The following is a 227806-nucleotide window of genomic DNA, read 5'->3' on the forward strand; positions in this document are numbered from 1 at the left end:
CCCCAGACCCATTTTCCCTTGTGTGACAGACGGCCCGACGACGCGGAACCAGCAACCTCAGCCCGATGGTGTGAATAAACCGTCCCCTTCCGCCAAGTCCATGTCCCACCCCACCCACCAGACCAACCTCTGGGAAACCGTAAAATGTGACCTCAAAGGGCTCTTCCCCGATGATGTGTTCCAGATGTGGTTTGAGCCCATGCGCTGCGTGGAGAGCACGGAAGACGCCGTGATCCTGGGCGTGCCCAACGATTTCGCCGCGATCTGGATCCATGACAACTACCTCGACCTGATCTCCCAGCGCCTGCGCCTGGCCTCCGGCCGCATGGTCCAGGTCAGCCTCCGGAAGGTCGACGCCAACGGCAACCCGGCCCCCCGTTTCAGCGCCCCGGTCGAGCCCAAGGCCAAGCCCGCCCCGAAGCGCACCGTCCGCTACGACGAACGCTCCGCCGCCGCCGGCACGCTCAACCCGCGCAACACCTTCGAGACCTTCGTCGTCGGCCCCAACAACCAGCTCGCGCACGCCGCCGCCCTCGCCGTCTCCCAGGCCCCCGCCCAGGCCTACAATCCCCTCTTCATCCACGGCTCGACCGGGCTCGGCAAGACCCACCTGATGCACGCCATCGGGCACAGCATCCTGCAGCGCAACCCCGAGGCCAAGATCGCCTACCTCTCCACCGAGAAGTTCACCAACGAGTACATCCACGCGATCCAGGAGAACGCGCTGACCAAGTTCCGCCAGCGCTACCGCAACGTCGACGTCCTCCTCATCGACGACATCCAGTTCCTGTCCGGCAAGGAGCGCATCCAGGAGGAGTTCTTCCACACCTTTAACGACCTCTTCGAGTCCCAGAAGCAGATCGTCCTCTCCAGCGACCGCCCGGTCACCGAGATCGCCACCCTCGAGGCCCGCCTCGTCTCCCGCTTCCAGTGGGGCCTGTCCGCCGACATCCAGTCGCCCGACTTCGAGACCCGCGTCGCCATCCTCCGCACCAAGGCCGCCACCCTCAAGATCGACCTCCCGCAGAACGTGGTCGAGTTCATGGCGCAGCACATCTCGAAGAACATTCGCCGGCTCGAGGGCGCCCTGATCAAGATCTCCAGCTACGCCGTCCTCACCGGCAAGCCCCTCGACCTCGCCTCCGCCGAGCACCTCCTCAAGGACGTGCTGATGGAGGAGGCCCAGAACCGCCTCAACATCGAGGGCATCCAGAAGCGCGTCGCCGATCACTACCAGATCCGGCACTCGGACATGACGAGCAAGCGCCGCCCCAACGCCATCGCCTTTCCCCGCCAGATCGCCATGTATCTCAGCCGCCAGCTCACCCGCCACTCCCTCCAGGAGATCGGCGAGGCCTTCGGCGGCCGCGACCACGGCACCGTCATCCACGCCGTCAAGACCGTGGAAAACATGATGGAGCAGGACGATTCCGTCCGCGGCAGCGTCGACTTCCTGAAGACGCAGCTGGCGAAGTGACGCGCCCCCCGGGCGCGTCATCCTGAGCGTTGTCGGAGGCCCCCCCGGCGACTCTATGCTGGAGCCCGGGCGACCTCGCCCGCACAGCTTCCCGCCCGCGGCAACCCGTCCGGTGTACCGGGCCTACCCCGATCGAACCCCGCCCCCACCCCAGACTTGTCGTTTGCCGGGTCTTGCCTCTAATTCGGGTCCTTCGCGTCCCCGTACGCCTCAACCACCCTTTCCCATGTCCCTCTCCCCCGAACAAACCCAAGCCGTCGCCGCATGGGTCGCCGCCGGCGACAACCTCTCCCTCGTCCAGAAAAAGCTTCTGGAGGAATTCAAGATCACGATGACCTACCGCGACGTGCGCTTCCTCGTGGACGACCTCAATCTCGCGCTTAAGGACCCCGCCCCCAAGGCCGACACCTCCGACGTGTCCAAGGCGCAAGTGCCTCCCCCGGGGGCCGCGGCGACCCCGCCGCGGTCGGCGGAAAAGAAGGGCTTCGTCGACAAACTGAAGGAAAAGGTCGGACTCGGCGGCGATGCCGCCGACGACGATCTCCCGCCCGAGGCCGAATTTCCCGAGGACGCCGGCATCCCGGCCGATGCAGCCGCCGGCAGCCTCACCCTCGACGTGGACCGCATCATGCGCCCCGGCACGGTGGTCAGCGGCACGGTGACCTTCAGCGACGGCGTGAGCGGCAAGTGGGGCCTCGACCAGTACGGCCGCCTTATGCTCGACACCGGCGTGAAGGGCTACCAGCCCAGCCCCGCCGACGTGCAGACCTTCCAGCGCGAGCTCCAAGCCCACCTGCAGCGCCAAGGCTACTGATGTAGGGCGGGATCGCCGACGGAGGCTTGGCGGAGAGGGCGAAGCAATCCCGCCATCCGGTGGATGCAATATCACGTTCGAGGCGGGATTTGGAAATCCCGCCCTACATCGAACTACCCCTGCACCATCTTCAAAAACTCAGCTTCGTCGATGATGGCGACGCCGAGCTCCTTCGCCTTCTCCAATTTCGACCCGGCCTCCTCCCCCGCCAGCACGTAGGCCGTCTTCTTGCTCACGCTGCCGCTGACTTTCCCGCCGGCCGCCAGGATCTTCTGCTCGGCCTCCTCGCGCTTCAGCGTCGGCAACGTGCCCGTGAGCACGAACGTCTTGCCCGTGAAACGCCCGGCTGTGACCACCGTGCCCTGCGGGTCTATGCCCAGCTTCGCCAGCTTGCCCAGCAAACGCCGGCCCGGCTCGCTGGTGAAAAAATCCACCGTGCTCGCCGCCACCGCCGGACCGATATCGGACGGTATGCCAGCCAGGATGCCTCCGTTGAGCGCGGTCAGCTCGGCGTCGATCTCGACGCGACGAGCCTTGCGCCGCTCCTTGTCCACTTCGTCCTTGGGTGGATTCTTCTTCGACGCCGGGCCGTCCCGCTCGCGCTCCAACTCGAGGGCATCTCTCCGCAGCACCGCTTGGAGCAATTTCGAATCCGTCAGCTCGGCAAAGCTCCGGTGCCGCCGGCCGAGTTCCCGGGCGGTGGACTCACCCACGTCCGGCACACTCAGGGCATAAAGCCATTTCTCGAGCGGCAGGGCCCGCGCGGCCTCGCGCGCGGCGACGACCTTCGTGGCGTTCTTCTCGCCAAAGACCCGCGGCTCCTCCGCGGTGCCGAGATTGAGCGTCGCGAGGGTTTCGAGGGCCACCTCGTACAAATCCGGCGGATCCTGCACATGGCCGAGTTCGACCAATTTTGCCGCCACGACCCCGCCCACCCCGTCAATGGCGAGCGCGCGCCGGCTGCAAAAGAAACCCAGCCGCCCGGCCCGCTGGGCGGAGCAATCGTAATTCTGGCACTTCCACGCCACGCCCTGCGCCTCCTCGTCGGCGACCTCCAGCTTGGCAATCTTGCCGCCGCACACCGGACACTTGTGCCCGACCGCCGCCGGCAGGTCGAACTCCGGCGCCCCGGCCGGACGCTCCTCGGGGAAGGATTTCAACACCGCCGGGATCACCTCGCCGGCCTTCTCGATCTCGACGAGATCGCCCACCCGGATGTCCTTGCGGCGGATCTCCTCCTCGTTGTGCAGCGTGGCCCGGGCGATGGTGCTGCCCGCCAGGAAAACGGGCTCGAGTTCCGCCACCGGGCTGAGGATGCCGGTCTTGCCGACCTGGATCGTGATGGCCTTCAGCCGCGTGCGCGCAGTGTCGGGCTTGTATTTGTAGGCGATGGCCCAGCGCGGGGCCTTGTCGGTCGAGCCGACCTCGCGTTGCAACGCCATGTCATTCAGCTTCACCACGGCACCATCGGTACCATAGGCAAAGCTCCGCCGGAGCTGGTCCAGTGCGTTGATGGCCGCCCACGCTTCGTCGATGCCCTGCGCGTGCCAGATCCGCTCCACCCCCGGCAGGCCCCAGGCCTGCAGCCGCCCATGCAGGTCGGCTTGCGATTCCACGACGCGGGGTTCGCAGTGGCCGAGGCTGTAGAGGACGATCGACAGCTTGCGTTTGGCCACCTCGGTTGAATCGAGCTGCTTGATGGTCCCGGCCGCCGTGTTACGCGGATTGGCAAAGAGCTCTTCGCCCGCCGCGGCGCGCTCGGCGTTGATGCGCTCGAACTCGGCCGCGGTCAGGTAGATTTCGCCGCGAATTTCGACGATATCGGGCACCTTGGCTTGGGCGCCGCCCTTGAGCTCACGAGGGATGGAAGCGATGGTGAGCACGTTGGCCGTCACATCGTCGCCCTTGTCGCCCTTGCCGCGGGTGACCGCGCGCACGAACCTTCCCTGCTCGTAGGTCAGGCTCACGGCGAGGCCGTCGATCTTGGGCTCCACCGTGTAACGCAGGTCGTCCCGGCCCAGCAGCTTGACCAGCCGGGTGTGGAAGGCCCGCACCTCCTCCTCGTTGTAGGTGTTGTCGAGGCTCAGCATCTTCTGCCGGTGCGCGACCTCCTTGAACCCCTGCACCCGGTCGTCGCCGACTAACTGCGTGGGGGAATCGGCGCGGGCAAACTGCGGAAACTGTCCCTCGAGGTCGGCCAATTCCTTCTTCAGCGCATCATACTCAAAATCGGAAATCTCCGGCTTCGCCTGCCGATAGTAACGCTCGTCATGCCGCGACACCTCCGCCCTGAGTTCAGCGATGCGTTTCTGGGCCTCGGCGGGGGTCATGACGGCAAACTAGGCAGGAGTTCGGATGAAATTTCAACCCGGAGCTGAGTAGTACCCATTGGCCACAAAAGGCACAAAAAGCGCAAAAGGAGAACCATAGTCTCGGCAAAACTAATTCAGGACTGCTCCGCTTTTGCGCCTTCTGTGCGCTTTGTGGCTAAAACCTCTGTCGCTTGGGCCTTCTTGCGGGCCTTGAGTATCGGCGTCTCCAGCAACCGCCGATACGCCGGCCAGCGGAGATAGAGCGTGACCGCCACGGCGGCCCCGACCGTATCCGCCGCCCAGTCGGCCAGGTCGTAGCTCCGATAGACATTCAGGCTCTGCCGGAACTCATCCCCCAACCCGTAGAGCGAGGCCAGCGGCAGCGCCCACCACAGGCCCAGCAACGGCCAGCGGATCAACGCCGGATGCCGCAGGATGGCCGTGGCCAGCGCCCCGTAGGCCGCGAAATGCCCGAGCTTGTCGGGCTCCAACCAGCCCATATCGGGCACGGCCGCCGGATACCCTGAGGACCACGTGATCGTACCGGCCAGCAGGAAGGGCAGGACCCGGGCGGATTGGAGCTGAAAGCGGGATGCCGGCATGAAAGCGCGACGTTGAGTCAAAATCCCCGCCTCGTCGCCGTAAAAATACCCCGCCCACCCCGGGGCAGAGCGATCCGCGGACGGCCGAAAATAATAACTTGCCTAGCGGTGGGGCATACGGCTTCTTGACCCTTCCGATGAATCATCGGGCTGTAGCGTAGCCTGGTAGCGCGCTTGCATGGGGTGCAAGAGGTCGTGAGTTCGAATCTCACCAGCCCGACCATTTTCCCCGAAACGCATGATGGCAACGTCCTGCGTTTCTTTATGCCCGGCTCCGGGCACGCCGGTGGGTAAACCCTAAGCTCCTCCCGGGCAATGGACCGCCCCGCGCCGCCCGCCGGCGGGTGCCAGAAAAAGTACTGCAATCAGGGCAAAATAGCCTCATCACACTGCCCGGTTTCGTCCTCATAGCTCAGCTGGATAGAGCATCGGTTTTCTAAACCGACGGTCGCGTGTTCGAGTCACGCTGGGGACGCCATTTTCACCCCACCCGCACTCACTTGGCCCCGGCCTTGGTGTAAAACTTGTCGATTGTCAGCAGACTGAGGTGGTGCATCGCCAGGCTCAGCTCGGCGAAGGTGTCCATGTCCGCGGGGTCCGCCCCGCCCGCTTCCAGCCGCCGCTTGGTGCGGCGAAAACGCTCGTTCATCGCGTGGTGCTCGTCGGTGTCCCCCAAGGCCCGCAGGAGCCGACGCACGTCGTCCGCCTGCCGCCGCGCCTGCTTCACGAGCCGCAACGCGGCGCCGGCCTCCATCCGGCCGGCGCGCACATCCTGGAACACGCCGCACTCAAAACTGCGGCATTGCCCGGGCCGGTCCGCATAGAGCCGGCAGCTGCGATCCGCACACAGCGCCGCGCAGGGCTGGCGAAAACGTGTGACCGGGGTCGCCCCGCGCGAGGTCCGGACCGGCAGCCCGAGCGCCTTCAATTTCGCCGCGTCGTCCCCCGGCTCCAGCCGCACATGATGAAAGAGTGTGCCGTCACAGCACAGGCCGCATGCCAGGCAAAGTTGTTCCGCGGGGGTCACGACCGCAGCATCCGGCAACCGAGGCCGGGAGCGCAAGCCGGGGTCTGCGGGAATGGGCTTAGAGTCGTTTCTTGCCGAACGCCCGGCCGGAGGGGGATTTGAGGTATTTCTCAAATGCCGCGGCTTTGGTGCGGTCGCGGAAAGCCACTGCCGTTTTGATGCGCCAAGGTCTTTGCTTAGCAGTGTGGGGGACGCCACCGGCATTATGCTTGGCTAACCGGGCGGACAAATCGTCGGTCAAACCGACATAGAATCCTCCCTGCGCGGACAGGGACTCGAGAATATAGACGTAGGCGAAATCGTTCATGCGATTCGGCCCGTTGGATCACTTTTAATCTCGTTTGGGCCACGTTGCCAAGTCCCGCCTACATCGGGCGCTTAGCGGGTGGATCGTAGTCGCCCGTCTTCCGTGGCTGGCTTGCCGAGGCCCGCCTGCGCCCTGCGGACTTCCGCCGTCGCCCTGCGGGCTATGGCGTGACGAGTCGGCGCGGCAGCCTTCGCCAAGGCGTAGCGTGGATTCTACCTTAGGAGCACGTCTGCTGGAGCTGGCTTGCCGAGCCGTAGCTCGTAGAGCGAAGGCTGGTGGAGCAGATCGGGATCAAACCGACGACCTCGTCGTTGCGAACGACGCGCTCTATCAACTGAGCTACTGCCCCCCAATCCAGCGGAGCGGTCTTATTGAGGGACCGCCCCGCCGGAGTAAAACACAATTTTCCGCCCTCCTTTCCCCCTCACCCAGCGCGATTTAACCCGACCGCAATATTGGCCCCTAATTTGCTGTTGCGAGTGACCGGATGGAGGGGGGATACAGCCTCTCCTTCCCTTAACCTGAAATAGAAATCAAAACATGAAAAAGTCCGCCAAGTCCGTTCCCGCCGCCAAGGCCAAGCCCGCCGCCAAGCCCGCCATCAAAGCCGTGACCAAGGTCGTCGCCAAGTCCGCCCCGGCCAAGAAAGCCGCCGCGCCGGCCAAGAAGAAGCCCAGCAGCGAGCCAGCCACCTTCCTCTCCGCCCAGATCGACATCGGCTTCGGCAACCACCTCTACGTCCGCGGCGAAGGTCCGGGCCTGAGCTGGGACCACGGCCTGGCCATGGACAACACCGGCTCCAACCTCTGGACCGCCACCATCAAGGGCGCCAAGCTCCCCGTCGTCTTCAAGGTGCTCGTCAACGACCTCACCTGGAACGTGGGCGCCGACTACAGCGTCGACGCCGGCCAGAGCATCACGGTTTACCCGACGTTCTGAGACTTCAGTCTGTAGGGCGGGGTCGCCGAACCCCGCCGCGAGCACGGCATCATGTTCGCACGAAGGCGGGGTTCGGCGACCCCGCCCTACATCATGTTCAATCCGCCGGATCCGGATTGATCGCCAGCAGCGCTGCGCGCACGTCGTCGGCCGAGAGCTTCTCCCCCGCCTCCGTCAGGGCCGGCAGCACCGCGCTGCGCATCTTGATCCGGGAAAACGGCGCCGGGATGTAGAATCGGTCCCAGCTCTTCAGCCGCCACGAACGGGTGAACTCCGCACCGATGAGCATCATCGGGGCCTGGTTGCGGCGCGTCACCACCAGCACGCCCGGCTCGACCGTGTACATCGGCCCGCGCGGGCCGTCGGGCGTGATGCCGATGTCATGCCCCTGGCGCATCACCTCGATCAGCGCCCGCCCGGCCTCGCGGCCGAAATTGCTGCTCGAGCCCCGCACCGGCACGATGCCGATGAGCCGGTAGAACGCCGCCAGCCAGGCGCCGTCCTTGCTCGCGCTGACCAAGCCATACACCGCCCGGCGCGTGCGATAACGCCGGAAGATCTCGGCGGAAAGAAACAACCGGTTGTGCCATAGCACGACCGCCAGCGGCACATCGGACTTGCTCAGCCGCTCCACCGTCCCGGCATCGGCCTCGAAGCGGAGGGTGCGGGCCCAGACCCGCAGCACGGCGGCCAGCACCCACAGCAACAGCCAGCGCCAGCCGGTGACCTCGTTGATGGAAGCTGGGGGCGGGGTTTGCAGAGGCCCCGTTTATGCCGGCAGACCGGGCCCGTCGCCAAGTTAAACTTGCGTAGTCATCCGTAGGCTCGGCGAAGGCTGAAGCGCCACAAATCCTTGCAACCACGCATGGACTGCAGCCACTTCAAAGCTGACCCCTGCCCAATGCCCGACCCGCTGCCCACGTGTCCACTCCTGCCGTCCGCCCCCGCGGCGATGGATGCGAGCGCGCTCTCGGCCCACGGGGCGGCCCGCGACGCCGCCTTCTACCTCACCGCCCTGACCTACGCGCAGCATCTCTGGCAACGCCGGCTGGCCGCGCGGGCGATCCTCTCGCTCGACCGGGCTCTCGGCGCCGATCTCCGGGGCGACGAGCCCGAGTTGCAGGCCTGGCCCCTGCCCTACGGCCCCATGGCGTGGTTTCTCCGCCACACCCCGCCCGGTGTGTTCATCGGCAACCCGCGCGTGCATTTTCAGCATCTCGCCGACCGCATGAACGAGCCGCGGCGCGACCAGCGCCGCTGGCGCACCTGGGCCTGCTGGGCCCTGGGCCGCGTCGTCCGCCCGGAATTCGGCCCCGACCCCCGGCATGCCGTCATCGAACCCACCACCGCGGAGATCGCCGACCGCTTGCGCGCCCACGGCCTGCCCGGCGAGGCGGCACACTGGGAGAACATTTTGCGCAATTGTGAGCGCAACGCGCCCTGACCAGTGACTTGTCCGCCGGCCGCCGACCCGGTACGACTAAAAGCTCACCCCCCTACCCCGCATGCGTCTGACCCTACCCCGTCTCACCTGGGCCCTGGCCTTGTCCAGCGCCCTCCTCGCCCCCGCCAAAATCGAGGATTGGAAGGATCCCCAAGGCAATGTGTTCAAGGCCGAGCCCGCCGAGGCCCTCGGACCCTTCGCGCTTTTCCGCACCCCGACCGGAGGCGGCCGCCGCCTGCCCTGGCGCGCGCTCAGTCAGGAGGACTGCGTGCGCTTCCATGAACAGACCGGCACCAAACCCGAGCGCGCCGACCGCTGGGCCGACGCCACCGGCCAGCTGACCGGACGCCTCCGCGGCTACCTGCGCCAGTACGAGGAAGTGACCCTCGTGCCCGTCGACCTCCGCACCCTGCCCGAGCCCGAGATCCTGATCGTCTTCATCGTCGAGAACTCGGCCAGCGGCTCCTGGGACATGAGCACCCAATCCATCCCCCTCTTCAAGGACCTGCAGGCCAAGCACCCCGGTGAGGTCGCCGGTATCCAGTACGGGGTGAACCACGGCGCGCAGGAGCATGGCGACATGAACATGCGGAGCAACGTGCCTTGGCCGATGGTGGACTATGAGGAACAGCGCCGCATCCCCGCCCTGTTCCGCCTTTCCCCCAAGATGGGTGATTTCGCCCTGTTCGCCCTCTCCCGCGATGGCGTGCCCATCTTCGGCGTCAGCAATCCCGACGCTGCCGCGGTCACGCAGTTCTTCACCGACGCGCATGCCCTGCTCGGCCTGCTGCATCCGGCCAACCCGAAAGGCTGGGCCGAGCGCGCCCACTATCTCTCCGCCCTGCACGCCTCCCGCCACCGCACGGATGCCGCCGGCCCCGTGCTCGTGGGGGACCCGCTCGTGCCGAAGGGCCTGAGCGACCGCGGCATTTACCGCGTCGAGGCCAAGATCGAGGTCGGCGCCGACGGCAAGGTCACGGCCGTCACCCTCAAGGAGGATGCCGCTATTCCCGCCGAGATGGCCCCGGCCCTCGCCAAGGCCCTGCAGCGCTCCGCCGTCTTTGTACCCGCCGTGAACCAGGGCGTCTTCGTCCCGGGCACCTACGACTACCTGAAAGAAGTGCCGCGTTGAGCCGGCCGCCGCCGGCGCTGAACCGGCGCAAAAAAAGGCCTCCCTGCGGGGAGGCCTTTTTCTTGAAAACTGGCGGGATGGACGAGACTCGAACTCGCGACCTTCTGCGTGACAGGCAGACGCTCTAACCAACTGAGCTACCACCCCGTTGACCGGGAAAGAGGCCGCAACGTAGATTCGCGGATAGGGCTGTCAAGCGTCGTTTGGAAATTACCCGGCGCTCCGGCGGGCGAAATAATCCAAGGCCGTTTGCCGGTCCGTTTCAATCTGGCGCTGCAGGGCCTCCAGACTGCCGAACTTGCTCTCGGGACGAAGGAAATGAAGCCAATGCACGGTGAGCGAGGCCCCATAACCCAGCGTGGACTCCTCCAGCAGGTGCACTTCCAAAAGGGGCGAGGTGTCCTGCCCCACCGTCGGCCGCAGGCCGTAGTTGGCGACGCCCTGGAGGGCCTTCCCTGGCCCGGTGGTGACCTCGACCGCATAGACCCCGTGGCGGGGCGGCAAACCGGGTTGCCAGGCCAGATTGAGGGTCGGAAACCCAAGGGTCCGGCCCAACTGCCGGCCCGGCTGCACCACGCCTTCGCTGAAATAGGTGTACCCCAGCAGGGCGTTGACCCCGGCGATGTCGCCAGCCACGAGCAGCTCCCGGATCCGCGAACTGCTGATGGGGGCGCCGTTGTGGTTCAGGCGCGGGGCGCTGGTGACCGACAACCCGGCCCGCGTCGCCGCCGCCACCAGCAGGGCAACATCCCCCGTGCGGCCGCGGCCGAAGCGCCAGTTTTCGCCGACATAAAGGGCCGCCAGGTGCGGCAGGTGGCGCTGCAGGTGCGGCACAAAATCCTCCGCCGCGAGCGCGGCATACGCGGCGTTGAAATTCTGCTCGATAAGCACGTCCACGCCGAGCCGGGCCAGCACGGCGCGCTTGGCCGCCGGCGGCAGCAGCAGGGGGGTCGGATTCGCGGGCCGCAACAACACGCTCGGGTGCGGCGCAAAGGTCAGCACGCCGGCCAGTCCCCCGCTCCGCCTGGCGGAGTGGATCGCGGCCTCGATCACCGACTGGTGCCCGAGGTGGACCCCGTCGAACATGCCGACCGCCAGGTGCAGGGGCTGGGCGGGCAGGTCCGCCCGTTCCAAGCCGTCGATCTGCCGGAGACCGCTCACAGGGCGACGCGCGGCGCCGCCTCGTAGATCGGGATCAACCGCTTTTCGATGTCGGGCAGGGCCATGGTCTCGATTTCCTCGAGGGGGAGGCATTGCTTGATCGTGAACTGGCCGCTGGCCGTGCGCCTCAGCGCCGAGAGGTGCGCGCCACAGCCGAGCTTGTTGCCCAGATCATGCGCAATCGTCCGCACGTAGGTGCCCTTGGTGCAATGCAGGTCAAAGGTCAGCTTGGGCAGGTCGAAGGTCAGCAGGTCGAAGGCCGTCACGCGGATGAACCGCGGCTCGCGCTCCACCTCCTCGCCCTTGCGCGCCAGCTTGTAGAGCGGCACGCCGTCGATCTTGATGGCCGAGTGCATCGGGGGCGTCTGGTACTGGTCGCCCATGAAGGTCTTCATCACCTCGCGCACCTGCGCCACGGTGAGCTCCGGCACGGGCCGCGTCTCCATCATCTCGCCCTCGGCGTCCTGCGAGTCGGTGACCACGCCGAGCGTGGCCTCGCCCTCGTAGGCCTTGTCCACGCTCATGAGGTATTGCGAGATGCGGGTGGCCTTGCCGATCAACATGACGAGCACCCCCGTGGCCATCGGGTCGAGCGTGCCGGCGTGGCCGATCTTCTTCATGCCGAGCTTCCGGCGCAGCCGGTAGACCACGTCGTGGGAGGTCAGGCCCTTGGGCTTGTCCACGAGGAGCACGCCCTCCATTTCCTTGGTGGGTCCGAGGCTCATGCGAGGGCGGCGTCGACCTCGTTGAGGCGCTGGGTGATGGCGGCGAGGAGGGCGGGATAAAAGTCGGGGAGCGTGCCGGGCCAGTTGAGACCGGCGGCGTTGGCGTGCCCGCCGCCGTTGAACTGGGCGGCGATGGTGTCCATGCGATAAACGCTGAGCTTGCCGCGCAGGCTGGCCTTGACGGTGCCGGGGCGCTCCTCGATGAGCACGCCGATCTCCACCCCGTCGATGGACCGGGCATAGTCCACGAGACCCTCGGTGTCCTCCTCGGTGGCCCCGCTGCTGGCGAATATACCCTGCGGCAGCACGCCGAGGCACACCCGGCCGCCGCATTCCAGGCGGAGCGAGCCGATGAAATGCTGGAGGAGCTTCAGCTTGCCGAGCGACTCGCGCTCATACAGCTCCGCGCCCGCGAGCGCGGGATCGGCCCCGCGGGCGACCAGCTCGGCGCTGAGCCGGAAGACACGCTCGGAGGTCGACGGAAAACGGAACTGGCCCGTGTCCGTCATCATGCCCGTGTACAGCGCCTGGGCCGTCACCCGGTCGATCGGGAGGTCGGCGTCGAGGAACAGGCCCGTGAGCACCTCCGCCGCGGCCGCCGAGGCGGTGTCCACGAAGTCGAAGCGGGCGAAACCCTGGTTGGAGATGTGGTGGTCGACGCAGGCGATCGGCGCCGAGTACATCGTGCGGACCTTCTCCCCGGCCCGGCCATGGTCGGCACAGTCGGTGAAGATCGCGACCCGGCCCTCCGGCGAAAGCTCGTCACGGCCGTAAAACGGGGTGTCGCCGACCAGGAACTTGATGCGCCGCGGCACCTTGTCGGGGTTCATGCACACAGCCTCCACGCCGTGGGCGCGGAGCACGCGGCACAGGGCGACCTGCGAGCCGATGCAGTCGGCGTCGGGCCGCTGGTGGCCGATGACGGTGACCTGCTTGCCGCGCAGCTCGGAGACCAGCACGGCGAAGCGGGCGGCGAAGCGCGGGTAGTGCATCATGGCTTGGGTGTCTCCCGGTCGATCTCGCCGAGCAGCGTCTCCACCCGCAGCGTGCGCGGGGCGTGGTTGTCGTGCACGAAGGTCAGCAGCGGGACGTGGCGGATGATGACGTTCTTCGCCAGCATCTCGCGGATCTCGTCGCGGCGGCCGCGGAGCCACTTCCCGGTCTTTTCCGCCACCGTGTCGTCGCCGAGGACGGAATAGTAGACCTTGGCTTCGCGCAGGTCGCCCGTGATCTCCACGCTGGTGATGGTGATGCCGACCGCCTCGCTCGTGTAGCGCTTGCGCAGGAACGCGCTGGTCTCGCGCTGCAGGAGCTCGTTGACGCGGAGGAGGCGGTTGGACATGGCGTGACGGGATGGAACCGTGGCCCGGAGGGCGGAACGGCGGTCAGAGCGAGGCCCGGACCTTCTGGATTTCGAAGCACTCGATGCGATCGCCCGGCTGGTAGCCGTCGAAGCCGTCGAGCCGGATGCCGCACTCGAGACCGGCGCGAACCTCGTTCGCGTCGTCCTTGAACCGGCGGAGGGTACCGACCTTGCCCTCGTAGAGGGACTCCTTGCCGCGGCGGACGCGGGCGGTGGCGCCGCGGTTGATCTTGCCCTCGGTGACGAGACAGCCGGCGACGAAGCCCTTGGCCACGGGGAACACCTGGCGCACCTCGGCGCCGCCCAGCTTGTTCTCCTTGAGATCGGGGTCGAGCAGGTCGGCCATCATCTCGCGCAGGCGGTCGCCCAGCTCGTAGATGATTGAGAAATTCTCGATGGTCACGCCGTGGTGCTTCGCGAGCGCGGTCACGCCGTTTTCCTGCTTCGTGTTGAAGCCGATGATGACGGCCTTGCCGGTGCTGGCCATCAGCACGTCGTTCTTGCTGATCACGCCGACGTCGGACGCGACGATGCTGAGCGAGACCTTGGTGCTCTTGATGCCCTCGAGCACGTTCTTCACGGCCTCGAGCGAGCCGAAGACGTCGGATTTGAGCACGACGCGCAGGACCTTGGCCTGGGTGGCCGCGATGTTGGCGAAGAGGGCCTCGAGGGAATTGTCCTTCGGCACGGCGTCCTCGCTGATCGTGGTCTTCTTCAGCAAGTCGGAGGCCTCCTCGGCGAGTTTCTCGGCCTCGCGGGCGTTCTTGGCGCTGACAAACTTGGCGCCGGAATCCGGCGAACCGGACCAGCCGATGACGCGCACGGGCATGGCCGGCGGGGCTTCCTTGATGGTGTTGCCCTGGTCGTCGTACATGGCGCGGACCTTGGCGTAGTGCGGACCGCACACGATGGCGTCGCCCACGCGCAGGGTGCCGCGCTGCACGATGATGGTGGCGAGCGGGCCGCGGCCCACGTCCACCTGGGACTCAATGACCACGCCGCTGGCCTCCGTCTTCGGGTTGGCCTTCAGCTCCAGCACGTCGGCCTGGAGGAGGATCATGTCGAGCAATTCGGTGATACCCTGGCCCTTGATGGCGGCGACAGGGACGGTGACGGTCTCGCCGCCCCAGTCCTCGGGCGCGATCTGGCGCTCCTGCATCTGCTGCTTCACGCGGTCGAGATTGGCGCCCTTCACGTCCATCTTGTTGACGGCAACCATCATCGCGACGGCGGCGTCCTTGGCATGCTGCAGGGCCTCGTCGGTCTGCGGCATGAAACCATCGTCGGCCGCGACCACGAGGACCGCGATGTCGGTGACGGAGGCGCCGCGGGCGCGCATCTTGGTGAAGGCGGCGTGACCGGGGGTGTCGAGGAAGGTGACCTTGCGGCCGTTGTGCTCGATCTGGTAAGCGCCGATGTGCTGCGTGATGCCACCGGCCTCGCCGGCGGCGACGTTGGCCTTGCGGATGGCGTCGAGGAGGGAGGTCTTGCCGTGGTCGACGTGACCGAGGATGCAGACCACGGGGGGACGCGGGGCGAGGTTCTTGAGGTCTTCCTCGCGGGCCTTCTCCTCCTTGTTGATCTTGGCCTTCTCGGGCGTGACGACGGGCGCGGCGGCCTCGCCGCGATGCTTGATGTCGAGCAGGAAGCCGTGCTTCTCGCCGAGCTTGGTGGCCACAGCCTCGTCGATGGACTGGTTCATCGACGCGAAAATGCTCATCTCCATGAGCTCGGAGATCAGCTTGAACGGCTTGAGGCCGAGCGCGACGGCGAAGTCGCGCACGATGATCGGCGGCTTGAGATGGATGATTTTGACGCCGCCCTCCTCGGTGACGGTCATCGAACTCGCGGCGGCCGCGGCGCCCGGCGTGGGCGGGAGCACCGGGGCGGTCTTGGCGACGGGCGCCGGCGGCGGCATCGGCGGGCGGGCCGAAGGCATGGGCATCGGCGGCGGGGCGACCGGGGCCTTGGCCATGGGGGCGGGCGCCACCGGCGGGCGGTAGGCAGGCACGGGCAGCGGCGCCGGGGCGGGCCGCGGGGCCATCGGGGCGGAAACGAAGGGACGCGGAGCCGGCACGGGGGGCGGCGCCAGCGGCGCCTTGGCGGCGGGGGCCGGCACGGCGGCGACCGGGGCCGGCGGCGGGTTCAACGCGGCGCTGGCGGCAGCGCGCGCGGCGGCGGCAGCCTTGGCGGCCTCTTCCTTCTCGCGGAGAATGTCCTGCGCCGACTTCACGAACACGCCGGCGGGCAATTTTACCTTGGACGGTTCGAGCACGGTGGCCGGGGTCGAGGCGGGCTCGGCGGCATGAACCTCGGGGGCGGCGGGGGCCGGCGGCGGGTTCTTGGCGGCGATCTCCTGCTCCAGCGCCTCGGCCGTGATGTTGTCCACGGTGCTGGAGACGCTCTTGGCCGGATAGCCGCGTTCCTTCAACAAGGACATGAGGTCCTTGTTGTCCATGCTGAGCTTCTTCGCGAGTTCGTGAATGCGGATGCTCATTCGGTGGCGGGGGCGCGGGGCGGGAGGTTGAGTTGCAAAGTTTAGTTACCCGAGACCTTGGCGATGATGCCGGCGGCCTCTTCCGGGGAGAACCCGGCGTCGGCCAGGTCGGAGGCCTCGACGCCCTCGAAGGCGGCGGGGGAATTGATGCCGTTTGCGACCAGGCGCTCGGCCAGAGCGGCCTCAAAGCCGTAGGTGCCGGTGAGCAGGGCGATGGCCTGCGCGCGCGGGTCGGCGGTGACGACCTTGAATTCCTCGATGTCGAGGCGCCAGCCCACGAGGCGGGAGGTCAGGCGGGCGTTCTGGCCCTTGCGACCGATGGCGACGGCGAGGTCGTCGTTCACCACGCGGACGAGGATGCGCTTGTTCTTTTCGTCGAGCAGGATCTCGCGCGGCACGGCCGGCTTGAGCGCCTCGATGAGCATTTCCTTCGTGTCGGCGTGGTACGGGATGATGTCGATCTTCTCGCCGCCGAGCTCGCGGACGATGCTCTTGACGCGGGCGCCGCGGGCGCCGACGCAGGCGCCGACCGGGTCGACCTTCGGGTCGGCGCTGGTGACGGCGATCTTGGTGCGGTAACCGGGCTCGCGCGCGAAGGCCTCGATCTTGACGGTGCCGTCGGCGATCTCGGTGACCTCGAGCTCGAAGAGGCGGCGGACAAACTTGGGGCTGGCGCGGCTGAGGATGATCTCGGGGCCGCGGCTGCTGTTCTCGATCTCGAGGAGGATGCAGCGGATGCGCTCGCCGGGGGCGTATTCCTCGCCGGGGACCTGTTCCTTGCCCGGCATGACGGCCTCGGCCTTGCCGAGGTCGATGAAGAGGTCGTTGCGCTCGCGGCGGCGCACGGTGCCGCTCACGATGTCGCCCACGGAGTCCTTGAAGTCGTCGTAGATGCGCTCCTTCTCAAAGGCGCGCAGGCGCTGCATGATCGCCTGGCGGGCGGTCTGCGCGGCGATGCGCCCGAGGTAGGACGGGTCGATTTCCTTCTCGATGATGTCGCCGTTCACGGCCCCGGCCTTGAACACCTGGGCCTTCTCGACGTGGATCTCGAGCTTCGGGTCGGACACGGAGTCCACGACCTTGAGCATCGACCAAGCCTTCATCTGGCCGTTCTTGGGGTTGATCTCAATCTTGAGTTCCTGGCCGGAATTGACGCCCTTCAGGGCGGCCGTCTTGATCGCGTTGACGATCGTGGAGATCATATCGGCACGGGGAATGCCCTTCTCCTTCTCCATGTATTCGAGGACGGACAGGATTTCGCTGCTCATGGTGTGTTTTGATTAATGGGAAAAAAAAAGCGGACCCGAGGGCCCACTTTTTGGAAAGTGAACTAGTTGTAGGGGGTGGAACTTACCGGGTCGCGCAAAGACTTGTCAAGCCCCGGCAAGGGGCCTGCAATTCAGCCACTTGCACGAGCATCCCGCTCAATGATCCAACCAAGCAAACCTTGGGCCCAGCCATGGGTCTGTGGGCCCACCCCCTTTCCCGCCAACCCGAGGGAGCCGAGCGCCCGCCGGACTTCCCCCGGCGCATCGCCCAAATACCACTGAAACCAACGGTCCTGCTGATCCTTCCCGGTCCCGGCGGCGACCAAGGGTAAAAGACCGTCGCACACGAGGTTGTCCAAGCGCGAGCCACCGAGGACCCCACCCGTGATTTCATCCCGGACCCACTCCCGGAGCGCGGCCAGTTCCAGCTGTTGCCGGACCGGCCGGGTGGACGGCCCCACGCTGACCCGGGCCGACGGCAACGCTTTCAATCGATTGGGCCAGTCGGGCCGGGCGGCGACCCAGGCGGCATATTGCTGCAAGCGCCGGCGAGGATGATTGGCCGGCCGGACCGCCTGGGTCTGCCAGGCCGCATCCGCTTCCCGGTAAATCGCGGCGAGGTCGGGTCCCCTGCCCCACTCCGCCAAAGGGTGCCGGCCGGCCACCGCGAGCATCGCGGCCCGGTTGTGCCGGTAACCCAGAATCTCCAGCGCCGTGTGGTGCGCCGCTTCGGTCCAGCCGAGTTTGCTCAGGCGGATCCCGGCAAACCTCATCTTTTGCCCCCACCGGTCCCGGGCCCGGCGCAGCAACATTTCCCGAAGATCCGCGGGCGGCAGCAGGGACAGCTCCGCGATCTTCTCGGCGGTATCGCGCGCCGTGAGATTCTCCAGCGCATCATCCGAGGCGTATTCCTCCAGCCCCCGGTGCAGCCGCGGGAGCAGCACGAGCGTCGGCAACGGCTCGCCAACATGCGACCGCGCCTCGGCCTGGTTTTCGGGGGGAGGAAACAACACGACGTGCAACACGACCCGGTCGTAGGCGCGATCCGTGGCGTGGCCGTGCGCCCGCCAGTCGCTGGCGTGGAAGTGCACTTCGATGTCGCCGGTGACTTCCCGGCGCTCCATCAACAGGCTGGCCCCCAGAAAGTCCGGACCTCCCCGCAGATTCCAGGCGCCCGGCCGCACGACCGCAAGGGACCGTCCATCCGTCAGGCGCAGGCCCTGGGTATCAAAATCCTGCCGCAGCCAGATTTTCTGCACCACGCGCTCCGCCATGGTGTACGGGCCATAGAGACCCTGCATCTCGTGAACCTGCGTGCTGATCGTGGCCATGGGGGTGAGTCCTGTCGCCTGGCCCTGCGACACATTTTGCTGACTCGACACAGCGCCAAATCCGCCAACGCTGCGAGTAGGAATTTTCACCTGAAATCAGGCATCGGAAGGGTGGCAGAGTGGTCTATCGCGGCGGTCTTGAAAACCGCTGAACCGCAAGGTTCCGGGGGTTCGAATCCCTCCCCTTCCGCCAGTCTCCGCCCGCCGTGCCAGCGGCGAGGAGACTGCCGCGTCGTAACCCGCGTTCAGCGGGTGGAGGCGGGCGCGCTGTCCCCGCGTGCTTCGATTCGACCAGCCATAGCGCTTTGGGGCGCAGCGAATCAATCCCTCGCCTTCCGGCACCATCCCCCAAAAAAAGCCCTCCCGGCCGGCGGCACAGGAGGGCGAACAATCAGGGGGGCTGCCCGACGCTCACTCGTCGCGGCGCGAGCCCATCAGGATGAGCACGATGTGCAGCAAGCTGCCCAGCGAGGCCACGAAGGCGGCGACGTAGGTCAGTGCGGCGGCGTCCAGCGTCTGGTTCACGCCCGGCATCTCGTCGCGATCAAGGATGCCCAGGTTCACGAGCTGCGCCTTCGCCCGGTTGCTGGCATCGAACTCCACCGGCAGGGTGACCAGCTGGAAGAGACAGATGACGGCCAGCGCGGCGGCGCCGAGCATCAGAAACATCCCGCCAAGGCCCTGCGCGCCGAGCACGATGCCAATGATGATGAGCAGCTGCGAGGCGCCCGACGAAATCTGCGTCGCTGGCACCAGCGTCTGGCGGAGCTTCATCATCGAGTAGCCCACCTTGTGCTGGATGGCATGGCCGGCCTCGTGGGCGGCGACGCCGAGGGCAGCGAGGCTGGTGCCGTGATAATTCTGTTCCGAGAGCGCCAGGCGCTTGTTGCTGGGGTCGTAGTGGTCGGTCAGCTGGCCGGGCACCTGCACGATCTCGACGTCACGGATGCCAGCGCTCTGCATGACCGCCGCGGCGGCCTCGCGGCCAGTGATGCGGCCACGCGACAGGATCTGCACATTGCGGTTATAGGCGCTCGACACGCGCATCTGGGCGTAGAAGCCGAACAGCATGGGCACAGCGATGAGGACAATCATGATCATCATGGTGGTAAAGAGGGTTGAAGGCCGTGAAGTTTGCCGGGACGGGGATTTTTTCCAGTGAAAACGCTCCCGGTGGAAACGCCGGCCCGGGCTTGTAATCAGACGCTAGACCAGGCCCGCCCGCACCAGCAGGGCCTGCAGGTCGGGCGGCCGGCCCATGAACGCCACGAAGAGCTCCATGGGGTCGGCGCTGTTGCCCCGGCTGAGGATGTGGCGGACAAAATCCCGACCCACAACCGGGTTGAACACCCCCTCGCGCTGGAAGCGCGTGAAGGCATCGGCATCGAGCACCTCCGCCCACTTGTAGGAATAATAACCGGCGGCGTAGCCGACCGGATCGGAAAAGAGGTGGGTGAAACGGTTCTCGATCGTCGGCGTGGGCGGCTCGGTCGGGGTGAGATAGTCCGCCAGCCGGCCCCGGAGCCAAGCCCCGAGGTCCGGGCCCATCGCGGCGACGGGCTGCATGTGCAGGTCGAGATCCAGCCGCGCAAAGGCCAGCTGCCGCATCGTGAAGGTGGCGCTCCGGAAATTCTTCGCCGCGATCAGGCGGGCGAAGAGCGGCTCCGGGATCACCGCGCCGGTCTCGTGGTGGCGGGCGAAGAGATCGAGGCTTGCCCGCTCCCAGCACCAGTTTTCCATGATCTGTGAGGGCAGCTCTACAAAGTCCCAGGCCACGTTGACTCCATTGAGCGACTTGATCGCGACCTCGCCGAGCAGGTGATGCAGCAGGTGGCCGAACTCGTGGAAGACCGTTTCCACCTCATGGTGCGTGAGGAGCGCGGGGCGGTCGCCCGCCGGCGGCGTGAGGTTGCCGCACATCAAGCCCAGGTGCGGCGCCCGCCCGCCCCCGGGCTGCGGGCCGCCCGTGATGAGATAATTCATCCAGGCCCCGCCCCGCTTCGACTCGCGCGGATGCCAGTCGGCGTAGAACGAACCGAGGTGCCGGCCGGCCGCGTCGTGCAACTCGTAGAATTTGACCTCCGGATGCCAGACCTCCACCGCGCCCGCCGGCCGTTCGGTGACCCGCAGACCGAAAACCCGGCCGACAATCTCAAACATCCCGGCGAGCACGCCCGGCAGCGGGAAATAGGGCCGCAACTGCTCCTCATCAAAATCGTAGCGCGACCGGCGTAGTTTCTCCGCCCAGAAGCCAACCTCCCACGGCGCGAGCCGCGCGGCGGGGCCGCCGGTCTGCTGGGCCTTGAATTCCTCCAGCTCCCGGGCCTCGCGGTCGAAGGCCGGTTTCACCCGCTCGTGCAGGTTCGCGATGAACTCGAGGGCCTTGGCCCCACGCCCAGCCATGCGGCGCGCCAGCACCAGGTCGGCGAAGTGCGCCTCGCCCAGCAGCCCCGCCTTCTCCTGGCGCAACGCGAGAATCCGGGCGACCAGTTCCGGATTCGCGTGCGGGGCCACGCGCCCGACCGCCGCCGCCGCCTGCCACACCTCGCGTCGGAGGGATGTATCCTCCGCGTAAAGCATGACCGGCTCCTGTGAGGGCATGGGCAGCGAGAAACGCCAGGCCGGCTGCGCCTCCGTCCCGTGCCCCTTCTTGAGCGCGCTCTGGCGTGCGGCCTCGCGGGCATGATCCGGCAGGCCGCGTAGGCGCGCGGGGTCGGTGACGATCAGCTCCCAGGCGTTGGTGGCATCAAGGACATTTTCCGCGTACTTCTGCGTCAGCTGCGCGAGCTCGCTTTGCAGGGCTTCTAACCGCGCTTGCTTGTCCACGGGCAGATCGGCGCCCTGCTGACGGAAATCCGCCAGCGTCTCCGTGAGGAAACGCCGATGATCACCCGACAAAACCCGGGCGGAAGGATGCGCCGCCGCGGCCTTCACCCGGAGCCACAGTGCGGCGTTCAGCGGGATCTTCGCCTGAAACGCCGACACCTTGGGCAGGGCCGCATTGTGCGCGGCGCGCAGGTCCGGCGCATCGGCCACGCTGGTCAGGTGCGAGACCTTGGCCCAGGTCTCGTTCAGTAATTCGGTGGCGCTCTCCAGTGCCAGAAAGGTATTCGCGTAATCCGCCTCGCCCGGCGCGATCCGCGTGATGGCGGCCAGGGCCGCCTCCGCGTGAGCGAGGGCCGCCTCCACGGCCGGCTCCACCTGGTCGGCGGTCAGCCGGGACCACGGAATCTGGAACGCACGGTCAAGAAAGGGATTGTCCATCGGACCGAAATGACCGGTCCCGGTGCGGCCCTGTCAACCGAATTGCCCGCCGCCCGTCCGTGCCTAGCGCTCAACCGGCGGCACGATTTCCAGCAGCAGCCAGAAGTCCGCCGTCTGCACCGGTCGCATCCAGGGCCCGAGCGCATGCATCAGCGGCAGCCGGTCATAATACTCCCGCTGGTCGCGGGCCAGGGTCAGGCAGCAGTGGGTGACACCGGCGGCCCGCAGCCGGCGCCCGACGGCCGCCTCGGCCAGACCTTGGGGAATCAGGGCGCTCATTTCCGGGCTCCACAGCGGCAGCACCTTCACGCCCCGCGCGACCAAAAACGCATGCAGGTAGGCGTCATCGACCACAACCCGACCGGAGCCAATGATCGCCGCGGCGCGATCATGCGTGTGGTCGCCGCGTTGCGCTGACCGGGCTGCGCCCACCTTGAGCCACGCCGCCGCCGGGATCCCCAAGGGCGACTGCATCATGACCAGGGCGCGCACCGTTGCCTCGCCCGTGAGCACGAGGAGTCCCGCCAGCAGCCAGCCCCGCCATCGTCCCGGGACCCGGCTGAGGCCCGCCCCGCCCGCCACTGCCAGCAGGGCCAGCACCGGGCTGAGCACGCGAAGCGAATACCCCAGCCCCCCCGCCGTGTAGCTCACCGAGCCAAGCCACAAGGCCAACCACCCCGCGGCCAACCAGCGGGCGAAAACCGGCCAGTTGGCGCCGCGTCGCATGCTCAACAGAGCACTGAGCAGCAGACCGGCGCCGAGCGGCCACGCCAACTGGCTGGCCTCCGCCAGGCGCTCGGCCCCGTGGCCGCTGAACCCGTAGCGGGCGCGAAAGGAGTGCATCAACCCGGCGTGCATTTCGTTGATCGGAAACCAGCCGCCGAGATCGAAATTGTAGAGCGGATTGCCTGTCCGCATCCAGACCCGCGCATACCACGGCAACAGCATGAGCAGCGTCGCGAGGACGAAACCAATCACCTCCCGTCCCGGGCGACGACGCCAGACCAGCCAGGCCAGACCGAACGGCACCAACATCAGGCCGTAATCGCGGCTCAGCGCGACCGTGCCGGCCGCCAGCGCCGCCAGCCGCCAATCCGTCTCCGTTTGGTCGCCCCCCAGGGCCCAAGCCATCGCGAGTAGACCGAGGGTGGTCAGACCCGTCTCCTGCCCCATCGACACGGACCAAGTGTGCATGGCCGAGCCGGCCAGCACGACCAGGGCCCAATACGCGGCGGCCCGCCCACCGAGACGGGCCGCCAGCATGCCCACCAGTCCGTAACCAAGCCCGGCCACCAGCAGGACGACCGGGGCGGTGAGACTCGCGTCAAAGGATCCCGCCCCCAGATAACTCCAGGCGTACAGCAACGCGACCAGCGGCGGGATGCTCTCCGGCCACATGTACCGGGCAAAATCCTCCGCTTGGATCGCGGGATAGAAACCCATGCCAGCCGCCTGCACGATCTGGCGGGCCAGGAAATCCCAGCGAAAAATGGTGTCGGGCCCGGTCAAGGGCTGCGCGACGGAACGGTAGGCGAGCAGCAGGAAAACCACGCTAACCGCGGCCCCCGCCGCGATGGCAAGGCCGCGTGGCGGGGGCGGTTCAACCCCGGGCCGCCGCGGGGGTGGCGGCGGCATCCCTCGCGGCCACACGGCCCCCAGCAGCGAGAGGACCGCGCTCAGGCCCAGCCACGATGTCCGCCCCAAGGGTATACCCGCAACCTGCGCCAGGAGCGCGGCGGAAAAGAGAATCACAGCCGACGCGAGCATCGCCGCGACGACCAGCGGCCCGCCCCGCCAGCCCTGTCGCCAGGCCGGTAGCAGGCCGCAGCCCAGATAGCCCCACAAGCACCACAAGGCCCACGCCCCCGGGAAAGTCATGCCATCACCACATCACCCGGCAGAACGTTGCCAATGTCTTTCTCGGCCGCGTGCCGCGGCGGGCGGCGCGTGGTCGCCACCCGCCGTTTCACCAATGCCAGGCGGCGCCGGCGGCAATCTGCCGGCGGGCGGCGGGAACCGCGGGCACTTCCTGGAAGTTATCATCCCACAGGTTGTCCACCCGCAGCGATAGCTCGAGGCCACGCCCCCGCGTCGGCCGCCAGTAGATCCCCGCGGAGGTCAGCACCCCGGTGTTGCCCCCGATGACCCGCAGGGAGTTTTTCTCCTGTCGCCGGTACTCGTTGTCCACGCGCAGCTCGAGGCCTTCGGCCAGGCGCGCCACCAGCGCCGCCGTGAGGCGATGCCGCGGAAAATTCAGGGCGTAGAAACTGGCGGTCACCGTGGCCGCGCCGTAATCGGCCTGCTTCTCAAGATACGTGTAACCCAGAATCAGGTCGTACCGCCCGGTGTTCAGGATCGCGACTAGCTCCAGACCTGCGGTGTCGATGTCCACGGGATTGGCGGTGCGGGCGACGACACCGTTCCGGAAAGTCCAGTCCACGAGTTCATCGTCCTGCCGGTGAAACACGGCCGCCTGCACGGTCCAGGCTTCCTGGGTGAACGCGATTCCCGCCTCGAGGTTGCGACTGGTTTCCCGCCCCAGGTTGGGATTGCCGCGGAAAAGGCCGGCCGCGGGGTTTGAATTCAACGCGGTGTAGGTCGCGACCTGGCTGCTCTCCGCGTACTGGACATACAGGCGCTGGCCGGACGGACGGCGCAAGGCCAGCTCCATGACGGGTGAAACCGCGGCTTCGTCGCGGTTGGTGTCATCATAGGCGGCACCGGCACGCAGGGTCAGCCGGCCGGCCGTCGTGTCGCGGGTGTGCTCCGGCACCACGGACAGCTTGAAATATTCCCGCGTGCGGAAACGCCCGAAGGTGAGCGAGGTGGATTCAAGGCTGTCACGCAGGTACTGCGCGGCATAGGCGACGGCCCAGGGACCGGACTCCTGCCGGCCATCGGCCGCCACGGCCCGCACCCGCGTGGTATGGATGAAGGGATTCGAGGCGCCCGGCACGACGCGGTTGAATTCGTAATCGTCGTAATTGCGCCGGTAGTAGGCTCCGACCTGCCAGAAATTCCCCGGCGCGGACTCCGCGCGGTGATTGAAGGCATAGAGCTCGGTCTGGAGAAACTCGGTCTCGTTGAAGCCAAAGGGCGTGTAGAGGTTGGGCCAGCCGAAGAATTTTTCCTGCCACCCGGCAAAAAGATCGGTCTGGGTCCCCTCCCCGACAAGTTGGACGCGCCCGGCCACGCGCTTGAATTCGTGATCACCGAACGGGATCGAGCCGGTGGATTCGGAGCGCGCCAGGTCGAGATCGGCGGCCAGCGTGCGTCCGGCCAGCGGCTCCTTCAGCACCACCCCTTGGTAAAGGCTCTGGCGTTGGGTGGAATGATCACCCACCACCAGCGCGAGTTCCCCGCGCTGCACGACCGGTCGCCAGCCATAGGCCACCGAACCGACCTGAGCGTTGAAACCGCCGGCCGCGTTGTCGGCGCCCGTCAGGATCCGGGGCGTGGTCAGCATGGCCGGCGCCACGGGGAGCTCGGCGAAGTAGTGCCCGGTCTGCGGATCAAACAGCCCGAGCGCGCCGAGCTTGAAACCCGTGTTCTCGAAAATCCCGCCACGAATCGCCACGTCCGCCTGGCCCTCGGCCAGGTTCCGGGCCTGCACATCCACGCGAGGTTCGAATTGCAGGCCGGAGACCGGCATCGCGAAGGTTGAAACCGGGGCCTGATTGGCCACCTGCTCGGAGTAAACGGACAGCTTGGGGAGGACCAACGGCTCCGGGTTGACCTGCGCCGCCAGAGCGACCGGCCAGGCGAACGCGAGGAGTAACCGAGTGAGGCGGCGCGGAGGAATTGCGAGGGAGGAGGTCATCGGTTAATTTAGAATTACAAATTGATTAACTATTAGACCAAAAACAAGGCCGCGCGCACGCGGCCTGGGATTGTCGCCGGGGCGAACCTTACTCGCCGTCGCTGCCAATGGCCTCCACGGGACAGCCCTCGAGGGCCTCCGTGCAAAGCTGGACCTCTTCCTCGGTCGTCGGCTGGGCGAAAACGAAGGAATAGCCGCCCTCTTCATGGCGCTTGAAGAACGCCGGGGCGGTCTCGCGGCAGAGATCGCAATCGATGCACTGCTGGTCCACGTAAAACTTGCCGGCTGCGTTGTCGTTCCACTTGTCTGCTTTGTTGGCCATGGGTCCGTTCAATCAAGGGGAATTCGCCGCCCTGTCAAGGAGGAGGATGCCTGCCGGTTGAGGCTTTCCCTCGCGTGCGACCCGGGCTTGTATTGTCACCCAACCGACATAAGTTTCGCCGTAATGCCGTCCGACCGATCCTACATGCGGGGTGACTATCCCCGGCCGCCCACCACCGCCTTGGTCTGGCTGATTGCGGCGATGCTGGCCACGTTTGTCCTGCAGCTCGTGCTGCTTTCGCCGTGGCTCGGCTCCAGCTCCACCCTGCCCGATCTGCTGCGCCTCACGGTTCGCAACGCCGAGCAAGGCCGGCTCTGGATCCTGGTCACCCACGGCTTCCTCCACAGCACGGGCAACCCGCTGCACATCATTTTCTCCCTCCTCGGTCTGGTCCTGATCGGCCGTGAGCTGGAGCCCCAGCTGGGCGCCCGGCGCTTCACGTTGGTGTTTGGCGGCGCACTCGTCACCGGGGCCTTCTGCTGGCTCGCGCTGCACTGGCGCACCGGGGGCGGCTACATCGGACCGAGCGCCGGCATCCTGGGCCTGCTCGTGGTACTCGCCCGGCTGTATGAGAACCAACGCATGAACTTCATGCCGTTTTTCCTCTTTTCGGTGACCATGCAGCCGATGCACTTTGTCTATGGCCTGGCGGCGATCGACGCCTTCCTGCTCATCCTCTACGAATTGCCCGGCTCGCCAGTGCCCTTCGGCTACGCCCCGTCCGTCCACCTGGGCGGCATGCTGGCCGGCTGGCTCTATTTCCAATTCCTGCACGCCAACAACGGCTGGGACCGCGCCGCGTCCTTCTCCCTGCCCACCTGGCTGCGCTGGCCCCGCCGGCGCCCGCCGGCCGCCGCCACACCCGCCGCCCCCGCCCGCACGCGCCGCGCCACCGAGACCCTGCGCGCCGATGTCGATCGCATCCTCGACAAGATCAACAGCCAGGGCTTCGGTTCCCTCACCGCGGAGGAGAAACGCACCCTGGACGACGCCAAGGACCTGCTCAACCAGCGCTAGCCCGCGGTTCATCCCTTTCCCGGACCAGCGGTCATTATTCTCGCAACCTTTTCCCCCGCCCGGACTCTCATTCCCCACGCTTCCCCCATCCCGTGAATCTCCTCCCCCGCTTCCCGCTTCGCGCCGCCCTCTTTTCGCTCTTCCTCGCCGGCGTCCTGGCCGCCGCCCCGGACCGTGAGCTCAAGACCACCCCGCTCATGCGGCAGGAGACCCGGACACTTATCCAGATGCTCGAGCATCTGCACTACAACAAGGACGGCATGACGGCGGCGGACTACCCGCAGATCATCACGGCCTACATGCAGGAACTCGACCCGCAGCGGCTCTTCTTCACCCAGGCCGACGAACAGGCCTTCCGCCGGCAGTTCGGCCCGCGCCTCGAGACCGACCTCGCCTACCTGGGCAACATCGACGCCGGGTTCGACATCTACAAGGTCTACGAGCAGCGCGTGAAAACCCGCCTGACCTGGGTCTTCGAGCAGCTCCCCCTCGGCTTCGACTTCACCGCGCAGGAATCCTACGCCCCCGACCGCAGCAAGAGCCCCTTCCCCGCCGACAACGTCGAGGCCGAGGACCTCTGGCGCAAACGCATCAAGTACGAGATGCTGCACGACCTCGTGGCGAAGAAAACCACCGAGGAGGCCCAGACCACCCTCCGCAAACGCTACGAGCGCATGCTTAAGAACCTCGGCGACATCGAGACGTCCGATATCCAGGAGATGTTCCTCACCAGCCTCACGCGGATGTATGACCCGCACTCCGACTACCTCTCGGCCGACACCTACCAGGATTTCAGCATCCAGATGAAGCTCTCCCTCATCGGTATCGGCGCCGTGCTTGGCATCGAGGAGGACGGCTACTGCATCGTCCGCGAGGTCGTGCCCGGCGGCCCCGCCTACAACAGCGGCCAGATCCACATGAACGACAAGATCGTCGCCGTGCAGCAGGAAGGCGGCGAACCCGTCGAGGTCATCGGCATGAAGCTGCGCCGGATCGTGGACATGATCCGCGGCACCAAGGGCACCAAGGTCACGCTCACCATCCTCCCGCGCACCGCCCCCGACGCCTCGCAGACCAAGCAGGTGCTCGTCACCCGCGACGTCATCAAACTCAACTCCGCCCGCGCCACCGCCTCGATCTTCGACCTGCCCGGCGAGGCGGCCGGCACCACGCTGCCGATCGGCGTCATCACCCTGAACTCCTTCTACGACGGGTCCCCCGAGGACGCCGCCCCGGAGGACGTCCGCAACACCGCCTCGCAGGACGTCGCCGAACTCATCGCCAAGCTCCAGACCGCGGGCATCCAGGCCCTCGTCATCGACCTGCGCCGCAACGGCGGCGGCCTGCTGACCGAGGCGGTGAACCTCACCGGCCTGTTCATCAAAGACGGTCCGGTGGTGCAGGAGCGCGACTTCCAAGGCCGCGTCGAGATCGGGCGCGACACTGACAGCACCGTCGCCTATGACGGCCCCCTCGCCGTGCTGACCTCGCGCTTCAGTGCGTCCGCTTCGGAGATCTTCGCCGGGGCGCTCCAGAATTATGGCCGCGCCGTGATCATCGGGGATAGCTCCACCCACGGCAAGGGCACCGTCCAGGCCCTCCTGGAGATGAAGAATTTCATGCCGCCGCTGAGCAAGGAGATCACCCACTCCGGCGCCGCCAAGCTCACCGTCCGCAAGTTCTACCTCCCCAACGGCGCGTCCACGCAGAAGAAGGGCGTCGTGCCCGACATCACCCTTCCCTCGATCGATGACTTCCTGCCCATCGGCGAGGGCACCCTGCCCCATGCCCTGGTCTGGGACGAGATCCGCCCCACCGCCTTCACCGGCAAGGCGCTCGACGAGACCTTCGTGCAGCCCCTGCTTCAGGCCAGCCGTACCCGGCAGGAATCCCTCGACGAGTTCGCCTACCTGAAGAAGAGCATCGACTGGTTCCGCGAGAAGCAGGACCAGAAGACCGTCTCCCTCAACCTCGACCAGCGCCTCGCCACCAAGGAGGCCGACGACGAGTTCAAAAAGCTCATGGACGCCGAGGTCGAGCGCCTGGCCCAGACCAATTTCGCCTCCCGCGAGATCAAGCTCGAGTCCGTTCTCAAGGCCGAGGCCGCCGGGCTCGTCCCGGAACCCACCGCCGAGGAAGGCAACACCGACGCGCCCGATGAGGACGTGCAGTCCAAGTTCGACGTCCACCTGCGCGAGACCCTGCGCGTCGTGGCCGACACCCTGCGCCTGAAGCACAGCGACCGGCTCTCGATTGAGAACCCGGCCCCGTTGGTGCTACACAAAGGCTAGCAGGAAGCGATCGCGCCCGGTCAGGTCAGGCAACGACTCGGTGCGCGCATAGCCCGCCGTCTCCGCCAGCGCGCGCAGGCGGGCGTGCTGGGCGATGCCGGTCTCACAGGCCAGCATCCCGCCCGGAGCCAGGTAGGTCCGGGCTTGGCGAATGATCACTTCCAAGTCGGCACACCCGTCGGCCGCTGCAACCAGCGCAGCATGCGGTTCGTGTTCCCTCACCTCGGGCGCAGCCTCCGCCACTTCCGCCGCCGTGAGATAAGGCGGATTGGCCACGATCAGGGCAAAGCGATCCGTGGGCGGCACGGCGGAAAACCAATCCGAAGCGACCAACGCAACGCGTCCGGCCAGGTTCAGCGCCGCGGCGTTCTCCCCCGCCAGGGCGAGCGCGTCCGCACTGGCGTCCACCGCCGTGACGAGCGCCGCCGGGTAATGGGTCGCCAGCGCCAGCGCGAGGGCCCCGGTGCCGGTGCCCAGGTCGAGGATGCGCTCCGGCGGCGCGGTCACCCGGCCGGTGATGAGTTCCACCAGATATTCGGTCTCAGGGCGCGGGATCAGGGCCCGACGGTCGACCTTCAGCTTCAAGCCGCAGAATTCCGTGTCCCCGATGATGTATTGCAACGGCTCGCGGTTGCCCCGCCGCTTCACCAGCGGACGGATCTTCTCCAACTCGGCCTCGGCCAGCGGCCGCTCAAACTGGAGGTAGAGCTGCATCCGCTTCAGCGCGAGGGCGTGACCGATCAGCAACTCGGCGTTCAACCGTGCGCTCTCCACGCCGCGTTTGTCGAAAAACTCGGTCGTGCGCTTGATGATCTCGAGGACGGTCAGCATGGCATCAATCGTCGTCGCCCGCATCACCCGCGCGTACGGGCAGCGGTCCGCCGGTGAGCAGCGCCAGCTTCTCCTCGAAGTCCGCGCGCTGTAGCGCCGCGATCACCGTGTCGAGGTTGCCCTCCATCACCGCCGGCAGGCTGTAGAGCGTGAGGCCGATGCGGTGGTCGGTGACTCGGTTCTGGGGAAAATTGTAGGTGCGGATGCGCTCGCTGCGCCCGCCCGTGCCGATCTGGCCACGACGCTGGGCCGCGTACTTTGCCTGCTCCTCGTCGACCTTCAGCTTGAGCAGCCGCGAGCGCAGCACGGCCATGGCCTGCGCCTTGTTCTTCTGCTGCGAGCGCCCGTCGGCGCAATACACCATCAGGCCCGTGGGCTTGTGCACGATGCGCACGGCCGAGTCCGTGGTGTTGACCCCCTGCCCGCCCGGTCCGCTGGCCCGCATGACGCTGATGTCGAGGTCCTGCGGGTCGATCTGGACGTCCACCTCCTCGGCCTCGGGCAGCACCGCGACCGTGATCGTGGAGGTGTGGATGCGGCCGTTGGCCTCAGTGACCGGGATGCGCTGCACGCGGTGCACACCGCTCTCGTACTTGAGCTGCTTGTAGACCTGCTCGCCCGTGATCAGGAATATGACCTCCTTGAGCCCGCCGCGGTCGGAGGCGCTCGAGCTCATCGGCTGGATTTTCCAACCGCGGCCCTCGGCGTATTTGGTGTAGAGCCGGTAGAGCTCCGCGGCGAAGAGACTCGCCTCGTCCCCGCCGGTGCCGGCGCGGATTTCCATCACCGTGTTGCGCGAGTCGGTGGGCTCCGGCGGAATCATCGCCAGCAGGATCTTCTGTTTCAGCGTCTCGCGCTGCTGGGTGAGCTCGGGCATCTCCAGCTGGGCCAGCGAGCGCAGCTCGGGATCGGCCTTGGGGTCCTTCACCAGCTTGGTGTGCTCAGCCAGGTCCCGGCCCATCCGCTCGTAGGCGGCGTGGCTCTCGGTCAGCTCGCGCAGGCCCTGTTGCTCGCGGGTGACGTCCGCCGCCTTGCGCGGGTTGGTATAAAACGACGGGTCCGCCATCTGCGCATCGAGCTCGTCGAGGCGGCGGCGAAAACTGAGAATATCGGGAAGCTGATCCATGCGAAGGGACAGGAAGGGAAATTGCGAATTGCGTCAGCCGCAGGCGGCGGCTTTATCCACGGACTGACTGCACGGCGTGCCGCCGTGCTAGTAGAAAACCTTTTTGATGGCCTCAACGCTCTTCACTCAGAACATCATCGCCTGCGTCTGGGACTTTGACAAGACTTTGATCCCGGCCTACATGCAGGCCCCGCTTTTCCGCCGTTACGGCGTCGACGAGGCCACGTTCTGGGCCGAGACCAATGCCCTGGCCGCCACCTATCGGAAGCGCGGCTACAGCATTTCCCCGGAAATCAGCTACCTCAACCACCTGCTGACCTACGTGCTCGCCGGCAAGATGGCCGGCCTGAACAACCAGGTCCTGCGTGAGTGCGGCCGCGAGATCGGCTTCTATCCCGGCCTGCCGGACTTCTTTAAATCCTCCCGCGCTTGGGTGAAGGCCAAGCCCGAATACGCCAAGCACGAGATCCAGCTCGAGCACTACGTCGTGAGCACCGGCCTCGCCGAGATGATCCGCGGCAGCGCCCTCGCCCCGGAGATCGACGCCATCTGGGCCTGCGAATTCGTCGAGAACCCGCTGCAGCCCGGTTTCCTGCAACAGAACGAGATGGCCCTGGAGGCCGCCGCCGAGATCGCGCAGATCGGCGTGATGATCGACAACACCTCCAAGACGCGCGCCATCTTCGAGATCAACAAGGGCACCAACCGCAACCCGGCGATCGACGTCAACGCCAAGGTCACACCCGAGGACCGTCGCATCCCGCTGCCGAACATGATCTACATCGCCGACGGCCCTAGCGATGTGCCGAGTTTCTCCGTGGTGAAACAAGGCGGCGGCAAGACCTACGCGGTCTACAATCCCGCCGTCCGCGCCGAGTTCGAGCAGAACGACCGCCTGCGCTCGACCGGCCGCATCGACCACTACGGACCGGCGGACTACACGGTGGGCAGCCCCACCACCCACTGGCTGCACCTGCAGATCGAGACGATTTGTGACCGGATCGTGCGCGACCGTGAGGCCGCCGTGGCCAGCCGCATCGCCAAGCCGCCGCGGCACTTGTCCTCCGCCCCGGCACCCGAGAGCGGCCCGACGGCCAAGCAGACCTCATTCCTCGAGTAAGGCCGGTGGGCGGCTACCGCCCAGGGCATGGGTGACCTGAGACAGGTTCCGAGCAAAGTGACACGGGACATACTCTGCGGCGTAACACGTAATCCACGCGGGCCGGGTCGCCTAGGCTCCATCCAAGCGGGCTGGCCTGCAGCCATAGGCTTGGCGACGGCTGAAGCCACGGCGACCTCGTCGTGGGGTTGGATGGATCCCAACTGGATCGCGTGCCCGCCAACCGGAACCACGCATCAAATAAAAAACGCCGCCCCTTGTGAGGGCGGCGTTGAAAGTGAGGGAATACGCTCAGCTCCGGCTGATGGTGCCGGGGTCGATCGGCTGCGGGGTCGTGATGATCGGAACCACGACTTCGGTGGTCGCCGGCGGGGTCTCAGACGAGGGAGGGGTATCAACCGTCACAGCGGGCGTGTTGGTGGTGGTAGTGACGGTGGACACCGCATTGGTGGCGGCGGTGGTCACGTTGTCCACGTTGATAGTCACGGGAGCGCCGAGTTGCGCCGCCTGGGTCGTGGCCTCCGCAGAGAACGCGGACGCAATCCCGGCGACGGCATCCGCACCACCGGAGACCGCGCTCGTCGTGGTCGTCGCTGTGGCAACGATCGTGCCGGCGGCAGCCGTGTTGCCCGCCTTCGCCGACGCGGCGACAGCAGCACCCACCACCTGAGCCGCGGCCGCGGTGCCGCCGGAGCCCTGGCTGAGGGTAGCGGCGGCAGAGCCAGTGGCGTTGGCCACGATCGCGGTGGCGGCCGGGCTGTCGGCCGCCGATGTGGCGATTTGGGCGACCACCGCAGAAACATTGGCGACGGCATCGGCCCCGCCCACCGAGGCCACGGAGGTGGCGAGGGCGGTGAGAGCTTCACCGAGCGCAGCACCCTCGGACGCAATCGCCTGCGCCAGAGTCTGGGAGGTCGTGCCGGCATCCGTCGTGGTGGACGTGTTGCCCGAGGTCGTGTTGCCCAGCGAGGTGCCGGTGAGGGTGAAGGACTGGACGACACCCGCGACAACCGTCACGGAGAGCGTGCCGCCGTTGTAGCTGACCGAGTAGGTCGTACCGCGGGCAGCGGCGACGCCCTTCGGTGTGCTGACCTTGTAATTGTTGATGGCTTTCTTCGTCGGATCGAGCGAGGACGCCAGATTACCCGACTTCAGGGCGATGGTGGCATTGCGCGTGCCGTTGGGGCTGACGCTCAGCTCGCTGATCGCGATGACCGTCTTGGAGCTGGCCACGGCCACGATGCCCTCGTGGGCGTTGACGATCACCTGCGAGGCGTCGCCCGTGGTGATCTCGGAACCCTGGGGCAGTTTCATGCCGACAGTGACCGCCTGGGAGCTGCCATCAGGCAGGGTGACATTGGCCGAACCGGTGACCTTGGTCACGGTGGCCTCGGTGGTCTGCGCCTGGGCAATACCCATGGTGGCGAGGCCGAGAAGTGCAGAGAGGAAGGTCAGGACAAGTTTGCGTGTGCTCATAAGTGTTAAAGGAAAAGGCCGGTCGTTTGCATCTTGTGAGGCAAACCCGGCAGGACAAGCGCAGATTCGAGGAATTCGTAAAATCGCCCGGACAGGTGGCTAACAGCGCCAAGGGCCGGTTGTTTACAGGATCCCACCCCTTCGCTGGGACTACTTTTCATGCATGACATAGACTCCGTTCCACTCCGGCGGCGGCGGGTTCAGCCGGTAATCGGCCACAATCTGCTGGAAAACGAGGGAGGGGTTGGAGGTCACTCCCGGCGACCGGCTGGGTTGGTTGGGCTCCAGCTCGGCGCTCCGACGGAAAAGTTCGGCCGCCCCAACCCAGTCCCGGCCGTGGTATTTGTCCAGACCTTGGCCGAACAGGCCGAGACAGTCCAAGGTCTGCGCCGCGACCTGCTCCTTGAGGCCCACCAGCTCGTGGATGGGCACGGCCTGCGCCCGGCCCTTCACCACGATGCGACCCAGCGGCCGGAAGATCACGCGGTCGCCCCCATGCGCCTGGCAGGCCGCCTTGGTGGCCTCGGTGCACAGGGTGTAGGCGCCCCATTTCTTCGCGCCTGACTCCATGCGGGCGGCCAGATTCACATCGTCGCTGGTCATCGTGTAATTGAAGCGCGTGCGACTGCCCATGTTGCCCACGACCGCGAGACCGGTATTCAACCCGATGCGGGTGCGCATCTGGCGAACCGACAGCGGCCAGGCCTCCCCCTGGGCCGCCCACCGTTGCCGCAGCTCATCCAGCGCGTGATGCACCCGCAACGCGGTCACGCAGGCCCGCAAGGCATGGTCCTTCACCGGCACCGGGGCGCCAAACATCGCCACGACCGCATCCCCGATATATTTGTCGAGCGTGCCCCCCTCCTCCTGCAGGATATCGGTGCACACCGTCAGATATTCATTCAGCAACTCGACCAGACGGGCGGGCGGCATCGCCTCCGAAAAGCCCGAGTAGCCTTGGATATCGCTGAAGTAAGCCGTGATCTCCTCGGTATGGCCACCGAGCTGGGGTTTCGCGCCCGATTGCACCATGCGTTCCACCAACTCCGGCGACACATAGGTGCCGAACATGCCCTTGATCTCCTGCTTCGAGCGCTGCTCCTCGATGATCCGGCGGCCGATGACCACGAATTGGAGTCCGCCGAAGCCCACCAGCGGCGCAATCAGGTCGAACCACCAGCTGGCGTACACCCACGCCCACAGCGCCAGGGCGACGTAGGCCACGGCGCCCAGCACGGCCCCACCCATCAGCACCAGCACCGAGCGATCGGCCAGCACCAGCAAGCCCAGGTAGCCCAGCAGCACGGCCAGGCCCCAAATCTGATTCTCCGGCACCTTGTGCGCGTAGTCCCCGGTCAGGATGTTGTTGATCGCATTGAGATGCACCAGCGGCAGCGGCGTGTACTCGGCCCGCGGCGAGGGCCCGGCGTCGGCATTGCCCGTTTCGAACAGGCCGACCATCACGATGGCCCCCTTCAGGTCGGGCGGGGCCGGGGCCTCGATCTGGGGATCCACGTACTTGGCCATCAGACCGAGCAGCAGGCCGCGGTAACTCAGCGCGGGGAAGACCGATTCCGCGTCCAGCGCCTCGTAGCGGTAATTGAGGAACAGGCACCCGCGTTCATCGATCGGGATGCGCAGTTCCCGATCCTTCGTCGGCACATAGATCGCCTCCCCGACCGTCACACGCACCCGGTCCGCCGGCACGTCGAAATAGTGCATGACCGTCGCCAGCGAGAGCGACGGATAGACCGCATCCCCGATCCGGACCAGCATTGGTGGCGTCCGGGGGATGCCCGAGGCGCTCACCACACGTTCCTCGCCAAATTTAGGCACGTCCACGAACCCGAAGTGACTCACCTCGCGCAGCACCGGAATCGGCAGGGCGGCAAACTGGGCCGAAACGAACCGGCTCGTGTCCCCGACCACCTGCCGGATCGGCTGGGTCGGACCGAGCCGGGTCGACTCCGTCGCTTCTGTCGGGAAATCGCTGCGCACCGCCCCGGAAATCACCGCCATCCCCCGCTCGCGGGCCGCCTGCACGCCGGCCGCCATCGCCTGGTCGCTCTCGGGATCACGCTCCGAGGTGATGAACACATCCATGGCCAGCACCTTGGCCTCGGCGACCGAGACCAGCTCGATCAATTGCCCGTGCCATTGCCGCGGCGGGGGCCAGGACACGAGATTCGCCTCGGTGTCGTCGTCGAAGAGCACCAGGTGCAGCCGCGGATCGGGCGGGGGTTGGAACGGCACCCGGTAGCGCGTCCGCCAATCCAGGGTGCGCCACTCAAACTGCCGCACCAGATCGGTCTGGTTGAGCAGCATCGCCAGGCCGTAGCAGGCCAGCGGCGCCCACCAGAGGGCGCGCAGACTTTTAAATGGGAAGCGTCGCATCAACCGGGGTCATCCTGCCCGCAGGTCCGCAGCCGAGCCAAGCGATTTCGTTCCCCTGGGCCGGAGCCAAAAAAAGCCGCCCGATCGGGGCGGCTTGGGTCCGTTGCTTCGCGCGGCGTCCGTGTCGGCCTCAGAGGCTGAAACGCGGGGTCAGGGTCGCCGCCGTCGTGAACGTAAACCGGTGTCCGGTCTCGGCCACGATCATCGGCTCGCGATCCGTGTAAACCACCGGGTCCTCCGACGGGGGCGGTACCACGAGGTCGAACTGCGGCGCCACACCCTGGGCCAGGGCAAAATTCACGACCGGGCTCTCGAGCGACAACACCGGTGGACGGGCGACCTGCCCGGGCGCGGCGGCCACGGTGGCCGGCTCCCGTTCCTTGAAGGTCTGCACGAGATTGGTCACGCGGGTGGCATAATCATAACTCACCGCCGGCACCCGGCCCTTGAGCACGTTGTCCACGCCACAATTCCACGCCATCGCGATATTGAAGGCGTTGGGATCCACGCCCGCCTGCGAGAGGGTACGCTTCAGCCACTCGTAATGCTTCACCGCCACCTCGTCCGCCGCCGCCCGCTGCGTCGCCTGGTTGAAGGGACGCTTGGTGTGCATCTTCCAGGTCCCGGTCCGGAACTGGTAGGGCCCGAGTTCACCAAACCGCCCCATCCGGGCGTGGTTGGTCGGGTTCTCCACCCAGTTGATGGCCCGCAGGGTTGCCCAGCGGTCGTCGGCCCCGGCTGTGGCGGTAAAACCAAGGATGGAGGTCAGGAGTAAGGTATATGTGAGGAGTCGTTTCATGTCGCAGGTGGTCGGGACAAAGTTCATCGCTACGACCCCGACAAGAGGGAAGTTTCCCTGTAAAAATGGGTTTGCGACGAGGTGTCCCGCTTTTCACCACTCACTTTTTTAAGTCGCGGAACCCCGGCTTTTTTACGCGCCGTTGTTGCCCATAAATCTTTCGACTCGGTTGTAAAAAACCGGGCCCGATTCCCTGCCAACAACCCCGATCCCCGTCCAGGAACACTCAGAGCAAAGCCTCGAGACTCTGGCGCCCGACATTGCTGACCACGACGATCACATGCTCCCCATCCGCCCAGGTGGCGACCGCGCCGCTGGGTTTGTCCACGATGGTCAGGCCCGCCCCGGGCTTGCGGTCGGGAAAGTCAGCCGCGCGGCCGATGTAGACGTGGAACCACTCCCCGTTGCGCTCGAAGCACACTTCCAGCACGTCAGCCTCACGATAGTTCACCGTGCGGCAGCCGGTTTCATGCAGCGTGGCAAAGCTCACCGGCAGCTTTTGCCCCAGCTTGGTGGTGGGCTGGCTCAGCATCAGCTGCAACGCGCCGGTGGCCGCCCCGTTGCCTTCGTGCCCATGCGTGGGCCCCAGACGGGCATCCGCGTAGGCGAAATCATCAAAGGCCGAGGCCTGCTTCGGCCACAGCGCCAAACCGGCCGCCATCAGGATCGCCACGCTGGCCGCAGCCCCCATCCAGACCGGGTGGTTCCACCAGGCCCGCACCGGCGTCGCGCCTGCCGAGGCCCGGCCCCCGGCCAGAATGGCCGAACGCAGGTCCGCCGGCGGGACGATCCGGCCAAGCTTGGCACTCAGGGCGGCGTCAAAGGCCAGCTGCTGGGCGAACCAAGCGCCGAGGGCCGGATCGCGTTTTGCCTGCTCCAGCGCGGCGGCGAAGGTCTCGTCGCCGGCATCCGCGCCGTTGGGCCGGTAGCCTTGCAGGATGAATTTTGCCTCCTCGTTGTTCATGAGAGTTTCCTCGCTTCAGGATTTTGGAATGCCACCACCTTGCTCCGCTGGCCCGCTTCCTTGCGCGCCAGCGCGGCGCGCAGCTGCGCCTTGCCGCGTGAGAGCCGGGACATGACCGTGCCGATCGGCACCTCCAGCATCCCGGCAATTTCCTTGTATGAAAGGTCCTGCAGGTAAAACAGCGTCAGCGGCACGCGATAGGTCTCGTCGACCTCCTGCAACGCCTCGACCACGAGACCCGCATCCATCCCCGTGACGACGTCCACCTCCGGCGCTGCCGGGTCCGCCTCGACGGGCCCGAGGTCCTCCAGGGCGGTCACCCGCTCGGACCGACGGCGGATGCGCAGGAATTCCCGATAAAGCGTCGTGAAGAGCCACGATTTGGCCTTCCCCTCCTCCCGCAACGCATGCCCCTGCTTCGCCCAGATGAAGAAGGTCTGCTGGGTGAGGTCCCCCGCGTCCGACGGGCTTTTCGTCAGGCTCAGGGCAAAGCGGTAGAGCGGCGTGTAGTGCGCATCCACCAACTGCGTGAACATCTCGCTGGACATGTATCCTTGGGAGGGGCCAGCGGCCGGGTTATTCCAGATACTTTGCCTGAATTTCACCCGCCCGCCAGCATCCGCACCCGGCGGTGCTTTTGGGGGAACTGGAGCGTCACGACCGTGCCCACGCCCTCCTTGCTCTCGATCCCCACGTGGCCGCCGTGGTCGCGCACGATGCGCTGCACGATCATCAGGCCGAGGCCATGGCCGCTGATCTTGGTCGTGTGGTAGGGCTGGAAAAGCTTGGCCAGGTCCTCGGCCTTGATGCCGCTGCCAGTGTCCGCCAGTGCCACGTACACCGAGTCCTCGTCGGCCCGCAGCTTCAGGCTCAGTCGGCCGCCAGGTTGCATTGCCTCCATGGCGTTCTTGATCAGGTTGAAAAACACCTGCTTCAGCTGGTCGCGATCCGCCATGATCACCGGCGTGCCGTCGGGCATCTCACCTTTGACCGTGATGCCCCGGTCCGCCAGTTCGCGCGACTGGAAATGCAGCACCTCCTCGATCAGGCCCGGCAGGTAGACCTCACCCAGGTCGGGCGGCCGCGGGCGGATGGCCTCGAGGAAATTTTTGATGATGCCGTCGAGCCGCGTGACCTCGTCGCGACAGATCTTGATCGAGTCCTCCAGCGAACGCGTCTCCTTCGAGGCCTTCAGCTTCCGGAGCTTCCGGTCGATGAGCTGCAGGTGGATCGTGAGCGAGTTCAGCGGATTGCCCAGCTCGTGCGCCACGCCGGCGGCGAGCAGCAGGATCGATGAGATCTTCTCGTTCTCGATGAGCTCGGCGGTGGATTTCCGCTCAGCGGTGATGTCGGACAGGATGATGGCCCGGCGCGGTCCGCTCTCCCCCTCGGCGAAGGGTACCATGTAGAGCCGCACCAGCCGCGGCGACGGGTAGGCCAGTTCAAATTCGCGTGTGACCAGCGGCGAGGCCCCACCCGCGCCGCCGAGGGAATCCCTCAACCCCGGCACGAAGCGCCACAGGGTTTCGCCCGCGGCCGGCTCCTTCAGGCCGATGAGCCGCGCCGCTGCCTCGTTGGCGTACTCGATGACGCCGTCGGCGTCGATGACCAGCACGCCTTCCTGCAGCGTGTTGAACACGGCCTCGAGCATCGCGCGCTCGCGGGCGAGGCGCTGCACGAGGTTGTGCAGATTCGGCTCGTCGAGCTGGTCCAGCCGGCCGAGCACCTTGTCGAGCGAGCTGTGTTTTTTGACCGCCATGGGGTATCCGAGGGAAGCCGGGTGCCGGATGCCGTTCAACCAAACAACGTCATCTGCCCCTCGAGGTCGCGCGGCTGGGCGAAGAGCTTGCGCAGGAAACTGTCGCGATGCACCGCGCTCCGACCGCGCTTGAGGATCGCCTCGCGGTGCTCCTCCGTGCCGTAACCCTTGTGCTGGGCGAAGCCGTAGCCCGGATGGGTCTTGTCCAGCTCGTCCATCAGCCGGTCGCGCGTGACCTTGGCGATGATCGAGGCCATCGCGATGCACAGGGAGCGCCCGTCGCCGCTGACCACGCCTTCGTGGGGATACGGGAAATGCCGCAGCGGCAGGCCGTCGATCAGGATGCGGCACGACACCGTCGGCTGGAAGGCCGCCTTCTCCTCCTCGCTGGCAAACAGGTCCGGCTCGGTCTTCAGCTCGAAGGCGCTTGGCGGGTAGATGCCCCCGAGGGCCCGCCGCATCGCCAGCTTGGTGGCCCCGAGGATGTTGACCGTCTCGATCTCCGCCACGCTCGCCGTGCCGAAATTCGCGTGGATCTGGCCCTGCGCCATCAACTCCTCGAACTCCGCCCACAACCCCTCGCGCTCCGCGGGGGTGAGCTGCTTGGAATCGTTGACCCGGCCGGACTTGGCCACCGCCCAACGGCTCTCCAAAAATTCCGGGGATACCAGCACCGCCGCGGCCACCACCGGGCCGGCCAGCGCCCCGCGGCCCGCCTCGTCCACCCCGATCAAGCCCGCCACGCCCTGAATCTGCTTCAGGTCGTAACTGCGGAGCTGCCGGCGCTTGGACATGCGCTGTTTGTAGGGTCCCGGAGCCGGCAGGCAAGCGGGGACACGGGGCAATTGCGAGTATGCGGATGATCCGGCCCGATATCGCCCATGAAAATGGCCATCAGCGATTAACAACAGAAGTTAACCCGCTCCCAATCGTCACCTTCCTCCGGCTCGCCTTTGGCGCCGGACTGGATTCCTTGGGCGTATGAGTCTGCTCGAAATCATGGAACTGCTGAGCTACCTCGTGACGGTCGTGGGCTTTCCGCTCGCGATCCTCACCTTCGTCCTCGAGCAGCGCAAGGAGCGCCAGAACGAGGAGGAGGAGATCTTCCAGCGCCTCTCCGACGAATACCGCGAGTTCCTCAAGCTCGTGCTGGACAACTCCGACCTGCACCTCCTGCGCCGCGAGGGCGTGCGCACCGAGCTGACCGAGGAGCAGAAGGAACGCCGCCTCGCGATCTTCGGCATCCTCATCTCCCTCTTCGAACGCGCCTACCTCCTGGTGTATGAGGACAACATGGACAAGCAGACCCGCCGCATGTGGCAGTCCTGGGAGGACTACATGCGCGAGTGGGTGCGCCGGAGCGATTTTCGCGACGCCCTCCCCGAGCTGCTCGAGGGCGAGGACGAGGAATTCACCCGCTACATCAGCGAGCTCATGAACGAGGAACAGCGGGCGCCGTGACACCGGGCGGTGGGGCAGCCGGGGCTTGACCAGATCCTCTTTGGGTGTTTGGTATATATGTACCAATTATGAGCACCCCCCGCAAACCCACCCCCAAACCCGTCGAGCGGATCCAGACCGGCATCCGCCTCGAAAAACGCATCCTCAAGGTCCTCAAGGGCGTCGCCGAATATCACGACCTTTACCTCGGCGATCTCCTGGAGGGCATCTGCCTTCACGCCTTCGAGAACAAGACGCCCTTCTCCCCCGCGACCCTCCAGCGCATCCGGATGCTGAAGGAGGTCTATCACCTCGATCTCACCGCCGCCGACAGCCACCAGCTCGTCGAGCGCGACCCCGCCTCATGAAAGGCCTCACGCCGCTGCTGTGCTTGGGCAGCCTCCCGCTGACCTGCCTGTCCGCCGCCGCCGAACACATCAAAGCCGACCACACCCACGAGTTCGAGCTGGCGCTGCCGACGGCCGAAGCCTTCACGTTCTTTGAGCCGATCGGCGAAAAACGTTGGGCCGCCGGCTGGCAACCGGCCTTCGCCACCCCCGTAGACGCGACCCTGCACAACGGGAGCGTCTTCACCGTGGACCACCCGCCGTCCCCCGGCGCCCCCACCAGCCGTTCCATTTGGACCATCACCCGCTACGAAGCTCCCGAACTCATCGAGTACCACCATGTCCTCCCGGGCGTGCGCGCCACCCGCATCACCGTCCAGGTCGCGAGCGTCACGCCCATGCGCAGCCGGGTCCGGGTGCGCTACGTCTATACCGGCCTTTCCGACGCGGGCGACGAGGCCATCCGCCGCATCACCCCCGAGGCCTATCGCGGGATGATCGCCGGCTGGGGCACCGAGATCGCCGCCTACCTCGGGCGCGGCACCCCGGCCAGCCCGTAGCGTCCTACCGCCTCCACTCCGTCTTTTCCCGCGGCTCCTTCAGCGGCAGCTCGTCAAGCTTGCCCGCTGCGGCCACGACCTCGTAGCTCGTGCGGAAATGCAGCTTGGCAAACCGGCCGAGCGCCCGCGCCCCGAGCCGGTCCACAATCTGCGCCGCCTGCGCCTTGGCCTGCGCCCCGGCGCCGAACAGCAGCTTCTCGCCGAACTCGCGCGACAGGTTCCGCATCTGCCGCACAAACTCCGCGCGCGCCACCACCGAGGCCGCGGCGACCACCGGGTCCGATTCCGCCTTGGTGCGCATGTCGAGGGTGAACCGCTCCAGGCCGCGCTTCTTCAGCTCGCGCTGCACCAACGGCTCTTTGGTGAACTGGTCCAGCAGGCCGCGACCGACCCACTTCTTTTGCAGCGCCGCCTCCAGCGCCCGCGCGTGCTGCCACGCGAGCAACCGGTTCAGGTTCGCCTGCGGTTTGAGCATGAGCTCGTTGTACTTGTCCATGCCGCAATACACCGTCTCCACGACCACGCCGGGCGTGTCACGGATGACGTCATCCAGCCGCAGGATCTGCGAGTCCTCGATGCTCTTGCTGTCCCGCACCCCGGCGACACGCCACGCCTCGATCGCGGGTTTCTCCGCGATGACCGTCGCCGCCACCACCGGGCCGAACAGGTCGCCCTTGCCGCTCTCGTCCAGCCCCGCGTGCGGCTCGAACCAGTCGGGGTGGTGCACCTCGTCGTAACCCAGCTGGGCCGCGCCGGTGACCTGGGCCTCGATCACGTTCTGCACAAAATCCTCCGTCTCCTTCCCCGCCACCACGACCTTGCCGCTGGTGTAGGCGGTCACGTTGACCTTGGGTCCCTTGAACGCGAAACGCGCGTACGGCACCTCGGCCGACTCCCAGTGCTTCGCCGCCACCGCTGCCCGCAGCTTCTCCATCTGGGCATCATCGAGCTTGATCGTGTAGCTCGTGATCTTCTTCGGTTCGTCGGCGTCGTGGTCCGGCTTTTTTGCCATGCGGCTACATGGCCACAAAAAGCCGCAAATACACACAAAAAAGTGGCTCTCCGATTCGGGCTCGTTCTTTTTGTGGCTCCTCGTGACTTTTTGTGGCCAACCCTGACCAGCTTTCCTCCCGGCGCCCGGCCTTCCAAGCCGCCCTCCACGGCTGGTACCGCGTCCACCAGCGGAAGCTCCCGTGGCGCGACGCCCCCTCGCTCTACAAGACCGTCGTCTCGGAATTCATGCTGCAGCAGACGCAGGTCGTCACTGTCCTCCCCTACTTCGACCGCTGGTTACGCGCCCTGCCCGACTTCGCCGCCCTCGCCGCCGCGCCCGAGACGCAAGTCATGAAACTCTGGGAAGGCCTCGGCTACTACTCCCGGGCCCGCAACCTCCACCGCCTCGCCCAGGCCTGGGTCGCCGCCCCCACCCCGCCCCGCACCCCGGCCGCGTGGCGCGAGCTCCCCGGCATCGGCCCCTACACCGCCGCCGCCATCACCAGCATCAGCTTCGATGAACCCGCCGCCGTGGTGGACGGGAATGTCGTCCGCATCCTCGCCCGCCTGACCGGCGAAAACCGCCTCTTCCGTGACGGCACGGAGGCGGTGAAATTCTTCACGCCGCTCGCCGACGCCCTCATCCCCGGTTCGCACCCCGGCACCCACAACCAGGCCATGATGGAACTCGGCGCCACCGTCTGCTTCCGCCAGAAACCCCTCTGCCTGGTCTGCCCGGTCGCCGCCTTCTGTACCGCCTTCCGGGACGGCGAACCCGAAAGCCTGCCGCGGCTCAAACCCAAGGTAATCGAGCAACGGACCATCGCCCGCCTCTGGTGCGTGCACCAAGGACGACTCCTCCTGCAGCGCGGTGCGGCCAAGGCCCGACGGCTCGCCGGACTTCACGAACTGCCCGCTGCCGACATCGTGGGCCGCGCACCGGCCGCCCGCGACCTGCTCGTCACCAAGCGCCGCGCCATCACCCGTTTCCAGATCACCGAATCCATCTACGCGGCGAAACTGACTCCGGCCCTCAAGGCCGCCATCGCCCGCGATGACTCCCTCGAGTGGGTGCCGCTGCAGGACCTGGGGCAGGTCACCCTCTCCGGCCCCCACCGGCGCTGGATCACTGCCCTGCTGGCACGTTAACGGCCGGTCCGGGCGAATCGCCGGGCCTACCCCGTGGTGCGGTCCCACCCCACTCCCCGGGTGATCGGGTTGCCGCCTCCGACGCAACCCGTGCGCGGGCTTGGCCAAGATGCGCCGAGCCGGCCGCCCGGATTTAAGGCATGCTCACCCTGCGGCATTCCAAGCCGGCCAGGACCGCACCCCCGACATCCGCCACGCATGTCCTCCGAAACTGACCAACAATCCAAGTACGCCTGGTCGTTGATCAACCGCGCCACCCCACCCAAGCGGCCGGCCGCCGAGCGCGTGGGGGACTTCAAGGAAATCTACAGCGAGTTCGACGAGGCGACCGCGCGCGAGCAGGCGGCCCGCTGCATCCAGTGCCCCGAGGCGCTCTGCATGACCGGCTGCCCGCTGGCCAACCGCATCCCCGAATGGATGGCCCTCACCGCCCAGGGCCGCTTCCTCGAGGCGGCGGAACTCTCCCGCGCCACCAGCAACCTCCCGGAAATCTGCTCGCGCGTCTGCCCCCAGGAAAAACTCTGCGAGGGCGCCTGCATCCTGAACGGCCGCGCCGACCCCATCGCCATCGGCGCCATCGAGCGCTTCATCAATGAGTTTGCCTTCGCCCACGGCGGGCTCGACGCCACCCCCGCCCCGCCCAATGGACGGAAGGTCGCCATCATCGGCTCCGGGCCGGGCGGCCTCGCCTGCGCCGACGAACTCGCCCGCCTCGGCTACGGGGTCACTATCTTCGAGGCCCAGGCCGTGCCCGGCGGCCTGCTCGTCAACGGCATCCCGGCCTTCAAACTGGAAAAACACATCGTCGAGCGCCGCATCGATCTGCTCGTCCGGCGCGGGGTCGAATTCCGCCTCAACGTCCGGGTCGGCTGGGATGTTTCCCTCGCCGGCCTGCGCGAAAAATACGACGCCGTCTTCCTCGGCATCGGCGCCCAGAAACCCAAGCCCCTCGACGTCCCCGGCGCGGAATTGTCCGGGATCGTCGACGCCCTCCCCCTCCTCATCCAAAAAAACGTCGCCTCCCCGCTCATGGCCGGCGTCCCGATCGGGGTCCGCGGCCGCCGTGTGGCCGTGCTTGGCGGCGGGGACACGGCCATGGACTGCCTGCGCACCGCCCTGCGCGATGGCGCGCAGGAAGCCGTGTGTCTCTACCGCCGCGACCTCGCCAACATGCCGGGCAGCCGCAAGGAATACGCCAACGCCCTCGAGGAGGGCGCGCAGTTCCGCTTCCTCACCAACCCGGTCGCCCTCCTCGGCGATGCCGCCGGCCGCGTCACGGCCGTGCGCTGCGTCCGCATGGAACTCGGCGCCCCCGACGCCTCCGGCCGGCGCTCGCCGCGGGCCGTCCCCGGCTCCGAATTCGACCTGCCCGCCGACCTCGTGGTCGTCGCCTACGGCTTCGACCCCGTGCCCTTCCCGCCCGGCAGCGACCTCGCCCAGACCGCCACCGACAAATGGGGCGGCTTCAAGACCGACGAAAACCTGATGACCTCCCTCCCCGGCGTGTTCGCCGGCGGCGACTCCGTCCGCGGACCGAGCCTGGTGGTCCACGCCGTGCGCGACGCCCGCCGCGCTGCCCAAGGCATCCACCGTTACTTGGCGGGCAAACCCGCCTGATCGCGCCCAAGGTGGAACCCGGCCTCCAGATGGGTCGGCTCGGCGCCTCCTCCTCCGGGGTCAGCGCCCCGCTCCCCCTTATCCTCAACCCGCCCTAGGCCTTCCCCGCCCCCCGCAGCAACCGCGCGTCCACCACAAATGGTCCCGCCGGCAACAAACTCGCGGCCAAAACCAGACCGGTACGCTGCCAGGTCCAGGCCTGCTCCCACGCGGCGTGGAGCGCCGCTCCCACGTACAGCACGAATAACACCCCGTGCGCCATGCCCACCACGCGCACGGCCGCCGGCTCCCCGTAGACATACTTCAACGGCATGGCGACGCCCAGCAGCACCAGGAAGGACACGCCTTCCCAGAAGCCGATCACCCTCAGCCGTCCGATCGTGGATTTGTACCATGGCATGGCCGCCCAACCCATCCACGAATCCAGCGCCGTCAAGCGCCACGCCCCAAAGCAGGGCCGGTCTTCGACTGGCCTTCAGCCGCATCCGACCTGCCGACCCGGCCCGAGATCACCCTTACCCGAACCGCTTCGCCAGCAATTCCTCCACCCGCTGCTTCGACGACAACACTTCCTCCGGCGTCAGCCGCGGGCTGAATTCCAGCACCAGCGTGTGTTCCGGCCGCCAGAACTGGCTGACCATCTCAAAGTCGATCTTGCCCGTGCCAATGGGCTGGTGGTCGCGCCCGTCGGCGCTCACGTCGTGCAGGTGAAAACCGATCGCGTTGGGTGCGTTCTTCTCCAGGTGCTCGCGGTGGTTGAGCAGGCCCATGTCGTGCTTGATCTGGGCATGGCCGGTGTCGTGCCAGTACCCGCAGGCGCCGGGCTGGGCCATCGCCGCGATCAATTCCGGGTGGTCCGCATCGAGTGGCAGCTCGTCGAATTTCTCGCGGTTCTCGAAGCCCAGCTGCAGGCCCTTGGGCGCGGAGTAGGCCAGCAGCTCCGTCAGGCTGGCCTTCGTCTTGGCCCAATACGGCGGCATCCGGCCTTTAAGCTTGGCCAGGGCCTTGGCCACCATCTTCTGGTACCCGGTGTCGGCCGAGAGGTCGTCGGCCGTATGCTCGTCGTAATACGCCTCGGCCTTGCGCGTGGGGTTGAGCCAGAAAAACTCCACCGAGCCGAGATGCAGCACGATCTTCTTGGCGCCGACTTGGCCGGCGAAATCCACCGTGCGCTTGCTCTGCCGCAGCCATTGGTCGCGCTCCCGGGCATCCGCCGATGACGGCAGGTAAAGGTTCGGCGCGGCGTGGCTCACACCAGGCGGCAGGGGACAGAAATTGTGGCAGGAGGCCACCTTGATCACCCCTTCCTCGACCGCCTTCAGGATGCCCGGCACGAGCGTGATCTTGATGCCATGGCTGAGCTCGACGTACTCGAAACCCAGCGCCGCCATTTCCTGCATCATCTCATAACCCTGCTGGTGGCGTTGGGAACACCAGCAGCTGGAGAGGGCGACGATGGGCTTCATGCGCGGTTATCGGACACTAGGACACGGTAACCCGCCTAAATCAAGCCATGTGCTTTAGCGGTCGAAGCTTCACCTGTCGGGCGGGTTCGCCGACGAAGGCTTGGCGGAGATGGCGCAGCAACCCCGCCTCGAACGCGGCAGAGGTGTCGGGCAAAGGCGGGGTTCGGCGACCCCGCCCTACAATTTTCCACCCCCAAAAAGAAAACCGGCCGGCATCCGAAGGACGCACGGCCGGTGAAAAGGGACAGATCGGGAAGCTTACTCCGCGTAACGGCGGCGCAGCATGGCGGTGAAAGCCATGACCTTCTCCTTGCGGCGGCGGCGCTCGCAGGGCTTCTCGTTGTAACGCTTGGTGCGAACATCCTTGATGATGTTCTCGCGCTCGAGCTTCTTCTTCATGCGGCGCAGCGCACGGTCGATCGGCTCATTCTTACGCATTTTGATCTCGATGGGCATGGTGAAAGGGAGGGAGTTGTCTTTGGAAAAGGAAACAAAGAGCCAGCCGCCCCGGCCACCGTCAACCCCTATTTTTGCGGATCACTCCGGCCCCTCTGAACTCCCCCTTGGCCGGGCCAAATCCGCCCCCATGGGCCAGCGAGCTCGCCCCCGCCTCCCCGCCTCGGACTGGTAAAACTCGCCCGGCAGTCCCTTAGTTCTTGCCCGCGCCTAACCCCCTGATTCCCATAAACGAACCTTGGCGTCGCCCGACTCAAATTTCGTCCATCTCCACGTCCACAGCGACTACTCCCTGCTGGACGGCGCCTGCCGGATCGACCGCCTCATGGACCGGGCCACCACCCTCGGCATGAAGGCCCTCGCCCTCACCGACCACGGCAATCTCTACGGCACGATCGAGTTCTACAACCAGGCCAAGGCCAAGGGCATCAAGCCCCTCCTCGGCTGCGAGCTCTACCTGGCCGCCGGCTCCCGCCTCGAGCGCACCGGCCGCTCCGACGAGGGCAAATCCATCTACCACCTCGGTCTGCTCGCCCGCGACCTCACCGGCTACCAGAACCTCCTCAAGCTCGTCTCCGACGCCCACCTCAAGGGCTTCTATTACAAGCCCCGCACCGACCTCGAGAAACTCGCCCAGCATTCGAAGGGCCTCATCGGCTTCACCGGCTGCCTCGCTTCGCTCGTCCCCCAACACCTGCTGAACGACAACTACGAGGAGGCCCGGAAGGCCTGCGCCCACTTCGTCGAGATCTTTGGCCGCGAGAACTACTTCGTCGAAATCCAGGACCACGGCATCCCCGAGCAACTCAAGGTCATCCCCGGCCTCCTCAAGCTCGCCCAGGAATTCAACCTGAAGGTCGTCTGCTCGAACGACGTCCACTACGTCAATTCCGCCGACGCCGGCCCGCACGACACTCTCCTCTGCATCCAGACGGGCTCGAAGGTCGCCGACGACAACCGGATGAAGTTCACCGGCACCCAGTTCTACCTCAAATCCCGCGAGGAGATGGCCACCGTCTTCAAGGAGGTGCCGGAGTCCCTCACCAACACCCAGCTCGTCGCCGAGATGTGCGACGTCGCCATCCCCTTCCCCAAGGGCTCCGAGCGCTACCCGAAATACCCGCTCCCCCCCGAGGTGAAGACCGACCGCCCCGGCTACCTCAAGGACCTCTGCATCGCCGGCCTCCGCACCCGCTACGGCGTCGACTACACGAAGCCGGAAAACGCCAAGGACAAGGATCAGGCCAAAGTCCTCGCCGAGCGCCTCGACTTCGAGCTCTCCATCATCACCAAGACCGGCTTCATCGACTACTTCCTTGTCGTCTGGGATTTCATCGACTGGGCGCGGAAGCACGGCATCCCTGTCGGCCCCGGCCGCGGCTCCGGCGCCGGCTGTCTCGTCGCCTACCTGCTCGGCATCACCAATCTCGACCCGCTGCGCTTCAAGCTCCTCTTCGAGCGCTTCCTGAATCCCGAGCGCGTCTCCCCGCCCGACTTCGACATCGACTTCTGCATGCGCCGCCGCGGCGAGGTCATCGACTACGTCCGCCAGAAATACGGCAACGACTGCGTCGCCAACATCATCACCTACGGCACCCTCGGCGCCAAGATGGTCATGCGCGACGTCTCCCGCGTCCACGACCTCCCCTACGTCGAGGCCGACCGCCTGGCCAAGATGATCCCCGACGAGCTCAACATCGAGCTCAAGACCGCCATCGAGAAATCTGCCGAGCTGCGCAACGAGTTCGAGAAAAACCCCGTCGCGAAGAAGATCATCGACCAGGCCCTCGTCCTCGAGGGCATGGTCCGCAACACCGGCAAGCACGCCGCCGGCATCATCATCACCGACCGGCCGCTCGAGGAATTCGTCCCCCTCACCCTGCAGGAAGGCGACGTCACCGTGCAGTTCGACATGAACGCCGTTGGCAAGCTCGGCCTGCTGAAGATGGACTTCCTCGGCCTCAAGACGCTCACCGTCATCGCCGACGCCGTCGCCAACGTCCACCGCACCGCCGACGCGAAGTTCGACCTCGAGGCCGTCGGCTTCGAGGACCCGAAGACCTACACCCTCCTCAACTCCGGCCGCACCACCGGCGTGTTCCAGCTGGAATCCGGCGGCATGCAGGCCCTGTGCCGCCAGATCGGCCTCTCCTCCATCGACGAGATCGTCGCCCTCATCGCCCTCTACCGCCCGGGTCCCATGGAGTGGATCCCCGACTACGTCCGCGGCAAGAAGGAGCCCAGCACTGTCACCTACCCGCACAAGCTCCTCGAGGAGGTCTGCCGCGAGACCTACGGCGTCATGGTCTACCAGGAGCAGGTCATGGAAGCGGCCAAGATCATCGCCGGCTACACCCTCGGCGGTGCCGACATGCTCCGCCGCGCCATGGGCAAGAAGGACGCCGATGCCATGGCCAAGGAGCGCGCCAAGTTCGTCGAGGGCGCCGCGAAGGTGAACAAGATCGACGCCAAGACGGCCAACTCGATCTTCGACATCCTCAACAAGTTTGCCGGCTACGGCTTCAACAAGTCCCACTCCGCCGCCTACGCGGTGCTCAGCTACCAGACCGGCTACCTCAAGGCCAACTACCCGGTCCAGTTCATGGCCGCCATGCTCACCTCTGAGCTCGGCAATTCCGAGAAGGTCGCCCACTTCATCGCCGAGTGCGAGGCCATGGGCCTCAAGGTCCTCGGCCCCGACGTGAACGAATCGCGCGCGGATTTCACCCCCGTCGGCGACAAGATCCGCTTCGGCCTCGCCGGCATCAAGGGCGTCGGTGAACAGGCCGCCCAGAAAATCATCGAGGAACGCGAGGCCAGCGGCCCGTTCAAGGACTTCGCCGACTTCACCTCCCGCGTCGACGCCCGCGCCCTCAACAAGCGCGTGCTTGAGCACCTCGTGAAAACCGGCGCCTTCGATTTCAGCGGCGCCGCCCGCAAGCCCCTCTTCGACAGCATCGACGCCGCCATCGCCGGCGCCGCCGCCCACGCCCGCGACAAGGCCGCCGGCCAGCACAGCTTCCTCGACGCGTTCGCCGAGCCCCCGCCGAAGAAGAAGGCCGGCGCCAACGGCACCACCGTCCACACCACGTCCACCGCCGACTTCACCTCCGCCGAGCGCCTCCAGTTCGAGAAGGAGCTCCTCGGCTTCTACGTCTCCGGCCACCCGCTCAACGCCTACAGCGGCCTCGCCGAGGCCCTCTGCACCCACACCGAGGAGACCGTCCTGCTCGAGGGCGACCGCGTCGAGTTCCGCCTCGCCGGGGTCATGAGCGGTATCAACAAGAAGCTCTCGAAAAAGGACAACCGCCCCTGGGCCTTCTTCAACCTCGCCAGCAAGAAGGCCACCATCGCGGTGAACATGTACGCCGACGCCTACGAGGCCTACGGCAAGCTCCTCGCCGAGAACGCCCCCGTCGTCATCCTCGGCACGGTGATGAAGGGCAACGACGGCGCCCGCCTCAACGTGAAGGAGCTCTACCCGCTCGACGCCTACCTGCAGAACAACATCCGCAAGGTCACCTGGCTCCTCCAGCCCACCCACGCCGACCTGCCCGGTTTCTTCCGGCAGCTGCGCGAGACCCTCAACGCCGCCAGCGGCGACACCAAGGTCGAGCTCGCCTTCCTCTTCGAGCATCGCGTCGCCCCCATCGCCGAGGTCGCCGGCGCCCTCAAGTGGCGCATCGCCCCCGATGCCTTCCAGCGCCTCCGCGCCCATCCCGCCGTGTCCGGCCTCCTCGCCGAGGCCCGCTCCCCCGAGCTCAAGGAAGTGAAACGCTGGGGGCGGAAAGGCTAAACCCTCGTTGCCGTCATCCTGAGCGCAGCGAAGGATCCAAGCCTGCAACCAATGCGAGCCATGCCCGGATCCGACGCTTTGCCCAACTGACCTGAAACCAATGTCCTCCCCCGTCCTCAACAACGCCGCCCGCATCCTGAAACTCGTCGAGACCGGGACGCCCGCCGACCAGGCCCTGCGCGAGTCGCTCACCCAGGACCGCCACTACACGGCCCCTGCCGAACGCCGGAACGTCAGCCGCGCGGTGTTCACCTACTTCCGCTGGCTGCGCTGGCTCGCCCCGAAGGACTCCCACCAAAAACAACTCGAGGCCGCCCTCGCCCTGCAGGAACGTTTCAATAAAACCCCCTCGAGCTTCAAACCCGAGGCCCTCGCCGCCCGCGCCGTGCCGGCGTGGCTGCAGGCGGAGATGGACGTCATCCCCGACGCGTGGCTCCGCCAGCTTCAGTCCGAGCCCGCCCTCTGGATCCGCGCCAAGGCCGGTACCGGCGTCGCGCTCACGAAGAAGCTCAGCCACATCACGCCCGCCGCCCAATCCCCCGACGCCCTGCGCTACACCGGCCTCACCGACCTCTACCGCACCAAGGAATTCCAGGCCGGCGAATTTGAAATCCAGGACCTCGCCTCGCAACTAGTCAGCCTCGCCTGCGCGCCGCGGCCGGGTGAAACCTGGTGGGACGCGTGCGCCGGCGAGGGCGGCAAGACCATGCACCTCGCCGACCTCATGCAGAACAAGGGCCTGCTCTGGGCCAGCGACCGCTCGGTGCGCCGCCTCGCCAAGCTCAAGGATCGCGCCGCCCGCGCCCAGGTCTTCAACTACCGCGCCGCGGAATGGGACGGCGGCGCCAAGCTACCGACCAAGGCCAAATTCAACGGCATCCTCGTCGACGCCCCCTGCAGCGGTGTCGGCACCTGGCAGCGCAACCCGCACGCCCGCTGGACCGCCTCCCCCACCGACGTGCGCGAGCTCGCCGCCGTGCAGGCCAACCTCCTCAACCACGTCGCCCCCGCGGTCAAACCCGGTGGCCGCCTGATCTACTCGGTCTGCACCCTCACCCGCGCCGAGACCACCGCCGTGGCGGAGGCGTTTGCCCAAAGTCATCCCGAATTTGAACCGATTCCCGCCTGGCCCGGCCCGGCAATTAAGAAGGATGAATTAAGAATGAAGAATGATTCTCCGGAAATTCTTCCTTCTTCCTTCATCCCTCCTCCTTCGCTTTTCCTCTGGCCCCACGACCTGAACGCCAACGGCATGTTCATCGCCGCCTGGCAAAGAAAGTAGGACCGGTCTTCCTCCTTCGCGAAGACTGCGGAGGACAGACCGGCCGGCCCGGGTTGCCCATCCCGCCTGCCCCGGTCTCATCACCCGGTCGCACATCCGCCATAGACAGCGGAATCGAACCTGCTATTTCAGAGTGCCTGAGGCGCGCAAGGGCCGGCGTGCCTCCATCAACCCGCTCACCCACCATGATCCCGCCCCGTTTCCCCTCCCTGTTGCGTTTCATCGCGCCCCTGCTGGGCCTCTTTTCCCTCGCGACCGCCGCCCCGCCGCCGGTCAGCGATTTTGTGAAATGGCCGGAGGTGAACGAAGTCCGCATCTCGGAAAACGGTCGCTATGTCGCCTTTCTCACCCCCAGCCAGGTCCGGTTCTTCGACCTCAACGTCTACGACACCCAAACCAAGGAATCGAAGAAGTTCGATCTCGGCGGCGACGACGTCACCGACTTTTTCTGGATCGGCGGCGACCGCATGGTGATCACCACCGAGAACCGGCCGAATTACCGCGGACGCAAGCAGGTCTTCGATGTCAAGCAGGGCAAGGTGACCGCCAACCTGACCTACGAGCGACAATTCTTCCAGCTCATCAGCAGCCTCCGCCGGGACCCGAATCTCTTTGTGGCCCGGTTCTTCGACGATGGCCGCGGCTCGGCCGGCCTCGCGGTCATCAGCACCCGGCTCCGCCCCAAGGTCATGGCCGGACAGGACAACTCCCGTTTCAACGTCAAGGAATGGATCGACCTCCCCAAGGGCGAGTTCCACGGGGCGGCCACCGACCACGAGGGTGAGGTCCGGGTCGCCGCCGTCTACTCCGACAAAAAACTCCGGTTCCACTACCGCGCCGGCCCGAAGGAGAAATGGATCGAACTCCCCTTCCACTACGAGACCACCAGCGTCATCGGTTTCACGCCCGATCCGGATCTGCTCTACGTCGCCCACTACGCCGAGGAGGCCAAAAGCAGCCGGTTGCATCGCTACCGCGTGAGCACCGGCGATTTTGGCCCGCCGCTCTTCGAGGACGCCACGTACGCCATGAACGACGCCGAGTTGTTCCAGGTCCGCCAGGCCGATGGCTCGGTCCGCACCGCCGCCCTCGGCTACCATCGTGATCTCTACACCCAGCTCGCGATCGATCCGCTCTTCGCCGAGATCCAGACCGCCATCCAGGCGAAGCTGCCCGGGCGGCAGAATCTCATCGTCGATTGCGACCAGGCCATGCAGACCTTCGTCGTCGCCTCGTCGAACGGGCGCGAACCCAGCCGCTATGTGATCTACCGGCATGACACCAAGGCCTTCCTGCCCCTCCCGGCCCCGACGCCCTGGTTCAAGCCCGCCGAGATGAGCGTGCAGCGCCCGATCAAGTTCACCGCCCGCGACGGGCTGGTACTCGAAGGCTACCTCTCCCTCCCCGCCCCGGCAGCCGACGGCAGCAAACCCCCTCTGGTGGTCTACGCCCACGGCGGCCCCTGGGCTCGCGACACCTGGGGCTACAACTCCGACGCCCAGTTCCTGACTTCCCGCGGTTATGCCGTCTTTCAACCCAACTACCGGGGCTCGACCGGTTACGCCAAGGCCGTCTCGAAGGACGATGATTTCGAGTTCCGCAAGATGCACGATGACGTGACCGACGGTGTGAAACACCTCGTCGCGCAGGGCCTCGTGGACGGAAAACGCCTCGCCATCTATGGCGGCAGTTTCGGCGGCTACCTCGCCGTCGCCGGCGTGGCCTTCGAACCCGATCTCTACCGCTGCGCCGTCACCTTCGCCGGGGTCTTCGACTGGAAGCAACTGGTGAAGCAATCCTGGGCCCAGTCCGACGACGACCGGTTCAACTACGACCGCCTGCTCGAGAAACTCGGCGACCCGGCCACCCAGCAGGAGCGCTTCCAGAACATCTCCCCCATCGCCCACATCGCCGCGGTCAAGGCGCCGGTGCTCGTGATCCATGGCAAGCTGGATACCACCGTGGAATACCAGCAGTCCACCCGCTTGCTCTCGGAGTTGGAGCAACGGAAGGTGCCGCACGAGCAGCTGTTTTTCGACACGGAGTTCCACGGCTTTTCCGAGCGGGAGAACTACCAGAAATTCCTCACCGCCCTGGAGAAATTCCTCGCCCAGCATCTCTGATGCCCGAAACCCGCCCAGCGTCCGCCCCCTTCCTGCGCCCCGGCCTCGCCTTTGCTTTCGCCACGGTCGCCTTTGTCTGGTGGCGGGTCTCGGAAAATACCGCCGACAACGATCTCTGGGGCCATGTCCTCTACGGCCAGCGCATGCTCCACCTCGGGGGACTCGAAACCGTCGAGACGCTCTCCTGGTCGGCCGCCGGCCAGCCCTGGATCAACCATGAGGTCCTCGCCGAGGTGATCCTCGGCTTGACCCACCGTCTGGCCGGCGGCTCCGGGCTGTGGTGGCTCATGATCGGCCTCGCCACCCTCACCCTCGGCGGGGCCGGGCGGGCCGGCGCCGGCCGCACCGCTCCGCAACAGCTCACCGCCCTCGGACTGCTCGCGCTCTGCGGCAACAGCATCGCCCTCGGCTATGCCGTGCGGCCGCAACTGTTCACCCTGCTCGCGTTTGTCGTGCTGCTGACTGCGTTGCGCCGGTTTCTGGACGGGCGACTGCGCTGGGGCTTCGTGCCGCCGCTCCTGCTCGCGGTCTGGGTCAACACCCACGGCGGCTTCCTCGCCGGCTGGCTCATCGCCGCGGTGATCCTCGGCACCGAGTTCATCTTCGGTTTCATTCCATCCTTACCGCCGTGGCTTCGCTCCACTCCCGCCACCCTTTCGCGCCCAGTCCTCCTTGCCGCGGGTGCCGCCGGCACGCTTGCCCTCCTCGCCAATCCTTGGGGCGCCCACCTCGTGATCTGGACGCTGGAAACCCTGCAGCTGCCCCGCCCTGACATCACCGAGTGGCACCCCACGACCCTGAGCGCCGCCACCGTGCCCTTTTACTTTACGATCGGTCTTGGTCTCGTCGCCTGGATTCTCACGCGCCAACCGCGCCGGCTCGGGGAGATGGTCGCGTGGGGCCTCCTCGCCTTCTTTGCCCTCCGCCACCAGCGCCACGCCCCCCTCTTCGGCCTGGCCACCGTCATGCTGCTGCCGGCCCATGTGCTGGATCTGCTGCAACGTCTCGCCCCGGCGACCCAAGGCCTCCGTGCCGCTCTCGCCCGGCCCGCGCTCCGCGGCGCGCTTGTGTTGTTACTGTTCGTCGGCGGCGCCTGGTGCCTGCGGTCCAGCGTCACCGCCCCGCGCCTCCACCCCTTCCGCATGGAAGTGCCCCGCGATCTCTATCCCGTCGCGGCCCTCGACCATATCCGCACCCATCGCCTGAACGGCAACACGATCACCTTCTTCGACTGGGGCCAGCAGGTGCTGTGGGAACTGCCCGACAACCCCGTCTCCTTCGACGGCCGCCTCGACACCGTTTACCCCACGCCCCTCATGGACGCCCACTGGCGCCTTTACGCCGGCGAAGAACCCGGCCCCTCGCTTCCCCTCGACCAGGCCCGCGTGGCCCTGCTGCCTACCGGCTCCGGCGGAGTCAGGCTACTGCTCACCCGGGGCTGGCTCATGACCTACGAGGACCCGCTCGCCACCGTGCTGATCCGACCGGTGGGCAATGTTTCCGCACGACCGGTGCTCCAACGTGCCGGCGTCGAGGCCATCACCGGCTCCGTCCCTTTCCCCGACACCCCGCCGGTCCTCGCGACCCGCTTTCCCCGATGAGTCCCGACCCTAACCTCAGCAAAGTCACGGGCGCCACCGTCCGCGACGACTTCAACGCCATCAACACGGTGCTCCACTACACGCGCGCCGCGCACTTCATCGGCCTGTGGAAATCCGAGCTGGCCCTCATCCAGCGCTATTTCCCCGACGTGAACGCCCGCCTGCTCGAGGCCGGTTGCGGCGCCGGCCGCGTGGCCGTGGGCCTCTGGCATCAAGGCTACCGCGACGTGGTCGCCTTCGACTTCGCCTCCGAGCTCGTCGAACAGGCCGAGAACCTCGCCCAGGAACAGGGCATCACCGGCCTCACCTTCCTCCAAGCCGACGCCACGCGGCTCGACCAATGTCCCGCCATAAGCGACCTGTCGTTCGACGGGGTCCTCTTCATGTTCAACGGCCTGATGCAGATTCCGGGACGCGAGAGCCGCCGCCAGGCGATGCGCGCGTTGCACCGCGCCTGCCGGCCGGGCGCGCCTTTCATCTACACGACCCACGACCGCGAGGACCCGGCCGACCTGAAGGAGTGGGCCAAGGAAGCCGCGCGCTGGGCCAAGGGGGAACAGAATCCCCGCCTGCTCGAGTTTGGTGACCGCTACTTCACCGACGACACTGGCAACACCTTCATGCACCTGCCCGACCGCAAGGAGGTGCTCGAGGACATGGCCGCCACCGGCTGGACCCACGTCTTCGATGCCACCCGCAACGATCTCGCCAGCGAAACCCCCAAGGTCCGCAATTTCTCCGACAACTGCCGCTTCTGGGTCGCCCGGAAATAAGTCGCCCGCCTTCAAACCGCTTCATCCTCCGCCTGCCGCCGAAAAGATTCTAGCCGTCGCCGTCCGCCCTGTTAACCTGCCCCCATGAAATTTCTGACCACCCTTGCCCTGTGCGCCCTCGTGGCCACGGCCCACGCCGCCGATCCGGAATACCCCAAGCAGGGACCCGACCTCTACGACACGCAGGCCGACGGCACCGCCCAGATCGCCGCCGCCCTGACGCAAGCCAAGGCGGAGCACAAGCACGTGCTCTTGAAGCTCGGCGCCAACTGGTGCATCTGGTGCCGCCGCCTCAGCGAAGCCTTCCACCGCCACGACGCCGTGGCACAGAAACTGGCCGCCGATTACGTCGTCGTGCTCATCGACATGAACCAGCGCGACGGCCGCAAGCGCAACCTCGCCGTCAACGAGCGCTACGGCAACCCCATCCAAAACGGCTACCCCGTGCTGCTCGTGCTCGACGCCGACGGCAACCTGCTCACCACCCAGGAAACCGGCGCGCTCGAGGACGGCGGTAAGGGTCATGACCCGGAGAAGATCCTCGCCTTCCTCCGGCGCTGGGCTCCGGCTCGCTGAGGGACGCGCGTTTTTCGCACAAACGATCAAGCCCCGCGCCCGCCGGATCTGCTAGGCTGCCGGTCATCCCATGCATTCCGGTTTCCAGCACCTGCCGATTCCCGAACCCACCTCCGGCGGCTCCTTCCCAGCCATCGTCCAATATCCCACGACCCAGCCCGCGGCCGGCGTGTCCATCGGACCCTTCAACTGGGAGGCGACCCTCGACGCTACGCCCGCCCCGGGCCGCTTTCCGGTCTGCCTGATCGCCCACGGCGCCGGCGGATCCCACCTGCTCTATCGCGAGATCGCCACCCACCTCGCCCGCTCGGGCTGGATCGTGGTGTGTCCGGAGGCCCCGCGCGACAACCGCAACGACAACTCCCTTGCTTACACCGACGAGGCGGTGACGAACCGATGCCGCCAACTCTCGCAAACCTTGGACGCCCTCCTCGGTCACCCGACCTTCGGCCCGGCGGCGAATCCCCAGCGCGTGGGCCTCGTGGGCCACTCCCTCGGCGGCTGTGCCGCGCTCGCCCTGGCCGGCGGCCAACCCTGGTCCCGCAACCGTACGCCCATTCCCGTCCAACCTGACCCGCGGTTCCAGGCCGCCGTGCTGCTGGCGCCGGCCACCGGCTACTACCGCGGCCCGGACGCCCTGGCCAGGGTCTCGGGCCGGTTCCTGGTCCTCGCCGGCGAAAAGGATGACGTGACGCCGGCCGAGGCCATCCGCCAGGACCTGCGCCCGCTGCCGGCGGCGGCCGCCGGCGAGTTCGTCGTCGTCCGCGGCGCGGGACATTACTCCTTCCTCAGCCCGTTTCCGGCGATGATGCGCCGCCCGGATTTTCCGCCCGGTCAGGATCCGGACGGCTTTGACCGGCCGCAGTTCCACACCGAGCTGCCCGGCTTGATCGAATCCTTTCTCAGCCGTTCGCTGCCGGACGCCTGAAACCGCGCATCCTTTCGGGCCGATGAACCACTACCGCCAGGCCGTCCTCCGCAGCCTCGACACCATCGAGCAGGGGCTCCGCCGCCCGCTGGCGCTGCACGCGCTGGCCCGCCGCGCCGGCTTTTCCCTCTGGCATTTTCACCGTATCTTCGCCGAGCACACCGGCGAGTCCCTCGGCTCCTACCTGCGCAAGCGCCGCCTCACCGCCGCGGCTGGGGAACTCGCCCGGTCGGACCGCAGCGTGCTCGATGTGGCCCTCGACTACCAGTTCGAGTCCCACGAGGCCTTCACCCGCGCCTTCAAGGCCGCGTTCGATGCCACCCCGAGCGAGTTTCGCCGCACCGGCAAGCTGGCCTGGCTGCGCACCCGCCCGGAAATCACCCCCGCCCGCCTCCACGCCCTCCCCACCCAGACCACGATGAAACCCCGGATCGTCTCCCTCCCCGCCCTAAATCTGCTCGGCTTGAGCGCCCGCTTCGTGCCGCCGCTGTCCCCCGCGGCCGACAACCTCGACGTGGTGCCCAAACTCTACGAACGCTTCTGCCCGCTCATCCCCGGCCTCCCGGCCATGCTGGACCAATATATCTACGGCGCGGCCCGCTACCCCACGGATCGCGCCGGCGCGAATCCGGACGAGCGCGAATACCTGGCCTCCATCAACGTCGCCGCGGGCACCAAGCCAAAAAAACCGCTGGTGCTCTGGTCGATCCCCGCCGGCACCTACGCCTGCTTCACCCACCGCGGCCCCATCGCCCGGTTCGGCGAAACCATCCACTACGTCTTCGGCACCTGGCTGCCGCGCTCCAAATTCATCCACGGGGACGGCCCCAACCTCGACCGCCAGGACGAGCGTTTCGGCGACGGCGGCCCCGACAGCGAATTCGATTTCCTGATCCCGGTGAAACCCAAACCCGCGCGCCGGCAGTAGGACCGGTCTCCGACTGGTCCCTGCCTTGGTCCGTCCGGTGCACGACGCCGCTCGCGGCGACCGTTGCCCACGTCCCCCGCTTTCACCGCGGCCGCACGACCTCCAGCTGCCCGGCCGCCGCCAGGCTGATGCCCTCAAGCCGGTTGTCCTTCACCAGCGAATCCTCCAGCCGGTTCGGCGTGCAGGAGGCGTCGTTGACGCGGATGCCCTGCGTGCCGTTGCCGGTGATCGTGACGCCGCTGAAACGGTTGTCCCGGCAGGCCGTGCCCGGGAGCTCGCGGGTCTCCGCCAGAAACACGCCCTGCTCACCGTTGTTGGCCAGCGTGACCCGCTCAAACAGGTTGTGATTGGAGTCGCGCATGAAGATGCCCTGGCTGCCGTTGTCGCTCGCGATGGAATCCGTGATCCGATTGCGGTTGAAGCGCCAGTCGAAGGAAAAACCCGCGCTGCGGTTGTGGTGCAGGTTCAGCCGCGTGAAATCGCTGTCCTCGGTCTCATAGGCGGCGAGGCCGTCAAACTCGTTCTCGTAGGCCTCGAGCCGGTCGATCCGCACGCGGCGGCAATCCTTCTCCAGCACCACCCCGCCCGAACGCGCCCGGCGGGTGACCACGTCCTCGACGAGGATGTCCTCCGCGCCCCGGATCGTCAGGCCGTTGTTGCGCAGGGCGGTCAGGTGGCTCTCGTCGCAGGGCCCGCCATAGCACTCGAACTGCTGCTCGGTCCGGTTGCCATCCATCAGCAGCCGCCGCACCGTCACGCGCCGCACGCGCCGGTCGACCGGGGTGGCCGGGCTGCCCACCAGGACCACCGGACAATTCGCGCGCGGGGCCAGGAAAAGGACGGTGGCGGGTCCCTGCCCGCGCAGCTCGATGTCATCCCGCGCGATCACGATCGGCCGCGTCAGGGTGAAGACGCCCGCCCCCAGCTCGACCACGCCGCCGTCCGGCGGCAGGCCGGCGAGCGCGGCCTGGATTCCCACCTCGCCGGCGGCGGCGGCCACCGGCACCCGGATCCGTTCGCCGGCCGCGGCCGATTCGCCCCGCAGGCTGGCCCCCAGCGTAAGACACCCGATCAGCCAGAGGAGAAAGTGCCCGCGGCGCGGGAGATGGGCGTGGAGGGGGCTCATGCCGACGCCCTCAGCAAGACGGCCGGGACGCCGCACGGCCACACCGAAATTCACCGCGCCAGTTTCGCCAGCAACCCCGCCTTCACGGCGGGCCACTCCTGGTCCGTGATGCTGAACATCGCCGTGTCGCGTTGGTAGCCGTCGTGCGGCCGGACCAGCTGCTTGCGCAGGATGCCCTCGAAGACCGCCCCCAGCCGCAGGATCGCGGTCCGCGACTGCGTGTTGTTGGCGTCGGTCTTCAACTGCACGCGCAGCGCGCCCCAGCCCTCGAAGGCCTGCCGGAGCATGAGGTACTTGGCCTCGGTGTTGACCGCGCTGCGCTGCGCCTCGGGCGCCAGCCAGGTCCAGCCGATCTCGAGGCCGCGATGCGGCCGGCGGATGTCGATGAAGCGGGTCGAGCCGACCACGCGGCCGTCGCTGCAGCGCACCGTGGCGTACGCCACCTCCGTGCCCGCCGCCTGCGCGCGCAGGGCCTCCTCGATCCAAGCCCCGACCGTCGCGACCGAGGCAAACGGCGGGATCAGCAGGTGGCGGAAGATCACCGGATCCCGGGCCGCCGCCAGGAGGCCCTCCGCGTGCGCCGGGGCCAGCGGTTCCAGGCGAACGGCACGGCCTTCCAGCAAAACCGGGCGGGGATCAAAGGTCATGGCCCGACCTTAGCCGCCCGCCGCCCTCACCCAAGCCCGGATTGGCTGTAGCGGCCTGGAACGGACCCCAGTGTGACAGGGGGTTGGTCGCCGGCGGCCCAACGGGACCTCCGTCGGTCCCAGGCGCAAAATAAGCCATCCCCGCCCCCCTTCGCCCCCACCCTAATTTCTGCGCCGTCGCACTTGCCGCCGCCTCCCCGCCCTGCCAAGTTGCCCGCCATGTCCTCGCTGCCCACCGACCGCGCCCTCCTTTGGCTCGGTGCCCTGCTCTACCTAGCCGGTTTTCTGACCGGCCTGCTGGCGCTGCTGCGGCGATCCTCCGCGACCGCCCCGCGCGCCTGGTTGAACTCCCTCCTCGTCGCCGGCTGGATCAGCCAGATGGCCGGCCTGTATGTCCGCGGCGCCGCCGCCGGCGGGTGCCCGCTCGGCAACACCTTCGAACTGGTCCAATTCGTCGCCTGGTCCGCCATGGTCGTGTATTTCTTCGTTGGCACCGCTTTCCGGGTCAGCCTCCTCGGCCTGTTTACCGCGGGTTACGCCGCCACCCTCGCCTTCGTGTCGCTCCTGATCCCGCAATGGGACGGCGCCCGGAGCATGCGGATCTTCGGCAATAATCCCTGGATCGAGCTCCACGCGGCCCTCGCCGTCTTCAGCTACGGCGTCTTCGGCCTGCTGGCCCTGACCTCCATCATGCAGCTCCTCCAGAACTGGAGCCTCAAGCACAAGCGCCTCAACGGCCTCTTCTGGTTCCTCCCGTCCGTGGTCCAGCTCGACCAGATCAACACCCGCATGCTGGCGCTGGGCGTGCTCCTCCTCACCATCTCCCTCGGGGTGGGCTCGGTCTGGTTCCGCCAGAACATGGGCTCGGTCGACCAGGCCAAGCTGGTCGTCACCGTCGGCGTATGGGCCGCCTACCTTGGTGTGTTCCTGCTGCGCTGGCGCACCTGGCTCGTCTCCGTGCGCTTCGCCTGGGTCTGCCTGGTCATGTTCATCCTGGCGCTGCTCTCGCTCGGGCCGGTGAACTCCAGCCGCAACCACGCCATCGTGCTCACCCCGGACGCCCGCTGACGATGGAGACCACCACGCCCCTCCTGTTCTTCATCGGCGCCAGCCACCACACCGCCCCGCTCGCGGTGCGGGAAAGACTCGCGCTCGACGCGACGCGCGCGGCCGCCCTCGGCGCCCGCCTGCAGGCCACGCCCGGCGTCCGCGAGTTCGCCTTCGTCAACACCTGCAACCGCGTCGAGCTGTATGGCGTCGCCTCGCACGCCGACACCCTCGCCGGCCTGCGCCTCGCCGTGGCCGAGACCACCGGCTGCGCCCCGGCCGAACTCGACGGCGTGCTCCAGCAGCGCCACAACCACGACGTCATCGCCCACCTCTTCGCCGTCGCCTCCGGTCTCGACTCCCAGATCGTGGGCGAGACCGAAATCCTCGGTCAGGTCAAGGGGGCCTACGATGCCGCCCTCGCCCGGAAGTGGACGGGCCCCGTGCTCAACCGCGTTTTCCAAAAAACCTTCCAGGCCGCCAAGCACATCCGCACCCACACGCGCATCGGTGAGGGCCAGATCAGCATCGCCAGCGTGGCCGTGGATCTCGCGGGCAAGATCTACGGCGACCTCGCCCCCGTCAGCGTGCTCGTCGTCGGCGCCGGCGACATCGGCCTCAAGACCGTGCAGGCCTTCCAGAGCCGCGGCGCGAAGGCGATCACCGTCGCCAGCCGCACCCTCTCCAAGGCCGAGGAAATGGCCGCCACGGCCGGCGGCTGGGCCGCCAGTATGGCCGACCTGCCCGAGGTCCTGGCCGCCGCCGACATCGTGGCCAGCTCGACCTCCGCGCCGGGCCTCGTGCTCACGCGCGAGCTCGTCGCCGCCGCCATGAAGAAGCGCGCCGCCCGCCCGCTCTTCCTGATCGACCTGGCGCTCCCCCGCGACATCGACCCCACGGCCGCCGAGCTCGCCAACGTCTTCCTCTACAACCTCGACGACCTCGCCAAGATCGCCGAGCAAAACCTCGCCCAGCGCGAGGCCGAGGTGAGCCGTTGCCACGCCATCCTTGCCGAGCGCACCGCCGCCCTCTGGCCGCAGGTCGCCCAGAGCCTGACCCGGCCTTGATGGAGGCGGGGTGCCCTCACCCCGCAGGGACATCATGCACCTGCCTCATCTGACTCCGTTCAGCCGGCACCCGCTCCTGTTTATCACGTGCTGCACGGCCGGGCGGAAACCCCTGTTGGCGTCTGCTAACGCGCACGCGCTACTCGAATCCATCTGGCGCAAGTCGGCTGCCATCGATGGTTGGTATGTCGGATACTACCTTTTAATGCCCGACCATGTGCACTTCTTCGCGCGACCTGCCCACACCGCGAAGCTGCTGTCAGCTTGGATCAAAAGCTGGAAGTCCATAAGTTCCCGTCGGCTCATGGCGGATGGTCTGACGATCGCTCCAGTTTGGCAGGCTGACTATTTTGATCATTTCATCCGTACCTCTTCTTCGTACCGGGAAAAATGTGAGTACGTGAAAAACAATCCAGTGAGGAAGAATCTATCCCTCGACTCAGCCGGGTGGCCCTATCAGGGGACTCTGCACGAATTGAAGTTTGAGAATGCGGGGTGAGGGCACCCCGCCTCCCCCTAGGTCGCGCGCCGCTTCGCCACCATCATGCGGCCGTGCTCCAGCGCCGCCACCAGCTCGCTCTTTTTGATCGGCTTGGTCAGGTAGTCGTCCATGCCGGCCGCCAGGCACTGCTCCCGGTCGCCGACCATGGCGTTGGCCGTGAGCGCGATGATCCAGGGCCGCTGTTTGCTCCGCGGCCGGGAATCCACCAGGCGGCGCGCCGCCTCGAGGCCGTCCATCTCCGGCATCTGCATGTCGAGAAAGATGATGTCGTACTCCTGCTTCTCCACCGCCGCGAGGACCTCCAGTCCGTTCCACGCCACGTCCGTCGTGTAACCGAGCGTGCGCAGCAGGCTGACCGCGACTTTCTGGTTCACGGCATTGTCCTCCGCGAGCAGGAGGCGCGTGGCCTGCGTCGGGAGCGTGGTCGCCACGATTGCCACCGGGGCCACCTCCAGCGGTTTCCCGAGCGCCGCGGCCAGGGCCTCGAACAGCACGGCCGGCTTGAGCGGACGGCTGACGGCGGTGGCCGTGACACCCTCCGGCACCCGCTGGCCGATGGCCGACAGCAGGATCAGGGGCATTTCGGTCGCCGGGCGGAGCTGCTGCAAACTGACGGCCAGGGCCGCGCCGTCGCTGCCCGGCATCTGCATGTCCACCGCGGCCAGATCAAAGGTCCGCCCGGTCCGCAGCATCGCCAGCGCCTCTTCGCCGCTGCCGACGGACCGCGGCAGCAGACCCCAGCGGAGGGCCTGCTCCGTCAAAATCAGGCGGCTCGTGACATTGTCATCGACCAGCAGGATCGTCCGGCCGCCCAGCAGCTCGCGGGCAAGCTGCGGATCGGGCCGCGCCTTGCCGGGCTGCGCCTCAAGGGTGACGGTGAAGAGGAAGGTCGATCCGTGCCCGACTTCGCTCTCCACCCACATCTGGCCGCCCATGAGCTCGGCGAGTTTCTTGCTGATCGCCAGGCCGAGGCCGGTACCGCCGTATTTGCGCGTGGTCGAGGCGTCCACCTGGCTGAAGGATTGGAAAAGCCGGCCGATCGCCTCCGGCGGGATGCCGATGCCGGTGTCGCGCACGGACACGCGCAGATGCACCGGCCCCTGCTCCACCATGCCGCCGTCGGCGGGCTCGATCCGCACCACGATCTCGCCGCTCGGCGTGAACTTGATGGCGTTGCCCAGCAGGTTGAGCACGATCTGGCGCAGCCGGGTGATGTCGCCTTTCACGCGCGCCGGCGTGCCGTCGGCGATCTCGTAAAGCAGGTCGAGTTTCTTCTCGCCGGCGCGCGCCGCCATCAGGTCCAGGGCGCCCTCGACGCACTCGTTCAGGGCGAATTCGGCCTGCTCCAACTCCAGCTTGCCCGACTCGATCTTCGAGAAATCCAAAATGTCGTTGATGATCGTGAGCAACGCCTCGCCGCTGATGCGGATCGTGTCAGCGAAGTCCCGCTGCTCGCGGTTGAGCGGGCTGTCGAGCAGCAGGCCCGTCATGCCGATGATGCCGTTCATCGGCGTGCGGATCTCGTGGCTCATCGTGGCGAGGAACTGGCTCTTCGCGACGCTGGCCAGGTTGGCCTCGACCGCGGCCTGCTGGGCCCGGTCGATGGCGATCTCGATCTGCTGGTTGAGCGACTCGGCCCCCTCGATGGCGAGGCGCATCTCGTACTCATGCTGCTTGCGTTCGCTGATGTCGGTGACCGTGAGCAGCAGGTCGGTTTCCCCGGCCGCCGCATCGCGGAACAGCTGGAGGGTCGCCTGGCGCCAGACGGGGGCGCCGTCGATCTGGCAGCGGACCTCCAGGCTCGTTTCCTCGATCTGCCCGGTACGCACCTGCATGAGCCCGGCGGCAAAGGCGGCGCTGTCGTCCGGCAGGAGCACGTCACCCAGGCTGGCGACGGACTGGACCTGATCCCGGGTCAGGCCGGTCAGGCGCAAAAAGGGCTCGTTGGCCCAGCAGGGCAGTCTACCGCCCGTCCGTTCCCAGCACACGCCGACCGGCAGGGCATGTAAGATGGTCGGCATGAACGCATTCCCAGCCGCCGGCTCCGCCGGGGCGTAAGGCGGTGGCCAGCCTGATATCCGACAGGCCGAGGAAGGTATGTCCATGACTCCCCCCTCATCGGCACCTTAATCGCTTACCCAAGTGGTTTTTAACCGCGAATCGGAGAACTACCGCGGCGTCCCGGGACCATCCCTGCGCCCGCTGCTCCCTCGGGCGCAGTGCCGGGGCCTTCTAACTTCTAAAGGTTTAGGTTTAACCCAGCTGCCGGCACATCCACTCCACCGCCGAACCGGCCGTGGGCTGCGCCAACAGGGCCCGCAACCGCGCCGCCTGCGCGGCCGTGCGTTCGCGCCGCGCCGGATTCTCGAGGCAGTCCTGGAGTTCCCGGGCAAACACCTCCGCCTTCGCCGCACCCTGGATGTACTCGGGATACATCGCCTCCTTCAGGAGCAGGTTGGCGATGCCGATGTGCTCCACCTTCACGAGCAGACGGCCGATGAAATACGTAAACGGATCGGTCCGGTAGGTCACCACCCCGGGGATGCCGGCCAGGGCGCAATGCATGGACATCGTGCCGCTTGACGTGAGCACCGCCGACGCGGCCACGGCTCCGGCCTCACTGGTGCGCCGGAGCTCGACCCCGGCCGGCGGGTTGGCCGCCTGCAACACGCCCAGGATCCCGTCACTCGGATACAGCACCACCGCCGGACGTTTTCCACCCCAGGCCCGGTAGCCGGCCAGCAGCACCGGAAAAATCCGCGACACCGGGCCCGTGCGGCTGCCCGGCAACAGCAGGATCGGCCCCGCCGGATCGTACCGCACCGGCGCCATATAATCCGGGGCCACAAACGGGTGCCCGACAAACTCCACCGGCAGGGCGGTATCCGCATAAACCGCCGGCTCGAATGGGAAGATCGCCGCGAGCCCATCCAAATGCTGCGCCATCTTAAACCGCCGTCCCGCCCGCGAGGCCCAGATCTGCGGGCTGATGTAGTAGAGCGCCTTCGTGGGGCCGCCCGCCTTTGCCGCATAGCCCCGCTCGAACAGGCCCTGGGCGATCCGCAGGTTCAGGCCCGACGAGTCCACGAAGCAGACAGCCCGCGGCTTGTACATGCCCACCCAGGTCACGACCGAGGCGATCAGGGACCGATAATAAGAAATCTGGGCGATGACCGCGAAGCCCATCGCCGATGACCCCGTGAGATCCCGCAGCAACTGGGCCCCCGCCGCCGCCAGCCGCGGACCGCCCAGCGCGCAGACCTTCAAATCCGGATCCTTCGCGAGCAGCCCGCGCACCATCCGCGCCGCATGCTCGTCCCCGGAATGCTCCGCGGCCACAATCAACAGGTCCACCGCGCCCTCGCGCGGCGCCGGGAGGCCTTCATGCAACAGCCGATTCATCGTTTGAACCACAGAGACTCAGTGTGGTATGTCCGGTGCCAGATCTCTGTGTCCTCTGTGCCTCCGTGGTTCATCCCTTTTGCTGATTGGTCCGGATCTGCTCGGTGACGGTGATCGCCACCTCCAGCGCCGATTTGCCCAGCGCGCCGCCCACCTTGGGCTGGGTCGCCGCGCGCACGCTCTCGATGAAATGCGCCAACTCGATCGCCAGCGGCTCCCCCTTCTCGATCGGGATCTCGTGCACCGGCACCTTGTCCTCGCCGGCCTTGGCCAGGCCGACTTTCAATTTCAATCCATAGGCAATGATGTCGCTCTTCTTCACCAGGTGGCCCTTCTGGTTCATGAAATCCAGCGAGAGGTAGGCGTTGTCCTGGAAGACCCGAATCTCGCGGTTTTTCTTCAGGCTCATGCGCGAGGCGCTGAGGTTGGCCACACAGCCGTTCTCGAACTCGATGCGGGCGTTGGCGATGTCCTCGGTCTTGGACAGCACGTTGATGCCCACGGAATCGATCTTGCGGATGGGCGACTTCACCAGCGCCAGCACGATGCCGATGTCGTGGATCATCAGGTCGAGCACGACGCCGACCTCGGTGCCGCGCGTCTGGTACGGGGCGAGCCGCTCGGTCGTGATGTACTGCGGACGGCCCGTGTGCTTCTCGAGGTAGCTCATCACCGGGTTGAAATGCTCGATGTGCCCGACCTGCACGAGGCAGCCGTGCTGGCGCGCGGCGGCCAGCACCTGCTCGGCCTCCTCCAGCGAGGCACACAGCGGTTTCTCGATCAGCAGATGGCAACCTTGGGCCAGCAACGGCAGGGCGACCTGCGCATGCTTGTCGGTCGGCACGACCACGCTGACCGCATCGCACGCGGCGCCCAACTCCTCCATCGAGGTGAAACGCTTGCAGTTGAACTTCGCACAGATCTCGGCCGCGCGGGCGTCGCTGGTCTCGAAGATGCCGGCCAGCTCTGCGCCGGGCAGCGAGGCATAGATGCGCGCATGGTGCTGTCCGAGCGAACCGACCCCGACGACACCACATTTGAGCTTGGGCTTGGCCATGGGAGCGAACGTAGCGGAGAGGGCTTACGCGGCCAGACCTTTTTGACCGTGCGGGCGGCGACCTTGGTCGCGCCACTCTGTCCGCATGCATGGCGCCAGCCCCTCGACCGGCTCGGGGCCCTGAGTTCGTCGAATGGGCAAGCTGGCTGCCCACTCGAAACCCAACTCACTTCAGCTGCGAGGGCAGCGAGGGCGACGAGATCAACTCGACGAACTCGGCCCAGCGCCGGGCGGGATCGCCGCCGGACTTGGCCTCAACATGGTCGGCAACCAGCTTCAGGCCGTAGTTGTAGTTGATGACGTAGCTGCGGTATTTCTCGATGAACTTGATCCGCTGCAACGCCCGGGCCGGCTCGGCCAGGGTGTATTTCTCCAGCCAGGCCGCGGCCGCCTCCGCCGTGATTTTCCCGTCTAGGTACAGGCGCGCGGCCTCGTTGCCGGCGAAGCTCAATTCCTTCGTCAGGGCCAGCACGCGGTAAAACTCTTCCACCCGCGCGGGGTCCAGCCCGGCCAGCGGGAAAAGCACGTCACGCTCGAAGGCCAGGCGTTCGGCGCCGGGAAACGCCACGTCGATGCCGTAGTTCGCGCTGCCCTCCGCGATGAGCGCGTTGGGGCCGTAGAGCGGGTTGACCGAGAACTCCACCCAGCCGCGGCCGCGCAGGAGCTTTTCCTCCAGCAGCGTGCTGTAGACGTGGTGCCCCGGGTAGCCCTCGTGGGCGGCCAGGTCGACGGCGCGGTCGATGAAGATCGGCAGCTCGGTGTTGATCTGGATCAGGCTGTGGGCGTTGCCCTGGTACCAGTTGTAGCCGCTCCAGGGCTTGCCCGTCACGTACTCGAGGGTGAACTTCTCGCCCGCCGGCAGCGGGATCCGCTTCAGCGTGCGCTCGCGCGCGGCGGCGATGGCGGCCTGAAACACCGCATCGAGCTTGGCCGGCGGGATGATGAACTGGTTGCGAAACGCCTGGTAACGCTCGGCCACCGTGCCCGTGCCTGGCAGCTTGCCGTCCAGCTCGGCCAGCACGGCGTCGTAATGGGACGCCGGATGCGTGGGCGCCACGGCATCGTAGATCAGGCGCGTCTCCTCGTCGAAGGCCAGCTTCTCTCCCGCGATCAGGCCCAGCCGGGCCGTGAGCGCCTGGAGCTGCTTGCCCAGGTAGGCGTGGCGCATCCGGCCCATCGTATCGGCCCCGGCGGGATCGATCCGGGCAAACTCGGCGGACAAATCCGCCAGCTGCCGGCGCACCTCGGCCAGCGGCAGTTTTGCGGCCTCGGCGGCCGTCTTCCACTCCGGCGGGCCATAGTAAGCGTCCACATAATCGCCATCGTGCACGCCGGCGGCGAGGGCGAGTTTCACGTAGGCTTCGGCGACGGAATTCATAGTGGGCGCGGCGGAGGCAGTCGTCAGCATGACCAGGCTGAGCAGGAGGGGTCCGGTAAGTCTCATGGACTTATGACATGAGCCCCAGGGTGCCGTTGTGCAAAGTGAATTTCCGCCCCGCCCGCAACGCATGCGCCGGGTTGTGGGTGACCAACACGAGGGCCGCCTGTTCCTCGGCGCAGACCTCGAGCAACAGGCTCACGATCTCGTCGCCGGAGCGCTCATCGAGGTTGCCGGTGGGCTCGTCGGCAAGGATGACGCGGGGCCGGTTCATCAGGGCCCGGGCCACGGCCACGCGCTGGCGCTCGCCGCCGGACAGCTGCGCCGGCAGATGATGCCCGCGCTCGCCGAGCCCGACCCGCTTCAGCAGGGCCGTGGCGCGGTCGCGCTCCGCCGCCCCCACCCGCCCGACCATGCGCGCGCCCATCAGCACGTTGGCGAAGGCGTCGATCTCCGGGATCAGGTAATAGGCCTGGAATACCATGCCGAGGAACCGCCCGCGTCGCGCCGTCAGCTCACCGAGGCTCAGCCGGTGCGCAGCCTCGCCGCCCCAGAACAATTCCCCGGCATCGGGCCGGTCGAGTCCGGCCAGCAGATTGAGCAACGTGCTCTTGCCCGAGCCGGATTCGCCGCGGATCGAGACGCTCTCGCCCGCCGCCACGGCAATATCCACCGCGGCCAGCACGCCAAGCGTCTGGTCCCCGCTCGGGTAGGTCTTGCTGAGACTGCGGGCCTGGAGAACCGGTTCAGCCACGAGAAATTCCTCCCATCCCATTGGCCACGAAAAACACGCAGAGGCACGAAAAGAGCCCGATCATTTTTGCGTTTTTTGTGTTTCTTGTGGCCATGGTTTTCATTCGCTGCGCAACGCCTCCACGGGTTTGAGGCGCGCGGCGCGCCAGGCGGGGATCAGGCCGGCCAGGGTCGAGGCCACCACGGAGAACAAGATGATGATGACCACATCCTTCGCCGTCGTGTGCGCCGGCAGGTTCGTGAACTGGTAGAACTTCACGAAGGCCTCCGGCCCCATCGTGAACTTCGCGATGGTCGCCACGATGGCGTTACGCCAGTGCAACAGCAGGAAGCCGCCGGCCAGGCCCACCGCCGTGCCGGTCAGGCCGATGAACAGGCCCTGCACGCAGAAACTTGCCGCCACCTCGCGCGCCCGGCCCCCCATCGCCCCGAGCAGGCCGATCTCCCGGGTCTTGCGCACCACCGTCACCAGCAGCGAGCTGGTGATGGAGAACGCGGCCACGATGATGATGAACGTGAGCAGGAAGAAGATCATGTTGCGCTCAAAGCTCAGCACGGCCTGGAAATCGGCGTTGGCCTCAAACCACGTCAGCGCGCCCGCTGTCGCGGGCAGCGCGGCGTTGATCGCGGCGGCGGCGACATCCGGATCGGCGCCGGGCTTCAGGCGGACGTTGTAGCCGTGCACCATCTGGTCGAGACCGTACAGATCCTGCATCAGGCGCAGCGGGCAGATGACCGTCGAGCTGTCCAGCTGCTGGTGCCCGATGCTGAAGATCCCGGCCACGCGCACCTCCCGCGGCAACAGCACCTCGTTGTTCTTCATCCGCTCGAGCATCAGCGGGGTGTAGACGCTGACCATGTCACCGATGCGGACGCCGAGCCCGCTGGCGAGCAGGTGGCTCAGGATCACCGAGTCGTCATCGAGATCGTCAAACGAACCGGCCGTGAGATAACGCTCCAACGGAATGACGTCGCGGATTCGTTCCAAGTCCACGCCTTGCACGGCGGGAAACGCCGGCCGGCGCTTGAACTCCAGCATCACCACGCCCTGGGCATAGGCCGAGTAGGCGGCGACCTCGGGCACGCCGGCGAGGGCGGTCTCCACCGGTCCGCCCTGCTCGATCAGGCTGCGGGCCCGCACCTGCACCTCCCCCTGGGTGTCGATGATCATGCGTTTGATCTGGTAGCCGAAGCCACCCATGACGCTGGTCGAGACCAGCATCAACGCCACCCCCAGCCCGACGCCCACCACCGAGATCAGCGTGAAAAACGACACCCGCCCGGTCGGGAACAGCTGCTTGAGGGCAAGGTAGACGGGCCAGGGCATCTTAATTAAACCACAGAGGCACAGAGGACACGGAGCGAAGGACTTGGTTTCTCATCTTCTCGGTGTCCTCTGTGCCTCTGTGGTTAAAACCTACTTCGCCTCCGAGGGCCGCAAAGACGGGAACAGGATCACGTCGCGGATGCTTTCGGCGCCGGTGAGCAAAATGCAGAGGCGGTCGATGCCGACGCCCATGCCGCCGGCGGGCGGCATGCCGTGCTCGAGGGCGAGCAGGAAGTCGGTGTCCATCTTCTGCTGGTCCTCGCCGACCTGCTTCTCGAACATCTCGCGCTGCACAAAGGGGTCGTTCTGCTCAGAGTAGGCCGGGGCCACTTCCATGCCGCCGATGATGCACTCGAAGACGTCGATCAGGCCGGGGTCCTCGGTGTTGAGCTTGGCCAGCGGGCAGAGCTCCTTGGGCAGGTGGGTCACAAAGGTCGGCTGGATCAGCGTGGGCTCGATGCGCTTGCCGAAGATCTCGTTCACGATCTCGTGCGTCTCCCAACCCGGGTGGACTTCGAGGCCGAGCTTCTGGGCCGCCTCCGTCGCCTTGGCCCGGTACTCGGGCGAGCTGCGCAGGGCGCTGAGCTTGAAGCCCGCCACCTCGTCGATCAGGTCGAAATAGCGCGCCTCCCGCCAGTCGCCGGCGAAGTTGATCATCTGCCCGCTGGCGGCGTGCTTGATCTCGGTGGCGCCGATCACGTTCTGGCACAGGTCGGCGAAGATCGCCTTGAGCAGCACCATCATGCCGCGGAAGTCGGAGTAGGCCTGGTAGACCTCCAGCATGGTGAACTCGGGGTTGTGCTTCCGGGACACACCCTCGTTGCGGAAGATGCGGCCGATCTCAAACACGCGGTCATAACCGCCGACGAGCAGGCGCTTCAGGCGCAGCTCGAGTGCGATGCGCAGGTAGAAGTCGGCGCCCAGCGCGTTGTGGTGCGTGACGAAGGGCCGCGCCGCGGCGCCGCCGGCCACGCCCTCGAGCACGGGCGTCTCCACCTCGAGGAACTTCCGGCCGGCCAGGGTCGCGCGGATGCTGGCGACAATCCGGCTCCGCTGCATCAGGCGCTCGCGGGACTCCGGGTTGACGATGAGGTCGAGGTAACGCTGCCGGTAAACCTGCTCGGCATCGGTCAGGCCGTGCCACTTCTCGGGCAGCGGACGCAGGGCCTTTGAGACGAGGGTATAGCGATCCACCCGGACGGTGATCTCGCCGCTCTTGGATTTGAAGAGGCTGCCCTCGACGCCGATGATGTCACCGAGATCGAGCTTCTTGAAGGCCACATAGGCTTCGTCACCCACCAGGTCCTTCTTCACGTAGAGCTGGATCTGCCCCTGCTGGTCGAGGATCTTGACGAACTGGCTCTTGCCCATGTCGCGGATGACCACGAGCCGGCCGGCGACCTTCACCGGCACGGTGTAGTCGGCACCGTCCACGTAGGCTTTCAGCGCTTCCCCGGAAAAGTGCGTCTGCTCGCAGTTGGCGCGGAACGGATCCGAGCCCGCGGCGCGCATATCCTGCAGCTTCTTGAGCCGCACGGCATGCTGGTCGTGGGAGATGTCCTGGGGAATGTCGCTCATGGAACCCGGGACGCTTGCCCCCCCGCCCGCCCGGGGCAAACGGAAAGTGGGCGCGGGCCGCCGCCCCGGGCAGCCCCCCTGTAGCCGGGCTTGCGGAGCCCGACCCGTGGTCATCGACCCCGGGTAGATCAGCCCCAAAGATTGTCTTTGCGCCTTTTGTGCCTTTTGTGGCCAACTTCTGCCGATGTCCGCCCTCCGCAAACCCGACTGGCTCCGCGCCAAACTGCCCTCCGGCCCCGCCTACCAGGCCACCCGCCGGATGGTGGAGGATAACAAGCTGCACACCGTCTGCCAGAGCGCCCAGTGCCCCAACATCGGCGAGTGCTGGTCCCGCGGCACCGCCACGGTGATGATCCTCGGCAACATCTGCACCCGCTCCTGTAATTTCTGCGCGATCCAGAGCGGCCGGCCCACCGAGCACGACCTGGGCGAACCCGCCCGCGTGGCCGACGCCGTCGCCCGCATGGGCCTGCGCCACTGCGTCATCACCTCCGTCGCCCGCGACGACCTGAAGGACGGCGGCGCCGGCGTCTGGGCCGCCACCATCCGTGCCGTCCGTTACCAAAACCCGTCCTGCGCCATCGAGGTGCTCGTCCCCGATTTCGTCGGCAAGCTCGAGCAGGTGGACCTCGTCCTCGACGCCAAGCCCGATATCTTCAATCACAACCTCGAGACCGTCGAACGGCTCCAGCGCCCCGTCCGCGTGCAGGCCCGCTACGACCGTTCCCGCGCGGTGCTCCAGCACGCCAAGTCCCGCGGCTTCACCACCAAGACCGGCATCATGCTCGGCCTGGGCGAGAAAGAGGCCGAGATCGAGCAGACCCTCCGCGATATCGCCGCGGACCGGACCGATATCCTCACCCTCGGCCAGTACCTCCAGCCCACGCCCCAGCACTGGCCCATCGATCGCTGGGTCCCGCCCGAGGAGTTTGCCCGCTGGAAAAAACTCGGCCTCGAGCTCGGCATCGGCGTCATCGAGTCCGGCCCGTTGGTCCGCTCCAGCTATCACGCCGACGAGCAGTCCGCCAAGTACGTCGGCGAGGAACACCTGAACCTGAAGCCGACTCTGGCGCAGGTCTGAAGGGGGCCCGATGGACAGGAGCGGCGCCAAAAAGCGCCGGGCGGGAGGCAAACGCCGTCACCGACCGCCGCTCCAGTCGCCGCCAAGATCACCGACGATTTTCCGCCCGGGCACCTGCCGGTTTGCCTTTCCTCCACCGTCCCTTTTCCTGACCCGATGCTTCCCCCGCCGCGAACCCGCCCCGCCGACGGCAAGATCCTCGGCGTCGTCCTGCTGGGTCTCTGCGGGCTGGCCGTCGGCGCCACGATCTTCCTCCAGGTGGAAAAGCAGCCCGAGTCTTCCCCGGTCACCCGCGGCGCCCGCCTCGCCGAGGAGGCCGGCTGCTTCGCCTGCCACGGTCGCAGCGAGGAGGAGCCCCGTTTCAACCTCCGCCTGGCCGCCCCCGGCCAGTGGCGCGGGAAGAACAACCCGTCCCTTTGGGAAGGCGAAATCACCGAGGTGAAGGTCCTCGTCGACTGGATCACGAACGGCGTGCCGGCCGATGAGGTTGAAAAGCATAAGCAGCTGTTCATCCGCATGCCCGCCTACCGGGACCGCCTGAGTGCCGCCGAGATCGAGGACATCGCCGCCTGGATCCTTGCCGAGGGCCTGAAGCTGCGCGTGGATCCCGGTGCCCGGACCACGCCGGCCGCGCCCGGTGCGGCCCTCACGCCGGACCAGTTGTTCGTGGCCGGCGACCGTCTCGCCCGCCAGACCGGCTGCTACCAGTGCCACGGCGAACTCGGCCAGGGGGGCGTGGCCAATCCCGCCTCGTTCAAGGGCTACATCCCCGGCTTTCAGGGTCAGGACTTCCTCAAACTCACCGCCGACGGCGATCGCAGCGAGATCCTCCACTGGATCGACCACGGCCGCGGCCGCGCCATCGAGGCGGGCCTCCTCGGTCGCATCGCAAAGAAATATTTTGATGGCCAGGCCATCCCCATGCCGGGCTACCGCGACCAGCTGACCCCGGCCGAAAAAGAGCGGCTTGCCGACTTCCTGTTGCTGATTAATCAGTCTGGACCTCTTCCCGCCCGCGAAATCGAGCGCCTCAACGCTGTTCTCGACCCACGCTGACCCCCACCCCACGTCCGACCCGCGTTTCACCACCCACCCCCGGGCTGCGGCGTGAAATCCGTCTCCCTCCCCGATCTTAAATGAAAAACCTCCTCACCCTCGCCACGCTCCTCACCCTCGCTGCTTCCCGCCTGTCCGCCGACGCGGTCGTGGACAGCCTGCTCCCGCTCAAGCCCGAGGTGCGCAAGGTCATCAACGAAAGCTGCGTCATGTGTCACGGCGAAGTGATCGACGGGGAGAAGGAGATCCGGGACGACCTCGATTACAGCACCGACGACGCCATCCGCGCCACGCTCGCCAATGCCGGCAAGCTCAAGCAAGTCGTCCTCGAGGACAAGATGCCGCACAAGCCCCGCCTTTCCCGCCGCCTGCGCAACAACGTCCAGCTGCAGGAGCGCCTCACCGCCCTCCGCGCCAACTACGACGCCGCCGGCCACAAGGCCATCCTGCTCGACTGGCTGAAGGACGTCACCGCCACCACCGGCGGCGACAAGAAGGAGTAAGCGGGCTATTGGTGTAGGGCGGGATTTCCGAATCCCGCCACGAACGCGATATCGTGATCGAACCAAGGTGGGATTTGGAAATCCCGCCCCACACTCGCCCCGGGTTTGACGCGCCTTGCCCGATGTGGGAATCACTTCCCGCCCCCCGTCATGCCGCCCGTCTCCTGCAACCTTTGAATCCGTGAAGAAGGCCTCCGCTCACGCGCTCACCCTGGCGGCCCTCGCGGTCGTCGTCGTGCAGGTCCTGGCGCTCGCCACGCGCTACTTCCAACCATGGCTCGACGCGGATTACCTGCTGCCCCAGCGCTTCGCCGTCGATGTATGGGCGGGCGTTTATCCGCTCTCCGGCTGGACCCTCAGCTCGTCGCCGTACCTTTTCCCCGATTTCGCCTTCAGCCTCCTCTGGCACGTCGTGCTCGGCGACGCGCCTTTGCTGCCCTTCTATCTGGTGACGAGCTACGGGACGCTCGCCCTGCTCGCCGGTTGGTCGCTGCACCGCGCCAACCCGGCGGCCCCGCACGCCTGGCTCAGCGGCGCGCTGCTGGTCAACGTGCTCCTCGCCTGGCAGGGCGCGGCTGATCACGCGCGCTGGCTCTGGTGGCTCGGCACCGCGACCTTCCACGGCGGGGCCGTGTTGCTCGGTCTCGCCCAATTCGCCCTCTGGGCCGGACCGACCGCCGTGGCCCCGACGCGCGCGCGGGCCACGGTCGCGACCCTTCTGCTCTTCATCGGCCTGGCCTCCGATACGCTCCTGCTCACCCAGTTCGTCGCGCCGCTGGGACTGGCGCTCCTGGCCACCGCCGGCGCCCCGCGGTGGCGCGCGCCCCGGGTGCGGGCCTTCCTGATCGCCGTGTTATCGGCCTACGGGCTGGTCGCCATCCTGCGCGGATCGCTGTGGCTGGCCGGCTGGTGGAATTTTCCCCGCGTCGTGCGTCACGCCCCCACCCCCTCCGCGGTGGCCGGCGCGGCGCAAAGCCTCGCGTCCGACCTCACCGGCCCCGTCGCCACCGCCGTGCCCGGCTTCATCGGCCTTTTCCTCGTCTGCACCGGTGCCGCCCTCTGGCTGACCCTGCGTCCCACGGTCGCGCGGGCCGGGGTCGGCGAGGGCGAGACGGCACGCCAAGCCAGCTGGTTCGCGGCCGCCGGTCTCGCGAGCACGCTGCTGCTGCCGGCGCTGGCGGTCTATTGGCAGAACCCCCAGCACGGCCGCTACCTCCTCCCCTGCCTTATCCTCCCGTTGTGGTGGCTGTTCACCCGGTTGCCGCTGGCACGGCTGCAGACCCCGTTCGTCGCGGGTCTCGTCACCTCCCTCCTGCTGCTTCTGGCGTGGGTGCGCGGGCCTCAGATCCACCCGGCCGCCTGGGCCTGGCCCTACCCGGAACGGGTCGCGGCACTGGACCGGTTCCTCACCGCGGAGGGCCGGGAGCGCGGGCTGGCCGATTTCTGGAACGCCCACTACCTCAACACCGTCGCGCGCTCGGACCTCCGGCTCAACCAGCTGCGACCCGACGGCCGCGTGCAGTTCTGGGGCAACAACGCCTTCCATCATTTCGAGGTCGACGCCGCGACCGGCGCGCTGCGAGTGCCGCGCTACACCTTCATCGTGACCAACGGCCTCGATCCGGCCGCGCTCCGGGTGAAGTTCGGCGAGCCCTCACGCATCGCCCCCGTGGCGGACTATGAGGTCTGGCTCTACGACGAGGCCGCCGCGCAACGGCTCAGCGCCCAGGTGGACGGCGAGGTGCGCCACTTCCTCGGGGACCGACCCGGCACGGCGCGGATCGCCCGGTAGCCGCGCGCAACCCACCCCAGCAGGGCTTTTGCGTTTGCTGCCCCCCTGGCATTCGTCCACCCTGGGTTGTGGCCAGCCAACCTCAGGTGTCCGGCAGCTCCGCGGGATATCACACCCTCCTCGGGGATGACCCGCTGGCCGTGCTGACGACGGTGCAGCAGCGCGTGCTGCGGGGCATGTTCTGGTCGATCGCCGCCTACAGCGTGGTGCAGCTGGGTCTGTGGCACACGCGGGACCAGGCCAGCCGCACGCTTGTTTCCTTCGTCTTCGAGGCCGTGCTGCTGGTCGGCCTCGCCGCGCAATACCTCGCGCTCAAACGCCTGTCGATTCGCGGCAGCGGTATCATCTTTGTCTGCTGGCTCGGCCTGATCAACCTGCTGATGTGGTCCACCTCGGGTCCGCAAATGGCCAGTGGCATCGGCCTGGTCTGCACCGTGCTCGCGGCGTTGTTCTTCATCAACAAGCGGGCCGGCGCCGCCGTGGTCCTCAGCTTCGGCGCGTATATCGTGGTGCACGCGGTGCTCGTCACGCGCGGGGTGCTGCCCCCCTATTCGTTCATGGCGGGCCATGACCCCACGCTCACCGCGCTGTTGCGGACCGGACTATACGCCTTCGGGGTCCTTGCCATGGGCTACGCCATCTTCGCCCGGATCCACCACGCCCTTTTCCAGGCGCTGGAGCAGATCGCCGAGGAACGCCGCCGCCGCACCCTCGCCGACGAGGCCCGACGCAAGGCGGAGGAAACCATGCTCGCCAACCAGCATTTTGAGGCGCTCGGCAAACTCGCCAGCGGTGTGGCCCACGACGTCAACAACGCCCTGACCGCCGTGCTCGGCAACGCCGAGTTGCTCAAGCTGAGCCTGCCGCCCGGCGAGGAACAGGTCTTTGCCCAGGACATCCTGAAGGCCGCCGAATCCGCCGCACGCACCACCCGCCAGCTACTCAATTTGAACCGGTCGGCGGTTTGCCAGCCGGTCAGCACCGATCCTGTCGCCGTCGCCACCTCCGTCATCCGGCTGCTCGGCCGGCTGATCCCGGACAACATCCGCCTGCAACTCGACGGCCAGAGCCGGCAGCGCATCCTGGTCGACCCCGCCGACCTGCAACAGGCGCTGCTCAACCTGCTGCTCAATGCCCGCGATGCCCTGCCGGACGGCGGGGTGATCACGCTGCGCGTGGCGGACCGGGAGGGGGCCGGCCCGGTGATCTCGGTCAGCGACAACGGCCAGGGCATCCCCGCCGACATCCTGCCGCGCATCTTCGAGCCGTTTTTCACCACCAAGGCCTCCGGCCACGGCACCGGCCTCGGCCTGGCCATGGTCCGGACTTTTGCCGAGGAGGCCGGGGCCACCGCCACCGCATCCAATGTGCCCGGGAGCGGGGCCAGCTTCGAACTGGCTTTCCCGTCCTGCACGCTCCCCGCGGAGCCCGCTGCGCGCCCGCCGCGGCCGGAGGTAACCGGCCAGTCCATCCTGTTGGTCGAGGAGGATGCGGACGTCCGGGCTGTGCTCGAGCGGGTGCTGCGGCGCGGGGGGCAGTTGGTCACCGCGGTCCCCGATGCCGCCGGCGCGCGGACGCAGCTGGCGAGTGGGGCGACTTTTGCGCTGTTGTGCAGCGACATCCGCGCTGATGCCGCGCAGACGACTGTCCTGGTCCATGAATTCAAGGCCGCCAACCCCGATGCGCCGGTGCTCCTGTGCTCCAGCGGTACCGAGCCGGCCGTCGCCGGTGGCGGTCTGCTCGCTCGGCCGGGCGTCGAGCTGATGCGCAAGCCCTTCGCCGGGACGGAACTGCTGGCCCGCGTGCAAAAAATGCTCACCGCCAGCCGTCCGCCCATCGGCGGCTAGAGCGGCTGAGGTCAGAATGTAGCCGGGGGTCGCTGACCCCGGTGATCGTTGCACCGCGCGCCGCAGACCGTGGTCAGCGACCCCGGCTACAGCGGTACAAATACGCTTTAAACGTTCCCCAGCCGGGCGGTCGAATCGCCGAAGCGCTCGAGGCCGCTGACGCCGGCCTGATCGGCCAGGTCGAGGAAGAGGTTGGAGAGCGGCTGCGACCCGTGGTTCACATAGCGGCCGCCACGGAGCTGGCCGCCGCCGCCGCCCGCGAGGATCAGCGGCAGGTTGTCGTGGGTGTGGCGGTTGCCGTCGGCATTGCCGCTGCCGTAGAGAATGCGGGAATTGTGCAGCAACGAGTGGCCGTCCACGTCCTTCACTGCCTCCATCTTCGCGAGGAACTTGCCGAACTGCTCCACGTACCAGCGGTCGATCTGGGCCACCTTCTCGACGCGCTCGGTATTGTTCTGGTGGTGCGACAGGTCGTGGTGGCCCTCGGTGATGCCGATCTCGCTGAAGGAGCGGTTGTCGCCGTCATGCCCGAGCACGAAGGTCGCGACGCGGGTCGAGTCGGTCTGGAAGGCCAGGATCATCATGTCGTACATCAGCTGCACGTACTCGACGTGGGTGGCCGGGATGCCGGTGGGCGTGGCGACGACCGGGTCGGGGCCGGGGCCGAAGCGCTCGGCCTTCTCGATCCGGGCCTCGATGTCGCGGATGCCGGTGAGGTACTGGTCCAGCTTCTCCCGGTCATCGAGGGCCAGCCGGCCCTGCATATTCTTGGCGTCGGCCATCACGAAATCCAGGACGGAGCGGCGCTCCTGCATGCGGCGCACGGTGTTTTCGGCGCGCTCGCCGTGGGCGCCGGCGCCGAAGAGGCGCTCGAAGACCAGGCGGGGGTTGTTCTCGGGCGTCATCGGCGTGGTGGCCGACTGCCAGGAAATGTTGTACTGGTAGGCGCAGGAATAACCCGAATCGCAGTCGGCGGACCGGCGGTTGAGGTCGGCCGTCAGCTCCAGCGAGGGGAAGCGCGTGAGGTGACCGACCTGCTTGGCGATGACCTGGTCGATCGAGATGCCGGCGCGCACGTCGGTGGCGCTCTTGTTGATGCGGACGCCGGTGAGGAAGACGCTGTTGCCGCGCGCGTGGTCGCCGCCGCCGTCATTGCCGGCCGTGGCGTTGGCGTGTTCCAGGCCGCCGAGGACCTGCACGTGCGAGCGCATGCTCTCGAGCGGGGCGAGCGTGCCCTGGAGGGCGAAATCCGTCTGGCCGCCCGTCGGCCACCAACGGTCGGGAATGGCGCCGTTGGGGAAGAACACGAAGGCCGTGCGCAGCGGCGCGCCGGTGGCGGTGGTCGCCAACTGGGCGGCGGCGGTCGCCGCCAGCAGGCGGGACGGCAGCAGCGAGGTCATCGTGGGCAGCGCGATGCACGCCCCGAGACCCTTCAGGAAATGGCGGCGGCTCATGCTGGCGACTTGGTCACGAAGGAGGGGCGAATGGCGGCGGGTGTGCATGGGGAGCGGGGTCGGGGTTTCAGCTGCGGGGAGTGGAAGGGCCGGCGGCGGGACCGGCGGTGTGCACCGGCGGATCCAGCCGGCGCTGCTGGAAGGCGGCGGAGCGGATGATGCCGTGCAGGAGGGCGGACGGGCGCGCGTCGGCGGCCTCCAACTGCACCACCAGCTGGTCGAGGATGTCGACGTCGGTGTAATCGAGGCCGCGGCCCAGGGCGTAGGTCAGGAGCTTCTCCGCCATGTTGTGCAGGTAATCCCCGCGGTGGCCGGTCGCCAGGATCCGCTTCAGCTCGCGGATGTCGGCGAATTTCTCGCCGGTGATGAGCTTGCCGGCGGCCTCGACGGGCTGGTTGCTGTCCATGTCGCGCCAGCGGCCGAGGGCGTTGAAATTCTCCAGGGCGAGGCCGAGCGGGTCCATGCGGTTGTGGCAGGAGCGGCACTCGGCGCTGCGGGCGTGGAGGTTGAGCGTCTCGCGCAGGGTCATCTTGCTGAGCTCCTCCTTCGAGGCGACGTTCTCCAGCGGGGGGATGTTGGGCGGCGGCGGGGCGGCCGGGGTGCCGAGGATCTTCTCGAGGATGAACACGCCGCGCTTCACCGGCGAGGTGCGCGTGGGGTTGGAGGTGACCGCCAGCACGGTACCCTGCGTGAGCACGCCCCCGCGCGGACTGTCGGGCGGGAGCTGGACCTTCCGCATTTCGCGGCCGGTGACCCCGGCGATGCCGTAATGCTGGGCCAGCTCCTCGTTCAGGAAGGTGTAGTCGGCGTTGATCAGCTCGACGAGGCTGCGGTCCTCGCGGAGCACATGGGCGAAGCTCATCTCGGTCTCCTGCTGCATGGCCTCGCGCAGCGAGTTGGTGAGCTGGGGCTTGGGGGCCCGGAACACGGGGACCACCAGGTCGCGGATCCGGGTCAGTTCGTCCTTCTGCTCGGCGGTGCGCTGCTCGGCCGGTACGCGGTTGAGGCGGCGGAAGGTCTCGAGCGCCTGCTCGAAGTCGGGGTTGGGGTTCTCGCGGAGAAACACGTCCAGCGGATTGATGATCACCGTGCTGATGTCGCGGGCTTGGAGCCACTGGCCGGTGAAGTTGCGGATGAATTCATCCGACTTCGGGTCGGCCATCATGCGGTCCACCTGTTGCGTGAGATTGGCACGGAGCCGTCCCTCCGCGGCGAGGCGGAACAGCTCGGCGTCGGGCATCGAGGACCACAGGAAATACGACAACCGGGAGGCCAGGGCCCACTCATCCACCAGGGGATGCGCCTCGCCCGGGGTCAGCGGCAGGGTCTCCTCCTCGCGGAAGATAAAGCGGGGGGAAGCCAGCACGGCCACCATCGCCTGGGCCACGCCGGCCTCGAAGGTGCCATCCTCCTGCGCGGCCACCCGCTCGGCCATGGTGGCGAGACGCTCGATGGTGGGCTGGTCGGTCGGGCGGCGGAAGGCGTGGAGCGTGAAATCGGCGAGGAGCTCCCGCAGGTAGACGGCGCGCTCGGCGGCATCGGCGGGGACGGCCCGCGGGAAATAACGGGCGTAGTTGGCCGGCTGCACCCAGTGGTCCCGGGCGAAGGGGCCGCGCACGGTCACGTCGTTGAGGCGGATCCGCAGGGAGCGTTTCTGATCGCGATCCGGACCGAGCGGACGGATCTCCAGGCTGAGTTGATGGTCCCCCGCCGCCCACTCCCGGGCAAAGGTCAGCTTGTAGGTCTTGAAGCCTTCGCGGACAAATTCCTGGTCGAGGACGGTTTCGCCATCCACTTGGAAAATCACCCGGCAGCGGTTGTAGTCAAACTGGTCGTCCACGTAGCGCTCGACCGCGTTCAGGTTGAGTTCCACCTCGTAGGCGCCGGGGATTTCCACCCGGTGGGTCGTGCCGACGGTCGCCGGCGTGTAGTAGGACAGGTCCAGCGCACGACCCTCGATCGCGGGGGCGGGCCGCAGGAAGGCCGGGGCCGGGACGGGCGCGGCGGTGGCGGCATCGGAGGTGCGGGCCGTGTCGCCCAGCAGGGTCGCCGGCGTCTCCATGCGCACGGTCACGAACTGGCGGCCCTCCAGGGCCCGCTCGGCCACCACGCGCGGCTGCAGGGGCACGGTGCCGGCCACGACCGCCTGCGCGGCATCGAGGTATTTCTCCAGCAGCATGGGCGAGAGCGTCAGCACATCGCCGTTGTTGTCGAAGCCGTGGCCGGTGTCGTCGGCGGGAAATTCCCTCTGCGTGTCGTAATCCACCCCCAGCAGCTCGCGCACGGTGTTGCGGTACTCCACGCGGTTGAGGCGGCGCACCGTGACCCGGCCCGGGTCCGGCCGCGCGGGATCCAGCTCGAAGACGTCGCGCTTGATGAAGGCCGCCAGCTTGTCGATCTCGGCCTGCTCGAGGTAATCCTCCTCGACCGGGGGCATGATGCGCGAGCGCGTGTTCTTCAGCACCCGCAGCCAGAGCTTGTGGTCCTTGAGGCTGGCCTCGTCCTTGAAGGCATCGAGCGTCACGCCGCCCTCACTCTCCCCGTCACCGTGGCAGCTGTAACAATAAGTCTCCAGCATCGGCCGGATCTCCTTCTGGAAGGTGTCCAGGGCGGTCTGCGCGGACAGCACGACCGGGCATAGCAAGGCGAGGGCAAACCGGGGGCGGGGAAGCATGGGGCAGTGCCAGCAAACCTGCCCCGCCCCACTTTGCAAATTCTTGCGTAAGAATTGTGTGTTAGATTTGGCGACTCGCAAAATTAACCCGATTTCCGTCCGGTCGGTTTGCCAATCCGGTCGAAACTCCCATGCTCGCGCCATGACAACGCTCCGCCGCCCCGCCCACCGGTTGCTTTTCGTCCTCGGTTTGCTGGCCTCGATCTTCGGCCTGCCGTCCGCCGCCCTGGCCGCGCCGTCGATCATCTCCGGCCCCATGCTGGGCTACCGGGCCCACCGCGAGGTGTTCCTCTGGGTTGAGGCCAAGGAGGCGCAGACCGTCACACTCGACTACTGGCTCGCCGGCCAGCCGGCGACCAAACGCACGCTCACGCAGGCCAACCCCGCCGTCACACCCGCCGGCGGCCAGATCATCCACTTCCGCCCGGGCCTGCTCGAGCCGGGGGCCCGTTACGAGTACACGCTCAGCCTCGACGGCGTGGCGCAGGCCCTCCCATTCCCCGCCACCTTCCAGACGCAGGCCCTGTGGGAATGGCGCACACCGGCCCCTGATTTCAAATTCGTCACCGGCTCCTGCGCCTACATCAACGACCCCGCGTTCGACCGCCCGGGCACGCCCTACGGCAAGACCACCCGCACCTTCGAGCTGATGGGTGACAGCGGCGCCGACTTTGCCGTCTGGCTCGGCGACAACTGGTATTACCGCGAGCCCGACTACGACTCGGTCAGCGGCCTCTGGTACCGCCCGCAGCACGACCGCGCGATCCCCGAGATGCGGAAACTTCTCGGCACGATGCACCACTACGCCACGTGGGACGACCATGACTACGGCCCGAACGACTCGAATTCTTCCTACGAGTACAAGGACGAGGCCCTGAAGATCTTCCGGGCCTACTGGGGCAATCCCTCGTACGGCGAAGCGGACAACCCCGGCGTCCACACCAAGTTCTACTGGAGCGACGCCGCCTTCTTCCTCCTCGACAACCATTATCACCGCGACGCCGCCACGCTCAACCAGGACCTCCATCCCGGGAAATCCCAGTATGGGCGCAAGCAGCTCGAGTGGCTCAAACAGTCGCTCATCGCCGCCAAGGAGCTGAAGCACTTCAAATTCTTCTTCATCGCGACGGGCAACCAGATGCTGCAGGTCCGCACCGGCGCCGAGTCGCACCAGGAATACCGCCGCGAGCGCGAGGAACTCCTCGCCTTCATCCGCGAGCAGGAGATCACCGGCGTCGTGTTTCTCACGGGTGATGTCCACCACTCCGGCCTCTACCGCCGCCAGCTGGCCAAGGACGGCCCCTGGGTCTACGAGATCACGGCCTCCCCCTTCTCCAGCGGTTCCTGGGACGTGGAGAAAAGCAACAAGGCCACCGATCCCTACCTCGTGAAGGACTCCCTCGTCGGCGACCAGAATTTCACCACCGTCGAGGTCCGCGGCCCCAAGGACGCCCGCGAGCTGGTCATCACCTGCATCGACAAGCAGGGCGTCACCCGCTTCACGCACACGGTGCCGCTGGCCGATTTGCAGTAACCGCCCACCATTGCGAGCATCGCGCGGGCGTCACCGCGCCTTGCCCGGCGGACCTCGCTTCCCCACCTTGCGCCCATTAGCATTCTTCGCGGGGTAGATTCAGCAGTCTGCCATTCCCGGCCCGACCCAACCCCGGGCTTGCGCTTTTGGGGCCGGGGACTCCCATTCGGCGGTTCCCACCGATGAGACTGCCCCTCCGTCCCCGTTCCCTCCTGCCGTTAATCGCCCTCCTCGCCACCGGCCTCCGCGCCGACGAGGTGCAACAGCTCCCCGACATGGTCGTCGAGCGCCCCGTCACCCGCGACGTCCAGGTCAGCCTGGTGGAACTGGCGCCGACGGCCGAACCCGCCGCCGGGCTCGCCGCCCTCGCCCTCCGCACCGCCGGCCTGTCCGTCAGCGACGCCGGCGCCCGTGGCTTCGGCGCCATCACGACCCTGCGCGGCCTGGGCAACACCCCGTACTTCAGCGATTCGTCGGTCCCGGTCTACCTCGACGACATCCCGCTCGCCACCGGTTTCACCTTCCCCACCGACCTCTACGATTTCTCCTCCGTCGCCGTCCACCGCGGGCCGCAGGCCGCCACCCTCTTCGGCCGCGCCGGCGACGCCGGCGTGATCCACTTCACCAGCGCCCGCCCCGCCGCCGGCACCCGGTCCCGTGCCACCTTCTCCGCGGGCAACCACGGCCTCCTCGCCGCCAGCGCCTCCGTGCAGAGCGCGCCAAGCGCCGACACCGAGATCAGCGCGGGGCTCAGCGCCAGCCAGCGCGACGGCTACGTCCGCAACACCCAGCTCAACCAGGACGTGGACGACCGCGAATCCGTCTCCGCCCGCCTCAAGCTCACCCACCGGCCCGTCGCCGGCACGGAGCTCTCCTTCCACGTGCTGGGCCAGCGCGCCCGTGACGGCGCCCAGGCGCTGGTGCCGCTCGGCGGCCCCTACCATGAGGTACAGCGCGGCCAGGAAGGCGTGGCCGACACCGACTTCGCCGCCGCCGCCCTCGGCTTCAGCCGCGACCTTGACGCCGGTACACTCAGCACCACGACCAGCTGGTCGAACTGGGAAATGAATCCCTACTCCAACCGCCTCGTCGTCTTCGGCGGCGCCGACTTCGATTCCGTGGTCACGCAATCGCAACGCACCTTCAGCGAGGAGATCCGCTTCGCCGGACCGCGCGGCTCGGGCGGCGCGTTCTGGTCGACCTCCCGCACGCGCGGCAGTGCCGACCGCGTGTTCAGCGGCTTCCCCATCGAGCAGTCGCGCTACACGACCGACGCCGACACTTTCGCCCTCTTCGGCCGGGCGAACTTCACCCCCGCCCCCGGCTGGACCCTCACCCCCGGCCTGCGCGCCGAACAGACGGACAAGGACTTCACGCGCATCGAGACCATCCCCGGCTCCGCCGTGATCCGCCGCGATGACGACTGGTCGGCCTTCCTGCCGAGCCTCGCCGCCACCCGGAAGATTGACGACGCCACCGACCTCACCCTGTCCCTCGCCCGCGGCTTCAAGGCCGGCGGTTACTCCGGCTTCACCGGCCACGCCGACCTCGCGGCCTTTGGCGCCCAGCGCGCCTGGACCGCGGAGGCCGCCTACCGGACGACGTTCAAGGAATCCCACCTCGCCACCACCGCCCGGGCCTACGCCTCGCGCGTCACCGGGTACCAGATCGAGCGTTCCTTCGCCGTCCCGGGTTCCTTCGCCGATGAATACCTCGTGGTCAACGCCGGCGAGGCGCGCGTCCTGGGCCTCGAGCTGGAATCCAGCTGGAACCCCGCCGCCGACTGGACCGTGACGCTCGTTGGCTCCATCAGCCACGCCGAACTGGAGGAGTTCACCGATCCGTTCACCGGCGCAACCTACTCCGGCAACCGCGCGCCCTACGCTCCTTCCGGCAATGGCGCGCTGCGCGTCGACTACCGCCCGGCCACGGGTTTCTTCGCCGGCGCCGGCCTCAGCTGGACCGGCACCACGTACTACGACGAGCAGGAGACCGCCTTCCTGGCCCAGCGCTCGTACACGCTGGTCGAGGCCGACGCAGGGTACGCCTTCGCCGCGGGCGAGGTGCGACTCTTCGGCCGCAACCTCGGCGACGAGGAATATTACAGCTCCATCACCCCCGGCGTCGGCCACGGCACCCCCGGCGCTCCGCTCACCTGGGGCGTGGAGCTGAGCGTGAGCTGGTAAGACCGCCGCTACAGGTGCGCCACGGGGAATAGCCTCGCCAAGGCCGACGCCCGGGCTAATTTTTTGTGGGCAAAAGCAACTCGTATGGAGACCAAACAACAAATCGTCGCCAACTGGCTGCCCCGCTACACCGGCGTGGCCCTCAAGCAGTTCGGCCGCTACATCCTGCTCACGAACTTCGACCGCTACGTTGAGCTCTTCGCCCAGTGGCACCGCGTGCCCGTCCACGGCCGCCACAAGCCCATGCTCAGCGCCACCGCGGGCAACATCTCGATCATCAACTTCGGCATGGGCAGCGCCACCGCCGCCACGGTCATGGACCTGCTGAGCGCCATCAACCCCAAGGCCGTCCTCTTCCTCGGCAAGTGCGGCGGCGTGAAGCACCGCGCCCGCATCGGCGACCTCATCCTCCCCATCGCCGCCATCCGCGGCGAGGGCACGAGCAACGACTACTTCCCGCCCGAGGTCCCCGCCCTGCCCTCCTTCGCGCTGCAGAAGGCCATCTCCACCACCATCCGCGAGCACAAGAAGGACTACTGGACCGGCACCGTCTACACCACCAACCGCCGCGTCTGGGAACACGACAAGATCTTCAAGACCTACCTCAAGAAGATCCGCGCCATGGCCGTCGACATGGAGACCGCCACCATCTTCATCACCGCTTTCGCCAACGAGACGCCCGCCGGCGCCCTGCTCCTCGTCTCCGACGAGCCCATGACCCCGCAGGGTGTGAAGACCGCGGTCAGCGACAAGGCCGTCGACGACGCCCACGTCATCTCCCACCTGCGCATCGGCCTCGATTCCCTGAAGCAGCTCATCAACAAGGGCGTCACGGTGAAGCACCTGAAGTTCTGACCCAACCGGCGGAATTTCCCCGCGGATAACGCCGATGAACGCGGATCAATCCTGAAGTCAGGAACAGTGCCCACTCCACCCATGCCTTTATCCGCGCCCATCCGCGTTATTCGCGGTGAATCCGTCCCCTCCCCATGCTGATCCGGATCAAGGGCGCCATTTCCAACTGCTACCTGCTGCTCGGCGAGCGGCCGGTGCTGGTGGACACCGGCGCGCCGGGCGACCTCAAGCGCATCCTCGCCGGCCTCAAGGCCCATGGCCTGGCCCCGGCGGACCTCGCCCTGATTCTCCTCACCCACGGCCACAGCAACCACGCGGGCTGTGCGGCGGAACTGCAGCGCCGCAGCGGCGTCCACGTCGCCCTGCACGTCGGCGACGCCGAGCTCGCCCGCACCGGTCACAACGGCGTGCTGGCGCCCCAGGACATCCTCGGCCGCGTGCTGCGTCCCTTCGTGGACGAGCCCTTCGAACCCTTCGAACCCGGCCTGCTTTTCCGGGACGGTTTTTCGCTGGAGCCCTACGGGGTGAAGGGCCGCGTGCTCGCCACCCCCGGCCACACCGCCGGCTCCGCCTCGGTGGTGCTCGCGTCGGGCGAGGCGATCATCGGCGACGTGCTGCGCGGCAGCTTCGTCTGGCCCAACAAGTCGCGCCCCCACTGGTTCTGCCGCGACCCCGAGTCCAACACCCGCAGCATCGTGCGCCTCGCCCGCGAGGGCCTGCTGCGCTGCCACCCCGGCGTCTTCGGCAGTTTCCCGGGCACGGAGCTCGGCCAGTACCTCCGCACCGACACGGGCGAGGTCATGGCGCTGTCGGGCGAGCCGGTTTAGCGCCTGCGGCGCGCCATACCCAGCCCAGTCGGCCTGTAGGGCGGGATCGCCGCTACGGCAATACATCCACCCAGAACGGCGCGAACACCTCCGTGCCGCCGAGGTCCACCTGGGCCCAGATGACGTAGCGGCCGGGCTGCGGGATCGTGATCTTGAAATTCAATTCCGGGTTCAGCGCATCGGGCGACTTGGTCAGGTCCGTTTCCATCGGGTGCAGGTGGGCGAAGCCGCTGCGCGCCTCGTCGAAGGCGACCAGGTGCGCGAAGGCCCCCATCACCGGCTGGAGCGGCACGGGTTCCTTGACCGTGCCCGGGCTGCTGATGCGGAAGGTCAGGTCGGTCGGCTGCCCGGCATGGAGCACCGGCGGCAGCCCGAGCTCAAACCGGAAACCCCGGTCCAGCCAGGTGGTGTTGCCCGTGTTGATCACCGTGGGCACCGCCCCGGGCACCGTGAAGTCCGCCGCGGCGTAGAGCCCGCGCTGGGTCGCCGCCGGCGTGAAATCGGCGAACACCCGGTACACGCCCGAGCGGCGCGGCGTGAGCGTGAACACCCATTCCCCGTCCCGCCGGCCCGGCTCGGGGTGGACGTGTTGGTAGTCGGAGAGTGTCGGATCCACGACGAGCAGGTGCAACTTGCGCGTGTGCGCGATGATCAGGTCGGCGGGGCCGATCGGCTTGCCGCTGGCGGTGCGCAGCGTGACCGTAAACTCCACCGGCTCGTTGCGGGCCGGCGCCCCGGCGGCCTTCAGGCCCATCACCACCGGTGAAAGCACGGACACGACCGGGATGAACTGCGGGTTGGCCGGGTCGCAAAACTCGATCGCCCCCTTCCCCTCCACCCGGAAATCCATGTGGTTCACATTCGAGCCGCCCGGCAGCAGGCGGATGCCGACGTAGAGCGCCAGCGCCACGGAGGTAATCACCAGCACCTGCCCGCGCGCCCCCAACCCCGCCCCGCGCGGGGCGGCGCTTTGGCGCGGCGGCGGCGCCCCGGCTTCACTGAGTTCGTCGAGCTTGTTCATCCTTTTTTGAGCCTCCGCACGAAATCATCGACCCGCCACACGCTGCCGTCCTCGCGGTGGATGATCCGGCCCTCCTCATTGATGAGCACGGTGGCCAGCGTGTGCTTGATCGTGGCCCCCTCGAACTCCCGGATCACACCGAGCTGCGCCAGCAGGTGCCGCACGGCCGCGTCGGGCCCGGTGAGGAACGACCAGTTCGACGTGTCCAGCCCGCGCGTCTCGGCGTAGTCCCGCAGCACCCCGGGGGTGTCGTACTCCGGGTCGAGCGAGATGGAGACCAGTTCAAAATCCTTCGCGCCGGCCGCGCGCGCCGCGGCCTGCAATTGCCCCATCCGCAGCGTCGCCGCGGGGCACATCGTGGCGATCGGGCAGCGCGTGAAAATGAAATTGAGGACGACTTGCTTGCCGCGGAACCGGCTGGCCGGCACCGCCCGCCCGGCCTGGTCGAGCAGCGTGAAGGTCGGCAGCACCTCGCCGATCTCCCGGTAGGCCTCCTTGCCGCGCATCGCCGTGTCCTGGGCAAGGGCCTTGGCCGCCGCGTCGAGCGATGTCCGGGTCACGGTGTCGTCGGGCCAGATCTTCTCGAGCCAGTAGTCCCCGCCGCGCTCCACCAGCTCCGCACGGATGCGCTGGCCGGGCTGGGCGTTGGCCAGGTCGGCCGCGGACACCTTGAACTCCATCGTCATGGCCGGCATGTACCCCTTGATCTCGTCGTGCGTCACGAGCAGCGCCGAGCTCGCGGGATCCGCCTTGAGGATCTCCCCCGTCAGGGCGTGGCGGACCTCCACCGGGACCGCCGGCGTGGTGCCAGCAACGGGGGCGGATGCCGCCGGCTCCGCTTTTTTCGCACACCCGGCCGCGACCATAAGGACGCATGCGACGGCGGCGGCGGCGGACGAATACCTCGGCTTCATGCCCCCAACCCATTTGCCAACCCCGGGAATTGTCAAAAGGTTTGCTCCATTCCGGCCCGGGCTATGACCTGCCGGATTCCACGTCATCATCCCGCCTGATGTCCCGCACCCCCACCTACAAGCCCGCCCTCGCCTGGTTCGCCGCCCTCGGCAGCCTCTGGGTCTTCGTGCTCGTGGCGCTCGGCGCCCTGACCACCACGATCGGCGCCGGCATGGCCTTCCCCGACTGGCCCCTGTCCAACGGCTCGGTCAACCCCCCGGGCTGGCTGACTGAGCTGGACAAGTTCGCCGAGCACTCGCACCGCCTCTCCGGCGCCGTCATGGGCCTCGTCACCATCGGGCTCGCCGTCTGGCTCCACCTGCGGGAGGAGCGCCGCTGGCTCCGCCGGCTCGGCTGGTGGGCGCTCGGCATCGTGATTTTCCAGGGCCTGATCGGCGGCAAGCGCGTGCTGCTCGACACCATTGGCGTGCCGGGTTTCGACATGACCCTCGGCCAGATGCTGCGCCTGCCCCACGGCATGCTGGCTCAGGTCTATGTGTGCGTGCTCTTCGCCATCGTCGCGGGGTTGTCGCGTCCGTGGATCGAGAACACCCTCGGCCAGGCCGGCCCGCGCGTGCGCGCGCTGGGCTGGTGGTGCATGGTGCTGCTCTTCGTCCAGCTCGGCGTGGCCGTGACCATGCGCCACAACTACGCCGGCATGGTCATCCCCACCTTCCCGCTCTCCACGCCCGACGGCGCCCTGCTCCCGGCGGCCTGGGATTACCGCGTGGCCCTGCAGTTCACCCACCGCGTGATGGCCGCGCTGATCGGTCTCGGGGTGGCGGTGTACGGCCACTTCCTCTGGCGGGAAAAGACCCTCCACCCGCTGGTGCGGGGCGGCAGCCTGGTGCTGATCGCGCTGGTGGCCCTGCAGATTTTCCTCGGGGCCAAGATCATCTGGACGGGCCGGAGCGTGACGATGACCACCGGGCACGTGGTGATCGGGGCGCTGACGCTGGCGACGACTTTTGTGGTGGTTTTCCTCACGCGGCGTGATTCCGTCGAGGGCCGCACCGCATGACCGACACCGCCACCCCGTCCCTGACCGAAGCCCCCCAGGCGACCTGGCGGCATTATCTCGAGCTGACCAAGCCGCGTCTGAGCTTCATGTCGGTGATCACCGCCATGGTCGGCTACCTGGCGGCGGTCCCCTACTCTTACTGGGATTTGAAGCGTACCCTGCTGGTCGTGCTCGGCACGGCGCTGTGCGCGGGCGGCGTGGCCGCCCTCAACATGTGGATGGAGGGCGACACCGACGCCAAGATGCAGCGCACCGCCGGCCGCCCGATTCCGGCCGGCATCATCATGCCCGGCTCGGCGTTTGTTGTCGGTTGGGTGCTGTGCATCGCCGGCCTCGCCGTGTTGTTCAAGCTGGTGAACGGGATGTCGGCCTTCCTCGCCCTCGCCACCATCGTCGCCTACCTCGCGATCTATACGCCGGCCAAGCGCTGGTCGCGGTGGAACACCGAGCTCGGCGCGATCAGCGGCGCCCTGCCCCCGCTCATCGGCTGGGCCGCCGCCGGCCGCTCGAATCCCGCGCTGGGCTGGACGATGTTCGCCATCCTCTTCACCTGGCAGATGCCGCATTTCTTCGCCCTCGCCTGGACCTACCGCAAGGACTACGCCGCCGCCGGCATGCCCATGCTCTCCGTGGTGGACCCGAGCGGCCGCAAGGTCTCGCGCTGGACCTTCATCTGGACCGTGTTGCTGGTCGCCTCCAGCCTGATGCCGACGCTGCTCGGCTATTGCACCTGGTACTATGGCACGGCCGCCGCCCTTCTCGGCCTATGGTTCCTGCGCGCGGCCTTCCTATTCCTCGACCCGGCGAAGCGTGAGACGCTGGCCCGCCGCGTGTTCCTGATTTCCATCGCCTACCTGCCGCTGCTGCTGACCGCGCTCGTGGCCGACCGGATGATTTTCAAACTGTAGGCGCCCGCGTGCCGGCGCCCACCCCTCCCTCCCATGACCGTCCAAGACATCCCCACCTTCAATGCCGCGCTCAACGCCACGGCCACCGTGCTGATCAGCGCCGGCTACGTGCTCATCAAGCAGGGCAAACGTGAGGCGCACCGCGCCGTGATGCTTTCGGCCGGCGTCGTGTCGGCCCTCTTCCTCGTCGGCTACGTGGCCCACAAGATCCTGGTCCGGGGCGTGCACACGCCCTTCGGCGCCGAGAGCCCGGCCTTGCGCGGGATCTACTACACGATGCTGCTCACGCACATCGTGCTGGCCATCGCCATCGCCTACCTCGTGCCCAAGACCTTCGCCATCGCCCTCAAGGGCGATTTCGAACGCCACAAGCGCTGGGCCAAGATCACGTTTCCGCTCTGGTTGTACGTGTCCGTGACCGGCGTGCTGGTCTATTTCTTCCTCTACCAGTGGTGGCCGGCCACGCCGGCGGGGTGAGGTGCGAACCCGCGGGCGAGGTCGCCCGCGCTCCAAGGACGGGGCAATTTGTAGGGCGGGGTCGCCGACGGAGGCTTGGCGTAGATGGCGAAGCAACCCCGCCACGCACACGGCATGGTGACCGAACGGAGGCGGGGTTCGGCGACCCCGCCCTACAACTAAAAAAGCCGGGCCAAAGGCCCGGCTTCGAAGCTTTCGCGAGCAAGCTCGCTCCCACCCAAGGGCACGAATGAGCTTACTTCACCACCATCACGCCCTTCATGCCCGACAGGAAGTGGGCCGGGAAGGAGCAGAGGAAGGGGTACTCACCGGGCTCGGTGGGGGCCTTGAAGGTGATTTCGTCGCTCTGCTTGGGCCCGAGGAGCTTCGTGTGCGCGATGACCTGATCGGCCTTGGCCGCGGGGGCGTACTCGGTGGCGGCGGCCATCACGGCGGCATCGGCGTAGGCCTTCACGTCGGCATCCTTCTTCAGGATGATCAGGTTGTGGCCCATGGCGACCTTGGGCATGGTGCCCAGGTTGGTGAAGATGACCTTCACGTCCTGGCCGGCGGTGACCTCGAACCGGGTCAGGTTGAACTTCATGCTGTCGTTGGCGGTGATCTCGATCACGGCGGGGGCCGGGGCGGCGGGGGCAGTCGGGGTCGCGCTGGAGGCGGCCGGGGCGGCGGCGGTGGTCTCTTCCTTCTTGCCACAACCGGTGAGGACCAGGGCGCACAAGAGGAGGGGGAAAGCGTGGATTTTCTTCATGGTGGGGGCAAAATGCACAGCCTGGTGAATCGCGCAATCGCTTAGCTCGGTTTGCTACTAAACTTATGCGCGGAACCGCCGATGATTATAGCCCGAGGTGGGGGTCAATGGATGCACAGTTTTGTTGTTGAAATGACCAGCAATATGCGAAGCCTGCCCCGATACACTTGACGCAGCGCACACCGCTGATGCCGCCACTGTTACACATGACCCGCACACGCTCCGCCACCCGCCCCCTTTTGCGTTACACCGCCGTCCTCGCCGCCGGCCTCGCCCTCCTGCTCCTCTCGGGCTGCAAACTGGCCGAGGTCTTCAGCCTCAGCGGCCCCCAGTCCACCATGGTGACCGCCGGTCCCGTGGCCAAGACGCAGTGGGACCTCTTCATGGTCACCGTCTACGTGACCACGTTTATCTTCGTCATCACCGGCGCCGTCCTCGCCTACGCGCAGATCAAGTTCCGCGCCAAGTCCGAGGCCGACGAACACGCCGAGGTGCCCGCCGAGGCCGGCCACGGCAATCCCTTCGTCGAGATCGGCCTCATCGCCGGCTCCGTCGCCCTCCTCGTCATCATCGCCATCCCCACCGTCCAGGGCATCTGGTACACCCACGACGTCCCCGAGGCGGAAAAAGGAAGCGCGATCGAGATCAACGCCACCGGCTACCAGTGGTGGTTCAAGTTTGAGTATCCTTCCGAGATGGTCGCCCAGCCCTTCGGCGGCGAGGCGCCCCTCGTCACGGGCAACGAGCTGGTCGTCCCGGCCGGCACCCCGGTCCGCGTCAACCTCCGCACCATCGACGTCATCCACAGCTTCTGGATCCCGAAGCTGGCCGGCAAGGTGGACATGATGCCCAACCGCGCCAACCACCTCTGGTTCAAGGCGGACAAGCCCGGCTACTTCTACGGCCAGTGCGCCGAGTATTGCGGCGAGTCGCACGCCATCATGAAATTCCGCGTCATCGCCCTTTCGCTCTCCGACTACGTGAAGTGGGTCGAGAACCAGAAGCAGGCCGCCCGCACCGTCACGGCCCAGTCCCTCGCCGCCGCCACGGTGAACGAGCAGCCCAAGGCCTCGTTCGCCGGCCTGAGCAGCACCAGCCCCGGCAGCACCTTCGGCAGCTCCCCGCAGTTCGATACCGACCCGTTCGCGGGCTGGCAGGCCAAGCAACGGCTCGATGCCGGCGAGGACGCCGGCCTGATCGCCACCGGCCGCAAGCTTTTCGCCGACAAGACCTGCATCACCTGCCATACCGTCCGCGGCCATGAGGGCATCGGCATCACCGGCCCTGACCTCACCCATGTCGGCGCCCGCACCTCGATCGCCGCCGGCGTCCTCGAGAATTCCGCCGAGCGCCTCCACCAGTGGATCAAGGACCCCGAGTTCTTCAAACCCGGCAACAAGATGTACCATGGCGGTTACATCGACGTGCAGACCAAGCAGCCGAAGTTCACCCTCACGGACACCGAGATCGACGCCCTGGTCGCCTACCTCCACAGCCTGAAGTAAGGAAAAGGTGAGAGTGAAAGTGCCAGGGTCCTGACCCGAAAACACGCTTCCTTCTCACCCCACTCCCCCTCCCTCTCCCTTTCCCTCCCACTCTCTCCTCCCATGGCCCAAGCCATCGCCAAATCCGACTACACGGGCAAGCCGCACGCCCCCGCTGCCCCGAAGCAGACCTTCGAGCTCATCGCCCGCCCCACCGCCAAGACCGGCCTCGTGGGCTGGCTGACCACCGTCGATCACAAGAAGATCGGCATGATGTACGGCGGCTTCGCCATCATGTTCTTCCTCATCGGCGGCCTGGAGGCCCTCATGATCCGCACCCAGCTCATGGTGCCGAACAACCGCTTCATCAGCGCCCAGCTCTACAACGAGCTGTTCACGATGCACGGCACCACGATGATCTTCCTCGCGGTCATGCCCCTGAACGCCGCGTTCTTCAACCTGCTCATCCCGCTGATGATCGGTGCGCGCGACGTCGCCTTCCCCCGCCTCAACACCTTCTCGCTCTGGGTCTGGGTCGTCGGCGCCATCCTGCTGAACGTCGGCTGGCTGACCCACTTCAGCGACGCCTTCAAGGGCTTCGGCGGCGCCCCGGACATCGGCTGGTTCGGCTACGCCCCGCTCACCTCCAAGATCTTCACCCCTGACATCTCGACCGACCTCTGGGTGCTCGGCCTCCAGGTCCTCGGCCTCTCCTCGATCGTCGCCTCCCTGAACTTCATCGTCACGATCATCAACATGCGCGCCCCGGGCCTCACCATGATGCGCCTGCCGGTGTTCGTCTGGATGTCGCTCGTCACCAGCTTTCTCCTCATCCTCGCCCTGCCCGCCATCGCCATCGCCCTGATCGAGGTCATGATGGACCGCAACTTCGGCACCAGCTTCTTCGAGGTCTCCGGCGGCGGCCAGCCCATCCTCTGGCAGCACCTGTTCTGGGTGTTCGGCCACCCCGAGGTGTACATCCTGATCCTCCCCCCGATGGGCTACGTCTCCGAGATCCTGCCCACCTTCTCGCGCAAGCCGCTCTTCGGCTACCCGATCGTGGTCTTCTCCGGCGTCGCCATCGGCTTCATCGGCTTCGGCGTGTGGAGCCACCACATGTTCACCACCGGCATGGGCACGATCGCCACCGCCGCCTTCGCCCTCGCCACCATGGCCATCGCGGTGCCGACCGGCGTCAAGATCTTCAACTGGATCGGCACCCTCTGGGGCGGCCGCATCGTCACCCGCACGCCCATGCTGTTCGCCCTCGGCTTCATCTGGATGTTCATGCTCGGCGGCTTCTCCGGCATCATGCACTCCGCCGCCCCGGCCGACGCCCAGCAGCAGGACAGCTACTTCGTCATCGCCCACTTCCACTACGTGCTGATCGGCGGCGCCACCTTCGCGCTGCTCGCTGCCATCCACTTCTGGTTCCCGAAGTTCTTCGGCCGGATGGTGCCCGAGTTCTGGGGCAAGCTCAGCTTCTGGATCATCTTCACCGGCTTCAACGCCACGTTCTTCCCGATGCACTTCCTCGGCCTGAACGGCATGCCCCGCCGCACCTGGACCTACGACGCCAACATGGGCTGGAACCAAGGCAACATGTTCGCCACCTGGGGCGCCTACCTGCTCGGCGTCGGCATCTTCACCTACTTCGCCGTCCTCATCTGGAGCCTCTTCAAGGGCCAGAAGTGCGGCAACGACCCCTGGGACGCCCGCACCCTCGAGTGGTCCATCCCCTCGCCCCCGCCGGAGCACAACTTCGACGCCATCCCGACCGTCCACGCCCGCGACGGCTGGTGGTATGAGAAGACCCACAAGGAGGAGATCGCCAAGGAGAAGGCCGCCCACATGCAGGCCGAGGAATCCCATGGCGGCATCCACATGCCCGACCAATCCTGGTACCCGCTCGTCGCCTCGATCGGCCTGCTCATCGCCACCTACAACTTCGCCCAGCTGCGCTACCCGGTCACGATGTTCGGCAACCAGGTACTCGCCTCCCACCTCCCGCTGGCCATCACCGGCGGCGTGATCATGGTGCTCGGCCTCTACCTCTGGTCCCTCGAGGGCCCGGGCGGCTACCATCTCCACATCGACAAGGACGGCAAAGTGAAGGAATCCCGCGGCGGCGCGCACTAAGCCGGCTGACCCTCAACTCTCAGCTCTCAACTCTCACCTTTTCTCATGAGCAGTCACGCGGCCTCAGGCGCCATTGATCATCATCACGACCACACGACGTCGACCGGCATTCCGAACAAGAAGCTCCTTTGGTGGGCCTTCCTCGCCTCGGACTGCATGTTCTTCGGCGCGCTGATCTCGACCCACCTCGTCTACCGCCTGAACCCGCCCCCGGGCAACGCGGTCCCGACCCAGGTCTTCAACATCGAGCTCACGTCGTTCTCGACGTTCATCCTGCTCATGTCGTCGCTGCTCATGGCCCTCGCCGTGAACGCCATCCAGCGCGGCAACCTCAAGAGCACGCGCACCATGCTGCTCGGCACGATGTTCTTCGGCTGCATCTTCCTCGGCGGCCAGGTCTACGAGTTCGAGCACTTCGTCCATGTGTACAACATGACGCTCTCGAACAGCATCTTCGGCTCGACCTTCTACACCCTCACCGGCACCCACGGCACCCACGTCGCCATCGGCGTGCTGCTCCTGGGCATGATGTACGTCCGCACCTTCAAGCCCACCCACGGCAACGGTCTCCTGAAGAACTTCGTCCACCTCGCCGCCGTCTGCGTGGTGATGGGCGTTTCCTTCATCTGGCTCGTCCCCGGCGGCATTGAGATGGTGTACGGCCTCGCCCCCGCGGAGTTCTTCAAGGAAGCGGGCATCCCGCTGGCGGTCGGCGCCGCCGCCCTCGCCCTGACCTTCTGGCTCGGCCGTGACACGGGCGCCGTCGAGTTCGGCGAAAAGAACGCCGGCGACATCGAGGCGATCGGTCTCTACTGGCACTTCGTCGACATCGTCTGGATCATCATCTTCACCGCCGTCTACCTCCTCGAATACCTCTGATTCCTTTTCGGGTCTCAAGTTTCAGGTCTCTCATCCCCTTTCCTCCCATGTCCGCCCCTGCCACCACTCACGCCGACGCCGGCCACCACGAGCCGAGCAAGTTCCATTTCTACATCCAGGTCGCCATGATCCTGGCGGTCGTCACCGGCATCGAGGTCGTGCTGATTTACCTGCCCCTCGCCAAGTGGGTTGTCGTCACCGCGCTGCTGACGCTCTCCGCCGGCAAGTTCCTCGCCGTTATTTTCTATTTCATGCACCTGCGCTGGGACAAGGTGTTCTGCACAATCCTGTTCTTCATCGGACTGGTGCTGGCCGGCTTCACGCTGTGGGCCCTGCTGCACCTCTTCGGCGCCCAGGCCAGCATCCCGCTCACGGCCACGGCCGGCCTGCTGCTGTTCTGAGTCGGAGCCCATGCCTCCCTCGCCGCACCCTGACCGGTGCGGCTTTTTTGTGCCCTGCCCACAAGCGGCTCAGGGCAACCGGTCCAACATTGCCTGTACCCGGCCGCCCACGGCGGCATCGTTGCGGCGCCGTGCCTCCGCCGCGACCGCCTCCAGGATCCGCCGGGCGTCGGACGTCCGGTTGATCCGGGCGTAGGCCTCACCCAACGCCAGCGCCACCCGCGGATCGGTCGCCTGCAGCTGGTAGGATTTCTCCAAGGCTGGCAGCGCTTCGTCCAGCCGACCCAGCTGCAACAGGTGCACGCCGAGAAATCCGTTCAACTCGGGCGACTCGGGCACCGCCGCCAGGCCCGCGCGACAGGCCTGCTCCACCCCGGCCGGATCGCCGCGCCGCGCAGCCTCCAAGGCGGTCAACAGGTGATAACGCGCCATCAGGGACCGCGCGTTCGCCAGGCCGGGAAACTGCCGGTAATACGGCAGGACATAAGTGGCCGCCGCCGGCAGGTTGCCCGCCTCCAGGGCCAGATAGGCCAGCATCGTGGCCGCCTTCGCCAGCCCCGGTTGCAATTCAAGGGCCTGTTTCAGGCTGGCCACGCCCTCGTCGCGCCGGCCGAGACGCAGCAGCAACAGCCCTTGGTTGGCCACCGGTTCGGCCGAGCCCGGGGCTCGGGCCATGGCCTCCCGATATGCCGCCAAGGCCTCGTCCGACCGCTCACTCGCCGCCAGGGCCAGGCCCCGCAGATTATGAAACCGGCCGGAGTCCGGCATCCGGCCCAGCCCTCGCTCGGCCGTCGCCAGGGCCTTTTCCGGCTGGCGCAAGGCCAGGTAGGCGTCGCCCAGATACGAGAATAGCAGTTCCGTGGCCCGCGGCAGTGCGCTGCCCTGCTCCAGCACCGCGGCGGCCCGGGCCGGTTCACCGGCCTCCAGCAGAAACATGCCGAGATTCTCGAAGCCCTGCGGGTTCTGCGGGTCGATCTGCACCGCCCGCTCAAAATAGGCCCGGCCCCGGTCGCCAAACTTCGTCTGCAGGTCGATCGCCCCCCAGACCACCAGCTGGTCGACATCGCAACACCCGGGCCTCAGCTCGTCCTTCCACGGGTCCGCGGCCGCGCGAAACCGTCCGGCCACCGTGCCCAACCAGCGTTGGTCGGCGGCGCCGGCTGCGTCGCCCTCCTGGGCGAGGATCTCCGCATAGAAATTCCGGCTGGAGGGGAAATCCGGCGCCAGGCGGATGGTTTCCTCGATCAGGCGTTTGCCTTCCGCGCGCCGGTCCTGCTGCAAGGCCACCCGGGCCAGTCCGAGGCCGGCGTAGGGATCGCCGGGGACCAGCCGCGCCCGCGTGCGGTAGGCCTGCTCCGCGCGGTCGAGCCGGCCGGCCTTGAATTCCAATTCCGCCAGTTCCAGCCAGGCCGGGGCGTAGTCGGGGGCGAGCCGGACCGTCTCCTCCAGCCCGGCAAGCAACGCCACCTCATCAGCCCGCATCCGGGCCAGATCGGCGAGATAATAGGCCCAGCGCGCCTCCGCCGGTTCGAGCGTCCGCAGGAAGGTCCAGCAGCGGCCGGCCTCCGCGAGGAAGGAGTTGGCATGATAAATCCGACCCAGGGCCGCCACGCTGGCCGCCGTCCCCCCGTCCGCCTCCACCCTCGCCTGCGCCTCGCGGAGCAACCGGCCCAGTTCGTCCGGTCGGCCGGCCAAGTCCGGCAAAGCCGGCCGGTCGACCCACGCCGCCGCGCCCGCCGAGCGCGACCCCCAATAGGCCATCCCCCCGCCGAGCAGCAACGCCGCCAGCAAGGCCCCGGGGAGCCAACGCAGCGTGGCGGCAGGCTTCGCCCCGCCGGCGGGGCCAGGCCGGTTTACTTTCTTCGCCATAGGGTGACGCTGCTCATGTTTTCCCACGGCGGAAACGCATGGAAGCCGCCGGTCACGATCACCGGCACCCCGTTGCCGTCGAGATCACCGACGGTGGCGGTGATCAGGTGGGTCGGCTGGCGGGCCAGGACCACCGGGGTGAAATTCTGCCGGCCATCGTTGAGCCAGGCCATGAGCGAAACGGCATCCGGCTTGTTCCAATCCGCAAAGGGGCTGACCGCCAGCACGTCGAGGTGACCGTCGCCGTTGAGGTCCGCTGCGTTCGGGCCGAAGGCGCCGGGCATGTCCCCGATACGGTGAAACTTGAAATTCCCGTCGCCGCGGTTTTCGAGCCATTGCAGGCCGAACCAGGGCCGCACGCCCAGGCCGAGGTAATCCAACGCGTCGCCGTTGGTGAACAGCAGGTCGGGCCGGCCGTCCCGGTTGAGGTCGGTCTCGGTGAGCCCGCTGCCGCCGTATTGCTCGTTGGTCGAGCCCCAGAGCACGCGGTCCTTGAACGCCCCGTTCCCGAGATTCTGGATGAGATGAACCTCCTCCCACTCCTGCGTGATGAGGGCCGCGATGTCGGGCCGGCCGTCGCCATCAAAATCCGCCACCGGGGTGTGGATACAGCCGGACTGCGTGTTCACGACCCGGCTCTCAAATCGCCAGCCGCCGAGGTTTTCCAGCCAGCGGGTCTCGCCCTGGTCGTAGCCAAACTGCCCGGCCACGAGGTCGAGGCGGCCGTCGGCATGGCCTTTCAGGTTGGCCGCGCGCAGGTCGGTCACGCGCGCCAGCCCGTCGGCCAGGACGCGTTTCTGGAAGCGGGCGTTGTCCAGGTTCTCGAGCACCACGATGGCGCCGATGCGCTCGTTCGTCGGGAGGATCTTGCCCATGCTCGCCACCAGGACGTCGCGCCGGCCGGTGCCGTTCACGTCCGCCGCCCAGACGTGGGCCGGACCGGGGATGTCCTCGCCGATGATGTGCTCGGTAAAGGTACCCCGCGGGCTCTGTCGGATCCAGCGCACGGAATTTTTCTGGGCCTCGCAATAAAGCACGTCGGGCAGGCCGTCCTGGTCGAGATCCGTGATCTGGACGTGCGTCACCCAGGGCCGGCCGAATTCGGCCGCCGGGGCGCCGATGGCTAGCGGCTCGTAGGCGAGGCTCACGACCGGCGGGGTCGGAGCGCCCCCGGGGGACAAGCCGGCCGCCGCCTTGGGCCGGGCCAGAATCAGCATCAGACCACCCCACCCGGCCAGCACCGCCCCGAGCAGGGCGAGCACAATCAAGATGGGCCGGGGCACGGACATGAAAGAGGAGAAGGTAGCCCTGAATTTAACCGCGCAAGTCAAATACCGCCCATGGGATCTGCAGCCCACGCCCGGATCCCTCGCCCTCGGGCCCTGGGCGGCAGCGATGAAAATTACGTGCCGCGATAGCGGCCTTGATACCTGGACCTGCCGCCATGAATTTTTGTGACTTCTTGTGGCCAAACCTGCATTGGTATCTCCTGTATCCCCATGATCGATTGGACCCACTGGCACAATGAACCCATCCTCATCGGCGGGCTCATCTTCCTGGGCTGGCTCTACGCCATCCTGACGGGCCCGTTGCGGGAGAAGCTGGTTGCCGGATCCCCTTACCCACGCGGCCACGCCGTCCGCTTCTATGCGGGCCTGGTCATCTTCTACCTCGCCGTGGGCTCGCCCCTCGACCAGCTGGGCGAGCGTTACCTGCTCAGCGCCCACATGCTGCAGCACCAGCTGATCATCTACCCGGCCGCCATCCTGATCCTCCTGGGCCTGCCCGACTGGCTCGTCTCCCCGCTCACCGGCCGGGCCGGCCTGCGCCCGATCCTGCGCGTCCTCACCCACCCGGTGGTCTGCGGCGTCACCTACACCGCGGTCATCACCGGCTGGCACATGCCCCTGCTCTACGACCTGGCGCTCCAAATCCGCCCGATCCACATCCTCGAGCACTTCACCATGTTCGGTGCCGCCCTCTTCTACTGGTGGCCCCTGCTGAGCCCGTCCCGCGAATACCCGCCCATCGCCTACGGCTGGCAGATGCTCTACCTCGCGGCCGTGCTCATCGGCATGACCCCGGTCTTCGCCTATATCACCTTCTCGCAGGACGTCCTTTACCCGACCTACGAATACGCCCCGCGCATCACGTCCCTCACCGCCGCCGCCGACCAGCTGCTCGCCGGCGCGATGATGAAGCTCATCGGCATGAGCGTGGCCGGCCTGGCCTTCACCGTCAGCTTCTACCGCTGGTACCAGGCGACGGAGAAAAAATTTCCGGCGCTCGGCAAGCGCCGGTGATCATTTGTAGGAGCCTGCTTGCAGGCTTCTACAACTGCAAACCGGTCCAGCCTGTCATCCGTAGCCTTGGCGCAGGATGAAGGCCGGGTTCCACCTCAAGCCAGCGCCTACGGCCGCGCCGCCGCCAGGTCCAGCACCACGTCCCAATTGAATTTCAGGAACAGGTGCAGGGCCTCCTCCAGAATACGTTCCTGGTCGCTGTGGGCGCCGAAGCCCCGCGGGCCGTCCTCGCTGTCGATCATGGGACCGATGCCAAAACACTGGATGCCCTTCTGGCGGAGGTAGGCCATGTCGGTCGCACCCGTGCTCATGGTCGGCAGGGTGATGACGCCATAGTGCCGCCGGATGCCAGCCTCGATCGCCTCGAAGGCTTCGGTGTTGAGCCGTGAGGGCGGCGCGCCCGGCCGGGAATGACCGGGGGCCCGCTGGATCTCGATCGCGGGGTCGTTGATCACCTTCGTCATCTGCTCAAGGAAGGCCGCCATGTCCTCGTCGGGTAGCGCGCGCACGTCGAGCGTGGCCTCGACCTCGGACGGGATGACGTTCACCCGGTAGCCGCCGGTGATGATGTTGGGCGAGATCGAGGTCCGGATCATGGAATTGTAGAACGGCACGTTGACGGCGAAGTACTCCTGCGCCGCGCCGGACTCGTCACCCTGCAGGATGCTCTGGTAGCGCACAGCCTCCTCGGGCGGGCTGATGGCAGCGAGGCGCTCGAAGAAGGCCCGCGTGGTCTCGTTGAGGCGCATCTCGGTGCGCCAGTCGGCGACGGCGGCGATGGCCTTGGCGAGATGGACCACCGCGTTGGAGCGCAGGGGCACCGACCCGTGGCCGGCGACGCCCCGGGCCACGAGGCGCAGGCGGTTGGGGATTTTCTCCGTGGTCTGCACGCTGCCGTACTGGACCTTGCCGCCGGTGCGGCGCACGCCGCCGCCCTCGGCCAGGCAGAACTCGGCCGCGATCTCGTCAAAATGCTTCTCCACCATGAACTCGATGCCGAATTGCACCGAGCCCTCCTCGCCGGCCTCGGCCAGGAAGATCACGTCGCGGTCCAACGGGACGCCGCTGCGCTTGAGCAGGAGCATCGTCATGAGGTTGATGGCGACGTTGTCCTTGTCGTCGACCGTGCCGCGGCCGTAGATGAAACCGTCTTCGCGGTGGGCGGAGAACGGCGGGTGCGTCCACTTCTTTGGGTCGATGTTGACCGTGTCGGTGTGCGCCATGAGCAGCAGCGGCGGCTTCTTGCCGGTGCCCCGCAGCCGGGCGACGACGTTGGGGCGGTTGGGGTCCAGGGCGAAGACCTTGACCTCGATGCCCTCGGCCGTGAGCACCTCGCGGAGGTAGTCGGCCACGGGCTTTTCGCCGCCCGGGGGATCGCTGGTGTCCATCCGCACGATGGCCTGGAAATGCTGCAGCGTCTCCGCCTCGACCGCGGGCCAGTCCGGCAGCGGGCGCGGATCCGCCGCCCGAGCCACCGCCAACAACAACGCCAGGACCCCACCCGCACGAAGGAATGTCATGGTCCGCAGGCAAGCAGAAGCCCCGCCCCGGGCAAGGCTTTCCCCGGGCGGCCGAACCCCACCGATCACCCATCACTGGAGCCACGGCGACCTCGCCGTGGTCTTTCCAGTCGTGTCGTCGCTGAGGCCGGACCTAGGCCCGACCCGACAAAAAAGCCGGCACTCGCAGGTGCCGGCTTGGATCAAAAGACAATTCGCGTGCCTCAGGCACCCGGCGCCACCAGGTCGTCGATCGAATCGCTCTCGACGTTCACGTCCGCGAAGAGCCACGTGGACAGGTAGCGCTCGCTGCTCGACGGGATGATGGCGACGATCCGCTTGCCCTTGTTCTCGGGCCGCTTGGCCAGCTGGAGGGCGGCCCAGACGGCGGCGCCGGAGGAGACGCCGATCGGGATGCCATCGAGCTGGTTGACCTGCTTGGAGACGGGGCCGGAGTCGGCTTCCTTCACGCGGATCACCTCGTCGTAGACCTTGGTGTTGAGCACCGCGGGCACGAAGCCGGCGCCGATGCCCTGGAGCTTGTGCGGGCCGGGGGCACCGCCGGAGAGGACCGGGGAGGCATCGGGCTCGACGGCCACGATCTTGACGCCGGGGTTCTTGGCCTTGAGGACCTCGCCGACGCCGGTGATGGTGCCGCCGGTGCCGATGCCCGAGACGACGAAGTCGACCTTGCCGTCGGTGTCCTTCCAGATCTCCTCGGCCGTGGTCTTGCGGTGAATGGCGGGGTTGGCCGGGTTGGCAAATTGCTGGAGGATGACCGAGCCCTTGATCTTGGCCTGCAGTTCCTCGGCCTTGGCGATGGCGCCCTTCATGCCCTTGGGCCCTTCCGTGAGGACAAGGCGCGCGCCGAGGACCTTCAGGAGCTTGCGGCGCTCGGTACTCATCGTCTCCGGCATGGTGAGGATGAGCTTGAGGCCTTTGGCGGCGGCCACGAAGGCCAGGGCGATGCCGGTGTTGCCGGAGGTGGGCTCGATCAGGACGGTGTCCTTGGTGATCTTGCCGGACTTCAGCGCGTCATCGATCATGGCGAAGCCGATGCGGTCCTTGACGCTGGACAGGGGGTTGAAGAACTCGAGCTTGAGCAGGATCTCGGCCTGCGCCCCGTGGGCGGCGGCGGTGCGGTTGAGCCGCACGAGGGGGGTGTTGCCGATGGTCTCGGTGATGTCGTTGTATATCTTGGCCATGATCGTCGTGGGTTGGGTTGGACTGGAGGGTGAAAACTAGCCGGTTGGAGTCGGGGTGCAACCCCGGGAATTGTCTTAAGCGCTCACTTTTCGGTGCCCCAGCGCCGGTGGAGGAAGGTCTCGAAGGGCGAGAAGAGGATTTTGTCGGTCAGCAGGCCGATGAGCACGATGATCATCATGATGGCCACGACCTGCTCCATGGCGTGCAATTCACGGCCATAGTGCAGCAGATGCCCCAGGCCGAAACCGGTCAGGATGGTCACGTAGATCTCCGCGGCCATGAGTGACCGCCAGGCAAAGGCCCAACCCTGCTTCATGCCGCTGACGATGAAAGGCAGCGAGGCGGGCAGCATCACGTGCACCCAGGTGTGAACCCCGCTGGAGCCCATGGTGCGGGCGGCCCGGATGTAGATCGGGTTCACGTTCCGCACGCCGGTTTCCGTGGCCAGCACCACCGACCAAAGCGTGCCCATGACCACGACGAAAAGCATGGCACCCTCGGTTTGGCCAAACCAGAGCAAGGCCAGCGGCACCCAGCAGACGCTCGGCAGGCCCTGAAAACCCAGGGCCAGCACGCCGAGGGTGTCACGCAGCGCCTGCACCCGGGCGGTCAGAAACCCCAGCGGAACCCCGGCGAGCAACCCGATGAAGTAGCCCGCCAGCAGGCGCTTCATCGTGACGACCGTGCTGGACCACAACGATCCGTCGAGGGCGATCTCCCAGAGGTAGCGGACCACGCTTTCGGGGGAAGGCACCAGGACCGGCGACCAGATGCGCCGGACATAGGCCCAGTGCCAGGCGGCGATCAGCAGCGCAAAAAAGAAGGCGGCGGTAAGGAAGCGCTTCATCAGATGCCGGCTCCGTGTTCCATATGATCCTTGAGCGCCCGGGTGATGCGCGTGGCGTAGCCCGCCACCTCGACGCTATTGATGTCGCGGGGCCGGGGCAGGACGACCTTGAACTCCTCGCGGATTCGGCCGGGATGCGGCGAGAACAGCACCACCCGGTCGCCGAGGCAGACGGCCTCGCGCACGTTGTGCGTGACAAACACGATGGTGACATGCCGCTGCTCCCAGATGCGCTGGAGGTCGCCGTAGAGCTGCTCGCGGGTCATGGCGTCGAGCGCGGCGAAGGGCTCGTCCATCAGCAACACGCGCGGGTTCGGGGCCAGGGCGCGGGCCAGGGCGACGCGCTGCTTCATGCCGCCGGAAAGCTCGTGGATGTTGGCGTGGCGGAATTTTTCCAGACCCACCAGCTTCAGGTAGTAGTCGGCCACGTCGCGCCGTTCCTTGTCGGTCAGCCCCGGCTTGCGCTTGAGGCTGAACATGACGTTGCCGAAGGCATCGAGCCAGGGAAAGAGGGCTGATTCCTGAAACATCATCATCCGCTCACGGCTTGGTCCCTTGACCGGCTGCCCGGCCGCCGAAACCCCGCCCTGGCCGGGCATTTCCAGCCCGGCAATCATGTTCAGGAGGGTGGATTTCCCGCAGCCGCTGGGCCCGACCAGGCACACGAACTCCCCCTCGGCGACCTGCAGGCTCACATTGTCGATGGCATGCACGGGCCCGCGCGAGGTCTCGAACCATTTCGAGACTTTCTCGATGGCCAGACGGGCCGAGGGCGGGGCTTGGAGTTCGGTTGCGAGGGTCATGGCTGGCCGGAGAACAGGCGGTCGAGGGGGATGGCGTTGCGCAGGAACCCGACACCCTGGGCCTCGGTGACCAGGACCTCAAACTGCTTCTGCGTCACCTGGTCGGAAAATTGCAACCGCCGCCAGGCGCTGGTCACGATGGCCTCGGACATCTCCCGCTTCATTTCGGCGCTCAGGCCGGCGCGAACCTTGGCCCGGGCCTCGGCGGGGTGCTCGTTCAGCCAGACGGTGAGTTCCTGATGGGCGGCCTTGAATTTGTTCACGAGGTCCGGATGCGTCCGCAAAAACTTCACGCTGCTGACGAGGACGGTCGTGACGGCGTCCGTCTGTTCCAGGAATACCCGCCCCCCGGCCTCCAGTTCCAGCCGCGAGACCCAGGGTTCCACGGTCCAGACCGCGTCGAACTTGCCCTGTTGAAAGAGCGACAGTTGCTCGGGATTGGGCGTGGGGAGCACCAGCACGTCACCGCCGGTCATCGTGACCTTGAATCCATGCTGCTTGAACCAGGCGCGGGCCGCGACGTCCTGCGTGTTGCCGAGCTGGGGCGTGGCCACGCGCCGGCCCTTGAACTGGTTCACGGCGGTGATCCGGCCATCGCCCGGGACGACCAGCGCGGCGCCCCCCAGGGTGGCGCCAGCCAGCACCCGGATCTCCTCGCCTTGCGAACGGATGAAAGCATTCAGCGCCGGATTGGGACCAACATAAGTCAGGTCGATGGAGCCGGCAAAGATCGCTTCCATGGCGCTCGGGCCGGCGTTGAAGGCATACCATTGGATGACGACGTCCGGGCCCAGGCGCTGTTCAAACCAACCCTGTTTTTCCCGGGTGGAATGACTGCCGATCACACCCTGAGCGTGGGTGATGTTGGGGAAATAGCCCACGCGCAGGGTGACTTTCTCCGCGCGGGCGAGACCCACACCGAGCACGAGGAGGAGCAGAAGGAAAATCGGTTTCATGAGTTCTAAAGGTGGAATCAGAACGAGACCTGAAGGCGGCTGATGAAGGTGGTTTCGTCATCGGCGATGAGGGCGGTCGTCGCGGGCGCGGCGCCCGGGGCGAGGTCGAACTCGTTGTGATAAAGATTGAATCCAGCGCGCACGGAACGGGAGAGAAACCAGTTCAGGCCGACGGCATAGGTGGTCAGTTGCGTGGCGCTGGTGTTGGGATTCGCCAGGCGGGCGGCCGCGGGACCGCTGAAGACCGTATCGTCTATGTCCACGCCGGCGATGCGGCCCACGATCTCGAACGCACCCCAGGTGCCGGCCGAGGGGCTGAAGACGGTCCTCGGTGTCACCCCGCGGTAAGAGTTGGCCTCCCCCGTCAGCACCCAGCCGGCGGAGAGGTTGTAGGCGTGGTTCTTGACCTCCCGCACCCCCAGGGCCGCCCGCTGCACGTCGATCGACGAGATGACATATTCGGCCAGCAGCCCAAAGGGTCCGCGGTAGAAGTAACCTTGCGGCGTCACGGTCAGGCCCGAGCCGGCCGCGACGACGCTGGCATCGTAGGTGAAGAAATTCTGCTGGCCGTCGGTCCGGTAACCGGCGGCGCGGCCGGCGGTCGTGGCGTAGTCGCCGGCGCTGACGGCGACGCCGACGCCCAGCCCGTTGAGGAAGGAATCCTTTTCGTTGGCAAAGGGCGTGGCAAACAGGCGGGCGGCGATGGTCTTGTCGGTGTCAAAATCGGTGCCCGACGAACTGGCGCCATCCGGCACGCCGTTCAGCAGGGCGACGGTGTAGTTCACGGTCTGCCCAAGAAGATCACCCTGGACCTGGAGGCCCACGTCGCGCACCGGGGTGAGCCCGCTGGCCACGGAGCGCTCGTTGAAGAAGGCGACCGGGTCCGATTGGAGCTGCTCGAGACCGACGGGGACCTTGAACTTGCCGAGGCGTACGTTGAAGGCGGGCGAGATGGCGGCATTGACGTTGGCGTCCAGGATCTGGACCGTGCCGGACAATTCGGGTTGAAGCACGTAACTGAAGATCTGGCTGAAGCGGCCCTCGACGATGAGCCGGGCGCGCCGCACGAGGAAGGTGTCAGCCGGGTCGTTCGCCGCGTCATACCAACGGTAGTCGGCCTGCACCAGGCCGCGCAGGCGGAGGGAATTCTGCCCGTTGGCCGAGGCGATCTCGATGCGGCCGTCGGCGGCGGTGACCACCGCCGGCTTCGGCGCGGCCGCGGCGGCCTCGTCCTTGAGCTCCTGCTTGCGCTCAAGCACGAGGATTTTCTGTTCCAGGGCCTGCAGCGCCTGGCGCAGGTCCGAGAGTTCGTCCGCGCGGGTGGCGGATGTGAGCACGGTCAGCACAAAAAGCGCGGACGCGAATTGGGTAAGGTGTGAGTTCCTCATGGGATCGGATGGTTGTGGTCCTGGGGAACTTCCCGTGGTCGGGTCAGTCGGTTGATGCGGTATGGGCTGGGATGCGGGTGATGCCTCCGCCGGTGGGCGGTGGGCGGAAAGTCAAAGGGCGGCGCTGTCCTGGCTGTTCGCCGAGGACGAATAGATCCGCGTCTTTTCGGTGCGCTCGATCTGGGTCACGCGGCCGTCGTGGACCACGAGTTGGACGACCCCGAAACGGAGGGTCTCGACCTTGTTTTGGACCAGGCGCAGCCACTCGGGCTGCGGGGCGGACGCGGCGGGCAGGATGGCTTCGCTCATATGGCGTAATCTCCCAAAATCTGATGAATGACGCCCTCGGTGGGGCTGGGATGGGCGGTCCGCCCTTTCGGGACCTTGACCTTGGGGGAAGCGGGTGCCGTCACGGTGGCACTGAACGGCAGCGGGATGCCGTCGCGCACCATCTTGCGCGTGGTGACCTCGACGACGTCGGCCAGGGTGTAGCGGTCGAGAATGGCGGCGATGGCGTTGCGCACATCGAGCATGAGCATGCGCAGGCCGCAGTGGGCCTCGTCCGGGCAATTGCACGGCTCGTAGGCCGTCTGGCTCACGCAGCCGATAGGCGCCAGCGGACCGTCGATCAGGCGCACGATTTCGCCGATGTGGATCGCGTCGGCGGCCTTGGCGAGACGGTAGCCGCCATGCTTGCCGCGCACACTCTGCACGAAGCCGGCCTCTCGGAGCTGCTGGATGACCTGCTCCAGAAACTTGATCGGCAGGTCCTCGGCCTTGGCCAGCTCGGTCACGCGCACCAGCTTCCGACCCACCTTGGCGGCGATGCCAAGGTTGATCAGGGAGCGTAAGGCGTATTCGCCGCGTTTGGAGAGTTTCATAGGCCAGTAATCTAATCTACATTGATTTAGTAGGAATTATAGCAAGCTCGTTTTGAGTCTCTTGTCATATTTCTTTCGGCCGCCACCTGAGGTGGGGTAAGATACCCAACCAATCCCGGCGCGAGCGATTTAGCCTCGCCCGAGTCCCTCCCTCCCCCAGCCTCGCCGCATGACTTGGGAAATTGCCTTCGTGCTGCTGCTGATCGTCGGCGCACTGCTGTGCTTTCTGCACGACAAGCTGGCACCGGATGTCACGGCACTGTCGCTGTTCGTGATCCTGCTGGTCAGCGGCGTGGTCCCCCAGGCCAAAATCTTCGGCGTGCTGGCCAACCCCGCCCCGCTGACGGTCGGCGCCATGTTCATCCTCAGCGCGGCCCTGGTGAAGTGTGGGGCCATCGACCGGCTCGCCGTCCTGCTCAACGGCCTGGCCGGTTTCAGCTACTTCACCGTGATCGCGCTGATCGTGCTCGGGGTTGGCGGTCTCTCCGCGTTCATCAACAACACCCCGGTGGTCGTCGTGCTCGTGCCGGTGGTCATTAGCCTGGCGCGAAAGATGAAGCTGCCAGCCTCCCGGTTCCTCATCCCGCTATCCTACGCGGCCGTGCTCGGCGGCTGCTGCACCCTCCTCGGCACGAGCACCAACCTGCTCGTGACCGGTATCCTCCAGTCGCGGGGCGAGCCACCGTTGCGCATGTTCGAGCTGGCCTGGATCGGCCTGCCCATGCTCGCCGTCGGCGCCCTCTACATCGGGGTCTTCGGCCGCTTCCTGCCCAAGCGCCAGCCCGCCAACATCACCCTGGCCGAGGAAGACCGTCGCGAGTACATCACCGAGGTCTTCGTCCAGCCCGGCGCCGCCATCATCGGCCGCACGGCGACCGAAGCCGGGCTGACGCTGGCCCGCGGCATCCGGGTCCTCGAAATCGTGCGCGATGAGCGCTCCCTGCCGCTGGAGAGCACGGCCTCCGTCCTGGCCGCCGGCGACCGCCTCGTCCTCGCGTGCCGGCCGCAGGGCGTGAAGCATGCGCGCTCCATCGACGGTCTGGATCTGGCGGCGGAGCTCAAGCTCGGCCTCGGCCAGATCTCCGCCCACGAGGGCGTGCTCGTCGAGGGCATCGTCGCCCCCAACTCCGACCTGATCGGCCGGACCTACAAGGAGGCGGGCTTCTGGCGGCGTTTCCACCTCGTGGTGCTGGCCGTGCACCGGCACGGCAAGGAACTGGGCGCCGGGGCCACCGAGCGCCAGCTCCGCAACGGCGACATCCTCTTGCTGATGGGCACCGAACCGGCGGTCGAGCGCCTGCGGGCCAGCGAGGATCTCCTGCTTGTCGACCGGCCAGCCTTGCCGGCGGGCCATCCCCCGCACCACCTGCGCATCGTGCTCGGTTGCATCGCGGGCGTGATCCTCACCTCCTCCTTCGGGTGGATGAGCATCGAGGTCGCCGCCCTGCTGGCCTGCGCCATCGTGTTCCTCACCGGCTGCCTCAAGCCCCGGGACGGCTACGACGCCATCGAGTGGAACCTGCTCTTCCTCATCTACGGCATGCTTGCGGTCGGCGTGGCCATGGAGGACACCGGCACGTCCGTCTACGTGGTCGACCGCCTGCTCTGGCTGGTGAATCACTTCGTGCCCCCGGAGCACAAGGCGATGGTGATGCTCGCCGCCTTCTACCTGCTGGCCTCCGTGCTCACCGAGATCCTCTCCAACAACGCCGTGGCCGCTCTCATGACCCCGCTCGCGCTCAGCCTCGCCGTGCAACTCGGCGTCGACCCGCGACCGTTTGTCATCGCCGTGTGTATCGCGGCCTCCGCCGCGTTCGCCACGCCCATCGGTTACCAGACCAACACCTACGTCTATGGCGTCGGCGGCTACCGCTTCAGCGACTTCCTGAAATTCGGCCTGCCGCTAAACGTCCTGTGCTTCATCGTCGCGATCTTCGTGATCCCGGCGGTGTGGCCGTTCTGAGGTGCGGCCGGCGGCCATTAAGCTGTAGGGCGGGGTCTCCGAACCCCGCCTCGATCACGTAATCACGACCGCTCCAAGGCGGGGTTCGGAGACCCCGCCCTACACTTTCAATCGCAACCCGTCATACGCCAGCTGCACGCCCTGCGGGGCCAGCTTCTCGCTCCACGTCGCATGGTCGATGCCGTGGGTCAAATGCGTGAGGTAGGTCGCCTTCCCGCCGATCTCCCGCCCGGCGGCGCAGGCCTCCTCGATGTTCATGTGCGACGGATGCGGCTCGACCCGCAGGCCGTCGAGCACGACGACATCGGCCCCCTGCGCCAGGGCCACCGCCTCGCGGGGGATGCGCTTGCAGTCGTTGTAATACACGAGGCGCCGGCCGGACGACTTCTCCTCGAAGACCAGCCCCAGCGTGTTGATGCCACCGTGCGGCAGCAGCGTGGACCGGATCGTGCCCTGCGGCAGGTCCATCACGCCCGGCATGTCGATGAGCTTGAAGGCCGCATAGCCCTTGGTGACCGGCCGCTCGGCAATGGCATAAGGGAAAATGGACAACACCCGGGACATGCCCTCGTCGGTCGTGTAGACGGTCAGCGCCGTGCCGCCCCGCAGATCGCAGAATCGCCGCAGGTCGTCCATGCCCACCACATGGTCGGCATGGCCGTGGGTCAGGATGAAGAAATCCATCTGCCGGATGTCCTCGCGCAGGCACTGCAGCCGGAATTCCGGGGCCGCGTCCACCTGCACGTGCAGGCCGTCCATGACCACATGGATGCTGGCCCGGGTGCGCCGGTTGCGGGGATCGGCCGACGTGCACACGGCGCAGTCGCAGGCGATCATGGGCACGCCCTGCGAGGTGCCCGTGCCGAGAAAGATGACTTCCATGGGCCCACGGAACACGCTGGCCGGCCGGAAGTGAAGGGCAAAGCAGGGCGGCCCCGGCCTACCGCCGGGTCTGCGCCCAGCGCACCAGAGCCAGCGCGGCCAAGGCGCCGGCAAACCAGAGCGACGGCGCCCCGCCACCACCCCCGCCACCACCCGAGCTCGGCGGGGTCGGTGTGGGCGTGGGGGTCGGCGTCGGTGTGGGGGTCGGGTTGGCCGGCGCCGGCGGGGTCGCGGTGGGATCGAGTGAGATCACCGTCATCGAGTACGCCGCAAAGGTGGCGTTAAAGGTCGAACCGGAGACGGCCATGGTGGTGCTGGCAAGGTCGGTCGAGCCGCTGCCCGTCCGGGCGGCATCGTCCTGCGGCTTGCCATAGGAATAAACGAAGGCCGCCGCCGGCGCCGTATGTCCGGCCAGGGCGATGCTGGCGGTCAGCGCATTGGCCGGGTCTTTGTTGATCACGAGCAGGTTCAGGTTCCCGCCGGTTTTCTTGACCGCAAAGACCGTGAGCAGGCTGTTATTGCTCGTCGCCGTGACGACCGTGTCGCCTTGGCGGGCGAAGCGCGAAAGCAGTTTCAGCGCGTAATAGGTCGGATATGGCTCGAAGGAGGTGGCCGGCCCGCCCGCCGCCGCCGAGGAGAGGATGCCGTAATCGCCGTAGTTGCGCCACCCGTAGAGCGACGTGCTGTTGTTGTTCGTGAAATCCGTGCCGTTGCGCGTGTCCCACCACATGAAGGCGTCAATCTCGGTCTGCAGGATGTTGCCAAGGCTGTCGGCGAGGAACAGGCCGTTGACGAGGCTGGTGGTCTGCTTGCCCGGGTTGGCGTAGACGGAGTTGTTTTCGGTCACGACGATCTCGACGTTGGCGCCGGCGGTGCCGAGGTAGTCGTTCACGAGGCGCCGGAGGGTGGCGGCGTCGTCGGGCCAGGTCTTCGCCATCTGCAGCAGCTTGGCGTCGCCCTCCGGGTTGTTGGGCTGGTCCTTGGCCGGGGCCTGCTCGTAGCGGTGGTAAACCACCATGTCCGGGGTGACGCCGAGCTCACGCAGGGTGGTCAGCATGACGGGGGTCCAGCCGGTGTAGGCCACTTGGGTGCGGGGATTGGTGACCGAACGCGTGTAACCATTGGCATAGTCGGTCTCGCTGGCCACGACGACGACGCCGATCTTGATGGTGGGATCCACGGCTTTCATCTTCTCGATGTAAACCTTGGCGCGCTGCGCGTACGTGGTGGGATCGTGGCGCTTGGCCTGGAGATCAGTCTCCCAGTTCGCCCCGTAGTTCTCGTTGCCGATTTCCCAGTACTTGAGCGCGTAGGGGGCGGAGCGGCCCAGACGCAGGAAGTTCATGTCATCGTCCGGCGTGACCGCGCTCGCCGCGCGCAGGCGGGCCCAGACCCCGGCATTCTGCCAGTCGTAACCCAGGGCATCCCGACCGATGGCCACCGAGCTGCCGGTGGAGGCGTTGGCGTAGGCCACCCAGGCGGCGGCCTCCTCGGGGGTGCCCGAACCGTAGTTCACGGTCACGAAGGCCTGGGCGTTGAGCCCGGTGATCAGGCTGGCGAACTTGTCGTAGCCTGAGGCCCAGCGCCAAGTGTTGTTCTGCCCGGGATTCGCGCGGTCGATGCTGCGGTTGAGGCGCCAATGATACTCATCCGACAAAGAACCGCCCGGGATGCGAATGGTGCGCAGGCCGGCCGCCTCCAGCAGGGAGACGGTCTGGCTGCTCCCGGCCTCGGGGTCCCAGATCACGGCGTTAATGCCGAACACCCGCTCGTCCACGGTGCGGACGGCGGTGCCGGCGTTGACACTGACCGTGACGCTCTGGGCGAGCGCCAGGACCGGCGAAATGAGAAGGATGCAGGCAAGCCTGCGGCAGGGGAAGGCCAGGGGTGACATGGGGTATGAGGTGCCAAAAAGGAATCGTTTGTACTGTACCCCACCCTGCCCGACGGCGCCATGAGTTAATTGGTCGAATGATTGAGCAGTTTTGCCGGGACTGACGGGTGGCGGGGAATGAACCGGCCTGGGCCCGGCACCCCGCTGGGCACGGATTTGAAATCCCGCCCTGCAGCCGCCGCGGGTAACGGGAGTCTGGTCAGTGTCCCGGCCCCACCGGCACGAAGCGCACTTCGTCGGCCGCGAGATATTCCCCGGTGCGCGGGCCGCTGAGGCGGATGGTCGCGATCTCCGCGGCGCGCAACGTCAGCTCGAACTGCGGCACGGGATCGGCGGGAGTTTTCCGGCCGGGGACGGCGCGTACCGCAGCCTCGGCGACCAACCGGTCCTCGCGGTCGAAGGCCTGGAGCTTCGCCGGGCAGCCCGTCGAGCCCCACAGCACGAGTGTCACCGCCGCCACCGGCGCGGGGAACTTCACCTGCAGCGGGACCTGCTGCTCGTGGGCCATCGCATTGAGGATACCCTTCCGCTCCGTCGGGAGATACGGGAAGAACATCACGCGCCCGACCGCCTGGCTGTGCGCCAGCGGCCCGGCCAGCGAGAAGACGACCCCCTGCTCCGTCCACGCCGGGACCGGCTTGCCGATCTCGGCCGTCTCAAAGTCGATCACCACCTCCCGCGGCTCTGCGGCGGACAAGGCGCTGGCTGCCGCAAAAACCAGGAAACACGCCCCGCCCATGCCCGGCCAAGTCGTCCGGCGCCGGTCCCGCCTTTTTGTGCTTTTTGTGGCCATAAATCCTGTGGTCTCCTCCTCACACCATCTCCAGCCCGTGCATGCGGCCGGTGGACGAGGCGAAGCTGCCTTCCTCGAGGCCCATCCGCTGCAACATCGAGACGAAGAGATTGGGCAGCGGGTAATTCCGGTTCTTGTCGAACACCAGGTGCTGGCCGTGGCGGAATCCCCGCCGGCGAAGAGCGTGGGCATGTTGGTCGTGGAATGCGCGTTGGCGTCACCCAGGTTCGAGCCGTAGAGGATCATCGTGCGGTCGAGCAGCGTGTCGCCGCCCTCGCGCACGCCCTTCAGGTCGCGCAGCAGCCCGCCGAGCAGCTTCATGTGCCACTCGTCGAGCACTTGCAGCTGCGTGAGCTTGTCCTGGGACTTCCCGTGGTGGGAGAGGTTGTGGTAGTCGTCGGTGATGGCCTCGCCGGCAATCTGCGGCACCGGTGTGCCGACGCTGTTCAGCATCAGCGTGATCGATCGCGTCGAGTCCGTCTCGAACGCGAGGCGCACAAGGTCATACATCACCTTCACCTTCGCCATGTATTGCGCGGGGCTAGGCGGGTCCACCGGCACCGGCGCGTTCACCACCGGCTTCGGCCGCCGCTCCCAGCCCTTCGAGGCCTGCAGGCGGTGCTCCAGGTCGCGCACGCTGGTGAAATACTGGTCGAGCCGGTCGCGGTCGCGCGCGCCGACGTCGCGTGCGAGGGACTTCGCCTGGCCGGCTACGGCGTCGAGGATGCTCCGGCCGGTGTCGAGTTCGCGGATCTGCGCCTCGATCTGCTCCGGCGTGCCCTGCAGGAACAGCTGGCGGAAGACCTCCGCGGCCTTCTCCTCGGGGGGGATCGCCACGCCGGCGCCGGTCCACGAGAGGCTGCGCGTGCTGGTGTTGACCGCGAGCGTGAGCGACGGGAACCGCGTCTGGCTGCCGATGCGCTCCGCGATGTGCTGGTCGAGCGAGATCGTGTTGCGGAACGAGCTGCTCGCCGGGTGCGGCGCCGCCGTGAGGAACGCGATGTCCGCCGGATGCCCGCCGTCCACATTCGGGTGCGAGACGCCGCTGAATACCGTGAAGTCGTTCCGGTGCTCCCCGAGCATCTGCAGGTAGGGCGAGGCGAGGTAGTCCTTGCCCGCCCCCGTCGGGAAGAAGTTGTCACCGAGCAACCCCAGGTTGTTGCAGATGCCGAACATCCGGCGCGGCTTCGCGCCCGGCGCCAGCGGCGACGACGATTCCGCCGCGCGCACGAAGCCCGGCAGCATCGCCTCGAGGAACGGCAGGGCCAGCAGGGTGCCCGTGCCCTGCAGGAAGCGGCGCCGGGTCAGGGCGCGGCGGGTCGCGACATAAGGGGCCGGGGATGGGTGGTTCATGGGAGGGATGAGGGCGCCGCCGCCCGGGGTTCACTTCATCTGGAAAAGGTCGCTCTGGACGAGCTCGTGCACGAGGGAGCGCACGCCGTAGCGCCGCGGCGCGGCCCGCTGCAGGATGGCCTCGAGCTGGTCGCGCTCGGAAAAGCGCACCGGCTGGCCCGTGGCGTAGGTCACCAACTGTTTCGCGAAGGCACGCGCGATCGGCGGCTCGTCGGCCAGCAGCAGCCGCTTGAACTCACGCACGTCCTGAAACGGACGCCCGTCCGGCAACTCCCCGGCCGCGTCCACCGGCAGGGCATGGTGAAACGCAAAGCGCTGCCCGTTCAACCCCACCCCGGCCACGGGGGCGATGTCCTCCTTCACCGCGCGGTAACGCTCCCGGTATCCGCCCATGATGTCGAAACTCTCGAGCGCGAAGCCGGGCGGATCCATCGTGGCGTGACAGGAGGCGCAGCTCGGATCGGCGCGGTGTTTTTCCAGCTGCTGGCGGATCGTGACGGCGCCGCGGATATCGGGTTCGACCGCCGCCACCGGCGGGGGCGGCGGGGTCTCGAAGCCCAGGATGCGCTCGGTGATCCAGTGCCCGCGCAACACCGGCGAGGTGGTGGTGCCGTTGGCCGTCACCTTCAGGATGCTCGCCTGCGTGAGGAGGCCGCCGCGGACGCTGTCGGCCGGCAGGATCACGCGGCGCAGGGCCGCGCCGTTCACGTCCGGGATGCCGTAATGTGCCGCCAGCCGCTCGTTGACGAAGGTGAAATCGGCATCGATCAGGTTGCTCGCGGGCAGGTCCGCACGCAGGAGCTCGGCGACGAAGAGCCGCGTCTCCTCCAAGGCGGCCTGCTTGAGCGGGTCGTCGAGCTCGTAGTCGTTGTAAAGCGTGGCCGAGGGCGAGGTGTCGTCGATCTTGCGCAGGTCGAGCCAGTAGTCGGTGAACGCATCCACGAAGCGGCGTGACTTCGGGTCGTCCAGCAGTCGCTCGGTCTCGGCCCGGAGCGCTTCCGGCCGGCGCAAGTCGCCCCGGGCGGCGCGGGCGCGCAAGGCCTCGTCGGGCTCGGAATTCCACAGGAACAGCGCCAGGCGCGTCGCCAGCGCGTGGTCGTCCAGCCGGCCCGGGGCCTCCTCGACAAACACGAAGCCGGGCGAGGCCAGTACCGCGGTGTAGGTCGCGAGCAGCGCCTGGGCGAAACCGTCGCCCTTTGCCGTCTGGCCCTGGAAGAGGGCGAGGAAGAGCTGCACATCCTCCTCCCGCACGGGCCGGCGGTAGGCCCGCGCGAGGAAACGGCGCAACAGGCGCTCGGCATCCTGCGCGGGGTTCTCCGACTTCACCTCGACCGGCACCTCGGCCAGCTTGAAGGAGGGCGGTCCGGGCGGTCGCGGGGTGCCCGGCGGCGGGGGCGGCGGCACGGTCTCCAGCATCACGCCGCGCGCGCCGTCCTCAAGGCGGCGGAGCGGCAGGTCATCAAAGAGGAGGCGGTAGCCCGCCCCGGTGGTCTCGTCGGCCAGCGGTCCCTCGACCTCCATCCACTGCACGGCGTAACCCGGCATGCCGTCCGGCTCCGCGAGCGGGTTCACATATTGCTCGTCGGTGCCGTTGACGCGCGTGCGGAAGAGCCGCGAACCGTCGGTCTGCATCACCTCCCCGGCTGCCAGCAGCACCTCGATCTCGTTGACCGTCGGCTCCGGGTGAAAATCGAAGGCCCCCACCTGCCGGCGTTGCCCCTGGCCGGCGGCGGCATAGACGCCGATCGGCTCCGGCCGGCGGCCCGGCCAGACTTCGTCCAGGTTGGGCCGGTGCCACACCGGGCGCCAGTACACGGGCGACTTCTCAGCGGCCTGACCCTCGAAGAACCAGCGGCCGATGCCGCCGCCGCTCACCCACACCGAGTAGCCGCTGAAACGCAGTTTGTAGCGACCGGCGATGGGCGCACGGAACTGGCCCCAGCTGTAGGCCCCGGCGTCGCTGAAGGTGCTCGAGACCTTGCCCACGGCCTCACGCTCGCGGGTCTCGGGGCTGGTAAACGGGGCGCGGCCCGCGCGGACGTCCGGCTGGGCCCGCGAGTCCAGCACGGGAAAGGTCAGCCGGTCGGGCAACGTGCCGTTCTCGCGCGGCATGAAGGCCCGCAGGCTGGGTTCGTCGCGCGCGTAGTAGCGGGTGACTCCCGGCTCCGGCCGGTCGAGTTGCTGCCGCAGGGCCTGCTTCAGGGCATAGTCCGCGGCGGTCAGGTAACGCGCCATCTGGACGTGCGAGACGTCGAGCGCTTCCCCGCTCTTGTTGTACCGGTGCGCCTCCCCGTCCTGCGGCAGCTGGTTCTTGATCTGCGCCCAGGGCACGTGGAGCAGGTCGCGCAGGGCGTTCTCGTATTCGTAGCGGTTGAGCCGGCGCTGGACGGCACGACCGTCGCGGGCGATCAGCGCCTGCTCCGATTCCGTCAGGGTCGATGCGAGGATCTGCAGAAATTCCCCGGTCAGCTCCGCCTCGGGCCGCCGCTTCTCCTTGGGCGGCATCTCGCCGGCCTTCACGCGGTCATGAACCTTCACCCAGAGGGCGAGGTTGGACCGGTTTTCGGGATCGTAGGCCAGCGTCTCAAGGTTGAGGCGGCCTTTCAGCTTTTCCTCGTTGTGGCAGCTGGAACAATAGCGGTCGAGAAACACCCCGACCGTGGCCGGCGGCTCCGCGGCGGGCAGCGCACCGCCGCCCATCAGGGCAGCCAGCAGGGTCAAGTAAGTCGGATAAGGCCGGGGCAAGGGCACGCGTGGAGGAACAGGGGTTGCCGGAAGCGAAACGCCCCGGGCGCAATTCGCGACTTTCTTTATTGTCCCACATGAGACCGGAGCACGGTGCCATGGGTCCGGGCTGGGATCGCGTTGCACGCAAAGGAGGGCGACGGCTTCGCCTGGGAGCCACGGCGACCCCGCCTGGGTCGGGGCCGGGCCAGCGCGTTGCGGACGACGCGCTCCCCCGTCTCGGCCAAGAAAAAGGCGCGCTCCGGAGAGCGCGCCTTGAAGGGTTCGGGAGCGGTGAGGCTTGGACTCAGTAGTCCATGCCGCCCATGCCACCCATGCCGCCGCCGCCACCGCCGCCGCCGCCGGCCGGGGCCGCGGACTTCTCGGGGATGTCGGTGATCATGCACTCGGTGGTCAGGAGGAGACCGGCGATCGAGGCCGCGTTCTGCAGCGCGGTGCGGGTGACCTTCGTCGGGTCAACCACGCCGGCCTTCACGAGGTCCTCATACTCACCGGTGGCCACGTTGTAGCCGAAGTTGGCCTTGCCGGCCAAAACTTCCTTCACGACGACGCCGCTGTCGACGCCGGCGTTGGTGCAGAGCATGCGGATCGGGTGCTCGATCGCGCGACGCACGATCTGGGCGCCGAAGGCCTCGTCACCCTCGAGCTTGAGGGCCTCGATGGCCTTGACGGTGCGGAGCAGGGCGACGCCGCCGCCGGCGACGATACCCTCTTCCACGGCCGCACGGGTCGCGTGCAGCGCGTCTTCGACGCGGGCCTTCTTTTCCTTCATCTCGACCTCGGTGGAGGCGCCGACGTTGATGACGGCGATGCCGCCCGCGAGCTTGGCGAGGCGCTCCTGGAGCTTCTCGCGGTCGTAGTCGCTGGTGGTCTCGTCGATCTGACGGCGGAGCAGCTTGACGCGGCCCTGGATGTCGGAGGACTTGCCGCCGCCCTCGACGATCGTGGTGTTCTCCTTGTCGACGACGAGGCGCTTGGCCTTGCCGAGGTCGGCGAGGGTGAGGTTCTCGAGCTTGAGGCCGAGGTCCTCGGTGATGCACTTGCCACCGGTGAGGACGGCGATGTCCTCGAGCATGGCCTTGCGGCGGTCGCCGAAGCCGGGGGCCTTGACGGCGCACACATTGAGCGTGCCGCGGATCTTGTTCACGACCAGGGCGGCGAGGGCTTCACCCTCGACTTCCTCGGCGATGATCAGGAGGGGCTTGCCGCTCTTGGCGACGGTCTGCAGCAGCGGGAGCATCTCCTGCAGGTTGCTGATCTTCTTCTCGTGGATGAGCACGTAGGCGTCCTCCTGGACGACTTCCTGGCTCTCCGCGTTCGTCACGAAGTAGGGCGACAGGTAGCCCTTGTCGAACTGCATGCCCTCGACGACGTCGAGGGTGGTCTCGATGGACTTGGCCTCTTCGACGGTGATGGTGCCGTCCTTGCCGACCTTGTCCATGGCGTCGGCGATGATGTTGCCGATCGTCTCGTCCCAGTTGGCGGAGACGGTGGCGACCTGGCGGATCTCCTCGCGGTCATTGACCTTCTTGGAGATGCGGGCGAGCTCGGTGACGGCGGCCTCGACGGCCTTGTCGATGCCGCGCTTGAGGTAGACCGGGTTGGCGCCGGCGGTGACGTTCTTCAGACCCTCGCGGTAGATGCCCTCGGCGAGCACGGTCGCCGTGGTGGTGCCGTCACCGGCGCTGTCGGAGGTCTTGGAAGCGACTTCCTTGACCATCTGGGCGCCCATGTTCTCGTACGGGTCGGGAAGCTCGACTTCCTTGGCGACGGTCACGCCGTCCTTGGTGACGGTCGGGGAACCGAATTTCTTGTCGATGACGACATTGCGGCCCTTGGGCCCGAGGGTGACCTTGACGGCGCGGGAGAGGATCTCGACACCGCGGAGGACTTTCTGACGAGCGGCCTCGTCGAACAGGAGTTGTTTGGCTGCCATAGTATTTTCTAAGTTTAAGTTTTGAGATTAGTTTTAAGACGGGTGACTCAGGCGATGACGCCGAGGATGTCGTCCTCGCGGACGAGGGTGAACTTCTGGTCGTCGATCTTCACCTCGGTGCCGCCGTATTTGGAGATGAGGACCTTGTCGCCGACCTTCACCTCGAAGGGCGTGACCTTGCCGTTCTCGTCCTTCTTGCCGGTGCCGAGGGCAATGACCTTGGCCTCCTGCGGTTTTTCCTTGGCGCTGTCGGGGATGATGATGCCGCCGCGCACTTGTTCTTTCTCTTCGATGTGCTGCACGAGCACGCGATCGCCGATGGGTTTGATGTTTACTTTAGCCATATGGGTATTGGTTGTGGGTTGAAGTTTGGGTGGATGAAAAATGCGAACCCGCTCCCTGGGAAGGCAGCGGGCTCGCGGTGGGAAATTACTTCTTCTCCTCGTCGACGATCTCGACGTCGGCGTCGACGACCTTGCCTTCGGCCTTCTTGGCCTTCTTCGGCTCGGCGGTGTCGCCGCCGGCGTCGGCCGCGGAAGCCTCGGGCTGGCCGCCCGGCTGGGCGCCCGCGGCGGCCTGCGCGGCCTGGGCCTGTTGATAAAGCTCGGCGCCGACCTTCTGCAGGTTCTCCAGCGCGGCCTTCATCTTGGCCGGGTCGTTGGTCTCGAGTTCTTTCTTGGCCTCGGTGAGCGCGGCCTCGAACTTGCCCTTCATCTCCGCCGGGATCTTGTCGCCGGCGTCCTTGAGGGTCTTCTCAAGCTGATAGATGGTCGTGTCGAGCTGGTTCTTGGTCTCGACGGCCTCCTTGCGCTTGGCGTCCTCGGCGGCGTTGAGCTCGGCCTCCTTGGTCATCTTCTCGACCTCTTCCTTGGAGAGGCCGGAGGAGCCCTGGATGGTGATCTTCTGCTCCTTGCCGGTGCCGAGGTCCTTGGCGGAGACGTGGAGGATGCCGTTGGCGTCGATGTCGAAGGTGACCTCGATCTGCGGCGTGCCGCGCGGCGCCGGCGGGATGCCGTCGAGCTTGAACGTGCCGAGGTTCTTGTTGTCGCGGGCCATCGGGCGCTCGCCCTGGAGGACCACGATCTCGACGCCCGGCTGGTTGTCGCTGTAGGTCGAGAAGACCTGGGACTTCTTGGAGGGAATGGTGGTGTTGCGCGGGATCATCGCCGTGGACACGTCGCCGGCGGTCATGATGCCGAGGGTGAGCGGGGTCACGTCGAGCAGGAGCACGTCCTTGACCTCGCCCTTGAGCACGCCGCCCTGGATGGCCGCGCCGATGGCGACGACCTCGTCGGGGTTCACGCCCTGGTGCGGGGTCTTGCCGCCGAGTTGCTTGGCGATGTCGACGACCTTGGGCATGCGGGTCATGCCGCCGACCAGCACGAGCTCGTCGATCTTGTCGGTGGAGATGCCGGAATCCTTGAGACAGTTCTTGAACGGCTGGATGCAACGTTCGAAGAGGCTGTCGCAAATCTGCTCCATCTTCGCGCGGGATAGCTGGAGGTTGAGGTGCTTGGGGCCCGAGGCATCGGCCGTGATGAACGGCAGGTTGATGTCGTAGGTCGTGGCGGAGGAGAGGGCGATCTTGGCCTTCTCGGCCTCTTCCTTCAGGCGCTGGAGGGCCATCGGGTCCTTGCGGAGGTCGATGCCGTTTTCCTTCTTGAAGGCCTCGACGAGCCAGCCGATGAGGGCGTCGTCCCAGTTGTCGCCACCGAGGTGGGTGTCGCCGTTGGTGGCCTTCACCTCGAACACACCGTCGCCGATCTCGAGGATCGAGACGTCGAAGGTGCCGCCGCCGAGGTCGAACACGGCGATCTTCTCGTCCTTCTTCTTGTCGAGACCGTAGGCGAGCGAGGCGGCCGTGGGCTCGTTGATGATGCGGAGCACCTCGAGGCCGGCGATCTTGCCGGCGTCCTTGGTGGCCTGACGCTGGGCGTCGTTGAAATAGGCGGGGACCGTGATGACGGCTTGGGAGACCTTCTCGCCGAGGTAGGCCTCGGCGTCGGCCTTCAGCTTGCCGAGCACAAAGGCGGCGATCTGCTGCGGCGCGAACTGCTCGGTCTTGTCGCCGGCCTGCACCTCGATGTACGCATCGCCGTTCTTGCCGGCGACGACCTTGTACGGGAGGTTCTTGGCCTCTTCGCTGACCTCGGTGAATTTGCGACCGATGAGCCGCTTCGCCGAGAAAATGGTGTTCTTGGGGTTAGTCACGGCCTGCCGCTTGGCGGCCTGACCGACCACGCGCTCGCCGGACTTGGTGAACGCCACGATCGAGGGCGTCGTGCGGGCACCTTCGGCGTTGGGGATGACGACCGGCTCGCCGCCCTCCATGATGGACATACAGGAATTGGTGGTGCCGAGATCGATACCGAGAATCTTGCTCATGCGCGCCTGTTAGCTGGCGGCATGCCCTGAATCTAAAACTCAACCTAAACAACTATACCAAAACGTTTTAATTGTTTATGAGTCGTTCTCGAAGCTCCAGAGTTGAGACAATATTGAGCCGCAATGTCCCATTTGTCTCAATCCTATGCCCGGTGTGCCAGCCAACCTGTCACACTCTAAAAGTGCATTCCGCAGGTCGGTTGCACCGGCCGTCCCAGGGGTGTCTTCGCCCGGCGGGCTTGCCGAATGGGTCCCAGAGCTTACCTTCTAGGCGTTCCGACGGTTACCAGGGCCTCTAAATTTCACCCCATTCGAGCCGATAACTGTGGTCTAGCGACGGTTGAGGCATCCCGCGATGTCATCCGACCGGCCTCCGGCACAAATCGTGTCACCCACATCATCCATTTCTTCTCGACCCGCCCGGGCCGCCCTCTGGCTTTTACTGCTCGCCAGCGGCGTCGCCGCGCCCGCCGATCTGGATGCCGTCACTCTGCGGGAGCTGGCGGAGAACCCCGGGCTGAACCCAAAAAAATTCGCCTCCCACTTCGGGGACTTTGCCTATGAGTTCAACGGCCCGATCCAGCCCCCCAACACGTTCCTCGCCCGGGAACGGGGCGACTGCGACGACTACGCCGTGCTGGCCGACCACGTTCTGAAAAAGCGTGGCTACGTCACCCGGCTCATCCACATCCGCCTCGCGGGCCGCGTCGCCCATGCCGTTTGTTACGTCAACGAGAACAAGGCCTACCTCGACTACAACAATCGCTCCGTCTTCTTCACCCTCACCCGTTCCGGTGCCGAGCTCCGCGAGATTGCCGCCAAGGTCGCCGCTTCCCTCGAGGCCAACTGGACCACCGCCTCGGAATTCAGCTATTCCTACGCCACCCGGCGCAAGACCATGATCGCCACCGTGTCCCTGACCGGCGGCGAACCGGTCCCGGGCACCCCACGCTCCTCCGCCTTCGATGTCGACTGACCTCACCCCGCCCGCCTCCCCTGTTGACCGCACCCTGCGGCGCGTCCTCGCGTGCTTCGCGGTGATCGCGGCGGTGCTCGTCGCGGTCGTGACCGCCTCGCTCCAGAATCTCAACCGCAGCATCGCCACCAGCGACTGGGTCAACCACACCCACGCCCTCATCACCGAGGTAGACGCCCTCCAGCCCACCCTGCTCGCCGCCGAGGCTGATCTCAGCCGCTTCCTGCTCACGGCCGACGCGCATGATCACGAGGCCTGCCAGGAAAAATTCGCCGAACTCGGCGAGCGGGTCGACGTGGCCACCGCCCTCGCCGCCGGCTCCGCGCCCGAGGCCGCCGAATTCGCCGCCATCGCCGAACGCCTCGCCCGGCGCGCCGCCCGGGCCAGCCGCCTCGCCAACCTCAAACGCGCCGAAGATCCGGCCGCGCTCCAGCAGGCCCTGGCCGACGAAGCCGGCAATGGTGAACACCGCGAGCTCACCCACCTGATTGAGAATTTCCGCGAACACCAGACTGACCTCCTCTCCGCCCGCGACCGCGCCTCCTTCCAGCAGGCACAAACCACCCGCTGGACCGTGCTAAGCGGGCTCGGGCTCGACCTGCTGCTGCTGTTCGGCGCCGCCTGGCTGATCCGCGACGACCTTGCGGCCCGCCGGCGCGCCGCCCGCCTCCTCGAGCAGACCAATGAACAGCTCGAGGCTCGCGTGCGCGAGCGCACCGCCGAACTCACCGCCTCCAATGCCCGCCTCGCGATCCAGAATCTCGAGGAACGCTGGGCCAAGCAGGCCATCGAGCACCAGAACCGCTACAACCTGCTCATCATCGACTCCATCTCCGACGCCGTGTTCGTGGTCACCAAGGTCATGAACATCTCCCGCATGAACCCCGCCGCCGTCCACCTGACCGGCTATGAGCCCGCCGACCTGATCGACCGGCCCCTCAGCCGCATCCTCTGGCTCGCCGGCGACACCCTGCCCACTTTCGACCCGATGGCCCGCACCCTCATCGAGGGCCATGAGATGCGCGACAAACCCGCCTTCCTCACCACCAAGGGCGGCAAATCCGTTTCGGTGCGCCTCAATATCTATCCCCTCCGCGACCGCGACAAGGTCGTCGGCGGCGTCGTTGTCCTGCAATTCTCTCCCCCCGACTCACCATGAGCAGCCTCCCTCCCCCCTCCCCCGGCGCCTCCGCGCCGGCACCCCGGCACCTCCTGGCGATCGACGACGAGGCCCCCATCCTCGACCTGCTCAAGGAATACCTCTCCACCCAGGGCTTCCGCGTGTCCACCGCCAGCACCGCGATCGAGGCCCGCCGGGTCGTCGAGTCCGACCCGCCGGCGTTGATCATCTCCGATCTCCAGCTGGAGGAAACCGACGGCCTGCACCTGATCGAACAACTCCGCACCCACCTGCCCAAGACGCCCGTCATCCTCCTCACCGGCGTGCTCTTCGAACCCCAGGTCGTCGAGGAAACCCTCAAGTGGAAGGTCTCGTCCTACGTCAGCAAAACCGCCCCCCTGCAGGTCCTGGTGCAGGAAATCCGCCGCCTGCTCGGCAGCTGACCTCAGGTGGTACCCGGCCTCCGGACGGGTTGCCCTTGCATATCCTTGCAGGGTCGGCGCCCGTGCCGACCCCACGCGCGCGGCGCCCCGCCCTGTAGACGGCCAGCTCGCTGGCGCCATGCCGGCGGCATGGGATTCGTGGCGCGAGCGAGCTCGCCGCCCACCCGGACGTGTTCATTGGTACCTTCCTCCCCACCCCCGCACTTGCCCGCCGCCCGATTCCGGCTTTGTTCACCCGCATGGAAACGCTCCAGGTGCCCGACACCCTGCCGGTGATGACGCTGCCCAACACCGTCTTCTTCCCCCAGGCCCTGCTGCCGCTCCACATCTTCGAACCCCGCTATTGCCAGATGCTGCGCGACGTCCTCGCCCGCGACCGCCTGTTTGCCATCGCCCGCTTGGACAACACGAGCGCCGCCCCGGTCGGCGCCACCGAGCCCGCCCACCTCATCGCCACCGTCGGCATCGTGCGCGCCTGCCAGAAGGCCGACAACGACACCTCCAATCTCCTCCTGCAGGGCGTCTGCCGCGTCGCGATCCAGTCCATCGTGCGCGAACAACCGTACCGCCTCATCCACGTGAAGGCCCTCGCCACCGTCAGCGGCGGCAACGCCCCCGAACTCGAGATCGAGCGCCATGAGGTCATGCGCCTGCTTAACCTCCGCCGGCGCCTCGGTTCGCCCGTCCCCAAGGGCATGACTCAGTTCCTGGAGAGTATCGAGGACGTGGACACCTTTGCCGACGTCGCCGCCTTCAACCTGTGCGAGGACGGCGAATTCAAGCAGTCCCTCCTGGCGGAGCTCGACACCCGCCGCCGGCTCCAGCGCTTCGCCGCCCGCCTCAAGGCCGAGATCGAGGACCAGAAACTCCGCCGCAAACTCCAGGGCCGCCTGACCGACGACCACATCACGGACAACTGATCTGCGGCAGCACCGCACCCGCTGGGCTCATCACCACGAGCCGCGCGCAGGATCCAGGGGATCGGGTGGGCGGCCAGCTCGCCCGTTCGACCTACTCAGGGCCCCGAGCCTGTCGCGGGGCTGGCGCCACGAACACCATGATACGACCGTGGCGTGGGCAAGCTCACCGCCCACCACTCCATCTCAGCCACCCAAATCGTATCGCAGACCATTGACCGTTTTCCTGCAGGGCTGGCTCGCCGAGCCGTAGCCGCCACGAGCGGATCCGCCTGAGCGTCGCCTGACGTCTTTTCGCCGACCTGCACCCCAAGATCCAAAGGCTGGCTCGCCGAGTCGTAGCGGTAACGAAAGTAGTCCGCCTTCGCGCAGCAGACTGCGCTACGGCGCGACAGTCTTCGCCTTCGCTTCGCTGCGAGCGAAGACTGGAGCCGCTTGTCGGATTTGAACCGACGACCTACTCATTACGAATGAGTCGCTCTACCAACTGAGCTAAAGCGGCGTTAACCAACCGAATGTCGGAAGAAACTCGCCCCCCCGAGCAGAGCAAGCCTTCATTTGTGCCGTGTCCCCGCTGTCCACCGACCTCTTCGACTACCCGTTGCCGGAAAGGCTGATCGCCCAGTCCCCCGCGCAACAGCGCGACGCCTCGCGCCTGCTCGTCGTGGACCGCTCGACCCGCACCCTCGCCCACCGCCATTTCCGCGACCTGCCCGACTACCTGCGCGCCGGCGACACCCTCTTTCGCAACAACGCCGCCGTCATCCCCGCCCGCCTCCACGCCACCCGCCCCACCGGCGGCCAGGTTGAGTGCCTGCTCCTGCGGCCGGCGGTGGACACGGCTGGCCTGCCAGCCGTCTTGTCCGCCATAGGCCCGGCGACGGCGGAAGCCACTCAATCCCCGTCACGGATGGAAAGTCCTCCTTCGCCAAGCCTACGGCGGACAGCCTCCGCGCTCACTTCGCTCGGCGAAGGCTGGTGGTGCCTCCTCCGCCCCGGCAAGAAACTCCCGGTCGGCGCCACCTTCGGCCTCGCCGGCGCCTTCACTGCCACCGTGCTCGAGAAGACCGATGACGGACTCGCCCGCGTGGCGTTCACCACCACCGGTGGGGATCTCCTCGCCGTCGCCAACCGCATCGGTGACATGCCGCTGCCGCCCTACATCAGCGGCCATGAGAACGCCGCGGACCGGACCACCGACCGCGAGCGCTACCAGACCGTCTACGCCGACCGCGGCCACCAGGTCGCCGCCGCCGCTCCGACCGCCGGCCTGCACTTCACCCCCGAACTGCTCACCCGGATCGCCGGCCAAGGCGTCACCTTCGCCGACCTCACCCTGCACGTCGGCCTCGGCACCTTCCGCCCGATCATGACCGATACGATTCAGGACCACGCCATCCACCGCGAGGTCTACGAGATTCCCGTCGCCACGCAGCAGGCGCTCTTCGCCGGTCAAGGCCGCCGCATCGCGGTCGGCACCACGTCGGTCCGCAGCATCGAGGACTATCTCTCGCGCACGACGTCGGCCATGCCCCAGGACTGGATGGCCGAGGCCGGCATTTTCATCTATCCGCCCCGCCCCTTCCGCGGCGTCGATGCCCTCATCACGAACTTCCACCAACCGCGCTCCACCCTCCTCTGCCTGGTGTCCGCTTTCCTCACTCCCGGCTCCACCGAAGGCATCGCCTGGCTGAAGGATATCTACGCTGAAGCCGTCGCCGAGGAATACCGTTTCTTCAGCTATGGCGACGCCATGCTGATTCTGTAACCTGATTATCAGTGATTTAAGAATTACTTGCACATCGAAGGATTATGGCTTTGGTGTCCGCCTCATGAGCAATCCGGCTTCCACCACCACCGCCAAGGCGCCCGCCGCTCGCCTGGCCCTGCGCCTTGCCGCGCTGGCCTTGTTGCTCGCCACGGTCGGATTCTGGGCCGCCAAGGGCGCCCACACCGGCTGGAGCCAGAACCAGGTGCCCGTGAAGCAAACCGACGAAATCACCGGCATCGAGTTCGTGACCTACGAAAAACGCTTCGTGCCCGGGGTCGAATTCCTCGGCGCCGGTACCGGTCTGGCCGGCGCGCTATTCGTCATCTCCCTTTTGTTCAAACGCAAATCAACCCAACCCTCCTCATGAAAAAATCCGTCATCGTCAGCCTGCTCAGCCTCGCCACCGCCGCGGTCCTCACCGCCGCGCCCCAGTCCTTCGACTTCAAGGACCCGAAGGGCGTCAATGCCATCCAGTTCCACCTCGACTCCGTGCTGGAGCCCATCTCCGGCACCGCCGGCGGCGTGACCGGCACGGTCAGCTTCGATGCGGCCAACCCGGCGGCCACCACCGGCAAGATCGTCGTCGCGACCGCTTCCCTCACGGTCTCGAACGCCATGATGACCGATCACCTCCGCGGGGAGAACTGGCTCAATGCCCCGGCCAATCCCGAGATCGTGTTCGAGCTCGTCTCCCTCGCCGATGTGAAGACCACCGGCAACGACACGACCGCCACCGCCACCGGCAAGTTCACCCTCAAGGGCGTGACCAAGGAAATCTCCGTGCCGGTCAAGCTCACCTACCTCGCCGGTGCCTACGGCAAGCGCCTGAACAAGCCCGAGCTCGGCGGTGACCTCCTCGTCATCCGCGGCGAATTCACCATCGCCCGCGCCGACTACGGCGTCCAGCCCGGCAAGAACGAGGACAAGGTGAACCCCGAGATCAAGCTGTCGCTCGCCATCGTCGGCGGCGCCCCCAAGGCCTGATCCCCTGCGGGTCAGCGCACCCGCCAAACGTTTCGAGGACGGCCCCCGGGCCGTCCTTTTTTATTTTCGCTTCCCGGATTCCCCGTCCAGATCGACGAATATCACCTTCCCCGCCCTTCCCTTTTCCCTTCCGCGCGCTACCTTCCCGCCTGTGACCGACGACGCCATCCAACACCTCATCGAGGAAGCCACTTTCGACTACACGATGGGCGACAACGACGCCGCCCTCGCTAAGCTCACCCAGGCCACCACCGCGGCCCCCGACTCGTTCCCCGCCTGGCATGCCCTCGCCGAGGTGAATTTCAACCTCAGGCACTTCGATGCTGCCCTCGTCGCCGCCGAACAGGCGCACCGCCTCCAGCCCGGCGACTTGTTCATCAACACTACCCTTTCCCGCATCTGGATGGAAAAAGGCGACAAGCCCAAGGCCGAGCACTATGGCGCCCAGGCCAAAATCCAAAGCTGGAAGGACCAGATCCAAAACCCCGACGCCACCAAGGGCGGGCTCTGAGCCAATCCTGACAGGATCGCCGCCACGGATGGCACGGTGGGGCACGGATAAAATCCATCAACGCGGTCATCCTGATCCTTCGGTCGTGAAAACTGGATCAATGGGATCAGAAATTTAAATCCGTGTTGATCAGTGTCATCCGTGGCTAAACCGGGTTTGGGAGCTGGCTCGTTGACAGGCGCCAAACCGCCCAACTAACCTCACGTCCCTATGGATCGTCCCGCCTACCTGCTCGAATTCGAGAAGCCGCTCCGTGAACTGGAAAAGCAGCTCGAATCCCTCCATCAGCAGTCTCTCGAAAACAACATCGATATGTCCGCCGAGCTCGCGACGATCGAGGAGAAGATCGAGATCACCCGGAAGGACATCTATACCAACCTCACCCCGTGGCAGCGCGTGCTGGTCGCCCGCCACCCCAAGCGCCCCTACGCCCTCGATTACATCGGCGCCCTCTGTACCGACTTCCAGGAACTCCACGGCGACCGCCAGTTCAACGACGACCGCGCTCTGATCGGCGGCACCGCCTTCTTCGACGGCCGCGCCATCATGGTCATCGCGCAGCAGAAGGGCCGCGACACCAAGGAAAACATCGTCCGCAACTTCGGCATGCCGCAGCCCGAGGGTTACCGCAAGGCCCTCCGCCTGATGAAGCTCGCCGAGAAGTTCCGCCTGCCCGTCCTCACCTTCATCGACACCCCCGGCGCCTTCCCCGGCGTCGAGTCCGAGGCCCGCCACGTCTCCGAGGCCATCGCCGTCAACCTCCGCGAAATGGCCATGCTCAAGGTCCCCTCCATCGCCGTCATCGTCGGCGAGGGCGGCTCCGGCGGCGCCCTCGGCATCGGCGTCACCGACCGCGTCCTCATCTTCGAGAACGCCTACTACTCCGTCATCTCCCCCGAGGGCTGCGCCGCCATCCTCTGGAAGGACCGCGCCCACGCCCCCAAGGCCGCCGCCGCCCTCAAGCTCAACGCCGGCAGCCTCAAGGAACTGGCCGTCGTCGACGACGTCATCCCCGAGCCCCTCGGCGGCGCCCACTACGCGCCCGAGCAGGCCGCCGCCGCCCTCAAGGTCGCGCTGCAGAAACACCTCGCCGAACTCGTCGGCCTCCCCACGGAGAAGCTCCTCGACCAGCGCTACGACCGCTACCGCGCCCTCGGCGAATACCGCGAGACCGCGGCGGCAAAGTAAGGCGAGCGGGCGAGGTCGTCCGCGCTCCAACGGAAAGGGCGCCACGGCGCCCCCGCGGTGGCTTTGCCTTAACTGTAGGGCGGGGTCGCCGACGGAGGCTTGGCGGAGATGGCGCAGCAACCCCGCCTTTGCTCGATCGCTTTGCCGGGTGCGAGGCGGGGTTCGGCGACCCCGCCCTACAACGGAAGCCGCGCCAAAGTTGTCCGACGGAGAACCCTCGGCCTGGACCTAACTCCAACGTACGCCGGCCTCACGCCGTCGCCGCGATCGCCGCGCGCAACTCGGCCAGCATCCGGGGAATTTCCACGAAGGAATCATAGTCGGCCCGGCCCATCCGCAGGGTCTCGATCGGCACATAACCCCGGTACCCCGAGGCGCGGATGATCCCTACCAACCGCCGCATATCGATCCGCGGCGAGGTCGTCGTGCTTTGCAGCGTTTCCTTGATCTGCCAGTTAACGGCGTGGGGCGCCATGAGGGCGATATCCGCATAGGGATCGGCCGTCAGGTATTTGCCGGTGTCGACCATCGCCGCGCACCAGGCGTGCCCCACCCGCTGCAAGAGGCTCAGATGCTCCGCCCCGCTGCTGATGAAGTCGCCGTGGTTCTGCACCGCGACGATCACGCCGTATTTCGCCCCGTGCTCGGCGCAGCTGTGCAGTGCCTCGGCCATCCAGGCCTCGACGGTCTCGCGGCTGGCCCCGCCCGCCGCCTGCTGCCAGTTCCGGAACGGAGGCTGCGAGTCGGCAAAGGCTCGCACCGTCGGCGCACCCAGCTTGGCCGCGACCTCGATCCAGGCTTTGATGCGCTCCACGCCCTCGGCCCGGACCGCCGGGTCCGCCGCCGTGAAATCGTTGCGCACCCCCGTGCCGCTGAAACACAGCCCGAGGTCGAAGACATGCCGCTTCAACCGGATGAGATACCGGTCGTCCGGCACCCCCGGGTAGCCCGGAAAAAAGTAGCCGGTGACATCCACGCCCTCGAAGCCGTGGTCCGCGCAGAAATCACAGACCTTGAAGAGGTCGACCCCCTGGCTCGGATCCTTGGCGTTGGCATTCAACAGCTCGAGAAACGAATACGCATTGAGGCTCGTTTTCAGGAGCGCGCGGCCCGCGGGTGCCGCCGGCGTGGCGGCCGGCAGACCGGCCGGCGCGGCCAGCGCGAGGGCGCCGGCCACACCGAAGGGCGCGGCCGCGGCGGTGGCAAGAAACTGGCGACGGGAGACGGCGGTGCTCATGGAGTATGGGAGGTCGGGGGTTCGGACGGGAACGTTCAGGGCTTGGCGTATGCCGCCGCCTTGCGGGCGTAATACTCCTGCAACACCCCGAAGGCCATCTTGCGCGTGCCATTCTCGCCGATGAGCCCCTTGCGATTCCAGCCATCTTGGATGTTCGGCAGGTGCCGGCGCGGGGAACGGAAATCACACAGGATCCATGGCGTCATGCCGCGCAGCTGCGGGATCTTCTCCAGCATCGTCAGGGTCTGCGCGTAAAGGTCGGCCTGGAACTCCTCCGTGAAGCGGGCGCGTCGGTCGCCATGGAGGCCCTGGAGGGCGTCGGCGCCAAATTCGCTCACGATGACCGGCTTGTTGTAATTGATGATCCACTTCGCCTTGGCGCAATCGTCGGGCATGCCCACGTACCAGCCGATGTACTGGTTGAAGCTCACGAGGTCGGTCACCTCGGCGAGCTCGTCCTCGACAATGCTCGTGCTGGGATCGTCCGCGGGCGAGTGCCGCTCCATGGCGGCGGAAATCAGCCGCGTCGGGTCGAGGGCGCGGGTGTGGGCGACGAGCTTCTTGAGAAACACCGTGCGGGCGGGCGAGATCGGCGTCTCGTTCGCCATCGACCAGATGATGACGCTGGCCCGGTTGCGGTCGCGGGTGATCAGCTCCGTGAGCTGGTTCTCGGCGTTCGCGTAGGTGTCGGCGTTGTCCCAGTGGATCGTCCAGTACACCGGCACCTCCGCCCAGAGCAAAATGCCCAGCTCGTCGGCGACGCGGGCCATGTGCTCGTTGTGGGGATAGTGGGCGAGGCGCACGTAGTTGCAGCCCAGTTCCTGCGCCCAGCCGAGCAGCTGGCGGGCGTCCGCCGGCGTCGTGGCGCGTCCGCCGCGCAGCGGGTTCTCCTCGTGCAGGCTGATGCCGCGCAGGAAAGTCGACTTCCCGTTCAGCAGGATGTCCGCGCCGCGGGTCTCAATCGTGCGGAACCCCACCCGGTCGGTGAGGCGGTCGGCCCCCGCCGTGAGGGTGACCGCATAGAGCCGCGGCGACTCGGGCGACCAAAGCTCGGCGCCGGTCAGGGCAAACTCGAAGGTCGCGCGACCCGCGGCATCCGCCGTGGCGGCGACCGCGATCTTCAGTTCCGGGATCTCCACCGTCACCGGCTGGCCCGGCCCGTCCAGCTGGACGAAGCCGCGCACCCGCCGGTCGGCCCCCGGCTGCAGCCGCAGGGCGAAGTCGCGGATCGCCGTCGCCGGCGTCTCCAGCAGCCGCACGTCGCGGGTGAGCCCGCCGTAGTTCCACCAGTCGGTGTTGACCGTGGGCACGGCCTCGGGTCGACGCGCGTTGTTCACGCGGACGACGAGCGAGTTGCCGGTGGGCTTCAGCTTGCCGGTCACCTCGAATTCAAACGGCGTGAAACCGCCGACATGCCGGCCGAGCTTGGCGCCGTTGAGGTAGACGTCGGCCTCGTAATTGGCCCCGCCGAAATGGAGGAACTGGCGCGCCCCGGCGGCCCGGGGCGTGTAATCAAACCGCTTCCGGTACCAGACGGTGCTCTCGTAATAGAGGAGCTTGTCGTCCTGCGAATTCCAGTCGCCCGGCACGTTGAGCGAGGCGCTCGTGTCGAAATCGTACTCGATCAGCTCGGCCGGCGTGGCCGGCTTCCGGTCGAGGAAGTAGCCGCCGCTGGGTTTCGTCGCCTCATCGAAGCGCTGCAACCGGTAGTTGACGTAGCCGTTGTCGTAAGGATCGACAATCACGTGCCAGCGGCCGTTCAGCGCGAGCACCTCTCGGTCGGCGGCGTTGATGAGGGGGGTGGCCGGGGCGACGAGGCCCGTGAGGGCAGCCAGAGCGAGGACGAGCGGACGCAACAGACTTTGCATGGGGATTGCCGGAGAGGGAGGAAAGAAGTGACGAAGACAGAGCAAGGCGCTGGGAGCCGGCCGATGGCCCGGCCGTCCCCCAGCGCCACACCCAGGAGGTTACCTGCACCAAATCAGAAATTCAGCCGGGCGGAGAGGGTGAAATTTCGCGGCAACAGAGAGGAATATTCGGCGGGCACGGTCCGGCCCCTTGTCACTGGCAAAAAAGGCCCAGCCGGATATGCTCCGCGCCGTGATCGTCATCCGCCGCCTCGTCGCCCGCCAGCGCGCCTACACCGCCATCTTCCTCCCCGGGGAGGAACCCCAGGTCATTCCCACTACCGACTACGAGCACGGCCGCATCCTGCAGATCTACAAACAGGACCGACCGCACCCCGACATCCACAACGACTTCACAGACTTTCTGCTCCAGCCCTCCGTCCAACCCACGCCGCCCGCGGCCCCAAAGCCCCCCGCCCACCCCACGGGCGAACTATAACCTCCCGTCGCCCGGTCCAGTGCCGGGCCTACTACGCTCCCCCGCCCGCGTACCCATTCCGGCCCCCCGCCACTCAGCCCGCGTCGTTTCCGGACCGGCTAACTGCCCGGCCACGGTAGACTTTCTGGCAAACCTCGGCATCACTTTCACCTTACCATCATGGAATCCCATCCTGCATCCCCCGGCGGCAAATGCCCCTTCCCCCACCTCCACGGCACCACCCCGCCCCCCGCCCCCACGAGCGCCGGCGGCCTGTCCAACCGCGACTGGTGGCCGAACCAGCTCAATCTCCGCATCCTCCACCAGAACTCGGCCCTCTCCGATCCCATGGGACCGGATTTCGACTACGCGGCTGAGTTCAAAAAACTCGACCTGGCCGCCCTGAAAAAGGATCTCGTCGCCCTCATGACCGACTCGCAGCCCTGGTGGCCCGCCGACTTCGGCCACTACGGCCCGTTCTTTATCCGCATGGCCTGGCACAGCGCGGGCACCTACCGCACCGCCGACGGCCGCGGCGGCGCCGGCGCCGGCCAGCAACGCTTCGCCCCGCTCAACAGCTGGCCGGACAACGCCAACCTCGACAAGGCCCGCCGCCTGCTCTGGCCGATCAAACAGAAATACGGCAAGCAGATCTCGTGGGCCGACCTCATGATCCTCACCGGCAACTGCGCCCTCGAGTCCATGGGTTTCAAAACCTTCGGCTTCGGCGGCGGTCGCGCCGACGTCTGGGAACCCGAGGAGGATGTCTACTGGGGCTCGGAAACCACCTGGCTCGGTGACAAGCGCTACGCCGGCGACCGCGAGCTCGAGAATCCGCTCGCCGCCGTGCAGATGGGTCTCATCTACGTCAACCCCGAGGGCCCCAACGGCCAGCCCGACCCGCTCGCCTCCGCCCGCGACATCCGCGAGACTTTCGCCCGTATGGCCATGAACGACGAGGAAACCGTCGCCCTCATCGCCGGCGGCCACACCTTCGGCAAGACCCACGGCGCCGCTGCCGCCACCCACGTCGGCCGCGAGCCCGAGGCCGCCGGCCTCGCCGCCCAAGGCCTGGGCTGGGCCAGCACCTACGCCAGCGGCAAGGGCGCCGACACCATCACGAGCGGGCTCGAGGTCATCTGGACCACCACGCCAACCAAGTGGAGCAACAACTACTTCGAAAACCTCTTCCGCTACGAATGGGAGCTGACCAAGAGCCCCGCCGGCGCCCACCAGTGGGTCGCCAAGGACGCCGAAGCCACCGTCCCCGACGCCTACGACCCCGCCAAGAAGCACCGGCCGACCATGCTCACCACCGACGTCGCCCTGCGCGTCGATCCCGCCTACGAGAAAATCTCCCGCCGCTTCCTCGATCACCCGGACCAGTTCGCCGACGCCTTCGCGCGCGCCTGGTTCAAGCTCACGCACCGCGACATGGGCCCGAAGGCCCTCTACCTCGGCGCGGAGGTGCCCGCCGAAGATTTGCTCTGGCAGGATCCGATCCCCGCCGTCGACCACCCGCTCGTCGACGCCGCGGATATCGCCGCCCTCAAGACCCGGATCCTCGCCTCCGGCCTGGCCGTCTCGGAGCTCGTGTTCACCGCCTGGGCCTCCGCCTCCACCTACCGCGGCTCCGACAAGCGCGGCGGCGCCAACGGCGCCCGGATCCGCCTCGCCCCCCAGAAGGACTGGGAAGCCAACCAGCCCGCCCGCCTCGCCAAGGTTCTCAAGACTCTCGAAGGCATCCAGCAGGCCTTCAACGCGGCCCAGACCGGCGGCAAGAAAATCTCCCTCGCCGACCTCATCATCCTCGGCGGTTCCGCCGCCCTCGAGCAGGCGGCGCAGAAAGCCGGGCAGAATGTGACCGTCCCCTTCACCCCCGGACGCATGGACGCCTCCGCGGCGCAGACCGACGCCGAGGCCTTCGCCCCGCTCGAGCCGGTGGCGGACGGGTTCCGCAACTACCAGAAGACCCGCTTCACGCTCCCCGCCGAGCAGCTCCTCGTCGACCGCGCCCAGCTGCTGAGCCTGACTGCGCCGGAGATGACCGTCCTCGTCGGCGGCCTGCGCGTGCTCAATGCCAACCACGGCAAGTCGCCGCATGGCGTCTTCACCGCGCGTCCCGAGACGCTCACCAACGACTTCTTCGTCAACCTGCTCGACTTGGCCAACGAGGTGAAACCCACCTCGCCCGCCGAGGAGCTGTTCGAGATCCGCGACCGCGCCACCGGCGACGTGAAGTGGACCGGCACCCGCGTGGACCTCGTCTTCGGCTCAAACTCGCAGCTCCGCGCCCTCGCCGAAGTCTACGCCGAGCGCGACGCCGCGGGGAAATTCGTCCGCGACTTCGTCGCCGCCTGGACCAAGGTGATGAACGCCGACCGCACCGACCTCGGCTGAGCGACCTGCCCGTCCCGCCACTCACGGCGCCCCCGCAAACCCTGCGGCCGGGCGCCTTTTCTTTTCGCGGAGTCATGCTTTTAAAAACCCGCCGGCCGCGATCAACGGCGATTAAGCTGGTGCCCGGGGTGGGGGTCGAACCCACAAGACTTTAGAGGTCGGTGGATTTTGAGTCCACTGCGTCTGCCAATTCCGCCACCCGGGCGACTGCGACCGGCAAGAAACCCCCCGCCCCCCGCAAAGTCCACCCCGATTTTGACGGAGGTTTACCCACCAAGAGTCACCACAAGGCACTCGTCCCGCTGCCGTTGATATCCCGCGCGCCCAACGGTTCTTTGAGGGCGCGAGCCGCGGCTTGATTTTTTTGCGCCTTTTTGTGGCCAATCCCTCCGGGGCTGGTTGAGTTAAGGCGAAATCCGCATGAAAGCCGTCGACCGCTTCCTCCAGTCCTGGCGTGAACGCAAGGTGCGCGCGTGGCTGAAGCCCGGCGCCCGCGTCCTCGACGTCGGCTGCCACCAGGGCGAGTTCTTCGACCGCCTCGGCCCGGCGATCACCGACAGCGTCGGCCTCGATCCCCTCGCCCGGCCGCGCACCGCGGCCACCTTCACCCTGCGCGCCATCCCCTTCGCCGAGCCGCTCGACTACCCCGTCGGTCGCTTCGACGCCATCATCCTCCTCGCGACCCTGGAACACATCCGCGACAAGGCCCCCCTCGCGCGCGAGGCCCGCCGCCTGCTCACCCCCGGCGGCCGCCTTATCATGACCGTCCCCTCCCCGCGCGTGGACGACATCGTCCACACCCTCGTCCGCCTCGGCCTCGCCGACGGCATGAGTCTCGAGGAACACCACGGCTTCAAGCCGGCGGACACCGACCCGATCTTCCGCGCGGGCGGGCTCGAGCTGGAACACCACTCGACCTTCCAGCTCGGCCTCAATCACCTGTTCGTTTTCCGGCGACCGGAAAACGAAGGATCAAGGGTCAAGTGACAAGTATCAGGCCCGGCATGGTCGAGCCTCGATCCGCCTCCTGTCACTTGTTACTTGGCACTTGTTACTTCGCGACGTAATCGTCGCGTTATGCCCGACTTCCGTGCCTACGCTCCCGATGTTCCCGCCGGCGCGGCGGAGATCCGGCTCGGCGCGGACGAGAGCCACCACCTCGTGACCGTCAACCGCTGCGGCCGCGGCGATCCCGTCACGGCCTTCGATGGCCACGGCCAGGAATGGCTCACCGAGTGCGTGGACCCGGCCAAGGCCGCCACCGTGCTCCGCGTGAAGGCAGCCCGGCCCGCCGCCACCCGCGCGTTTTCCCTCACCCTCGCCCAGGCCCTGCCCAAGGGCGCCACGATGGACGACATCGTCCGCCAGGCCACCGAGGTCGGCGCGGCCCGCCTCATCCCGCTGCTCAGCGAGCGCACTCAGGTTCACCTCGACGCGGATCGCGCCGACAAGAAAATCGAGAAATGGCGCACCACCGCCATCGAGGCCGCCAAACAATGCGGCAACCCCTGGCTGCCGGCCATCTCCCCGCTCCAATCCCTCGCCACCTTCCTCGCCGCGCCGCCGGAAAACGAGCTCCGGCTGATCGCCAGCCTGCACGCCGGGACGACCACCCTCAAAACCGCCCTTGCCACCTACGCGCGGAAGCACGGCCACGCCCCGCGCTCCGCCCTCTGGCTGGTCGGACCCGAGGGTGATTTCTCCCCGGCCGAGATGACCGCGGCCCTCACCGCCGGCTTCGTGCCGGTAACCCTCGGCCCGCTCGTCCTCCGCAGCGACACCGCCGCCCTCTACGCCCTGAGCATCCTGAGCCACGAACTGGGTGGCTGAACCGGTTTCACGCAAAGCCGCCAAGACGCAAAGCAATGACGGAGAATGAAATCTCCCGGGCTGTGGTCGATGCGGCGTTCCAGCTGCATGTCGAACTTGGACCGGGCTTGCTCGAATCCGTCTATGAAACACTGCTGGCTTGCGAGCTTGAGCACCGCGGATTCAAGGTTGTCCGCCAGCAACCCATCTCCTTTGAGCACCGCGGTATTCGATTTGACGAGGGTTTCCGTGCTGACCTGATCATAAATGACAAGGTCATCATCGAGCTCAAATCAGTCGAGGACTTGCATCCCTCGCACAAGAAACAGCTCAAAACTTACCTTAAGCTGACCGGCAAGAAGCTTGGATTACTGATCAATTTTGGGGCACCATTGATTAAAGATGGCATCCACCGGGTCGTGTTGGGATTGCCTGACGCCTGATCTTTGCGTCTTGGCGGCTTTGCGTGAAAAACTCAGCTCCGCGCAGCCTTCCACACCGCGACGCACGTCGCGATCAGCGCCGGCAGCTCAGCCAGCGGCACCATGTTGGGTCCGTCCGAGATCGCCTTGTCCGGGTCGGGATGCGTCTCGATGAAGAGTCCGTCGGCCCCCGCCCCCAGCGCGGCCTTCGCCAGCGGCGCCACAAATTCGCGTCGACCGCTGCTCTTGCCACCGCCCGCCCCGGGCAGCTGCACGCTGTGCGTGGCGTCAAAGATCGCCGGATAGCCCAGCGCCTTCATCTGCGCGAAGCTGCGCATGTCCACGACGAGATTCTGGTAGCCGAAGGTCGTGCCGCGTTCCGTCTGCCAGATCTCGGTGGCGCGGCCCTGCTTCAGCTTGCCCACCACGAATTCCATTTCCTGCGGCGAGAGAAACTGCCCCTTCTTCACGTTCACCACCGCGCCGGTCTTGGCCGCGGCGAGCAGCAGATCGGTCTGCCGGCAGAGGAAGGCGGGGATTTGCAGCACATCAACCACCTTCGCCACCGGCGCGCACTGCGGCCGTTCATGGATATCGGTCAGGACCGGGAAACCGTACTCGCGCTTGATGAGCGCGAGCAGCCGCAGCCCTTCCTTCAACCCGGTGCCGCGGCCGCCCAGCGAGGTGCGGTTGGCTTTGTCGAACGAGCCCTTGAACACGATGTTCAGCTCGCGGTGTTTCTTCCCGAGCTTCACCAAGCCCTCCGCCACGCTCCGGCAGACCGCCTCGTTCTCCAAGGAACAAGGCCCGGCAATGAGGAGCAGCCGCTTGGGGTCGAAGAGCATGCCGTGATTCTTCCTTCTTAACTCTTACTTCTTTTTCTTCTGGTTCTTGATCGCCGCGGCGATGAAGGCGGCGAAGAGCGGGTGCGCCTTGTTGGGCTTGGACTGGAACTCCGGGTGGCACTGCACGCCGAGGAACCACGGGTGCTTCTTGATCTCCGTGATCTCGACCAGGCCGCGCTTGGGGTTCCAGCCGGAGATGACCATGCCGGCTTTCTCCAACCGCTCGATGTAGTCGTTGTTCACCTCGTAACGGTGACGGTGGCGCTCGGTCACCGTGTCCGTGCCGTAGGCCTTGCGCGCCAGCGTACCGGGCTTGAGCGAGCAGGCGTAGGCGCCTAGGCGCATCGTGCCGCCCTTCTGGACGACGTTGCGCTGCTCGTCCATGAGGGCGATCACCGGCTCTTTCGTGTCCGGCTCGAACTCCATCGAGTTCGCCTTCTTCAGGCCGAGCACATTGCGGGTGTATTCGATCACGGCGACCTGCATGCCGAGGCACAGGCCGTAATAGGGAATGAGATTCTGGCGGGCGTAGCCGGCGGCGGCGATCTTGCCCTCGATGCCGCGGTCACCGAAACCACCCGGCACCAAAATGCCGTCGAGCTGGCTCAGCTGCTTCAGGCCGGTCTTCGTCTCCAGCTCCTCGGCGTCGACCCGGATCACCTCCACGTGGGCGTGGTTGGCGATGCCGGCGTGGGCCAGGGACTCGTAGACGGACTTGTAGGCGTCCTGCAGCTCGATGTACTTGCCCACGACCCCGATCTTCACGGTGTGTTTGGGCGACTTGATGCGGTGCACGATGTCGGCCCAGATGTTCTTCGGGTTCGGCCGGGCCTTGATGCCCAGCAGCTCGCACACGTGCTGGTCCATGCCCTGCTTCTGCAGCATGCCGGGCAGCTCGTAGATTGAGGACTCGACGTCCTCCGCGGCGAACACGGCCTTCACCGGCACGTTGCAGAACATCGAAAGCTTCTCGCGCATCTCCAGCGTCAGCGGCTTCTCGCAGCGGCAGACCAGCAGGTGCGGCTGGATGCCGATCTCGCGCAGCTTGGCCACGCTCTGCTGCGTGGGCTTGGTCTTCAACTCGCCTGCCGCCGTGACGAAGGGCACCAGCGTCACGTGGATGAAAACACACTCCTTGGGCCCGACCTCCAGCGCGAACTGGCGCAAGGCCTCCAGGAAGGGCAGCCCCTCGATGTCGCCGGTGGTGCCGCCGATCTCGGTGATCAGCACGTCTACACCCTTGCCGCCCCGGTAAATGCGCTCCTTGATCTCGTTGGTCACGTGCGGGATCACCTGCACGGTCTTGCCGAGGTAGTCACCGCGCCGCTCCTTGGCGATCACGGCCTCGTAGATCTGGCCCGACGACAGGCTGTTGGCGCGGGAAAGCTTGCCCGAGGTGAACCGCTCGTAGTGGCCGAGATCCAGGTCAGTCTCCGCGCCGTCATCCAGGACGTAGACCTCCCCGTGTTGGAACGGGCTCATCGTGCCCGGATCCACGTTCAGGTAGGGATCGAACTTCTGGATGCGCACGGTCAGCCCGCGCATCTCCAGCAGGGCGCCCAGCGCCCCCGCCGTGAGTCCTTTGCCCAAGGATGAAACCACACCGCCCGTGACGAAAATATACTTCACGGATGCCGTTAAATCGGGCGCGTTTTCCATACACAAGAAAAAGGTGGCCGGGCCTCCATTTAGGCCCTCGCCCGCCCCGACATCCCCCTGTACTTGGCACTTGGAACTTGCCCCTGCTGGCCCAAGCCTCGCCCCGTGCAGTCCAAACCCTCCCTCCTGGCCTGGATCACCTGCGACGGCGTCCACCTCGACCCCGCCTCGGGCAAGCACACCATCCTCGGCGTCTTCTCCAACATCAAGGCCCGCTCCTTCCCCGTCACCCACCCCTACATGGTGTGGTTCCTGACCCTCACCGATGTCCAGCCCGGCACCCACCGCATCAGGATGTCCATGGGCCTCAATCCCGCCAACCCCGTCGAGCTCATCGCCCGCGAGTTCGAGTCCCAGTCGCCCCTGCATCGCATCAACCTCATCAACGAGCTCCGCAACCTCCGCTTCGACCAACCCGGCGACTACGCCATCGTCATCGAGGTCGACGACGACCCGATCCTCGCCACCAACCTGACCGTGACCTGAGGTTGTAGGGCGGGATCGCCGAATCCCGCCTTCGTGCGAGCGCGATATCAGGTCCCGGGCGGGATTCGGCGATCCCGCCCTCCAACAAAATCCAACTTCCCCTTTTCGTGTAATTCGTGTGTTTCGTGGGCCGATTTTCCCTTCCTCCTTCTTAATTCTTCCTTCTTCCTTCCGGTTCATGTCCTCCTCCTTCGAGCTCCTCGGCATCGGCAACCCCATCATGGATTTCATCGCCCACGTGGACGATGCCTTCCTGCGCGCCCACGTCCCGGGTGACATCGGCGGCATGGTGCTGGTGGACGACGACGACATCGCCCGCCTGCTCGGCCGCCTCGGCGGCGCCGTGGCCATGACCCCCGGCGGTTCCGCCGCCAACGCCGTGCTCGGCGCCACCAAGCTCGGCCTGCGCACCACCTACGTCGGCATGACCGGCGCCGACAAGACCGCCGAGGACTACCGCGCCAACTTCGTGGCGGCCGGCGGCGACGGCTCCCGCTTCAAGCGCACCAACCTGCCCCACGGCCGCTGCCTGTCCATGGTCACCGCCGACGGCCAGCGCACCATGCGCACCCACCTCGGTGCCGCTATGACCCTCAACCCCGACTCGATCTCCGTCGCGGACTTCCACGGCGCGAAGCACGCCCACATCGAGGGCTATCTCCTCTTCAACCCCACCCTCGCCCAGAAGGTCGCCGACACCGCCCGCGCTGCCGGTTGCACCCTGAGCCTCGAGCTCTCCTCCTTCGAGGTCGTCAACGTCGCCCGCGACTGGATCCTCGCCCAGCTCAAGCAGGGGGTCGACATCGTCTTCGCCAACGAGGACGAGGCCAAGGCCCTCTTCCAGCACGAGGCCAGCTACGACACTTACGCCCGCGAACTCGCCGCCTTCGGTGGCATCGCCGCCGTCAAGATCGGCAAGGACGGCGCCTGGGTCGCCCGCGGCTCCGAACTCCACCGCATTGCCCCCGTCAGCGTGACCCGCGTGGCCGACACCACCGGCGCCGGCGATGCCTGGGCCGGCGGCTTCCTCTACGGCTACCTGCGCGGCAAGTCCCTCGCGGGCGCCGGCGCCCTCGGTTCCGCTTTGGGCGGCGAATGCGTCCAGCACCTCGGCGCCGCCATCCCCGAATCCCAGTGGCCGCGCCTCCGCGCCCTGGCCGACTCCCTGAAGTAAGCCGCCGGTGGCACCCGGCCTCCGGACGGGTTGGATGGGTGCAATTAAAGGGAACCGACCGTCAATTGACCGTTCCAACCCCTACCCTCCGATGAAACCGGCTGGAACCCTCCTGCTCCTCTCCGTCGGATTGGTGACGTCCGCCCCGGCGGCCGCACCGGCGGATGGGATCATCTCCCGCGAAATCTCCGCCAAAATCCGCGAGGGCCTGCCGGCGTTCACGCCCCCGGCACCCGCGCCCGCCGGCGAAGCCGACTCCGCCACCCAAACCACCGACCCCAACGTCCTTATCCTGCCCAAGCTCATCGTGAAGGAGAAACGCCTCCCCGCCGACGCCGCCGACCAGCTCATGAGCCGGCGCGATTTCAAGCGTAAGATGGAGAACATCTATCTCGACGAGATCGCCAAGGACGGCCCGCTGAACTACCTGCTGAACTCCTTCACCATCCCCCTCCTGAGCCCCTCCAAAGCCGCCCGCGGCCACTCGATCTATCGCCAACGGGAACTCGACCGGTTGCGCAACGTCATCGACGCCGGCTCAACCCTCGACCCCGGGGCCCGCCAAAAATACGAACAGGAAATGGACAACACCTGGACCACGCGGCCCGCCGGCGGCCTGGAAAAACGCTAGGACCCCGCTCACCGGGTTTTTCACTCGATAGATCCGACAACCTGAATACGCTTTCCCCATGAAAACCACGACCACGCTGGGCCTCCTGATCCTCGCCCTGGCCGTGCCCGCGCTCGCGGATGACACCCCGGTCACCCCGCCCCCGGTTGTACCCGCTCCGGCCACCGTCGCCGCGCCGGAACCCGCCGCTCCCGCCCCGCCCGCTCCCACCCCCGCCGTGCGACCCGCCACCCTCCTCCCCGGCCTGCCGGCCTACGACCCGCCGCCGCCGCCCGAGCCGAAGAAACTCGACCAGCCCGCCGCCGATCCCGACCTCCTCGTGTTGCCCACCATGACGGTGAAGCAGAAGCCCCGCCCGCGCCTCAACGCCGAGATCGTCCACTCTTCCAAGGATTACGGCAACCTGCTCGCCAAACAGAAATTCTCCCAGCTCGACCAGGCGCTGAACAAATTCACCCTGCCCCTCTTCGGCCAATCCCTCGCCCAGCGCGCGCTCGAGGAAAACGAGCGGGAAAAGAACGCGGCCCTCACCGCCGACGTGCTGAATATCTCCAAGGCCCTCGAGTCCGCCGACCCCGCCGAGGCCAAGGCCCTCAAGGAAGCGATCACCCGCCCGTAACCCCAAGGTGGAACCCGACCTCCGGGCGGGTTGGTTCGAGTTCGGTCCGTACTGACCGCGCCCCCCGGTGGGCGGCCTGGTCGCAGGCACCACGAACCACTCATCAGCATCGGTTCGCGACTCGCCGCTCGTCCCCGCTGCCCGCGCCTGCTTTCAACGTGCCGCTCTGAGCAGCGTCCGCACGATCTCCGCCCACTCGGCCGCGAGATCCCCCGTCGCCGCCGGCCGCCCCGCCCGCGCATACCAGTAACCGGCGTTCATCTCGTCCCCTTCCTTGCGGTGCAGGTACGCATGCACCCACGCCCCGTCCCGATCACCCGCGGCCTGCGCCAGGGTGTGCGCCTGCTCCCACTCGCCGCGCGCGTCGAACCACAGCGCCCGCAACGCCGGGCCCGCCGTCGCCGCCGGCTCGCCGCCCCGGGCAAATTCCTCAGATGACATTTGCACGCCCATTGTTAATCACTTTGTTAGCGTCCCCGCGCCGCCCCGCCACGCTATTTTCATGTCCCAGACCGAAGTCACCATCCTCCGCGAGCTCCTCGCCGCCGACACCGGCTACGTCTCGGGCACCAAACTCGCCAAGCAACTGGGGCTCTCGCGCGTCGCGGTCTGGATGCAGCTCCAGAAGCTGACCAAGCAGGGTTTCGTGTTCGAGGCCGCCCGCAGCCGCGGCTACCGGCTGGCCGGCTTCCCGCCCCAGCTCCACCAATCCCTCATCCAGGCCCATCTCGCCGGCCGCACCCGCACCCCCACCCTCATCACCCTCGATCGGGTCGACAGCACCAACACCGAGGCCGAGCGCCACCTCGCCGCCGGCAGCCGCACCCCCCTCGTCATCCTCGCCCGCGAGCAAACCCAGGGCCGCGGCCGCCGCGGCCGCGTCTGGCACAGCCCGGCCGCCGGCAACCTTTACGGCACCTTCGTCTTCCGCCCCAAGCTCGAGCCCACCCGGCTCCAAGACTTCACCCTGTGGATGGGCCTCAACGTCTGCGAGCTGATCGCCAACTTCTGCTCGATCGAGCCCGGCCTCAAGTGGCCCAACGATGTCCACCTCCAGGGCCGCAAGGCCGGCGGCATGCTCACCGAGGCCCGCATCGACGCCGACGAGGTGCACGACCTCGTTTTCGGCCTCGGCCTCAACCTCAACGCCCGAGCCGCCGACCTGCCCCGGGAACTCCAGCACTCCGCCATCTCGCTGGCCGAGGCCGCCGGCGCCCCGGTCGACGTCAACCGCTTCGCCGCCGCCCTGATCGGCCGCGTGCTCTCCGCCTGCGCCCGCTTTGTCGAAAACGACTACCGCGACAAATTCACCGAGCTCTGGACCCGCTTCGACCTCCTCCGCAACCAGCCCGTGGCCGTCACCCAGGGTGACCGCACGGTCACCGGCACCGCCACCGGCATCGACGCCGAGGGCTCCCTCCTCGTGCGCACCGCCGCCGGCCGTACGGAACGCTTCCGCGCCGGCGAGGTCACGCTCAGCCGCCAGCCCTGATACACGAGGCTTGCGGGGCGGTCGGATTCCCCGTCTAACTCTGCATTTGCACCCGCGGCATGGCCGATATTCCCGACAACACCATTGAGGTCTCCAATCTCGTCAAAACCTACGGTTCGCTGACTGCGGTCAACAACCTGAGTTTCACCGTGAAGCGCGGCGAGATCGTCGGCCTGCTCGGCCCCAACGGCGCGGGCAAGAGCACGACCATGCGCATCCTGACGGGTTACCTGCCCGCGAACGCGGGATCCGTGCGCATCTGCGGCCTGCCCGTCGCCAGCCACCCCGAGGCCACCCGCCGCCACATCGGCTACATGCCGGAGAACAACCCCCTCCCCGAGGACCTCCGCGTCTCCGAGTACCTCTGGTTCCGCGGCCGCCTCAAGGAAATGCCCCGCGCCAAGCTCCGCGCCCGCATCGACGAGGTCCTCGAGCTCTGCGACCTCAAGCGCAACCGCCACCGCATCCTCGGCCGCCTCTCCAAGGGCAACCGCCAGCGCGTCGGCATCGCCGAGGCCATCCTCGCCGAACCCGCCGTCATCATCATGGACGAGCCCACCATCGGCCTCGACCCGCACCAGATCATCATCGTGCGCAACCTCATCGCCAGCCTCCGCGGCCGCATGAGCGTCATCATCTCCAGCCACATCCTCCCCGAGATCGAGGAAACCTGCGACCGCGTCCTGATCATCAACGGCGGCCGCATCGTCGCCTCGGGCTCCCCCGCCGACCTTCGCCGCGAGATGTTCGGCCACACCACCTACCGGGTCGAACTGGCCGGCGACACCACCCGCCTCGCCGCCGACCTCACCGCCCTCGACCCCACCCTCCGTCTCTCCGGCCTGGGCGAACTTGGCCCCGATGGCTTCGCCACGGCCACCCTGCTGACCGAGGCCCCGGAGGACCTCGGCGAAAAGCTCCTGCTGGGGCTCCCCGCTCGCGGCTACCGCGTCCGCTCCCTCGGCCACGCCCACCCCTCGCTCGAGGATGTCTTCCTCGCCGCCACCCGCCGCAGCTGGGACGCCCGCCTCCCCGACCAGAAACCCACCGAGGGCGCCAGCCGCGCCCCGCTGCCGAAAGTATGAAGTAAGAAGGAAGAATTAAGAAACACCGACCAACGCCCGCCTGTCCGCCTTTACTTCCTCCTTCTTAATTCCTCCTTCTGCCTTTTTCCATGCGCCACTACCTCACCATCCTCTCCCATGAGATCCGGGCGCTGCTCTACAACCCCAGCACCTACATCGCGGCCGTGCTCTTCCTGCTGGTGATGGGCTTCATCTTCACCGGGATCCTCGACGACTACAGCCGCACCCCCCAAGAAACCCCGCCGGCCGTCGTCTTCTTCCAGCTCTTCTGGATTCCCGTCTTCTTCATGGTCCCGCTGCTGACCATGAAATCCTTCGCCGAGGAACGCCGCCTCGGCACCCTCGAAACCCTGCTCACCACCCCCGTCAGCACCACCGAGGTCGTGCTCGGCAAGTTTTCCGCCGCCTACCTCTTCTACGTCCTCCTCTGGGCCACGACCCTCGGCTTCCACTACATCCTCCAGGTCTACGCGCGTGACGTCCGTTACCTCGACTCCGGCCCGCTCATCGGCGGCTACCTCTTTGTCGCGATCAGCGGCCTGCTCTTCATCGCCGTCGGCATCCTCGCCAGCGCGGTCACCCGCAGCCAGGCCGTGGCCGGCATCCTCAGCTTCACCCTGCTGCTCGCCCTCATCGGCGGCCTCAGCTACGTCAGCGAGCTCGGCGCCCTCAACCAGGACTTCCTCTCTCCCATGCGCACCACCCTCGAGGGCCTGCGCATCCCCGGCCACGTCGACGACTTCACCCACGGCATCGTGGACACCCGGCAGGTCTTCTTCTACCTGACCGGATCCATCCTCGCCCTCCTCTTCAGCATCCTCGGCGTCGAGGCGAAGATCCTGAACAGCTGAGCCCATGGCCAACTACGACAGCTTCCGCGCCGCCCGCTGGATCCGGTTCATCAACCTGATCCTCCAGGCCGGCCTCTTCCTGTCTCTCTTCGCCGGGCTCAACTACATCGCCCTCAACCACGCCTGGCGCTTCGACCTCACTGCCAACCGCCGCCACTCCCTCTCCGCCGAAACCCGCGCCTACCTCACCGAGCTCGAGCGCGACGTCCGCATCATCGTCACGATCTCCGACGACGCCGATGATGACGAGCTCGAGCAGGCCCGCCGCGACATCAGCGCCCTCCTCCGCGAGTACACCTACCACACCCGCAACAGCACCAAGGGCCGCATCGCGGTCCGCGAGCTCGACATCTACCAGCACCGCCGCGAGGCCGAGGCCCTCGGGCTCGAGCAGCCCAACCAGGTCATCCTCCTCACCGACCGCCACCGCCGCGTGCTCACCCTCGGCGACTTCTACACCACCCGCGACCTCCAGCGCGAGGGCTTCCACGGCGAGGCCACCCTCACCGCCGCCCTGCTCGACGTCTCCAGCGCCGAGAAGAAGAAGATCTATTTCCTCTCCGGCCACGGCGAGATGCGGCCCGACGACGTGGACCGCCGCCGCGGCCTCTCCGACCTGCGCGACGAGCTCCGCCAGCGCAACTACGAGGTCGCGGGCCTCGACCTCAGCCTCACCCGGAAGATCCCCGACGACGCCGCCCTCGTCGTCATCGCCTCCCCCCAGGGCCCGATCAAGCCCTTCGAGGAACTGCTCCTCCGCGACTACCTCACCACCCGCGCCGGCCGCCTCATCGTCCTCCTTGACCCGGGCGTTGCCCACGGCCTCGAGAACCTCACCTTCGACTGGGGCGTCATCGTCTACGACAACGTCCTCATCGACCTCGACCCGCGCAGCCTCACGGAGAACAACGACGTGCGCCTGTGGAATTTCACCCGCGATCCCGCCAGCCGCATCACCGACAACCTCATGAACAACGGCATGGTCGCCATCGTCGGGCCCGCCCGCGTGGTCAGCGACGACCTCGGCCGCTCCCTCGACGACGGCCTCAGCGTCAAGCGCCTCATCGCCACCAGCCCGGAGGCCTGGGGCGAGACCAGCTACCGCCTCAAGAGCTTCGAGTACACCCCCGGCCAGGACCTCAAGGGCGAGCTCGGGGTCATGGTCATCTCCGAGCGCCTCAAGCCCGCCAACCTCCCGCTCAGCGTCCGCGGCGGGCGCCTCGCCGTGCTCGGCACCGCCGACCTCGTGAGCAACGACCGCATCATCTCCATCGGCAACCTCAACCTCTTCCTCGCCACCGTCAACTGGGCCGTCGAGCGCGAGAACCGCCTCAACATTCCCGTCCGCCCCATCGACCGCTTCCAGCTCGCGCTCAGCGCCGAGGAACTCGTCCGCCTCCGCCTCGGCCTCCTGCTCGGCCTCCCCGGCCTCGTCGCCGCCCTCGGCCTCGTCGTCTACTGGACCCGCCGCAACTAACCGCCCCCATGCGCTCCAAAGTCACCGTCGTCCTCCTCTTCCTGAACGTTGTCCTGTTCTTCTACATCTTCCGCTTCGAGGAGAAATGGCGCGCCGAGCGCGCCACCCTCGAGGCCCGCCGCCGCGTCCTCCCCGCCGAGATCGCCAGCCTCGAGTCCTTCACCCGCACCACCTCCGACGGCGCCACCGTGAAACTGGAGAAAAAGGGCGACGCCTGGTGGCTCACCGCCCCCTACGAGTGGCCGGCCAACCCCAACGCCGTCTCCCGTCTCCACAACGAGCTCCAGTTCCTTGAGCATGAGACCAGCTTCCTCGTCGCCGACCTGCCCAAGAGCGGCCAGACGCTCGCCGACTACGGCCTCGCCGAGCCCGCCCTCACCGTCGACCTCACCGCCGCCGGCAAAAGCTTCCGCCTGCTCATCGGCGCCGACACCCGCACCGGCAACCGCCTCTACCTCCTCTCCCCCGACACCGAGCGCATCCACGTCGTCAGCCGCAGCCTCGCCGAGAGCGTGGGCATGGCCCTCGCCGACCTCCGCACCGACACCCTCTTCACCATCCCCGTCTTCGAGGTCCGCTCCCTCAACATCCAGACCGGGCCGCCGTCCAACCTGAAGGTCCGCCTCCGCCGCGACAACGCCAGCCGCTGGGGCTTCGAGACCCCCATCCTCGCCCGCGCCAACAAGGCCAATGTCGAGGTCACCATCAACGCCCTGAACGCCCTCACCGCGAAGTCCTTCCTCGACCGCTCGGAAGCCGACCGCACCGGCCTCGATTCGCCCTCCCTCCGCGTCACCTTCGAGGGCAACGCCCGCCGCGAGACGCTCCTGCTCGGCTCGGCCGCCACCCCCGGGGAATACTACGCCCGCTTCGAGGACAAGAACGTCGTCTTCACCACCGCCGTCCCCGCCCACCTGCTCGAGGTGCTGCGCGCCTCCCAGGATGAGCTGCGTGACCGGCACGTGCTCGATTTCGACCCCGCCACGGTCACCTCGCTCAACCTGCGCGCGCCCAACCAGCCCGCGCTCTCGCTGCAGAAGCTCGAGACCGCGCCCGCCTCCGGCGGTCCCGCGGTCGCCGCGCCCGCCCCCGGCGCCTGGCAGCTCATCACCCGCGCCGACGGCCAGGCCCCGGTTACCACGGCCGCGGACCCCGACGTGATCCGCGACCTGCTCGGCCGGCTCGAGCGCCTCTCCGTCGTCAAGTTTCTCAGTGACGCGCCTTCGGCCGCGGATGTCGAAAAGTACGGGTTCACCGAGCCCGAGCGTGAGATCACCCTCGGCCTCACCACCGGCGGCGGCCTCGACGGCCGCGCGCCCTCGACCCTCGTCCTCCAGGTCGGCGTCGATCCCGGCACCACCGGCACCGCCTTCGCCCGGCTCACCAACCCCCCGTTCGTCTACGAGATCCTGCCCGACATCATCGAGGATACCCCCGTCCTCGCCCGGCACTTCCGGCACCGTCTCCTGCGCAAGCTGCCTGAGGGCGCCCTCCTCACCACTGTCAGCCTGGTGGACCTCACCACCGGAACTCCCGTCTTCGCCCAAAAAATCAAGGAGGGCGAACAGACCTGGACCGCCACCCTCGCCGCCACCCCGGAAGCGACGCGCCCCGCCCTCGCCGCGATCCTCGCCCAGCTCACCGAACTTCGGGCCGCCGCGTTCACCGCCGACGCCTTCTCGCCGGACCACGCCGACACGCCGGAGGGCAACCGGCCCTGGCGCTACCGCCTCGATTACAGCGTCACCTTCAACGGCGGTCCGGAAATTCCCGCCAGCCTCCTGCTCACCGAACGCCTCGGCGGCATGACGCTCGTCGCCGGCACCGCGGACTTTGGCGGCGTGGTCTTCACCGTCACCCAGCCCCTCCTCGACGCCCTCTTCGCCCTGACCTACACCGCCACCCAGGACCCCGGCCCCGTGGAGCCGGCCGCCGCCAGTCCGGCCCCGGCAGCGCCCAAGAATTGAGCGACGAACGCTGACCGGTTCGTCGTCACTCCGCGCATGTCCCCCGCGCCCACCCACTCCTGGTTCAAGACGGGCCTGCATTTCTGCGGCTCGTGCGTGGTCACGTTGCTCTGCTGGACGCTGTGGATCGGCCTCGGCGCGCTGCTGGTCCTGCTACTCTACATCGCCCTCGCGAAGGAACTGCCGGTCCCGGACTATGTCCTGCGCCGGACCGAGGTCGAACTCGCGCGCTCCGGCCTGATCCTGAAGTTTGGCCGGGCCCGCTTCGACCCCACCGGCAAGGTCCTGCTCGAGGATGTCCGGGTCCACACCACTGCGTTTGAGGATCCCCTGCTCACCTGCCGGCTGCTCTACGTGCGCCACGATTTCTGGTCCCTCCTCTCCGGCCAGACGACGCCCGCCGAAATCCAGATCGAGGGCGCGGCGCTGCTGCTGCCGGCCATCCTCGCGCCGGGCGGCACCGCCGAGCCGCTGGTGCGCGATCTCGCCCTCACCCTCCGGCACCACGACCACCGCTGGCGGGTGGTCCAGGCCGCGGGTCGCGTGGGGCCGCTGGCGCTCACCGTCCAAGGCGAATTCACCCCGCCCCGGCGGGGCGCGGCCGCCCCCGCCCTCGACGGTCTGGCCGGCCAATACCTGCAGGCCGCGCGTCGCCTGGCTCCCGTCATGGACCGGCTCAATGCCTTTGCGGATCCCGCCCTCGCCGTGCAGCTCGACACCGACGCCGCCGGCGCCAACCGCGCCACCGTGCTCTTCACCGCCACCGGCGCAGTCCGGCCGTGGGACCAACCCTTCACCGCCGGCCTGGTGGCCGCCGGCACCTCCTTGCCGCTCGGGGGCGCCGCCAGCCGGCCGCTGACCGTGCAGCTCGCGATCCGCCACCTCACCGGGCCGCGCGAGGTCACCGCCCACACCCTCCGCGCCACGCTCCAGGCCGAGGTGTCGCCGGCCCGCTTCACCGGCCGCGCCCTCTCCCTGGAGGTGGCCGCCGGATCCGTCACCTCCCCCGAGGGCACGCTCGCCGGTCCGGTCATCCACGCCGATCTCGCCGCCTGGCCGGTGTTGCGCACCACCCTGGCGACCCGGATCGAGGGCGAGTTTCTCGCGGCCGAGGTCGAGGCCGGTCTGACGGAAAAGTCCGCCCGCATCCACGCGAGCGGTCGCGGTGATCCCGCCTTCATCAACCGCACCCTCGCCCGCCATACCCCGCGCGCCGCGCCTTTCTTCGTCTTCGGGGATACCGTGTCGTTTGCCGCCGACGCCGTGCTCGCCCCCGGCTGGCGCTTTACCGGCCTCACCGCCTGGGCGGACGCCGGGCGCATCGACTCCCGCGGGGTCCTCATCTCCTCCGCCCGCGGCCGGATCGACATCGCCGGCACCCGCTTCGTGGCGAGTGAGGCCCGGGTCGCGATGGGGGAAAATCACGCCCGCGGTTCCTATGAGATGGATTTCATCACGACCGACTACCGCATGCTGCTCCGGGGCGCGCTGCGGCCCGTCGCCATCAGCGGCTGGTTCCGCGGCGACTGGTGGCCCGCTTTCTGGGACCGCTATTTCAACTTCGCCGGCGGACCGCCCACCGCGGAAGTGGACGTGCAGGGACGCTGGAAAAAACCGCTGCTGAGCACCAACTTCATCCGCGCCCAGGCGAGCCGGGCCACGGTGTGGGGCGGCGATTTCGAGGCGATGGACGCCACCGTGTTCGTGCGGCCCTCGTTCACGCACGGCCTCGCCGTCCAGGCCACCCGCGCCGGTGGCACCGAGCACCTCGCCGGCAGCTTCCAGCGGGTCGGCGTGCCCGGCACCCGCGAGACCGCCCGCTTCGCCTTCGACTTCACCACCGACGCCGATCCCGCCGTCCTCGGCCGCATGCTCGAGGGCCGGGCCGACGACGTGCTGGCCTCGCTCCGTTTCACGCGCCCGCCGTCGGTCCACGCCTGGGGCGCCATCGCCGCCGGCGTGCCGGAATACCACTTCACCGGCCGGGTGGCCGACCCCTTTCACTATTACGGCTTCCCGCTCGAGGCGGCCCAGGTGCAGGGCGCGGTGAGCGGCTCCGATGTCCAGATCACCAATGTCTCCTTCTCCGCCGGCGGCGGCACGGGGGCCGGCAAGGCCACCCTGAGCGGTCCGTCTGGGGCGCGCCGCCTCGGCTTCGATCTGTTCCTCAACCAGGCGAACCTGTCGCGCACGGTCCGCGCCGTCCAGGAGTACGAGGCCAACCGCACCGGTATACCCGCCCCGGAAACCGAGGCGAAATTCGTCAAGCAGGCCGCCAACAGCCGCCTCGACGTCGCTCTCTCCGCCCTGGGCGACCCGGTCGACCTGGCCAGCTTCAAGGGCTCCGGCCACGCCGCGCTCACGGGCGCCGAACTCGGCGAGATCAACCTCTTCGGCGTGCTCTCCCAGGTGCTCAGCACCTTCTCCCTCAGCTTCTCGTCGCTCAAGCTCGACGCCGCCCGCACCAACTTCGATCTGCTGAATGGCGAATTGCTCTTCCCCAACTTCAAGGTCACCGGCCCCAGCGCCGCGATCGACGGGCGCGGCAAGTACACCTTTGCCACCAGCGCCCTGGATTTCTCCGCCCGTTTCCGCCCCTACGAGGAACCCGGCAGCCTGCTCGCCGCCGCCGTCAGCCTCGTGATGAATCCGCTGACCAGCATCCTCGAGCTGCAACTCACGGGCCAGTTGGCGGATCCCAAATGGTCGGTGGTGGTCAGCACCGGCACGGATCCTTCCAAGCCCTCGGCTCCGGCCCCCGCCCCCACGGCCGCCACCCCGGCGCCTGACGCGGCTCCAGTCAGGTAATACCGTTGCCTTGGCCCGGCGGCCCACCTAGCAGATGGGTGCGCCCCATGCCGTCCACTTCGAGCCGCCCCCAGCCCTCCCCGCTTCCTTACGGCACCCTGGCTCCCTTCGGCCTGCTCGCCCTCGGCGGCCTCCTGATCCTCACGGCATGGTGGACCGGCCAGGTTAATCTCGTCCAGCCCCGGCCCTACGACGCTGCGCTGCCGGCCAACGCCGCGGCCTGCCTGCTGCTCATCGGGCTGGCGCAATGCGCCTTCAGCTTGCAGTGGCGGCGCACCGGCCTGTCCCTCGGCTCCCTCGCCAGCCTGCTGGGCCTCGTCACGCTGCTCCAGGATACCCTCGGTCTCGACTGGGGCGTGGACAACCTCCTGACCCATCATGAGGTGCTCGTCGCCGGTCCGGGTGTGGCCCGCATGCCCGCCGCCCTGGCCCTGGTCTGCACCCTCTCCGGCCTGCTGGTAACCTGGCTCGCCGCGCGCCCGAAACAGGAAAAACTGCCGGTCCTGCTCGGTCTGCTCGGCTCCCTCGTCCTGGCGTATGCCATCACCGGCCTCCTCGCCTATCGCAACGGCCTGAACGCCGTGGCCGCCTGGCAGGAATATGCCCGCCTTGGCCCCCACTCCGCTCTCCTGCTCCTGCTGCTCGGCTCCGCCCTCATCCTCCTCGCCGCCCGGGCCCAACCCGCCGCCGGGATCGGTCCGCGCTGGCTCTGGCTGCCGGTCACGGTCTGCGGCATCACCCTCACCCTCACGTTCTGGGTCAGCCTCCGGCAGCGCGAGCTCAGTTACCTCCACAGCACCACGCAACTGACCATGGATTACATCGCGGCGCTCTTCAGCCGCGAGGCCGAGGGCCAGATCGGCGCGCTCAGCCGCCTCGCGCGCCGCACCGGCACCCCCGCCGGCTCGGAACAGGAGACCTGGCAACGCGATGCCGCCGAGCTCGTCAAATCCTTCCCCGGCTACCGCTCCATCCAGCTGACCGACAGCCTCCTCCTCACCCGGTGGTACTGGCCGCTCGCCGGCAACGAGGACGCCCCCTCGTACGACCATGGCTCCGATCCGCTCCGCCGCGCCGCCCTCAAGGCCGCGCACCAGCGGGCCGCGCCCGCCGTCGCCGCCCCGCTCGAGCAGCCCGGCCGGGCCCCCACCTTTGCCGTCTATCTCCCGGTGGTCGCCTCCGGCGGCCCGGAGGGATTCATCGTGGGCGAATTCTACTACGACCGTTTCTTCGAGAGCATCGACCGCCGGCTCACGCTCTCGGCCCGCTACCAGACCACCGTGGCCGTGGAACCGCCCGGCAACCGGCTCGACGAAGCCGCCGCGGTGCCCGTCTACCAGACCGCCGCCGGCCAGGACCAACCGGACCCCCGTCTGCGCCGCACCGCTCACTACGAGATCTACGAACAACAGCTCATCATCACCCTCACCCCCCGGCCCGGCTTCGTCGGCGCCAACCGCCCGTACCTGCCCGAGCTCACGCTCTTCTTCGGCGTCGGCGTCAGCATCCTCCTCGGCTTGGTCACCAACCTCGCCCAGACCGCCCTCCGCCGGCAGCGCGCCGCCGAGACCACCAGCCGCCAGCTCCGCCTGGAAAACGAGGAACGCCGCCGCATCGAGGCCCGCCTCAAGACCGCCGACGAACGCCTCAACCTCGCCTTCGAATCCACCCAGGCCGGCGTCTTCGAGTGGGATGTCGAGAGCGACCAGGTCTACTGCACCCCCAGCGTGTGGAAGATGATCGGCGCCGACCCGGCCGACATGCCGGCCACCGGCACCGGCTGGCTCAACCTCCTCCACCCCGACGACCGCCCCGCCGTCCGCGCCGTCATCGACGCCCACTTCCGCCACGAGACCCCGCTGATCGAGATCGAGCACTGCGTCCACCTCCGCTCCGGCGACTGGCTCTGGATCGCCTTCCGCGCCAAGTGCACCTCCTTCTCCGCCGCCCGCCACCCGCGCCGCGTCCTCGGCACCGTCCATAACATCAACGCGCGCAAGCGCGCCGACGAGGCCCTCCGCCTCAGCCAGGCCGAGTCCCGCAAGCTCTCCCTCGTCGCCAGCAAGACTGACAACGCCGTCGTCATCTCTGACGCCACCGGCCACATCGAGTGGGTCAACGAGAGTTTCACGCGCCTCACCGGCCGCCCCCTCGCCGACGCCGTCCGCCGCCCCCTCCTCGAGCACATCGCCGGCACCGACGAGGACCCCGCCGCCCCCGACCGCCTCATGGCCGCCCTCGCCGCGGGCACCGCCCTCTCCACCGACGCCGTCCAGCTCACCGCCGACGGCGGCCGCGTCCACATCCACCTCGAGCTCCAGCCCGTCATCGGCGACGAGGGCTTCCTCGAGAACTTCATCGCCATCTCCACCAACATCAGCGCGCGCATCGAGACCGAGCACCAGCTCCGCCGCGCCAAGGAAGAGGCCGACGCCGCCTCGCGCGCCAAGTCCGAGTTTCTCGCGTCCATGTCGCACGAGATCCGCACGCCGATGAACGGCGTCATCGGCATGACCAGCCTGCTGCTCGACACCGACCTCAACGCCGAGCAGCGCGACTACGTCAGCACCATCCGCACCAGCGGCGACGCCCTCCTCTCCATCATCAACGAGATCCTCGACTTCTCCAAGATCGAGTCCGGCCGCATGGAGCTCGAGCACCAGCCGTTCGAGCTCGCCCAGTGCGTCGAGGAGGCCGTCGATATCTTCTCGGCCCAGGCCGCCGCCAAGAACATTGAACTCGCCTACTTCCTCGATCCCGCCGTGCCGCCCTGCATCCTAGGCGACATCACCCGCCTCCGCCAGGTGCTGGTGAACCTGATGAACAACGCCATCAAGTTCACCCCGTCGGGTTTCGTCACCATCGAGGTCGGCGTCATCGCCGACAACCCGGCCAACCCCGCCGCGGGCAACCTGCTCATCGATTTCTACGTCAGCGACACCGGCATCGGCATCCCGGCCGACCGGCAGCACCTGCTCTTCCAGCCCTTCAGCCAGGTCGACTCCTCCACCACCCGCAAGTTCGGCGGCACCGGGCTCGGTCTCGCGATCTGCCACCGCCTCTGCGAGATGATGGGCGGCTCGATCGACGTGGAGAGCGTGCCCGGCCAGGGCTCGCGCTTCCACTTCTGCATCCAGACCACCGCGGTGCCCATCACCGATGGCAACACGCCCCCCCTCTTTCCCCCGCTGCCGGCCACCGGCGCGGTCCTCGCGGTCGATGATCACCCGGTGAACCGCACCGCCCTCCGCCACCTGCTCGAGGGCTGGGCGCTTCGCCCGCTCCTCGCCGCCACCCCGGACGAGGCCATGAGCGTCATTCGCGACCAACCCCTGGCCGCCGCCATCGTGGACCAGGACCTGGCCGGCGTCTCCGGGGTCAGCCTCATCCCCCGTCTCCGCGCCCTGCAGCCCAACCTGCCGATCATCATGCTGGTGCCCGCCCACGGCAGCCCCAAACGCGACGAGAGCTTTGACTCCCTGGTCTTCCGCCTGCCCAAGCCCATCAAGCCCTACCCGCTGCACGACGCGCTCCGTCGTGCCACCCAGGCTGCCGGGGCTGGCGTCACGGCCGGCGCCTCCGACCTCGCCGGCACCGCCATCCGCCTCGCCGAGGCCATCCCGCTCTCGATCCTCCTCGTCGAGGACAACCCCGTGAACCAGAAGGTCGCCCTCGGCTACCTCGCCCGCCTCGGCTACCAGCCCGATGCCGTCTCGAACGGACGCGAGGCCGTCGAGGCCGTCACCTCCCGCCCCTTTGACCTCGTCTTCATGGATCTGCAGATGCCCGTGATGGACGGTCTCGAGGCCACGCGCGCCATGCGCGCCGCCCTGCCGCCGGACCGCCTGCCCCTGATCGTGGCCCTCACCGCCAACGCCATGCCCGGCGACCGCGAGACCTGCCTCGCCGCCGGCATGAACGACTACCTTTCCAAGCCGGTGAAGATCGAGGAACTCCAGACCATGATCCAGCGCCACTTCGGCCACCGCACCGGCTGATCGGCCTGGCTGTAGGGCGGGGTCGCCGAACCCCGCCGGGAACGAGGCGCGAGCATCGGGCAAAGGCGGGGTTCGGCGACCCCGCCCTACATCAGCTTCACCAGCTCCGCGATCTCCCCCGCCCGCGCCGGATCCTCCGCCAGGTTCTTCAACTCCAGCGGATCACGCTCGAGGTCGAAATAGAGCCAGGGTGCGCCATCCTCGTTGAGCACCAGCTTGTGCTTCGCCGAGCGGAACCCCCGCCACGCCACCGGACACTGCAGCGGAATCTCTGTCGCGCTCGGCATCGAGATCAGCGCGCTGTCCCGCCGGCAATGCCACTCGCGCCCTTCCGCCCACGCCACCGCCATGTGCGGCAGGTCGGCAATACTCACCGGGCTCGGATCAATCCGTCCCCGGTTCTCCGGCCTCTGGCCTCTGATCAGCAGCGGCACCCGCACCGACTCCTCAAATGGCCACGCCTTCCGAAAAAGCCCGTGGCTCCCGTGCATGTCGCCATGCACCGAGGTGAACACCACGATCGTCTCCGCCAGGTCCACCTCGGCGATGAGCTTCCCGATCGCCCGGTCGGTCGCCTCGATGTGCGCGTAATAACCCGCCAGTTCCTCGCGCGCCTGGCGCTCAATGGGTCCGCCGGCCGGCACGTTCCCCCGCAGCCGGATCTCCGCCGGCGCCATCTCCCGCACATGCGGGGCCACCGCATGATACGGCGGATGCGGTGCCTCCAGGCTCACCACGCCGAAGGTCGGCTGGGTATGCGGGGTCCTCAGCCACTCCGCCACCCGCTGGACCAGGATGTCCGCCTGATACCCCTTGAAATGCTGCGGCTGCGGCAACCGCGTCCCGTGCAGCCACGGATCATTGAGCAAAAAGCCGCTTTCAAATCCTTCCCACAGCCCAAAGCCCCCGCGCCGCTCCGGCGGCACGATCATTCGCGCGTGCGCCTCGCCCACGAGCGCCGCCGACCGGTCGCGCTCCGCCAGGTGCCACTTCCCGAAAAAGGCCGTCGCATAACCCCGGTCGTTCAACGCGTGCGCGACCGTGCGCGCGTCGGGCGGCAGCGCATCCCAATACCCCCGCACGCCGTTCTCCGGGCCAAGCCGACCCGTCAGCAGCGCCGCCCGCGCCTGCGGCCCGAGCGGGTGCGGCGTCACCGCCTGCGTGTAATTGACCGCCTCGCTCGCCAGCCCGTCCAGCCACGGCGTCAGCGCATTGGCGTCACCGGCGTAACCGGTGGCCTGCGCCCGCCATTGGGTCGTGACAATCCAGAGGATATTCGGGCGGTTCATCGGCCTCAGGCTGTCGCCGGCTGCACCGCCCGGGCCCTCACGGGGTGCCGCGCTCCAGCACCATCGCGCGGGAGAAATCCTCACCGACGGTGACCAGCATCTTCTTCTTCTCGCCGGTGAAGTCGAACTTCACCTGCACGTCGGTCGTCTTGGCGTAGAAATGCGTGGGGGAGGCGGCGAACAGCACCAGGTCGGCGCCGGCAAAGGTGAAGCCGAGCTGGCCGTCGGGCAGGCGGCGGACCTTCCCCGTGTTCCACTGACCCGGCCGGCCGTAGTCGCCCACGTAGGTCTCGAGCAGCGCCTCGGGCAGCACGAACTCCGGATGGCGGTGCTGGCCCAGTTCCCGCACCCACACGTTGCGGTAGCGGACCGGATTGCCGTGGTCCTGCATGGCGATCGGCAGGCGCTCGGGGTGGGCCTGGTAGGGCGGACGGCCGATCCAGGTGGTGGGGCCGGTGAGCTCGGCGTTGTGCTGCACCAGCACGCCGTTGAGGAAGGCGGTCATGCGCGCGGGGCTGAGCAGCTTGCCCTCGGCGTCGAAGCGCGGGGCCGTCCAGATGATGTCGTAGGCCTGCCACTGGCCGGGCGGGCGCGTGGCGTTCACCAGCGCCGGATATTGGTTGTAGATCGAGCCGGCCGAGCCGTCGGCATAGGTCTTGTTCTCATGCGAATCCAGCACCTGGATCTCATAGCGGCCCAGGCCGAAGAACACGCCGCTGTTGCCGCGGCCTTGGCTGTCGCCCTTCACCTCGGCGGGCGCGGCCCATTCGATGTGCAGCTGGCAGTCGCCGAAGGCCTGCAGCGTGCGGATGTACCCGCTGCCGGGCACGCACTCCAGCGCCCCGTCCTTCACCACCCATTGGGTCGGGCTGCCGTCCATGGCCGCCCACGCGGAAATCCCCTTCCCGTCGAACAGCACGACCGCATCGGAAGGTGGCACGCCGGGCTGGTCCGGCGTGCTGAAGGTGCCCGGGTTGACCACGGGAGGCAGCGGGCGCTCCCGGTCATGGCCCAGCCAGGCCGCGTCAGGCGCGGCGGACAGGCGGACAGCTAAGGCCAGGAGCAGGACAGCAACAGGAGCAACGGGGGTCTTCATGGGGTGAGCCGGCAGTTTGCGCCGCCCGGTGGCGGCTGTCCAACGGAAAGGTTCGCCCCGGGCGAATGGTTAAACCGTTTTCAAAGTCGGCGCGCGGCATATTAGTCTGGCCTCGGCCCGACCCGCTCCAAATATCCGGGGGATGAATCTCGCCGACGCCCGCACCGCTGTCGTTCACGCCCTCGGACGCATGCACACGCTCTACCGGCAGCCCCTCTTTGATGAGTGGGTGCTGGTCAAACTCGCCCGGGAGACCGGGGCCATCCTCGCCTACGAGGGTCCCCGCGCCGATTCCTACCAGCGCCGTTTCAAGACGGACATCGCGCCCCTGCAGGTGGAGATGGAGGGCCGCAAGATGGCCGTGGGCGACTTCGAGTTCGCCCCTAACGCCCACGGCGCCCACTTCGACGCCTGCATCCGCCTGGGTCCGGCCGCCTATCTGTTCTGCAACCACACGGCGAAGTCTATGACCGAGATCCGCGCCGACGCCCACTGGCTCTCCGCGCAAAAACCCTTCGTGGAACTCGCGGCCAAGTTCCGCGAGGACCCGCTGGAGTAAAACAAAGTTAGAAGGAAGAAGGATGAATTAAGAAATTAAGGCAGCGAACACCCCGCTTCGTTTCTTAATTCTTCCTTCTTCCTTCTTCCTTTCGCCCTCAGCCGACCAGTCCCGCGTACACGAACCCGCCGTACGCGAGGCACATCACCCCGCCCGCCCAGCGCGGGAGGCCGCCCGCGATGAGCAGGAAGCCCGCCTGCACGACCGCCACGCCGGCGAGCAGCAGCAGCGAGTTCAGCGCGAAGGGCGGCACCGGCAACGGGCCCGAAAGCGCAAACAGCCCCAGGCAAAGCGGGATGCAGATATGCCCGTCGCCGACCTGCGAGCTGTAGACCACGTCGGCCCGCCGCCGCCAGCCCCAGTAGAGCGCGAGGATGGCGTTGGGCAGCACCATCAGCCAGCCGGTCAGCCAGCCCAGGTTGTCGCGGCTCAGGAAACCGTGCCGCTGCGCCGAGAGCCAGGCCACCAGCCAGTCGATCGACTCGTAGAGAAAATACGCGCAGACCAGCACCACGGCGGCATTGAGGTAGAATTTCCACCCGAAGCTCACCCGCTGCCGCACGTTGTGCTTCAGCACGTCGAACACCTGCACGCACTGCCAGAAAAGAAACAGGCCGATCAGCGCGATCCCATCGGTGCGGTCGAGCCGGCCGTCCCGGCCGAGCAGCCAGGCCGCGCCGGTGAAGAACAGCACGGCGGCGAGCGTGAGCAGCAGGGACAGCCGGTTGAGTTGCGCCTCCCCGCCCCCGCCGCCCTTCTTGCGGTCCGTCGCCACTTTCCCCGCCGCCTTGGGCATGATCGTCAGCCCCCAGAACAGCGCGGGCAGGCCGAGCAAGAGCGTGAGATTCGTGACATTGTTCACCAGGCTGTTGGTCAGCACTTCGCGACCGCCGCCGAATTTGCCGACCATCAGGCCGACGAAGATCAGGTTGCCCAACCCTGAGCAGTACGGCAGCAGCAGCGTCCCCAGCGCCGTGCCCTCCAGCCCCTGGTCGAGCATCGCCTCGATTCGCCAGAGCATGAGCAGCGACACGCCGAGAAAGACCGCCAGGTAGGCCGGCGGATCGTTCAGAGCGAGGGACTCGAGCAGGTCGGGTAACAGATGCACGGCGGCCATTCAGCCCGGCGGGCGCGCGCCTGTAAACACCGGAGCGGCCCGCTATCGAAGGTAGAGGGATGAATTGGGAATGAGGCAGCCAGGGCCGCCCGGCCGGCCTCCCCTTTTCTTAACTCTTCCTTCTTAATTCTTACTTTCCAAGCTCACTGCAGCCGGATCGGCAGCCGCGACCACCGCGTCTGCAGGTCCGCCAGGATCGTGCTCGTCTTCGGCTCGGGATTGTCCCCGGCCTGCAACTTGTGCGACGCGGCGAAATTCCCCAGCACCGCACAATAGTCGTTGTTGACCATGATGCCGATCAGGTCGCCCGTCTTGCTGAACACCAGGTCGCCGCGCTTGGGCGCGATCTCGCCGAACAGGCGCGTCGAGATCCGGTTGTCCAGCTTCACGTAGCTGGCGTTGGCCGGGTCGATCCGGAAGGGCGTCTCGCCGTAGCGACCGTCGTCGGCCCGCACCAGCACGGCATCGGGAAACTTGAAGGGCTCCTTCGCCAGCTGGTAGATCTTGGTCCCCATCAGGGCCGAGAGGGCGGGATCGACCGGCGCCACCACCAGCCGCGGGTCGAGCCGCAGGAAATTCAGCTCGGCAATCGGCGCGTTGAACGAGCCGCGCGCCAGCCGGCCGGTCACCTGGTCGTAATCGGTCGGCACCTCGCTCAGCGTGAACGGCGTGTCGCTCAGGTGCATGAGCGCGTAGACCCGGTCCCCGTCGCTCACCAGCACGGTCTGGGCCGTCTTCTCCTTCACCGCGGGGCCGAAGAGGCCCGCCCGCCGCGCGGTCAGGCTGGTCTGCACCCGGTTGGCGAGGAATTCCGAGAAGATCAGGTTCGGGTTGATCGGCCGGTTGTCCCGCAGCTCCTGGCTGAGCTGCCCCGACTGCTCCGCCAGCTGGCCGACCCCCTGCGCCAGCACCGTGGTCTGCTCCTGCACCTTCACCCGCTCCAGGCGCTCCACCTCGACCTGCTGCTTCGCCTCGACCAGGTTCTGGGCGATGAGCTGCTTCTCCTGCTCGGCCACCCGGACCGCGACATTGAGGTTCTCGATGCGCTGCCGGGCCTCGGCCTGCTGCCGCTCCATGCGCACCAGCTCCGCCTGCTGCCGCGCGGCCTCGGCGCGCTTCTCCTCCAGCTCGCGCTGCAGCTGGGCCAGCTGCTCCTTGGTCAGGAAGGCGTCCTGCGCAGCCGCGGTGTAACGCTGCTCCAGCTCCCGGGCGCTGGCCTGGGTGGAACCGAGGGCGCCCTCGAGCTGGCCCTTCTGCTGCTGCAGGGCGGCGACATTCTTCTCGCGTTCGGCCAGCGCGCCCTGGGTGGAGCCGAGCTGGGCGGAGAGCTGGTCGCGCGCGGCCTTCTCATCTTCCAACGACACGCGCATGAGCTCGACCATGTCGGCGTTGATCGCCGGCGCGGCCTCGGCGGAACGCGGCGCGGCCGTTTCCAGCCGGGTGTGCGAGGGCTCGGCCTTCTCCCAGCGCGTGAGCGCCAGGAGATTGAGCAACATGAAGTCGCACATGATCAGGAGGAGGGTCTTGTTCATCGCCGGGCTCCTCAGGTGGTGGCGGACCGCTGCATGGCGAGGATCAGCTGACGCTTGTAGGGCCGCACATGCCGGATCTTCACCAGCGCAACGCACACGATGCCGAAGAGGTTGGACGAGTAGGCGGCGAGCAGGTTGGCGTCGATCAGGCCGAGCACCTGGAGCACCAGCGCCGTGGCTGTGCCGGCGATGCCGATGTAGAGGCCGCCGTCGAACAGGTTCTCCTCATTATCCATCAGCTTGAGCTTGGTGGCGGGTTCCACGTCCTGCCGCGCCACTTCGGCGATCTTCAGGAGACAGATGACATACATGCCGACCTGGATGGCGGCAAACAGGGTGATGGAGAGGATGGTGGAGAGGTCCATGGTGGTGGCGGGGGTTGAAGGATCGGGAGTGGGCGCCGCGGTGGCGCCGATGACGGGGATGCTGAGCCTGAGGCTGTAGTCGGAAAGGGGCGCGGCCTTCAGCAGGAAGGGCTCGGAAAAAACGAAGAAGAGGAAGGTCAGGATGGCCGCGATGAGCCCGCTGCCCATGCGCGGAAAGCCGGCGCGCAACAGCTGCTCCACCGGGCGGAACAGCCGCAGGTCCACCGCCCGCAGCAGCAGGAACACGCCGCCGAGAAACGCCGCGTATTTCGCCAGCAGCGCCAGCTCCGGGTGCCGCAGCGCGAACCCGGCGCCCCACTCGAACTCGGGCCCCGCCCCGGCCGTGACCGGCGCCTGGCGCGTCACGAGCTGTTTCACCGCCCCCTCGCCGTGCGTCAGCGCCAGCCGCAGGTGCTCCGCCCCGGGTTGGCCGAAAGCGATGAGGTATGCCGCCACCCCGTCCGCCGACCGGGTCAGCAAGGCCGCCGTGTAGATCACCGGCAGGTGCTCGGGCGCCAGGCGGGCGAGGTGCGCGAACTGCCCGACGGTCGCGAGGCTGCCGGTGGTGCGTAGCAATTCGGACAACTGCACCCAATTGAGCCGTTTGCCCAGCGTCAGGACATCAAGGTAGAAATCTTCCAGCTCGCCCAAGTTGCCGCTGGCCACCGCCGCCTCGGCCTGTGCCCGCACCTCGCGTTGCAAGCCCGCCGCGAGGTGCTCGGTCTGCCAGAGGTACGCGGTCAGCAGAATCACCGCATCCAGCGGCTGGCCGCCCGGCCGGCCGGCCGGCACAAAACGCTGGGTCGTGGTCAGGGCCGCCGTCCGCAGCAGGGTCTGCACGCCGGGCAGTCGGGAAACCGACAGGTAACGGCGCAGGTTGTCGCGCGCCTGCTGCGTCACCATGAAATTCAGCACGGGCTGCGAACGACCGTCACCGCTCGGCCGGGCCGCCAGCAGCGGCTCCAGAGCGACATCCCAGCCGCCCCACGGCATCAGGTCGGCATGCAGCGCGGCATAGGCCTCGAACGCCGTGCCCAGCTCGGGGGCAGCGGGATCCGCCACCTGGCGCGCCGCCTCAAGCACGAGTGCGGCCGGGCCGGGCTTGTCGCGCTGCAACAGGTCGCGCCCAAATCCCGCCACCGGGGTCGTGCCCCGGCCGGCCTCGCGCAAAAGTGCCGGATTCAGCGACTTGACGTTCACCGGCAGCAGCCAGGCCACCAGCAACAAACCCACCCCCAGACCCAGCCAGACCAGCCAAAGCGCGGACCGCGGGCGGAGGCGGAAGCGGGCGGGGACATGGAATGGTTCATAACGTTTTGGCCGGGCAGCGGAAACAAATTTATTTGCCGCCCACCGGGCGGTCTTGCACCTTGCGAGACTAACCTGACCCATGGTTCTCCCGATTGTTCACTTCAACAGCCCCGTCCTGCGCAAAAAAGGTGCGCCGGTGACGGCCTTTGATGCCGCCCTGGCCCGCCTGGCCGGCGACATGATCGATACCATGCACGAGGCCCAGGGCATCGGCCTGGCCGCCCAACAGATCGGCCATCCCCTCCAGCTCTGCGTGCTGGACCTGCGGGAAACCGAGGCGGACTTCACCTGGGAATACGACGGCGCCCGCCCGCCCCTCGAGCTCTTCATGCCCCTCGTGGTGGTCAACCCCGATGTGAAGATAGTGCCGGAACCAACCACCTCCTATGAGGAAGGCTGCCTGTCCTTTCCCGAGATCCGGGGCGACGTGGTCCGCCCCGACGAGATCACGGTGAAATTCCAGGACCTGGCCGGGGTGCCCCACACCCTGCGTTGCAACGGCCTGCTCGCCCGCTGCGTGCTCCACGAACACGATCATCTCCAAGGCATCCTCTTCATCGATCGCATGGCCAAGGACGTCCTCACCGTGATCGACCCCGAGCTCAAGGCCCTCAAGAAACTGACCCGCGAGGCGGCCAAGAAGTGATGAAGTGAAAGGGAACGTGAAGGTGGCCCCCTACCCGCCCTCACCTTCGCCGACTTCCTCCCCTCCCCCTCCCTTTCACGCTCCACCCTCACTCTTTCTACCATGCCTTCCCCGTCCATCGCGACCCGCACGGGCGACGCCGGCACCACCAGCCTGCTCTACGGGCAGCGCGTGCCGAAGGACCACCCGCAAGTCGAGGCGGTAGGCACGCTGGATGAGTTCAATGTCGCCCTCGGCGTCGCCAAGTCCGCGCGCCCGCCCGGCTGCGCCGCCCCGGAGCTGGAGCGCATCCAGCACAACCTCATCGCCCTGATGGGCGAGGTGGCCTGCGCCGAGGAGGATGCCGCGCGCCACGCCGCCTCGGGCTTCGCCCGCCTCACCGAGGCCGATCTGGCCCGGCTGGACACGGCCGTCACGGCGCTGGAAGCCCGCGGCCTGCGCTTCGACGGCTGGGCCACCCCCGGGACCACCCCGTATGCCGCCGCGCTGGAAGTCGCCCGGACCACCGCCCGCCGCGCCGAGCGCCGCCTCGTCACCCTGGCCACTCACGGCCGGAATCTGCGCCCGCTCCTGCTCCAGTTTGTCAACCGGGCCTCCGATCTGCTCTGGCTCATGGCCCGCGAGGCCGAGAACGCCTGCGAACAGAATGACAAATAATGCCCGATTTTTCGTTTTGTCCCCCGCCCGCTTAGCCGGCTAGATCCCCGCTGTGCGCAACGCCGCCCTCATCCTCATCATCCTCGCCCTCGGCTATCGGCTTCTGCCGACCCTGGACATGGCTTGGGCCAACTTCCCGCCCCTGATGGCGCTCGCCTTCTGCGGCTCGGTCTATTTCCGCAACCGCTGGATGTGGCTCATCCCCTTCGCCGGCCTCTGCCTCACCGACCTGTACATCAACTGGTTTTACGCCCGCGAATACGGCTACCACTGGGAACTCAGCGGCTTCATTGCCCGCGCCGCCAGCTTCGGGCTCGCCCTGGGCCTCGGCACCTGGGTGTCGCGCCGCAAGTCCTGGCTCTGGCTGCTCAACGGCTCGCTCATCGGCGCCCTGGTTTTCTATTTCATCACCAACACGCAATCCTGGTTCTCCGATCCGTTCTACGCGAAGTCCCTCGCCGGCTGGTGGCAGGCCATGACCATCGGCCACCCCGAGTATCCGCCCACGATCTTCTTCTTCCGCAACACCCTCTTCGGCGACCTCATGTTCACTGGCATCTTCGCCGGCGTCATGGAGTGGCTGGCCAAGCGCGCCGAGGAACCGAGCCTCCTCGACCACGAGACCGAGGAGGCCGAGGACGAGGAAAAACCCGCGGAGGTCGAGGTGAAGGATTAAGGGTGGCACCCCAACCCATAGGGCTCCCAATTCTCACGCCGGCCACCGATCGCACCCGTGATCTCGTGGTTGGATTCTAACCTTACCCCATCGCCCCCCTGACATTCGTCTAGCGCTTCGGCCAGGAAAGGAGTTAACTTCACCCATTCCCCTGGTCAGTGCGATCCCGGTCACCCGCTTCGTCATCCCCCCAACGTTCATCCTCCATGTATCACCCCGCCCCCCAGAACCGCCGCGATTTCATTAAATTCTCCGCCCTGGCTGCCGCCCTCCTCGGCTTTGCCGGCTGCACGACCCTCCAGCGCAATCCGCGCAAACCCCGGCCGATCGCCGCGGGCGCCAAGATCCGCCTCGCCCAGATCGGCTGCGGCGGCAAGGGCTACAGCGATATCATGGCCCATGAGGACGAGGAAGTGGTCGCCCTTTGTGATATCGATTGGGTCGGTACGCCCAACCCCTGGGACACGAAGCCCGGCGAGGAACCCCTCTCGAACGTCAAGAAGCTCATCGCCCGGTTTCCCAACGCGAAACGCTACACGGATTACCGCAAGATGTTGCTCGAGATGGATGATCAGATCGACGCCGTCTGCGTCTCCACGCCGGACCACATGCACTTCCTGCCGGCCTACATGGCGATCCTGATGGGCAAACACGTTTACGTGCAGAAGCCGCTCACCCAAACCGTGGGCGAGGCGCGGGAATTGCTCCGGATCGCCCGCCTCACCGGCGTTTGCACCCAGATGGGCAACCAGGGCCACGCCGGCGAAGGCATTCGCCTCGTCAAGGAGTGGCACGACGCCGGCGTGATTGGCGACGTCCGCGAAGTCAACGTGTGGACCAATCGTCCGGTCTGGCCGCAGGGCATGCCCGCCTGGCCAAAGGCTGAGCCGGTGCCCGCCGGGCTTGATTGGGACTCCTTCCTCGGCCGCGCGCCGGACCGGCCCTTCAGCAGCGAGATTCACCCGTTCAAATGGCGCGGTTATGTCGACTACGGTTGCGGCGCCTTGGGCGACATGGCCTGCCACTTGATGGACGCCGCGTATTGGGGCTTGGATCTGGGCGCGCCGACCTCCGTCGAACTCAAAAAGATCGTCGGGGCGAGCCCGGTCGCCTTCCCCACGTCCGCCATCGTCGAGTATCAGTTCCCCGCTCGGGGCGGCAAACCGCCGGTTAAACTCACCTGGTATGAAGGCGGCTTGAAGCCGGAGAAACCGGCCCAGCTCGAGGCCAATCGCGAACTCGCGCAGGGCGGCCAGCTCATCGTCGGCAGCAAGGCGACCGTCTATGACGGCAACGACTACTGCAACAGCCCGCGCATCATCCCCGCGGAGCTCCATCGCACGATGGCGCCGAACTTCCCGCCGAAAACCATTCCCCGCGTCCCGCAGGGCAACCCGCACAAGGAGTGGACCGCCGCCATCCGCGCCGGCCAGCCCCAGGCGGCCGGTTCCAATTTCGAGTATTCCGTGCCGTTCACCGAAACGGTCTGCCTGGGTTCGCTGGCGATCCTCGTCGGCAAAAAATTCACCTGGGACGCGACCGCGATGAAGACCAGCCTGCCCGAAGCGGACCAGTTGCTCTATCCCACCTACCGCCCCGGCTGGAAGCCGGCGGAACTCGCCTAAGCGGATTGCCCGAAATCGTTTCGTCCACCTGCGCCGCGCAACGGATCCGCGCGAGGCGCAGGACCGCGGAGCGAACGCTCCCTCCCCGTGCGATCGCGGCTCCGGCCGGGAGCGCCACGGATGACCGCGCCGCACCCTGGTCACGCCGAGGGTGTACCCCGCGCGACAATGCGACTAAATCTTCTCGTCGCCCCGCTTGCTATCGCCCTCCGGACCGTCAAGCGTTCAACCCGTTCCGGGCCAGCCTCTACCCCGCCCCGGCCCTCTCCCTATGTCTACCCCGACCCCGGCCAACCCGGCTCTCCTCACCCGCCGCACCGCCCTCAAACACGGCCTCGCCGGCATCCTCGCCACCGGCTTCGCGCCGCTCCTCCTGCCATCCCGCCTCTTCGGCGCCTCGGCCCCGAGCAACCGGATCAATGTCGGCATCGTCGGCAACGGCCTGATCGCCACCAGCCACGTCGGCGCCCTCCTCGGCCGCGATGACTGCCAGATCACCGCCCTCTGCGACGTCTGGCGCACCAAGGCCGAGAAGATGCAAAAACGCATCCAGCAGGGCTACGCCGAGAACGCCGGCACCGCCGGGTTCAAGGGCGTCGACCTGCACGCCACCCACGAGGAACTCGTCGCCCGGCCCGACCTCGATGTCGTCTTCGTCACCACCCCCGACCACTGGCACGCCGCCGTCTCCATCGCCGCCATGCAGGCCGGCAAGGACGTCTATTGCGAGAAGCCCATGACGCTCACCGTCCGCGAGGGCCGCACCATGGTCAACATCGCCCGCCGCACCGGCCGCGTGCTCCAGACCGGCACGCAGCAGCGCTCCGAATCCGCCTTCCGCCGCGCCGCCACCATCGTCCGCAACGGCTGGATCGGCGACATCACCCTCATCCGCACCCGCCTCGGCAACTTCCCCGCCGCCACCGAACTCGCCGAGGAACCCATCCCGGCGGACTTCAACTACGACCGCTGGCTCGGGCCCACCCCGTGGCGCCCCTACAACGCCCAGCGCGTCCTCGGCAACTACGGCGGCGGCTGGCGCGTGTTTCTCGAGTACGGCTCCCGCAAGAACGGCGACTGGGGCGCCCATCACTTCGACATCATCCAGTGGGCGCTCGGCATGGACGCGTCCGGCCCCGTCGAGTTCATCCCCGCCGGCTTCGAGGGCTCGCCCTACCAGACGCACCGCTACGCCAACGGCGTCACCGTGCAGCGCGTCGATGGCAACCAGCCCGCCATGATCGAGTTCATCGGCACCAAGGGCACCGTCGGCGTGGGCCGCGACGACTACCTCGTCTGCAACCCCATCGCTCTCGCCACCCGCCCCGTGCGCGCCGACGAGGCCCACCTCTACGAGAGCAACGACCACCACACCGACTTCTTCAACTGCGTGCGGACGCGCCAGCGCCCGATCGCCGACGTCGAGATCGGCCACCGCTCCGCCACCGTCGGCCACCTCTGCGGCATCGCCCGCCAGCTCCGCCGGCCGTTGCGCTGGGACCCCGCCACGGAGGAGATCATCGGCGATCCCCTTGCCTCGCGTCTCCTCGACCGCCCTCGCCGCGCCCCGTACTCCCTCCTTTGATCCGCGCCCTCCCATGACGTCCTTCTCCCTCTCCTCCTTCGTTGGGCCCCGCGCGGCGCTCCTCGCCTCCCTCTTGCTGCTGGCCGGCTGCTCCAGCGACACCACCACCGGGTCCGCCCCGGCCGTGCCCGTCACCGGCGCGAAAGCCCCGGGGCCTTCGACGACGACGCGCGCCCGCCCACGGCCAACGAGGCGGCCGTGGCCGCCGCCGGTCGCGACCCCGCCAAACTCGCCGCCCTCGAGCGCAGCCTCACCGCGGTGTTGGTCGACCCGGCTTCGGCCACCGCCGTCGCCCAGGACGCCGCCCAGCAACTCGGCTATGTGGTTTTGGCCGGGACACCCGAGGCCTCCGCCGCCACGCTCGAGGCCGTCGCCCCGCTCTTCGCCGATGCCAGCCGCTTCGACTATGCCCGCCTCGTTCTCGACCGCGTGCCGGGCCCGCAGGTGGATGCGCTCTACCTCAAGGCCTTGGCTTCCGCCACCGGCCGCACCCGCCTGGGCCTGCTCGATGCCATTGGCACGCGCGGCATCACCGACGCCGTGCCGGCCCTCGCCGCCCTGCTCCAGAATGAGGATGCGGCCACGGCCGCCGCCGCCTCGCTGGCCCTCGCCCGCATCGGCGGGGCCGACGCCCTCGCAGCCCTCGCCCGCCATTCCGGAACCGCGACGCCGGCGTTCCTGAATTCCCGCCTCGTCTCCGCCGGCCTCGCCGACGCCCCCGTCGCCGCCCGCATCGCCACGGAAATCTACGGCAACACGTCCGCGCCCCTCGCCCAGCGCTCGGCCGCCCTCCGCACCCTGATCGCCGCCAACCCGGCCTCGGCCGTGGCCGAGATCCACGCCGCCCTCCTCGGCTCCGAGCCGGCCTTCCATGCCGTCGCCATCCAAGCGGTCGCCACCCTCCCCACCCCCGGCTCCGCCGCGGCCCTCGCCGACCGGCTCGGCGCCTACACCCCGACCGTCCAGGTCGCCCTGATCGCCGCCCTCGGCCAAAGCGGTGATGCCGGCGCGCTGCCGGGCCTGACCACCGCGCTGGCCTCACCGGAACCCGCCGTCCGCCTCGCCGCCCTCGCGGCCCTGGGCCTCCTGCCCGGCAACGTGGCGGTGGCCCAAAAACTCTCCGACCTGGCCCTCGGCCAAGGGGACGAGGCCAAGGCCGCGTTCGCCAGCCTCACCCGCCTGCATGGTCCGGCCATCGATGACTATTTCGCAGCCCGCGCCGCCGACACCGGTTTGTCCGCCGCCGCCCGCGCGGTCGCCATCCAGCAACTCGCCGCCCGCAACCAGACCGAGGCGCTGCCTTTCCTCTTCAGTCTGCGCGACAGCGGGGAGCCGGCCCTCCGGCTCGAGGTGCTCGACGCCCTGCGCCTCATCGCCCCGCCCGCGGAGCAACCCGCCCTGATTGCTTGGGCCCTCGGGGCCCAACCCAAGGCCGAGCAAACCCGCGCCGTCCGCGCGCTCATCACCACCATCCTGCGCGCCGATGACGCCGAGACCCGCGCCGCCCCCGTCGTCGCCGCCCTCAAGACCGGCGATGCCGCGGCGCGCCTGACCCTGCTCCCCGTGCTCTCGCGCATCGCCGGCCAGACCGCTCTCACCAGCGCCGGCTCGCTGGCCCTCAGTGAAGACGAGGCCGTGGCCGCCGCCGCGACCGCCGAACTCGCGCGCTGGCCCGACGCCACCGCGCTGCCCGTGCTCGTCTCCGTCGCGGTCGGCACCACGCAGACTTCCATTCGCAACGCCGCCGCCGCGGGCGCCGCCCGCTTCCTCACCCAGGCCACCGGCCCGGCCCGCGACCGCCGCTCCACCCAGGCCCGCGCGCTTCTCGAGCTTTCCCTCGAACTGCCGGCCCGGCTCGCCCTGATCCATGTGCTCAGCCTCTGCGCCGACGAGGCCAGCCTCGCCAGCGCGCGCGGTTTCCTCGCCGATCCCGCCACCGCCGCCGTCGCGCAGGATGCCGTGGACGCGATCGTTTCCACCCTCGCCGGCCCGCCCGTGGTGACGTCGTCCGCGACTATGGAAGACCCGGCCGTCATGGCCGATGGCAACGCCACCACGTTCTGGCAGGTGCCGGCCAACGAGGCCGGGACCTGGATCCGCGCCGACCTGCACAGCGCCCGCCCCGTGCGGAAGATCTTCCTCGACCACCGCGGCCGCGGCTGGGGCTATCCCGGTAAGTTCAACGTGCAGGTCTCCGACAACCCCGACCAGCCCGGCGAGCCCGTCTTCTCGACCGAGGGCGAGCGCAGCGAGACCGTGGTCGTGCTGCCCGCCGGCCTCCGCGGCCGTTACGTCTGGCTCCGCCTCACCGGCGGCCGCGACGCCCCCCTCGCCATCAGCGAGCTCCGGGTGGAGTGAGGAACCGCTTCCTGGCTAGGAAGGATCGGCTGTAGGGCGGGGTCGCCGACTGCGTCAGCCATTGGCTTGGCGACGGCTGAACCCCGCCTCGAACGCGGCATGCTGATCAGACAAAGGCGGGATTTGGAAATCCCGCCCTACACAATAGCGGCTTACAGCAGATCCGCCGCGAGCTCGGCGAGCTTCGAGCGCTCGCCCTTCGACAGCTTCACGTGCGCCGCGAGGGCATGGCCCTTCATCCGGTTGTGGCAGTAGACCAGCCCGTTGCTGCGCGAGTCCACGTAGGGATTGTCGATCTGCGCCGGATCACCGATCAGCACGAGCTTCGAGCTCTCGGCGATGCGGGTGATCACGGTCTTGACCTCGTGCGGCGTGAGTTGCTGCGCCTCGTCCAGGATGAAAAAGCGGCGGGCGATCGAGCGGCCGCGGATGAAGCACAGCGCCTCGATCTCCACGACGCCGTTCTTGATCAGGCGCTCGTACGGCTTCATCAGCGGGGCCCCGCTGCCGTTGCCGCCGCCGTGGGACGGCTGGGCCGACGTCATCATCGCCATCGTGTCGTCGTGCTTCTTCTTTTTCTTGGCGGTCTTCTTGCTGGCAAACTGGGGCTCCTTCTGCGGCTTCGAGGGCATCAGCACCTCGAGTGCGTCATGGTACGGCTGCAGCCACGGCTTCATCTTCTCCTCGAGCGTGCCGGGGAGAAAGCCGATGTCCTTGCCGAGCGCGATGACCGGGCGGGAGATGGATAGGCCGTCGTAGCGCGAGCGCTCGTCGGTCGTCTGGAACAGCGCGCAGGCCGTGGAAAGCAGGGTCTTGCCCGTGCCCGCCTTGCCGAAACAGGTGACGAGCGAGATGCTGTCATCCATCAGCGCGTCCACGAAGAACTGCTGCTCAAGGTTGCGCGGCCGGATCGGGATGCCACCGGGCGCCTTCACGAAATCGGGGAGCTGCAGGCGGCGTACCGTGTTGGCGCCGTAGTAACGCGCGGGCATCGTCTTGCCCTCGGGCGTCATGAGCAGGACGTATTCGTTCAGGAAAAGCCGCTTCCCCGTGTCCTCGCCGATCTCCAACTCGCCCTCGGAGCAGAAGCGCTGCATGTCGTACACATCGAGCGTGATGGTCTGGTAGGAATCGTCGTCGCTGACCGCCTCGGGCACCTTGTCGTTGAGGTAGTCCTCGGCCTCGAGGCCGACGGCGCGCGCCTTGAGCTGCACGTTGACGTCCTTCGTCACCAGGATCGTCGGCGGCGGGTAGGTTTCCTGCACGAAGAGCGCGGCCGCGATGATGCGGTTGTCCTTCTTGGTGAAGTCCGAGACCACCGCCCGCAGCCGCTGCATCGCGGGCGACGACCAGTTGTTCTCGACGAGGTAGCGGTTGATGATGACGGACAGCGTGCCCCCGTTGGGCAGCTTCACGCCCTCATGCATGGAGCGCGAGTCCGGCAGGAGCTCCTGCAGGATGCGGTGCACGCGGCGGGCATTGCGGCCGCGCTCGGTGGACTGCTCGCCCTTGATGGCGTCGAGTTCCTCGAGCACCTCCACGGGTATCGCGAGGTTGTTGTCCTCAAATTTGAAGATCGATTGCGGGTCGTGCAGCAGGACGTTCGTATCGAGAACGTAGGTCTTGGCTCTAACCTCTACGTGGTGCGGCGCCGGCGTGAAATGGACCGAGCTGGTGGTGTTTTCCATCGAGTGGATAACTTGTGAATAACCCATGCATCCACTTGGTCGCTTTGTAAATGCAGTAATTGCAAAATTGTGAAAACTTCTGGTGACGGCCCCCACCATTAGCGCGACGCCGGTGGTTTTCGCGGTTTCACCGGCGGTCCCCAGAGGCGGATCACATGCTCGGCGAGGTTGAGCAAACTCACCCGCCCCAGATCCTCCAGCCGCAGCGCCCGCAGCGTCGGCACATGCGCGCTGCGCTCACCGAGGTACTCCCACAATTCCCGCTCCAATCCGCGCGCCAGCTCCACCGGCGCCACCGCCCCGCGCGTCAGGTCCGCGACCTTGCCCTGCCAGTGCCGACGCTCGTCCGGCGCCCGGTCCCAATAGTCAAAGATGGCTTGTTCATAACGGTTAAGGCTCATGGGGCGGTTAAGGGCGGCATTGCTTTTGAACTAACTCCTGCTAGGGCTGTCCGAGCACACAACCCAACCCCTCTCCCTCCATGTGGCAAAAGCTAAAAGACCAGATTCCTGCAATCATCCTCACCGCCGTCCTGATCCTGGGCGTCGCTTTCTGGTTCAACCAGAAGACCGCCGCTGAGATGGCGGCCCGGCAGCAGGCCGAGATCGCCCAACTCCGGGAGCAGACCAACGCCGAGATGAAGGCCTCCGCTGATGAGACCCGCCGCCATATCGAGTCCGTCAACCAGCTCCTCAAGGACGCCATTTCCAAGCGCGCCGCCGACGTCTTCATGACCGAGGAGGAGGTCGCCAAGCTTAACGCCGAGAAGGTCGACGCCCTCGCCGAGGCCATCGCCAAGAAGGTCCAGCCCTACAACCCGTTGCCGAAGAGCCCCGAGGAGGCCGAACAGCTGCAGAACGAGCAGGTCGACAAGGTTTCCGGCCGCATGGCCGAGAAGATCCAGCCCATCCTCGCCGAGATGGCCGCCGACCAGAACCTCACCCGCGAATCCATCCAGGCCTACAGCCAGCGCGTCTCCGACCAGATCTCCGGCGTCCTGACCTCCGAGATGTCCCGCAACCAGGAGCTCAACACCCAGCTCCTCTCCTCGCAGGCCGTCGCCCAGGACGCGATGAAGCTCTCCCACGAGATCACCGCCCTCTACCTCAGCAGCTTCAAGGACCAGGGCCTTGTGACCCGCATCCTCTCCCTCCCGGCCAACATCGTGCGTGACGCCGCCAACATGAGCATCGTCAACAGCACCGAGCGCAAGAAGATGGAAGAGCGCCTCATCTCCGAGATGAACACCCTCGACCGTCGCCTCGGCGAGATCCAGGCCAACGCCCCGACGAAGTAACCGGCCCCTTTGGTATTAATCCGGCCGCGCCTGGCAGGGCGCGGCCTTTTTTTGCCCGGTTGAGCCGACCCCGAGTTTGCACACCCCGTCCCGCCTTTTCATGCTTTGCGTGTTTTTCCCGGCCGCCACAGTCGCCGCATGACGCCCCTGCGCCTCGACCCCCTCACCGCCCGCCGCTTCCAGCGCCGGGCGTTGCTGCTCGACGCGCCGGCCCCGGATGTCGCCACCGCCCTCGCCCACCACGGCTACATCCAGATCGACCCGATCAATGTCTGCGGCCGGATGCACGACCTCATCCTGCGCAACCGCGTGCACGCCTACCCCGAGGGCGGCCTCATGCGCCACCTCCACGGCGGCGATTCCCTCCTGCCCGCGGCCCAACGCACCGCCTTCGAACACCACCTCCCCGCCACCGGGATCCTGGTCGCCTTCACCACCGACGCCTGGCCTCACCTGCAGGCCGCGATGCGCGAACGCACGCGCCGCTCCAGTGCGTGGTCGGGCCGCCTGACCCCCAAACAAAAAGCCCTCGCCCCGCATCTCCTCGCCGAGATCGCCGCGCGCGGGCCGCTCAGTTCCGAGGATTTCGCCGACACCGGGCGCTCCCGCTCCGTCTGGGGCGCCGCCACCGTCGCCAAGGCCACGCTCCAAAAACTCTTCTTCCACGGCCGCCTCCTCATCGCCCGCCGCGGCGAGGGCAACCGCCGCTACTACGACCTGCCCGAGCGCGTCCTGCCCGCCCCAATCCTGGCCGCCCCCGCTCCGACCCCGGCGGAATCCGCCCGCTGGGAAGTCCTGCTCAAACTCCGCCAACGCCGCCTCACCGCTCTTAAACGCACCGAGCTGCCCGCCGTCGCCGACCTCGTCCAACCCATCACCGTCGAAGGCTGTCCGCCCCTCTACTGCCTCAAATCCGACCTCCCCCTGCTGGCCGAGATCTCAAATCTGAAATCTCAAATTTCCAATGAGCCGCCCGCCGTGCTGCTCCTCGCGCCGCTCGATCCTCTCATCTACGACCGCCGCGTCACCGCCGCCCTCTGGAACTTCACCTACACCTGGGAGGTGTACGTCCCGCCCGCGAAACGCACCCGGGGCTACTATGCCCTCCCCGTCCTCGCCGGCACCGCCCTCGTCGGCCACGTCGACCCCAAGGCCGATCGCGCCGCCCGCCGCCTCCGCATCGTCTCCCGCTCCGCCCCGCGCCGCCACCCGCTCACCGCCACCGTCCGCGCCTTCGCCCGCTGGCTCGGCCTGCGCTGATGCCTGCCCGACTGGAGCCGGGACGCCCTCGTCCCGGTGGCCTTGAGATCGTGGAGGGGGCTTTCGCTCCCTCTTTTCAGGCGGAAATATATTTTCCCGCTGCAGCCTTGCCCGGCGCAAACTCCGCCCACCACACTGACCCTTCGTGGACGATCTTCTCCTCACCCTCAAAACCACCTTCGGGTACGCCAGCTTCCACCCGTTGCAGCGCGAGATCATCGAAACCTCCCTCGACGGGCGCGATGTCTTCGCCCTCCTGCCCACCGGCGGCGGCAAATCCCTCTGCTTCCAGCTGCCCGCCCTGCACCGCCCCGGCCTGACCATCGTCGTCTCGCCGCTCATCGCCCTGATGAAGGACCAGGTCGACCAGCTCCAGGCCGCCGGCGTCGCCGCCACCTTCCTCAATTCCTCCCTCGATGCCGACGAGTCCCGCTCCCGCCTTCGCGGGCTCCACCGCGGCGAGTTCCGCTTGCTCTACGTCGCGCCCGAGCGCCTCCTCCTCGACAACTGGCAGGAGAACCTGAAGGCCTGGAACATCGCCGCGCTCGCCATCGACGAGGCCCACTGTGTCTCCGAATGGGGCCACGACTTCCGCCCCGAGTACCGCCAGATCGCCAAGCTCCGCGACTTCCTGCCCGACGTCCCGGTCATGGCCCTCACCGCCACCGCGACCGACCGTGTGCGCGCCGATATCGTCAAGCAGCTCAAGCTCCGCGACCCGGCCACCTTCGTCGCCAGCTTCAACCGCCCCAACCTCTCCTACAAGGTCATCCCCAAGGACCAGCCCGCGAAGCAGATCATCAATTTTGTCCGCACCCGCGAGCACGAGAGCGGCATCATCTACTGCGCCAGCCGCGCCACCGCCGAGCGCGTGGCCGAGTCCCTCGCCGGCCGCGGCTTCCTCGCGCGCCCCTACCACGCCGGCCTAGACGCCGCCGAGCGCTCCCGCAACCAGGAGCTCTTCCTCCGCGACGAGTGCCGCATCATCTGCGCGACCATCGCGTTCGGCATGGGCATCAACAAGCCCAACGTCCGCTGGGTCATCCACCACGACCTGCCCAAGAACATCGAGGGCTACTACCAGGAAACCGGCCGCGCCGGGCGCGATGGCCTGCCCGGGGACTGCCTGCTGCTCTTCAGCGCCGGCGACATCGCCAAGCAGACCCACTTCCTCGCCGAAATCACCGACGAGCACGAGCAGGCCGTCGCCCGCGCCCAGCTCCGCCAGATCGTGCACTACGCCGAGAGCGCCGGCTGCCGCCGCGCCGAGCTGCTGTACTACTTCGGCGAGAAATTCCCCCTCGATAATTGCGGCGCCTGCGACAACTGCCTCGAGCCCCGCGAGACCTACGACGGCACCGTTGTCGCCCAGAAGTTCCTCTCCTGCGTCTACCGCATCGCGCAAAATTCCAATTTCAGCGTCGGCCTGAACCATATCATCGAGGTCCTCACCGGCGCCGACACCGAGAAGATCACCCGCTGGGGCCACGACCGCCTCACCACCTACGGCATCGGCCGCGACCTCCCCCGCCCGGCCTGGGCCGCCATCGGCCGCGAGCTGATGCGCCTCGGCTACCTCACCGTCGCCGAGGGCGAGTTCGCCACGCTCGAACTCACACCCGAAGGCCGCGAGGTGCTCCGCTCCCGCGCCCCCATCACACTCACCAAGCCCATGGACCTGCCCAAGGCGAAGCGCGTCACCCGCCGCGAGGGCGACATCGCCTGCGACGAGATCCTCTTCGAGGCCCTCCGCGCCCTGCGCAAGCGCCTCGCCGACGATCGCAAGGTCCCCGCCTACGTCATCTTTGGCGACGCCACCCTCCGCGAGATGGCCCGCCGCTACCCGACCCGCGTCAGCGAGATGGACGGCATCACTGGTGTCGGCGAAAAGAAGCGCGCCGAGTTCGGGGCGATCTTCGCCGAGGCCGTGTCCGCCTACCTCCAGACCAATTCCAAGATCCAGTTCAACGACTGAACCTTCCGGCCGATCCAAGGTGGCACCCGACCTCCGGGCGGGTTGTTGAGCGCACGTCGACCCAACCTGCCCCGATTGATCGACCGCCCCCCGCCATCTCACTCCGTCAATTGCGTTGCGCCGCACCGCTTGCCCCCGTCTCCTGCCCCATGTCCTTCGCCTCCGCCCGTCGTCTGCCGGAAAATGCCGGTCTCGCCTATATTGGCGAACGCGTGGCGCGCGGCCTCTCCATCCCCGACGCGATGGCCGATCGCATGCTACGCACCCCCAACCGCAACGGCCGGCCCAATGCCGATGTCGTCCGGCAGATTATCGGGGTCGCCGTCCGGCACCGCCTCAACCGCCACTGGCAGGTCGATTTTCCCTCGCACATGGGCGAGGCCGAGGCCGCCTGCTACGAGCACCCCTACCACCACCTCCACCGCACCCTGCGGCCCGACCGCGACGGCTGGTGGGTCAACCCGCACGCCGACAGCCGCCTGCGCGCCGCCCTCACCCGGCGGGAACGCTTCCTCGCCACGCCGTTCGGCGCCAGCCCGCCGGAGTTCACCTGGTTCGAAAGCGCCGTGATTCCCGACGACACCCTGCTGGCCGTCGCCCGGGACGATGATTTTACCCACGGTATCCTTCAATCGCGCGCCTTCGTGCTTTGGTGGCAGGAGGTCCACTCGCGACGCACGCCGACGCTCGCCGTCGATTCCTTCCCCTTCCCCTGGCCGCCGGCCACCGAGCTCAACGCCCTGACCGCAGCCCAGGAGGAGCAGCGCCACGCCATCGCCCGCGCCGCCCGCGCCCCGGACTTTGATGCGCTCAACGCCGCCGTTGCCGCCGCCTACGGCTGGCCCGCCGATCTCGACGATGCCGCCCTGCTGGAAAAACTCACCGACCTGAACCGCACCCGCGGCGGCTGATCGTGAATTTTGTAGGGCGGGATCGCCCTATCCCGCCACGAACGCGGCACGGTTTTCGCACGAAGGCGGGATTCGGCGATCCCACCCTACAATCAAGGCAACCCGTTCAATCAGAACCGGGGCGCAGGCGCCCCGGCTCCATTTAGAACCTCAGAACTTCCACTCAACCCCCGCATACGCCCCGAGGCCGGGCTGCGGGTAGCCGTGCACCTGGTCGTATTTCTCATCGAGCAGGTTCTCCACGCGGGCCTTGAGCGTCACGCGCTCGCTGGCCTGCCACGCGCCGTAAACGCGCATGACCGTGTAATCCTCGCCGGCGATCGTCGCAAAGGTCACGGCATCCACATCCATCCTGTCGCTCACGACCACCAGCCCGGTCCCGGCGCTGAACGCGCCGAAACGCTTCCACACGTCCAGCGACCCACTCAGCCGCGGCCGGCGCAACAGCCGCGTACCGTTCGTGACATCGTCGGCGTCGAGATGCGCGCCGGCCACCCGCACCTCCACGGCGCCCGGCAGTGTGAACTTGCCCGACAACTCGAGCCCCCGCGTGCGGGCCCGGCCCACGTTCTGCACCGTGCTCGGGAAGGCCGCGAAATCAAACGTGACAAGGTTGCTGATCCGGGTGTCGAACCAGGTCAGGCTGAGCATCCCTTGCTTGTCGGCGAAGAAGTAGTCCACGCCCGCATCCCACCCCTTCGCCTTCTCGGGCTCGAGGTCGGGGTTGCCCACGTAGTACGAGCTCTGGCCATAGAGATCGAGGAAGCTGGGCGAACGGAATGCCGTGCCGTAGCTCGCGCGCACTTTCCAGCGGGATCCTGGCGACAGCCACGCCGCCGTGGCCTTGCCGGTCGTCGCCCGGCCGAAACTATCATGGTCATCACTGCGCAGGCCGGCGGTGAGGAAGACATTCGTCAGCGGGCTCCACTCGTCCTGCACGAACAGGGCCAGCAGCTTCTGCCGCCGGTTGATGTCGCCGAAGCCGGTGTTGCGCGTGTGGTTCGCCTCCGCCGTGACGCCGCCGGTCACCCGGTGCGCCTCGTTGGCCGTCCATGTCGCCTGCCAGTCGAGCACGGCGCGGCGGTTCTTCACCAGCGTGGTCGACGTGCCGTTGAACGATTCGTAGCGCCGGTCCTGGCCGCCGAGCACGGCCTTGCTGCTGAACCCGGGCGCCGGCGTGAACTCCGCAAACACCGTCGCGAGCTGGTTGCTCTCGCGCTCCTCGTTGTCGGGATCGTTGGCGCCCCAGCCGATCGCCGGCCCGGGCGAGCCATAGGCGCCGATGAAACCGCGCCAGGTGGCGCCGACCGCCACCTTGGCCGAGACCCGGCGGTCCACGCGCAGCGCGTAGCTCGCACTGTCAAAGGCGTTGTTCGCGCGTTCGTTGTCGGTGTGCCCGCCACTGAGCGAGAACGTGTAGCCGCCCTGCTCGTCCCCCGCCTGCACGCTGGCCGCACCCTGGATGGTGCCGAAGGAACCGGCCTCGAGCGCGACACTGCCGCGCCGCGCGCCCCGGCCGCGCTGGCCGCGGATGGCGATCACGCCGCCGACCGCCTCGCCGCCGTACAGCGTGCTTTGCGGGCCGTGCGAGACCTCGAGGTTGTCACAGGCCCCGAGACACAGGCCGCCGAGCGTGGCCTGATAATCGGTGTTGGGATCATTGGCCCGGATGCCGTCCACGAGAAACAGCGTCTGGTTGGAATTCGACCCGCGCAAAAAGAGCGAGGTCACACCGCCTGGCGCGCCCGAGGCGGCGGACGGCGCGCCGGGAATGCCGGCGAGCGCATAATTCAGCCCGAGCACCTGCATGCGTGCCAGCTCGGCGGCACTGATCGACTCCACGGCCGTGCCGAGGGTGGTCAGTGCGGCGGGCGTGCGCGTGGCGGTGGTCACGTAGTCCGGCAGGACTACGGTGGATTCCTGCGCGGCCAGCCGGCCGGTGGCCAGCGCCGCGAAGGCGAGGAACGAAAGGCGTCGCAAGGACGCCGGGAGGGAGGTTTGCATGTCTGCTATTCCTAACGGCAAGAGCAGACCGCCGCCCCTGTAGGTCGGGCTTTGCGCCCGACACGCCGGGGCTGGGCCCCGGCCTACATAAGACACGTCTCTACTCTCACGCTTCATTGAGTGCGATGAAGGTTTGTCGCCCGGGCGCGCACACGCCCCGGCGCGGTGAGTTTCCGCAGACAGATGTTCGGACTCCGCATATCGGGTGCGACGCACCCGAATGTGAAATCTCAAATTTGAAATCTCAGATTCGGTGCCTCGCACCGGCCTCGCCCCCGCCTTCGCCCCCGACCGGAGTCGGAAACTGGCTCTGCTCCCGCCCTGAAGCGGAATGGGGGTCTGTGATGCGTTACCGCAGCGCTACTGTGGCCGGTTTTCACGGCCTTCCCTGTGACTGCTGAATTAAAATGAAAGAACCTCAGGAGAGGCCGCGAGCAAACCACCCGCCCCACCCGACCCGCAAGCCCCAACCCTGTGCATCCCTTGACTATGACTAACCGTGTGCCGGATTTGTTGTCGGGCGGGGTCTCCGACTGCGGCAGCCATCGCCTTGGCGACGGCTGGCCCCCGCCTCGATCGTGATATCATCCTCGCATACGGCGGGGTTCCTAGCTCGCCAACACCGCCCCCCCTCCCCCCTTCGTTAGACCAATCCAAAGCTTGCAAACATATCATTAAATCCTGATATGTAGATCATCTCTGCCCATGCCTGACCGCCCCCACCTCCCGACTTCCGCTGAAGCTGCTCTCCGCCAGACGCTTAGCGAACGCATTGCCGTCATCGACGGCGCCATGGGCACCACCATCCGCACCTACAACCTGACGGAGCAGGATGTCCGCGGCGAGCGCTTCAAGGATGCGCCCAAGGATCTCAAGAACAACGGCGACATCTACTCCCTCACCCGCCCGACCGAGATCGGCGACATCCACCGCCGCTTCCTCGAGGCGGGCGCGGACATCATCGAGACGAACACCTTCTCCGCCACCAGCATCGGCCAGAGCGAGTTCTTCATTGAGGACCCGCGCGAGAAGGGCGGCCGCAAGGACCCGGCGTTCTACGCCTCCGTCCTCGAGAACAAGTTCCTCCAGGAACTCGCCCACGACATCAATTTCCAGTCCGCCCGCCAATGCCGCGAGTGGGCCGACCGCATCGCCAACGCCACCGGCCGCCGCCGCTACGTCGCCGGCGCCATCGGGCCGCTCACCGTCTCCCTCTCCAACTCCCCCGACGCTGACGACGCCGGCTTCCGCGTCGTCACCTTCGACCAGGTCAAGGCCGACTACCGCCGCCAGATCCGCTCCCTCATCGCCGGTGGTTCCGACCTCCTCCTCGTCGAGACGATCTTCGACTCCCTCAACGCCAAGGCCGCCCTCGTCGCCCTCGGCGAGATCTTCGCCGAGGACAAAATCCATCTCCCCGTCATGATCTCCGCCGCCGTCGGCCGCGGCGGCGAGACGATGATCTCGGCGCAGACCGTCGGCGCCTTTTGGAACGCCGTCCGCCACATCAAGCCGTTCTCCGTCGGCCTCAACTGCTCGATCGGCCCCGACCTCATGCGCCCGTTCCTCGAGGAACTCAGCGGCAAGGCCGACACCTTCACCTCCTGCTACCCCAACGCCGGCCTGCCCAATCCGCTCACGCCAACGGGCTTCGACCTCCTCCCCGCCGACATGGGCCGCTTCATGGGCGAGTTCACCCAAGCCGGCCTCGCCAACATCGTCGGCGGCTGCTGCGGCAACACCCCCGAGCACATCGCCGCCATCGCCGAGGCCGTGGCCCCCAAGCCCGCGCGCAAAGTGACGATCATCCGCCCGGATCTGCCGTCGCCCGCTCCGTCCCTCTCAAATCTCAAATCTGAGATTTCAAATTTCCCGCTACCCCTCCAACTCTCCGGCTCCCTCCCCTTCACCCAGCAAATCGGGGCCTTCCTGATGATCGGCGAGCGAACGAACGTCGCCGGCTCCCCCAAGTTCGCCAAGCTCATCAAGGCCGGCAACTACGAGGAGGCCGTCTCCGTCGCCCGCCAGCAGGTCGACAACGGCGCCAACGTCATCGACATCTGCATGGACGACGGCCTCATCGACGGCGTCGCGGCCATGACCCGCTTCCTGCAGCTCATCGGCTCCGAACCCGAGATCGCCAAGGTCCCCTTCATGGTCGACTCCTCCAAGTGGGAGGTCATCGAGGCCGGCCTGAAATGCCTTCAGGGCAAGGGCATCGTCAATTCCATCTCCCTCAAGGAGGGCGAGGCCAAGTTCCTCGAGCAGGCCCGCACCATCCTCCGCTACGGCGCCGCCGTCGTCGTCATGGCCTTCGACGAGAACGGCCAGGCCGCCACCCTCGCCGAGAAGATCCGCATCTGCACGCGCGCCTACCGCCTCCTCGTCGACGTCGCCGGCTTCCCGCCCGAGGACATCATCTTCGACCCCAACATCCTCACCGTCGGCACCGGCATCGACGAGCACGCCAACTACGCCGTCGATTTCATCGAGGCCACGCGCTGGATCAAACAGAACCTCCCCCACGCCAAGGTCAGCGGCGGCGTCTCCAACATCTCCTTCGCCTTCCGCGGCAACAACGTCGTCCGCGAGGCCATGCACGCCGCCTTCCTCTACCACGCCATCAAGGCCGGGATGGACATGGGCATCGTCAACCCGTCGATGCTCGAGGTCTACGAGGAGGTGGACAAGGAACTACTCGCGCTCGTCGAGGACGTCCTGCTCAATCGTCGGCCCGACGCGACCGAACGCCTCGTCGAGCACGGCGAGAAGCTCAAGGCCGGCGGTGGCGTCAAGGATCAGAAGACCGACATCGCCGTGCTAGAGGCCTGGCGCCAGGGCACCATCGAGGAACGCCTCTCCCACGCCCTCGTCAAAGGCATCGACGCCTGGATTGACCAGGACACCGAGGAAGCCCGCCTCAAATACGGCAAGCCCCTCCTCATCATCGAGGGCCCGCTCATGGACGGCATGCGCGTCGTCGGCGACCTCTTCGGCGCGGGCAAGATGTTCCTCCCGCAGGTCGTGAAGTCCGCCCGCGTGATGAAGAAGGCCGTCGCCTACCTCCAGCCCTTCATGGAGGCCGAGAAGGCCGCGCTCATCGCCTCCGGCGGCACCGCCCGCGCCCAGGGCAAGATCGTCATGGCCACCGTCAAGGGCGACGTCCACGACATCGGCAAGAACATCGTCGGCGTCGTCCTCGCCTGTAACAACTACGAGGTCTTCGACCTCGGCGTGATGGTGTCCTGCGAGAAGATCCTCGCCGCCGCCAAGGAGAAGGGCGCCGACATCATCGGGCTCTCCGGCCTCATCACGCCCTCGCTCGACGAGATGGTCCACAACGCCAAGGAAATGCAGCGCCTCGGCCTGAAGCTCCCCCTGCTCATCGGCGGCGCCACGACCTCCGCCGCCCACACCGCGGTCAAGATTGCACCGCATTACGACGAACCCGTCGTCCACGTCCTCGATGCCTCCCGCGTCATCGGCGTCGTCTCCCAACTCCTCAGCCCCGAGAACAAGCCCACCTTCGTCGCCGACACCAAGGCCAAGCAGGAACAATCCCGCATCGCCTTCGCCGACCGCAAAGGCGCGAGAAAACTCCTTTCCCTCGCGGAAGCGCGGAACCGCGGACAGAAATTCGACTGGTCCACGATCGATATCCCGCAGCCGGAATTTACTGGCACCCGCGTGTTCAGCACGGCGGTGGACGCCGGAATAAAGAAGGGTTCGGACTCCGACCTTCGTCCTTCTTCCTTCTTACCTCTTACTTTGTCCGAGATCGCCTCCTACATCGACTGGTCCCCCTTCTTCAGCACGTGGGAACTCCACGGCCGCTTCCCCGACATCCTCAAGGACCCCGTCGTCGGCGAGGAAGCCACCAAGCTCTATGCCGAGGCGCAGGCCATGCTAAAGCGCATCATCGACGAGAAACGCTACACCGCCAAAGCCGTCATCGGCTTCTGGCCGGCCAACAGCGTCGGCGACAGCGTCGAGATTTATGATCCCTCCGGGATCGAAAATCTCGACGCCCTGAGCCTGTCGAAGGGGGTCCGCCCGAAGCCGCTCAAGACCTTCCACTTCCTCCGCCAGCAGCTCGAAAAGCCCGCCGACCAGAACAACCACTGCCTCGCCGACTTCATCGCGCCGAAAGACAGCGGCCGCCTCGACTACCTCGGCGGCTTCGCGGTCACGGCCGGCCACGGCGTGGAGGAGTTCGCCGCCGAGTTCCGCGCCCAGACCGACGACTTCAACGCCATCCTCGCCCAGGCCCTCGGTGACCGCCTCGCCGAGGCCCTCGCCGAGCTGATGCACAAGAAGGCCCGCGAGTACTCCGGCTACGGCAAGACCGAGAACCTGGAGATGAAGGACATCATCCGCGAAAAATACCGCGGCATCCGCCCTGCCCCGGGTTACCCCGCCTGCCCCGATCACACCGAAAAACGGACTCTTTTCGATATTCTCAGCGCTGAATCGACCACGGGAATCAACCTCACCGAGTCCTTCGCCATGCATCCGGCCAGCTCGGTCTCGGGTCTGTATTTCAATCATCCGGATTCCAAGTACTTCGCGGTCGGAAAACTGGCCAAGGACCAGCTTGAAGATTACACGCTGCGTAAAGACCAGTGGATGGAGGTTTCTGAACGCTGGCTGGCTCCCTACCTCGATTACGATCCGGCCCCGTAATTTATCGCCGCTAGTCGCGCCGTAGTGGCCGCGATGGCGGTTCGGGAAACTCGCGCAGGACCGAAACCGAGCTCCACCCCGCCCACAAAGGCGCCGCCCGGGCCGGGTCAGGGTCAAGCCGAGACGACCGACTGCTTCCCCGGCCGACCGAGACGGCGGCGGATCGCGATGCCGAGCAGCAGCACCCCGGCACCCGCAAGCCCGTAGGTCGAGGGCTCGGGCACAGGGGTCAACGCGACCGAACCGAAGCCTTCATCGCTGGTGCTGGCCAAACTGAAATTCTGGTCAGATCCTCCCGTGACCGTGATGGACTGCCAGCGGGCGGTGACGCCATCGTCCCCCAGAAAACCGGTCACGGTCGCGAAATCGTCGAACTGAAACACAAACGTGGCGACTTCGCCGAATCGAATGCCTCGTTGCGGACTGCCACCGTTGGCGTTGGGGCCGCTGATCAGGCCCGCGTCCTGACCGAAGTTGTTGCCCCCGGCATTCAGGGCATAGGGGATCGACAGCGTCCAATCGCTCGGCTCAATGCGGCCGGGGGTCAGCAAATTCCAATTCTGGCTGATGAGGCTGGTCGAAGCGAGCAGGGCATTGGGCGCATTGAAGCCAAACGACGTGATCGTGCCGCCCGCTCCGCCGGATCCGGCATAACGGTTGTCAATCTGCAGCTGGAGCTGGTTGGAGACGGTATCGAGGGTGAAGGCAAAATGAGCCGTGACCCCCGTATTCACCCCAACGGGTACATACAACTGGGCGGTGGCGGTGGAAAATCCGAGCAACAGGAATGAGGCAGTGAGGTACAGGTTGGGTCGCATGGCGGGAATGGTTTGGGTTGAAGTGTGCTAATGGGAACACCTCCTTATAACATGACCCGCGCGAAGTCTTCCATCCGCCGACCACTGCCGATGGCCTCAGGGTAAAGCTATTCGGGATTAGAGCCGAATGGCTATGAACCCAGAGCCAGAAGGGCCCAGGTTGTGGTATTTATATCGAGCGAGTGATGACCGTCAGACTGACATACCCAAAACTTGGCTTTGGTCTTACTTCAGACCTGAACCTTTCCGCCGGTCCCGAAAAGGAGGCTTGCCCCTTCGAATAATATTTTTTTTGAAAATATGTGGGTTAGCGATTTGCAACCCTTCAAACTCAACCCGTACCCACGCCATGGTTCCTCGCCCACGCCGCCTCCTGATCGGATTTTTTCTGGCCCTGCTTTGCCTTGGAAAATCCCAGGCCCAAGTAGTCATGACCGTTGACTGGTCGGATTTGTCGGCCGTGAAATTCACCGCGACGGGAGCTAACTCCGCCATCGAGTATCCTGACGCGACCAACTATAGTTTCTCTGATGGCATCGCTTTGCTCAATTTCTTCACCAGCTCGGTGGTGGTTCAGGACCTGGATGGCGGATCTTCGACACCGGGATCAACCCTGACGGATAGCGCGGGAGTCGTGTCTTCCATCACGATTTTCGACCGACTTTCTTCCTGGAACGACAGTGACCCTGGTGCATACCCGGGCGGCAATGGGTCCGATGTCACCCTGTGGAATACCTCCACCCCTACCGACATGACTTTCAGCATGTCCAGCCCTGCCTTTAACGGGGAAGCGGTTTTCGACCTGAGTGCCTATTCCGCTTTCACGAATCTGTTCCCCGCGCTCAACGCGACCGGCACTGTCGAGATTTGGAATGGGTCTGGTACCCTCGGCACGTGGCAGGTTGTCGGCGTGACGGCCGTGCCCGAGCCCTCCACGTACGCTGTGCTCGCCGGCCTCGCCGCGCTCGGCTTCGTCGCGGTGCGCCGGCGGCGCACCGCCGCCTGAGGATCGCGCTGCCGCACTTGCGATCATGGAGCCCGACCGAAATAGGTCGGGCTTTTTAGTTTGTGGTCCAAATGCCCCCGCTCCGCTTCCCGGACTTTAGGGAGCTACGGCAGGGGCCATGCTTTACCTTTTACCTCACTCCTAGCCCGACTGCCGGACCTTCAGAATTTGCGTTGTCTGACCCCGGGCTTGACGCAGCCTGCGCCCTATGAGCCCCGCGTCCCCTTCCCGGCTGCCGTGGATCGACCACCTGCGCACGGCGTCCATCGTACTCGTCGTCAACATGCATGCCTGCGTCACCTACAGCCACGTGGGCGACTGGTACATGATGGCCGATCCCGAGCCCACGCTCGCGGCGAAGGTGCCGTTCATCATCTGGCAGAGTATGCTGCAGTCGTTCTTCATGGGCCTGCTCTTCTTCCTCGCGGCCTATTTCGCCGCCGGCTCCCTCGCCCGCCGCGGCCCGGGCGCCTTCGTGCGCGAACGCCTCGTCCGCCTCGGCCTGCCCGCCCTGCTCTACATGCTGGTGATCCACCCCTTCATCCTGCTCGGGCTGAATCCGTGGGATCACGATTTCGGTCCGCCCGTGGCGTTCTACACGCGCTTCGTCCGGTCGGGAGAATTCCTGGGCGAGAGCGGTCCGCTGTGGTTTGCCGTCGCCCTGCTGCTCTTCTGCCTCGGGCTGGCCGGCTGGACGAAGCTGCGCCCGATGGCGAACGTGACGTCCACCCCGCCGCCCTCGGGCCGCCTCCTCCTCGGCTGCGGGCTCGGGATCGGTCTCGCGTCCTTTGCCATCCGGCTCGGGCAGCCGATCGGGACGAACGTCCTTAACCTGCAACTCTGCTTCTTCGCGCAATACATCGCGTGGTTCCTCGCCGGCGTCCACGCCGCCCGCCGGGGCTGGCTGGTGCCGCTGGCCGCCTCGTCCCAAGCCCGCCACGCCGGCTGGCTGGCCTTGGTGGGCGGACCGGTGGTCCTGCTGGGGCTGTTCGTCCTCGGGACCAAATCGGCCGGCATCGAAGCCTTCTTTGGCGGCGTCCACTGGCAGGCCCTCGGTCTGGCGGTGTGGGAGCAGCTGACCGGGCTCGGGCTGGCCCTCGGCGCGCTCGCGCTGTTTTCCCGACACGTCAACGTCGAGACCCGCCCCCTGCGCTGGCTGGCGGACCGCTCCTTCGGGGTCTACGTGCTGCACGCCCCCGTGCTGATCGCGCTGGCGCTGCTCTTCCGCGCCTTGCCCTATCATCTCTACGGGCTGGTTGCCCTGCTCACCCTCACCGGCTTGGCCGTCAGTTATGTCCTGGCCGACCTCGCCCGCCGGACGCCCGGTTTGAAATCAATCCTGTGAGAGGCGAGTGGGCGGAAAGGGGTCAGGCCGCGCATGGTGCTATCTGACTTTCGATCGGGGAGGCCCACCCGGGAACTTATTGCTCCCCAGCGGTCCCAATAACTATCCCTGTGCTTGGGCCGGCACACCCTTCAAACCCCGATCGCCTCCCTGTCCATGAAGCTTAGCCTCCTTCCCCTCCTCACCCTCGCCCTCGCGGCCGGCGCCTGCTCCCAGCACGCGACCACCCCCGCCCCGTCCCTCGTCGCCGTGCCCGCGGGCACCCTGCAGACCGCCTGGGGCGCGATGCCCACCTACCGGTCGGAGGGCCTCCCGTTCAAGTTCGACCGCAGCCGCCAGCGTCAGGCCGTCCTCCCGCGGGAGTACCGCGCGGGCGACACCGTCGTGCTCGACGTGCTGGTCTCGCGCGACGGCACGATCAACGACGTGAAGGTGCAGCGCAGCTGCGGCACCGAGTCCGTCGACCGCTTCATGGCGAACCGCTTTGTTGGCGCCCGGTCCCAGCTGCAGGTCGCCGCCACTGACCCCGCCCCCTATGTCATCCGCCAGACCTTCAGCCTCGGCGAGAGCGGCCCCACCGGCAGCAATGCGCTCATGACCGATGGCGACAGCAAATTCTCCGACGTCCGCCCGATGGGCACCGGCGCCAAGCATCCCGCGGATCACTAAGCGGGCCGCGCGACGGGCGCGGACCGGGCCTGCGCCCCCGCTTGCTTAGCCGAGGCCGTAGCGCGCCTTCAACGCCTCGCGCTGCTGCTGACCTTCCGGAAACCGGATGATCCCAAACTGCGCGGTCAGCCGCAGGATCTCCTCCCGCCGCTTCTCCGACCCCTCGGGATAGCCATTGGCCGGTGTCAGCCGGTGGAAGATCTGCTCGAGGTAGTCCTCGAACGGCTGCTGGAAATACATGTCGATAAACCGCAGCGGGTGGTCCGACGCGTTGAAGAAGGTGTGCTTGATGCGCCGCGGCCGCAGGTGCCAGCCGCCGGCCGGGACCTCCAGGACCTCCTCGCCCATCAGCACGCTCGCCGTGCCCTCCAACACGTACATCAGTTCGTCCAGATCCTGGTGGGCGTGCGGCGCGGGACCCATGCGACGCGGTGCCACGGCCGTTTCCACGCAGGAGTAAATGCCACCGGTATCCGCCTGGCGCACCAGCACCCGGATATCCATGTCGCCCCGATGGTCGAGGGGTGGCGAGGGCGGCAGGAAAAACGGCGCGGGGGCGGCCCCGGCCGGAGCGGACGTGCCCTGGGCGGGCAACAGGAGCGGGGTCAGCGCAGCGCCCGCGAGGAGAAATTGTCGGCGATCCATGGTGCGTTGCAGCGTGGCCGATCCCGACCGGCTGGCAAGGCCGCGCCGCACCCGACCCCGGTGGTTGGAGCTTGGCCGCTCGCCGCTTCTCCGTCCCACTGGCTCTGCCCCCTGCCCTAAGCCGCATGCCCGCTCCCGCCGCCCTCCCCACTCCCCCCGCAACCGCCGCCCGCCCCCCGCGGGCCCGCCGGCTCCTCGCCGCCTGCCTCCTGTGCCTCCCGCTCCTGGCCGCGAACGCGGCCTCGCGGCGCATTCCGGCCCACACCGCCTATATCAGCCCGAACCCCGAGGGCGCCAAGGTCTCGGCCGCCGGCATCACCGACTGGAAGAACCCGCGGCTCAAGGTGGAATGGTTCGGCCAGATCAACACGCCCGGGAGCGTCGATGCCCGGGTCGCCCTGCGCCTCGCCGACGGCCAGTCATCTCTCCTGCGTCTCACCGTGGCCGGCCAGTCGCGCGACGCCACCGCCGTCGGCGCCGGCGCGACGCTGGTCTTCGTGGACTTCGGCAGCTTCGACCTGCCGGAATCAGGGTACTACCGCTTCAGCCTCGAATCCCGCAACTTCCTCGGCAAACCCGCCGGCGACCTCGACGCGCTTCACCTCGACGGACCGGCGACCGCGGGCGCGCATTTCAACATCAAGGAACGCCGCAATGCGGCTTCCGTCCACCTGTCCTACCCGGTGTCGCCCGGGGCGGAGGTGACGGCGTTCTACGGCGAGGTGACCGGCCTGGAGGACCCGTTGTGGACCTTCTACATGGCCTGCGGCTGGCAGCGCGGCTACCTCGGCATGCAGGTCAACAGCGCCATGGAGCGCCGGATCATTTTCAGCGTCTGGGACAGCGGTAACGAGGCCGTCAATCGCAGCAAGGTCGCGGCCGAGGATCGTGTCACCCTCGTGGCCAAGGGCATGGGTGTCACCGCCGGCGACTTTGGCAACGAGGGCACGGGCGGCCACAGCCACCTGAAGTACCGCTGGAAGACCGGGGAGAAACAACGCTTCCTCATCACCGCCCGCCCCGCGGATGCGACCCACACGATTTACTCGGGCTACTACTTCCGGCCCGACCAAAACGCCTGGATGCTGATCTCCAGCTGGAAGGCGCCCAAGGACGGCGGTTACCTGCGCGGCCTCTACAGCTTCTCCGAGAACTTCGGCGCCGCCAACGGCCACGTCCTGCGCCGCGCCCGCTACGGCAACCAGTGGATCCAGACCGCGGACGGGACCTGGCAGGAACTCACCGTCGCCACCTTCAGCCACGACGAGACCGGCAAGGCCGACCGCCGCGATCGCTTCATGGGCGTGGAAAACGGCGAGTTCTTCCTCAGTCACGGTGGTTTTGTCGAGGGCTTCACCGAGTTCGGGCTGCCCTTCGAGCGTCCCGCCACCGGCCAGCCCCCCACCGACCTCCCCGCCGCGCCCTAGCCCATCCCGCCGTCCTGCGCCTCCGTCCCACCCGCCGCATTTCTGGATTTCCCCCGGCGGGACGATCTGCATGATGCCCGCACCCCCATGAAAATCCGCCCGCTCGCCTTCGTTGCCCTGCTCCTCGCCTCGTTCCTCCCGGCTTTCGCCTCCGACCTCGCCGGCACCTGGAACACCGAGTTCGACTCCCAGATCGGCGTCCAGAAATACAGTTTCACCTTCAAGCACGAGGGCGACGCCCTGACCGGCTCGGCCACCTTCGACCATTCCTTCGGCAAGGGCACCGTGCCGCTCAAGGCCGTCAAGGTCGACGGTGACAAAGTTTCCTTCACCGAGGCGTTCACCATGGAAGGCAACGAGATCACCATCGCCTACTCCGGTACGCTCACGGGCGACGAGCTCACGCTCACCCGCCAGGTCGGTGACATCGCCACCGAGCAGCTCACGGCCAAGCGCACCCCGGCCGGACATTGAGCCACGCCGGGCTCCGCTTGCTCGGCTGTTGACGGACCGGCCGGTCCGGCAAGAATCCCCGCCATGGCTGCCACGGCCAAAAAAAGACCCGCCGCCCCGCGCCCCGCGGACCTGCTTGCGATCCTGCGGGCCCGCTTCGAGCAAAACCAGGCCCGTCACGCGGATCTCACTTGGGCCCGGGTCCAGACCCGGCTCGAGGCCAACCCCGCGAAACTCGCGGCTCTCGCCGCGATGGAGCACAGCGGCGGCGAGCCCGACGTCACCGGCCAGGACTCGAAAACCGGCGAATTCCTCTTCATCGATTGCGCGCCGCAAAGCCCCGTCGGCCGCCAGAGCCTCTGCTATGACCGCGCCGCATTGGACGGCCGGAAGAAATTCCCGCCCAAGGGCTGCGTCACCGAGCTGGCCGCGGCCCTCGGCATCGAACTCCTGACGGAGGAGCGGTATCACGCTCTCCAGCAGCTCGGCGAATTCGATACGAAGACCTCCAGCTGGCTGCAGACCCCGGCGGACATCCGCAAACTCGGCGGCGCGATCTACGGCGACCGGCGATACAACCGCGTCTTCATCGGCCACAACGGCGCCGACTCCTACTACTCCGGCCGTGGGTTCCGCGGACTGCTGCGCGTCTGAAACTCCTCCTTCCCGGCCGGCCGGTCGTCCCCTCTCTTCGCTCTTCCACGCCATGCTCCCCGTCCTCCTCGCCCTCCTCGCCGTCCTCGTGATCGGCTTCCTGCTCTTCGTCGCGTCCCGTCCGGGCACGTTCCGCTACACCCGCTGCCTGGTCATCGCGGCGCCCCCCGCGGCACTGTTCGCGCAGGTCGACGACTTGCGGAAATTCCAGGACTGGAACCCGTGGGCCAAGCTCGATCCCCAGTGCGTGTTCACCTACGGCGGTCCCGCCACGGGCACCGGGGCCACGTACCACTGGAAGGGCAACCGCAAGGTCGGCGAGGGCCGCATGACCATCACCGAAAGCCGGCCTCCCGCGCTGGTCCGCTCCCGCCTCGAGTTCATCAAGCCCTTCGCTGCGACCCACACGGGCGAATTCACCTTCACGCCCGAGGCCGGCGGAACCCGGGTGAGCTGGACCATGACCGGCGAGAACAACTTCATGAGCAAATTCATGGGCGTGTTCATGAACTTCGAGCAGATGATCGGCCGCGATTTTGACCAGGGCCTCGCCACGCTCAAGGCGCTCACCGAGCACCCGCCGTCATCCGCGTCCTGACCCTCACCGGCGGGGCCGCCGCCGCGCCACCAGCGCCAGCGCCGCCAGCCCGGCGAGCGCGGCATACGTGGAGGGCTCGGGAATCGCCGCGACCCCGTGGTCGACGATCTGCAGGCCGTTCAACTCCGCCTCGTTGAATCCCAGGCTGCCGATGAAGCTGCCCCCCAGGCTTGTCCCCGTGGCGGTGACGGAAAAACGCACGTAGTTCGTGCCCTCCTCATACGCCGCGATCGTGAAGGCCGTCAGGCCCTGCGTGCTGCCATCGAGGGTGAAGGTCGCCGCCCGGTCCGTCGAGTAGCTCGATCCGGCCTGGGAATACAAATAGATGTCGTAGGCGTGGCCGGGCGTCAGCCCCCCGAGGGTGAAAGCCGTCGGCGTGGCGCCGTCCATGTAGAAGTAGTCCGCCAACAGGTTGCCGGCGAATTCCTGGTCCCCGCCAAAACCGATGTTGGCGTACTCCGGGTCGTCCATCGCGAACGACAGCGTCGTCGTGGTGACCCCGTCCGAGGCCAGGAGAGCCGTGGCGCCCACCCCCGAGGTGACCGCGTTCCAATAATCATGGCCTGGGTCCGCATAGGCGCCCTGCCCCACATAAACCGGCACGAAGCTGATCTTCACGTCGATATTGACGACCTGCTGGGCCGCAGCCCGGACACCGAGCAACAGGAGGGCGATCAGGAGAAGGTACCCAGGACGAGGGAAAGACATAGCGTGGAGGGGTGGCCCGGAAATAGCCGGACACAGACTTCCTCGTCACAATTCCCGAATCCCTGAGGACTATCTCTCCCCGGGCGCCGGGACCACGAACCGGGGCCGCGCGCCGGGGCATCCTCGCGCTTAACTTCCTTCTGCCGGCGCCTCCGGTGCGGCGGGCACCGTCTCGGGTTCCACCTCCGCTGCCGGCAGGGACGCGATCGCCGCGCGCACGGCGCGGACCGCCCGCTCGTGCTCGGTGCCGGTCTCGCCCTTTTCCTTGGCACCGATCGCGTTCACGTAGGCGCCCATGAGCGTCTCGACCTGCCCGGGGTTGAAATCCGTGCTCGCCCCGACGACGGCGGAGAACAGCACGCCGCGCCGCAACGCCTCGATCGCCCGCCGGATGGCCGGCTTCACCGCCATCAATACCCCCTTCACGAAGGTGCGGGCAACGAAGCCCACCTCCTCCTCCTTGAGCGCATCCGCGATGATGCGGTCCACCGCCTGCTCGAACGCCCCGCGCGGCGGCAGGTAAAAGACCCAGTCAAAACGCGCGAACAGGCTGCCCTCCAGATCCGCCGGGCGCAGTGCCCGCCACCGGGCCTCCACCTTCGCCGGATCAAAATTTTCCCGCCACGCCAGCTGGTAAAGCTGCGCCCCGATGCCCTCGAGGGGCAGCGGCAACGCCGCGATAATCTGTTCAAATTCGAGGTCCGGGGGCTCCGTGCCCTCCGTTTCATCCGCCTCCACCGTCCCGTCCCCGAGCGCATTCTCCCAATGGTGCAACATCGTATTGAGCTCCGGCGCGCGCGCCGCGACGGCGGGATCAAGCTTCCCCTCCTGCGCAAGCGCGAGGAACTGCCGGAAGACAAAGACCGGGTGCGGCTCGCCTTTCTTGCCGATGATGACGAGCCCCTTGCCCGTCTCCTCGGTCACGGCCTCGTAAACCACCTTCACCACCGCCTCGGCAAACTGCTCGGCATAGCGCCGGTCGCCCTTCGAGCGCGCGTGGATCGAGATCGTCAGGGCCTTCCCTTTCACCACGAAGGGCGCCAGCTGGATGTCCTTGCCGAACTCCCCCTCCGGCTTCGGCCCCGCCGCATGCGCGGCGCCGGCCAGCCCCAGCAGGGCCAGCGCGAGCAGCATCAAGCCGCGGATCCGCGCCCCGGGGCCCGGGGTGACGGCGCCACGGGGGGCCACCCCGCGCTCAGTTGATGGGGCCAACGCGTCCTGAAGGCGGGTGTCGTGCATGGTGTTGTCCCTCCAGCACACACGGCCGCGGCCAAAGTTACACGCAATTCCCGCCCGGTTCGCCCGATCTTGGGCCTCGGCTGGCCGCCGGGGTTCGTCCAACGCAGCCTTGCGACCGGCCGGTCGGATTCTAGTGTGCCGCCACTTCCCCGTGCCCGGCCACCCTCCCGCATTCCCCAGCCCATGCCCTGGCTGATCCTGCTCAGCGCCCTCGCCGCCCCGCTGTTGCTCTGGGGCAGCCTGCACCTCCGTCGCCGCCATCGCCTGCTCGCGGACCTGCCGACCTCGAAAGCCGCGGGTGTGTTCATCGGGTTGACCGAACTGCAGGGCACCGCCGAATGCGCGGCGCCGCTCACCAGCACCCTCGCCGCGATGCGCTGCGTGCATTACCGCTACGTCGTCGAGGAACAGTGGTCCCGGCTGGTCACCGAGACGACCACCGACAGCAAGGGACGGTCGCGGACCACGACCCGGCGCGAAAGCGGCTGGTCGGAGATCGCGTCCGGCGGTGAGACCGTTGATTTCTACGTCCGGGATGAGACCGGCATCGTGCTGGTCCGGCCGGAGGGGGCGAAGATCGAGCCGCTGCGGCTGTTCGACGAGACCGTGAGCCGCGGCGATGCGCTTTATTACGCCAAGGCCCCGGCCGCCGCCGTGGCCCATTCCGACCACCGCCGGCGCTTCACCGAGTACGGCCTGCCGCTGCATACGCCGCTCTTCGTCGTCGGACGGGCGCGGGAACGCACCGATGTCGTGGCCGCCGAGATCGCCGCCGACCCGGCGGCCGAGCTGTTTCTCATCTCCGCCCGCTCGGAAGCCAAGGTGCAGTCGGGGCACGCGGTCTGGTCCTGGGTCTGCCTTTTCTTCGGCCTCGTCTGTACGCTGGGCGGTTTTCTGCTCTACCAGACCTTCCGGGCGGTCCCGTTTGTCCCCTGGCATTTTATCGCGGTGGGCGCCGGCTTTCTGGCCGTCTTCACGCTGGGCTGGGTTTGGATGGTGTACAACAGCCTCGTCAGCCTGCGGGAACGCACCCGGCAGGGCTGGTCGCTGGTCGACGTCCAGCTCAAGCGCCGGCACGATCTTATCCCCGGCCTCGTCGCCGCCTGCGCCGGCCTCGCCGGTCACGAGGCGCGCACCCAGACCGCCCTGGCCGCGCTCCGCGCTCAGCAGCAGGCCACGCCACCCGGCGTCGCGGGCCCCGACTTCACGGGGCTCGCCGCTCCGCTCCGCGCGGTCATCGAGGCCCACCCGGACCTGGTGGCGCAGGCCAGCTTCGCCCGGCTGCACCAGGAACTCGTCGCGACCGAACAACGCGTGGCCCTCGCCCGCACCTACTACAACGATATCGCCACGGCCTACGCCACCCGCCTCGAGCACATTCCCGACCGCTGGGTGGCCCGCCTCGGCCGGATGACGCCCCCGCCCCTGCTGGCGGCCACCGACTTCGAACGCGCCATCGTCCGGGTGGATTTCGCCTGACCCCGCGCCGGCTTCTGGGCTGGACCCGCGAAACCCGTTGCCGCAAAAAACCCCGCGTGAACTTCCCGTCCTCCCTCCTGCGTCGCCTCACGGCGCTGCTCGCCGCCGGCCTCGCCGCGGCCGCTGCGGCCGACGAGCTCCACGACCAGATCGGCCTGCTGGGTCCCGATTTTCTGGTGCGCGCCATCCCGGCACCGGTGCTGGACCGGCCCGCCGATTGGATCAACCGCGACGACGGCGACTATCACTACGTCTACACCGCCGGGGACGACCACGGCCAGAAGGAACAGGTCGAGACCCACCGCTACGATGCCGCCCACCCGGGCCGGGTCTGGCACCGGCAGATCGGCGCATCCTTTGTCGAGTCCTTCGAACTCCTCGACAACCAGGCCATCCGCTTCCACGCCGAGACTGACCGGCAGCACGGCTACCAGGTCGATTTCAGCCCGGGTATCTCCATCCCGGCGGGCGTCAAGGCCGGCGACACCTGGCAGGCCGAAAGCGACCTCGCGGCCTTTCACCTCGACCCCGCCGGCAAGGCGGCTTTCCAGGGCCGCATGACCGCGACCTGCCGCTATGTCGGTGCCTGGCGCGTGAAGGTCCCCGCCGGCGAATTCGATGCCGTGCTGATCGAACAGTCCTTCGATGTGGCCATCGGTCCGGCCAAGGTCAGCGATGTCCGCCACCTCTTCTATGCCCGCGGCGCCGGCGTCGTCGCGGAAGTCGAGGCCATCCGCGCCACCGCCCTCGTCGTGATCCGCGTGCGGGAAAAATCCGCCAAGGTCCTCTCCCGTCTCCCCGCCCCGGCCGCCTCGGCGCCCTAGTCCGTCGCCGGTTTCAAGAGCGGGTAGATCCCGTCCGCGTCGGGCCCGGTGTAGCTGTGGTTCCAGCCCCGAAAATAATCCCGCAGATTCCTCCCGGCGGCCGCGGCGGCCGGGACTTGGCGCCCGGAAACGTGCGCCCAGCGGACAAATTCCAGCGGGCTGAGGTTCAGTCCGAGGCCGGCCACGACGCCCTCCTCGCTCGGATTGGCCGTGATCCAGTTGAGCATGGTCGCCGATGGCCGACCCAGCAGGGCCAGGCAAAGGCTGTCGATCCGCAGCCCCGACTCCACGTTGACCAGGCGGACGGCCTGCGTGGCCTCCGTGCGGGCCCGCTCGAGCTTCGTGCGCAGCAGGGTGGCGGCTTGGTTCTTCTCCTCGACATAGACCGGGTCCACCGCGTCGACGAGGTGCACGCTGCGTCCCGCGCAGGCCATTTCCTGCCGGATCGAGGCGAGGCCCGCCTCAATGGCGTTGGGCGTGAGAAAATAAAGGTCGCCGGCCAGAAACGGGGAGTGGCGGACCAGGCTCGCCTCCATCGCGGACAGGCGCAGGTGCACCACATCCACCGGCATGCGGCTCGCGGTCCTTTCCTCCGGGAGGTCCTGGATCACCCACTCCAGGTAGGTGTTGGTGTAGGCGAGGATCGCCTCGGTCACCTTGTCGAACTCCGCCCGCGGACACTCGACGCCGAAACTCTCGGGCGGCAGCCACCCGTCGGCCTCCTGGTGCAGCATCCCCTCCTTGCTGATGTTGCTGTACGTGCGCTTTCCCTCGGTCACCCGCGCGATGATGTCCACGCAGCTCACGTCGATGTCGAAGCTGCCATCGGGTCCGGGCTCACGCACGGATCGCACCAGCGTATAGGTCACCTGGCGCTCGCCATAGGGCTTGGTGACTAGCTTGAACACCCGGCCGACCGCCTCACGCCACAGCGGCAGCACCCCCGGCCCGGCGCCCGGGTCGGATTCAGCAGACATGGCCATGGGTGAGATCATACAGTCTCGCAGTATCGGGGCATTCGGCCGGGGATTACAGCGAAACCTGCGGCTTGTGCCCCGTAACCCACACTTTCAGGCTTCTTTAGCAAAGTGGGGGTTCCCCGCCGCACGATCAGGCCGTCAACCTGCTTTTCCGCGGAAAGTTCGGGGCTTCATTCCTCCGCGCCCTTCGCGGTCAATGCTTCGCGGTCTCGGTCACTCCCGTGCCGTCTTCAGCCCAAGCCGTGCGATGCGGTCGATCAGTTGCGGGTAGGCGATGCCCGCCTTCAACGCGGACTCGGCAAAATCCTCGTCGGGGGCCAGCGCGGGATTCGGGTTGGCCTCGATGAAATAGATCTCATTCCGCGCGTTCAGGCGCAGGTCGATGCGGGCGTAGCCGTCGATCGTCAGCAAGTGGTAGATGCGTTTGCACACCGCCTCGATCTGCCGCACGAGCGCGGGCTCGAGCCCCTCGGCAAACCGGTTTTCCAGGCCCCAGCGCTCGCGGTAGGCCTCGTCCCACTTCGCCTTGTACGTGGCGATCTTCGGCTCGTCGGGCGGCACCTCGCGGAACACCAGCTCGCGGATCGGGAACACCTGCAGCCGGTGGTTGCCGATCAGGCTCACGTAGAGCTCGCGGCCCTCGATGTACTCCTCCGCGATCACGTCGTTGTCGGTGTTTTCGTGCAGGTAGGTCACCCGCTCGCGGAACTGCTCGTCGGTCTCGACGAACGAGGCCTGCGCGATGCCGTAGGACGCCTCCTCCTTCAGCGGTTTCACCAGGATGGGGAATTTCAGGTGCTTGGGCCGCACGCAGCGCTTGCCGCGCGGGATCGTCACGAAGTGCGGCGTGTGGATGCGGTGGTAGCTCAGGATCTTCTTCGAGATGGCCTTGTGCTTGCACAACGTGAGCCCGGTGGAACCGCAGCCGGTGAAGGGAATGTCCTTCATCGCGAGCAGCGACACGATGTGCTGGTCGAATGCGCGGTTGTTCCGGAACTGGTCGGCCAGGTTGAAGATCACGTCCGGGCTGAAGGTCTGCAGCTTCTGCCGCAACAGGTCGAGGTCGTCGAACAGCGCCAGGTGCTCGTGCGGGTAGCCGAGCGCGTCGAGCGCCTGCAGCACGGCGGCCTCGGTCTTCCAGTCCGCGGTCTTCAGTTCGGGGGTCAGGTCCTGGTCGAGCGTCGTGGGGCGCACGGCGTCAAAAAGGGCCAGCACTTTGAGTTTCTTGCTCATGGCTTACTTGGTGCGTTTGAATTTTCCGGTGAACAGGTAGTTCATCACCAGCGTGGTGACGTACGCGGCCACGGGCATGTCGGGCGCCGGGTCGGCCGGGCTCAGGTGCAGGTCGAGCTGGTCGCACCGGTCGATCAGGCGCGTGAGCAGCTTGTGCACGCGGTACTTCTTCTCGTTGGTGGACTCGCACACCGCATCCATCAGCCGGCGGCGGCGCGCCCGCAGCCAGGTCGAGGCCTTCGCCGCCGCGCCCGCCTCGGGGGCCCCGGCGAAGAGCTGCCGCAGGTCGCGGTCATAGAAATCGGGATAGGTGTCCTCGTTCTGCTTCCGCTTCTTCAGGTAATACGTCTTCAGTTTCTGGTTCAGGCAGTTGAAATCCTTCTCGCGGTAACCCGGCTGGTAGGGCGCGGTCTGGCCGGCCAGCGAGCGCATGAGCTCATCCACGTACTCCAGCTTCTGCAGCGCCTTCCAGCCGTGGTAGCGCTTCCGCCAGTCGAGCCCGGGCGTCAGCCACACGGCGAAGGTCTCCGCGAAATCCTCGTCCGGGTGGCTCTGGGCATACCAGTCGTCGAGGTGCACGACGTACGAGTGGCTGTAGGGCCGCGGCCGGTAGAACTCCGGCGTGTCGTCGTTCGAGCTCTTGCCGAAGACCCGCTGCCACTTCCGCTTCCGGAACAGCTGGAACGCGTACATGTAGGCGTGCGCCGCCTCGTGGCGGATCAGGCGCATGAACCACCCCGGGGTGTCCCCCTCGACTTCGAGCATCAGCTTCGCCTCGAGCCGGCGCAGGCGCTCATGGGTCAGGAAAAACGGCACGAAGATCGCCGGGATGCCCACCGGCACGAACCACTCGTCCCCGACATGGCACGGTGGGTGAAAGGCCAGGCCTTTGGCCGAGAGCTCGCCGTACAGCTGCTGGATCAGCGGCTCGAGGGGCGTGCCCGGCAGACTCAGCCCCAGTTGGGAAATCTTCCGGTCCAGCAGCAAATCGTCGTCCAGATCGTGCCAGTCGGGTGATTCCATCGCCGGACCCTAGCCGGAATTCGTTCCGGCATGAACCAAATTCCGCCGGCCCTGGCCCCGGGCCGCCCCGGTTTGACACCCGGCCGGCCGTTCGCCTTTCTCCCGCGATGCCCATTCCGCCGCCCCTGCCCGATCCCGTCGACGCCGAGGAAGCGAGCCTGGCGCGCGAGGAAAAGGAAGCCTTCCGCCTGCCGCTGGCCGTGCCCTCCGCCCTGCGGCAAAACCCGGGCCTGGCCCTGACCGCCCTCTACCTGGGGGCCTCGGTGATCGGCATGTTCTTCCATCATCTCCTGCTGCGCCGCTTCGGCCTCAACGCGCTGGATTTTTCCGAGACCACCGACTTCCTGATGATCGTGGTGCGGGAACCCCTGACCGTCGCCCTGGCCCTGCTCGGCGTGCCGTTCTACATCGTGTACGGGAACACTGTCGTGAAAGTCGGCGGATGGCTCCAGCGGGTCTTCCCCCGACTCAAACGCAGCCCGGCCCAACGCCGGCAAAGCCTCGAGACCACCCGCCGCTGGGGCCCCTGGCTGCAAGTCGCGTTCATCCTCACCTACGCCCTGCTCTTCCTGATGCTCTACTCGACCTGGCGGGCCAATCGCATCAAGGCCGGGAACTTTCGCCCCCTGATTGTCGAGTACAAGACCGACTCGCCCCGCGTGGATGGCAGCCAGCGCTCGGATCACCTCGCTCTGCTCGGCACGACGTCGCGCTTTGCGTTTCTCTACGATCCCACGGCGCGGCGTACGGAGGTGGTGCCCCTCGATTCCATCGCCCGACTCAGCTGGGATGGCCGTACCCGCCGCGAGCAGGAGGCCGATGAAAAGGCCGCCCGCCCCACCCCGGCGGCCAACCCTCCGGCCAGCAGTCCGCTGCCCGCGGCCGCCCCGGCCGCCGCACCCCAACCGACCGCGCCGACCTCGCCCGCGGGCTGATGACCGCCGCGCCCGCGCGGCGCCGACTGCATGTCCGCCCTGAAATGCAAGGGCGCGCCCGCGGATTGTTGCCGGGCTTATTGTCACCGCGTTGTCGCCTAACACCGCGCATCCGACGCGTCTGCTCGCCATCGCGGTCCGTAGCAGTTGCCAACACCCGGACGCTTTCGTGTCCGGATTGTTCTCAACCAAAAACAAAAAATCCGTCTCCCCATGAAACTCCGTTCCCTCTTCGTCACGCTCGCGCTCGCCACGGGTCTGGTCGCTTCCGCCTCCGCCAAGACCGTCGTCGACATCGCCGTCGGCTCCCCCGACCACACCACGCTCGTCGCCGCCGTGAAAGCCGCCGGCCTCGTCGAAACCCTGAGCGGGCCCGGTCCGTTCACGATCTTCGCCCCGACCAACGCCGCCTTCGCCAAGCTCCCCGCCGGCACCGTCGAGTCCCTGCTCAAGCCCGAGAACAAGGCCCAGCTCGTGGCCGTCCTCACCTACCACGTCGTCCCGGCCAAGGTCCTCGCCGCTGATGTGAAGTCCGGCCCCGCGCCAACCGTCAATGGCAAGACCCTCACGCTCAAGGTTGACGCCGACGGCGTGATGGTGAACAACGCCAAGGTCATCGCCACCGACCTCGTCGGCTCCAACGGTGTCATCCACGTGGTCGACACCGTCATCCTGCCCTGACGCGGTCGGCCGGTTCCCGATTTTTTCGTCTCGCTTCCACGCGCCCCTGCGACCCTCCGGTCGCGGGGGCTTTTTTTGGTGTCCGTTCCCGGCTCGCGCGCGGACTTGCGCCTCGCCGTCCCCGGCCGCGCCTGTTTGGCTCGAGGGGAGATGAAACCCCGCCTCACCCTGCCGGTCCTCCTGTGCCTCGTCACCCCGGCCCTCGCGGGCCAGCCGTACCGCGACGCGGTGCACGCCGGCGGCCCGCAGGTCATACCCGGCGCGGTCTTCTGCGCCTACTTCGACGAGGGCGGCGAGGGCGTATCCTATCACGACACCGATGCCGTGAACTCGGGCAGCGGCCGGCTCAATCCCGCCAACGGCACCTACCTGAACGAATTCCGGCAGCACGGCGGCCTCGACACCTCCTACACCAAGCAGGTCCCCGATCTCGATGCACCCAGCAACCGGGTCGTGCCGCCCTCGGCCTCCTCTACGTCGGTTGGAACGAACCCGGTGAGTGGTTCAACCTCACCGTCGAGACGGCCACGGCCGGCCCTTACACCGCCGATCTGCTGTACACGGCGCAACGTGACGCGGATGTCTCGATCGAGGTGTCCGGCGGGACACCCCACCGCTTCACCCTGCCGTCCACCTTCGACCCCGCTGAGACCATTCCCTGGCGGCAGTGGCATCATTGGAACGTGCTGCCTGATGCCGCCACGCTCGACCTGCCGCGGGCGTAACCGTGCTCACCGTGCGCATCGTCACCGGCGGCAACTGCAACCTCGCCACGCTCCTTTTCCGCCCGGCCGGCACCCCACGCCAAGGACCGGCCATCACGGCCCTCACCACGCCCGCGCGTTGAGCGGGCCCCACTCCGGAAAGGTGGAGCGCCTTGCCCCCAAGGCGCTGCCGGCCGCGGAAAAACGTGCAACCAGCTCTGCGGCATGGGTCCGGCTGAGGCCCCGGTCCTCGTCGGATTGATTGCCGGAATTTGGTTCCCGCTATATTTTCCGGAATAATCACCCCCCGACGGCAACCCCGGCTGCGGCCCGGGTCCGTTCAGCGGCAGACCCTACCTTGGGTCCGCCGTCGCCGGCTCCGTTGAGCCGGTCTCCCTCCACCCACCCACCTGATGAAAAAACAAAACTCTGCTTACCACCACCCTCCTCGCCACCGCTGCGCCGCCCTCCTTTTTGCGGGCTGCGCCAAAAATGATCGCGAGGAGGTCGCCGACAAGTCCAAGGAAGTCTACCAGGACACCAAGACCGCCGTCGCCGCCGGCTGGAACAACCTCAAGGACTTCACCTTCGAGAAACGCAACGACTTCACCGCCACCCTCAAGGCCCGCCAGGCCGACCTCGAGGCCGGCATGAGCAAGCTGCGCTCCGAATACTTCCGAAGCCAACGCCAGCGCCAGCCGCAAGGCCGCCCATGGCCGAGCTGAAAGGATTCCGAGGCCAACTATTAAGGATAAGCCTCGCCGCCGTGGGCAACGCCTCCGCCGACACCTGGACTGCCGCGCGCGACGACGTCGCCGCCGCCTGGGAACCGTCTGCAGGCTTCCTACGCCAAGGCCCGCGCCGGGGAATAACCACCCCGGGCCTTGGCCCTATCCTCGCAGGCGCGTCGCCTGCCGCTCCAACTCAGTCGTTATGGAGCCGCGGCGACCTCGCCGTGGCATCACCCGGCGGAGGCCCGCGGGCCTCCGCCCTTTTTTCGCCCACCCGCCCCGCTCACGCCGCGAGGAAAACCCGTCACGATCAGCAGCGCCACGGCAGGATGCCCATCAGGCTCTCGCCGGCGATTAGGCCCGACGCCACCGGCACCACCGTCTTCTCCGCCAGCACGGGATGCTTGCGGCGCAGCACTCGCGCCCGCCGCGCCCAGGAACATCGCGATGCAATTGCTGCCGGGATCACCATCGCGATGCCGATTGCCGGAGGGGGCGACGGCAGCAGCGGACGAAGCCTCTTGGGCGCGAACTTTCTCGGCCAGCGCCAGCGCCACGCCGAGCGCGAGGCCGATCAGGCATCGCCGACTTCGAGGAGGGATGCAGCGCCGACAGCGCCATGCGCGAAACGCCTGCGACACCCCCGCCCAGACCACACACGACGGCGCCGGCCAGGCCTCGCCCCCGAGCACGCTCGCGGTTCGGGGAATGATCAGGTTGAAGGCGGGCACCACCACGATGGCCCCGACCACCACGCCGAAGAGCTGCGCATAGACCTGGTGCCGCGGCTTTGCGCCGAGCCAGGCCAGCCGTCTTGAGCGTGGTCAACAAATCCGCGGCGTGCAGGCCGATGCCGCCCGTGACGTTGGCCGACATGATGTTTCCCGCCACGTTGCCGGGCGTGATGATGCCGTAGATCATCTGCGTGACCGGACCCAGCGCCTTCGTCGGCGTCACATCCGTCTCGCCCGTCACGCGCGCGGCCACGAATCCCATGACCACCGCCAGCGGCACGGCGATGAGCCGGCCCAGAGCGGAATCTGGAACAAACCCACCATCAGCGCGGTGACGACGGGGGCGCCAGCACGACGAAACCAACCGGAAACCACCACGCGGGACACTCGATGGCGGCGATGCCGCTGTCCCCCGCCTCGGCCTGTTTCCGGAACCACGCGCGTCAGGCCGCTGAAGGAGCGCCCGATGCTCTTGTAATCCAGCGCGAACGACGTGAGCCCCGAAGCCACGAGGATCGCCGCGCCCGGCCAGAGCGTCCAGGCCACGATGGCCTTGTAACTGACGGTGGTCACGATGCCCTGTCCCCGGCGAAGAGCTGCCGCAGGTCGCGGTCATAGAAATCGGGATAGGTGTCCTCGTTCTGCTTCCGCTTCTTCAGGTAATACGTCTTCAGTTTCTGGTTCAGGCAGTTGAAATCCTTCTCGCGGTAACCCGGCTGGTAGGGCGCGGTCTGGCCGGCCAGCGAGCGCATGAGCTCATCCACGTACTCCAGCTTCTGCAGCGCCTTCCAGCCGTGGTAGCGCTTCCGCCAGTCGAGCCCGGGCGTCAGCCACACGGCGAAGGTCTCCGCGAAATCCTCGTCCGGGTGGCTCTGGGCATACCAGTCGTCGAGGTGCACGACGTACGAGTGGCTGTAGGGCCGCGGCGGTAGAACTCCGGCGTGTCGTCGTTCGAGCTCTTGCCGAAGACCCGCTGCCACTTCCGCTTCCGGAACAGCTGGAACGCGTACATGTAGGCGTGCGCCGCCTCGTGGCGGATCAGGCGCATGAACCACCCCGGGGTGTCCCCCTCGACTTCGAGCATCAGCTTCGCCTCGAGCCGGCGCAGGGCGCTCATGGGTCAGGAAAAAACGGCACGAAGATCGCCGCGGATGCCCACGGCACGAACCACTCGTCCCCGACATGGCACGGGTGGGTGAAAGGCCCAGGCCTTTGGCCGAGAGCTCCGCCGTACAGCTGCTGGATCAGCGGCTCGAGGGGCGTGCCCGGCAGACTCAGCCCCAGTTTGGGAAATCTTCCGGTCCAGCAGCAAATCGTCGTCCAGATCGTGCCAGTCGGGTGATTCCATCGCCGGACCCTAGCCGGAATTCGTTCCGGCATGAACCAAATTCCGCCGGCCCTGGCCCCGGGCCGCCCCGGTTTGACACCCGGCCGGCCGTTCGCCTTTCTCCCGCGATGCCCATTCCGCCGCCCCTGCCCGATCCCGTCGACGCCGAGGAAGCGAGCCTGGCGCGCGAGGAAAAGGAAGCCTTCCGCCTGCCGCTGGCCGTGCCCTCCGCCCTGCGGCAAAACCCGGGCCTGGCCCTGACCGCCCTCTACCTGGGGGCCTCGGTGATCGGGCATGTTCTTCCATCATCTCCTGCTGCGCCGCTTCGGCCTCAACGCGCTGGATTTTTCCGAGACCACCGACTTCCTGATGATCGTGGTGCGGGAACCCCTGACCGTCGCCCTGGCCCTGCTCGGCGTGCCGTTCTACATCGTGTACGGGAACACTGTCGTGAAAGTCGGCGGATGGCTCCAGCGGGTCTTCCCCCGACTCAAACGCAGCCCGGCCCAACGCCGGCAAAGCCTCGAGACCACCCGCCGCTGGGGCCCCTGGCTGCAAGTCGCGTTCATCCTCACCTACGCCCTGCTCTTCCTGATGCTCTACTCGACCTGGCGGGCCAATCGCATCAAGGCCGGGAACTTTCGCCCCCTGATTGTCGAGTACAAGACCGACTCGCCCCGCGTGGATGGCAGCCAGCGCTCGGATCACCTCGCTCTGCTCGGCACGACGTCGCGCTTTGCGTTTCTCTACGATCCCACGGCGCGGCGTACGGAGGTGGTGCCCCTCGATTCCATCGCCCGACTCAGCTGGGATGGCCGTACCCGCCGCGAGCAGGAGGCCGATGAAAAGGCCGCCCGCCCCACCCCGGCGGCCAACCCTCCGGCCAGCAGTCCGCTGCCCGCGGCCGCCCCGGCCGCCGCACCCCAACCGACCGCGCCGACCTCGCCCGCGGGCTGATGACCGCCGCGCCCGCGCGGCGCCGACTGCATGTCCGCCCTGAAATGCAAGGGCGCGCCCGCGGATTGTTGCCGGGCTTATTGTCACCGCGTTGTCGCCTAACACCGCGCATCCGACGCGTCTGCTCGCCATCGCGGTCCGTAGCAGTTGCCAACACCCGGACGCTTTCGTGTCCGGATTGTTCTCAACCAAAAACAAAAAATCCGTCTCCCCATGAAACTCCGTTCCCTCTTCGTCACGCTCGCGCTCGCCACGGGTCTGGTCGCTTCCGCCTCCGCCAAGACCGTCGTCGACATCGCCGTCGGCTCCCCCGACCACACCACGCTCGTCGCCGCCGTGAAAGCCGCCGGCCTCGTCGAAACCCTGAGCGGGCCGGTCCGTTCACGATCTTCGCCCCGACCAACGCCGCCTTCGCCAAGCTCCCCGCCGGCACCGTCGAGTCCCTGCTCAAGCCCGAGAACAAGGCCCAGCTCGTGGCCGTCCTCACCTACCACGTCGTCCCGGCCAAGGTCCTCGCCGCTGATGTGAAGTCCGGCCCCGCGCCAACCGTCAATGGCAAGACCCTCACGCTCAAGGTTGACGCCGACGGCGTGATGGTGAACAACGCCAAGGTCATCGCCACCGACCTCGTCGGCTCCAACGGTGTCATCCACGTGGTCGACACCGTCATCCTGCCCTGACGCGGTCGGCCGGTTCCCGATTTTTTCGTCTCGCTTCCACGCGCCCCTGCGACCCTCCGGTCGCGGGGGCTTTTTTTGGTGTCCGTTCCCGGCTCGCGCGCGGACTTGCGCCTCGCCGTCCCCGGCCGCGCCTGTTTGGCTCGAGGGGAGATGAAACCCCGCCTCACCCTGCCGGTCCTCCTGTGCCTCGTCACCCCGGCCCTCGCGGGCCAGCCGTACCGCGACGCGGTGCACGCCGGCGGCCCGCAGGTCATACCCGGCGCGGTCTTCTGCGCCTACTTCGACGAGGGCGGCGAGGGCGTATCCTATCACGACACCGATGCCGTGAACTCGGGCAGCGGCCGGCTCAATCCCGCCAACGGCACCTACCTGAACGAATTCCGGCAGCACGGCGGCCTCGACACCTCCTACACCAAGCAGGTCCCCGATCTCGATGCACCCAGCAACCGGGTCGTGCCGCCCCTCGGCCTCCTCTACGTCGGTTGGAACGAACCCGGTGAGTGGTTCAACCTCACCGTCGAGACGGCCACGGCCGGCCCTTACACCGCCGATCTGCTGTACACGGCGCAACGTGACGCGGATGTCTCGATCGAGGTGTCCGGCGGGACACCCCACCGCTTCACCCTGCCGTCCACCTTCGACCCCGCTGAGACCATTCCCTGGCGGCAGTGGCATCATTGGAACGTGCTGCCTGATGCCGCCACGCTCGACCTGCCGCGGGGCGTAACCGTGCTCACCGTGCGCATCGTCACCGGCGGCAACTGCAACCTCGCCACGCTCCTTTTCCGCCCGGCCGGCACCCCACGCCAAGGACCGGCCATCACGGCCCTCACCACGCCCGCGCGTTGAGCGGGCCCCACTCCGGAAAGGTGGAGCGCCTTGCCCCCAAGGCGCTGCCGGCCGCGGAAAAACGTGCAACCAGCTCTGCGGCATGGGTCCGGCTGAGGCCCCGGTCCTCGTCGGATTGATTGCCGGAATTTGGTTCCCGCTATATTTCCGGAATAATCACCCCCCGACGGCAACCCCGGCTGCGGCCCCGGGTCGTTCAGCGGCAGACCCTACCTTGGGTCCGCCGTCGCCGGCTCCGTTGAGCCGGTCTCCCTCCACCCACCCACCTGATGAAAAACAAAACTCTGCTTACCACCACCCTCCTCGCCACCGGCTGCGCCGCCCTCCTTTTTGCGGGCTGCGCCAAAAATGATCGCGAGGAGGTCGCCGACAAGTCCAAGGAAGTCTACCAGGACACCAAGACCGCCGTCGCCGCCGGCTGGAACAACCTCAAGGACTTCACCTTCGAGAAACGCAACGACTTCACCGCCACCCTCAAGGCCCGCCAGGCCGACCTCGAGGCCGGCATGAGCAAGCTGCGCTCCGAATACTCCGAAGCCAACGCCAGCGCCAGCCGCAAGGCCGCCATGGCCGAGCTGAAGGATTCCGAGGCCAACTATAAGGATAAGCTCGCCGCCGTGGGCAACGCCTCCGCCGACACCTGGACTGCCGCGCGCGACGACGTCGCCGCCGCCTGGGACCGTCTGCAGGCTTCCTACGCCAAGGCCCGCGCCGGGGAATAACCACCCCGGGGCCTTGGCCCTATCCTCGCAGGCGCGGTCGCCTGCGCTCCAACTCAGTCGTTATGGAGCCGCGGCGACCTCGCCGTGGGCATCACCCGGCGGAGGCCCGCGGGCCTCCGCCCTTTTTTCGCCCACCCGCCCCGCTCACGCCGCGAGGAAACCCGTCACGATCAGCAGCGCCACGAGGATGCCCATCAGGCTCTCGCCGGCGATTAGGCCCGACGCCACCGGCACCACCGTCTTCTCCGCCAGCACGGGATGCTTGCGGCGCAGCCACTCGGCGCCCGCCGCGCCCAGGAACATCGCGATGCAATTGCTGCCCGGGATCACCATCGCGATGCCGATGCCGGAGGGCGACGGCAGCAGCGGACGAAGCCTCTTGGGCGCGAACTTCTCGGCCAGCGCCAGCGCCACGCCGAGCGCGAGGCCGATCAGGATCGCCGACTTCGAGGAGGGATGCAGCGCCGACACGCCATGCGCGAACGCCTGCGACACCCCCGCCCAGACCACACACGACGGCGCCGGCCAGGCCTCGCCCCCGAGCACGCTCGGGTCGGGAATGATCAGGTTGAAGGCGGGCACCACCACGATGGCCCCGACCACCACGCCGAAGAGCTGCGCATAGACCTGGTGCCGCGGCTTTGCGCCGAGCAGCCAGCCGGTCTTGAGCGTGGTCAACAAATCCGCGGCGTGCAGGCCGATGCCGCCCGTGACGTTGGCCGACATGATGTTTCCCGCCACGTTGCCGGGCGTGATGATGCCGTAGATCATCTGCGTGACCGGACCCAGCGCCTTCGTCGGCGTCACATCCGTCTCGCCCGTCACGCGCGCGGCCACGAATCCCATGACCACCGCCAGCGGCACGGCGATGAGCCCGGCCCAGAGCGGAATCTGGAACAAACCCACCATCAGCGCGGTGACGACGGGCGCCAGCACGACGAAACCAACCGGAAACCACCACGCGGGACACTCGATGGCGGCGATGCCGCTGTCCCCCGCCTCGGCCTGTTTCCGGAACACGCGCGTCAGGCCGCTGAAGGAGCGCCCGATGCTCTTGTAATCCAGCGCGAACGACGTGAGCCCCGAAGCCACGAGGATCGCCGCGCCCGGCCAGAGCGTCCAGGCCACGATGGCCTTGTAACTGACGGTGGTCACGATGCCCTGTGCGACCAGGGCCGGCGCCAGCACGGCGTAGGTGAGCAAGCCTCCCAGCAGCATCGACCAGCCCGTGCGGAAACTCATCAGGGCGCCGCCGCCGAGCAGCACGACCTCGGCCTTCAACGCGATCGTCCACTGCGCGAGGCTGTGGCCGGCCAGCGTCACCGGCAGCCCGATCGTGCCGGGAATCCAGTGCCACGCGTCGCGCAGCCAGGTGAAGACCGCGGCAAAGACCGCCGAGCCGCCCAGCCACGCGGCCTTGCCCGCGCCCCCGCCCGCCGCGGCGGTGTGGATCGACTGGATCGTCTCCGCCGTGGCCGTGCCGGTCGGAAACGCCAGCCCCTCCTGGTTGATGAGCTGCCGCTTGATCGGGATCGCCGCGAACACGCCCAGCGCCGCGATGACACCAAACCACGCGATCATCGAAATCGTGTCCGGTCGCACCGTCGTGATCATGAACAGCGCGCCGAAGGCCGCCATGTTGCCGCCGCCGGTCATGTAACCCGCCCCCGAGGCGACCGTGGTCAGCGCGTTGTTCTCCAGCGGCCCGAGCGGTTTCTTCACGATCCGCAGCGCCTGCAGCAGCTGGAATGACCCAAAGGCCAGGATGCACGCCGTCAGCGTCACCCCCATGCTCCAGCCCGTCTTGAAAAACACGTAGATGTTCGAGAGGCACATCGCCGCCCCGATCAACATGCCGACCACCACCGCCCGCACCGTGAGATTCGCGTCGTGCGGCCGGTACGTGTTTTTCAGCCAGTCGGCTTCGCGGGTGGAGGCATCAGCCGGCACGGCGGCCGGGACGGGGGAAGCAGACGGAGCGGACATGCGGCGTTGGGAGGTGGGAGGTGAGGCGAACGACGGGGCCCAACGCTTATGACACGACCGGCCGGTGAACAAGCCTTAGATGGCCGCCCGCCGCCGGTGCATCTCCTCGAGCAGCGCCGGAAATGCCGCGCGGATGGGCGAGCTGGCGAGAAATTCCTCCGCCTTCCCCTTCGCCCCCCGCGTGCGCAGGCCCGCATAGACGTGCAGCTCAAACTGCAGCCGCAGCTGCGCCTCCGCCTCACTCAGGCCCAGGGCGGCCAGCAGCATCAGCAGCGACTCCACGGTGGAATAACGCCCGTCGTGCTCATGCGTGCGCAGCTGGTAGCGGCCCGGGCCGTCCTCCGGCAAACGCACCAGCCGCCCCCACGCGGCCACCTCGGTCGACATCCGCGCGGCCTCGCGCCAGCTGCCGTCCAGCAACAACACCTGCAACCCCTCCGGCGCCGCCCCGGCCGGCAGGGGCTCGCCCCGAGGGTGCAGGATCCACAGCTCGCGGCCCGGCAGGCGGAAGGTCGCGGGATCGGGCGGCGTCTCGCGCCGGAACAGATGACCGCGCGAGGCCGGCATCACCCGGTTGATCAGCCGCCCCGTGCTGGTCGGGCGGTGATACTCGCGGTGGTGGATCAGCACCTCCACCTGCAACGGGCACACCACCGCCCGCTCCCCGGCGCAGATGCACCAGCGGGGCACAAATTGACACCGGGCGCACCGCGGGGCGCCGGCCAGGACCACACTTCTTGCCATCCCGCCAGCAGGCCGCGCCCGCCCGCCCGGGTCAATCCCCGGCGCGGCCCGGCCACTGGCACGGGAACAGCTTCTGCCCGGGCTACCCCATGAAGCTCCTTGCCGTCTCCGACCTGCATTTCGGCCTGACGCAGTTCGACTGGGTCGTGCAGCAGGCCGGCTCGTACGACGCCGTCATCCTCGCCGGCGACCTCCTCGACCTCGGCGGCCACCTCGACCTCGATTCCCAGATCACGGTGGTCGTGAAATACCTCCGCACCATCAGCACCAAGACCCGCCTGCTGGTCTGTTCCGGTAATCACGACGGCGATGAAAAAAACGCCGACCATGAGTTCGTCGCCCGCTGGCTGCAGCGCGTCCGCGCCGCCGGGCTGGTGGTCGACGGGGCCGGCACGGACATCGGCGGGATGCGGCTTTCGGTCTGCCCCTGGTGGGACGGCCCGGCCACCCGCACGGCCATGGGCGCCTTCCTGCGCGCGGAGCAACCGGTCCCGCCGCGTCCCTGGCTCTGGGTCCACCACGCCCCGCCCGATGGCGTCGGCGTGAGCTGGACCGGACAAAAGCACGCCGGTGACACCTTTCTCGTCGAAACCATCCGCGAGCTCGCCCCGGATTTTGTCTTCTCCGGCCACATCCACAATTCCCCCTTCCGCACCGGCGGGGCCTGGGCCGTTCGCCTCGGCCGCACCTGGGTCTTCAACGCGGGCCACCAACTGGGCGCGCCCCCCTCCTACATCGAGCTCGACCTCAGCCGCCGCACGGCGCGCTGGGTCTCCCAGGCCGGCGACGAGGAAATCTCCCTCGACGCGACGGAAGTCCCAGCCGTACCCCAGACCCCAGCCTAAGGACCGGCCCGCCGGCGACAGGAGTTCCGCCGATCGCCCCCCTCAATCCCCCGCCTCGCGTCGCGGGATGTCCCGCGGGTGCTTGTGCATCAGGCTGTCGAGCACCTCATCAATCATGCCGAGATGATCCGACCGGTCCCGGAACTGGTGCTTGATGTCCACGAGGTAACGGTTGAGTGAATCCAGCCGTCGCGCCAGGATGACCGCCAGGTGCAGCGCGAACCCCGGGTGCAGCTGGAAGAACATGGCCGGATCCTCGACCTGGCGAAAGGTTGCCGCGGTCAGCGCCTTCACCGTGGCGGTGGGCGACGTCCCGAGCAGGTAGGACATGTCGCCGAAAACCGCGCCGGGCTCGTACACCTCGGCGATGACCTCCCCGGCCTTCAGCACCTCCACCTCCCCGCTTTCGAGGAAGAACAGGCCGTCCACCGGGCGCCCTTCGGTGATGAGCACGTCGCCGGGCGCACAGGTGATGGCCGGCAGGGATCGGAGCAGGGATAAATCCATGGGGAAGATGGGGGACAATCCCCGACGAGCAGGTTTCAGGCCGCCTCCGCAATACTTCGCTATTTGCCGGCGATGCGATTACGTGAGCCCATGGACACCGCTCTTCCCGCCGCCCCGCGTCTCGCCGCCCTCCGCTGTTGGATGCAGGGCCGCCGCGTTTACTTGGAAATCACCGAGCGCCGCCGCATCAGTTTTCCCACGAGCAAATACGACCAGTTGGCCTACGCCTCCCAGGTCGAGCTCGAGAAGATCCACCTGCACGACGAGGGCCGCGTCATCCGCTGGGACTCCCTCGACGAGGAGATCCAGGTTGAGGATGTGGCCAACAGCCGCTATACCCATACCGCACGCTCCGTGCCCTTTGTCACGGCGCTGGCGCCGGAGAAGCCGGCCCCCAAATACACCTTCTGAGGCGGCCGCGGCTCAGCCGCGGCGCCGTTGCAGCACGCTGATCTCGTCCCGGAGGGTGTTGCCGTCCTGGCGGGCCGTCCGGCGGGCCCGCTTGAAGGCGGCCTCGGACGACTTCAGGCCCTCGGTCAGCTCCCCGTTGGCCTTGGTTAGTTGGGCGATGCTGGCGTGGGCCAGCTGGAGCTGCTGTTCGAGTTCTTGGATGCGTTCAACGGACATGTCCGGTCCCGGTAGCCCCGAACCTTCACATTAGCCAACCCTATATCCTCCGGCGACCGGGCTTTGCCCTCGCGCCCGCGGCGAATCCGCGAATCATCACCGTGCGTGGCCCGTATTGGCCGGCAGTCTTATTGGTGGGCCCCCCGCCGAACCCCGGTTCGTTTGGGAGCCCGAAACCCGATTCCCGGGACCGGACTGGCGGCGGATCTGACCCGCGCAACAACGATCCCATGGGTTCCAAACTATACGTCGCCAATCTGTCCTACAATGTCACCGAGGCCGAGCTCCGCACCGCCTTCGAGCCCTTTGGCGGCATCGCCGACATTTTCCTCGCCACCGACCGCGAGACCGGCCGCCCCCGCGGGTTCGGCTTCATCACTTTCAACACCGACGAGGAAGCCCAGGCCGCCATCGCCAAGATGAACGGCGTCGAGCTCGATGGCCGCGCCCTCACCGTGAACGAGGCCCGGCCGAAGGAGGGTGGTCCCTCCGGTGGCGGCGGCGGTGGTGGCGGCGGCGGCGGCAAAAATTTCGGCCCCGACCGCCGCGCCGGCGCCTTCCAACAGCGCAACAAAAACCGGCGCTGAGTCCTGCCCGCCCGGAACCCACCCCGGGCCGGGCGGTCTGAATCGGCCATGATTGCCATCCGCCTGATCCGGCCGGGGCTCTTGCTCACCGGCCTGCTCACCGGCCTGACGCTGCCGCTGGCGGCCGCCACGGCCGAAACGGACGCACTCAACGCCCTGCGGCCCGAGGCTCCCCTCACCCTGGACGATCTCCGGCCGCAGCCCCGCGAGCGCCCGCGACTCCGGGTCAGCGAGGTCCTGACCGACGAAGGGCGCCTGCGCGTGCACGGCGGCCTGTCCTTCACCGTGGGCGGCAGCAGCGGCGGTGGCAGCTTCCACGGCACCTCAGCCTGGGCGAGCTACTACGACCCGGTCACAGGCATCAGCCTGGCGTTTTCCTACTCCACGTTCTCGGGCGACGGGCTCTACGACACCTATCCCCGTTATTTTTCCTCGTACCCCAGCGCCTACCCTTATGCGGGAGCCCTGGACTCTCCCGGAGTGACCGCGGTCAACGTTCCGCGTTACACCGCCGCTCCGGTCGACCGCACTGACGCGCCATCGTTCATCCGCAGCGGCGCGAGCGATTCCATCCCCCACCGCTTCCCGGCCGCCGGCGACGACTACGTCCCGTCCACCCGGAACGCGCGGCGCTGAGCTTCATTTTGGCGGCAGGATGGCGATCAGCTCGATGTCGAAGATCAGGCCCGACACCGGCGGGATGTTGCCCGCCTGCATGCTGCCGTAGCCCAGACTCGGCGGGATGTAGAGGATGGCGCGGCCACCGGGCTTCATGAAACCGAGCCCGTCGGCCATGCCCCGCACCAGCCGGTCGAGGCCAAACTCCGCCGGCTGGCCCCGCGCGCGCGTATCGTCGAATACCGTCCCGTTCGCCAGTGAGCCCGTGTAGTGCACCCGCACCCGGTCCGAGAAGGTCGGAGCCGTCCCTTCGCCCGGGACGAGGATCTTGATCCCCAGGCCCGTGCTGCGCCAGTCGACCGCCGGATCCGCCGCGGCCTCGACGCCGAAAAATTTCTCCCGCTTCACCACGTGATCCGGCTTCACCGGCACCGGCGGCGCGGGTGGCTCCGCCGGCGTGCAAGCCGCGAGGATGAGGGCAAGGGCGGGCAAGAGGAGGCGCAACATGCCCCCAACCTAACGCCGCCCCCGATCGAGCCAAGGGGAGAAATATAGATTTAGTACTTGCTTAATTAAGTTTTGCCTTAATCTTAATCGACATGCTCAGCCTGCCCGCCCTCGCCGACCCCACCCGCCGCCGCATCGTCGAACTGCTCGCGCAACGCGACCGCACCACCGGCGAGTTGGTGGACGAGTTTGACGTCAGCGCGCCGGCCATTTCCCAGCACCTGAACGTGCTCCGCGAGGCCGGGCTCGTGATCACCCGCGCCGAGGGCCAGACCCGCATCCAGTCCCTCAACCCGGCCGGCCTCGACGAGGTCGGGGCCTGGCTGGAAAAGACCCGCGCCTTCTGGTCCGGCCGCCTCGACGCCCTCGAGCGCGAGCTGCGCGCCGAGGACGCCCGCGCCGCCCAGGCCGCCAAGCGGAAAAAGAATTCATGAATACCAACGATCCCTACGGCACCTTCCACGGACGGGCGGAAGTCCGCCTGGTGCGCACCCTGCCCGGCCCCATCGAACGCATCTGGGAATACCTCACCGATCCGGCCAAGCGCGCGCGCTGGTTCGCCGGCGGCGTCTGCGAGCCGAGGGCCGGCGGCAAGAACGACCTCGTCTTCCAGCACAAGCACCTGTCGCCGCACGAGGAACCGCCGGAGCAATACAAGCAGATGAATGACGAGGGCTTCAGGATGCCGTCGACCATCCTGCGCTGTGAGCCGCCGCGCCTGTTGAGCTACACGTTCGACGACGAGTCCGACGTCACCTTCGAGCTTACGCCGCAGGGCGCGGAGGTCCTCCTTGTCCTGACCCATCGCGCCCGCGGCTCCGACATTCCCTCCATCCCCGGTTACGCGAGCGGCTGGCACACCCATTTCGACCTGCTCCGCGCCCTGCTCGAGGGCCAGACTCCCCCGCCCTTCTGGGCCACGCACCGGCGGCTCAAGGAGGAATACCTCCGGCTCTACGCCAGTGTGACACCGTAACCCGGCCCGCCCGCCCGGCTTCCCATCCGATGCCTCCCGGCATCCCGGGCGGAGCTTTGCCCACCCCTTTCCTTCCCACCCAAATCCAACCATGAAATCCACCGCCTCCGACCAGACTCCCCTCGCCGCTCCCAGCCAGAAGTGGCTCGACGCCCAGCACGAACTCGCCCGCCAGGCCGACGCTACCCCGCCGCCTGCCTCCGCTTTCACCCACCCGACCGTCGTGACGCCCGCCGACTGGCTCGAGGCCCGGCGGGAGCTGCTCTGCCTGGAAAAGGAATTCACCCGCCAGCGTGATGCCCTCGCCGCCCGCCAACGCGCGCTGCCCTGGGTCAAGGTCGCCAAGCCTTACGCCTTTGCCGGCCCGGCCGGCCGCGTTTCGCTGCCCGACCTCTTCGCGGGTCGCAGCCAGTTGATCGTCCAGCACTTCATGTTCGGCCCCGGCTGGGAGGAGGGCTGCAAGAGCTGCTCGTTTATGCTGGATCACCTCAACCCGGTCACCGTGCACCTGCAGGCGCGCGATGTGGCCTTCGCCGTCATCTCCCATGCCCCGCTACAGGAAATCCTGCCTTTCCAGCGGCGGATGGGTTGGACGGTCAACTGGGTCTCCGCCCACGGCACGGACTTCAACGCCGACTTCCATGTGTCGTTCCCGGCCGAGGCCGTGGCCCGGGGCAAGGTGGACTACAACTACTCCCTGCAGGAGGTGCCGAACCAAGAGCTGCCCGGGATCAGTGTATTCACGCGGGGCGGTGATGGCGCGATCTACCACACCTATTCCACCTATGGCCGCGGCGTCGAGCTGGTCATGACCACCTACGACCTCCTTGACCTCGTGCCCCGCGGCCGCGACGAGGCCGGCCTCGACTACGGCATGGCCTGGGTCCGGCATCACGACCGTTACGACCATGCGACGCCGGCTCAGTGAATTCCTCCGCGGCCCCTGGCGACGGCGGGCGGGTGCCGCCCTGCTCGTGGCGGCGGCCCCGAAGTGCCTCCTGTGCGCGGCCGCCTACGCCGGGCTCGGCACTGCCGCCGGGCTCGGCGGTCCCGAGCTCTGCGGCCCGCCCGCCACTCCCCTCACTCCCTGGATCGCCCTGCTCGGTCTGGCCGGCGCCACTGGCCTGCTCATCCGGCATCGTTCGCGCCCACCTGACCCTCCGGCATCCGAATCGGACAATATCTGCTGAGTCGTCGCGATTTCACATCCATACAATTGCCTGTCATGTAGTTGTGCCACAAACAGGGTAATACCACCCAGCAGCCTGGCTGATAAACCGTTGGGCACGATCAAGTCAGCCGGCTTCGGTGCCGTTATGAATCGTTATGCTGTCTGCCCAAGTCTCGCCCACCGAACTGATCGAGGCGGCCCGGGAACTCCCCGGTGCCCCGCGCCTGCTCATCGAGCTGGGCATGCTGATCCATGACCCCGGCACCGACGCCCGCGATGTCACCGATCTGCTGAAGCAGGATCCCGCGCTCGCCGCGCGCCTCATCCGCATGGCCAACAGCGCGGTCTATGCCCGGTCCGAACCCGTGTCCTCCACCGAGGGTGCGGTGAGCTGCATCGGCTTCGAGGAAGTGCACCGCCTCGTCGGCGCCCTCGCCGCCACCCAGCTCGCCGAGCAGCGGCTCGACCTCCACGGCATCGACGGCGCCCGCCTGCGCAAGATCTCCCTTTTCACCGCCGTTCTCATGGAGGAACTCGCAACGCCCGCCGGCGAAAGCCGCCGCCGCTGCTACACCGTGGGACTGCTGCGCTCCGTCGGCATGATGGCCCTCGAGATCATCGGCCGCCGCCACGGCCGCGTCCCCCCCTTCAACCCCGGCAGCGGCCAGCCCGTCCACGAATGGGAAAAATGCCACTGGGGCATCGATAACTGCGAGGCCGCCGAGATCATCCTCAAGGACTGGCGCCTGCCCCACGAAACGGTCATCGCCATCCGCCACCATTACCTGCCCGACGGTTACCACAACCCCATCATCCACCTGCTCGCGCTCGCCGCCGGCTCCGCGGCGGACCGCTACCAGGGCATCGCGGGCGAGGAAAACTACTGGCGGTCCACGCCGGAAAATTTTCGCAAGGCCGGCCTGCCGATGCGGGATTTCCAGCTCGCCTCCGAGAAGGCCCAGCAGACGTTCCAGCGCCTCGAGGCCGCGCTGGCCTGAGGCGGCCACCCGCCCGCTCGTCCGGAAGCTTGCGGCCGGATTGAGGTTTTTTGCGCGAGCGCATCCCCGCCCGAACCGCTCAGGGCACCTGCACTGTCTGCGCGCCCGCCCGCAGCGCCACGGTCTTCCCGTCCCACAAAAATTCCCCCGTCACCCCCTCCGGCAAGGTGACTTCCGCCTGCAGGCCGGCCCCAGCCCGACGCAGGCTCACGGCAATCTCCCCGCGCGGATGCGGGATCGTCGCCGCCGCTTCCTGCAGGTGTCCCAGGTGGGGCGCGATGCGTACGGTGGCAAAGCCAGGTGACGCCGGTTCGACGCCCACGACCGTCGCGAGAAATTCATAGACCGGCGAGGCGCTCCACGCATGGCAGTCCGAGCGCGTCGGATCGGGTTTTTCCGCAAAGGTCGTCAGGCCCCGCGCCAGCATGGCGTGCCACTGCCCCAGGCCGGCGAGATAGCGGTCACCCAACCCGGCTTCCTTCAGCGCCCGCAACAGGTAGAACCGGAAATAAGTGGTGGCCTGCACGAGCGATTTATCGTCCGCCACCCGCCCGATCAACTCGCCGGCCGCCTCCGCCGTCACGGCGCCGGCCAGCACGGCAAAGACATTGGCGTGCTGGCTGTAGGTCTGTTTCGCGGGCGTGTCGGCATACACCCGGCGCACCGGATCCCAGCAGTGCTGGTTGACGGCGGCCCGCAGGCCCGTCGCAACCTGCTCATAATGCGTCGCCAACTCCGGCCGGCCCAGCGACCGGCAGAGCTCTGCCGCCCGCCGCAATGTGCCGGCGTATTGCAGGGTCACGATGCTCGAGCCGCCGGTGTGCGCGCCCGGCGCCTCGCCGCCGATGCCCAGGCCGCTGTTCCAGGCCCATTCATCCGCCCAATCCACGAACGTCCAGTAAGGCACCGGCCCGACCAGGCCGGTCGCGGGATCGATCTTCGCCTCGAACCACGCGAGCACCGCCTGCAGGCCGGTCAGCCGCGCGCGGAGAAAGGCGTCGTCACTGCGGTGCCGCCAGTAGTCGTGCAGCATGTCCACCCAGAACAAAGAAAAGGTATTGATCAGCTGCGGGCTGTACGACGGGTAACGGCTCTGCGTGAGCCCCTCGGGAATCCGCGAGCGGTCATAAAGCTCGAGGGCGTTGCGCATCAGCCGGTCGTCGCCGGACACATACAGCGAGATGAGCGCCTGGATGCGGGTGTCACCGACGTACTGCAGTTGCTCGTAGTACGGACAGTCCACGTAGGTGTCGATCGCGCACAGCCGCGCGGTGCGCCAGCCGACCGTCCAGATGCGGGCCAACTCGGGATCATCGCTGCGGAAGGTCGCGTTCTCCTTGAACGGGTAACCGGTGAACACGCCGCTCAGATCCTCGATCACCAGCGGCTCGGTCCCGGTCGTGATGTCGAGCTGCACATACCGGTAGGTACGAAAGTCCATCGGCGCAAACAACCGCCGCGCCCCGCCGTCCGGCCGGAACTGGTCCCCCAGACCGAGCATCACGCGGCCCTCGTGCTCGTCGCGGTGACCTTTCTGTTTTTTCGCGTCGAACAGCCCCTCGGCGTAACGCAGGGTCACGGTCGCACCGCGGCCGCCGCTGACCGTGAGCTGCGGAAACGAGTTGGTCAGATGCCCCTGGTCGAGCAGCACCGCGGCCGTCGTCCCCGCCGGCACCGTCAGCGGTCCGGTCCCGGCCAGAAAATCCGCCGGCACCGTCACCCCGGTCGCGCGCACCACTCGCGCCAGCCGCTCGGGGGTTTCCTCCAACAGCGGGATCGAGCGCGGCTTGAGCCAGTAATCCACGTCCGTGCCCCACCCGTGCGGCAGCCCCGGACCCAGCAGTCGCGGCGCGCTCCAGGCGCTGGCCTCAAAACCGGCCTGCTCCCAGCCCCAGGGATGGCGCGCCGCCTCGAAGCGGTCGCCCGGCCCCACCACCACGAAGGTGTGTAAGTCATCCCGGTCCGCCCGAAAGGGGGCGTACGCCTCGGCCCGCGTTACTTTCCAGTCCGGCCCGGTGTCCGCGGCGCGTTCCGCCGCCGTGTCGCCCTGCAGCAGGAACGCCGTGCGCAGCCCCATGCTGGCATAGGGGGCGAGGTCGCCATAACCGACCAGCCGCACCGCCAGCACGTTGGTCCCCGCCGTAAGCCACGGAGCCAGGTCGTAACTCTCATAACGCCACTCGGCGGGATCACTCGCCTGCGGCCCGTAACCCACCGGCCGGCCGTTGACCCACAGCCGGTAGCGGGCATCGCCCGTCACGTGCACGACGAATCGCGCGGGCTTCGCCGCCAGCGTGAGCTCCCGCCGAAAAAGGTAGACGCCATATTCGGCCTTGGGCGCAGCCGGATGCGTGATCCAGCGCGCGGACCAGCGCTGCGCCAACAGCTCCGGCGCCGGGACCGGCAGACCGCTGGCGGTGCCGCGGGCGCTCGCGCTGCCCGGAAGTGAAACGACGCCAAGCAGGACAATCGCGCCGAGGCGGCGCAGGCAGCGGGGTAGCATGCCCCGTGATGACAGCACCGGCGGGCGGTGACAAGCCCGCCCGCGGCGGATTCCGGCTCGTCAGCCGCCTCCCCGATGGGCTAGATCGTGTCAACCCACCCACCCCAACCAAGGAACTTCCCATGCCCCGCTACATCGATGGTTTCGTACTCCCGCTGAAAAAGAAGAATCTCGCGGCCTACCGCCGCATCGCCGCCAAGGCCGGCAAGATCTGGAAGAAGTACGGCGCGCTCGATTACGTCGAGGCCGTCGGCGACGACCTCAAGATCCCGGGCATGGAAACGTCGTTCCCCGGCCTGGCGAAGAGCAAGCCCGGCGAGACGGTGGTGTTCTCGTTCATCACCTATAAATCGCGGGCTGACCGCGACCGCGTGACCAAGCGGATCATGCAGGACCCCGAGATCATGAAAATCTGCGACCCTAAAAAGTCCCCCTTCGACTTCCAGCGCATGGCCTACGGCGGCTTCAAAGCCATCGTCGAGTTATGAAACGGTTAATCCTGCTGCTCGGCCTGGTCGCGGTCCTGCCCGCCGCTGCCGCGCCCCTCGTGCTCAAGGTGATGACCTACAACCTGCGCTACGCGAGCACCCAGTCTCCTCACGCCTGGCCCGACCGCCGGCCCGTCATGCGCGACCTTCTCGCCCGCGAGGCCCCCGACGTCATCGGCACGCAGGAGGGATTGTATGGCCAGCTGCGCGACCTCGCGGCCGACCTGCCGGACTACGAGTGGATCGGCCTCGGCCGCGCCGGTGGCAGCGCGGATGAGTTCACGGCAATCTTCTTCCGCCGCGATCGTTTCGAACCCGTCGCCTTCGACCACTTCTGGCTCTCCGACACCCCGCAGGTCATCGGCTCGATCACCTGGGGCCCGAAATACCGCCGTATGGCGAGCTGGGTGCGCCTGCGCGACAAGGCCACCGGCCGGGAATTCGAGGTCTGGAACACGCACTTCGACCACGAGGTGGAAGTGGCCCGGCAAAAATCCGCCGCGCTCATCCGCGACCGCCTCGCCCAGGTTGACGCCGCCACGCCGCTGGTGCTCGTCGGCGATTTCAACTGCACCGCCGGTGCCAGCCGCGCCCACGAGATCCTGACCCGCGAGGCCGGTCTCACGGACACCTGGGACGCCGCCCCCGCGCGCGCCAACGCGGACCTGAATACCTTCAACGGCTTCAACCCGCCCGCCCACGCCGGCGAACGCATCGACTGGATCCTTGCCCGCCGCCCCGCCGCCGTGGAGGCCGCCGGCATCGTCGACTACACCGGCCTCCCGCAGTTCCCGAGCGACCACTTCCCCGTGACCGCCACCGTGCGCTTCTAAGACACCCGCCGTTTTCAGGCCGGGACCCGCAACTGGAGCAGGTCCCACTTGTTGCCGTATAGGTCACGGAACACCGCCACCGTGCCATACGCCTCGTGCCGGGGCTCCTCGTCGAACACCACGCCGGCCGCCCGCATCGCGCCATGGTCGCGCGTGAAATCATCCGTCTCGAGAAACAGCCAGACCCGGCCACCGCCCTGCGCCCCGATCAGCTCCGCCTGCGCCGGCGTCGCCGCCCGCGCCAGCACCAAGCCGGTGCCATCCCCGCCGCGCGGCGCCACCCGCACCCACCGCTTGTCCGGGGCCAGGGCCGTGTCCTCCTGCAACACGAAGCCGAGCTTCGTCGTGAAAAACGCGATCGCCTCATCATAATCCCGCACCAACAGGGTGAGTGCTCCGAGCCGTTGTCCCATGCGCACACTCTCGGCCCGGCCCCCGCTGCCGTCAATGCCCCAGCCCGCCAGCCCGGCGCCACCGAGATCGGTCTTGCGGATTTTCATTTCGCGATTCCCCTGAACCCACGTCCCGGCGGCCCTCCCGGCCCCCGGGTGACATCCCTAAACCAACCCCTCCATGAAAAAGTACTTCCTCGCCCTTCTGGCCGCCACCCTGCTCTCGCTCGGTGCCGCCTCCGCCACCGCCAGCGAAACCGCCCCGAAGTCCGTGATCCACGTGGTCTCCGTCAAATGGAAGGCCGATGCCTCGCCTGCGGCCATCAAGGCCGCCCTCGATGGGGTCCAAGCCCTGCCCGCCGCCTACAAGGGCATCACGCGGGTCTGGACTAACGCCTTCAAGGTCCAGGGTGACTGGTCCCACGTCATCGTGATGGAATTCGCCGATGAGGCCGCCCTCAAGGCCTACGCCGGGAGCGACGCCCAGAAGGAATGGTACAAGGTCTACCTGCCGGTCCGCGAGCGCAGCAACACGCACGACATCACCAACTGATTCCCGCGCCAACTCCCTGAGCGAAATCCGGGCCGCCGTCAGGCGGCCTTTTGCTTTTCGCCCACCGGCACAAAGGCCGCATCGCGTAGCGCCGCCGGCCCGGGGGAGTGGGTCCGCCTCCGTGGAATATTGCACTGGCCTGCGGGGCAAAAATTCGCACGCTGACCGCCCGTCGCCGGTGTTGGTCCTAATGGCTGCTTCCACCCCAAAACCTTTGCGCCTGGTCCCAGGACGCCAGCGGCGTGGATCATGGGCCGGTCGATCCCCCACTTGGCTGGCCCTCCTCCTCCTGAGTGTCAGCCTGCCGGGCCGGGGCCGCGCCGGCGATGAGACCGTCCTCACCGAACTGACCTTCGAGCAGCTCGGCCAGATTATTGTCACGACCGCGTCCAAGCGACCGGAGCCCCTCGCCGACACGGCCGCCGCCATCTCGGTGCTGACGGGAGCGGAGCTCCACAACCTGGGCGTCACATCGGTTCCGCAGGCGCTGCGGGGCATCACCGGCCTCAATGTCGCCCAGATCAACGGAGCCTCCTGGGGCATCGGCGCCCGCGGATTTTCCGGCCAATTTGCGACCAAGCTGCTCGTGATGATTGATGGCCGGTCCGTGTACACCCCGGTCTTTGGCGGGGTTTTTTGGGACACCCAAAACTACCTGCCCGAAGACATCGACCGGATTGAGGTCGTTCTGGGCAACGGTGGCTCACTGTGGGGCGCCAACGCGGTGAACGGCGTGATCAACATCCTGACCAAGGACGCCAAGGACACCCAGGGTGACTTGCTCGCGGTGTCCGTGGGAACGCGGGGCAGCGGCATGGTCAGCGCCCGCCACGGCGCCAAGTTGGCTCCCGCGGTCTTCGGGCGGGTCTACGTGAACTACCGCACCACGGCCTCGACCATCGATCCCGGTGGAAGTGAGGCGGGCGACGCGACACGCTTCCTGCAGGGCGGATGGCGCGTGGATGGCACGCGCGGGAACGCCCGCTGGACATTGCAGAGTGATGCCTATCAGGGGTGGAATGACTACCGGATTACCCTGCCTTCGCTGGCGGTGGGACCGCCCTACCAGTTCACGGACGAAACCGGCGAGTCCACGGCCGGTGGCAACCTGCTTGGGCGCTGGGAGACGTCCCTTGACTCGGGCGATTCGCTTCAAGCGATGGCCTACTTGGACTA

At 67.3% G+C, this 227806-nt stretch carries 198 protein-coding genes, 7 tRNA genes and 3 pseudogenes (1 of these 208 cut by a window edge); 112 read left to right on the forward strand and 96 right to left on the reverse strand.

The genetic code is table 11. The features are described from left to right. The first annotated feature begins 100 nt into the window (after positions 1-100). Positions 101-1477, forward strand: coding sequence for a chromosomal replication initiator protein DnaA (dnaA, locus tag Verru16B_RS00005; RefSeq protein WP_069960367.1), 1377 nt, complete (start codon positions 101-103; stop codon positions 1475-1477). Positions 1478-1703: 226 nt separating this feature from the next. Then, positions 1704-2291 (forward strand): hypothetical protein, encoded by a 588-nt coding sequence (locus Verru16B_RS00010; RefSeq protein WP_069960368.1) that lies wholly within the window; start codon positions 1704-1706, stop codon positions 2289-2291. A gap of 113 nt (positions 2292-2404) precedes the next feature. Here Verru16B_RS00010 and ligA read toward each other — a convergent pair whose 3' ends face one another. Further along, on the reverse strand, positions 2405-4621 hold the full coding sequence (gene ligA / locus Verru16B_RS00015; protein ID WP_069960369.1) for an NAD-dependent DNA ligase LigA: 2217 nt from the start codon (positions 4619-4621) through the stop codon (positions 2405-2407). Positions 4622-4737: 116 nt separating this feature from the next. Further along, positions 4738-5205 (reverse strand): VanZ family protein, encoded by a 468-nt coding sequence (locus tag Verru16B_RS00020; protein WP_069960370.1) that lies wholly within the window; start codon positions 5203-5205, stop codon positions 4738-4740. 146 nt (positions 5206-5351) lie between these two features. Between Verru16B_RS00020 and Verru16B_RS00025 the strand changes: the two genes are divergently transcribed. Both Verru16B_RS00025 and Verru16B_RS00030 read left to right on the forward strand, forming a co-directional pair. After that, positions 5352-5428, forward strand: a tRNA-Pro gene (locus tag Verru16B_RS00025). Positions 5429-5606: 178 nt separating this feature from the next. Beyond that, positions 5607-5683 (forward strand) — tRNA-Arg (locus Verru16B_RS00030). 18 nt (positions 5684-5701) lie between these two features. On the opposite strand, the gene Verru16B_RS00035 is transcribed toward Verru16B_RS00030, so the two are convergent. The 3 genes from Verru16B_RS00035 to Verru16B_RS00045 all read right to left on the reverse strand — a co-directional run bounded on the left by Verru16B_RS00035 (position 5702) and on the right by Verru16B_RS00045 (position 6888). Beyond that, entirely contained in the window at positions 5702-6232 is a 531-nt protein-coding gene (locus Verru16B_RS00035) for a YkgJ family cysteine cluster protein (protein ID WP_169829260.1), read from the reverse strand. Between the two features lie 58 nt (positions 6233-6290). After that, positions 6291-6539 (reverse strand): GIY-YIG nuclease family protein, encoded by a 249-nt coding sequence (locus tag Verru16B_RS00040; RefSeq protein ID WP_069960372.1) that lies wholly within the window; start codon positions 6537-6539, stop codon positions 6291-6293. 273 nt (positions 6540-6812) lie between these two features. Beyond that, positions 6813-6888, reverse strand: a tRNA-Ala gene (locus Verru16B_RS00045). A 191-nt stretch (positions 6889-7079) separates the two neighbouring features. Here Verru16B_RS00045 and Verru16B_RS00050 point away from each other — a divergent pair. Next, entirely contained in the window at positions 7080-7478 is a 399-nt protein-coding gene (locus Verru16B_RS00050; RefSeq protein WP_069960373.1) for a hypothetical protein, read from the forward strand. Positions 7479-7575: 97 nt separating this feature from the next. Here Verru16B_RS00050 and Verru16B_RS00055 read toward each other — a convergent pair whose 3' ends face one another. Continuing rightward, entirely contained in the window at positions 7576-8175 is a 600-nt protein-coding gene (locus Verru16B_RS00055; RefSeq protein ID WP_237023516.1) for a lysophospholipid acyltransferase family protein, read from the reverse strand. A 204-nt stretch (positions 8176-8379) separates the two neighbouring features. Here Verru16B_RS00055 and Verru16B_RS00060 point away from each other — a divergent pair, with 204 nt between their 5' ends. Both Verru16B_RS00060 and Verru16B_RS00065 read left to right on the forward strand, forming a co-directional pair. After that, a complete protein-coding gene (locus Verru16B_RS00060; protein ID WP_237023450.1) occupies positions 8380-8922 on the forward strand; it encodes a hypothetical protein in 543 nt (180 codons plus the stop codon). A 61-nt stretch (positions 8923-8983) separates the two neighbouring features. Further along, complete coding sequence (locus Verru16B_RS00065) at positions 8984-10054, forward strand: hypothetical protein (RefSeq protein ID WP_069960375.1); 1071 nt, start codon at positions 8984-8986, stop codon at positions 10052-10054. A 70-nt stretch (positions 10055-10124) separates the two neighbouring features. Here the strand turns inward: Verru16B_RS00065 and Verru16B_RS00070 are convergent. From Verru16B_RS00070 to Verru16B_RS00105, 8 genes are all read right to left on the reverse strand, one after another. Beyond that, positions 10125-10201 (reverse strand) — tRNA-Asp (locus Verru16B_RS00070). A gap of 63 nt (positions 10202-10264) precedes the next feature. Beyond that, a complete protein-coding gene (gene ribF, locus Verru16B_RS00075) occupies positions 10265-11215 on the reverse strand; it encodes a riboflavin biosynthesis protein RibF (protein ID WP_069960376.1) in 951 nt (316 codons plus the stop codon). After that, positions 11212-11940, reverse strand: a complete 729-nt coding sequence (gene truB, locus Verru16B_RS00080; RefSeq protein ID WP_069960377.1) for a tRNA pseudouridine(55) synthase TruB — start codon at positions 11938-11940, stop codon at positions 11212-11214. Before truB ends, ribF begins: the two co-directional genes overlap by 4 nt. Next, positions 11937-12935 (reverse strand): DHH family phosphoesterase, encoded by a 999-nt coding sequence (locus tag Verru16B_RS00085; protein ID WP_237023451.1) that lies wholly within the window; start codon positions 12933-12935, stop codon positions 11937-11939. The genes truB and Verru16B_RS00085 overlap by 4 nt, the downstream gene beginning before the upstream one ends. Further along, a complete protein-coding gene (gene rbfA / locus Verru16B_RS00090; RefSeq protein ID WP_069960379.1) occupies positions 12932-13282 on the reverse strand; it encodes a 30S ribosome-binding factor RbfA in 351 nt (116 codons plus the stop codon). Before rbfA ends, Verru16B_RS00085 begins: the two co-directional genes overlap by 4 nt. A gap of 43 nt (positions 13283-13325) precedes the next feature. Next, positions 13326-15800: a translation initiation factor IF-2 gene (gene infB / locus Verru16B_RS00095; RefSeq protein ID WP_069960380.1), complete on the reverse strand. Its 2475-nt coding sequence runs from the start codon at positions 15798-15800 to the stop codon at positions 13326-13328. Positions 15801-15841: 41 nt separating this feature from the next. Further along, positions 15842-17068, reverse strand: a complete 1227-nt coding sequence (gene nusA, locus Verru16B_RS00100; RefSeq protein WP_069960381.1) for a transcription termination factor NusA — start codon at positions 17066-17068, stop codon at positions 15842-15844. 131 nt (positions 17069-17199) lie between these two features. Further along, positions 17200-18399: a DUF2851 family protein gene (locus Verru16B_RS00105; RefSeq protein ID WP_069960382.1), complete on the reverse strand. Its 1200-nt coding sequence runs from the start codon at positions 18397-18399 to the stop codon at positions 17200-17202. A 105-nt stretch (positions 18400-18504) separates the two neighbouring features. Between Verru16B_RS00105 and Verru16B_RS00110 the strand changes: the two genes are divergently transcribed. Beyond that, positions 18505-18592: transfer RNA gene (locus tag Verru16B_RS00110), tRNA-Ser, on the forward strand. A 218-nt stretch (positions 18593-18810) separates the two neighbouring features. Here the strand turns inward: Verru16B_RS00110 and Verru16B_RS00115 are convergent. The 5 genes from Verru16B_RS00115 to Verru16B_RS00135 all read right to left on the reverse strand — a co-directional run bounded on the left by Verru16B_RS00115 (position 18811) and on the right by Verru16B_RS00135 (position 25805). After that, a complete protein-coding gene (locus tag Verru16B_RS00115; RefSeq protein ID WP_069960383.1) occupies positions 18811-19503 on the reverse strand; it encodes a zinc metallopeptidase in 693 nt (230 codons plus the stop codon). 102 nt (positions 19504-19605) lie between these two features. Continuing rightward, the gene (locus Verru16B_RS00120) at positions 19606-21663 is read right to left on the reverse strand and encodes a M3 family metallopeptidase (protein WP_069960384.1); all 2058 of its coding nucleotides are present in this window, start codon (positions 21661-21663) and stop codon (positions 19606-19608) included. A gap of 63 nt (positions 21664-21726) precedes the next feature. Then, entirely contained in the window at positions 21727-23214 is a 1488-nt protein-coding gene (locus Verru16B_RS00125) for a hypothetical protein (protein ID WP_069960385.1), read from the reverse strand. A gap of 415 nt (positions 23215-23629) precedes the next feature. Next, complete coding sequence (locus Verru16B_RS00130) at positions 23630-25483, reverse strand: TonB-dependent receptor domain-containing protein (protein ID WP_069960386.1); 1854 nt, start codon at positions 25481-25483, stop codon at positions 23630-23632. Positions 25484-25571: 88 nt separating this feature from the next. Further along, positions 25572-25805 (reverse strand): ferredoxin, encoded by a 234-nt coding sequence (locus Verru16B_RS00135; RefSeq protein ID WP_069960387.1) that lies wholly within the window; start codon positions 25803-25805, stop codon positions 25572-25574. 123 nt (positions 25806-25928) lie between these two features. On the opposite strand from Verru16B_RS00135, the gene Verru16B_RS00140 reads away from it, so the two are divergent. Next, a complete protein-coding gene (locus Verru16B_RS00140) occupies positions 25929-26822 on the forward strand; it encodes a rhomboid family intramembrane serine protease (RefSeq protein ID WP_069960388.1) in 894 nt (297 codons plus the stop codon). A 92-nt stretch (positions 26823-26914) separates the two neighbouring features. Then, entirely contained in the window at positions 26915-29113 is a 2199-nt protein-coding gene (locus tag Verru16B_RS00145) for a carboxy terminal-processing peptidase (RefSeq protein WP_069960389.1), read from the forward strand. Here the strand turns inward: Verru16B_RS00145 and prmC are convergent. Further along, positions 29099-29944, reverse strand: coding sequence for a peptide chain release factor N(5)-glutamine methyltransferase (prmC, locus tag Verru16B_RS00150; protein ID WP_069960390.1), 846 nt, complete (start codon positions 29942-29944; stop codon positions 29099-29101). The two genes, Verru16B_RS00145 and prmC, sit on opposite strands and share 15 nt — an antisense overlap. A 4-nt stretch (positions 29945-29948) precedes the next feature. Next, positions 29949-31070 (reverse strand): peptide chain release factor 1, encoded by a 1122-nt coding sequence (prfA, locus tag Verru16B_RS00155; RefSeq protein WP_069960391.1) that lies wholly within the window; start codon positions 31068-31070, stop codon positions 29949-29951. 106 nt (positions 31071-31176) lie between these two features. Here prfA and Verru16B_RS00160 point away from each other — a divergent pair, with 106 nt between their 5' ends. Then, on the forward strand, positions 31177-32190 hold the full coding sequence (locus tag Verru16B_RS00160) for an HAD family hydrolase (RefSeq protein ID WP_069960392.1): 1014 nt from the start codon (positions 31177-31179) through the stop codon (positions 32188-32190). A gap of 291 nt (positions 32191-32481) precedes the next feature. On the opposite strand, the gene Verru16B_RS00165 is transcribed toward Verru16B_RS00160, so the two are convergent. The 7 genes from Verru16B_RS00165 to Verru16B_RS00195 form a co-directional block, all read right to left on the reverse strand. Continuing rightward, the gene (locus Verru16B_RS00165; RefSeq protein WP_069960393.1) at positions 32482-33666 is read right to left on the reverse strand and encodes a FecR domain-containing protein; all 1185 of its coding nucleotides are present in this window, start codon (positions 33664-33666) and stop codon (positions 32482-32484) included. 150 nt (positions 33667-33816) lie between these two features. Next, complete coding sequence (locus Verru16B_RS00170) at positions 33817-36060, reverse strand: CHASE2 domain-containing protein (RefSeq protein ID WP_083269981.1); 2244 nt, start codon at positions 36058-36060, stop codon at positions 33817-33819. Positions 36061-36190: 130 nt separating this feature from the next. Next, positions 36191-36859: a hypothetical protein gene (locus Verru16B_RS00175; RefSeq protein ID WP_157772090.1), complete on the reverse strand. Its 669-nt coding sequence runs from the start codon at positions 36857-36859 to the stop codon at positions 36191-36193. Positions 36860-37085: 226 nt separating this feature from the next. Further along, a complete protein-coding gene (locus Verru16B_RS00180) occupies positions 37086-37823 on the reverse strand; it encodes a hypothetical protein (RefSeq protein WP_069960396.1) in 738 nt (245 codons plus the stop codon). Continuing rightward, positions 37820-38371, reverse strand: coding sequence for an RNA polymerase sigma factor (locus tag Verru16B_RS00185; protein ID WP_069960397.1), 552 nt, complete (start codon positions 38369-38371; stop codon positions 37820-37822). The genes Verru16B_RS00180 and Verru16B_RS00185 overlap by 4 nt, the downstream gene beginning before the upstream one ends. Before the next feature lie 53 nt (positions 38372-38424). Beyond that, positions 38425-39582: a two-component system sensor histidine kinase NtrB gene (locus tag Verru16B_RS00190; RefSeq protein WP_069960398.1), complete on the reverse strand. Its 1158-nt coding sequence runs from the start codon at positions 39580-39582 to the stop codon at positions 38425-38427. Between the two features lie 35 nt (positions 39583-39617). Further along, on the reverse strand, positions 39618-40376 hold the full coding sequence (locus Verru16B_RS00195) for a ribonuclease HII (RefSeq protein WP_069960399.1): 759 nt from the start codon (positions 40374-40376) through the stop codon (positions 39618-39620). 187 nt (positions 40377-40563) lie between these two features. Here Verru16B_RS00195 and Verru16B_RS00200 point away from each other — a divergent pair, with 187 nt between their 5' ends. The 3 genes from Verru16B_RS00200 (at position 40564) to Verru16B_RS00210 (ending at position 41929) form a co-directional block, all read left to right on the forward strand. Next, the gene (locus Verru16B_RS00200; protein ID WP_069960400.1) at positions 40564-41043 is read left to right on the forward strand and encodes a hypothetical protein; all 480 of its coding nucleotides are present in this window, start codon (positions 40564-40566) and stop codon (positions 41041-41043) included. Between the two features lie 68 nt (positions 41044-41111). Next, a complete protein-coding gene (locus Verru16B_RS00205) occupies positions 41112-41390 on the forward strand; it encodes a hypothetical protein (protein WP_069960401.1) in 279 nt (92 codons plus the stop codon). After that, positions 41387-41929 (forward strand): SRPBCC family protein, encoded by a 543-nt coding sequence (locus tag Verru16B_RS00210; RefSeq protein WP_069960402.1) that lies wholly within the window; start codon positions 41387-41389, stop codon positions 41927-41929. Before Verru16B_RS00205 ends, Verru16B_RS00210 begins: the two co-directional genes overlap by 4 nt. A 4-nt stretch (positions 41930-41933) precedes the next feature. Here Verru16B_RS00210 and rnhC read toward each other — a convergent pair whose 3' ends face one another. After that, positions 41934-42941, reverse strand: coding sequence for a ribonuclease HIII (rnhC, locus tag Verru16B_RS00215; protein WP_069960403.1), 1008 nt, complete (start codon positions 42939-42941; stop codon positions 41934-41936). A 92-nt stretch (positions 42942-43033) separates the two neighbouring features. On the opposite strand from rnhC, the gene Verru16B_RS00220 reads away from it, so the two are divergent. Together Verru16B_RS00220 and Verru16B_RS00225 are read left to right on the forward strand one after the other, a co-directional pair. Next, entirely contained in the window at positions 43034-44071 is a 1038-nt protein-coding gene (locus tag Verru16B_RS00220; RefSeq protein ID WP_069960404.1) for an A/G-specific adenine glycosylase, read from the forward strand. A 198-nt stretch (positions 44072-44269) separates the two neighbouring features. Continuing rightward, entirely contained in the window at positions 44270-45688 is a 1419-nt protein-coding gene (locus tag Verru16B_RS00225) for an NAD(P)-dependent oxidoreductase (protein ID WP_069960405.1), read from the forward strand. Positions 45689-45782: 94 nt separating this feature from the next. Here Verru16B_RS00225 and Verru16B_RS00230 read toward each other — a convergent pair whose 3' ends face one another. The 3 genes from Verru16B_RS00230 to rpsU form a co-directional block, all read right to left on the reverse strand. Then, complete coding sequence (locus tag Verru16B_RS00230) at positions 45783-46088, reverse strand: DUF3817 domain-containing protein (protein WP_069963524.1); 306 nt, start codon at positions 46086-46088, stop codon at positions 45783-45785. A gap of 115 nt (positions 46089-46203) precedes the next feature. After that, entirely contained in the window at positions 46204-47154 is a 951-nt protein-coding gene (locus tag Verru16B_RS00235) for a sugar phosphate isomerase/epimerase family protein (RefSeq protein ID WP_069960406.1), read from the reverse strand. A gap of 258 nt (positions 47155-47412) precedes the next feature. Next, on the reverse strand, positions 47413-47610 hold the full coding sequence (gene rpsU / locus Verru16B_RS00240; RefSeq protein WP_069960407.1) for a 30S ribosomal protein S21: 198 nt from the start codon (positions 47608-47610) through the stop codon (positions 47413-47415). Positions 47611-47848: 238 nt separating this feature from the next. Between rpsU and dnaE the strand changes: the two genes are divergently transcribed. From dnaE to Verru16B_RS00280, 8 genes are all read left to right on the forward strand, one after another. After that, positions 47849-51406 (forward strand): DNA polymerase III subunit alpha, encoded by a 3558-nt coding sequence (gene dnaE, locus Verru16B_RS00245; RefSeq protein WP_069960408.1) that lies wholly within the window; start codon positions 47849-47851, stop codon positions 51404-51406. Positions 51407-51506: 100 nt separating this feature from the next. After that, positions 51507-52688, forward strand: a complete 1182-nt coding sequence (locus Verru16B_RS00250) for an RsmB/NOP family class I SAM-dependent RNA methyltransferase (protein ID WP_069960409.1) — start codon at positions 51507-51509, stop codon at positions 52686-52688. A 185-nt stretch (positions 52689-52873) separates the two neighbouring features. After that, complete coding sequence (locus Verru16B_RS00255) at positions 52874-54811, forward strand: alpha/beta hydrolase family protein (protein WP_069960410.1); 1938 nt, start codon at positions 52874-52876, stop codon at positions 54809-54811. Beyond that, positions 54811-56412, forward strand: coding sequence for a hypothetical protein (locus tag Verru16B_RS00260; protein ID WP_069960411.1), 1602 nt, complete (start codon positions 54811-54813; stop codon positions 56410-56412). The genes Verru16B_RS00255 and Verru16B_RS00260 overlap by 1 nt, the downstream gene beginning before the upstream one ends. Continuing rightward, a complete protein-coding gene (locus Verru16B_RS00265; RefSeq protein ID WP_069960412.1) occupies positions 56409-57185 on the forward strand; it encodes a class I SAM-dependent methyltransferase in 777 nt (258 codons plus the stop codon). The genes Verru16B_RS00260 and Verru16B_RS00265 overlap by 4 nt, the downstream gene beginning before the upstream one ends. Positions 57186-57269: 84 nt before the next feature. Next, positions 57270-57761 (forward strand): thioredoxin family protein, encoded by a 492-nt coding sequence (locus Verru16B_RS00270; RefSeq protein WP_083269982.1) that lies wholly within the window; start codon positions 57270-57272, stop codon positions 57759-57761. 70 nt (positions 57762-57831) lie between these two features. After that, entirely contained in the window at positions 57832-58689 is an 858-nt protein-coding gene (locus Verru16B_RS00275; protein WP_069960413.1) for an alpha/beta hydrolase family protein, read from the forward strand. A 22-nt stretch (positions 58690-58711) separates the two neighbouring features. Continuing rightward, positions 58712-59617, forward strand: a complete 906-nt coding sequence (locus tag Verru16B_RS00280) for a helix-turn-helix domain-containing protein (protein WP_069960414.1) — start codon at positions 58712-58714, stop codon at positions 59615-59617. A gap of 82 nt (positions 59618-59699) precedes the next feature. On the opposite strand, the gene Verru16B_RS00285 is transcribed toward Verru16B_RS00280, so the two are convergent. Both Verru16B_RS00285 and Verru16B_RS00290 read right to left on the reverse strand, forming a co-directional pair. Next, positions 59700-60743 (reverse strand): right-handed parallel beta-helix repeat-containing protein, encoded by a 1044-nt coding sequence (locus tag Verru16B_RS00285; protein WP_157772091.1) that lies wholly within the window; start codon positions 60741-60743, stop codon positions 59700-59702. Between the two features lie 50 nt (positions 60744-60793). Next, positions 60794-61390, reverse strand: a complete 597-nt coding sequence (locus Verru16B_RS00290; RefSeq protein WP_069960416.1) for a GNAT family N-acetyltransferase — start codon at positions 61388-61390, stop codon at positions 60794-60796. Positions 61391-61609: 219 nt separating this feature from the next. On the opposite strand from Verru16B_RS00290, the gene Verru16B_RS00295 reads away from it, so the two are divergent. The 3 genes from Verru16B_RS00295 to Verru16B_RS19240 are packed head-to-tail and all read left to right on the forward strand — an operon-like array spanning position 61610 to position 64003. Then, a complete protein-coding gene (locus Verru16B_RS00295) occupies positions 61610-62458 on the forward strand; it encodes a cytochrome C assembly family protein (protein WP_069960417.1) in 849 nt (282 codons plus the stop codon). A gap of 2 nt (positions 62459-62460) precedes the next feature. Further along, complete coding sequence (hemA, locus tag Verru16B_RS00300) at positions 62461-63504, forward strand: glutamyl-tRNA reductase (protein ID WP_069960418.1); 1044 nt, start codon at positions 62461-62463, stop codon at positions 63502-63504. A gap of 34 nt (positions 63505-63538) precedes the next feature. Beyond that, entirely contained in the window at positions 63539-64003 is a 465-nt protein-coding gene (locus Verru16B_RS19240) for a transposase (RefSeq protein WP_069960419.1), read from the forward strand. A gap of 17 nt (positions 64004-64020) precedes the next feature. Here the strand turns inward: Verru16B_RS19240 and Verru16B_RS00310 are convergent, their stop codons facing one another. The 7 genes from Verru16B_RS00310 to lysS all read right to left on the reverse strand — a co-directional run bounded on the left by Verru16B_RS00310 (position 64021) and on the right by lysS (position 73501). Beyond that, entirely contained in the window at positions 64021-66027 is a 2007-nt protein-coding gene (locus tag Verru16B_RS00310; protein WP_069960420.1) for a response regulator, read from the reverse strand. Positions 66028-66259: 232 nt separating this feature from the next. After that, positions 66260-67408 (reverse strand): lipid-A-disaccharide synthase, encoded by a 1149-nt coding sequence (locus Verru16B_RS00315; RefSeq protein WP_069960421.1) that lies wholly within the window; start codon positions 67406-67408, stop codon positions 66260-66262. Between the two features lie 70 nt (positions 67409-67478). Next, positions 67479-68465, reverse strand: a complete 987-nt coding sequence (locus Verru16B_RS00320) for a Gfo/Idh/MocA family protein (protein WP_069960422.1) — start codon at positions 68463-68465, stop codon at positions 67479-67481. 166 nt (positions 68466-68631) lie between these two features. Further along, a complete protein-coding gene (locus tag Verru16B_RS00325) occupies positions 68632-69909 on the reverse strand; it encodes a hypothetical protein (protein WP_069960423.1) in 1278 nt (425 codons plus the stop codon). 4 nt (positions 69910-69913) lie between these two features. After that, positions 69914-70597, reverse strand: a complete 684-nt coding sequence (locus tag Verru16B_RS00330; protein ID WP_069963526.1) for an ABC transporter ATP-binding protein — start codon at positions 70595-70597, stop codon at positions 69914-69916. Between the two features lie 99 nt (positions 70598-70696). Then, positions 70697-71923 (reverse strand): ABC transporter permease, encoded by a 1227-nt coding sequence (locus Verru16B_RS00335; protein WP_069960424.1) that lies wholly within the window; start codon positions 71921-71923, stop codon positions 70697-70699. Between the two features lie 90 nt (positions 71924-72013). Then, a complete protein-coding gene (lysS, locus tag Verru16B_RS00340; RefSeq protein ID WP_069960425.1) occupies positions 72014-73501 on the reverse strand; it encodes a lysine--tRNA ligase in 1488 nt (495 codons plus the stop codon). 184 nt (positions 73502-73685) lie between these two features. Between lysS and lipA the strand changes: the two genes are divergently transcribed. The 5 genes from lipA (at position 73686) to Verru16B_RS00365 (ending at position 79780) form a co-directional block, all read left to right on the forward strand. After that, positions 73686-74582, forward strand: coding sequence for a lipoyl synthase (gene lipA, locus Verru16B_RS00345; protein ID WP_069960426.1), 897 nt, complete (start codon positions 73686-73688; stop codon positions 74580-74582). A 156-nt stretch (positions 74583-74738) separates the two neighbouring features. Next, positions 74739-75638, forward strand: coding sequence for a c-type cytochrome (locus tag Verru16B_RS00350; protein WP_069960427.1), 900 nt, complete (start codon positions 74739-74741; stop codon positions 75636-75638). 80 nt (positions 75639-75718) lie between these two features. Then, complete coding sequence (locus Verru16B_RS00355) at positions 75719-76141, forward strand: hypothetical protein (protein ID WP_069960428.1); 423 nt, start codon at positions 75719-75721, stop codon at positions 76139-76141. Between the two features lie 181 nt (positions 76142-76322). Next, the gene (locus tag Verru16B_RS00360; RefSeq protein ID WP_069960429.1) at positions 76323-77933 is read left to right on the forward strand and encodes a hypothetical protein; all 1611 of its coding nucleotides are present in this window, start codon (positions 76323-76325) and stop codon (positions 77931-77933) included. 68 nt (positions 77934-78001) lie between these two features. Continuing rightward, positions 78002-79780, forward strand: a complete 1779-nt coding sequence (locus tag Verru16B_RS00365; RefSeq protein ID WP_157772092.1) for an ATP-binding protein — start codon at positions 78002-78004, stop codon at positions 79778-79780. A gap of 107 nt (positions 79781-79887) precedes the next feature. Here the strand turns inward: Verru16B_RS00365 and Verru16B_RS00370 are convergent, their stop codons facing one another. Both Verru16B_RS00370 and Verru16B_RS00375 read right to left on the reverse strand, forming a co-directional pair. Further along, on the reverse strand, positions 79888-81282 hold the full coding sequence (locus Verru16B_RS00370) for a DUF1552 domain-containing protein (protein ID WP_069960431.1): 1395 nt from the start codon (positions 81280-81282) through the stop codon (positions 79888-79890). A 19-nt stretch (positions 81283-81301) separates the two neighbouring features. After that, entirely contained in the window at positions 81302-83908 is a 2607-nt protein-coding gene (locus Verru16B_RS00375) for a DUF1592 domain-containing protein (protein WP_069960432.1), read from the reverse strand. 142 nt (positions 83909-84050) lie between these two features. On the opposite strand from Verru16B_RS00375, the gene Verru16B_RS00380 reads away from it, so the two are divergent. The 4 genes from Verru16B_RS00380 to Verru16B_RS00395 all read left to right on the forward strand — a co-directional run bounded on the left by Verru16B_RS00380 (position 84051) and on the right by Verru16B_RS00395 (position 89310). Further along, entirely contained in the window at positions 84051-85442 is a 1392-nt protein-coding gene (locus Verru16B_RS00380; protein ID WP_069960433.1) for an alkaline phosphatase D family protein, read from the forward strand. A 182-nt stretch (positions 85443-85624) separates the two neighbouring features. Further along, positions 85625-87628, forward strand: coding sequence for a TonB-dependent receptor (locus tag Verru16B_RS00385; RefSeq protein WP_069960434.1), 2004 nt, complete (start codon positions 85625-85627; stop codon positions 87626-87628). 84 nt (positions 87629-87712) lie between these two features. Next, positions 87713-88483: an AMP nucleosidase gene (locus tag Verru16B_RS00390; RefSeq protein WP_069960435.1), complete on the forward strand. Its 771-nt coding sequence runs from the start codon at positions 87713-87715 to the stop codon at positions 88481-88483. 134 nt (positions 88484-88617) lie between these two features. Beyond that, complete coding sequence (locus Verru16B_RS00395; protein ID WP_069960436.1) at positions 88618-89310, forward strand: MBL fold metallo-hydrolase; 693 nt, start codon at positions 88618-88620, stop codon at positions 89308-89310. A 52-nt stretch (positions 89311-89362) separates the two neighbouring features. Here Verru16B_RS00395 and Verru16B_RS00400 read toward each other — a convergent pair whose 3' ends face one another. Beyond that, positions 89363-90331 (reverse strand): hypothetical protein, encoded by a 969-nt coding sequence (locus Verru16B_RS00400; RefSeq protein ID WP_069960437.1) that lies wholly within the window; start codon positions 90329-90331, stop codon positions 89363-89365. Beyond that, positions 90328-91245: an SCO family protein gene (locus Verru16B_RS00405; protein ID WP_069960438.1), complete on the reverse strand. Its 918-nt coding sequence runs from the start codon at positions 91243-91245 to the stop codon at positions 90328-90330. Before Verru16B_RS00405 ends, Verru16B_RS00400 begins: the two co-directional genes overlap by 4 nt. A gap of 98 nt (positions 91246-91343) precedes the next feature. Between Verru16B_RS00405 and Verru16B_RS00410 the strand changes: the two genes are divergently transcribed. From Verru16B_RS00410 to Verru16B_RS00420, 3 genes are read left to right on the forward strand one after another with little or no spacing between them, the layout of a single operon-like run. Further along, on the forward strand, positions 91344-92306 hold the full coding sequence (locus tag Verru16B_RS00410; protein WP_069963527.1) for a COX15/CtaA family protein: 963 nt from the start codon (positions 91344-91346) through the stop codon (positions 92304-92306). Continuing rightward, positions 92303-93214, forward strand: coding sequence for a heme o synthase (cyoE, locus tag Verru16B_RS00415; RefSeq protein ID WP_069960439.1), 912 nt, complete (start codon positions 92303-92305; stop codon positions 93212-93214). The genes Verru16B_RS00410 and cyoE overlap by 4 nt, the downstream gene beginning before the upstream one ends. Positions 93215-93247: 33 nt before the next feature. Then, positions 93248-93691, forward strand: coding sequence for a DUF420 domain-containing protein (locus tag Verru16B_RS00420; RefSeq protein ID WP_069960440.1), 444 nt, complete (start codon positions 93248-93250; stop codon positions 93689-93691). A gap of 235 nt (positions 93692-93926) precedes the next feature. Here the strand turns inward: Verru16B_RS00420 and Verru16B_RS00425 are convergent, their stop codons facing one another. Continuing rightward, on the reverse strand, positions 93927-94439 hold the full coding sequence (locus Verru16B_RS00425; protein WP_069960441.1) for a plastocyanin/azurin family copper-binding protein: 513 nt from the start codon (positions 94437-94439) through the stop codon (positions 93927-93929). Between the two features lie 206 nt (positions 94440-94645). Between Verru16B_RS00425 and coxB the strand changes: the two genes are divergently transcribed. The 4 genes from coxB (at position 94646) to Verru16B_RS00445 (ending at position 99342) form a co-directional block, all read left to right on the forward strand. Further along, complete coding sequence (gene coxB / locus Verru16B_RS00430) at positions 94646-95944, forward strand: cytochrome c oxidase subunit II (RefSeq protein ID WP_069960442.1); 1299 nt, start codon at positions 94646-94648, stop codon at positions 95942-95944. Between the two features lie 102 nt (positions 95945-96046). After that, positions 96047-98062, forward strand: a complete 2016-nt coding sequence (gene ctaD / locus Verru16B_RS00435) for a cytochrome c oxidase subunit I (RefSeq protein ID WP_069960443.1) — start codon at positions 96047-96049, stop codon at positions 98060-98062. 45 nt (positions 98063-98107) lie between these two features. Continuing rightward, entirely contained in the window at positions 98108-98941 is an 834-nt protein-coding gene (locus Verru16B_RS00440) for a cytochrome c oxidase subunit 3 (protein ID WP_069960444.1), read from the forward strand. A gap of 47 nt (positions 98942-98988) precedes the next feature. After that, positions 98989-99342 carry a cytochrome C oxidase subunit IV family protein gene (locus Verru16B_RS00445; RefSeq protein ID WP_069960445.1) on the forward strand — a complete coding sequence of 118 codons (354 nt, stop codon included), beginning with the start codon at positions 98989-98991 and terminating at the stop codon, positions 99340-99342. A 69-nt stretch (positions 99343-99411) separates the two neighbouring features. Here Verru16B_RS00445 and Verru16B_RS00450 read toward each other — a convergent pair whose 3' ends face one another. After that, positions 99412-101211: a tetratricopeptide repeat protein gene (locus tag Verru16B_RS00450; RefSeq protein ID WP_069960446.1), complete on the reverse strand. Its 1800-nt coding sequence runs from the start codon at positions 101209-101211 to the stop codon at positions 99412-99414. Next, positions 101196-102500, reverse strand: a complete 1305-nt coding sequence (locus Verru16B_RS00455) for an FG-GAP repeat domain-containing protein (RefSeq protein ID WP_069960447.1) — start codon at positions 102498-102500, stop codon at positions 101196-101198. Before Verru16B_RS00455 ends, Verru16B_RS00450 begins: the two co-directional genes overlap by 16 nt. A gap of 210 nt (positions 102501-102710) precedes the next feature. Between Verru16B_RS00455 and Verru16B_RS00465 the strand changes: the two genes are divergently transcribed. Further along, positions 102711-103514, forward strand: a complete 804-nt coding sequence (locus tag Verru16B_RS00465; RefSeq protein WP_069960449.1) for a cytochrome c oxidase assembly protein — start codon at positions 102711-102713, stop codon at positions 103512-103514. A 107-nt stretch (positions 103515-103621) separates the two neighbouring features. Here Verru16B_RS00465 and Verru16B_RS00470 read toward each other — a convergent pair whose 3' ends face one another. The 8 genes from Verru16B_RS00470 to Verru16B_RS00505 all read right to left on the reverse strand — a co-directional run bounded on the left by Verru16B_RS00470 (position 103622) and on the right by Verru16B_RS00505 (position 111094). Next, positions 103622-105034 carry a M20/M25/M40 family metallo-hydrolase gene (locus tag Verru16B_RS00470; protein WP_069960450.1) on the reverse strand — a complete coding sequence of 471 codons (1413 nt, stop codon included), beginning with the start codon at positions 105032-105034 and terminating at the stop codon, positions 103622-103624. Between the two features lie 203 nt (positions 105035-105237). Next, on the reverse strand, positions 105238-106218 hold the full coding sequence (gene cysK / locus Verru16B_RS00475) for a cysteine synthase A (protein WP_069960451.1): 981 nt from the start codon (positions 106216-106218) through the stop codon (positions 105238-105240). Between the two features lie 83 nt (positions 106219-106301). Then, complete coding sequence (locus Verru16B_RS00480; protein ID WP_069960452.1) at positions 106302-107066, reverse strand: ABC transporter permease; 765 nt, start codon at positions 107064-107066, stop codon at positions 106302-106304. Continuing rightward, positions 107066-107869 (reverse strand): ABC transporter ATP-binding protein, encoded by an 804-nt coding sequence (locus tag Verru16B_RS00485; RefSeq protein ID WP_069960453.1) that lies wholly within the window; start codon positions 107867-107869, stop codon positions 107066-107068. The genes Verru16B_RS00480 and Verru16B_RS00485 overlap by 1 nt, the downstream gene beginning before the upstream one ends. After that, positions 107866-108825 carry an ABC transporter substrate-binding protein gene (locus Verru16B_RS00490; RefSeq protein WP_069960454.1) on the reverse strand — a complete coding sequence of 320 codons (960 nt, stop codon included), beginning with the start codon at positions 108823-108825 and terminating at the stop codon, positions 107866-107868. Before Verru16B_RS00490 ends, Verru16B_RS00485 begins: the two co-directional genes overlap by 4 nt. A 17-nt stretch (positions 108826-108842) precedes the next feature. Beyond that, a complete protein-coding gene (locus Verru16B_RS00495) occupies positions 108843-110213 on the reverse strand; it encodes an OprO/OprP family phosphate-selective porin (protein ID WP_083269988.1) in 1371 nt (456 codons plus the stop codon). 111 nt (positions 110214-110324) lie between these two features. After that, the gene (locus tag Verru16B_RS00500) at positions 110325-110522 is read right to left on the reverse strand and encodes a YezD family protein (protein ID WP_069960456.1); all 198 of its coding nucleotides are present in this window, start codon (positions 110520-110522) and stop codon (positions 110325-110327) included. After that, positions 110519-111094, reverse strand: a complete 576-nt coding sequence (locus Verru16B_RS00505; protein ID WP_069960457.1) for an RrF2 family transcriptional regulator — start codon at positions 111092-111094, stop codon at positions 110519-110521. The genes Verru16B_RS00500 and Verru16B_RS00505 overlap by 4 nt, the downstream gene beginning before the upstream one ends. Before the next feature lie 169 nt (positions 111095-111263). On the opposite strand from Verru16B_RS00505, the gene Verru16B_RS00510 reads away from it, so the two are divergent. Next, complete coding sequence (locus Verru16B_RS00510; RefSeq protein ID WP_069960458.1) at positions 111264-113057, forward strand: SLC13 family permease; 1794 nt, start codon at positions 111264-111266, stop codon at positions 113055-113057. A gap of 99 nt (positions 113058-113156) precedes the next feature. Here Verru16B_RS00510 and Verru16B_RS00515 read toward each other — a convergent pair whose 3' ends face one another. The 7 genes from Verru16B_RS00515 to dnaK form a co-directional block, all read right to left on the reverse strand. Continuing rightward, entirely contained in the window at positions 113157-113939 is a 783-nt protein-coding gene (locus Verru16B_RS00515) for an MBL fold metallo-hydrolase (protein WP_069960459.1), read from the reverse strand. A gap of 58 nt (positions 113940-113997) precedes the next feature. Beyond that, a complete protein-coding gene (locus tag Verru16B_RS00520; protein ID WP_069960460.1) occupies positions 113998-115833 on the reverse strand; it encodes a hypothetical protein in 1836 nt (611 codons plus the stop codon). 199 nt (positions 115834-116032) lie between these two features. Continuing rightward, on the reverse strand, positions 116033-117979 hold the full coding sequence (locus Verru16B_RS00530; protein WP_218918793.1) for a DUF1552 domain-containing protein: 1947 nt from the start codon (positions 117977-117979) through the stop codon (positions 116033-116035). Positions 117980-118009: 30 nt separating this feature from the next. Next, a complete protein-coding gene (locus Verru16B_RS00535) occupies positions 118010-120700 on the reverse strand; it encodes a DUF1592 domain-containing protein (protein WP_069960462.1) in 2691 nt (896 codons plus the stop codon). Positions 120701-121010: 310 nt separating this feature from the next. Beyond that, positions 121011-122660 (reverse strand): chaperonin GroEL, encoded by a 1650-nt coding sequence (gene groL / locus Verru16B_RS00540; protein ID WP_069960463.1) that lies wholly within the window; start codon positions 122658-122660, stop codon positions 121011-121013. Between the two features lie 47 nt (positions 122661-122707). After that, positions 122708-123004 carry a co-chaperone GroES gene (locus Verru16B_RS00545; protein WP_069960464.1) on the reverse strand — a complete coding sequence of 99 codons (297 nt, stop codon included), beginning with the start codon at positions 123002-123004 and terminating at the stop codon, positions 122708-122710. An 85-nt stretch (positions 123005-123089) separates the two neighbouring features. After that, complete coding sequence (gene dnaK, locus Verru16B_RS00550; protein WP_069960465.1) at positions 123090-125045, reverse strand: molecular chaperone DnaK; 1956 nt, start codon at positions 125043-125045, stop codon at positions 123090-123092. 385 nt (positions 125046-125430) lie between these two features. Between dnaK and Verru16B_RS00555 the strand changes: the two genes are divergently transcribed. The 4 genes from Verru16B_RS00555 to Verru16B_RS00570 all read left to right on the forward strand — a co-directional run bounded on the left by Verru16B_RS00555 (position 125431) and on the right by Verru16B_RS00570 (position 128504). Then, the gene (locus Verru16B_RS00555) at positions 125431-126021 is read left to right on the forward strand and encodes a transglutaminase-like domain-containing protein (protein WP_169829261.1); all 591 of its coding nucleotides are present in this window, start codon (positions 125431-125433) and stop codon (positions 126019-126021) included. After that, positions 126011-127180, forward strand: a complete 1170-nt coding sequence (locus Verru16B_RS00560) for a CHASE3 domain-containing protein (protein WP_069960467.1) — start codon at positions 126011-126013, stop codon at positions 127178-127180. The genes Verru16B_RS00555 and Verru16B_RS00560 overlap by 11 nt, the downstream gene beginning before the upstream one ends. After that, positions 127177-127584 carry a response regulator gene (locus tag Verru16B_RS00565; RefSeq protein ID WP_069960468.1) on the forward strand — a complete coding sequence of 136 codons (408 nt, stop codon included), beginning with the start codon at positions 127177-127179 and terminating at the stop codon, positions 127582-127584. The genes Verru16B_RS00560 and Verru16B_RS00565 overlap by 4 nt, the downstream gene beginning before the upstream one ends. Positions 127585-127823: 239 nt before the next feature. Beyond that, complete coding sequence (locus Verru16B_RS00570; RefSeq protein WP_157772094.1) at positions 127824-128504, forward strand: LON peptidase substrate-binding domain-containing protein; 681 nt, start codon at positions 127824-127826, stop codon at positions 128502-128504. A gap of 423 nt (positions 128505-128927) precedes the next feature. Here Verru16B_RS00570 and Verru16B_RS00575 read toward each other — a convergent pair. Continuing rightward, positions 128928-129003 (reverse strand) — tRNA-Thr (locus Verru16B_RS00575). 63 nt (positions 129004-129066) lie between these two features. Between Verru16B_RS00575 and queA the strand changes: the two genes are divergently transcribed. The 5 genes from queA to Verru16B_RS00600 all read left to right on the forward strand — a co-directional run bounded on the left by queA (position 129067) and on the right by Verru16B_RS00600 (position 132955). Beyond that, the gene (gene queA / locus Verru16B_RS00580) at positions 129067-130269 is read left to right on the forward strand and encodes a tRNA preQ1(34) S-adenosylmethionine ribosyltransferase-isomerase QueA (RefSeq protein ID WP_069960470.1); all 1203 of its coding nucleotides are present in this window, start codon (positions 129067-129069) and stop codon (positions 130267-130269) included. Between the two features lie 64 nt (positions 130270-130333). After that, complete coding sequence (locus tag Verru16B_RS00585; protein WP_069960471.1) at positions 130334-130639, forward strand: hypothetical protein; 306 nt, start codon at positions 130334-130336, stop codon at positions 130637-130639. Then, positions 130636-131256 carry a YceI family protein gene (locus Verru16B_RS00590; protein WP_069960472.1) on the forward strand — a complete coding sequence of 207 codons (621 nt, stop codon included), beginning with the start codon at positions 130636-130638 and terminating at the stop codon, positions 131254-131256. The genes Verru16B_RS00585 and Verru16B_RS00590 overlap by 4 nt, the downstream gene beginning before the upstream one ends. 151 nt (positions 131257-131407) lie before the next feature. After that, positions 131408-131767, forward strand: coding sequence for a tetratricopeptide repeat protein (locus tag Verru16B_RS00595; protein ID WP_069960473.1), 360 nt, complete (start codon positions 131408-131410; stop codon positions 131765-131767). 210 nt (positions 131768-131977) lie between these two features. Beyond that, the gene (locus tag Verru16B_RS00600; RefSeq protein WP_069960474.1) at positions 131978-132955 is read left to right on the forward strand and encodes an acetyl-CoA carboxylase carboxyltransferase subunit alpha; all 978 of its coding nucleotides are present in this window, start codon (positions 131978-131980) and stop codon (positions 132953-132955) included. A gap of 250 nt (positions 132956-133205) precedes the next feature. On the opposite strand, the gene Verru16B_RS00605 is transcribed toward Verru16B_RS00600, so the two are convergent. Together Verru16B_RS00605 and Verru16B_RS00610 are read right to left on the reverse strand one after the other, a co-directional pair. Further along, entirely contained in the window at positions 133206-134192 is a 987-nt protein-coding gene (locus Verru16B_RS00605; protein ID WP_083269989.1) for a sugar phosphate isomerase/epimerase family protein, read from the reverse strand. 35 nt (positions 134193-134227) lie between these two features. Beyond that, a complete protein-coding gene (locus Verru16B_RS00610; RefSeq protein WP_069960475.1) occupies positions 134228-136060 on the reverse strand; it encodes a glycoside hydrolase family 2 protein in 1833 nt (610 codons plus the stop codon). A gap of 190 nt (positions 136061-136250) precedes the next feature. On the opposite strand from Verru16B_RS00610, the gene Verru16B_RS00615 reads away from it, so the two are divergent. Both Verru16B_RS00615 and katG read left to right on the forward strand, forming a co-directional pair. Further along, positions 136251-136538, forward strand: a complete 288-nt coding sequence (locus tag Verru16B_RS00615; protein ID WP_157772095.1) for a hypothetical protein — start codon at positions 136251-136253, stop codon at positions 136536-136538. A gap of 159 nt (positions 136539-136697) precedes the next feature. After that, the gene (katG, locus tag Verru16B_RS00620; RefSeq protein WP_083269990.1) at positions 136698-138917 is read left to right on the forward strand and encodes a catalase/peroxidase HPI; all 2220 of its coding nucleotides are present in this window, start codon (positions 136698-136700) and stop codon (positions 138915-138917) included. Between the two features lie 117 nt (positions 138918-139034). Here katG and Verru16B_RS00625 read toward each other — a convergent pair. After that, a tRNA-Leu gene (locus Verru16B_RS00625) sits at positions 139035-139122 on the reverse strand. 215 nt (positions 139123-139337) lie between these two features. On the opposite strand from Verru16B_RS00625, the gene Verru16B_RS00630 reads away from it, so the two are divergent. The 3 genes from Verru16B_RS00630 (at position 139338) to Verru16B_RS00640 (ending at position 141169) form a co-directional block, all read left to right on the forward strand. Further along, complete coding sequence (locus Verru16B_RS00630; RefSeq protein WP_069960477.1) at positions 139338-139904, forward strand: class I SAM-dependent methyltransferase; 567 nt, start codon at positions 139338-139340, stop codon at positions 139902-139904. Positions 139905-139994: 90 nt separating this feature from the next. Further along, on the forward strand, positions 139995-140747 hold the full coding sequence (locus Verru16B_RS00635) for an RsmE family RNA methyltransferase (RefSeq protein ID WP_069960478.1): 753 nt from the start codon (positions 139995-139997) through the stop codon (positions 140745-140747). A 35-nt stretch (positions 140748-140782) separates the two neighbouring features. Next, a complete protein-coding gene (locus Verru16B_RS00640) occupies positions 140783-141169 on the forward strand; it encodes a GxxExxY protein (protein ID WP_069960479.1) in 387 nt (128 codons plus the stop codon). Positions 141170-141201: 32 nt separating this feature from the next. Here the strand turns inward: Verru16B_RS00640 and kdsA are convergent, their stop codons facing one another. Next, positions 141202-141993, reverse strand: coding sequence for a 3-deoxy-8-phosphooctulonate synthase (kdsA, locus tag Verru16B_RS00645; RefSeq protein ID WP_069960480.1), 792 nt, complete (start codon positions 141991-141993; stop codon positions 141202-141204). Between the two features lie 24 nt (positions 141994-142017). Next, a complete protein-coding gene (gene pyrG / locus Verru16B_RS00650; protein WP_179947401.1) occupies positions 142018-143652 on the reverse strand; it encodes a CTP synthase in 1635 nt (544 codons plus the stop codon). A 105-nt stretch (positions 143653-143757) separates the two neighbouring features. On the opposite strand from pyrG, the gene Verru16B_RS00655 reads away from it, so the two are divergent. From Verru16B_RS00655 to Verru16B_RS00670, 4 genes are all read left to right on the forward strand, one after another. After that, a complete protein-coding gene (locus Verru16B_RS00655) occupies positions 143758-144138 on the forward strand; it encodes a DUF6941 family protein (RefSeq protein ID WP_069960481.1) in 381 nt (126 codons plus the stop codon). Between the two features lie 178 nt (positions 144139-144316). Next, the gene (locus Verru16B_RS00660) at positions 144317-145312 is read left to right on the forward strand and encodes an adenosine kinase (RefSeq protein WP_069960482.1); all 996 of its coding nucleotides are present in this window, start codon (positions 144317-144319) and stop codon (positions 145310-145312) included. 91 nt (positions 145313-145403) lie between these two features. After that, positions 145404-145943: a hypothetical protein gene (locus Verru16B_RS00665; RefSeq protein WP_069960483.1), complete on the forward strand. Its 540-nt coding sequence runs from the start codon at positions 145404-145406 to the stop codon at positions 145941-145943. Between the two features lie 58 nt (positions 145944-146001). Continuing rightward, on the forward strand, positions 146002-146562 hold the full coding sequence (locus Verru16B_RS00670) for a hypothetical protein (RefSeq protein WP_069960484.1): 561 nt from the start codon (positions 146002-146004) through the stop codon (positions 146560-146562). Between the two features lie 153 nt (positions 146563-146715). Here Verru16B_RS00670 and Verru16B_RS00675 read toward each other — a convergent pair whose 3' ends face one another. Then, positions 146716-147003, reverse strand: coding sequence for a hypothetical protein (locus tag Verru16B_RS00675; protein ID WP_069963531.1), 288 nt, complete (start codon positions 147001-147003; stop codon positions 146716-146718). Positions 147004-147064: 61 nt separating this feature from the next. On the opposite strand from Verru16B_RS00675, the gene Verru16B_RS00680 reads away from it, so the two are divergent. The 7 genes from Verru16B_RS00680 (at position 147065) to Verru16B_RS00710 (ending at position 160240) form a co-directional block, all read left to right on the forward strand. Next, positions 147065-148054, forward strand: a complete 990-nt coding sequence (locus Verru16B_RS00680) for a biotin--[acetyl-CoA-carboxylase] ligase (protein WP_069960485.1) — start codon at positions 147065-147067, stop codon at positions 148052-148054. Between the two features lie 59 nt (positions 148055-148113). Further along, positions 148114-149139, forward strand: a complete 1026-nt coding sequence (locus Verru16B_RS00685) for an ABC transporter ATP-binding protein (protein WP_083269991.1) — start codon at positions 148114-148116, stop codon at positions 149137-149139. Between the two features lie 89 nt (positions 149140-149228). Continuing rightward, a complete protein-coding gene (locus tag Verru16B_RS00690) occupies positions 149229-149990 on the forward strand; it encodes an ABC transporter permease (RefSeq protein ID WP_069960486.1) in 762 nt (253 codons plus the stop codon). Positions 149991-149994: 4 nt separating this feature from the next. Continuing rightward, a complete protein-coding gene (locus tag Verru16B_RS00695) occupies positions 149995-151467 on the forward strand; it encodes a GldG family protein (protein ID WP_069960487.1) in 1473 nt (490 codons plus the stop codon). Between the two features lie 8 nt (positions 151468-151475). After that, the gene (locus Verru16B_RS00700) at positions 151476-153434 is read left to right on the forward strand and encodes a DUF4340 domain-containing protein (RefSeq protein ID WP_069960488.1); all 1959 of its coding nucleotides are present in this window, start codon (positions 151476-151478) and stop codon (positions 153432-153434) included. Positions 153435-153470: 36 nt separating this feature from the next. Continuing rightward, on the forward strand, positions 153471-156242 hold the full coding sequence (locus Verru16B_RS00705; RefSeq protein WP_069960489.1) for an AsmA-like C-terminal region-containing protein: 2772 nt from the start codon (positions 153471-153473) through the stop codon (positions 156240-156242). Between the two features lie 47 nt (positions 156243-156289). Next, positions 156290-160240, forward strand: a complete 3951-nt coding sequence (locus Verru16B_RS00710; RefSeq protein ID WP_069960490.1) for a response regulator — start codon at positions 156290-156292, stop codon at positions 160238-160240. A gap of 86 nt (positions 160241-160326) precedes the next feature. Here Verru16B_RS00710 and Verru16B_RS00715 read toward each other — a convergent pair whose 3' ends face one another. Together Verru16B_RS00715 and Verru16B_RS00720 are read right to left on the reverse strand one after the other, a co-directional pair. After that, positions 160327-161529: a sulfatase-like hydrolase/transferase gene (locus tag Verru16B_RS00715; RefSeq protein WP_083269992.1), complete on the reverse strand. Its 1203-nt coding sequence runs from the start codon at positions 161527-161529 to the stop codon at positions 160327-160329. A gap of 37 nt (positions 161530-161566) precedes the next feature. Next, positions 161567-162625, reverse strand: coding sequence for a 3-keto-disaccharide hydrolase (locus Verru16B_RS00720; RefSeq protein WP_069960491.1), 1059 nt, complete (start codon positions 162623-162625; stop codon positions 161567-161569). A 142-nt stretch (positions 162626-162767) separates the two neighbouring features. Between Verru16B_RS00720 and Verru16B_RS00725 the strand changes: the two genes are divergently transcribed. Further along, positions 162768-163184 carry a hypothetical protein gene (locus tag Verru16B_RS00725; protein ID WP_069960492.1) on the forward strand — a complete coding sequence of 139 codons (417 nt, stop codon included), beginning with the start codon at positions 162768-162770 and terminating at the stop codon, positions 163182-163184. A gap of 97 nt (positions 163185-163281) precedes the next feature. Here the strand turns inward: Verru16B_RS00725 and Verru16B_RS00730 are convergent, their stop codons facing one another. The 3 genes from Verru16B_RS00730 to Verru16B_RS00740 all read right to left on the reverse strand — a co-directional run bounded on the left by Verru16B_RS00730 (position 163282) and on the right by Verru16B_RS00740 (position 167416). Then, positions 163282-164292 (reverse strand): sodium:calcium symporter, encoded by a 1011-nt coding sequence (locus tag Verru16B_RS00730; RefSeq protein ID WP_237023453.1) that lies wholly within the window; start codon positions 164290-164292, stop codon positions 163282-163284. Positions 164293-164444: 152 nt separating this feature from the next. Then, on the reverse strand, positions 164445-165833 hold the full coding sequence (locus tag Verru16B_RS00735) for a coiled-coil domain-containing protein (RefSeq protein ID WP_069960494.1): 1389 nt from the start codon (positions 165831-165833) through the stop codon (positions 164445-164447). Positions 165834-165844: 11 nt separating this feature from the next. Continuing rightward, entirely contained in the window at positions 165845-167416 is a 1572-nt protein-coding gene (locus Verru16B_RS00740; RefSeq protein ID WP_157772096.1) for a hypothetical protein, read from the reverse strand. A 172-nt stretch (positions 167417-167588) separates the two neighbouring features. Here Verru16B_RS00740 and def point away from each other — a divergent pair, with 172 nt between their 5' ends. The 6 genes from def (at position 167589) to Verru16B_RS00770 (ending at position 175056) form a co-directional block, all read left to right on the forward strand. Further along, entirely contained in the window at positions 167589-168155 is a 567-nt protein-coding gene (gene def / locus Verru16B_RS00745; RefSeq protein WP_069960496.1) for a peptide deformylase, read from the forward strand. A 102-nt stretch (positions 168156-168257) separates the two neighbouring features. After that, positions 168258-168812: a cob(I)yrinic acid a,c-diamide adenosyltransferase gene (locus Verru16B_RS00750; protein ID WP_069960497.1), complete on the forward strand. Its 555-nt coding sequence runs from the start codon at positions 168258-168260 to the stop codon at positions 168810-168812. A 52-nt stretch (positions 168813-168864) separates the two neighbouring features. Further along, positions 168865-169488, forward strand: a complete 624-nt coding sequence (locus tag Verru16B_RS00755; RefSeq protein ID WP_083269993.1) for a DUF6580 family putative transport protein — start codon at positions 168865-168867, stop codon at positions 169486-169488. Between the two features lie 206 nt (positions 169489-169694). Then, positions 169695-171113 carry a Gfo/Idh/MocA family protein gene (locus Verru16B_RS00760; RefSeq protein WP_083269994.1) on the forward strand — a complete coding sequence of 473 codons (1419 nt, stop codon included), beginning with the start codon at positions 169695-169697 and terminating at the stop codon, positions 171111-171113. Positions 171114-171384: 271 nt separating this feature from the next. Then, the gene (locus tag Verru16B_RS00765) at positions 171385-172698 is read left to right on the forward strand and encodes a Gfo/Idh/MocA family protein (RefSeq protein WP_069960499.1); all 1314 of its coding nucleotides are present in this window, start codon (positions 171385-171387) and stop codon (positions 172696-172698) included. A gap of 198 nt (positions 172699-172896) precedes the next feature. Beyond that, positions 172897-175056, forward strand: a complete 2160-nt coding sequence (locus tag Verru16B_RS00770) for a HEAT repeat domain-containing protein (protein ID WP_069960500.1) — start codon at positions 172897-172899, stop codon at positions 175054-175056. A 152-nt stretch (positions 175057-175208) separates the two neighbouring features. Here Verru16B_RS00770 and Verru16B_RS00775 read toward each other — a convergent pair whose 3' ends face one another. Together Verru16B_RS00775 and Verru16B_RS00780 are read right to left on the reverse strand one after the other, a co-directional pair. After that, positions 175209-176744 (reverse strand): PhoH family protein, encoded by a 1536-nt coding sequence (locus tag Verru16B_RS00775; protein WP_069960501.1) that lies wholly within the window; start codon positions 176742-176744, stop codon positions 175209-175211. Between the two features lie 98 nt (positions 176745-176842). Continuing rightward, positions 176843-177145, reverse strand: a complete 303-nt coding sequence (locus Verru16B_RS00780; RefSeq protein ID WP_069960502.1) for a hypothetical protein — start codon at positions 177143-177145, stop codon at positions 176843-176845. A gap of 80 nt (positions 177146-177225) precedes the next feature. On the opposite strand from Verru16B_RS00780, the gene Verru16B_RS00785 reads away from it, so the two are divergent. The 4 genes from Verru16B_RS00785 (at position 177226) to Verru16B_RS00800 (ending at position 182187) form a co-directional block, all read left to right on the forward strand. Beyond that, a complete protein-coding gene (locus tag Verru16B_RS00785) occupies positions 177226-178041 on the forward strand; it encodes a hypothetical protein (RefSeq protein WP_069960503.1) in 816 nt (271 codons plus the stop codon). A gap of 138 nt (positions 178042-178179) precedes the next feature. Further along, positions 178180-179301: a DNA glycosylase AlkZ-like family protein gene (locus Verru16B_RS00790; protein WP_069960504.1), complete on the forward strand. Its 1122-nt coding sequence runs from the start codon at positions 178180-178182 to the stop codon at positions 179299-179301. A gap of 145 nt (positions 179302-179446) precedes the next feature. Next, positions 179447-181276 carry a DNA helicase RecQ gene (gene recQ / locus Verru16B_RS00795; protein ID WP_069960505.1) on the forward strand — a complete coding sequence of 610 codons (1830 nt, stop codon included), beginning with the start codon at positions 179447-179449 and terminating at the stop codon, positions 181274-181276. A gap of 149 nt (positions 181277-181425) precedes the next feature. Next, positions 181426-182187, forward strand: a complete 762-nt coding sequence (locus tag Verru16B_RS00800; RefSeq protein ID WP_069960506.1) for a hypothetical protein — start codon at positions 181426-181428, stop codon at positions 182185-182187. 150 nt (positions 182188-182337) lie between these two features. On the opposite strand, the gene Verru16B_RS00805 is transcribed toward Verru16B_RS00800, so the two are convergent. Beyond that, positions 182338-184191 carry a TonB-dependent receptor plug domain-containing protein gene (locus Verru16B_RS00805; RefSeq protein WP_069960507.1) on the reverse strand — a complete coding sequence of 618 codons (1854 nt, stop codon included), beginning with the start codon at positions 184189-184191 and terminating at the stop codon, positions 182338-182340. A gap of 705 nt (positions 184192-184896) precedes the next feature. On the opposite strand from Verru16B_RS00805, the gene metH reads away from it, so the two are divergent. Further along, positions 184897-188874 carry a methionine synthase gene (gene metH / locus Verru16B_RS00810; RefSeq protein ID WP_069960508.1) on the forward strand — a complete coding sequence of 1326 codons (3978 nt, stop codon included), beginning with the start codon at positions 184897-184899 and terminating at the stop codon, positions 188872-188874. A 113-nt stretch (positions 188875-188987) separates the two neighbouring features. On the opposite strand, the gene Verru16B_RS00815 is transcribed toward metH, so the two are convergent. Then, the gene (locus tag Verru16B_RS00815; RefSeq protein WP_069960509.1) at positions 188988-189692 is read right to left on the reverse strand and encodes a PEP-CTERM sorting domain-containing protein; all 705 of its coding nucleotides are present in this window, start codon (positions 189690-189692) and stop codon (positions 188988-188990) included. A 349-nt stretch (positions 189693-190041) separates the two neighbouring features. On the opposite strand from Verru16B_RS00815, the gene Verru16B_RS00820 reads away from it, so the two are divergent. The 3 genes from Verru16B_RS00820 to Verru16B_RS00830 all read left to right on the forward strand — a co-directional run bounded on the left by Verru16B_RS00820 (position 190042) and on the right by Verru16B_RS00830 (position 192712). Then, positions 190042-190698: a PEP-CTERM sorting domain-containing protein gene (locus tag Verru16B_RS00820; protein ID WP_069960510.1), complete on the forward strand. Its 657-nt coding sequence runs from the start codon at positions 190042-190044 to the stop codon at positions 190696-190698. 208 nt (positions 190699-190906) lie between these two features. After that, on the forward strand, positions 190907-192043 hold the full coding sequence (locus Verru16B_RS00825; RefSeq protein ID WP_069960511.1) for an acyltransferase family protein: 1137 nt from the start codon (positions 190907-190909) through the stop codon (positions 192041-192043). A 156-nt stretch (positions 192044-192199) separates the two neighbouring features. Further along, complete coding sequence (locus Verru16B_RS00830; RefSeq protein ID WP_069960512.1) at positions 192200-192712, forward strand: energy transducer TonB; 513 nt, start codon at positions 192200-192202, stop codon at positions 192710-192712. Positions 192713-192757: 45 nt separating this feature from the next. Here the strand turns inward: Verru16B_RS00830 and Verru16B_RS00835 are convergent, their stop codons facing one another. After that, positions 192758-193357: a cupin domain-containing protein gene (locus Verru16B_RS00835; RefSeq protein WP_069960513.1), complete on the reverse strand. Its 600-nt coding sequence runs from the start codon at positions 193355-193357 to the stop codon at positions 192758-192760. Between the two features lie 125 nt (positions 193358-193482). Here Verru16B_RS00835 and Verru16B_RS00840 point away from each other — a divergent pair, with 125 nt between their 5' ends. The 4 genes from Verru16B_RS00840 (at position 193483) to Verru16B_RS00855 (ending at position 196489) form a co-directional block, all read left to right on the forward strand. Next, entirely contained in the window at positions 193483-194784 is a 1302-nt protein-coding gene (locus Verru16B_RS00840) for a DUF3472 domain-containing protein (RefSeq protein ID WP_083269997.1), read from the forward strand. 87 nt (positions 194785-194871) lie between these two features. After that, complete coding sequence (locus Verru16B_RS00845) at positions 194872-195258, forward strand: hypothetical protein (RefSeq protein WP_069960514.1); 387 nt, start codon at positions 194872-194874, stop codon at positions 195256-195258. Positions 195259-195321: 63 nt separating this feature from the next. Further along, a complete protein-coding gene (locus Verru16B_RS00850; protein ID WP_069960515.1) occupies positions 195322-195891 on the forward strand; it encodes a DUF4256 domain-containing protein in 570 nt (189 codons plus the stop codon). A gap of 52 nt (positions 195892-195943) precedes the next feature. Next, a complete protein-coding gene (locus Verru16B_RS00855; protein ID WP_069960516.1) occupies positions 195944-196489 on the forward strand; it encodes an SRPBCC family protein in 546 nt (181 codons plus the stop codon). Between the two features lie 3 nt (positions 196490-196492). On the opposite strand, the gene Verru16B_RS00860 is transcribed toward Verru16B_RS00855, so the two are convergent. Next, complete coding sequence (locus Verru16B_RS00860; protein ID WP_069960517.1) at positions 196493-197197, reverse strand: PEP-CTERM sorting domain-containing protein; 705 nt, start codon at positions 197195-197197, stop codon at positions 196493-196495. Between the two features lie 129 nt (positions 197198-197326). Further along, the gene (locus Verru16B_RS00865; RefSeq protein ID WP_157772097.1) at positions 197327-198436 is read right to left on the reverse strand and encodes a hypothetical protein; all 1110 of its coding nucleotides are present in this window, start codon (positions 198434-198436) and stop codon (positions 197327-197329) included. Positions 198437-198619: 183 nt separating this feature from the next. On the opposite strand from Verru16B_RS00865, the gene Verru16B_RS00870 reads away from it, so the two are divergent. Continuing rightward, the gene (locus Verru16B_RS00870) at positions 198620-199915 is read left to right on the forward strand and encodes a LemA family protein (RefSeq protein WP_069960519.1); all 1296 of its coding nucleotides are present in this window, start codon (positions 198620-198622) and stop codon (positions 199913-199915) included. A 56-nt stretch (positions 199916-199971) separates the two neighbouring features. Then, positions 199972-200739, forward strand: coding sequence for a hypothetical protein (locus tag Verru16B_RS00875; protein ID WP_069960520.1), 768 nt, complete (start codon positions 199972-199974; stop codon positions 200737-200739). Here Verru16B_RS00875 and Verru16B_RS00880 read toward each other — a convergent pair. The 3 genes from Verru16B_RS00880 to Verru16B_RS00890 all read right to left on the reverse strand — a co-directional run bounded on the left by Verru16B_RS00880 (position 200736) and on the right by Verru16B_RS00890 (position 203975). After that, positions 200736-201716, reverse strand: a complete 981-nt coding sequence (locus tag Verru16B_RS00880) for a hypothetical protein (protein WP_157772098.1) — start codon at positions 201714-201716, stop codon at positions 200736-200738. The genes Verru16B_RS00875 and Verru16B_RS00880 overlap by 4 nt on opposite strands. 216 nt (positions 201717-201932) lie before the next feature. After that, positions 201933-202952 (reverse strand): D-alanine--D-alanine ligase family protein, encoded by a 1020-nt coding sequence (locus tag Verru16B_RS00885; RefSeq protein ID WP_069960522.1) that lies wholly within the window; start codon positions 202950-202952, stop codon positions 201933-201935. A gap of 3 nt (positions 202953-202955) precedes the next feature. Next, positions 202956-203975: a putative zinc-binding metallopeptidase gene (locus tag Verru16B_RS00890; RefSeq protein ID WP_069960523.1), complete on the reverse strand. Its 1020-nt coding sequence runs from the start codon at positions 203973-203975 to the stop codon at positions 202956-202958. A 107-nt stretch (positions 203976-204082) separates the two neighbouring features. Here Verru16B_RS00890 and Verru16B_RS18570 point away from each other — a divergent pair, with 107 nt between their 5' ends. From Verru16B_RS18570 to Verru16B_RS00905, 4 genes are all read left to right on the forward strand, one after another. Next, positions 204083-204910, forward strand: a complete 828-nt coding sequence (locus Verru16B_RS18570) for a hypothetical protein (protein WP_069960524.1) — start codon at positions 204083-204085, stop codon at positions 204908-204910. Positions 204911-205123: 213 nt separating this feature from the next. Next, positions 205124-205591 (forward strand): fasciclin domain-containing protein, encoded by a 468-nt coding sequence (locus Verru16B_RS00900; protein WP_069960525.1) that lies wholly within the window; start codon positions 205124-205126, stop codon positions 205589-205591. A 593-nt stretch (positions 205592-206184) separates the two neighbouring features. Then, on the forward strand, positions 206185-206316 hold the full coding sequence (locus Verru16B_RS19025; protein ID WP_257785150.1) for a hypothetical protein: 132 nt from the start codon (positions 206185-206187) through the stop codon (positions 206314-206316). A 392-nt stretch (positions 206317-206708) separates the two neighbouring features. Beyond that, positions 206709-207020, forward strand: coding sequence for a hypothetical protein (locus tag Verru16B_RS00905; RefSeq protein ID WP_069960526.1), 312 nt, complete (start codon positions 206709-206711; stop codon positions 207018-207020). A 316-nt stretch (positions 207021-207336) separates the two neighbouring features. Here the strand turns inward: Verru16B_RS00905 and Verru16B_RS19245 are convergent. From Verru16B_RS19245 to Verru16B_RS00915, 4 genes and pseudogenes are all read right to left on the reverse strand, one after another. After that, positions 207337-207781, reverse strand: a pseudogene (locus Verru16B_RS19245) (OPT/YSL family transporter). Between the two features lie 103 nt (positions 207782-207884). Next, positions 207885-208022: pseudogene (locus Verru16B_RS19250) on the reverse strand (hypothetical protein); the annotation flags it as partial. Beyond that, a complete protein-coding gene (locus Verru16B_RS18510) occupies positions 207998-208333 on the reverse strand; it encodes a hypothetical protein (protein WP_069960527.1) in 336 nt (111 codons plus the stop codon). The gene Verru16B_RS18510 and the pseudogene Verru16B_RS19250, both read right to left, overlap by 25 nt. Next, positions 208330-208659 (reverse strand): hypothetical protein, encoded by a 330-nt coding sequence (locus tag Verru16B_RS00915; RefSeq protein WP_157772100.1) that lies wholly within the window; start codon positions 208657-208659, stop codon positions 208330-208332. Before Verru16B_RS00915 ends, Verru16B_RS18510 begins: the two co-directional genes overlap by 4 nt. A 722-nt stretch (positions 208660-209381) precedes the next feature. Here Verru16B_RS00915 and Verru16B_RS18615 point away from each other — a divergent pair. The 4 genes and pseudogenes from Verru16B_RS18615 to Verru16B_RS00945 all read left to right on the forward strand — a co-directional run bounded on the left by Verru16B_RS18615 (position 209382) and on the right by Verru16B_RS00945 (position 212295). Then, complete coding sequence (locus Verru16B_RS18615; protein WP_069960531.1) at positions 209382-210044, forward strand: hypothetical protein; 663 nt, start codon at positions 209382-209384, stop codon at positions 210042-210044. A gap of 213 nt (positions 210045-210257) precedes the next feature. Beyond that, positions 210258-210724: pseudogene (locus Verru16B_RS00935) on the forward strand (fasciclin domain-containing protein). Positions 210725-210874: 150 nt separating this feature from the next. Further along, positions 210875-211573: a carbohydrate-binding protein gene (locus tag Verru16B_RS00940; RefSeq protein WP_069960532.1), complete on the forward strand. Its 699-nt coding sequence runs from the start codon at positions 210875-210877 to the stop codon at positions 211571-211573. 269 nt (positions 211574-211842) lie between these two features. After that, positions 211843-212295 carry a hypothetical protein gene (locus tag Verru16B_RS00945; protein ID WP_069960533.1) on the forward strand — a complete coding sequence of 151 codons (453 nt, stop codon included), beginning with the start codon at positions 211843-211845 and terminating at the stop codon, positions 212293-212295. Positions 212296-212439: 144 nt separating this feature from the next. On the opposite strand, the gene Verru16B_RS00950 is transcribed toward Verru16B_RS00945, so the two are convergent. After that, the gene (locus Verru16B_RS00950; RefSeq protein WP_069960534.1) at positions 212440-214281 is read right to left on the reverse strand and encodes an OPT family oligopeptide transporter; all 1842 of its coding nucleotides are present in this window, start codon (positions 214279-214281) and stop codon (positions 212440-212442) included. Between the two features lie 75 nt (positions 214282-214356). Further along, on the reverse strand, positions 214357-215025 hold the full coding sequence (locus tag Verru16B_RS00955; RefSeq protein ID WP_069960535.1) for a DTW domain-containing protein: 669 nt from the start codon (positions 215023-215025) through the stop codon (positions 214357-214359). A gap of 89 nt (positions 215026-215114) precedes the next feature. On the opposite strand from Verru16B_RS00955, the gene Verru16B_RS00960 reads away from it, so the two are divergent. Beyond that, the gene (locus tag Verru16B_RS00960; protein WP_069960536.1) at positions 215115-215870 is read left to right on the forward strand and encodes a metallophosphoesterase family protein; all 756 of its coding nucleotides are present in this window, start codon (positions 215115-215117) and stop codon (positions 215868-215870) included. A gap of 42 nt (positions 215871-215912) precedes the next feature. On the opposite strand, the gene Verru16B_RS00965 is transcribed toward Verru16B_RS00960, so the two are convergent. Further along, complete coding sequence (locus Verru16B_RS00965; RefSeq protein WP_069960537.1) at positions 215913-216377, reverse strand: Crp/Fnr family transcriptional regulator; 465 nt, start codon at positions 216375-216377, stop codon at positions 215913-215915. Between the two features lie 90 nt (positions 216378-216467). On the opposite strand from Verru16B_RS00965, the gene Verru16B_RS00970 reads away from it, so the two are divergent. Next, complete coding sequence (locus tag Verru16B_RS00970; protein ID WP_069960538.1) at positions 216468-216788, forward strand: DUF2442 domain-containing protein; 321 nt, start codon at positions 216468-216470, stop codon at positions 216786-216788. A gap of 12 nt (positions 216789-216800) precedes the next feature. Here Verru16B_RS00970 and Verru16B_RS00975 read toward each other — a convergent pair whose 3' ends face one another. Then, entirely contained in the window at positions 216801-217004 is a 204-nt protein-coding gene (locus Verru16B_RS00975; RefSeq protein ID WP_069960539.1) for a hypothetical protein, read from the reverse strand. Positions 217005-217234: 230 nt separating this feature from the next. Here Verru16B_RS00975 and Verru16B_RS00980 point away from each other — a divergent pair, with 230 nt between their 5' ends. After that, positions 217235-217591 carry an RNA recognition motif domain-containing protein gene (locus tag Verru16B_RS00980; protein WP_069960540.1) on the forward strand — a complete coding sequence of 119 codons (357 nt, stop codon included), beginning with the start codon at positions 217235-217237 and terminating at the stop codon, positions 217589-217591. 48 nt (positions 217592-217639) lie between these two features. Continuing rightward, the gene (locus Verru16B_RS00985; RefSeq protein ID WP_069960541.1) at positions 217640-218227 is read left to right on the forward strand and encodes a hypothetical protein; all 588 of its coding nucleotides are present in this window, start codon (positions 217640-217642) and stop codon (positions 218225-218227) included. A 3-nt stretch (positions 218228-218230) separates the two neighbouring features. Here the strand turns inward: Verru16B_RS00985 and Verru16B_RS00990 are convergent, their stop codons facing one another. Beyond that, the gene (locus Verru16B_RS00990) at positions 218231-218716 is read right to left on the reverse strand and encodes an FKBP-type peptidyl-prolyl cis-trans isomerase (RefSeq protein ID WP_069960542.1); all 486 of its coding nucleotides are present in this window, start codon (positions 218714-218716) and stop codon (positions 218231-218233) included. Between the two features lie 92 nt (positions 218717-218808). On the opposite strand from Verru16B_RS00990, the gene Verru16B_RS00995 reads away from it, so the two are divergent. The 5 genes from Verru16B_RS00995 to Verru16B_RS01015 all read left to right on the forward strand — a co-directional run bounded on the left by Verru16B_RS00995 (position 218809) and on the right by Verru16B_RS01015 (position 221861). Further along, positions 218809-219150, forward strand: a complete 342-nt coding sequence (locus Verru16B_RS00995; RefSeq protein WP_069960543.1) for a metalloregulator ArsR/SmtB family transcription factor — start codon at positions 218809-218811, stop codon at positions 219148-219150. Then, positions 219147-219692: an SRPBCC family protein gene (locus Verru16B_RS01000; protein ID WP_069960544.1), complete on the forward strand. Its 546-nt coding sequence runs from the start codon at positions 219147-219149 to the stop codon at positions 219690-219692. Before Verru16B_RS00995 ends, Verru16B_RS01000 begins: the two co-directional genes overlap by 4 nt. Before the next feature lie 91 nt (positions 219693-219783). Further along, a complete protein-coding gene (locus Verru16B_RS01005; protein ID WP_083269998.1) occupies positions 219784-220620 on the forward strand; it encodes a DUF899 domain-containing protein in 837 nt (278 codons plus the stop codon). Next, the gene (locus tag Verru16B_RS01010) at positions 220601-220882 is read left to right on the forward strand and encodes a hypothetical protein (protein WP_069960545.1); all 282 of its coding nucleotides are present in this window, start codon (positions 220601-220603) and stop codon (positions 220880-220882) included. The genes Verru16B_RS01005 and Verru16B_RS01010 overlap by 20 nt, the downstream gene beginning before the upstream one ends. Before the next feature lie 136 nt (positions 220883-221018). After that, on the forward strand, positions 221019-221861 hold the full coding sequence (locus Verru16B_RS01015; RefSeq protein WP_069960546.1) for an HDOD domain-containing protein: 843 nt from the start codon (positions 221019-221021) through the stop codon (positions 221859-221861). 79 nt (positions 221862-221940) lie between these two features. Here the strand turns inward: Verru16B_RS01015 and Verru16B_RS01020 are convergent, their stop codons facing one another. Continuing rightward, positions 221941-224364 (reverse strand): alpha-L-rhamnosidase-related protein, encoded by a 2424-nt coding sequence (locus tag Verru16B_RS01020; protein ID WP_069960547.1) that lies wholly within the window; start codon positions 224362-224364, stop codon positions 221941-221943. 122 nt (positions 224365-224486) lie between these two features. Between Verru16B_RS01020 and Verru16B_RS01025 the strand changes: the two genes are divergently transcribed. Both Verru16B_RS01025 and Verru16B_RS01030 read left to right on the forward strand, forming a co-directional pair. Beyond that, positions 224487-224852: a DUF1428 domain-containing protein gene (locus tag Verru16B_RS01025; protein WP_069960548.1), complete on the forward strand. Its 366-nt coding sequence runs from the start codon at positions 224487-224489 to the stop codon at positions 224850-224852. Further along, entirely contained in the window at positions 224849-225685 is an 837-nt protein-coding gene (locus Verru16B_RS01030) for an endonuclease/exonuclease/phosphatase family protein (protein WP_083269999.1), read from the forward strand. Before Verru16B_RS01025 ends, Verru16B_RS01030 begins: the two co-directional genes overlap by 4 nt. A gap of 14 nt (positions 225686-225699) precedes the next feature. On the opposite strand, the gene Verru16B_RS01035 is transcribed toward Verru16B_RS01030, so the two are convergent. Further along, on the reverse strand, positions 225700-226098 hold the full coding sequence (locus tag Verru16B_RS01035) for a VOC family protein (RefSeq protein WP_069963537.1): 399 nt from the start codon (positions 226096-226098) through the stop codon (positions 225700-225702). Between the two features lie 160 nt (positions 226099-226258). Here Verru16B_RS01035 and Verru16B_RS01040 point away from each other — a divergent pair, with 160 nt between their 5' ends. Both Verru16B_RS01040 and Verru16B_RS01045 read left to right on the forward strand, forming a co-directional pair. After that, the gene (locus Verru16B_RS01040; protein ID WP_069960549.1) at positions 226259-226630 is read left to right on the forward strand and encodes a Dabb family protein; all 372 of its coding nucleotides are present in this window, start codon (positions 226259-226261) and stop codon (positions 226628-226630) included. A gap of 214 nt (positions 226631-226844) precedes the next feature. Beyond that, positions 226845-227806, forward strand: partial view of a TonB-dependent receptor plug domain-containing protein gene (locus tag Verru16B_RS01045; RefSeq protein ID WP_069960550.1) — the 5' portion only. 1081 nt of this gene lie beyond the right edge of the window; the window shows 962 of its 2043 coding nt (coding positions 1-962); the start codon lies at positions 226845-226847; its stop codon lies off the right edge, out of view.

The sequence above is a fragment of the Lacunisphaera limnophila genome (genome assembly GCF_001746835.1).
Lineage (GTDB): Bacteria > Verrucomicrobiota > Verrucomicrobiia > Opitutales > Opitutaceae > Lacunisphaera > Lacunisphaera limnophila.

Coding starts and splice junctions, on each gene's coding strand:
- Verru16B_RS00160 (WP_069960392.1), top strand. CDS start 31,177: ATGGCCTCAACGCTCTTCACTCAGAACATCATCGCCTGCGTCTGGGAC.
- Verru16B_RS00860 (WP_069960517.1), bottom strand. CDS start 197,197: ATGTCTTTCCCTCGTCCTGGGTACCTTCTCCTGATCGCCCTCCTGTTG.
- Verru16B_RS00395 (WP_069960436.1), top strand. CDS start 88,618: ATGCTGATCCGGATCAAGGGCGCCATTTCCAACTGCTACCTGCTGCTC.
- Verru16B_RS00955 (WP_069960535.1), bottom strand. CDS start 215,025: ATGGCAAGAAGTGTGGTCCTGGCCGGCGCCCCGCGGTGCGCCCGGTGT.
- cysK (WP_069960451.1), bottom strand. CDS start 106,218: ATGGCCAAGATATACAACGACATCACCGAGACCATCGGCAACACCCCC.
- Verru16B_RS00050 (WP_069960373.1), top strand. CDS start 7,080: ATGAAAAAGTCCGCCAAGTCCGTTCCCGCCGCCAAGGCCAAGCCCGCC.
- Verru16B_RS00370 (WP_069960431.1), bottom strand. CDS start 81,282: ATGCACACCCGCCGCCATTCGCCCCTCCTTCGTGACCAAGTCGCCAGC.
- Verru16B_RS00880 (WP_157772098.1), bottom strand. CDS start 201,716: ATGTCTGCTGAATCCGACCCGGGCGCCGGGCCGGGGGTGCTGCCGCTG.
- Verru16B_RS00840 (WP_083269997.1), top strand. CDS start 193,483: ATGCCCGCTCCCGCCGCCCTCCCCACTCCCCCCGCAACCGCCGCCCGC.
- Verru16B_RS00195 (WP_069960399.1), bottom strand. CDS start 40,376: ATGTCCAAGCGCCGGCAGCTCCGCAGTTACGACCTGAAGCAGATTCAG.
- Verru16B_RS00640 (WP_069960479.1), top strand. CDS start 140,783: ATGACGGAGAATGAAATCTCCCGGGCTGTGGTCGATGCGGCGTTCCAG.
- Verru16B_RS00315 (WP_069960421.1), bottom strand. CDS start 67,408: ATGAATCGGCTGTTGCATGAAGGCCTCCCGGCGCCGCGCGAGGGCGCG.
- Verru16B_RS00905 (WP_069960526.1), top strand. CDS start 206,709: ATGAAAAAACAAAACTCTGCTTACCACCACCCTCCTCGCCACCGCTGC.
- Verru16B_RS00870 (WP_069960519.1), top strand. CDS start 198,620: ATGCCCTGGCTGATCCTGCTCAGCGCCCTCGCCGCCCCGCTGTTGCTC.
- Verru16B_RS00545 (WP_069960464.1), bottom strand. CDS start 123,004: ATGGCTAAAGTAAACATCAAACCCATCGGCGATCGCGTGCTCGTGCAG.
- Verru16B_RS00190 (WP_069960398.1), bottom strand. CDS start 39,582: ATGGCGGTCAAAAAACACAGCTCGCTCGACAAGGTGCTCGGCCGGCTG.
- dnaK (WP_069960465.1), bottom strand. CDS start 125,045: ATGAGCAAGATTCTCGGTATCGATCTCGGCACCACCAATTCCTGTATG.
- Verru16B_RS00720 (WP_069960491.1), bottom strand. CDS start 162,625: ATGAAGACCCCCGTTGCTCCTGTTGCTGTCCTGCTCCTGGCCTTAGCT.
- Verru16B_RS00785 (WP_069960503.1), top strand. CDS start 177,226: ATGTGGCAAAAGCTAAAAGACCAGATTCCTGCAATCATCCTCACCGCC.
- Verru16B_RS01020 (WP_069960547.1), bottom strand. CDS start 224,364: ATGCTACCCCGCTGCCTGCGCCGCCTCGGCGCGATTGTCCTGCTTGGC.
- Verru16B_RS00380 (WP_069960433.1), top strand. CDS start 84,051: ATGACAACGCTCCGCCGCCCCGCCCACCGGTTGCTTTTCGTCCTCGGT.
- Verru16B_RS01005 (WP_083269998.1), top strand. CDS start 219,784: ATGAAATCCACCGCCTCCGACCAGACTCCCCTCGCCGCTCCCAGCCAG.
- Verru16B_RS00275 (WP_069960413.1), top strand. CDS start 57,832: ATGCATTCCGGTTTCCAGCACCTGCCGATTCCCGAACCCACCTCCGGC.
- Verru16B_RS00465 (WP_069960449.1), top strand. CDS start 102,711: ATGATCGATTGGACCCACTGGCACAATGAACCCATCCTCATCGGCGGG.
- Verru16B_RS00505 (WP_069960457.1), bottom strand. CDS start 111,094: ATGAAACTCTCCAAACGCGGCGAATACGCCTTACGCTCCCTGATCAAC.
- lysS (WP_069960425.1), bottom strand. CDS start 73,501: ATGAGCGACATTCCCCAGGACATCTCCCACGACCAGCATGCCGTGCGG.
- Verru16B_RS00695 (WP_069960487.1), top strand. CDS start 149,995: ATGGCCAACTACGACAGCTTCCGCGCCGCCCGCTGGATCCGGTTCATC.
- Verru16B_RS00335 (WP_069960424.1), bottom strand. CDS start 71,923: ATGCCCTGGCCCGTCTACCTTGCCCTCAAGCAGCTGTTCCCGACCGGG.
- Verru16B_RS00405 (WP_069960438.1), bottom strand. CDS start 91,245: ATGAAGCCGAGGTATTCGTCCGCCGCCGCCGCCGTCGCATGCGTCCTT.
- Verru16B_RS00270 (WP_083269982.1), top strand. CDS start 57,270: ATGAAATTTCTGACCACCCTTGCCCTGTGCGCCCTCGTGGCCACGGCC.
- Verru16B_RS00455 (WP_069960447.1), bottom strand. CDS start 102,500: ATGTCCGTGCCCCGGCCCATCTTGATTGTGCTCGCCCTGCTCGGGGCG.
- Verru16B_RS00630 (WP_069960477.1), top strand. CDS start 139,338: ATGAAAGCCGTCGACCGCTTCCTCCAGTCCTGGCGTGAACGCAAGGTG.
- Verru16B_RS00970 (WP_069960538.1), top strand. CDS start 216,468: ATGGACACCGCTCTTCCCGCCGCCCCGCGTCTCGCCGCCCTCCGCTGT.
- Verru16B_RS00990 (WP_069960542.1), bottom strand. CDS start 218,716: ATGTTGCGCCTCCTCTTGCCCGCCCTTGCCCTCATCCTCGCGGCTTGC.
- Verru16B_RS00450 (WP_069960446.1), bottom strand. CDS start 101,211: ATGGCGAAGAAAGTAAACCGGCCTGGCCCCGCCGGCGGGGCGAAGCCT.
- katG (WP_083269990.1), top strand. CDS start 136,698: ATGGAATCCCATCCTGCATCCCCCGGCGGCAAATGCCCCTTCCCCCAC.
- Verru16B_RS00665 (WP_069960483.1), top strand. CDS start 145,404: ATGAAACCGGCTGGAACCCTCCTGCTCCTCTCCGTCGGATTGGTGACG.
- Verru16B_RS00765 (WP_069960499.1), top strand. CDS start 171,385: ATGTCTACCCCGACCCCGGCCAACCCGGCTCTCCTCACCCGCCGCACC.
- Verru16B_RS00320 (WP_069960422.1), bottom strand. CDS start 68,465: ATGGCCAAGCCCAAGCTCAAATGTGGTGTCGTCGGGGTCGGTTCGCTC.
- Verru16B_RS00680 (WP_069960485.1), top strand. CDS start 147,065: ATGTCCCAGACCGAAGTCACCATCCTCCGCGAGCTCCTCGCCGCCGAC.
- Verru16B_RS00965 (WP_069960537.1), bottom strand. CDS start 216,377: ATGGATTTATCCCTGCTCCGATCCCTGCCGGCCATCACCTGTGCGCCC.
- Verru16B_RS00310 (WP_069960420.1), bottom strand. CDS start 66,027: ATGCCGACCATCTTACATGCCCTGCCGGTCGGCGTGTGCTGGGAACGG.
- Verru16B_RS00610 (WP_069960475.1), bottom strand. CDS start 136,060: ATGCAAAGTCTGTTGCGTCCGCTCGTCCTCGCTCTGGCTGCCCTCACG.
- Verru16B_RS00510 (WP_069960458.1), top strand. CDS start 111,264: ATGACTTGGGAAATTGCCTTCGTGCTGCTGCTGATCGTCGGCGCACTG.
- coxB (WP_069960442.1), top strand. CDS start 94,646: ATGACCCGCACACGCTCCGCCACCCGCCCCCTTTTGCGTTACACCGCC.
- rbfA (WP_069960379.1), bottom strand. CDS start 13,282: ATGTCCAACCGCCTCCTCCGCGTCAACGAGCTCCTGCAGCGCGAGACC.
- Verru16B_RS00855 (WP_069960516.1), top strand. CDS start 195,944: ATGCTCCCCGTCCTCCTCGCCCTCCTCGCCGTCCTCGTGATCGGCTTC.
- Verru16B_RS00605 (WP_083269989.1), bottom strand. CDS start 134,192: ATGAGCACCGCCGTCTCCCGTCGCCAGTTTCTTGCCACCGCCGCGGCC.
- Verru16B_RS00260 (WP_069960411.1), top strand. CDS start 54,811: ATGCCCGAAACCCGCCCAGCGTCCGCCCCCTTCCTGCGCCCCGGCCTC.
- Verru16B_RS00865 (WP_157772097.1), bottom strand. CDS start 198,436: ATGCACGACACCCGCCTTCAGGACGCGTTGGCCCCATCAACTGAGCGC.
- Verru16B_RS00975 (WP_069960539.1), bottom strand. CDS start 217,004: ATGTCCGTTGAACGCATCCAAGAACTCGAACAGCAGCTCCAGCTGGCC.
- Verru16B_RS00710 (WP_069960490.1), top strand. CDS start 156,290: ATGCCGTCCACTTCGAGCCGCCCCCAGCCCTCCCCGCTTCCTTACGGC.
- metH (WP_069960508.1), top strand. CDS start 184,897: ATGCCTGACCGCCCCCACCTCCCGACTTCCGCTGAAGCTGCTCTCCGC.
- Verru16B_RS00600 (WP_069960474.1), top strand. CDS start 131,978: ATGGATCGTCCCGCCTACCTGCTCGAATTCGAGAAGCCGCTCCGTGAA.
- Verru16B_RS18615 (WP_069960531.1), top strand. CDS start 209,382: ATGTTCTTCCATCATCTCCTGCTGCGCCGCTTCGGCCTCAACGCGCTG.
- Verru16B_RS00400 (WP_069960437.1), bottom strand. CDS start 90,331: ATGAACAAGCTCGACGAACTCAGTGAAGCCGGGGCGCCGCCGCCGCGC.
- Verru16B_RS01015 (WP_069960546.1), top strand. CDS start 221,019: ATGCTGTCTGCCCAAGTCTCGCCCACCGAACTGATCGAGGCGGCCCGG.
- hemA (WP_069960418.1), top strand. CDS start 62,461: ATGGAGACCACCACGCCCCTCCTGTTCTTCATCGGCGCCAGCCACCAC.
- Verru16B_RS00105 (WP_069960382.1), bottom strand. CDS start 18,399: ATGGCCACGATCAGCACGCAGGTTCACGAGATGCAGGGTCTCTATGGC.
- Verru16B_RS00210 (WP_069960402.1), top strand. CDS start 41,387: ATGAAAGGCCTCACGCCGCTGCTGTGCTTGGGCAGCCTCCCGCTGACC.
- Verru16B_RS00060 (WP_237023450.1), top strand. CDS start 8,380: ATGCCCGACCCGCTGCCCACGTGTCCACTCCTGCCGTCCGCCCCCGCG.
- Verru16B_RS00635 (WP_069960478.1), top strand. CDS start 139,995: ATGCCCGACTTCCGTGCCTACGCTCCCGATGTTCCCGCCGGCGCGGCG.
- Verru16B_RS00120 (WP_069960384.1), bottom strand. CDS start 21,663: ATGGACAATCCCTTTCTTGACCGTGCGTTCCAGATTCCGTGGTCCCGG.
- Verru16B_RS00775 (WP_069960501.1), bottom strand. CDS start 176,744: ATGGAAAACACCACCAGCTCGGTCCATTTCACGCCGGCGCCGCACCAC.
- Verru16B_RS00685 (WP_083269991.1), top strand. CDS start 148,114: ATGGCCGATATTCCCGACAACACCATTGAGGTCTCCAATCTCGTCAAA.
- Verru16B_RS00495 (WP_083269988.1), bottom strand. CDS start 110,213: ATGAGGAACTCACACCTTACCCAATTCGCGTCCGCGCTTTTTGTGCTG.
- Verru16B_RS00850 (WP_069960515.1), top strand. CDS start 195,322: ATGGCTGCCACGGCCAAAAAAAGACCCGCCGCCCCGCGCCCCGCGGAC.
- Verru16B_RS00230 (WP_069963524.1), bottom strand. CDS start 46,088: ATGCCATGGTACAAATCCACGATCGGACGGCTGAGGGTGATCGGCTTC.
- Verru16B_RS01010 (WP_069960545.1), top strand. CDS start 220,601: ATGCGACGCCGGCTCAGTGAATTCCTCCGCGGCCCCTGGCGACGGCGG.
- Verru16B_RS00085 (WP_237023451.1), bottom strand. CDS start 12,935: ATGATGCACTACCCGCGCTTCGCCGCCCGCTTCGCCGTGCTGGTCTCC.
- Verru16B_RS00485 (WP_069960453.1), bottom strand. CDS start 107,869: ATGACCCTCGCAACCGAACTCCAAGCCCCGCCCTCGGCCCGTCTGGCC.
- Verru16B_RS00805 (WP_069960507.1), bottom strand. CDS start 184,191: ATGCAAACCTCCCTCCCGGCGTCCTTGCGACGCCTTTCGTTCCTCGCC.
- Verru16B_RS00250 (WP_069960409.1), top strand. CDS start 51,507: ATGTCCTCCCCCGTCCTCAACAACGCCGCCCGCATCCTGAAACTCGTC.
- Verru16B_RS00760 (WP_083269994.1), top strand. CDS start 169,695: ATGTATCACCCCGCCCCCCAGAACCGCCGCGATTTCATTAAATTCTCC.
- Verru16B_RS01000 (WP_069960544.1), top strand. CDS start 219,147: ATGAATACCAACGATCCCTACGGCACCTTCCACGGACGGGCGGAAGTC.
- Verru16B_RS00815 (WP_069960509.1), bottom strand. CDS start 189,692: ATGCGACCCAACCTGTACCTCACTGCCTCATTCCTGTTGCTCGGATTT.
- Verru16B_RS00945 (WP_069960533.1), top strand. CDS start 211,843: ATGAAAAACAAAACTCTGCTTACCACCACCCTCCTCGCCACCGGCTGC.
- Verru16B_RS00205 (WP_069960401.1), top strand. CDS start 41,112: ATGAGCACCCCCCGCAAACCCACCCCCAAACCCGTCGAGCGGATCCAG.
- rpsU (WP_069960407.1), bottom strand. CDS start 47,610: ATGCCCATCGAGATCAAAATGCGTAAGAATGAGCCGATCGACCGTGCG.
- Verru16B_RS00295 (WP_069960417.1), top strand. CDS start 61,610: ATGTCCTCGCTGCCCACCGACCGCGCCCTCCTTTGGCTCGGTGCCCTG.
- pyrG (WP_179947401.1), bottom strand. CDS start 143,652: ATGGAAAACGCGCCCGATTTAACGGCATCCGTGAAGTATATTTTCGTC.
- Verru16B_RS00735 (WP_069960494.1), bottom strand. CDS start 165,833: ATGAACAAGACCCTCCTCCTGATCATGTGCGACTTCATGTTGCTCAAT.
- Verru16B_RS00180 (WP_069960396.1), bottom strand. CDS start 37,823: ATGAACAACGAGGAGGCAAAATTCATCCTGCAAGGCTACCGGCCCAAC.
- Verru16B_RS00280 (WP_069960414.1), top strand. CDS start 58,712: ATGAACCACTACCGCCAGGCCGTCCTCCGCAGCCTCGACACCATCGAG.
- Verru16B_RS00705 (WP_069960489.1), top strand. CDS start 153,471: ATGTCCCCCGCGCCCACCCACTCCTGGTTCAAGACGGGCCTGCATTTC.
- Verru16B_RS00255 (WP_069960410.1), top strand. CDS start 52,874: ATGATCCCGCCCCGTTTCCCCTCCCTGTTGCGTTTCATCGCGCCCCTG.
- Verru16B_RS00355 (WP_069960428.1), top strand. CDS start 75,719: ATGAAAAACCTCCTCACCCTCGCCACGCTCCTCACCCTCGCTGCTTCC.
- Verru16B_RS00165 (WP_069960393.1), bottom strand. CDS start 33,666: ATGAGCACACGCAAACTTGTCCTGACCTTCCTCTCTGCACTTCTCGGC.
- Verru16B_RS00530 (WP_218918793.1), bottom strand. CDS start 117,979: ATGAACCACCCATCCCCGGCCCCTTATGTCGCGACCCGCCGCGCCCTG.
- Verru16B_RS00995 (WP_069960543.1), top strand. CDS start 218,809: ATGCTCAGCCTGCCCGCCCTCGCCGACCCCACCCGCCGCCGCATCGTC.
- nusA (WP_069960381.1), bottom strand. CDS start 17,068: ATGAGCAGCGAAATCCTGTCCGTCCTCGAATACATGGAGAAGGAGAAG.
- Verru16B_RS00480 (WP_069960452.1), bottom strand. CDS start 107,066: ATGAAGCGCTTCCTTACCGCCGCCTTCTTTTTTGCGCTGCTGATCGCC.
- Verru16B_RS00130 (WP_069960386.1), bottom strand. CDS start 25,483: ATGACCTCCTCCCTCGCAATTCCTCCGCGCCGCCTCACTCGGTTACTC.
- Verru16B_RS19240 (WP_069960419.1), top strand. CDS start 63,539: ATGCACCTGCCTCATCTGACTCCGTTCAGCCGGCACCCGCTCCTGTTT.
- Verru16B_RS00790 (WP_069960504.1), top strand. CDS start 178,180: ATGACGCCCCTGCGCCTCGACCCCCTCACCGCCCGCCGCTTCCAGCGC.
- Verru16B_RS00500 (WP_069960456.1), bottom strand. CDS start 110,522: ATGAGCGAAGCCATCCTGCCCGCCGCGTCCGCCCCGCAGCCCGAGTGG.
- Verru16B_RS00185 (WP_069960397.1), bottom strand. CDS start 38,371: ATGTCCAGCGAGATGTTCACGCAGTTGGTGGATGCGCACTACACGCCG.
- dnaA (WP_069960367.1), top strand. CDS start 101: ATGTCCCACCCCACCCACCAGACCAACCTCTGGGAAACCGTAAAATGT.
- Verru16B_RS00040 (WP_069960372.1), bottom strand. CDS start 6,539: ATGAACGATTTCGCCTACGTCTATATTCTCGAGTCCCTGTCCGCGCAG.
- Verru16B_RS00445 (WP_069960445.1), top strand. CDS start 98,989: ATGTCCGCCCCTGCCACCACTCACGCCGACGCCGGCCACCACGAGCCG.
- Verru16B_RS00515 (WP_069960459.1), bottom strand. CDS start 113,939: ATGGAAGTCATCTTTCTCGGCACGGGCACCTCGCAGGGCGTGCCCATG.
- ligA (WP_069960369.1), bottom strand. CDS start 4,621: ATGACCCCCGCCGAGGCCCAGAAACGCATCGCTGAACTCAGGGCGGAG.
- Verru16B_RS00200 (WP_069960400.1), top strand. CDS start 40,564: ATGAGTCTGCTCGAAATCATGGAACTGCTGAGCTACCTCGTGACGGTC.
- Verru16B_RS00750 (WP_069960497.1), top strand. CDS start 168,258: ATGCCTTCCCCGTCCATCGCGACCCGCACGGGCGACGCCGGCACCACC.
- Verru16B_RS00350 (WP_069960427.1), top strand. CDS start 74,739: ATGCTTCCCCCGCCGCGAACCCGCCCCGCCGACGGCAAGATCCTCGGC.
- truB (WP_069960377.1), bottom strand. CDS start 11,940: ATGAGCCTCGGACCCACCAAGGAAATGGAGGGCGTGCTCCTCGTGGAC.
- Verru16B_RS00570 (WP_157772094.1), top strand. CDS start 127,824: ATGGAAACGCTCCAGGTGCCCGACACCCTGCCGGTGATGACGCTGCCC.
- rnhC (WP_069960403.1), bottom strand. CDS start 42,941: ATGGCAAAAAAGCCGGACCACGACGCCGACGAACCGAAGAAGATCACG.
- Verru16B_RS00715 (WP_083269992.1), bottom strand. CDS start 161,529: ATGAACCGCCCGAATATCCTCTGGATTGTCACGACCCAATGGCGGGCG.
- Verru16B_RS00115 (WP_069960383.1), bottom strand. CDS start 19,503: ATGATGATCATGATTGTCCTCATCGCTGTGCCCATGCTGTTCGGCTTC.
- Verru16B_RS00470 (WP_069960450.1), bottom strand. CDS start 105,034: ATGACATTCCTTCGTGCGGGTGGGGTCCTGGCGTTGTTGTTGGCGGTG.
- lipA (WP_069960426.1), top strand. CDS start 73,686: ATGTCCGCCCTCCGCAAACCCGACTGGCTCCGCGCCAAACTGCCCTCC.
- Verru16B_RS00285 (WP_157772091.1), bottom strand. CDS start 60,743: ATGAGCCCCCTCCACGCCCATCTCCCGCGCCGCGGGCACTTTCTCCTC.
- Verru16B_RS00660 (WP_069960482.1), top strand. CDS start 144,317: ATGTCCTCCTCCTTCGAGCTCCTCGGCATCGGCAACCCCATCATGGAT.
- groL (WP_069960463.1), bottom strand. CDS start 122,660: ATGGCAGCCAAACAACTCCTGTTCGACGAGGCCGCTCGTCAGAAAGTC.
- Verru16B_RS00490 (WP_069960454.1), bottom strand. CDS start 108,825: ATGAAACCGATTTTCCTTCTGCTCCTCCTCGTGCTCGGTGTGGGTCTC.
- Verru16B_RS00020 (WP_069960370.1), bottom strand. CDS start 5,205: ATGCCGGCATCCCGCTTTCAGCTCCAATCCGCCCGGGTCCTGCCCTTC.
- Verru16B_RS00780 (WP_069960502.1), bottom strand. CDS start 177,145: ATGAGCCTTAACCGTTATGAACAAGCCATCTTTGACTATTGGGACCGG.
- Verru16B_RS00385 (WP_069960434.1), top strand. CDS start 85,625: ATGAGACTGCCCCTCCGTCCCCGTTCCCTCCTGCCGTTAATCGCCCTC.
- Verru16B_RS00820 (WP_069960510.1), top strand. CDS start 190,042: ATGGTTCCTCGCCCACGCCGCCTCCTGATCGGATTTTTTCTGGCCCTG.
- Verru16B_RS00560 (WP_069960467.1), top strand. CDS start 126,011: ATGTCGACTGACCTCACCCCGCCCGCCTCCCCTGTTGACCGCACCCTG.
- Verru16B_RS00960 (WP_069960536.1), top strand. CDS start 215,115: ATGAAGCTCCTTGCCGTCTCCGACCTGCATTTCGGCCTGACGCAGTTC.
- Verru16B_RS00410 (WP_069963527.1), top strand. CDS start 91,344: ATGTCCCGCACCCCCACCTACAAGCCCGCCCTCGCCTGGTTCGCCGCC.
- Verru16B_RS00065 (WP_069960375.1), top strand. CDS start 8,984: ATGCGTCTGACCCTACCCCGTCTCACCTGGGCCCTGGCCTTGTCCAGC.
- Verru16B_RS00940 (WP_069960532.1), top strand. CDS start 210,875: ATGAAACCCCGCCTCACCCTGCCGGTCCTCCTGTGCCTCGTCACCCCG.
- Verru16B_RS00590 (WP_069960472.1), top strand. CDS start 130,636: ATGAAAAAATCCGTCATCGTCAGCCTGCTCAGCCTCGCCACCGCCGCG.
- Verru16B_RS00725 (WP_069960492.1), top strand. CDS start 162,768: ATGAATCTCGCCGACGCCCGCACCGCTGTCGTTCACGCCCTCGGACGC.
- Verru16B_RS18570 (WP_069960524.1), top strand. CDS start 204,083: ATGCCCATTCCGCCGCCCCTGCCCGATCCCGTCGACGCCGAGGAAGCG.
- Verru16B_RS00425 (WP_069960441.1), bottom strand. CDS start 94,439: ATGAAGAAAATCCACGCTTTCCCCCTCCTCTTGTGCGCCCTGGTCCTC.
- Verru16B_RS00900 (WP_069960525.1), top strand. CDS start 205,124: ATGAAACTCCGTTCCCTCTTCGTCACGCTCGCGCTCGCCACGGGTCTG.
- Verru16B_RS00290 (WP_069960416.1), bottom strand. CDS start 61,390: ATGACCTTTGATCCCCGCCCGGTTTTGCTGGAAGGCCGTGCCGTTCGC.
- Verru16B_RS00010 (WP_069960368.1), top strand. CDS start 1,704: ATGTCCCTCTCCCCCGAACAAACCCAAGCCGTCGCCGCATGGGTCGCC.
- Verru16B_RS00825 (WP_069960511.1), top strand. CDS start 190,907: ATGAGCCCCGCGTCCCCTTCCCGGCTGCCGTGGATCGACCACCTGCGC.
- Verru16B_RS01035 (WP_069963537.1), bottom strand. CDS start 226,098: ATGGGACAACGGCTCGGAGCACTCACCCTGTTGGTGCGGGATTATGAT.
- prmC (WP_069960390.1), bottom strand. CDS start 29,944: ATGCTGACCGTCCTCGAGATCATCAAGCGCACGACCGAGTTTTTCGAC.
- ctaD (WP_069960443.1), top strand. CDS start 96,047: ATGGCCCAAGCCATCGCCAAATCCGACTACACGGGCAAGCCGCACGCC.
- Verru16B_RS00175 (WP_157772090.1), bottom strand. CDS start 36,859: ATGAAACGACTCCTCACATATACCTTACTCCTGACCTCCATCCTTGGT.
- Verru16B_RS00390 (WP_069960435.1), top strand. CDS start 87,713: ATGGAGACCAAACAACAAATCGTCGCCAACTGGCTGCCCCGCTACACC.
- Verru16B_RS00670 (WP_069960484.1), top strand. CDS start 146,002: ATGAAAACCACGACCACGCTGGGCCTCCTGATCCTCGCCCTGGCCGTG.
- Verru16B_RS00835 (WP_069960513.1), bottom strand. CDS start 193,357: ATGGATCGCCGACAATTTCTCCTCGCGGGCGCTGCGCTGACCCCGCTC.
- Verru16B_RS00890 (WP_069960523.1), bottom strand. CDS start 203,975: ATGGAATCACCCGACTGGCACGATCTGGACGACGATTTGCTGCTGGAC.
- Verru16B_RS00520 (WP_069960460.1), bottom strand. CDS start 115,833: ATGTCACCCCTGGCCTTCCCCTGCCGCAGGCTTGCCTGCATCCTTCTC.
- Verru16B_RS00140 (WP_069960388.1), top strand. CDS start 25,929: ATGCCGTCCGACCGATCCTACATGCGGGGTGACTATCCCCGGCCGCCC.
- Verru16B_RS00845 (WP_069960514.1), top strand. CDS start 194,872: ATGAAAATCCGCCCGCTCGCCTTCGTTGCCCTGCTCCTCGCCTCGTTC.
- Verru16B_RS00985 (WP_069960541.1), top strand. CDS start 217,640: ATGATTGCCATCCGCCTGATCCGGCCGGGGCTCTTGCTCACCGGCCTG.
- Verru16B_RS00565 (WP_069960468.1), top strand. CDS start 127,177: ATGAGCAGCCTCCCTCCCCCCTCCCCCGGCGCCTCCGCGCCGGCACCC.
- kdsA (WP_069960480.1), bottom strand. CDS start 141,993: ATGCTCTTCGACCCCAAGCGGCTGCTCCTCATTGCCGGGCCTTGTTCC.
- Verru16B_RS00980 (WP_069960540.1), top strand. CDS start 217,235: ATGGGTTCCAAACTATACGTCGCCAATCTGTCCTACAATGTCACCGAG.
- Verru16B_RS00700 (WP_069960488.1), top strand. CDS start 151,476: ATGCGCTCCAAAGTCACCGTCGTCCTCCTCTTCCTGAACGTTGTCCTG.
- Verru16B_RS00225 (WP_069960405.1), top strand. CDS start 44,270: ATGTCCTCCGAAACTGACCAACAATCCAAGTACGCCTGGTCGTTGATC.
- Verru16B_RS01025 (WP_069960548.1), top strand. CDS start 224,487: ATGCCCCGCTACATCGATGGTTTCGTACTCCCGCTGAAAAAGAAGAAT.
- prfA (WP_069960391.1), bottom strand. CDS start 31,070: ATGGATCAGCTTCCCGATATTCTCAGTTTTCGCCGCCGCCTCGACGAG.
- Verru16B_RS00885 (WP_069960522.1), bottom strand. CDS start 202,952: ATGAGCAAGAAACTCAAAGTGCTGGCCCTTTTTGACGCCGTGCGCCCC.
- Verru16B_RS01030 (WP_083269999.1), top strand. CDS start 224,849: ATGAAACGGTTAATCCTGCTGCTCGGCCTGGTCGCGGTCCTGCCCGCC.
- Verru16B_RS00325 (WP_069960423.1), bottom strand. CDS start 69,909: ATGAGACTTACCGGACCCCTCCTGCTCAGCCTGGTCATGCTGACGACT.
- Verru16B_RS00800 (WP_069960506.1), top strand. CDS start 181,426: ATGTCCTTCGCCTCCGCCCGTCGTCTGCCGGAAAATGCCGGTCTCGCC.
- Verru16B_RS00170 (WP_083269981.1), bottom strand. CDS start 36,060: ATGCGACGCTTCCCATTTAAAAGTCTGCGCGCCCTCTGGTGGGCGCCG.
- Verru16B_RS00585 (WP_069960471.1), top strand. CDS start 130,334: ATGAGCAATCCGGCTTCCACCACCACCGCCAAGGCGCCCGCCGCTCGC.
- Verru16B_RS00440 (WP_069960444.1), top strand. CDS start 98,108: ATGAGCAGTCACGCGGCCTCAGGCGCCATTGATCATCATCACGACCAC.
- cyoE (WP_069960439.1), top strand. CDS start 92,303: ATGACCGACACCGCCACCCCGTCCCTGACCGAAGCCCCCCAGGCGACC.
- Verru16B_RS00675 (WP_069963531.1), bottom strand. CDS start 147,003: ATGTCATCTGAGGAATTTGCCCGGGGCGGCGAGCCGGCGGCGACGGCG.
- Verru16B_RS00375 (WP_069960432.1), bottom strand. CDS start 83,908: ATGCTTCCCCGCCCCCGGTTTGCCCTCGCCTTGCTATGCCCGGTCGTG.
- def (WP_069960496.1), top strand. CDS start 167,589: ATGGTTCTCCCGATTGTTCACTTCAACAGCCCCGTCCTGCGCAAAAAA.
- Verru16B_RS01040 (WP_069960549.1), top strand. CDS start 226,259: ATGAAAAAGTACTTCCTCGCCCTTCTGGCCGCCACCCTGCTCTCGCTC.
- Verru16B_RS00135 (WP_069960387.1), bottom strand. CDS start 25,805: ATGGCCAACAAAGCAGACAAGTGGAACGACAACGCAGCCGGCAAGTTT.
- Verru16B_RS00265 (WP_069960412.1), top strand. CDS start 56,409: ATGAGTCCCGACCCTAACCTCAGCAAAGTCACGGGCGCCACCGTCCGC.
- Verru16B_RS00420 (WP_069960440.1), top strand. CDS start 93,248: ATGACCGTCCAAGACATCCCCACCTTCAATGCCGCGCTCAACGCCACG.
- infB (WP_069960380.1), bottom strand. CDS start 15,800: ATGAGCATCCGCATTCACGAACTCGCGAAGAAGCTCAGCATGGACAAC.
- Verru16B_RS00830 (WP_069960512.1), top strand. CDS start 192,200: ATGAAGCTTAGCCTCCTTCCCCTCCTCACCCTCGCCCTCGCGGCCGGC.
- Verru16B_RS00235 (WP_069960406.1), bottom strand. CDS start 47,154: ATGAAGCCCATCGTCGCCCTCTCCAGCTGCTGGTGTTCCCAACGCCAC.
- Verru16B_RS00690 (WP_069960486.1), top strand. CDS start 149,229: ATGCGCCACTACCTCACCATCCTCTCCCATGAGATCCGGGCGCTGCTC.
- Verru16B_RS00950 (WP_069960534.1), bottom strand. CDS start 214,281: ATGTCCGCTCCGTCTGCTTCCCCCGTCCCGGCCGCCGTGCCGGCTGAT.